197 protein-coding genes, 5 tRNA genes, 3 pseudogenes and 3 riboswitches (1 of these 208 cut by a window edge) are annotated in these 230,686 nt (G+C 72.3%); of the genes and pseudogenes, 145 read left to right on the forward strand and 60 right to left on the reverse strand.

Going from position 1 to position 230,686, the window contains the following annotated elements; genetic code table 11:
• Window positions 1-587 (reverse strand): maltotransferase domain-containing protein (locus IE108_RS23740; RefSeq protein WP_189397759.1); only part of this gene is annotated, 587 nt, incomplete at its 3' end.
• A 398-nt stretch (window positions 588-985) separates the two neighbouring features.
• Between IE108_RS23740 and IE108_RS23745 the strand changes: the two genes are divergently transcribed.
• Window positions 986-3,604: a glycosyltransferase family 1 protein gene (locus IE108_RS23745; protein WP_064731974.1), complete on the forward strand. Its 2,619-nt coding sequence runs from the start codon at window positions 986-988 to the stop codon at window positions 3,602-3,604.
• 117 nt (window positions 3,605-3,721) lie between these two features.
• Here IE108_RS23745 and IE108_RS23750 read toward each other — a convergent pair whose 3' ends face one another.
• The 8 genes from IE108_RS23750 to glgX form a co-directional block, all read right to left on the reverse strand.
• On the reverse strand, window positions 3,722-4,231 hold the full coding sequence (locus IE108_RS23750; protein ID WP_064729918.1) for a DUF1990 domain-containing protein: 510 nt from the start codon (window positions 4,229-4,231) through the stop codon (window positions 3,722-3,724).
• Between the two features lie 70 nt (window positions 4,232-4,301).
• Complete coding sequence (locus tag IE108_RS23755; protein ID WP_064729919.1) at window positions 4,302-5,939, reverse strand: M4 family metallopeptidase; 1,638 nt, start codon at window positions 5,937-5,939, stop codon at window positions 4,302-4,304.
• Between the two features lie 303 nt (window positions 5,940-6,242).
• Window positions 6,243-8,294 (reverse strand): M4 family metallopeptidase, encoded by a 2,052-nt coding sequence (locus IE108_RS23760; protein ID WP_064729920.1) that lies wholly within the window; start codon window positions 8,292-8,294, stop codon window positions 6,243-6,245.
• A gap of 291 nt (window positions 8,295-8,585) precedes the next feature.
• Window positions 8,586-10,355 (reverse strand): ABC transporter ATP-binding protein, encoded by a 1,770-nt coding sequence (locus tag IE108_RS23765; RefSeq protein WP_064729921.1) that lies wholly within the window; start codon window positions 10,353-10,355, stop codon window positions 8,586-8,588.
• The gene (locus IE108_RS23770; protein WP_189397763.1) at window positions 10,352-12,157 is read right to left on the reverse strand and encodes an ABC transporter ATP-binding protein; all 1,806 of its coding nucleotides are present in this window, start codon (window positions 12,155-12,157) and stop codon (window positions 10,352-10,354) included. The genes IE108_RS23765 and IE108_RS23770 overlap by 4 nt, the downstream gene beginning before the upstream one ends.
• Before the next feature lie 28 nt (window positions 12,158-12,185).
• On the reverse strand, window positions 12,186-14,057 hold the full coding sequence (locus tag IE108_RS23775) for an ABC transporter ATP-binding protein (RefSeq protein WP_064729923.1): 1,872 nt from the start codon (window positions 14,055-14,057) through the stop codon (window positions 12,186-12,188).
• Window positions 14,054-15,892, reverse strand: a complete 1,839-nt coding sequence (locus tag IE108_RS23780; protein WP_064729924.1) for an ABC transporter ATP-binding protein — start codon at window positions 15,890-15,892, stop codon at window positions 14,054-14,056. Before IE108_RS23780 ends, IE108_RS23775 begins: the two co-directional genes overlap by 4 nt.
• Before the next feature lie 100 nt (window positions 15,893-15,992).
• The gene (gene glgX / locus IE108_RS23785; RefSeq protein WP_064729925.1) at window positions 15,993-18,260 is read right to left on the reverse strand and encodes a glycogen debranching protein GlgX; all 2,268 of its coding nucleotides are present in this window, start codon (window positions 18,258-18,260) and stop codon (window positions 15,993-15,995) included.
• A gap of 155 nt (window positions 18,261-18,415) precedes the next feature.
• Here glgX and IE108_RS23790 point away from each other — a divergent pair, with 155 nt between their 5' ends.
• From IE108_RS23790 to IE108_RS23820, 7 genes and pseudogenes are all read left to right on the forward strand, one after another.
• A complete protein-coding gene (locus IE108_RS23790; protein WP_064729926.1) occupies window positions 18,416-19,642 on the forward strand; it encodes a L,D-transpeptidase in 1,227 nt (408 codons plus the stop codon).
• A 142-nt stretch (window positions 19,643-19,784) separates the two neighbouring features.
• Window positions 19,785-20,984 carry a L,D-transpeptidase gene (locus tag IE108_RS23795; protein ID WP_064729927.1) on the forward strand — a complete coding sequence of 400 codons (1,200 nt, stop codon included), beginning with the start codon at window positions 19,785-19,787 and terminating at the stop codon, window positions 20,982-20,984.
• An 89-nt stretch (window positions 20,985-21,073) separates the two neighbouring features.
• On the forward strand, window positions 21,074-21,841 hold the full coding sequence (locus tag IE108_RS23800) for an enoyl-CoA hydratase/isomerase family protein (protein WP_064729928.1): 768 nt from the start codon (window positions 21,074-21,076) through the stop codon (window positions 21,839-21,841).
• A gap of 273 nt (window positions 21,842-22,114) precedes the next feature.
• The gene (locus IE108_RS23805) at window positions 22,115-22,618 is read left to right on the forward strand and encodes an ATP-binding protein (protein WP_064729929.1); all 504 of its coding nucleotides are present in this window, start codon (window positions 22,115-22,117) and stop codon (window positions 22,616-22,618) included.
• Window positions 22,619-22,715: 97 nt separating this feature from the next.
• Entirely contained in the window at window positions 22,716-23,351 is a 636-nt protein-coding gene (locus IE108_RS23810; protein WP_064729930.1) for an ADP-ribosyltransferase, read from the forward strand.
• 92 nt (window positions 23,352-23,443) lie between these two features.
• Complete coding sequence (locus IE108_RS23815; RefSeq protein ID WP_064729931.1) at window positions 23,444-23,659, forward strand: EF-hand domain-containing protein; 216 nt, start codon at window positions 23,444-23,446, stop codon at window positions 23,657-23,659.
• 186 nt (window positions 23,660-23,845) lie between these two features.
• Window positions 23,846-24,520, forward strand: a pseudogene (locus IE108_RS23820) (NADPH-dependent F420 reductase); the annotation flags it as partial.
• A 7-nt stretch (window positions 24,521-24,527) separates the two neighbouring features.
• Here IE108_RS23820 and IE108_RS23825 read toward each other — a convergent pair.
• Window positions 24,528-25,085: a glycoside hydrolase family 25 protein gene (locus IE108_RS23825; protein ID WP_064729933.1), complete on the reverse strand. Its 558-nt coding sequence runs from the start codon at window positions 25,083-25,085 to the stop codon at window positions 24,528-24,530.
• A 177-nt stretch (window positions 25,086-25,262) separates the two neighbouring features.
• On the opposite strand from IE108_RS23825, the gene IE108_RS23830 reads away from it, so the two are divergent.
• A complete protein-coding gene (locus tag IE108_RS23830) occupies window positions 25,263-25,997 on the forward strand; it encodes a D-Ala-D-Ala carboxypeptidase family metallohydrolase (RefSeq protein WP_064729934.1) in 735 nt (244 codons plus the stop codon).
• 447 nt (window positions 25,998-26,444) lie between these two features.
• Entirely contained in the window at window positions 26,445-30,080 is a 3,636-nt protein-coding gene (locus IE108_RS35270) for a DNRLRE domain-containing protein (RefSeq protein WP_064729935.1), read from the forward strand.
• Between the two features lie 55 nt (window positions 30,081-30,135).
• Here the strand turns inward: IE108_RS35270 and IE108_RS23840 are convergent, their stop codons facing one another.
• The 5 genes from IE108_RS23840 to gcvT form a co-directional block, all read right to left on the reverse strand.
• Entirely contained in the window at window positions 30,136-30,804 is a 669-nt protein-coding gene (locus IE108_RS23840) for an SMI1/KNR4 family protein (RefSeq protein ID WP_079163670.1), read from the reverse strand.
• A gap of 19 nt (window positions 30,805-30,823) precedes the next feature.
• Entirely contained in the window at window positions 30,824-32,191 is a 1,368-nt protein-coding gene (locus IE108_RS23845; RefSeq protein ID WP_064729936.1) for an L-serine ammonia-lyase, read from the reverse strand.
• A gap of 97 nt (window positions 32,192-32,288) precedes the next feature.
• Window positions 32,289-33,554 (reverse strand): serine hydroxymethyltransferase, encoded by a 1,266-nt coding sequence (glyA, locus tag IE108_RS23850; RefSeq protein WP_064729937.1) that lies wholly within the window; start codon window positions 33,552-33,554, stop codon window positions 32,289-32,291.
• Window positions 33,555-33,568: 14 nt separating this feature from the next.
• Window positions 33,569-33,946, reverse strand: coding sequence for a glycine cleavage system protein GcvH (gcvH, locus tag IE108_RS23855; RefSeq protein WP_064729938.1), 378 nt, complete (start codon window positions 33,944-33,946; stop codon window positions 33,569-33,571).
• Window positions 33,947-34,064: 118 nt separating this feature from the next.
• Window positions 34,065-35,183 carry a glycine cleavage system aminomethyltransferase GcvT gene (gene gcvT / locus IE108_RS23860; RefSeq protein ID WP_064729939.1) on the reverse strand — a complete coding sequence of 373 codons (1,119 nt, stop codon included), beginning with the start codon at window positions 35,181-35,183 and terminating at the stop codon, window positions 34,065-34,067.
• A 42-nt stretch (window positions 35,184-35,225) separates the two neighbouring features.
• Window positions 35,226-35,343, reverse strand: a riboswitch (glycine riboswitch).
• Window positions 35,344-35,438, reverse strand: a riboswitch (glycine riboswitch).
• Window positions 35,439-35,618: 180 nt separating this feature from the next.
• Between gcvT and IE108_RS23865 the strand changes: the two genes are divergently transcribed.
• The 9 genes from IE108_RS23865 to IE108_RS23905 all read left to right on the forward strand — a co-directional run bounded on the left by IE108_RS23865 (window position 35,619) and on the right by IE108_RS23905 (window position 45,786).
• Window positions 35,619-36,287, forward strand: a complete 669-nt coding sequence (locus tag IE108_RS23865; protein ID WP_064729940.1) for an AAA family ATPase — start codon at window positions 35,619-35,621, stop codon at window positions 36,285-36,287.
• Window positions 36,288-36,481: 194 nt separating this feature from the next.
• Window positions 36,482-37,258 carry an enhanced serine sensitivity protein SseB gene (locus IE108_RS23870; RefSeq protein WP_064729941.1) on the forward strand — a complete coding sequence of 259 codons (777 nt, stop codon included), beginning with the start codon at window positions 36,482-36,484 and terminating at the stop codon, window positions 37,256-37,258.
• Between the two features lie 192 nt (window positions 37,259-37,450).
• The gene (locus tag IE108_RS23875; RefSeq protein ID WP_064729942.1) at window positions 37,451-38,248 is read left to right on the forward strand and encodes an enhanced serine sensitivity protein SseB C-terminal domain-containing protein; all 798 of its coding nucleotides are present in this window, start codon (window positions 37,451-37,453) and stop codon (window positions 38,246-38,248) included.
• A 314-nt stretch (window positions 38,249-38,562) separates the two neighbouring features.
• Window positions 38,563-39,570 (forward strand): ABC transporter permease, encoded by a 1,008-nt coding sequence (locus IE108_RS23880; protein WP_064729943.1) that lies wholly within the window; start codon window positions 38,563-38,565, stop codon window positions 39,568-39,570.
• Window positions 39,571-39,640: 70 nt separating this feature from the next.
• On the forward strand, window positions 39,641-41,434 hold the full coding sequence (locus tag IE108_RS23885; protein ID WP_064729944.1) for an ABC transporter substrate-binding protein: 1,794 nt from the start codon (window positions 39,641-39,643) through the stop codon (window positions 41,432-41,434).
• A 108-nt stretch (window positions 41,435-41,542) separates the two neighbouring features.
• Window positions 41,543-42,541: an ABC transporter permease gene (locus IE108_RS23890; protein ID WP_064729945.1), complete on the forward strand. Its 999-nt coding sequence runs from the start codon at window positions 41,543-41,545 to the stop codon at window positions 42,539-42,541.
• Window positions 42,538-43,635 carry an ABC transporter ATP-binding protein gene (locus tag IE108_RS23895; RefSeq protein ID WP_064729946.1) on the forward strand — a complete coding sequence of 366 codons (1,098 nt, stop codon included), beginning with the start codon at window positions 42,538-42,540 and terminating at the stop codon, window positions 43,633-43,635. The genes IE108_RS23890 and IE108_RS23895 overlap by 4 nt, the downstream gene beginning before the upstream one ends.
• Before the next feature lie 29 nt (window positions 43,636-43,664).
• Window positions 43,665-45,056, forward strand: a complete 1,392-nt coding sequence (locus tag IE108_RS23900) for an ABC transporter ATP-binding protein (RefSeq protein ID WP_064729947.1) — start codon at window positions 43,665-43,667, stop codon at window positions 45,054-45,056.
• 70 nt (window positions 45,057-45,126) lie between these two features.
• Window positions 45,127-45,786 carry a trimeric intracellular cation channel family protein gene (locus tag IE108_RS23905; RefSeq protein WP_064729948.1) on the forward strand — a complete coding sequence of 220 codons (660 nt, stop codon included), beginning with the start codon at window positions 45,127-45,129 and terminating at the stop codon, window positions 45,784-45,786.
• A gap of 4 nt (window positions 45,787-45,790) precedes the next feature.
• On the opposite strand, the gene IE108_RS23910 is transcribed toward IE108_RS23905, so the two are convergent.
• Entirely contained in the window at window positions 45,791-46,999 is a 1,209-nt protein-coding gene (locus tag IE108_RS23910) for an erythromycin esterase family protein (RefSeq protein ID WP_064729949.1), read from the reverse strand.
• A gap of 58 nt (window positions 47,000-47,057) precedes the next feature.
• Here IE108_RS23910 and IE108_RS23915 point away from each other — a divergent pair, with 58 nt between their 5' ends.
• Window positions 47,058-47,813: a TioE family transcriptional regulator gene (locus tag IE108_RS23915; protein ID WP_064731976.1), complete on the forward strand. Its 756-nt coding sequence runs from the start codon at window positions 47,058-47,060 to the stop codon at window positions 47,811-47,813.
• 25 nt (window positions 47,814-47,838) lie between these two features.
• The gene (locus IE108_RS23920) at window positions 47,839-48,699 is read left to right on the forward strand and encodes a thioesterase family protein (protein WP_064729950.1); all 861 of its coding nucleotides are present in this window, start codon (window positions 47,839-47,841) and stop codon (window positions 48,697-48,699) included.
• Between the two features lie 45 nt (window positions 48,700-48,744).
• Here the strand turns inward: IE108_RS23920 and IE108_RS23925 are convergent, their stop codons facing one another.
• Window positions 48,745-49,371 carry a TetR family transcriptional regulator gene (locus tag IE108_RS23925; RefSeq protein WP_064729951.1) on the reverse strand — a complete coding sequence of 209 codons (627 nt, stop codon included), beginning with the start codon at window positions 49,369-49,371 and terminating at the stop codon, window positions 48,745-48,747.
• 128 nt (window positions 49,372-49,499) lie between these two features.
• Here IE108_RS23925 and IE108_RS23930 point away from each other — a divergent pair, with 128 nt between their 5' ends.
• The 3 genes from IE108_RS23930 to IE108_RS23940 are packed head-to-tail and all read left to right on the forward strand — an operon-like array spanning window position 49,500 to window position 51,199.
• Entirely contained in the window at window positions 49,500-49,667 is a 168-nt protein-coding gene (locus tag IE108_RS23930; RefSeq protein ID WP_107420286.1) for a hypothetical protein, read from the forward strand.
• A gap of 33 nt (window positions 49,668-49,700) precedes the next feature.
• Entirely contained in the window at window positions 49,701-49,976 is a 276-nt protein-coding gene (locus tag IE108_RS23935) for a hypothetical protein (RefSeq protein WP_064729952.1), read from the forward strand.
• 53 nt (window positions 49,977-50,029) lie between these two features.
• Entirely contained in the window at window positions 50,030-51,199 is a 1,170-nt protein-coding gene (locus tag IE108_RS23940; protein ID WP_064729953.1) for a cysteine desulfurase family protein, read from the forward strand.
• Between the two features lie 36 nt (window positions 51,200-51,235).
• Here IE108_RS23940 and IE108_RS23945 read toward each other — a convergent pair whose 3' ends face one another.
• Window positions 51,236-51,973 carry an N-acetylmuramoyl-L-alanine amidase gene (locus tag IE108_RS23945; protein WP_064729954.1) on the reverse strand — a complete coding sequence of 246 codons (738 nt, stop codon included), beginning with the start codon at window positions 51,971-51,973 and terminating at the stop codon, window positions 51,236-51,238.
• A 61-nt stretch (window positions 51,974-52,034) separates the two neighbouring features.
• Between IE108_RS23945 and mnmA the strand changes: the two genes are divergently transcribed.
• The gene (mnmA, locus tag IE108_RS23950) at window positions 52,035-53,165 is read left to right on the forward strand and encodes a tRNA 2-thiouridine(34) synthase MnmA (protein ID WP_064729955.1); all 1,131 of its coding nucleotides are present in this window, start codon (window positions 52,035-52,037) and stop codon (window positions 53,163-53,165) included.
• A gap of 67 nt (window positions 53,166-53,232) precedes the next feature.
• On the opposite strand, the gene IE108_RS23955 is transcribed toward mnmA, so the two are convergent.
• A complete protein-coding gene (locus tag IE108_RS23955; RefSeq protein WP_064729956.1) occupies window positions 53,233-54,009 on the reverse strand; it encodes an alpha/beta fold hydrolase in 777 nt (258 codons plus the stop codon).
• Between the two features lie 54 nt (window positions 54,010-54,063).
• Window positions 54,064-54,387 (reverse strand): DUF427 domain-containing protein, encoded by a 324-nt coding sequence (locus tag IE108_RS23960; protein ID WP_064729957.1) that lies wholly within the window; start codon window positions 54,385-54,387, stop codon window positions 54,064-54,066.
• Window positions 54,388-54,478: 91 nt separating this feature from the next.
• Between IE108_RS23960 and IE108_RS23965 the strand changes: the two genes are divergently transcribed.
• The 15 genes from IE108_RS23965 to IE108_RS24035 all read left to right on the forward strand — a co-directional run bounded on the left by IE108_RS23965 (window position 54,479) and on the right by IE108_RS24035 (window position 72,601).
• Window positions 54,479-55,018, forward strand: a complete 540-nt coding sequence (locus IE108_RS23965; RefSeq protein WP_064729958.1) for an LOG family protein — start codon at window positions 54,479-54,481, stop codon at window positions 55,016-55,018.
• Window positions 55,019-55,036: 18 nt separating this feature from the next.
• Window positions 55,037-55,735, forward strand: coding sequence for an SDR family oxidoreductase (locus tag IE108_RS23970; RefSeq protein WP_107420287.1), 699 nt, complete (start codon window positions 55,037-55,039; stop codon window positions 55,733-55,735).
• Window positions 55,736-55,765: 30 nt separating this feature from the next.
• Window positions 55,766-56,776, forward strand: a complete 1,011-nt coding sequence (locus IE108_RS23975) for a methionine synthase (protein WP_064729959.1) — start codon at window positions 55,766-55,768, stop codon at window positions 56,774-56,776.
• A 9-nt stretch (window positions 56,777-56,785) separates the two neighbouring features.
• Window positions 56,786-58,987 carry an NAD-dependent DNA ligase LigA gene (gene ligA / locus IE108_RS23980; protein WP_107420288.1) on the forward strand — a complete coding sequence of 734 codons (2,202 nt, stop codon included), beginning with the start codon at window positions 56,786-56,788 and terminating at the stop codon, window positions 58,985-58,987.
• 257 nt (window positions 58,988-59,244) lie between these two features.
• Window positions 59,245-61,482, forward strand: coding sequence for a putative bifunctional diguanylate cyclase/phosphodiesterase (locus IE108_RS23985; RefSeq protein ID WP_064729960.1), 2,238 nt, complete (start codon window positions 59,245-59,247; stop codon window positions 61,480-61,482).
• Window positions 61,483-61,583: 101 nt separating this feature from the next.
• Window positions 61,584-61,880 (forward strand): Asp-tRNA(Asn)/Glu-tRNA(Gln) amidotransferase subunit GatC, encoded by a 297-nt coding sequence (gene gatC / locus IE108_RS23990; RefSeq protein WP_003973500.1) that lies wholly within the window; start codon window positions 61,584-61,586, stop codon window positions 61,878-61,880.
• Window positions 61,881-61,885: 5 nt separating this feature from the next.
• Complete coding sequence (gene gatA / locus IE108_RS23995) at window positions 61,886-63,379, forward strand: Asp-tRNA(Asn)/Glu-tRNA(Gln) amidotransferase subunit GatA (RefSeq protein ID WP_064729961.1); 1,494 nt, start codon at window positions 61,886-61,888, stop codon at window positions 63,377-63,379.
• On the forward strand, window positions 63,376-63,615 hold the full coding sequence (locus IE108_RS24000; protein ID WP_064729962.1) for a hypothetical protein: 240 nt from the start codon (window positions 63,376-63,378) through the stop codon (window positions 63,613-63,615). Before gatA ends, IE108_RS24000 begins: the two co-directional genes overlap by 4 nt.
• Before the next feature lie 15 nt (window positions 63,616-63,630).
• Window positions 63,631-65,145: an Asp-tRNA(Asn)/Glu-tRNA(Gln) amidotransferase subunit GatB gene (gene gatB / locus IE108_RS24005; RefSeq protein ID WP_064729963.1), complete on the forward strand. Its 1,515-nt coding sequence runs from the start codon at window positions 63,631-63,633 to the stop codon at window positions 65,143-65,145.
• A 225-nt stretch (window positions 65,146-65,370) separates the two neighbouring features.
• On the forward strand, window positions 65,371-67,617 hold the full coding sequence (locus tag IE108_RS24010; protein WP_064729964.1) for an MMPL family transporter: 2,247 nt from the start codon (window positions 65,371-65,373) through the stop codon (window positions 67,615-67,617).
• Entirely contained in the window at window positions 67,595-68,179 is a 585-nt protein-coding gene (locus IE108_RS24015) for a GNAT family N-acetyltransferase (protein WP_064729965.1), read from the forward strand. Before IE108_RS24010 ends, IE108_RS24015 begins: the two co-directional genes overlap by 23 nt.
• A 35-nt stretch (window positions 68,180-68,214) precedes the next feature.
• Window positions 68,215-68,793 carry a hypothetical protein gene (locus tag IE108_RS24020; protein ID WP_064729966.1) on the forward strand — a complete coding sequence of 193 codons (579 nt, stop codon included), beginning with the start codon at window positions 68,215-68,217 and terminating at the stop codon, window positions 68,791-68,793.
• 194 nt (window positions 68,794-68,987) lie between these two features.
• The gene (locus IE108_RS24025; RefSeq protein WP_064729967.1) at window positions 68,988-69,173 is read left to right on the forward strand and encodes a hypothetical protein; all 186 of its coding nucleotides are present in this window, start codon (window positions 68,988-68,990) and stop codon (window positions 69,171-69,173) included.
• Between the two features lie 113 nt (window positions 69,174-69,286).
• Window positions 69,287-72,364 (forward strand): helix-turn-helix transcriptional regulator, encoded by a 3,078-nt coding sequence (locus IE108_RS24030; protein WP_064729968.1) that lies wholly within the window; start codon window positions 69,287-69,289, stop codon window positions 72,362-72,364.
• Window positions 72,365-72,403: 39 nt separating this feature from the next.
• Complete coding sequence (locus IE108_RS24035) at window positions 72,404-72,601, forward strand: DUF6191 domain-containing protein (protein ID WP_064729969.1); 198 nt, start codon at window positions 72,404-72,406, stop codon at window positions 72,599-72,601.
• 10 nt (window positions 72,602-72,611) lie between these two features.
• On the opposite strand, the gene IE108_RS24040 is transcribed toward IE108_RS24035, so the two are convergent.
• Both IE108_RS24040 and IE108_RS24045 read right to left on the reverse strand, forming a co-directional pair.
• On the reverse strand, window positions 72,612-73,814 hold the full coding sequence (locus IE108_RS24040) for a PQQ-dependent sugar dehydrogenase (RefSeq protein WP_064729970.1): 1,203 nt from the start codon (window positions 73,812-73,814) through the stop codon (window positions 72,612-72,614).
• Between the two features lie 120 nt (window positions 73,815-73,934).
• On the reverse strand, window positions 73,935-74,933 hold the full coding sequence (locus tag IE108_RS24045; protein ID WP_064729971.1) for an aldo/keto reductase: 999 nt from the start codon (window positions 74,931-74,933) through the stop codon (window positions 73,935-73,937).
• 75 nt (window positions 74,934-75,008) lie between these two features.
• Here IE108_RS24045 and IE108_RS24050 point away from each other — a divergent pair, with 75 nt between their 5' ends.
• The 6 genes from IE108_RS24050 to serA all read left to right on the forward strand — a co-directional run bounded on the left by IE108_RS24050 (window position 75,009) and on the right by serA (window position 85,045).
• Window positions 75,009-75,950, forward strand: a complete 942-nt coding sequence (locus tag IE108_RS24050) for a 2-hydroxyacid dehydrogenase (RefSeq protein WP_064729972.1) — start codon at window positions 75,009-75,011, stop codon at window positions 75,948-75,950.
• Between the two features lie 407 nt (window positions 75,951-76,357).
• Complete coding sequence (locus IE108_RS24055) at window positions 76,358-79,426, forward strand: putative bifunctional diguanylate cyclase/phosphodiesterase (protein ID WP_064729973.1); 3,069 nt, start codon at window positions 76,358-76,360, stop codon at window positions 79,424-79,426.
• A 243-nt stretch (window positions 79,427-79,669) separates the two neighbouring features.
• On the forward strand, window positions 79,670-81,517 hold the full coding sequence (locus IE108_RS24060; RefSeq protein ID WP_107420487.1) for an acetolactate synthase large subunit: 1,848 nt from the start codon (window positions 79,670-79,672) through the stop codon (window positions 81,515-81,517).
• Window positions 81,518-81,552: 35 nt separating this feature from the next.
• Window positions 81,553-82,077 (forward strand): acetolactate synthase small subunit, encoded by a 525-nt coding sequence (ilvN, locus tag IE108_RS24065; protein ID WP_064729975.1) that lies wholly within the window; start codon window positions 81,553-81,555, stop codon window positions 82,075-82,077.
• A 118-nt stretch (window positions 82,078-82,195) separates the two neighbouring features.
• The gene (gene ilvC, locus IE108_RS24070; RefSeq protein WP_064729976.1) at window positions 82,196-83,194 is read left to right on the forward strand and encodes a ketol-acid reductoisomerase; all 999 of its coding nucleotides are present in this window, start codon (window positions 82,196-82,198) and stop codon (window positions 83,192-83,194) included.
• A gap of 261 nt (window positions 83,195-83,455) precedes the next feature.
• Complete coding sequence (serA, locus tag IE108_RS24075; protein WP_064729977.1) at window positions 83,456-85,045, forward strand: phosphoglycerate dehydrogenase; 1,590 nt, start codon at window positions 83,456-83,458, stop codon at window positions 85,043-85,045.
• Between the two features lie 12 nt (window positions 85,046-85,057).
• Here the strand turns inward: serA and IE108_RS24080 are convergent, their stop codons facing one another.
• The gene (locus IE108_RS24080; RefSeq protein ID WP_064729978.1) at window positions 85,058-86,605 is read right to left on the reverse strand and encodes an MFS transporter; all 1,548 of its coding nucleotides are present in this window, start codon (window positions 86,603-86,605) and stop codon (window positions 85,058-85,060) included.
• Window positions 86,606-86,689: 84 nt separating this feature from the next.
• Between IE108_RS24080 and IE108_RS24085 the strand changes: the two genes are divergently transcribed.
• Window positions 86,690-87,277 carry a TetR/AcrR family transcriptional regulator gene (locus tag IE108_RS24085; protein ID WP_064729979.1) on the forward strand — a complete coding sequence of 196 codons (588 nt, stop codon included), beginning with the start codon at window positions 86,690-86,692 and terminating at the stop codon, window positions 87,275-87,277.
• On the opposite strand, the gene IE108_RS24090 is transcribed toward IE108_RS24085, so the two are convergent.
• The gene (locus IE108_RS24090) at window positions 87,258-88,451 is read right to left on the reverse strand and encodes a PucR family transcriptional regulator (protein WP_064729980.1); all 1,194 of its coding nucleotides are present in this window, start codon (window positions 88,449-88,451) and stop codon (window positions 87,258-87,260) included. The two genes, IE108_RS24085 and IE108_RS24090, sit on opposite strands and share 20 nt — an antisense overlap.
• A gap of 164 nt (window positions 88,452-88,615) precedes the next feature.
• Between IE108_RS24090 and IE108_RS24095 the strand changes: the two genes are divergently transcribed.
• From IE108_RS24095 to IE108_RS24110, 5 genes are all read left to right on the forward strand, one after another.
• Entirely contained in the window at window positions 88,616-89,542 is a 927-nt protein-coding gene (locus tag IE108_RS24095) for a proline dehydrogenase family protein (protein ID WP_064729981.1), read from the forward strand.
• Window positions 89,543-89,588: 46 nt separating this feature from the next.
• The gene (gene pruA, locus IE108_RS24100; RefSeq protein WP_064729982.1) at window positions 89,589-91,229 is read left to right on the forward strand and encodes an L-glutamate gamma-semialdehyde dehydrogenase; all 1,641 of its coding nucleotides are present in this window, start codon (window positions 89,589-89,591) and stop codon (window positions 91,227-91,229) included.
• A 307-nt stretch (window positions 91,230-91,536) separates the two neighbouring features.
• On the forward strand, window positions 91,537-91,668 hold the full coding sequence (locus IE108_RS35140) for a hypothetical protein (RefSeq protein WP_107420291.1): 132 nt from the start codon (window positions 91,537-91,539) through the stop codon (window positions 91,666-91,668).
• Between the two features lie 73 nt (window positions 91,669-91,741).
• Window positions 91,742-92,794, forward strand: coding sequence for a 3-isopropylmalate dehydrogenase (locus IE108_RS24105; protein WP_064729983.1), 1,053 nt, complete (start codon window positions 91,742-91,744; stop codon window positions 92,792-92,794).
• Between the two features lie 260 nt (window positions 92,795-93,054).
• Window positions 93,055-94,143, forward strand: coding sequence for a branched-chain amino acid aminotransferase (locus IE108_RS24110; RefSeq protein WP_064729984.1), 1,089 nt, complete (start codon window positions 93,055-93,057; stop codon window positions 94,141-94,143).
• 54 nt (window positions 94,144-94,197) lie between these two features.
• Here the strand turns inward: IE108_RS24110 and IE108_RS24115 are convergent, their stop codons facing one another.
• Window positions 94,198-95,652, reverse strand: coding sequence for a cytosine permease (locus IE108_RS24115; protein WP_064729985.1), 1,455 nt, complete (start codon window positions 95,650-95,652; stop codon window positions 94,198-94,200).
• A 144-nt stretch (window positions 95,653-95,796) separates the two neighbouring features.
• Here IE108_RS24115 and ureA point away from each other — a divergent pair, with 144 nt between their 5' ends.
• From ureA to IE108_RS24145, 6 genes are all read left to right on the forward strand, one after another.
• Complete coding sequence (gene ureA, locus IE108_RS24120; RefSeq protein WP_064729986.1) at window positions 95,797-96,513, forward strand: urease subunit gamma; 717 nt, start codon at window positions 95,797-95,799, stop codon at window positions 96,511-96,513.
• Window positions 96,510-98,225, forward strand: a complete 1,716-nt coding sequence (locus tag IE108_RS24125) for an urease subunit alpha (RefSeq protein ID WP_064729987.1) — start codon at window positions 96,510-96,512, stop codon at window positions 98,223-98,225. Before ureA ends, IE108_RS24125 begins: the two co-directional genes overlap by 4 nt.
• A gap of 32 nt (window positions 98,226-98,257) precedes the next feature.
• Window positions 98,258-99,301, forward strand: a complete 1,044-nt coding sequence (locus IE108_RS24130; RefSeq protein ID WP_064729988.1) for an agmatine deiminase family protein — start codon at window positions 98,258-98,260, stop codon at window positions 99,299-99,301.
• Window positions 99,302-99,310: 9 nt separating this feature from the next.
• Window positions 99,311-99,922: a TetR/AcrR family transcriptional regulator gene (locus IE108_RS24135; RefSeq protein WP_064729989.1), complete on the forward strand. Its 612-nt coding sequence runs from the start codon at window positions 99,311-99,313 to the stop codon at window positions 99,920-99,922.
• Window positions 99,923-100,227: 305 nt separating this feature from the next.
• A complete protein-coding gene (gene cimA / locus IE108_RS24140; RefSeq protein WP_064729990.1) occupies window positions 100,228-101,832 on the forward strand; it encodes a citramalate synthase in 1,605 nt (534 codons plus the stop codon).
• Window positions 101,833-101,903: 71 nt separating this feature from the next.
• Window positions 101,904-103,253 (forward strand): hypothetical protein, encoded by a 1,350-nt coding sequence (locus tag IE108_RS24145; protein WP_064729991.1) that lies wholly within the window; start codon window positions 101,904-101,906, stop codon window positions 103,251-103,253.
• A gap of 14 nt (window positions 103,254-103,267) precedes the next feature.
• Here the strand turns inward: IE108_RS24145 and IE108_RS24150 are convergent, their stop codons facing one another.
• Entirely contained in the window at window positions 103,268-104,200 is a 933-nt protein-coding gene (locus IE108_RS24150) for a DMT family transporter (RefSeq protein ID WP_064731979.1), read from the reverse strand.
• Between the two features lie 84 nt (window positions 104,201-104,284).
• Between IE108_RS24150 and IE108_RS24155 the strand changes: the two genes are divergently transcribed.
• Together IE108_RS24155 and IE108_RS24160 are read left to right on the forward strand one after the other, a co-directional pair.
• Entirely contained in the window at window positions 104,285-104,905 is a 621-nt protein-coding gene (locus IE108_RS24155) for a TetR/AcrR family transcriptional regulator (protein ID WP_064729992.1), read from the forward strand.
• 4 nt (window positions 104,906-104,909) lie between these two features.
• Window positions 104,910-105,461, forward strand: coding sequence for a cysteine hydrolase family protein (locus IE108_RS24160; RefSeq protein WP_064729993.1), 552 nt, complete (start codon window positions 104,910-104,912; stop codon window positions 105,459-105,461).
• On the opposite strand, the gene IE108_RS24165 is transcribed toward IE108_RS24160, so the two are convergent.
• Complete coding sequence (locus IE108_RS24165; RefSeq protein WP_064729994.1) at window positions 105,448-106,005, reverse strand: YceI family protein; 558 nt, start codon at window positions 106,003-106,005, stop codon at window positions 105,448-105,450. The genes IE108_RS24160 and IE108_RS24165 overlap by 14 nt on opposite strands.
• A 193-nt stretch (window positions 106,006-106,198) precedes the next feature.
• Here IE108_RS24165 and IE108_RS24170 point away from each other — a divergent pair, with 193 nt between their 5' ends.
• From IE108_RS24170 to IE108_RS24180, 3 genes are all read left to right on the forward strand, one after another.
• Window positions 106,199-108,550, forward strand: coding sequence for a polysaccharide lyase 8 family protein (locus IE108_RS24170; RefSeq protein WP_064731980.1), 2,352 nt, complete (start codon window positions 106,199-106,201; stop codon window positions 108,548-108,550).
• A gap of 154 nt (window positions 108,551-108,704) precedes the next feature.
• Window positions 108,705-110,288: an acyl-CoA carboxylase subunit beta gene (locus IE108_RS24175; RefSeq protein WP_064729995.1), complete on the forward strand. Its 1,584-nt coding sequence runs from the start codon at window positions 108,705-108,707 to the stop codon at window positions 110,286-110,288.
• Between the two features lie 17 nt (window positions 110,289-110,305).
• Window positions 110,306-110,503: an acyl-CoA carboxylase epsilon subunit gene (locus tag IE108_RS24180; RefSeq protein WP_064729996.1), complete on the forward strand. Its 198-nt coding sequence runs from the start codon at window positions 110,306-110,308 to the stop codon at window positions 110,501-110,503.
• A gap of 171 nt (window positions 110,504-110,674) precedes the next feature.
• Here the strand turns inward: IE108_RS24180 and IE108_RS24185 are convergent, their stop codons facing one another.
• From IE108_RS24185 to IE108_RS24220, 8 genes are all read right to left on the reverse strand, one after another.
• Window positions 110,675-111,256, reverse strand: a complete 582-nt coding sequence (locus tag IE108_RS24185) for a GTP-binding protein (protein WP_009314218.1) — start codon at window positions 111,254-111,256, stop codon at window positions 110,675-110,677.
• Window positions 111,237-111,809: a DUF742 domain-containing protein gene (locus IE108_RS24190; protein WP_064729998.1), complete on the reverse strand. Its 573-nt coding sequence runs from the start codon at window positions 111,807-111,809 to the stop codon at window positions 111,237-111,239. The genes IE108_RS24185 and IE108_RS24190 overlap by 20 nt, the downstream gene beginning before the upstream one ends.
• A gap of 94 nt (window positions 111,810-111,903) precedes the next feature.
• A complete protein-coding gene (locus IE108_RS24195; protein ID WP_004983065.1) occupies window positions 111,904-112,317 on the reverse strand; it encodes a roadblock/LC7 domain-containing protein in 414 nt (137 codons plus the stop codon).
• Window positions 112,318-112,327: 10 nt separating this feature from the next.
• Window positions 112,328-115,606 carry a sensor histidine kinase gene (locus IE108_RS24200; protein WP_064729999.1) on the reverse strand — a complete coding sequence of 1,093 codons (3,279 nt, stop codon included), beginning with the start codon at window positions 115,604-115,606 and terminating at the stop codon, window positions 112,328-112,330.
• A 402-nt stretch (window positions 115,607-116,008) separates the two neighbouring features.
• Window positions 116,009-116,584 carry a GTP-binding protein gene (locus IE108_RS24205; RefSeq protein WP_003973455.1) on the reverse strand — a complete coding sequence of 192 codons (576 nt, stop codon included), beginning with the start codon at window positions 116,582-116,584 and terminating at the stop codon, window positions 116,009-116,011.
• Window positions 116,565-116,963 carry a DUF742 domain-containing protein gene (locus IE108_RS24210; protein WP_003973454.1) on the reverse strand — a complete coding sequence of 133 codons (399 nt, stop codon included), beginning with the start codon at window positions 116,961-116,963 and terminating at the stop codon, window positions 116,565-116,567. The genes IE108_RS24205 and IE108_RS24210 overlap by 20 nt, the downstream gene beginning before the upstream one ends.
• Window positions 116,964-117,074: 111 nt before the next feature.
• Window positions 117,075-117,488: a roadblock/LC7 domain-containing protein gene (locus IE108_RS24215; protein ID WP_005479910.1), complete on the reverse strand. Its 414-nt coding sequence runs from the start codon at window positions 117,486-117,488 to the stop codon at window positions 117,075-117,077.
• A gap of 9 nt (window positions 117,489-117,497) precedes the next feature.
• The gene (locus tag IE108_RS24220) at window positions 117,498-121,415 is read right to left on the reverse strand and encodes a sensor histidine kinase (RefSeq protein WP_064730000.1); all 3,918 of its coding nucleotides are present in this window, start codon (window positions 121,413-121,415) and stop codon (window positions 117,498-117,500) included.
• Between the two features lie 602 nt (window positions 121,416-122,017).
• Here IE108_RS24220 and IE108_RS24225 point away from each other — a divergent pair.
• The 9 genes from IE108_RS24225 to IE108_RS24265 all read left to right on the forward strand — a co-directional run bounded on the left by IE108_RS24225 (window position 122,018) and on the right by IE108_RS24265 (window position 126,018).
• Window positions 122,018-122,206 (forward strand): hypothetical protein, encoded by a 189-nt coding sequence (locus IE108_RS24225; RefSeq protein ID WP_064730001.1) that lies wholly within the window; start codon window positions 122,018-122,020, stop codon window positions 122,204-122,206.
• A gap of 137 nt (window positions 122,207-122,343) precedes the next feature.
• On the forward strand, window positions 122,344-123,129 hold the full coding sequence (locus tag IE108_RS24230) for a fumarylacetoacetate hydrolase family protein (protein ID WP_064730002.1): 786 nt from the start codon (window positions 122,344-122,346) through the stop codon (window positions 123,127-123,129).
• Window positions 123,122-124,606: a glutamate--tRNA ligase gene (gene gltX, locus IE108_RS24235; protein WP_079163673.1), complete on the forward strand. Its 1,485-nt coding sequence runs from the start codon at window positions 123,122-123,124 to the stop codon at window positions 124,604-124,606. The genes IE108_RS24230 and gltX overlap by 8 nt, the downstream gene beginning before the upstream one ends.
• Window positions 124,607-124,713: 107 nt before the next feature.
• Window positions 124,714-125,448, forward strand: a complete 735-nt coding sequence (locus tag IE108_RS24240) for an HAD family hydrolase (RefSeq protein ID WP_064730004.1) — start codon at window positions 124,714-124,716, stop codon at window positions 125,446-125,448.
• Window positions 125,449-125,541: 93 nt separating this feature from the next.
• Window positions 125,542-125,613, forward strand: a tRNA-Gln gene (locus IE108_RS24245).
• 22 nt (window positions 125,614-125,635) lie between these two features.
• Window positions 125,636-125,708 (forward strand) — tRNA-Glu (locus IE108_RS24250).
• Between the two features lie 29 nt (window positions 125,709-125,737).
• Window positions 125,738-125,810: transfer RNA gene (locus IE108_RS24255), tRNA-Glu, on the forward strand.
• 20 nt (window positions 125,811-125,830) lie between these two features.
• Window positions 125,831-125,902: transfer RNA gene (locus IE108_RS24260), tRNA-Gln, on the forward strand.
• A 43-nt stretch (window positions 125,903-125,945) separates the two neighbouring features.
• Window positions 125,946-126,018, forward strand: a tRNA-Glu gene (locus tag IE108_RS24265).
• A 163-nt stretch (window positions 126,019-126,181) separates the two neighbouring features.
• Here the strand turns inward: IE108_RS24265 and ndgR are convergent.
• A complete protein-coding gene (gene ndgR / locus IE108_RS24270) occupies window positions 126,182-126,898 on the reverse strand; it encodes an IclR family transcriptional regulator NdgR (RefSeq protein WP_053137572.1) in 717 nt (238 codons plus the stop codon).
• 198 nt (window positions 126,899-127,096) lie between these two features.
• Between ndgR and leuC the strand changes: the two genes are divergently transcribed.
• From leuC to IE108_RS24290, 4 genes are all read left to right on the forward strand, one after another.
• Window positions 127,097-128,527, forward strand: a complete 1,431-nt coding sequence (gene leuC, locus IE108_RS24275; RefSeq protein ID WP_064730005.1) for a 3-isopropylmalate dehydratase large subunit — start codon at window positions 127,097-127,099, stop codon at window positions 128,525-128,527.
• Between the two features lie 5 nt (window positions 128,528-128,532).
• On the forward strand, window positions 128,533-129,126 hold the full coding sequence (leuD, locus tag IE108_RS24280; RefSeq protein ID WP_064730006.1) for a 3-isopropylmalate dehydratase small subunit: 594 nt from the start codon (window positions 128,533-128,535) through the stop codon (window positions 129,124-129,126).
• 277 nt (window positions 129,127-129,403) lie between these two features.
• Window positions 129,404-129,634: an SCO5555 family protein gene (locus tag IE108_RS24285; protein WP_064731981.1), complete on the forward strand. Its 231-nt coding sequence runs from the start codon at window positions 129,404-129,406 to the stop codon at window positions 129,632-129,634.
• Between the two features lie 137 nt (window positions 129,635-129,771).
• Window positions 129,772-130,425: an HU family DNA-binding protein gene (locus tag IE108_RS24290; protein WP_064730007.1), complete on the forward strand. Its 654-nt coding sequence runs from the start codon at window positions 129,772-129,774 to the stop codon at window positions 130,423-130,425.
• Window positions 130,426-130,526: 101 nt separating this feature from the next.
• Here IE108_RS24290 and IE108_RS24295 read toward each other — a convergent pair whose 3' ends face one another.
• Both IE108_RS24295 and cofC read right to left on the reverse strand, forming a co-directional pair.
• On the reverse strand, window positions 130,527-130,730 hold the full coding sequence (locus IE108_RS24295) for a hypothetical protein (RefSeq protein WP_064730008.1): 204 nt from the start codon (window positions 130,728-130,730) through the stop codon (window positions 130,527-130,529).
• A 9-nt stretch (window positions 130,731-130,739) separates the two neighbouring features.
• Window positions 130,740-131,378, reverse strand: a complete 639-nt coding sequence (gene cofC, locus IE108_RS24300) for a 2-phospho-L-lactate guanylyltransferase (protein WP_064730009.1) — start codon at window positions 131,376-131,378, stop codon at window positions 130,740-130,742.
• A 143-nt stretch (window positions 131,379-131,521) separates the two neighbouring features.
• Here cofC and IE108_RS24305 point away from each other — a divergent pair, with 143 nt between their 5' ends.
• The 3 genes from IE108_RS24305 (at window position 131,522) to IE108_RS24315 (ending at window position 134,572) form a co-directional block, all read left to right on the forward strand.
• Window positions 131,522-132,313, forward strand: coding sequence for a lysophospholipid acyltransferase family protein (locus IE108_RS24305; RefSeq protein WP_064730010.1), 792 nt, complete (start codon window positions 131,522-131,524; stop codon window positions 132,311-132,313).
• Window positions 132,310-133,320 (forward strand): NAD(P)H-dependent glycerol-3-phosphate dehydrogenase, encoded by a 1,011-nt coding sequence (locus IE108_RS24310; RefSeq protein WP_064730011.1) that lies wholly within the window; start codon window positions 132,310-132,312, stop codon window positions 133,318-133,320. Before IE108_RS24305 ends, IE108_RS24310 begins: the two co-directional genes overlap by 4 nt.
• A gap of 94 nt (window positions 133,321-133,414) precedes the next feature.
• Window positions 133,415-134,572 (forward strand): D-alanine--D-alanine ligase family protein, encoded by a 1,158-nt coding sequence (locus IE108_RS24315; RefSeq protein ID WP_064730012.1) that lies wholly within the window; start codon window positions 133,415-133,417, stop codon window positions 134,570-134,572.
• A gap of 231 nt (window positions 134,573-134,803) precedes the next feature.
• Here IE108_RS24315 and IE108_RS24320 read toward each other — a convergent pair whose 3' ends face one another.
• Entirely contained in the window at window positions 134,804-135,037 is a 234-nt protein-coding gene (locus IE108_RS24320) for an Lrp/AsnC family transcriptional regulator (protein WP_019328745.1), read from the reverse strand.
• Window positions 135,038-135,264: 227 nt separating this feature from the next.
• Between IE108_RS24320 and IE108_RS24325 the strand changes: the two genes are divergently transcribed.
• Both IE108_RS24325 and thiD read left to right on the forward strand, forming a co-directional pair.
• Complete coding sequence (locus tag IE108_RS24325) at window positions 135,265-136,233, forward strand: thiamine-phosphate kinase (RefSeq protein WP_064730013.1); 969 nt, start codon at window positions 135,265-135,267, stop codon at window positions 136,231-136,233.
• Window positions 136,230-137,027 (forward strand): bifunctional hydroxymethylpyrimidine kinase/phosphomethylpyrimidine kinase, encoded by a 798-nt coding sequence (gene thiD / locus IE108_RS24330; RefSeq protein WP_064730014.1) that lies wholly within the window; start codon window positions 136,230-136,232, stop codon window positions 137,025-137,027. The genes IE108_RS24325 and thiD overlap by 4 nt, the downstream gene beginning before the upstream one ends.
• Window positions 137,028-137,249: 222 nt before the next feature.
• On the opposite strand, the pseudogene rpmB reads toward thiD, so the two are convergent.
• Window positions 137,250-137,360: pseudogene (rpmB, locus tag IE108_RS35405) on the reverse strand (50S ribosomal protein L28); the annotation flags it as partial.
• Between the two features lie 263 nt (window positions 137,361-137,623).
• Here rpmB and fakA point away from each other — a divergent pair.
• From fakA to mutM, 9 genes are all read left to right on the forward strand, one after another.
• Window positions 137,624-139,414, forward strand: coding sequence for a DAK2 domain-containing protein (gene fakA / locus IE108_RS24340; RefSeq protein WP_064730015.1), 1,791 nt, complete (start codon window positions 137,624-137,626; stop codon window positions 139,412-139,414).
• Window positions 139,415-139,467: 53 nt separating this feature from the next.
• The gene (recG, locus tag IE108_RS24345) at window positions 139,468-141,693 is read left to right on the forward strand and encodes an ATP-dependent DNA helicase RecG (RefSeq protein WP_064730016.1); all 2,226 of its coding nucleotides are present in this window, start codon (window positions 139,468-139,470) and stop codon (window positions 141,691-141,693) included.
• Between the two features lie 103 nt (window positions 141,694-141,796).
• Window positions 141,797-142,384, forward strand: a complete 588-nt coding sequence (gene rsmD, locus IE108_RS24350) for a 16S rRNA (guanine(966)-N(2))-methyltransferase RsmD (protein WP_064730017.1) — start codon at window positions 141,797-141,799, stop codon at window positions 142,382-142,384.
• Between the two features lie 26 nt (window positions 142,385-142,410).
• The gene (gene coaD, locus IE108_RS24355) at window positions 142,411-142,890 is read left to right on the forward strand and encodes a pantetheine-phosphate adenylyltransferase (protein ID WP_064730018.1); all 480 of its coding nucleotides are present in this window, start codon (window positions 142,411-142,413) and stop codon (window positions 142,888-142,890) included.
• Between the two features lie 121 nt (window positions 142,891-143,011).
• Complete coding sequence (locus tag IE108_RS24360; RefSeq protein ID WP_064730019.1) at window positions 143,012-144,130, forward strand: hypothetical protein; 1,119 nt, start codon at window positions 143,012-143,014, stop codon at window positions 144,128-144,130.
• 129 nt (window positions 144,131-144,259) lie between these two features.
• The gene (locus IE108_RS24365; RefSeq protein ID WP_064730020.1) at window positions 144,260-144,913 is read left to right on the forward strand and encodes a YceD family protein; all 654 of its coding nucleotides are present in this window, start codon (window positions 144,260-144,262) and stop codon (window positions 144,911-144,913) included.
• Between the two features lie 2 nt (window positions 144,914-144,915).
• Entirely contained in the window at window positions 144,916-145,089 is a 174-nt protein-coding gene (gene rpmF / locus IE108_RS24370; protein ID WP_003951102.1) for a 50S ribosomal protein L32, read from the forward strand.
• A gap of 7 nt (window positions 145,090-145,096) precedes the next feature.
• Complete coding sequence (gene rnc / locus IE108_RS24375; RefSeq protein WP_189397761.1) at window positions 145,097-145,930, forward strand: ribonuclease III; 834 nt, start codon at window positions 145,097-145,099, stop codon at window positions 145,928-145,930.
• A 91-nt stretch (window positions 145,931-146,021) separates the two neighbouring features.
• Window positions 146,022-146,882, forward strand: coding sequence for a bifunctional DNA-formamidopyrimidine glycosylase/DNA-(apurinic or apyrimidinic site) lyase (gene mutM, locus IE108_RS24380; RefSeq protein WP_064730022.1), 861 nt, complete (start codon window positions 146,022-146,024; stop codon window positions 146,880-146,882).
• Here the strand turns inward: mutM and IE108_RS24385 are convergent.
• Window positions 146,872-147,276 carry a winged helix-turn-helix transcriptional regulator gene (locus IE108_RS24385; protein WP_064730023.1) on the reverse strand — a complete coding sequence of 135 codons (405 nt, stop codon included), beginning with the start codon at window positions 147,274-147,276 and terminating at the stop codon, window positions 146,872-146,874. The genes mutM and IE108_RS24385 overlap by 11 nt on opposite strands.
• Before the next feature lie 72 nt (window positions 147,277-147,348).
• Window positions 147,349-148,518, reverse strand: a complete 1,170-nt coding sequence (locus tag IE108_RS24390) for a CAP domain-containing protein (RefSeq protein WP_064730024.1) — start codon at window positions 148,516-148,518, stop codon at window positions 147,349-147,351.
• Between the two features lie 144 nt (window positions 148,519-148,662).
• Here IE108_RS24390 and IE108_RS24395 point away from each other — a divergent pair, with 144 nt between their 5' ends.
• From IE108_RS24395 to IE108_RS24410, 4 genes are all read left to right on the forward strand, one after another.
• Window positions 148,663-148,944: an acylphosphatase gene (locus IE108_RS24395; RefSeq protein ID WP_064730025.1), complete on the forward strand. Its 282-nt coding sequence runs from the start codon at window positions 148,663-148,665 to the stop codon at window positions 148,942-148,944.
• 379 nt (window positions 148,945-149,323) lie between these two features.
• The gene (locus tag IE108_RS24400) at window positions 149,324-149,536 is read left to right on the forward strand and encodes a hypothetical protein (RefSeq protein WP_064730026.1); all 213 of its coding nucleotides are present in this window, start codon (window positions 149,324-149,326) and stop codon (window positions 149,534-149,536) included.
• A gap of 262 nt (window positions 149,537-149,798) precedes the next feature.
• Window positions 149,799-153,359: a chromosome segregation protein SMC gene (smc, locus tag IE108_RS24405; protein ID WP_064730027.1), complete on the forward strand. Its 3,561-nt coding sequence runs from the start codon at window positions 149,799-149,801 to the stop codon at window positions 153,357-153,359.
• A 277-nt stretch (window positions 153,360-153,636) separates the two neighbouring features.
• Window positions 153,637-154,962, forward strand: a complete 1,326-nt coding sequence (locus IE108_RS24410; RefSeq protein ID WP_229852334.1) for a sugar porter family MFS transporter — start codon at window positions 153,637-153,639, stop codon at window positions 154,960-154,962.
• 123 nt (window positions 154,963-155,085) lie between these two features.
• Here the strand turns inward: IE108_RS24410 and IE108_RS24415 are convergent, their stop codons facing one another.
• Both IE108_RS24415 and IE108_RS24420 read right to left on the reverse strand, forming a co-directional pair.
• Window positions 155,086-156,306 (reverse strand): FG-GAP-like repeat-containing protein, encoded by a 1,221-nt coding sequence (locus IE108_RS24415; RefSeq protein WP_064730029.1) that lies wholly within the window; start codon window positions 156,304-156,306, stop codon window positions 155,086-155,088.
• Between the two features lie 161 nt (window positions 156,307-156,467).
• Window positions 156,468-157,919, reverse strand: a complete 1,452-nt coding sequence (locus IE108_RS24420; RefSeq protein WP_064730030.1) for a cytosine permease — start codon at window positions 157,917-157,919, stop codon at window positions 156,468-156,470.
• 176 nt (window positions 157,920-158,095) lie between these two features.
• Here IE108_RS24420 and ftsY point away from each other — a divergent pair, with 176 nt between their 5' ends.
• Entirely contained in the window at window positions 158,096-159,304 is a 1,209-nt protein-coding gene (gene ftsY / locus IE108_RS24425; RefSeq protein ID WP_064730031.1) for a signal recognition particle-docking protein FtsY, read from the forward strand.
• Between the two features lie 102 nt (window positions 159,305-159,406).
• Here the strand turns inward: ftsY and IE108_RS24430 are convergent, their stop codons facing one another.
• Window positions 159,407-160,078: a bifunctional DNA primase/polymerase gene (locus IE108_RS24430; RefSeq protein WP_064730032.1), complete on the reverse strand. Its 672-nt coding sequence runs from the start codon at window positions 160,076-160,078 to the stop codon at window positions 159,407-159,409.
• 446 nt (window positions 160,079-160,524) lie between these two features.
• Here IE108_RS24430 and nsdA point away from each other — a divergent pair, with 446 nt between their 5' ends.
• The 5 genes from nsdA to ffh all read left to right on the forward strand — a co-directional run bounded on the left by nsdA (window position 160,525) and on the right by ffh (window position 168,158).
• Window positions 160,525-162,021 (forward strand): transcriptional repressor NsdA, encoded by a 1,497-nt coding sequence (gene nsdA / locus IE108_RS24435; protein ID WP_064730033.1) that lies wholly within the window; start codon window positions 160,525-160,527, stop codon window positions 162,019-162,021.
• A 315-nt stretch (window positions 162,022-162,336) separates the two neighbouring features.
• Window positions 162,337-163,683 carry an ammonium transporter gene (locus IE108_RS24440; protein WP_064730034.1) on the forward strand — a complete coding sequence of 449 codons (1,347 nt, stop codon included), beginning with the start codon at window positions 162,337-162,339 and terminating at the stop codon, window positions 163,681-163,683.
• The gene (locus IE108_RS24445) at window positions 163,680-164,018 is read left to right on the forward strand and encodes a P-II family nitrogen regulator (protein WP_064730035.1); all 339 of its coding nucleotides are present in this window, start codon (window positions 163,680-163,682) and stop codon (window positions 164,016-164,018) included. Before IE108_RS24440 ends, IE108_RS24445 begins: the two co-directional genes overlap by 4 nt.
• A gap of 28 nt (window positions 164,019-164,046) precedes the next feature.
• Window positions 164,047-166,503: a [protein-PII] uridylyltransferase gene (locus IE108_RS24450; RefSeq protein ID WP_064730036.1), complete on the forward strand. Its 2,457-nt coding sequence runs from the start codon at window positions 164,047-164,049 to the stop codon at window positions 166,501-166,503.
• A gap of 104 nt (window positions 166,504-166,607) precedes the next feature.
• Complete coding sequence (gene ffh, locus IE108_RS24455; RefSeq protein WP_064730037.1) at window positions 166,608-168,158, forward strand: signal recognition particle protein; 1,551 nt, start codon at window positions 166,608-166,610, stop codon at window positions 168,156-168,158.
• Window positions 168,159-168,262: 104 nt separating this feature from the next.
• Here the strand turns inward: ffh and IE108_RS24460 are convergent, their stop codons facing one another.
• The gene (locus IE108_RS24460) at window positions 168,263-169,150 is read right to left on the reverse strand and encodes a class I SAM-dependent methyltransferase (protein ID WP_079163676.1); all 888 of its coding nucleotides are present in this window, start codon (window positions 169,148-169,150) and stop codon (window positions 168,263-168,265) included.
• Between the two features lie 669 nt (window positions 169,151-169,819).
• Between IE108_RS24460 and IE108_RS24465 the strand changes: the two genes are divergently transcribed.
• The 17 genes and pseudogenes from IE108_RS24465 to IE108_RS24545 all read left to right on the forward strand — a co-directional run bounded on the left by IE108_RS24465 (window position 169,820) and on the right by IE108_RS24545 (window position 183,016).
• On the forward strand, window positions 169,820-170,416 hold the full coding sequence (locus IE108_RS24465) for a hypothetical protein (protein ID WP_064730039.1): 597 nt from the start codon (window positions 169,820-169,822) through the stop codon (window positions 170,414-170,416).
• 255 nt (window positions 170,417-170,671) lie between these two features.
• Window positions 170,672-171,091 carry a 30S ribosomal protein S16 gene (gene rpsP / locus IE108_RS24470; RefSeq protein WP_064730040.1) on the forward strand — a complete coding sequence of 140 codons (420 nt, stop codon included), beginning with the start codon at window positions 170,672-170,674 and terminating at the stop codon, window positions 171,089-171,091.
• A gap of 2 nt (window positions 171,092-171,093) precedes the next feature.
• Window positions 171,094-171,333: an RNA-binding protein gene (locus tag IE108_RS24475; protein WP_003973401.1), complete on the forward strand. Its 240-nt coding sequence runs from the start codon at window positions 171,094-171,096 to the stop codon at window positions 171,331-171,333.
• Between the two features lie 132 nt (window positions 171,334-171,465).
• Complete coding sequence (gene rimM, locus IE108_RS24480) at window positions 171,466-172,029, forward strand: ribosome maturation factor RimM (protein ID WP_064730041.1); 564 nt, start codon at window positions 171,466-171,468, stop codon at window positions 172,027-172,029.
• The gene (trmD, locus tag IE108_RS24485; RefSeq protein WP_064730042.1) at window positions 172,029-172,862 is read left to right on the forward strand and encodes a tRNA (guanosine(37)-N1)-methyltransferase TrmD; all 834 of its coding nucleotides are present in this window, start codon (window positions 172,029-172,031) and stop codon (window positions 172,860-172,862) included. Before rimM ends, trmD begins: the two co-directional genes overlap by 1 nt.
• A 136-nt stretch (window positions 172,863-172,998) precedes the next feature.
• Window positions 172,999-173,349 (forward strand): 50S ribosomal protein L19, encoded by a 351-nt coding sequence (gene rplS, locus IE108_RS24490; RefSeq protein ID WP_016432403.1) that lies wholly within the window; start codon window positions 172,999-173,001, stop codon window positions 173,347-173,349.
• 44 nt (window positions 173,350-173,393) lie between these two features.
• Window positions 173,394-174,146, forward strand: a complete 753-nt coding sequence (lepB, locus tag IE108_RS24495) for a signal peptidase I (RefSeq protein ID WP_064730043.1) — start codon at window positions 173,394-173,396, stop codon at window positions 174,144-174,146.
• Window positions 174,139-175,221, forward strand: a pseudogene (lepB, locus tag IE108_RS24500) (signal peptidase I); the annotation flags it as partial. The gene lepB (IE108_RS24495) and the pseudogene lepB (IE108_RS24500), both read left to right, overlap by 8 nt.
• Window positions 175,112-176,098: a signal peptidase I gene (gene lepB, locus IE108_RS24505; protein WP_064730044.1), complete on the forward strand. Its 987-nt coding sequence runs from the start codon at window positions 175,112-175,114 to the stop codon at window positions 176,096-176,098. The pseudogene lepB (IE108_RS24500) and the gene lepB (IE108_RS24505), both read left to right, overlap by 110 nt.
• Window positions 176,099-176,196: 98 nt before the next feature.
• Entirely contained in the window at window positions 176,197-176,970 is a 774-nt protein-coding gene (gene lepB, locus IE108_RS24510; RefSeq protein WP_064730045.1) for a signal peptidase I, read from the forward strand.
• Window positions 176,960-177,490, forward strand: coding sequence for an NUDIX hydrolase (locus IE108_RS24515; protein ID WP_064730046.1), 531 nt, complete (start codon window positions 176,960-176,962; stop codon window positions 177,488-177,490). The genes lepB (IE108_RS24510) and IE108_RS24515 overlap by 11 nt, the downstream gene beginning before the upstream one ends.
• Before the next feature lie 57 nt (window positions 177,491-177,547).
• The gene (locus tag IE108_RS24520) at window positions 177,548-177,856 is read left to right on the forward strand and encodes a DUF2469 domain-containing protein (protein WP_003965949.1); all 309 of its coding nucleotides are present in this window, start codon (window positions 177,548-177,550) and stop codon (window positions 177,854-177,856) included.
• Window positions 177,857-177,944: 88 nt separating this feature from the next.
• Window positions 177,945-178,307 (forward strand): YraN family protein, encoded by a 363-nt coding sequence (locus tag IE108_RS24525; protein ID WP_064730047.1) that lies wholly within the window; start codon window positions 177,945-177,947, stop codon window positions 178,305-178,307.
• Complete coding sequence (locus IE108_RS24530) at window positions 178,307-179,932, forward strand: YifB family Mg chelatase-like AAA ATPase (RefSeq protein ID WP_064730048.1); 1,626 nt, start codon at window positions 178,307-178,309, stop codon at window positions 179,930-179,932. The genes IE108_RS24525 and IE108_RS24530 overlap by 1 nt, the downstream gene beginning before the upstream one ends.
• A gap of 86 nt (window positions 179,933-180,018) precedes the next feature.
• Window positions 180,019-181,206: a DNA-processing protein DprA gene (dprA, locus tag IE108_RS24535; protein WP_064731983.1), complete on the forward strand. Its 1,188-nt coding sequence runs from the start codon at window positions 180,019-180,021 to the stop codon at window positions 181,204-181,206.
• Between the two features lie 281 nt (window positions 181,207-181,487).
• Entirely contained in the window at window positions 181,488-182,330 is an 843-nt protein-coding gene (gene whiG / locus IE108_RS24540; RefSeq protein ID WP_064730049.1) for an RNA polymerase sigma factor WhiG, read from the forward strand.
• Window positions 182,331-182,458: 128 nt separating this feature from the next.
• Window positions 182,459-183,016 carry a TetR/AcrR family transcriptional regulator gene (locus tag IE108_RS24545; RefSeq protein WP_064730050.1) on the forward strand — a complete coding sequence of 186 codons (558 nt, stop codon included), beginning with the start codon at window positions 182,459-182,461 and terminating at the stop codon, window positions 183,014-183,016.
• A gap of 1 nt (window position 183,017) precedes the next feature.
• On the opposite strand, the gene IE108_RS24550 is transcribed toward IE108_RS24545, so the two are convergent.
• Window positions 183,018-183,671, reverse strand: a complete 654-nt coding sequence (locus IE108_RS24550) for a murein hydrolase activator EnvC family protein (RefSeq protein ID WP_373297041.1) — start codon at window positions 183,669-183,671, stop codon at window positions 183,018-183,020.
• A gap of 288 nt (window positions 183,672-183,959) precedes the next feature.
• Between IE108_RS24550 and rpsB the strand changes: the two genes are divergently transcribed.
• The 9 genes from rpsB to IE108_RS24595 all read left to right on the forward strand — a co-directional run bounded on the left by rpsB (window position 183,960) and on the right by IE108_RS24595 (window position 193,903).
• Window positions 183,960-184,883 carry a 30S ribosomal protein S2 gene (rpsB, locus tag IE108_RS24555; RefSeq protein ID WP_064730051.1) on the forward strand — a complete coding sequence of 308 codons (924 nt, stop codon included), beginning with the start codon at window positions 183,960-183,962 and terminating at the stop codon, window positions 184,881-184,883.
• 95 nt (window positions 184,884-184,978) lie between these two features.
• Window positions 184,979-185,824 carry a translation elongation factor Ts gene (gene tsf, locus IE108_RS24560; RefSeq protein ID WP_064730052.1) on the forward strand — a complete coding sequence of 282 codons (846 nt, stop codon included), beginning with the start codon at window positions 184,979-184,981 and terminating at the stop codon, window positions 185,822-185,824.
• Window positions 185,825-186,030: 206 nt separating this feature from the next.
• Complete coding sequence (pyrH, locus tag IE108_RS24565; RefSeq protein WP_064730053.1) at window positions 186,031-186,789, forward strand: UMP kinase; 759 nt, start codon at window positions 186,031-186,033, stop codon at window positions 186,787-186,789.
• A gap of 179 nt (window positions 186,790-186,968) precedes the next feature.
• Window positions 186,969-187,526 (forward strand): ribosome recycling factor, encoded by a 558-nt coding sequence (gene frr, locus IE108_RS24570; protein WP_064731985.1) that lies wholly within the window; start codon window positions 186,969-186,971, stop codon window positions 187,524-187,526.
• Complete coding sequence (locus tag IE108_RS24575) at window positions 187,526-188,653, forward strand: phosphatidate cytidylyltransferase (RefSeq protein ID WP_064730054.1); 1,128 nt, start codon at window positions 187,526-187,528, stop codon at window positions 188,651-188,653. The genes frr and IE108_RS24575 overlap by 1 nt, the downstream gene beginning before the upstream one ends.
• Before the next feature lie 124 nt (window positions 188,654-188,777).
• Window positions 188,778-189,884, forward strand: coding sequence for a dual-specificity RNA methyltransferase RlmN (gene rlmN / locus IE108_RS24580; RefSeq protein ID WP_064730055.1), 1,107 nt, complete (start codon window positions 188,778-188,780; stop codon window positions 189,882-189,884).
• Window positions 189,885-189,925: 41 nt separating this feature from the next.
• Window positions 189,926-190,031: riboswitch (TPP riboswitch) on the forward strand.
• 77 nt (window positions 190,032-190,108) lie between these two features.
• Complete coding sequence (locus IE108_RS24585) at window positions 190,109-191,194, forward strand: thiamine ABC transporter substrate-binding protein (RefSeq protein ID WP_064730056.1); 1,086 nt, start codon at window positions 190,109-190,111, stop codon at window positions 191,192-191,194.
• Window positions 191,170-192,852, forward strand: a complete 1,683-nt coding sequence (locus IE108_RS24590) for an ABC transporter permease (protein WP_079163681.1) — start codon at window positions 191,170-191,172, stop codon at window positions 192,850-192,852. Before IE108_RS24585 ends, IE108_RS24590 begins: the two co-directional genes overlap by 25 nt.
• A 31-nt stretch (window positions 192,853-192,883) precedes the next feature.
• Window positions 192,884-193,903, forward strand: a complete 1,020-nt coding sequence (locus IE108_RS24595; RefSeq protein WP_064730057.1) for an ABC transporter ATP-binding protein — start codon at window positions 192,884-192,886, stop codon at window positions 193,901-193,903.
• 130 nt (window positions 193,904-194,033) lie between these two features.
• On the opposite strand, the gene IE108_RS24600 is transcribed toward IE108_RS24595, so the two are convergent.
• From IE108_RS24600 to IE108_RS24625, 6 genes are all read right to left on the reverse strand, one after another.
• Window positions 194,034-194,744 (reverse strand): LAETG motif-containing sortase-dependent surface protein, encoded by a 711-nt coding sequence (locus IE108_RS24600; protein WP_064730058.1) that lies wholly within the window; start codon window positions 194,742-194,744, stop codon window positions 194,034-194,036.
• A 212-nt stretch (window positions 194,745-194,956) separates the two neighbouring features.
• Window positions 194,957-195,364 carry a VOC family protein gene (locus IE108_RS24605; RefSeq protein ID WP_064730059.1) on the reverse strand — a complete coding sequence of 136 codons (408 nt, stop codon included), beginning with the start codon at window positions 195,362-195,364 and terminating at the stop codon, window positions 194,957-194,959.
• A 127-nt stretch (window positions 195,365-195,491) separates the two neighbouring features.
• Window positions 195,492-196,865 (reverse strand): hypothetical protein, encoded by a 1,374-nt coding sequence (locus IE108_RS24610; protein ID WP_064730060.1) that lies wholly within the window; start codon window positions 196,863-196,865, stop codon window positions 195,492-195,494.
• Window positions 196,847-197,623, reverse strand: coding sequence for an ABC transporter ATP-binding protein (locus IE108_RS24615; protein WP_064730061.1), 777 nt, complete (start codon window positions 197,621-197,623; stop codon window positions 196,847-196,849). Before IE108_RS24615 ends, IE108_RS24610 begins: the two co-directional genes overlap by 19 nt.
• 214 nt (window positions 197,624-197,837) lie before the next feature.
• On the reverse strand, window positions 197,838-199,211 hold the full coding sequence (locus tag IE108_RS24620) for an aspartate aminotransferase family protein (protein ID WP_064730062.1): 1,374 nt from the start codon (window positions 199,209-199,211) through the stop codon (window positions 197,838-197,840).
• A 2-nt stretch (window positions 199,212-199,213) separates the two neighbouring features.
• Entirely contained in the window at window positions 199,214-199,729 is a 516-nt protein-coding gene (locus IE108_RS24625) for an Lrp/AsnC family transcriptional regulator (RefSeq protein WP_064730063.1), read from the reverse strand.
• Window positions 199,730-199,894: 165 nt separating this feature from the next.
• On the opposite strand from IE108_RS24625, the gene IE108_RS24630 reads away from it, so the two are divergent.
• Entirely contained in the window at window positions 199,895-201,334 is a 1,440-nt protein-coding gene (locus IE108_RS24630) for a gamma-aminobutyraldehyde dehydrogenase (RefSeq protein ID WP_064730064.1), read from the forward strand.
• A 159-nt stretch (window positions 201,335-201,493) separates the two neighbouring features.
• Complete coding sequence (locus IE108_RS24635; RefSeq protein WP_064730065.1) at window positions 201,494-202,684, forward strand: ABC transporter substrate-binding protein; 1,191 nt, start codon at window positions 201,494-201,496, stop codon at window positions 202,682-202,684.
• Between the two features lie 13 nt (window positions 202,685-202,697).
• Here the strand turns inward: IE108_RS24635 and IE108_RS24640 are convergent, their stop codons facing one another.
• The gene (locus IE108_RS24640) at window positions 202,698-203,417 is read right to left on the reverse strand and encodes a glycerophosphodiester phosphodiesterase (protein WP_064730066.1); all 720 of its coding nucleotides are present in this window, start codon (window positions 203,415-203,417) and stop codon (window positions 202,698-202,700) included.
• 14 nt (window positions 203,418-203,431) lie between these two features.
• Window positions 203,432-204,493 (reverse strand): adenosine deaminase, encoded by a 1,062-nt coding sequence (locus IE108_RS24645; protein ID WP_064730067.1) that lies wholly within the window; start codon window positions 204,491-204,493, stop codon window positions 203,432-203,434.
• A gap of 155 nt (window positions 204,494-204,648) precedes the next feature.
• Here IE108_RS24645 and IE108_RS35145 point away from each other — a divergent pair, with 155 nt between their 5' ends.
• Window positions 204,649-205,590, forward strand: a complete 942-nt coding sequence (locus IE108_RS35145) for a hypothetical protein (protein WP_261340667.1) — start codon at window positions 204,649-204,651, stop codon at window positions 205,588-205,590.
• Here the strand turns inward: IE108_RS35145 and IE108_RS24655 are convergent.
• Entirely contained in the window at window positions 205,580-206,536 is a 957-nt protein-coding gene (locus IE108_RS24655) for an AraC family transcriptional regulator (RefSeq protein WP_064730068.1), read from the reverse strand. The genes IE108_RS35145 and IE108_RS24655 overlap by 11 nt on opposite strands.
• A gap of 146 nt (window positions 206,537-206,682) precedes the next feature.
• On the opposite strand from IE108_RS24655, the gene IE108_RS24660 reads away from it, so the two are divergent.
• The 10 genes from IE108_RS24660 to trpC all read left to right on the forward strand — a co-directional run bounded on the left by IE108_RS24660 (window position 206,683) and on the right by trpC (window position 219,178).
• The gene (locus IE108_RS24660; RefSeq protein ID WP_064730069.1) at window positions 206,683-207,972 is read left to right on the forward strand and encodes an FAD-dependent monooxygenase; all 1,290 of its coding nucleotides are present in this window, start codon (window positions 206,683-206,685) and stop codon (window positions 207,970-207,972) included.
• 96 nt (window positions 207,973-208,068) lie between these two features.
• A complete protein-coding gene (locus tag IE108_RS24665; RefSeq protein ID WP_064730070.1) occupies window positions 208,069-209,565 on the forward strand; it encodes a 4-hydroxyphenylacetate 3-hydroxylase family protein in 1,497 nt (498 codons plus the stop codon).
• Entirely contained in the window at window positions 209,552-210,988 is a 1,437-nt protein-coding gene (locus IE108_RS24670; protein ID WP_064730071.1) for an MFS transporter, read from the forward strand. Before IE108_RS24665 ends, IE108_RS24670 begins: the two co-directional genes overlap by 14 nt.
• Window positions 210,989-211,063: 75 nt before the next feature.
• The gene (locus tag IE108_RS24675; RefSeq protein ID WP_064730072.1) at window positions 211,064-211,981 is read left to right on the forward strand and encodes an SDR family oxidoreductase; all 918 of its coding nucleotides are present in this window, start codon (window positions 211,064-211,066) and stop codon (window positions 211,979-211,981) included.
• A gap of 103 nt (window positions 211,982-212,084) precedes the next feature.
• Window positions 212,085-213,515: a beta-ketoacyl [acyl carrier protein] synthase domain-containing protein gene (locus tag IE108_RS24680; RefSeq protein ID WP_064730073.1), complete on the forward strand. Its 1,431-nt coding sequence runs from the start codon at window positions 212,085-212,087 to the stop codon at window positions 213,513-213,515.
• Window positions 213,516-213,698: 183 nt separating this feature from the next.
• The gene (locus IE108_RS24685; RefSeq protein ID WP_064730074.1) at window positions 213,699-214,808 is read left to right on the forward strand and encodes a monodechloroaminopyrrolnitrin synthase PrnB family protein; all 1,110 of its coding nucleotides are present in this window, start codon (window positions 213,699-213,701) and stop codon (window positions 214,806-214,808) included.
• Entirely contained in the window at window positions 214,805-216,091 is a 1,287-nt protein-coding gene (locus tag IE108_RS24690; protein WP_064730075.1) for a flavin-dependent oxidoreductase, read from the forward strand. Before IE108_RS24685 ends, IE108_RS24690 begins: the two co-directional genes overlap by 4 nt.
• Window positions 216,088-216,738 carry a DsbA family oxidoreductase gene (locus IE108_RS24695; protein WP_064730076.1) on the forward strand — a complete coding sequence of 217 codons (651 nt, stop codon included), beginning with the start codon at window positions 216,088-216,090 and terminating at the stop codon, window positions 216,736-216,738. The genes IE108_RS24690 and IE108_RS24695 overlap by 4 nt, the downstream gene beginning before the upstream one ends.
• Window positions 216,735-218,339, forward strand: a complete 1,605-nt coding sequence (locus tag IE108_RS24700; protein ID WP_064730077.1) for an FAD-binding oxidoreductase — start codon at window positions 216,735-216,737, stop codon at window positions 218,337-218,339. Before IE108_RS24695 ends, IE108_RS24700 begins: the two co-directional genes overlap by 4 nt.
• Window positions 218,336-219,178, forward strand: coding sequence for an indole-3-glycerol phosphate synthase TrpC (gene trpC, locus IE108_RS24705; RefSeq protein ID WP_064730078.1), 843 nt, complete (start codon window positions 218,336-218,338; stop codon window positions 219,176-219,178). The genes IE108_RS24700 and trpC overlap by 4 nt, the downstream gene beginning before the upstream one ends.
• 94 nt (window positions 219,179-219,272) lie before the next feature.
• On the opposite strand, the gene trpD is transcribed toward trpC, so the two are convergent.
• Window positions 219,273-220,331: an anthranilate phosphoribosyltransferase gene (trpD, locus tag IE108_RS24710; protein ID WP_226486799.1), complete on the reverse strand. Its 1,059-nt coding sequence runs from the start codon at window positions 220,329-220,331 to the stop codon at window positions 219,273-219,275.
• A 137-nt stretch (window positions 220,332-220,468) separates the two neighbouring features.
• Here trpD and pdxR point away from each other — a divergent pair, with 137 nt between their 5' ends.
• Window positions 220,469-221,884: a MocR-like pyridoxine biosynthesis transcription factor PdxR gene (gene pdxR, locus IE108_RS24715; RefSeq protein ID WP_064730079.1), complete on the forward strand. Its 1,416-nt coding sequence runs from the start codon at window positions 220,469-220,471 to the stop codon at window positions 221,882-221,884.
• Here pdxR and IE108_RS24720 read toward each other — a convergent pair.
• Complete coding sequence (locus IE108_RS24720; RefSeq protein ID WP_064730080.1) at window positions 221,850-222,437, reverse strand: anthranilate synthase component II; 588 nt, start codon at window positions 222,435-222,437, stop codon at window positions 221,850-221,852. The genes pdxR and IE108_RS24720 overlap by 35 nt on opposite strands.
• Window positions 222,434-223,960, reverse strand: a complete 1,527-nt coding sequence (locus IE108_RS24725) for an anthranilate synthase component I family protein (protein WP_064730081.1) — start codon at window positions 223,958-223,960, stop codon at window positions 222,434-222,436. The genes IE108_RS24720 and IE108_RS24725 overlap by 4 nt, the downstream gene beginning before the upstream one ends.
• A 176-nt stretch (window positions 223,961-224,136) precedes the next feature.
• On the opposite strand from IE108_RS24725, the gene IE108_RS24730 reads away from it, so the two are divergent.
• On the forward strand, window positions 224,137-225,468 hold the full coding sequence (locus IE108_RS24730) for a class II 3-deoxy-7-phosphoheptulonate synthase (RefSeq protein WP_064730082.1): 1,332 nt from the start codon (window positions 224,137-224,139) through the stop codon (window positions 225,466-225,468).
• A gap of 74 nt (window positions 225,469-225,542) precedes the next feature.
• Here the strand turns inward: IE108_RS24730 and ybiA are convergent, their stop codons facing one another.
• Window positions 225,543-226,130 (reverse strand): riboflavin biosynthesis intermediates N-glycosidase, encoded by a 588-nt coding sequence (gene ybiA / locus IE108_RS24735; protein ID WP_189397767.1) that lies wholly within the window; start codon window positions 226,128-226,130, stop codon window positions 225,543-225,545.
• Window positions 226,131-226,341: 211 nt separating this feature from the next.
• On the opposite strand from ybiA, the gene IE108_RS24740 reads away from it, so the two are divergent.
• The 4 genes in view from IE108_RS24740 to IE108_RS24755 are tightly spaced (at most 55 nt apart) and all read left to right on the forward strand, a layout consistent with a single transcriptional unit that may run on beyond the window.
• A complete protein-coding gene (locus IE108_RS24740; protein WP_064730084.1) occupies window positions 226,342-227,877 on the forward strand; it encodes a gamma-aminobutyraldehyde dehydrogenase in 1,536 nt (511 codons plus the stop codon).
• A gap of 55 nt (window positions 227,878-227,932) precedes the next feature.
• Window positions 227,933-229,180: a polyamine ABC transporter substrate-binding protein gene (locus IE108_RS24745; protein ID WP_064730085.1), complete on the forward strand. Its 1,248-nt coding sequence runs from the start codon at window positions 227,933-227,935 to the stop codon at window positions 229,178-229,180.
• A gap of 5 nt (window positions 229,181-229,185) precedes the next feature.
• Window positions 229,186-230,343, forward strand: coding sequence for an ABC transporter ATP-binding protein (locus IE108_RS24750; RefSeq protein WP_107420491.1), 1,158 nt, complete (start codon window positions 229,186-229,188; stop codon window positions 230,341-230,343).
• Window positions 230,343-230,686, forward strand: partial view of an ABC transporter permease gene (locus IE108_RS24755; RefSeq protein WP_064730086.1) — the start only. The gene runs 589 nt beyond the window's last position; 344 of the gene's 933 nt are visible here — the first part of the coding sequence; its start codon is at window positions 230,343-230,345; its stop codon lies beyond the right edge, outside the window. The genes IE108_RS24750 and IE108_RS24755 overlap by 1 nt, the downstream gene beginning before the upstream one ends.

Raw genomic sequence — 230,686 nt, forward strand, 5'->3', positions numbered from 1 at the left:
CGCAGCGGATGCCGGGCCAGGACCGCGTCCACCTCCGGCGTCAGCGCCGCCGCCAGCCGGGCCGCGGCGGGCCGGGTCTCGTCGCGCATCGCCTCCACGGCCGCCAGCAGGATCCGCCGGTCCCCGGACCCGGGCACGTCGGCCGCCGCGCGCTCGTAGAGGCGGACGCCCTCGTCGAGGACCAGGTCGGTGTCCATCCCGGCCGGGATCTTGATCCGGGCGTGGTGCCGCCAGGTGGAGACCGGGTCGCCCCACGCCTCCACCGTGAACGACCAGGTCCCGGGCTCGCCGGCGGTGACGGTGGCACCCCAGCGGTCCGTGCCCGGCGCCAGTTCCCGCATCGGTGTCCAGGGGCCCGGGCGGCCGCGTGGATCTCTCAGGACGACGTTGGCGGCGACCGCGTCGTGCCCCTCCCGGAACACGGTGGCGGAGACCTCGAAGGACTCGCCGGTGACGGCCTTGGCGGGCCGGCGCCCCTGCTGGACGACCGGGCGGACGTCCAGGACGGGGATGCGTCCGACGGCCGTGTCCCCGGCGCTGGTGGTGCCGTCCGGCTGGGCTGCTGACGAGTGGTGCGTGGCGGGCATGACCGCTCCTGTCCGCGTCAACGTGGGTGGGCGGATGACTCTTGGGGAGGTGGGTCCTGCGGGTGCGTGCGGGGCGTACCGCAGGAGCCTTCCCACACTCTTCTGGTGGGCAATCCGGCACTTTGTTAACTACTCGCGCGTATGTCGACACACACGACGGGCCTGTCCCAACGCCTTCCCGGATGCCGTTGCCGCAATCAGCGCCTTCGCGACATGTGCAGCCTTTCGCGCCCGGGTGACGTGCCACAAGAAGTCCGCAGGGAGGAGATCCGGCCATATCGCCCCGCCCGTGGGCATTAGCCCGTCCGGCGTTTGCGGACACGGCCGTTCAGGCCGAATCGGAGTCCCGCGGGCGAAGCCCCCGGCACGGGACACATCACCCCGGTAACGTCGTGGGGGTGAAGGCGATCCGTCGACTGACCGTCCGTCCCGTTCTCCCCGACCCCCTCCGGCCGCTCAGTGACCTGGCCCGCAATCTGCGCTGGTCCTGGCACCCGGAGACCCGTGACCTCTTCCAGTCCGTCGACCCCGCGTGCTGGGCCTCGTCCGGCCGCGACCCGGTGAGACTGCTCGGCACCGTGCCGCCCGCGCGCCTCGCGGAGCTGGCCGAGGACCGGCCCTTCCTGAGCCGGCTGACCGCGGTGGCCGACGACCTCGACCACTACCTGACCGGCGACCGCTGGTACCAGGCCCAGTCGGGCCGACTGCCCGCCGCCGTCGCCTACTTCTCGCCCGAGTTCGGCATCACCGCCGCCCTGCCCCAGTACTCCGGGGGACTCGGCATCCTGGCCGGCGACCACCTCAAGGCCGCCAGTGACCTGGGCGTGCCCCTCGTCGGCGTGGGCCTGCTCTACCGGCACGGCTACTTCCGGCAGTCCCTGTCCAGGGACGGCTGGCAGCAGGAGCACTACCCCGTCCTCGACCCCCACGAGCTGCCGCTCGTCCTCCTGAAGGAGACCGACGGCACCCCCGCCCACGTGGCCCTCGCGCTGCCCGGCGGCCGGGAGCTGCGGGCCCGGATCTGGCTGGCCCAGGTCGGCCGGGTGCCGCTGCTGCTGCTCGACTCGGACGTCGAGGAGAACGACCTCGGCGAACGCGGCGTCACCGACCGGCTCTACGGCGGCGGCAGCGAGCACCGGCTGCTCCAGGAGATGCTGCTCGGCATAGGAGGTGTCCGGGCGGTGCGCACGTACTGCCGGCTCACCGGCCACGCCGCGCCCGAGGTGTTCCACACCAACGAGGGCCACGCCGGCTTCCTCGGCCTGGAGCGCATCGCCGAACTCTGCGACGAGGGGCTGGAGTTCGGCTCGGCGCTGGAGGCGGTGCGGGCCGGGACCGTGTTCACCACCCACACCCCCGTGCCGGCCGGCATCGACCGCTTCGACCGCGAGCTGGTCGCCCGCCACTTCGGCCCCGACGCCGAGCTGCCGCGCATCGACGTCGAGCGGGTCCTCAGGCTCGGCATTGAGACCTACCCGGGCGGCGAACCCAACCTGTTCAACATGGCCGTGATGGGCCTCAGGCTGGCCCAGCGCGCCAACGGCGTCTCCCTGCTGCACGGCGGGGTCAGCCGGGGCATGTTCGCCGGACTGTGGCCGGGCTTCGACGCCGAGGAGGTGCCGATCACCTCCGTCACCAACGGCGTGCACGCCCCGACCTGGGTCGCGCCCGAGGTGTTCCGGCTGGGCGCCCGGCAGATCGGGGACCGGCGTGCCGAGGACGCCCTGGCCGTCGGCGGCTCGGACCGCTGGGACTCGGTCGCCGACATCCCCGACCAGGACATCTGGGAGCTGCGCCGCACGCTGCGCGAGCAGCTGGTCGAGGAGGTGCGGGAGCGGCTGCGCGCCTCGTGGCGGCAGCGCGGGGCCGGCACCGCCGAGCTGGGCTGGATCGACGACGTCCTCGACCCGGACGTGCTCACCATCGGCTTCGCCCGCCGCGTGCCCTCGTACAAGCGGCTGACGCTGATGCTGCGTGACCGGGACCGGCTGATGGACCTGCTGCTGCACCCCGAGCGGCCGATCCAGATCGTCGTCGCGGGCAAGGCGCACCCGGCGGACGACGGCGGCAAGCGGCTGGTCCAGGAGCTGGTCAGGTTCGCGGACGACCCGCGGGTGCGGCACCGCATCGTCTTCCTGCCCGACTACGGCATGGCGATGGCGCAGAAGCTCTACCCGGGCTGCGACATCTGGCTGAACAACCCCCTGCGGCCGCTGGAGGCGTGCGGCACCTCCGGCATGAAGGCGGCGCTCAACGGCTGCCTCAACCTGTCGGTCCTCGACGGCTGGTGGGACGAGTGGTTCCAGCCCGACTTCGGCTGGGCGATCCCCACCGCCGACGGCCCGGGAACCGACCCGGACCGGCGCGACGCCATAGAGGCCGCCGCCCTCTACGACCTGCTGGAGCAGCGGGTGACCCCCCGCTTCTACGAGCGGGCGGCGAGCGGGCTGCCCGACCGGTGGATCGAGATGGTCCGCAAGACCCTCAGTCTGCTGGGGCCGAAGGTGCTGGCCGGCCGCATGGTCCGCGAGTACGTCGAGCGGCTCTACGCGCCGGCCGCCGAGGCCCACCGCGCGATGGACCCGGACTCCGCCCGCGGCCTCGCGGAGTGGAAGGCCCGGGTGCGGTCGGCCTGGTCCGGGGTGAGCGTCGACCACGTGGAGACCAGCACCGGCAGCGCGCTGGCGGAGCTGGGCTCGACGCTCGGGCTGCGGGTGCGGGTGAAGCTGGGCGAGCTGGCGCCGGAGGACGTGGAGGTGCAGGCGGTCTCCGGGCGGGTGGACTCCGAGGACCGGATCACCGACGCGTCCAAGGTGCCGCTGAAGCCCGTCGGCGGCCCCGACCTGGAGGGCCGCTGGGTGTACGAGGGCCCGCTGGCGCTGGACCGGACCGGCCCCTTCGGCTACACGGTCCGCGTGCTGCCGGCGCACCGGCTGCTGGCGTCCGGCGCGGAGCCGGGGCTCGTGGCCGTGCCCTCCGACGACCTGGCCCAGGCGGCGGGGCTGCTGATGCGGTGAGCCCCGCCGGGCCGCCGGCCCGCCGGCCCGCCGGTCTGACGGCACGACGGCACGACGGCACGACGGCACGACGGCACGACGGCACGACGCTCGGGCGGCGGCGGCCGGGGCGGGCGTTCAGCCCTCCTCGTCGCCGCCGCTCAGCCGTCGCAGCACGGTGCCGCACCGGCGGGCGTAGGCGTGCTGGAAGGCCCGGGCGGCCGGACCGCCGGCCTTGGCGTACCACTTGGCGGGGCGGCTGAAGGCGCTCACGGTCAGCCACACGGTGCCGTCACCCGTGCGGTCCACCACGAAGGCCTCCTCGCCGGACTCGGGGTGGCCGGGCAGCGTGCCGTAGGCCCAGCCGGCCCGGCGGGGTTCGTCCAGCGTCCACACCACCCGGCAGGGCGCCTTGATCATCCCGGCGAGGGTGACGGTGACGTCGACGCCGGGCGCGGCCCGTTCCGCGCTCGCCTCGATGCCGACGCCCATCTCCCGGTGCATCTCCCAGGTGAGCACCGCCTCGACGGCCCGCTGGAACACCGGTTCGCCCTCACCGAGGCGGGTGCGTACGTGCATGAGGCGGAAGCCGGGCGGGCAGTGGCCCTGCTCGCGGGTCGCGCCGACGTCGTCGTACGTGAAGGACATGGGCACCAAGACTAGGACGGCACCCGGGAACCGCTGGTCCCGGGTGCCGTCCGCCGCGTGTTGGGGTCCGTCAGGCCACGTTGATCGCGGTCCAGGCCGCGCCCACCGTCTTGTACTCGGTGCTGTCCGCGCCGTAGAGGTCCGACGCCGCGCTCAGGGTGGCCGTGCGGGCCGCCTTGTAGTTCGTCGTGGACGTCATGTACGTGGTCAGCGCCTTGTACCAGATCTGCAGCGCCTTCTCGCGGCCGATGCCGGTGACGGTGGAGCCGTCGGAGGTCGGGGAGTCGTACTGCACCCCGTCGACCGTGCGCGCCCCGCTGCCCTCGGCGAGCAGGAAGAAGAAGTGGTTGGCCGGGCCCGAGGAGTAGTGCACGTCGACGCCGCCGAGGCCGGATGACCAGTAGTCCTTGGACGCGCCGTCCTTGCTGGGCTTGTCCATGTAGCGCAGCGGGGTGCCGTCGCCGTTGATGTCGATCTTCTCGCCGATGAGGTAGTCGCCCTTGTCGGCGGAGCTGTTCGCGAAGTACTCGACACCGGTGCCGAAGATGTCGCTGGTCGCCTCGTTGAGGCCGCCGGACTCGCCGCTGTAGTTGAGGCCCGCGGTGTTGGAGGTGACGCCGTGGCTCATCTCGTGCCCGGCGACGTCCAGCGAGGTGAGCGGGTTGGTGTTGCCCGTGCCGTCGCCGTAGGTCATGCAGAAGCAGGCGTCGGACCAGAAGGCGTTGACGTAGTTGCTGCCGTAGTGGACGCGGGAGTAGGCGGCCTTGCCGTCGTTCTTGATGCCGCTGCGCCCGAAGGTGTCCTTGTAGAAGTCCCACGTGGTCTGCGCGCCGTAGGCGGCGTCCACGGCGGCGGTCTGGTCCTGGGCGTCGGCGGAGGCGGTGCCGGTGCCCCACGCGTCGTCCGCGTCGGTGAACAGGGTGCCGGTGCCGGAGGTCGAGCGGGCCAGGTTGTACGTCTTGTGGCCGCCGCGCCCGGTGTCGTGCAGTTCGTAGGACGAGCCCGACTTGGTGGTGCCGAGGGTCACCTCGCCCGAGTACAGGCTCTTGCCGGAGCCGGTCTCGATGCCCTGGTACTCGTACAGCTTGGCGCCGGTGGCGGCGTCGGTGATCACGTGCAGCTCGTTCGGGGTGCCGTCGTCCTGGAGGCCGCCGACCACGGTCTCGTAGGCGAGGACCGGCTTGCCGGTGGCCGCCCAGACCACCTTGCGGGGCGCCGAGTCGGCCGCCGCCTTCGACGACCCGGCGTCCTCGGCCGCGGACAGCGCCTGGGCCTCGGCCCTGGCCGCGTCGACCTTCGGCGTCACGGTGGCGACCTCGACGGCGGCCTTCGTCGCTCTGGTCACGCCCTCGGCCGCGCCGGACTCGGAGCGGTGCACGACGAGGTCACCGCCGAGGACGGGCAGTCCGTCGTAGGTGCGCTCGTAGCGGGTGTGCACGGTGCCGTCGCGGTCCTTGACCACGTCCTTGACGACCAGCTTCTCCTTGGCGCCGAGGCCTATCTCGCGCGCGGTGCCGGCCGCGCCGGCCTGCTGCTCCTGGATGAGCGCGGTGCGGGCGGTGTCCGACAGCAGGAGGGGGGCGCCCGGCAGGGCGGGGCTCGCGGTGGCGCTGCCCGCGCCCAGGGCGGTGCTGAGCAGGGCGCCGGCGGCGACCGCGGTGGCGAGGGCGAGGGTGGTGCGCTTGTGGCGCGCGATGTGGGGGGACACACAGACTCCTTCGGTGGGGGTCCGGTCGGCGTGGGGTCCGGCCGGAGTTGGCTGCGAAGTTGTGCGGCGGATCACCGAAGACTGACACCGAGGGCGCGTACATGTCAGGGGGGTCGAATGATGTTGGCCGAAAGTTGACGGCCGGGTGAATGTTGCGGGTGTGTGAACCCGTGTGACCTCGGCAAAGCGCAAACCCTCGGGACGTATGGCCTTGGCAAAAAAGCGCGGACATGGGGAGGGCGCCGCCCCGGGGGATTCGAACCACCGGGACGGCGCCCTGACCGTGGGGACCCGCGTACGGGCCTACGGGAAGGTGAGCTTGAAGGAGTTGATGTAGCCGGTGTCGCGGGCCGCCACGTCCTGGACGCGCAGCTTCCAGGTGCCGTTGGCGGTCTCCGAGGAGGCGTTCACCGTGTACGTCTGGTTCACGTTGTCCGCCGAGTCGGAGGAGCTGGAGTTCTTCAGGCGGTACGCCGTCCCGTCCGGGGCCAGCAGGTCGACCACCAGGTCACCGCGGTAGGTGTGCACGATGTCCACCGCGGCCTGGAGGTTGGCCGGCGCGTTGCCCGCCCGGCCCGTCACGGTGACCGACGAGGTGACCGCCGCGCCGTTGTCCGGGATCGCCACGTCGGCGGCGTTCTCGAAGGAGGTGCCGCCACCGCCGCCGCCGGAGCGGGCGCCGACGTTGATGCCGGCCCAGGCGTCCTGCACCCGCTTGTACTCGGTGCTGTCCGTGCCGTACAGCTCACCGGCGGCCGCGAGGGTGCCGGTGCGCGCCGCCGCGTAGTTGGTGTTCGAGGTGAACTTCGTGGTCAGCGCGCGGAACCAGATCTTCGCCGCCTTGTCGCGGCCGATGCCGGTGACCGGGAGGCCGTCCGAGGTGGGCGAGTCGTAGCTGACACCGTTGATGGTCTTGGTGCCGCTGCCCTCGCTCAGCAGGTAGAAGAAGTGGTTGGCGGGGCCCGAGGAGTAGTGGACGTCGATGCTGCCGATGCCCGAGTACCAGGCGTCCTTGGACGCGCCGTCCTTGCTCGGCTTGTCCATGTAGCGCAGCGGCGTGCCGTCGCCGTTGATGTCGATCTCCTCGCCGATGAGGTAGTCACCGACGTCGCTGGAGTTGTTCGCGTGGAACTCGACGGCCGCGCCGAAGATGTCGGAGGTGGCCTCGTTGAGCCCGCCGGACTCGCCGCTGTAGACCAGGCCCGCGGTGTTGGAGGTGACGCCGTGCGTCATCTCGTGGGCGGCCACGTCGATGGACGTCAGCGGGTTGGCGTTGCCGGAACCGTCGCCGTACGTCATGCAGAAGCAGCTGTCCGACCAGAAGGCGTTGACGTAGTTGTTGCCGTAGTGGACGCGCGAGTAGGCGCCCACCCCGTCGCCGCGGATGCCGGACCTGCCGTGGACGTTCTTGTAGTAGTCCCAGGTCAGCGCGGCCCCGTAGTGGGCGTCGGCGCCGGCGGTCTCGGCGTTGGAGGCCTGGCCGTTGCCCCAGACGTCGTCGGGACCGCTGAAGAGCGTCCCGGTGCCGGAGGTGCCGCGGTTCAGGTTGTACGTCTTGTGGTTGCCGCGCGTGGTGTCGGTCAGCGTGTACGACGACCCGGACTGCGCGGTGCCCAGCGTCACCGTGCCGCTGTACATGGTGTTGCCGGTGCCGTTGTGGATCGCCTGGTACTCGAAGAGCTTGGCGCCGGTGGCGGCGTCGGTGATCACGTGCAGCTCGTTCGGGGTGCCGTCCTCCTGGAGGCCGCCCACGACCGTCTCGTACGCCAGCACCGGGTTGCCCTGCGCCGCCCAGACCACCTTGCGCGGGGCCCGGTCGGCCGCCGCCCCCTCGGCGCCGGCGGCCTTCGCGACGGACACGGCCTGCTGCTCCGCCTTGCCGGCGGATATCTTCGGCGTCACCGTGGCCGGCCTGATCGCCTTGGACGTGGCCTTCACGACCCGCTCGGTCTTCCCGGCGTCGCCGGCCACCACCAGGTCGCCGCCGAGGACGGGCAGCCCGTCGTAGGTCCGCTCGTAGCGGGTGTGCAGCGTGCCGTCGCGGTCCTTGACCACGTCGCGGACGACCAGCTTCTCCTTGGCACCCAGGCCCAGGTCACCGGCGGTCTCGGCCTTGGTGGCGTTGGCGTCGCGGATCAGCTCGGCGCGCTGGGCCGGGGTCAGCGTGACCGACTCGGCACCGGGTGCGGGGGCCTGGACGGGCGCGGCGGTGGCGGCACCGGACTGCACCGCCGTGGCGATCAGCGCGGCGACACCGGCCAGCGCGACGGCGGCGGCGCGCCGCTGCGCGACCCGGCGGGAGGGGGTGTGGGACGTGGTGTGGGAGGTGCGTCTGTGGGGAGAACTGCTGCTCAACACCGACTCCTTCTGCGTGGCCGCGGGGTGCGCGGCCAGGGGAGACCGGTCGGCGGGTGGCCGGCCGGGCGGAACTGTGCGGTACGCAGAGATCACGTGCGGGAGCTGGTCGCCGCACAGCGCTCGTGAGGAAGCTGTGGGGGCGCTGTGAAGGGACCGACGGAAGAGTGGCAGGCGGACGACCCCCTTGTCAGGGGCGCGTCAGCAAGTTGGCTGGAAATGGTTCGTTGACCGGGAGTTCACGTTCGATAAACGGAGCCGTCGTGTGCGGCCCGGCTACTGACTGCCCGGTCAGTCCGCGGCCGCCCGGCCGGACGGCTCCCCGTGCCAGGAACCCCACAGCGCCGCGTACGCCCCGCCGGCCGCCACCAGCTCCTCGTGCGTGCCCAGTTCGGTCAGCAGGCCGCCCTCCATCACGGCCACCCGGTCGGCGTCGTGCGCGGTGTGCAGCCGGTGCGCGATGGCGATGACCGTACGGCCCTTCAGCACCGCGGCGAGCGCCTGCTCGGTGTGCCGGGCCGTCGTCGGGTCCAGCAGGGCGGTGGCCTCGTCCAGGATCAGCGTGTGCGGGTCGGCCAGCACCACCCGGGCCAGGGCCAGCTGCTGGGCCTGCGAGCCGTCCGTGCGGTGCCCCTTGGCGCCCAGGTCGGCGTCCAGGCCCCCGGGCAGCTCCCGCACCCAGGGCTCGGCGCCCACCGCGGCGAGCGCCGCCCACAACTCCCCGTCCCCGGCGCCCGGTTCGGCGATCAGGAGATTGTCCCGGACCGTGCCCAGGAACACGTGGTGCTCCTGGGTGACGAGCACGACCTGGCGGCGCAGCCGCTCCGGACCGAGCGCGACCACGGGCACCCCGCCCACCGTCACCGAGCCCTCCGTCGGCGCGTCGACGCCCGCGAGGAGCCGGCTCAGCGTGGTCTTCCCGGCGCCCGACGGACCGACGACCGCCAGCCGTTCGCCCGGCCGCACCGTCAGGTCCACGCCGCGCAGCACCTCGCCGCCCCGCTCGTACGCGTACCGCACCCCCCGGACGTCGATGCGGTCGTCCGCCGGCACCGCCGACCCGTCCTCCGCCGACCGCGGGGCGCGGGCCAGCCCCTCCACCCGCGCGAAGGACGCCGCGCCCGCCTGGAGCTGCTCGGTCCGCATCAGCACCTCGTCCAGCGGCCCCGCCAGCTGCTGGAGGTACACCGCGCACGAGACCACCGTCCCGAGGCTCACCGACCCGTGCGCGTGCAGGAACCCCCCGCACAGCAGGACGCCCGCCACCGGCAGGACGTAGGAGACGTCCACCGCCGGGAAGAACACGCTGCGCAGGAAGAGCGTGTGCAACCGGGTGCGCTTCGAGACCTCCAGCGCCTCCCGGTTCGCCGCCACCCGCCGGCCGGCCAGGTGGAACGCCTCGACCGTGCGGGCCCCCGCCACCGTGGCGGCCAGGGTCTCCGCCACCTCCGAGGTGGCCGCGCCCTCGGCCAGGTACGCGGCCCGCGCCCGGCGCAGGTACCAGCGCAGCGCGACCCAGGCCGGCGTCAGCCCCAGCACCCCGACCGCGCCGAGCAACGGGTCGAGCACGAACACCGCGCCCGTGAGGAACAGCGCCTGCACCGAGTTGACCAGGAGGTCGGGCCCGGCGTCGCGCAGCGTCGTGCCGACGGTCGTCACGTCGGCGGTGCCCCGGGTCGTCAGGTCGCCGGTGCCGGCCCGCTCCACCACCGACGCGGGCAGGGCGAGCGCCCGCTCCACGTACCGCTCCCGCACCCGGGCCAGCGTCCGCTCCCCGAAGCGGTGGCCGACGTAGCGGGCCCAGCGGGCCAGCAGCAGCTGGGCCAGCGAGCAGAGCAGAATGGCGAGAGCCATGCGGTCGACGGCCCCGACCCCCGCCCCGGCTCGCACCTCGTCGACGATCCGGCCCAGCAGCCAGGGGCCGGCCAGACCCGCGGCGGCGGCCAGGGCGTTGAGGCCGAGGACGGTGGCCAGGGCGCGGCGGTCCTCGCCCAGCAGCCGGGCCGCGGCCCGCCGGACCTCGGCGCGTTCGGCGACGGGGAGCTGTCCCGCGGACGTCATCGGACCACCTCTTCGTCGTCCCTCGCGACCAGGGCCCGGTACCCCGGTTCGGTGTCGAGCAGGTCGCGATGGGCGCCGGTGGCGGCCACCTTGCCGTCGACCAGGAACACCACCGTGTCGGCGCGGTCCAGCACCAGCGGGGAGGTGGACGCGACCACGGTCGTGCGGCCCGCGCGGGCCTCCCGCAGGCGGGCCGCGACCGTCGCCTCGGTGTGGGCGTCCAGGGCGGAGGTCGGCTCCACGGCGAGCAGCACCTCCGGTGCGCTGAGGAGGGCGCGGGCGAGGCGGACGCGTTGCCTTTGGCCGCCGGACAGGTCGCCGGCCTGGGCCGCGACCGGTGAATCGAGTCCGTCGGGGAGGGCGCGGACGATGTCTTCGGCGGCGGCCGCGTGGATGGCTTGGGTGAGGTGCGCATCAGAGACTGCCCCGGTTTGCCGCCCGGCGGGTGCGGGTGCGTCGTGGCTTGTCGCGCCCACGCGGCGGAGCCGCAAATCGACACTGCCCGCGCCCCTCGGGGGCGGCGTGTCCTGGTCGCCTACTACGTCGCGCAGGGCGCCCGCGAACAGGTCGGCCTCCGCCTCGGCGACCAGGATGCGGGACCGGATCTGGGGGAGGGGGACGGCGGACAGCGGGACCTCGCCCCAGGTCGCCTCCGACGGGGTGTAGCGGCCCAGGCGGTCGATGACCTCGGCCGCGTCGGCGGGCCGGGAGCCGGCCAGGGCGGTCAGGCGGCCGGGGAGCACGCGTACCCCGGAGGCCGGGTCGTGCAGGGCCGAGGGCTCGGCGGGGGCGTCGCGGGTGCCGGTGTCCGGCTCGGGCTCCAGACGCAGGAAGGCGACGACGCGGCGGGCGGCCACCACGCCCCGGCTGAGCTGGTGCCCCATCTCGATCAGGAACGCCACCGGCCAGCCCAGCGCGACCACGTAGCCGTACACCGACACCAGCTCACCCACGCTGATGTGCCCCCCTACGGCCTGCCGGGCGCCCAGCCAGGTCACCAGCGCCAGGAACAGCACCGGCAGCCCCACCCCCAGCGCCTGGATCCAGCTCGTCACCGCCCCGACCCGGTAGCCCCGCTCGCGCAGCAGCGCCGAGTCGCGCCGGAAGGCGTCCGCGACCAGGCCCTTGCCGCCCAGCCCGTTCAGCACCCGCAGCCCGCCCGCGAGGTCGCCGATGCGGGCGGTGAGCACCGACTGCCCCTCCCGGTACTCCGCCTCCCGGCCCTGGAGGCGCCCCATGAGCGGACCCAGCAGCACCGCGAGCACCGGAACCCCGATCAGCACCACGAGGGCGAGCGGCGTCGACACCGACAGCATCAGCGCCCCGACCACCGCGTAGGCGACGACCGCCCCGACGCCAGGGCCCACGGCCGTCAGCGCGGCGCTGATGGTCTGCACGTCGCCCACGCCGATGGTGACGACCTCCCCGGCGCCCACCTGCCGACGCAGCGCGGCACCGAGCCGGGTGGCGTGCCCCACGACCACCTTGACCGTGCGGAAGTTGGCGTCCATCCGTACCCGGGTCATCACGCGGTGCCGCATCAGGCCCAGCCACGCGTTGAGGGCCCCGACGCCGACCAGCGCGCCGGTCCAGCCCGCCAGCGCGCCCGTGTCACCGGGCTCCAGGCCGTGGTCGACGGCCCGTGCCATCAGGTACGGCGTCGCCGCCAGCAGGACCATCCAGGTACTGGCGAGCACCGCCCCCGCCGCGCAGCGCGGCCACTGCCTGCCGACCAGCCAGGCCAGGTAGCGCCAGCCGCCCCGGCGCTCCGGCGTGCCGGGATCCGCGTACGCGTCGATCACCACGGCCGTCCCCCGCGCCGGACCGCCCTCACGCGAGGCTGTCCCGCCACGCCCGGTGCAGGTCCGCGAACCTGCCCGTCCCGGCGATCAGTTCGTCCGGGGCGCCGTCCTCCACGATCCGGCCGTGCTCCATGACCAGCACCCGGTCCGCGATCTCCACGGTGGAGAGCCGGTGCGCGATCACCACCGCCGTACGGCCGCTGAGCACGGTCGTCATCGCCCGCTGCACCGCCCGCTCGCCCGGGACGTCCAGCGAGCTGGTCGCCTCGTCGAGGATCAGCACCGCCGGGTCGGCCAGCAACGCCCGCGCGAACGCCACCAGCTGGCGCTGGCCGGCGGAGATGCGGCCACCGCGCTTGCGGACGTCCGTGTCGTAGCCGTCGGGCAGCGCGGCGATGAAGTCGTGGGCGCCGATCGCCTTCGCGGCCCGCTCGATCTCCTCGCGCGTCGCCTCCGGCCGGCCGATCGCGATGTTGTCGGCGACCGTGCCGGAGAACAGGAACGCCTCCTGCGTCACCATCACCACCCCCCGCCGCAGCTCGGGCACGGCCAGGTCGCGCAGGTCGACGCCGTCGAGCAGGACCCGCCCGTGGGAGGGGTCGTAGAACCGGGCGAGCAGCTTGGCCAGCGTCGACTTGCCCGCGCCGGTCGACCCGACCACGGCGACCGTCTGCCCGGCCGGGAGGGTCAGCGCGAAGCGCGGCAGCACCTCGCCGCCGGTGCGGTAGCCGAAGCTGACCTCGTCGAAGACCACCTCGCGGCCCGGGTGTTCGCCGGCCGCCCGGGGCAGCTCCTTCGGCGCGGCCGGTTCGGGCACCGACGGCGTCTGGGCCAGCAGTCCGGCGATCTTCTCCAGGGAGGCCGCCGCCGACTGGTACGAGTTGAGGAACATGCCGAGCCGGTCGATCGGGTCGTACAGCCGGCGCAGGTAGAGCACCGACGCCGCCAGCACACCGAGTGCCAGCGTGCCGTCCGCGACCCGGTAGGCGCCCCACAGCACGATGCCCGCGACGGCCGTGTTGGCGACCAGCCGGGACCCGACGACGTAGCGGGCCATCTCCAGGAGCGCGTCGCCGTTGGTCCGCTCGTGGCGCCGGTTCAGGACCGCGAAGCCGGCGTCGTTGGCGGCCTCCCGGCGGAAGGCGCGCACCGGGCGGATGCCGTTCATCGTCTCCACGAACTTCACGATCACCGACGCGATCGCCGTGGACCGGTGCCGGTACACGCGCGCCGCCCGCCTGCGGTACAGCCGCACCAGCGCGTACAGCGGCACGAACGAGGCCACCGCGACCGCGCCGAGGCCGAGGTCCAGCCAGAGCAGCAGGGCCGCGATGTAGACGAAGGAGAGGATGACCGTCACCAGCTCCTGGAGCCCCTCGTCGAGCAGTTCGCGCAGGGACTCCACGTCCGTGGTGGAGCGGGAGATGAGTCGCCCCGAGGTGTAGCGCTCGTGGAAGTCGACGCTCAGCGCCTGCGCGTGCCGGAAGATCCGCCCGCGCAGGTCGAGGAGGACGTCCTGGCTGACCCGGGCGGCCGCCGCGATGAACGCGTACTGGAGGCCGCCCGCCGCCAGCGAGCACAGCAGGAAGCCCGCGCCCACCGCGACCAGCGGCCCGTGGTCGTCGTCGCGCAGGGCCGGCACCGCGTGGTCGATGGCGTACGCCACCAGCAGCGGACCGGCCTGCACCGCCGCCTGCTGGAGCAGCAGGAGGAGCACGGTCACCGAGACGCGGGCCCGCAGCGGCGCCAGCAGGGAGCGCAGCAGGGCGCCGGTCGCGCCGGGCGGGCTGGGCAGGACGTCCTGGTCGAAGAGGCCGTCGTCGGCAGGGGCCCCGGACCCGGCCGGGTCACCGCCCTCCGGCTGCTCCCGGTCCGGCGCGGTGGCCGTCGGCGCGGTCATCGGACCTCTTCCTTCCGCAGTCCTGCGGGCACCTCGGGCGCGTCGTGGCCGTCGAGACCGGACATCAGATGGGCGTACTCGGCGTTGCCGCGCAGCAGTTCGTGGTGGGTGCCGACGGCCGCGATGCGGCCCCCGGAGAGCAGGGCGACGCGGTCGGCGAGCAGCACCGTGGAGGGCCGGTGGGCCACGATCAGCGCGGTGGTGTCCGCCAGGACGTCCCGCAGGGCTGCCTCCACCGCGGCCTCGGTGTGCACGTCGAGCGCCGACAGCGGGTCGTCCAGGACGAGGAACCTCGGTCTGCCGACCACGGCCCGCGCGAGCGCGAGGCGCTGGCGCTGGCCGCCGGACAGGCTGAGGCCCTGCTCGCCGACCTGGGTCCCGGTGCCCTCGGGGAGCGCGTGCGCGAAGCCGGCCTGCGCCACCGACAGCGCCCGGTCCAGCTCTTCGGCGCCGGCGTCCTCGCCCGCACCCATCAGCACGTTCTCCCCGACGGTGGCCGAGAAGAGGGTGGGCTCCTCGAAGGCCACGGCGACCATGGAGCGCAGTTCGTCGCGCGAGAGGGCGGTGATGTCCTCGCCGTCCAGCGTGATCCGGCCGGCGGTCACCTCGTGCAGGCGCGGGACGAGCGCCGTCAGCGTCGTCTTGCCGCTGCCGGTGGCGCCGACCAGGGCCATGGACTCGCCGGGACGGATGTGCAGGTCGACGTCGGTCAGCAGGGGCGGGGAGCCGGGGTCCGCGTCGGGGTACCGGAACCGGACGTTCTCGAACCGGAGGCCGTCGGTCCGCCCGGCCGCGGGCAGCGGTGCGGCCGGGGAGGCACCCCCCGGCGACTCCACCTGCGCGTCCATCACCTCGAAGTACCGGTCCGTGGCCGTCGCGGCCTCCTGGCTCATCGCCAGCAGGAAGCCGATGGACTCCACCGGCCAGCGCAGGGCCAGCGCGGTGGACAGGAACGCCACCAGCGTCCCCGCCGACAGCGCCCCGTCCGCCACCCGCACCGAACCCACCACCAGCGCCGCCCCGATCGCCACCTCCGGCAGGACGACGATCACGGCCCAGATGGACGCCAGCAGCCGCGCCTTGCGCAACTCCGTCCCGCGCAGGGTGTGGGACAGCTCGTGGAACGCCCGTGCCTGACTGCGGTGTCGGCCGAACCCCTTGATGATCCGGATGCCGAGCACGCTCTCCTCGACCACGGTCGTCAGATCCCCCACCTGGTCCTGCGCCCGGCGCGCCGCCTCGGAGTACTTCTTCTCGAAGACCACGCAGGTGAGCATCACGGGGATCGCCGGCCCGAGGACGACCAGGCCGAGCGTCCAGTCCTGGACCAGCATGATGCCCACGCCCGCCAGGATCGTCACGCCGTTGACCAGCAGGAACGTCAGCGGGAAGGCGAGGAACATCCGCAGCAGCATCAGGTCGGTGGTCCCGCGCGACAGCAACTGCCCCGAGGCCCAGCGGTCGTGGAAGGCCACCGGCAGCCGCTGCAGGTGCCGGTAGAGGTCCGCGCGCATCCCCGCCTCCACGCCGGCCAGCGGGCGGGCCACCATCCACCGCCGCAGCCCGAACAGCAGCGCCTCCGCGAGCCCGAGGAGCAGCAGGTACAGCGCCCCGAGCCACACGCCGCCCGGATCGCGGTCGGCGACCGGGCCGTCCACCATCCACTTCAGGACGAGGGGGATCACCAGCCCCACGCAGGAGGCGGCGATCGCGACGCACGCGGCGGTCGCCAGCCGCACGCGCACGGGGCGGACGTACGGCCACAGCCGCAGCAGGGAGCGCACGGTGGAGCGGTCGCCGGCGAGGTCCGGGGCGGGAACGGGTGTAGTGGGCATCAGCAGCGAGCCTACGGTTCACCACTGACACTGCCCACCGAGTTTTCGCGCGCACCGGGGTCGTACGGGAGCACCCTCCGCCCGCCCGGCGCCCTGAGCGCTACCCCGCCCGCAGCAGCAGCACCGTCCGCGCCGGCACCGTCACCGGTGCTCCCGCCGGATGGGCGGTGCCCGGCTCCGAGGCCTGATCCTCGCGGCCGGTGTCGACGAGCACCTCGTACCGCTCCGCCCACGGCGGCCCCGGCAGGACGAACTCGGCGGGCGCCGCGCCCGCGTGCAGCACTGCGAGGAAGCTGTCGTCGCAGATCGCCTCGCCGCGCTCGTCGCGCCCCGGGATGTCCCGCCCCGACAGGTACATGCCGAGGGTGGCGGCCGGGGAGTACCAGTCCCGTTCCGTCATCTCCGTGCCCCGGGCGGTGAACCAGGCCAGGTCGCGCAGGCCGTCCGCGGAGTGCGGGCGGCCGGAGAAGAAGGCCCGCCGGCGCAGCACCGGATGCCGGTGGCGCAGGGCGAGGAGACGGGAGGTCAGCTCGAAGAGGGGACGCCACTCGGGGTCCTCCAGCAGGCTCCAGTCCACCCAGCTGATCTCGTTGTCCTGGCAGTAGGCGTTGTTGGAGCCGCGCTGGGTGCGGCCCATCTCGTCGCCCGCGACCAGCATCGGCACCCCGGTCGACAGCAGCAGCGTGGTCATCAGGTTGCGCAGCTGGCGCCGCCGCAGCGCCCCCACGGCGGCGTCGTCCGTCTCCCCCTCCGTACCGCAGTTCCAGGACCGGTTGTCGTCCGAGCCGTCCCGGTTGCCCTCGCCGTTCGCCTCGTTGTGCTTGCGCTCGTAGCTCACCAGGTCCCGCAGCGTGAAGCCGTCGTGCGCCGTGACGAAGTTGACCGACGCGTACGGTCTGCGCCCGCCCCACGCGTACAGGTCGCTGGAGCCCGACAGGCGGTAGCCCATCTCCCGCACGTCCGGCAGCGCGTGCCGCCAGAAATCCCGCACCGCGCCCCGGTAGCGGTCGTTCCACTCCGTCCACAGCGGCGGGAACGCGCCCACCTGGTAGCCGCCCGAGCCCACGTCCCAGGGCTCGGCGATCAGCTTCACCCGGCGCAGCACGGGGTCCTGCGCGATCACCGCGAGGAACGGGGAGAGCATGTCGACGTCGTGCATCGACCGGGCCAGCGCCGCCGCCAGGTCGAAGCGGAAGCCGTCCACGCCCATCTCCGTCACCCAGTACCGCAGCGAGTCGGTGATCAGGCGCAGCACGTGCGGCTGGACGACGTGCAGCGTGTTGCCGCAGCCCGTGTAGTCGGCGTACCGGCGGGCGTCGGACTGGAGCCGGTAGTAGCCGCGGTTGTCGATGCCCTTCAGGGACAGCGTCGGGCCCAGCTCGCCCGCCTCCGCCGTGTGGTTGTAGACGACGTCGAGGATCACCTCGATGCCCGCCGCGTGCAGGGCCCGCACCATCCGCCTGAACTCGCCGACCTGCTCACCCGTGGTGCCGGAGGCGGCGTACGCCGCGTGCGGGGCGAAGTAGCCGACCGAGTTGTAGCCCCAGTAGTTCCGCAGGCCGCGCTCCAGCAGATGACTCTCGTGCGCGAACTGGTGCACCGGCAGCAGCTCCACCGCCGTCACGCCCAGCCGCGTCAGGTGCTCCACCGCCGCCGGGTGCGCGAGCCCCGCGTACGTGCCGCGCAGCTCCTCGGGGATACCGGGGTGCCGCTTCGTGAAGCCGCGCACGTGCAGCTCGTAGATGACCGAGTCCGCCCACGGCGTCTTCGGCCGCCGGTCGTACGTCCACTCGTCGTCGGGACCGCCGTCGTGGACCACGACCCCCTTCGGGACGAACGGCGCCGAGTCCCGCTCGTCGCGCACGGTGTCCGCCACCCGCTGCTCCGGCCAGTCCCGCACGTGCCCGTACACCTGCGGCGGCAGCGCGAAGTCGCCGTCCACGGCGCGCGCGTACGGGTCGAGCAGCAGCTTCGCCGGATTCCAGCGGGCGCCGGTCCACGGGTCCCAGCGGCCGTGCACCCGGTAGCCGTAGCGCTGCCCCGGCAGGACGCCCGGCACGAAGCCGTGCCAGATCTCGTGGGTCAGCTCGGTCAGCCGCACCCGGCTCTCCCGGGCGCCGGGGCCCGGCCCGTCGAACAGGCACAGCTCCACCGCCTCCGCCCCGCCCGCCCACAGCGCGAAGTTGGTCCCCGCCACCTGGCCGGGACCGGTCCGGAACCGCGCCCCCAGCGGCACCGGCGTACCCGGCCAGGCCGGCACGGTGGGCGGCGGCGCGGCGCGCCGGGCGCCGTTCACCACGACGGAGGGACGCGCTTCGTCGGCGGCCCGTTTCCCGGCCACCGCCTCCTGCTCGGCTGCGCTGGACACCTGTCAGCCTCCCACGGCTCATGGAACGACGTCCGGCAAGAGGGCGTGCGGCGTCCCGGCCGCTGCTCCCCGTCGCGCCGTCCTCCCCACAGTTCTGCCCACCGGGTGGCTCGCACTCACGTTTCCCCAGGGCCGACCGGTCGTTACGGGTGGATGTGAGGCACGTACATGGGCGCGCACGGCGCGCGGGGGCCGCTCTGGCCGCCGTACTGACATGGGCAGGACTGCTGGCCGGGGCCGCCGGATGCACCTCGGGCGGCGGCGGCATCGGCGGGATGTTCGGCAAGCCACCCGCCGCGGAGGACGTCATCCGCGTCACCCCGGACGACGGGAGCAGGGCCGTCCGGCCGGAGAAGAAGCTGTCGGTGCGGGTGCCCGACGGCCGGCTGGAGTCGGTGAAGGTCGTCCGGTCGCAGGACGCGCAGGAGACACCGGTGCCCGGCCGGATCTCGGCCGACGGGCTCAGCTGGCGGCCCGCCGACGACCGGCTCGCCCTCGCCGCGAAGTACACGGTCGACGCCGTCGCGCTGGACGGCGACGGACACCGCTCCGCCCGCCACACCACCTTCACCACCCAGGTCCCCGAAGAGCGCTTCATCGCCTACGTCGCTCCCGAGAACCGCTCCGTCGTCGGCACCGGCATGATCGTCTCGCTGGAGTTCAACCGCGAGATCACCGACCGCGCCGCCGTCGAACGCGCCGTCTCGGTCACCGCCGACCCCCCGGTCGAGGTCCGCCCCCACTGGTTCGGCAAGGAACGCCTCGACTTCCGCCCCGAGGAGTACTGGGAGCCCGGCACCGAGGTCACCGTCGACCTCGCCCTGCGCGACGTGGAAGGTGCGCCCGGCGTCTACGGGCTCCAGCACAAGAAGGTCTCCTTCACCGTCGGACGCAGCCAGGTCTCCAAGGTCGACGCGGTCCGCCGGACGATGGAAGTGCGCCGGGACGGCTCGCTGCTCGCCACCGTGCCGATCACCGCGGGGGCGCCCGCCACCCCCACCTACAACGGCAAGATGGTGATCACCGAGCTGCTCGACGTCACCCGCATGAACAGCCGCACGGTCGGCTTCGGCGGCGAGTACGACATCCCCGACGTCCCGCACGCCATCCGCCTGACCAGCTCCGGAACCTTCCTGCACGGCAACTACTGGGCGCCCGCCGACACCTTCGGCCGGGCCAACGTCAGCCACGGCTGCGTCGGCCTGCGCGACGACAAGGGCGGCGGCGCGGACACCCCGGCGGGCTGGTTCTTCGACCGCAGCCTCGTCGGCGACGTCGTCGAGGTGGTCCGCAGCAAGGACCGGACGGTCGCCGCGGACAACGGGCTCGGCGGCTGGAACATGGGCTGGAAGAAGTGGACCGCGGGCGGCGCCGTGCGGTGACTCCCGGGACGCCCGCGCCAACTCGGTACGGAACGGTGACAATTCACCGGTCCCCCGCCCCCCTGGCCTGCGGTTACGATGCGCCGGTGCGCGCAGGCGCACCGGGGTGCGGGCCTGACCGGGCCCGGCGAGGGGAGACAAGTTGAACGTGCGTCCGATATCGGGGGCGGTGCTCGCCGTGCTGATGCTGGCGGTCACCGCGTGCGGCGGGGGCGGATCGGACTCCGGAGGCGGTTCGGGGGACGGCAAGGCCAAGGACTCCACCGCGGCGCAGAGCAAGCAGTCCGAGGCCGTCGTCACCATCGCGCCGAAGAACGGGGCCAAGGCCGTCGACACCAGCGGCGCCCTCAAGGTCGGCGCCGCCGGGGGCAAGCTCACCGAGGTCCTGGTCAAGGACGGCGAGGGCGCGAAGGTCGACGGTGAGATATCCGGGGACGGCGCCACCTGGACGCCGTCCACCCACCTGGCCGCCTCCACCACGTACACCGTCCACGCGGTCGCCAAGGACGCCGAGGGGCGTTCCGCCGCCGAGGACTCCCGCTTCACCACCCTGACGCCCGAGAACACCTTCGTCGGCACCTTCACGCCGGAGGACGGCTCGAAGGTCGGCGTCGGGATGCCGTTCTCGATCCGCTTCACCCGGGGCATCACCAACCCCGAGGACGTCGAGAAGGCCATCCGGATCAAGACCGAACCGGCCGTGGAGGTCGCCGGCCACTGGTTCGGCAACGACCGGCTCGACTTCCGGCCCGAGAAGTACTGGAAGCCCGGCACCAAGGTCACCGTCGACCTCAACCTCGACGGCGTCGAGGGCCGCGAGGACGTCTACGGCAAGCAGGCCAAGACCGTCTCCTTCACCGTCGGCCGCAGCCAGGTCTCCGTCGTCGACGCCAAGAAGCACACGATGAAGGTCGTGCGGGACGGCAAGACGATGAGGACCCTCAAGGTCACCACCGGCTCGCCCGGCTACGAGACCTGGAACGGCCAGATGGTCATCACCGAACGGCTCGCCGTGACCCGGATGAACGGCGAGACCGTCGGCTACGGCGGCGAGTACGACATCAAGGACGTCCCGCACGCCATGCGCCTGTCCACCTCCGGCACCTTCATCCACGGCAACTACTGGAGCGGCGACGCCTTCGGCAACCGCAACGCCAGCCACGGCTGCATAGGCCTGCGCGACGTGCGCGGCGGCTGGGACGAGAAGGCCCCGGCCGCGTGGTTCTTCGACAACTCCCTCATCGGCGACGTCGTCGTGGTCAAGAACTCCGACGACGCCACCATCGCCCCGGACAACGGCCTCAACGGCTGGAACATGTCCTGGGAGAAGTGGAAGGCCTGAGCCCGCACCCCGCTCCGGCCCCGGTGACCGCCTCCGTGTGAGGTACGGCACCGGGGCCGAAGCCGTTAGTCACCGTTAACCTGCTGGGCATGACCGTCACTCTCGAAGCAGCCGAAGGCGTCGCCACGCTGCGCCTGGACCGCCCGCCCATGAACGCCCTGGACGTCGCCACGCAGGACCGGCTCAAGGAACTCGCGGAGGAGGCCACCCGCCGCGAGGACGTCCGCGCCGTGGTGATCTACGGCGGCGAGAAGGTGTTCGCCGCGGGCGCGGACATCAAGGAGATGCAGGTCATGGACCACGCGGCGATGGTTGCGCGGGCCCGTGCCCTCCAGGACTCCTTCACCGCGGTGGCCCGCATCCCCAAGCCGGTCGTCGCGGCCGTGACCGGCTACGCCCTCGGCGGCGGCTGCGAACTCGCCCTCTGCGCCGACTTCCGCATCGCCGGCGAGAACGCCAAGCTGGGCCAGCCCGAGATCCTGCTCGGCCTGATCCCGGGCGCCGGCGGCACCCAGCGCCTCTCCCGGCTGGTCGGCCCCTCCCGGGCCAAGGACCTGATCTTCACCGGCCGGCAGGTCGGGGCCGAGGAGGCGCTGACGCTCGGCCTGGTCGACCGCGTGGTCCCGGCCGGGGAGGTCTACGAGCAGGCGCACGCCTGGGCCGCGCGGCTGGCGAAGGGTCCGGCGATCGCGCTGCGCGCGGCGAAGGAGGCCGTCGACACGGGCCTGGAGACCGACATCGAGACCGGTCTCGCCGTCGAACGCAACTGGTTCGCGGGCCTGTTCGCCACCGCGGACCGCGAGATCGGGATGCGCAGCTTCGTGGAGGAGGGGCCCGGCAAGGCGAAGTTCCGCTGAACCTCCCTTCAGGGACTTGCAATTGACGCGATGTCTGATCCGGGTCCCTCGATGGGACGGTTTATGGCAGCCTTAACGCACCATTAAGCGTGTCGCGTCGAGGGAGGCCCCCGCTTGTCTCCGGCCGAGCCGTCCGCCCAGCTCAGTGGGGCCGTTCCCGCCGCCGAGCTGCCTCTGGCACATGCCGCTGGAGCCCCGCCGGACGCGGCCCCACCGGGGGCGCATTCCCCGGGAACGCCCCCGGAGCCCTCCGGGGGCGGCCATGATGGGGGCATGGCGGGGCTGGAGGGTACGGGACAGCCGCGGGGAGCCGGACGTGCGACCGCGGCGCGCTGGTCGCCGGCGGTGGAGGACGAGCGCGCGCACAAGGCGCTGGAACTGTTCGGCAACCCCACGGAGCGCGAGGTTCCGTTACCCTCCCGGCCCGAGTCCGCCGCCACCGCCCGCCGACTGGCCCAGGTGGTGGCCCTGCGCCAGTGGCAGCTCGGCCCCAAGGTCACCGAGGACACCGTCCTGCTCGTCTCCGAGCTGGTCGGCAACGCCGTCCGCCACACCGGAGCCCGCGTGTTCGGCCTCCACATGCGCCGCCGCCCCGGCTGGATTCGCGTCGAGGTCCGCGACCCCTCCCGGGGGCTGCCCTGCCTGATGCCGGTCCAGGAGACGGACATCAGCGGACGGGGCCTCTTCCTGGTGGACAAGCTGTCCGACCGCTGGGGCGTCGACCTGCTGCCGCGCGGCAAGACAACCTGGTTCGAGATCCGGGTCGTCGACCGGTGAGTGACCATCTGCCGCTCACAGCAACCCCGTTCGCCGGACACGCCACCTACGGGTGAGAATCCGGAACGTGCCGCTCCGCGGTCGGGATCCTGACCGCATGATCATCACTCGCCTGCGGCGCAGGACCGCCGCCGCCGTCCTGTCCCTCGCCGCCGTCCTCGCCACCTCGGCCGCGACCGTCCCGGGCTCGTCCGCCACCGCGTCCGCCGCCTCGGCCGCCCCCGCGGCGACGTCCGCCAAGGCCGCACCGGCCTGCCCCCAGTTCGACGACAAGACCAAGGCCGCCGCCGACCGCGGCGTCGACATCGACCGCATCACCCCGAAGCCGGTCTGGCGCACCACCTGCGGCACCCTCTACCGCAGCGACAGCCGGGGCCCGCAGATCGTCTTCGAGGAGGGCTTTCACGCCAAGGACGTCTACAACGGCCAGTACGACGTGGAGAAGTACGTCCTGGTCAACCAGCCCTCGCCGTACGTCTCGACGAGCTACGACCACGACCTGTACAAGACCTGGTACAAGTCCGGCTACAACTACTACGTCGACGCCCCCGGCGGCATCGACGTCAACAAGACCATCGGCGACACGCACAAGTGGGCCGACCAGGTCGAGGTCGCCTTCCCCGGCGGCATCCAGCGGCAGTACATCATCGGGGTCTGTCCGGTCGACCGGCAGACCAAGACCGAGATCATGAGCGACTGCGAGAGCAATCCCCACTACCGGCCCTGGCACTGACGCCCCGGCGCGGGCAGATATTCTGACCCGCGTCAGATTCGTCCACGGGGCGAGCAGAGCAGACCAGCCGAGCAGGAATGAGGGGCGGACCGGTGGCGGACATCGAGGAAGCACGCAGGCAGTTCGACCGCATCGACACGGACGGTGACGGGTACATCACCGCCGCCGAGTTCAAGAAGGCGCTCGCCCAGGGCGGCGACTGGAACGTCACCGAGTCCGTGGCCGAGGCGATCATCGCCAACCGGGACCTCGACGGCGACAAGCTGATGTCGTTCGAGGAGTTCTGGGCCCCCCTGAACAAGTCCTGAACCCGCCCCACCCGCACGACGGGGGCGCCTCCCGGCCGGCCCGGGGGCGCCCCCGACGCATGCCCGCCGTTGCTGCGGTGGAGTGAAGCCGGGGCGGCACCGGAATAGGTCGTCCGGCACCGGGGTTGACCGGCTCGTCGGCGCGGTCGGCGCGCCGTCGACCCGGAACACGATCCCCGAAGGGCCAGGCGACTCGGCATCATGAAGATCGGCATCATCGGCGCGGGAAACATCGGCGGCAACCTCACCCGGCGGCTGACCGCCCTCGGGCACGACGTCTCCGTGGCCAACTCGCGGGGACCCGAGACGCTCGCCGCACTGGCCGAGGAGACCGGCGCCACGCCCGTCCCCGCCACGGAGGCCGCGCGCGGCGCCGAGGTGGTGGTCGTCACGGTCCCGCTGAAGGCGGTTCCGGACCTGCCGTCGGGCCTGTTCGACGGGGCGGCCGAGGGTGCGGCGGTCATCGACACCGGCAACTACTACCCGCAGCGGGACGGCAGGATCGCCGGCATCGAGGACGAGGGGCTCACCGAGAGCCGCTGGACCGAGGGCCACCTGGGACACCCGGTGATCAAGGCGTTCAACGGCACCTACGCCCAGGACCTCCTCGACCGCCACCGCCCGGCCGGCGCCCCCGACCGCATCGCCCTCCCGGTCTCCGGCGACGACGGGGCGGCCAAGGCGAAGGTCCGCGCCCTGATCGACCAGCTCGGCTTCGACACCGTGGACACGGGGGGCATCGACGACTCCTGGCGCCAGCAGCCCGGCACCCCGGTGTACGGCCTGCGCGAGGGTGTCGACGGCGTCACCAAGGCGCTGGCCGAGGCGTCCCCGGAGCGCCCGGCGGACTTCCGCGGCTGACGCGCGCTCAGGCGCTCTGCGCCCAGGCCTTGAGGGCGGCCTTGTCGGCGAAGTCCCCGGCATTGGTGTCGACCGGGTTGTCCGTGTACTGGTGGAAGCGCCAGTCCGCCTGGATGCGGGGCTTGCCCGCCGTCACGTAGTCGGCGATCCAGAGGCCGTCACCGGCGTACGAGGTCGTGTCGACGTTGAGCCAGAAGTTCCGGTTGCAATAGAGAATGACCCGATTGTCCGGTCGCAGTGCCCGCACCTTCCGGATGAAACTGTCCTTCTCCGCGTTGCTCGCGTGGGTGCCCTCGCCCGTCGTCTCCCAGTCGACGGCGAGTATGTCGCCCTTGCGGTCCGGGGCCTTGGAGACGAAGTAGGAGGCCTGGGCGTCGAGGTTCCCCGGCCACAGGAAGTGGTAGAAGCCGACGACGAGCCCGGCGTCGCGGCCCCGCTGCGTCTGCGCCGCGAGCTTCGGGTTGACGTAGGTGCGGCCCTCCGTCGCCTTGACGAAGACGAAGGAGAGCCCGTCCGTGGCGTAGCTGGAGGACTGGTAGGCGCTGACGTCGATGCCGCGCAGCATGGGGCCTCCCTGAGGGGCGGTGGGGGGACGGGAGTTGGTTATTCCCCACCATCGCACGGGTGATCCCCGCCCGAAGCGGAAACCTCGACTTCCCGTCCCCCGGGCGTTGTTGACGCGCGTAGCCCCGTATCGCACGCTGGTCCGGTCCATGTTCGGCTCGACGGTCGGGAGGCCGGGATGTTCAGACGTGCGTCACGCCTGCTTCTCTCATTTGTCATGCTCATGGCTGGAGCGGCGGTGGGGGTGGGAGCCACCGCCACCACCGCTCAGGCGGACTCCTGCTACACCTGGGGCCGCACCCTGTCCCAGGGGGCGTCCGGCGGCGACGTGACCCAGCTCCAGATCAGGGTCGCGGGCTGGGTCACCTCGGGTGAGCGGCTCTCCTACGACGGCCAGTACGGTGCGCGCACCACCGCCGCCGTGAAGAAGTTCCAGTCCGCCTACGGACTGGCCGCGGACGGCGTCGCCGGGCCGGCCACCTTCAACAAGATCTACTCGCTCCAGGACGCGGACTGCACCCCGGTCCACTTCAGCTACGCGGAGCTCAACAAGTGCAACTCCGACTGGTCCGGCGGCGCGGTCTCCGCGGCCACCGCCAAGGCGAACGCGCTGAAGACGATGTGGAAGCTGGAGGCCATGCGGCACGCCCTCGGGGACGTGCCGCTCACCATCTCCAGCGGCTTCCGCTCGCGCGCCTGCAACAGCGCCGTCGGCGGCTCGGCCACCAGCCGGCACCTCTACGGCGACGCGGCCGACCTCACCGGCTCGCCCAGCTTCTGCCGCCTGGCGCAGCAGTCCCGCACCCACGGCTTCTCGGAGATCCTCGGCCCGGGCTACCCCGGCCACAACGACCACACCCACGTGGCCTTCGACCCCTCGCCGTACTGGTCGGCGCCGAACTGCGGCATCTGAGGCGCGGGGGTCCCGGCGGCGGGCGCGACGCGCGGCCGTCGGGGTCCCCGGCCCCATCCGCGTCCGTGTCTGCGATGTGGACACGTTCTGTTGCGAAGAGCACGTTTGACGGCCCACGCCTCTTGGCCGGACGCGCCTGAGGCGTCCCCGGCCCCTCAACGGCGCCATATTTTCCTTCACTTGGCATGCACATCCGCGTAAGGTCCGGGCTGTGCGCATGCATTCGTACATGCGTTCTATTTCAGACGGCAGAACGCCGATGCCGACGAGAGGAAGCATCTCTTCGTGTCCCCCTACAGACATCCAGCCCGTCGACGGCGCGCAGCGCTCGTCACCGGGACGCTCCTGGCGCTGCTGACCGAGGCCGCACTCTTACCCGCGGGGCAGGCCGCCGCGGCCCCCCGGCCCGGCGGTGAGGCCCGGCCGAGCCGGCCGTCCGCTGCTGAGGTGGAGGCCTCGGACCGGGCCTGGGCAGCCGCTCACGCCAAGGGCTCCCGAGCGTGGGCCCTGGCCGAGGCCGCACGGACCGGTAAGAAGGTGGTCGTCGGCGACGAGACGACGGCGACCGACTACACCACGGCCAACCCCGACGGCACCCTGACCACGGAGCTGACCGCCGGACCGGAACGCACCTGGGTCGACGGGAAGTGGCGGAAGGTCGACGTCACCCTCGCCAGGAACTCCGACGGAAGCATCGCGTCCAAGGCGCACCCGGCCGGGCTGCGGCTGGGAGGCAAGGGCGGGACGCTGCCGCGGTCGCTGCGCGCAGCGCAGGACGGCACCGCCCGCGACCTGGTCACCATCGGCACCGGCGAGGGCAAGGTGACCCTCCAGTGGAAGGGCGGTCTCCCGGAGCCCGAACTGGACGGCACCCGCGCCCGGTACGAGAACGCCGTGCCCGGGGCCGACGTGATCGTCGAAGCCACCCGTACCGGCTTCGAGCAGTTCGTCGAGATCGGCGAGCGGCCCTCCGGCGCGTACTCGTACACCCTTCCGGTCAAGGCCGAGGGGCTGAGGGCGAAGGCGAACAAGGACGGGTCGGTCACCTTCACCGACGCCGCCAACGGCGCCGAGCGGGCGGTGATGCCCGCCCCCGTGATGTGGGACGCCGCCGTCGACCGGCGGTCCGGCGAGCACACGAACCGGGTGCGGGTCGGCATGGAGGTCATCGACAAGGGCGCCGGCGAGATCGACCTGGTCGTCACCCCGGACGCGGACTTCCTCGCCGATCCGGACACGCGGTACCCGGTGACCGTCGACCCGTCCACCTCCGCCCTGTCCAACACCTTCGACACCTACGTGCAGCAGGGCGAGACCGTCGACTGGTCCACCGACGTGGAACTCGACTTCGGCAACCCCGGCACGACCAACGCCAACGGCACTCCGCGCACCGCGCGGTCCTTCATCACGTGGAACACCACGCCCATCCAGGACGCCCTGATCGTCGACACGAACCTGGCGCTGTACAACTTCCACGCGGGCAACACCGACTGCACCGCGCAGTCGTGGACCGTGTGGGACACCGGCGCCCCGTCGACATCGTCGCGCTGGACGTCGCAGCCCGCGTGGAACAAGCAGTACCACTCCTCCACGGAGACCAGGGGCAACCCGTCGTGCACCGCCCAGCCCGACGGCTGGATCAACGCGGACGTGGACGAACTCGTGCAGACCTGGGCGTCCGCCAAGGCCACGCGCGGGCACCTGGGCCTGCGTGCCGCCACGGACGACGTCAGGGCGTGGAAGCGCGTCAACTCCGCCAACAGCGCGACCAACCAGCCCAAGCTGTCGGTGACCTACAACTACCGTCCCTCCGACGGCACGAACCGGCAGGCGGGTGGTCCCTTCCGCTCGTTCGCGGGAGTCTGGGCGGTGAACACCACCACCCCGACGCTGCGGGACACCTTCACCGATCCCGACGGCGACACCGTCAACGGCACCTTCCAGGTCTACGACGCGGCCACCAACACCCCCATCACCACCCCGGCCGGTGAAGGCCTGCTGGTCTCCGACTTCGTCGCCTCGGGCAAGCCGGCCTCCGTCACCGTCCCGGCCGGACAGCTCAAGGACGGCAGGACCTACAAGTTCCGCACCAACCCCTACGACGGCACCCACTACAACCTGAGCTGGTCCGGCTGGACCCAGTTCGTCGTCGACACCACCGCGCCGGGGGCACCTCAGAAGGTCGCCTCCGCCACGTACCCGGAGAACTGGGGCGGCGGCGGGGCCGGCGTGGCGGGGGGCTTCGACGTCACCACGGGTGCGTCCGACGCCTACGAGGTCCGCTTCCGCCTGGACCCGTTCTCCGACGACCCGGACGGTGCCGGCTGGACCTCGGTCCGCACGGTCACCCCGGCGGCGTCGGCCAGGGCGGTGGCACCGGACGCCTCCTACACGGTCACTCCCGCCGCGGACGGCAACCACGTGGCGCAGACCCGTACCGTGGACCGGGCGGGCAACGTCGGACCCATCAAGGACTACGGGTTCACGGCCGGGAGCCGGGACTACAACCGCGAGCAGGCCATCGACATCACCCTGCCCGCCAACGACACCAGCGCGCAGCAGCCGGAGCCCTCCGATCCGCCGCAGCCCGCCTGGGAGCAGTGGAAGGGCGGCATCAAGGTTCCCGCGCCCACGACGACAGCGGCCGGCACCCGTGTCACCGTCACGCCGCGTGAGCAGGCGTCCGAGGAGTTCACCCGGAAGGCGGCCCGGCAACTCGGAGCCCGTGCCCCGTCCTACCCGGACCCGGTGGTCAAGGACGCCTGGTGCCAGCCCAGTCTGTTCGGTGAGGCGCAGAAGTCGCTCATGACCCGCACCGAGGCCTGCCTCTTCTTCGACATCACCTTCGTCGCGGAGACCAAGGCCCAGGAGGGCGTGATCCCGGTGAAGTACCGGGCGAACTACGAAGTGCACTACCAGGTGAAGACCGACGCCCACGGCGATTCCATCAAGACGTGGGTGCAGATCAATCCGGTCTACAACAACTTCCCCGGGGACGAGAACGCGGTCGTGATGGGTGCCGGCGACCCCGGAGCGTGGTTCGACTCGATGTGCGAGGGCGCGGCCTGCAACACGGGTGGTGACAGCGTCCGGCAGAACATCGACTTCTACGGCGACCTGACGTGGAAGGGCGGGATGAACGGCAACACGCCGGTCGACACCCACATGGCCACCGGTACGGCCGACCACAAGTGGAACGGCAGCGTGCGGAACGCCTCCGGCACCACGGACGGCGACCTGTCGGCGAGCCTGCCGGTGTCGTTCAACGCCCGGCCCGTCACCTACGTCGACCCCCCGCCCGGTCTCGACGGCAAGAAGCGCGAGTGGAGGGACGACTACGCGTCCTGGCAGTCCCCGGGTCTGATCGTGGCCTGCGACAAGGTCGCCTCCTACGGGGCCCCGGGCTGTGTGCTGCCCCAGTACGCGCCCACCTACCGGTTCAACACCGCCGCGTACCCCGAGGCGGCCGCGCACGCCTGGCTGATCCAGAACAAGTCAAGGATCAAGGGGGTCGGGCAGAGCTGGGACGCTCCGCTCCAGTACCTGGCGCCGCAGGCCCGCAACAAGCAGAACTACGACCCGCAGAAGAGCCGCGACGCGATGTGCACCCGCTACCAGGGGGCGAAGTCGGCGAGCACCGGATGGGTACCGCGCAAGACCTTCCTGCCCCACCCGAAGACGGCCCTGCATCATGTCGGGCCCCACTTCGACGAGGTCAACTGCGACGAGTTCCCGTTCGCCTCGACGTATCAGTCCGCCGGCATGAAGAAGACCAACGGCGGCCTGAACGAAGCTCCCAACGGAGGCGCCGACTGCATGCAGACGGTGTCCGCCGTCGCGGACGACGGGAAGACCCACTTCCTCGACGACACGCGCTACGACGCTCCCTCGTTCGCCGAGAACTGCGGTCGGTCGTCGATGTCCGGTGACGTCAACCAGGGTTCCATGCAGCCCTTCGGCGAATTCGCCAGGACGATGCGGCTGCTGGACACGGAGGGCTACTTCCTCGACCCGGGCAACGCTTGGTTCAAGGGATGCGACACCTCGAAGGCCGCTCTGGTCTGCACCATGACGAAGCCGTAGGCACACCCGCCGAGACCGAAGGGCCGCCACCCCCTCCCGGGGTGGCGGCCCCGGTCTAGTGCACGGGCCGCCAGTCCGCGTGCGTCTCGTCCAGCCGCGGCTGCCGCGGGTCCTGCCAGACGAGGCAGCCGTACACGACGCCGGGAACCTGAGCGCCCATCAGGTCGGCCGGGCCCCGCGTGATGGTGCGGACCACGGCCTCCACGTACGCGGCGATCGACGGGTACCGCGGCTCGGTCATGAACATGCCTTCGAAGCTCGTCCACTCGCCGAGGCCCTCGTCCGACAGGTACAGGCCCGCGTCGGTCGCCTCCGCGTAGTTGCCGAAGGGCGCGACCCAGCGGGCACCCTCCCAGTAGTCCTTGCCGTGCCGGTCGAAGCCCGCGAGGCGCGGCCGGATCGACTGACCCGGGGTGAGCAGCAGCCCGTGGGGCAGGAACCGCCCCGACGCCACCTCGCCCTCCTCGTCGTACTCGTCGAGGTCGATCTGCCGCGTCCCGCCGGCCAGCGCCCACAGACCCACCAGTTCGGACGGAATGGCGTAGGAGCAGTACTCCTGGAGCCGGCTCCGCGCCGCCGCGATCTCGGTGCCGGGGGCCGGAGGCAGGACCGACGCGTACGAGTTGGGCGCGTGCGTCCGCAGCCACTCGGTCAGCTCCCGCCAGGCGTCCGACGTACGCGCTGGGTCCTCGGCGTCCACGTGGTGCTCCTCCCGGTCCGACACGCCGCACACCGTAGCGGAGTCAGCACTCGATGATGTTCACCGCGAGCCCGCCCCGCGCCGTCTCCTTGTACTTGACGGACATGTCGGCGCCGGTGTCCTTCATGGTCTTGATGACCTTGTCGAGGGAGACCTTGTGGGAGCCGTCGCCGCGCATCGCCATCCGGGCCGCCGTGACGGCCTTCACCGCGGCCATGCCGTTGCGCTCGATGCACGGGATCTGGACCAGGCCGCCGACCGGGTCGCAGGTGAGGCCGAGGTTGTGCTCCATGCCGATCTCGGCCGCGTTCTCCACCTGCTCGGGGGAGCCGCCGAGGACCTCGGCGAGGGCGCCGGCCGCCATCGAGCAGGCGGAGCCGACCTCGCCCTGGCAGCCGACCTCGGCGCCGGAGATGGAGGCGTTCTCCTTGAAGAGCATGCCGATCGCGCCGGCCGCGAGGAGGAAGCGGACCACGCCTTCCTCGTCGGCGCCGGGGACGAAGTTCATGTAGTAGTGCAGGACCGCGGGGATGATGCCGGCCGCGCCGTTGGTGGGGGCGGTGACGACCCGGCCGCCGGCCGCGTTCTCCTCGTTCACGGCCATCGCGTAGAGGGTGATCCACTCCATGGCCAGGGCCTGCGGGTCGCCCTCGGAGCGCAGCTTGCGCGCGGTGTTGGCGGCGCGGCGGCGGACCTTCAGGCCGCCGGGGAGTATGCCCTCGCGGGTCATGCCGCGGTCCACGCACGCCCGCATCACCCGCCAGATCTCCAGCAGGCCCGCGCGGATCTCGTCCTCGTCGCGCCAGGCCCGCTCGTTCTCCAGCATCAGGGCGGAGATGGACAGGCCCGTCTCCCGGGCCAGGCGCAGCAGCTCGTCGCCGGTGCGGAAGGGGTACTTGAGCACCGTGTCGTCGAGCACGATGCGGTCGGCGCCCACCGCGTCCTCGTCGACGACGAAGCCGCCGCCGACCGAGTAGTAGGTCTTGGTCAGCACCTCGGTGCCCTCGGCGTCGTACGCCCACAGGGTCATGCCGTTGGCGTGGTAGGGCAGGGTCTCGCGGCGGTGCAGGACCATGTCGTCGTCGTAGGAGAAGGCGATCTCGTGGTCGCCGAGCAGGCGGATGCGGCCCGTGGACCTGATCGCCGCGACGCGGTCGTCGGCCGTCTCCACGTCGACCGTGCGCGGTGAGTCGCCCTCCAGGCCGAGGAGGACCGCCTTGGGCGTGCCGTGGCCGTGGCCGGTGGCGCCGAGCGAGCCGTACAGCTCCGCGCGGACCGCGGTCACGGAGCCGAGCAGCTCCTCGTTGCGCAGGCGGCGGGCGAACATGCGGGCCGCGCGCATCGGGCCGACCGTGTGCGAGCTCGACGGGCCGATGCCGATCGAGAACAGGTCGAAGACCGAGATGGCCACGGGGGTCTCCTCAGAACGGGGGTGGTGCGGAGGGTGGTGCTCGCGTACGGGGCGCCGGCTCGCTTGTGGCGGGCGCGACGCCCCGGACGCGCGGTGTCTACTTGTTGCCCAGAGCCGGGTAGAGCGGGTGCTTGTCGGCCAGGGCCTTCACCCGGGCCGCCAGCGCCTCGGTGTCGTAGGACGGCTTCAGCGCCTCGGCGATCACGTCCGCGACCTCGGCGAAGTCCTCGGCCGTGAAGCCGCGGGTCGCCAGGGCCGGCGTACCGATGCGGAGCCCGGAGGTCACCATCGGCGGACGCGGGTCGTTGGGGACGGCGTTGCGGTTGACCGTGATGCCGACCTCGTGGAGGCGGTCCTCGGCCTGCTGTCCGTCCAGCTCGGAGTCGCGCAGGTCCACCAGGACGAGGTGGACGTCCGTGCCGCCGGTCAGGACGGAGACGCCCGCCGCCTTGGCGTCGTCCCGCACCAGGCGCTCGGCGAGGATGCGGGCGCCCTCCAGCGTACGACGCTGGCGCTCCTTGAAGTCCTCGCTCGCGGCGACCTTGAAGGCGACCGCCTTGGCGGCGACCACGTGCTCCAGCGGGCCACCCTGCTGACCGGGGAAGACGGCGGAGTTGATCTTCTTGGCCAGGTCGGCCGTGGAGAGGATCACACCGCCGCGCGGGCCGCCCAGCGTCTTGTGCGTGGTGGTGGTCACGACGTGCGCGTGCGGGACCGGGTTCGGGTGCAGGCCCGCGGCGACGAGACCGGCGAAGTGCGCCATGTCGACCATCAGGTAGGCGCCGACCTCGTCGGCCACCTTGCGGAAGGCGGCGAAGTCGAGCTGCCGGGGGTAGGCCGACCAGCCGGCCACGATCAGCTTCGGCCTGCTCTCCTTGGCGAGGCGCTCCACCTCGGCCATGTCGACCTGGCCGTCCTCGCCGACGTGGTACGGGACCACGTTGTAGAGCTTGCCGGAGAAGTTGATCTTCATGCCGTGGGTCAGGTGACCGCCGTGGGCGAGGTTCAGGCCCATGATCGTGTCGCCCGGCTTGAGCAGCGCGAACATCGCGGCGGCGTTGGCCTGGGCGCCCGAGTGCGGCTGGACGTTGGCGTGCTCGGCGCCGAACAGCTCCTTGACCCGGTCGATGGCGATCTGCTCGACCACGTCGACGTGCTCGCAGCCGCCGTAGTAGCGGCGGCCGGGGTAGCCCTCGGCGTACTTGTTGGTGAGGACCGAGCCCTGCGCCTCCATCACCGCGACGGGCGCGAAGTTCTCGGAGGCGATCATCTCCAGGGTGGACTGCTGGCGGTCCAGCTCGGCGTCGACGGCGGCGGCGACGTCGGGGTCGAGCTCGTGCAGGGGGGTGTTCAGAAGCGACATGCGTACGTGACTCCTCAGGCGCCCGCGAATTCGGTGTACTCGTCGGCGGAGAGCAGGTCGCCCGGCTCCTCCGTGACCCGCACCTTGAACAGCCAGCCGCCCTCGAAGGGGGCGCTGTTCACCAGCGACGGGTCGTTGACGACGTCCTCGTTGACCTCGGTGACCTCACCGGAGACGGGGGAGTAGAGGTCGGAGACGGACTTGGTCGACTCCAGTTCGCCGCAGGTCTCGCCCGCGGAGACCGAGTCGCCGACCTCGGGGAGCTGTACGAAGACGACGTCACCGAGCGCGTTGGCCGCGTGCTCCGTGATGCCGACCGTCGAGGCGCCGTCCTCGGCGGCCGACAGCCACTCGTGCTCCTTGCTGTAACGCAGCTGCTGGGGGTTGCTCATGGCCTGAATTCTCCTGTACGCGGATGACGGCTGACGAAAGGGGGGGACTGCTGACACTGCTGTTGATCAGCGAGGACGCGCTCGGAACCGGTGCCGCTCGCCCTGGGTGCCGGCTCGGCTACTTCTGGCGCTTGTAGAAGGGCAGCGCCACGACCTCGTACGGCTCGTGGCTGCCCCGGATGTCCACGCCCACACCGGCGGTCCCCGGCGCACCGTACGCCGCGTCGACGTAGGCCATGGCGATCGGCTTGCCGAGCGTGGGGGAGGGGGCGCCGGACGTGACCTCGCCCACCACCTCGCCGCCCGCGACGACCTGGTACCCGGCGCGCGGGACCCGGCGGCCCTCGGCGACCAGGCCGACGAGGACGCGCGGCGGCTCGGAGGCGGCGCGCTCGGCGGCCCCGGCCAGCGCGGCGCGCCCGACGAAGTCGCCCTCCTTCTCGAACTTCACCACCCGGCCGAGCCCGGCGTCGAAGGGCGTCAGCGAGGTCGTCAGCTCGTGCCCGTAGAGCGGCATGCCCGCCTCCAGGCGCAGCGTGTCGCGGCAGGACAGGCCGCAGGGGACCAGGCCGACGCCCTCGCCCGCCTCGGTCAGGGCCTGCCACAGCGCGACGGCGTGCTCCGGCTTCACGAACAGCTCGAAGCCGTCCTCCCCGGTGTAGCCCGTGCGGGCGATCAGCGCCGGGACGCCGGCGACCGTACCGGGCAGCCCCGCGTAGTACTTCAGGCCGTCCAGGTCGGCGTCGGTGAGGCTCTTGAGGATGCCGGGGGACTCGGGGCCCTGCACGGCGAGCAGCGCGTAGGCGTCGCGGTCGTCGCGCACCTCGGCGTCGAAGCCGGCCGCCCGCTCGGTGAGCGCGTCGAGCACGGTCTGCGCGTTGGAGGCGTTGGCGACGACCATGTACTCGGCGTCCGCCAGCCGGTAGACGATCAGGTCGTCCAGGATGCCGCCGTCCTCGCGGCAGATCATGGTGTAGCGGGCGCGGCCCGGCTTCACGCCGCCGATGTTGCCGACCAGGGCGAAGTCCAGCAGCGCGGCGGCCTGCGGCCCGGTGACGGTGATCTCACCCATGTGCGAGAGGTCGAAGAGGCCGGCCCGGGTGCGCACCGCGACGTGCTCGTCACGCTCGGAGGCGTAGCGCAGCGGCATGTCCCAGCCGGCGAAGTCGGTCATGGTCGCGCCGAGCGCGCGATGGGTGGCGTCGAGCGCGGTACGGCGGGTTTCGGTACTGCTCATCGGTCGGTCGTCTCCCAGGACAGGACGGCAGGGCGAGGTCGGTCCTCCCCATCTGTCATCGGAACCTGAGAGGTTCGCCACGACCACCGGAGTACGGCGATCAGGGCTTGCACCTTGGGTGGGGCAGCCGTCGCGGCGGCGGCCCGCTTTTCAGATGTGCCTCGCCCGCGCGGTAACGGGGGCCTGAGAGATTCAAGGGAGGGACTTGCTCCTTCGGCGCCCCGGCGTGGCCGGGGACTCTCCCGCGCGGATTCAAACGGCCGGTATGCAGTTGGCGCCGCCATCATTGCACGACCGGCCGATCCCCGGGCAGAGCTGTTCTTGTAACCGGCTTGTGGCAGTAAGCGAACGAAAACGCGAGACCCGCGCATTACCTTCTCTTTACACTCGACGGGGACGGGAACTCGTGAACCGCCCCAGGGGAGGACGATCACGGTGAACAGGACCACTGCCTGCGCCACGGCCCCGGGCCTCGCGCTGCCCGAGCAGCCGGCCGCCCCGGCCCCGCGCTCGCGCGCCCCGCGACCCGAGCCCGTCGTCCGCGACCTGCGGGACCGGGCCGGGCGCGGCCCGCACGCCCTGCTCTTCGGACCCCGGGACCTGGTGGTGATCACCGGCCTGCCCGGCAGCGGGAAGTCCACCCTGATGGCGCGCACCGTGCGCGGGCCGCGCATCGACTCGCAGGACACCCGCGACCGCTGGGAGCGCCGGATGCCGGGCTTCCTGCCGTACGCGCTCTACCGCCCCCTGGTCCGCCTCTCCCACTACGCCGGACTGCGCAGGGCCCTGCGCGGCGGCGGGGGCGTCGTCGTGCACGACTGCGGCACCCAGTCCTGGGTGCGCGGCTGGCTGGCCCGGGAGGCCCGCCGCCGCGACGGCACCCTGCACCTGCTGCTCCTCGACGTCGGCGTGGACCAGGCGCTGGCCGGCCAGCGCGAGCGCGGCCGCGGGGTGTCGCGGTACGCGTTCCTGCGGCACCGGGCGGCCAACTCCCGGCTGCTGCGGGCGGTGACCGGCGGTGCCCTGCCCGGCGGCTGCACCTCGGCCGTCGTCCTGGACCGGGCGGCGGCGGACGCGCTGCGCCGGATCGCCTTCACCGGCTGATCGCCCTGGCGGGCTGATCGCCCTGACGGGCTGATCGCCCTGGCGGGCTGATCGCCCTGACGGGCTGATCGCCCTGACGGGCTGATCGTCCTGGCGGGCCGATCGTCGTCGCCGGGCTGACGGACCGTGGTCCGCTGGGCCGAACGGGTTAGCCTTTCCAGCCAAGACAGCGGTACCAGGCAGGCGGTAGGCAGATGGAGTTCCCCGGTTTCCCGGCGCAGGCGCACCCCCACCCGCACGGCGGCTGGCCGGGCAACGAGCTGGAGGAGGTGCTCTCCGCCTCCCTCGGCATACCGGGCGCCGGCGGCCGGATCGTGGAGGTGCTCGGCCGCAGCTTCCTCTGGGTCCCCCTGCCGAACGGCGGCGGCCCGCACAGCGGCCCCCTCGACCTGCCCTCCCTGGAGATCGACGGCCAGGCCTACGTGCCGGTGTTCAGCTCCGAGGAGCAGCTCCGGCAGGTCGCCGGGCCGCAGATGGCGTACACCGTCGCCCCCGCCGCCGAGTTCGCCCGCGGGCTGCCGCCGCAGATCGGCATCGCGGTGAACCCGGAGGGGGTCGTCGGCATCCCGCTGCCGCCGCCGGCCGTGGCCGAACTCTGCCGGGCCGGCCGCACCCCGCTGGACGGGCCCGCGTCCGGCGGCCGGGTCCGCCTCTACGAGCCCGACTGGCAGGACGACCCGGTCGACTTCCTGGCCGCGGCGTCCGCCGAGTTCGCCGCCACCGGCGTCGTGCGCACCGCCCGCCGCTGCCTGGCCGCCGTCGAGACCGCCGACCCGACCCTCTTCGTCGGCGTCGAACTGACCCACTGGGAGGGCGACGCCCGCGCCCTCCCCCTGGAGGCCCTGGGCCGCGCCCTCACCGCCGCCCCGCCGAAGTGGCCGGTCAACCTGGTCCTCCTGGAGGCCGCCCAGGACCCGGTCTGCGACTGGATGCGCGAGCGGGTCCGGCCTTTCTACGACCGGAACTTGTGAGCATCGGCAGGTGAAGCGCCCCGCCAGGGGCGCGGGGCTGTGACATGTGCGGCTCCGCCGCGTGGGCGCGACCAGCCACCACGCACCCGCACCCGCATGACGACCGCGCCCCCCGAGCTCCTAGGCGCCCCCCCACCCCGCGGAGCCGTAAGCTGTTTCCACGACCGGGAACTTCCAGAAAGGGCCACAGACGTGAGCGCCAGCGGCACCACGACCGGGCAGGTCGAGCACATGCTGCGCCAGGTGACGCCCGGGCGCTACGACGCCTACGAGGCCCTGCTGCGCGCGCTCGCCACCCCCACCTCCGGCCAGGTCTGGATGCTGCTGTGGCAGGGCCAGGCCGGCTCCCCGGACGCCCAGTACGGGAACATGGAGGTGGGCGGCCACGGCTACGCGCCGTGCGTCACCTCCGCCCAGGAGCTGTCGGCCAGTGGCTGGAACAGGTCGTACGAGGTGGTCGACGGCCTGGAGGCGGCCCGCGCCCTCTACCCGGACCACTTCGGCCTCTGGCTCAACCCGCACGCCCCAGGCGGCGGCGTCGGCATCCCCTGGCCCGATCTGCGGCGGATCGCCTCCGGCCTGGACCGCCAGCCCGCCGGACCCCTGCGCCTGTCCGAACCGGCCGTCGAGATCCCGCAGTTCTACGCCCTGCTCACGCAGAACGCCCACCGCACCCCGGCGGTCCGCGCGCTGCGCCGCGCCTGGGTGCAGCCGACGCTTGGGGCGCCGTATCTCGCCATCGGCCTGGAGGTCTACGACACCTCCCCGCCCGCCGTCGACGCCGTGCGCGCGATGATGCAGCAGTCGGTCGGCGCCGTGCCCGACGGGCTGGCGGTCTCGACGGTGGCGATGACCGACCTCCACGACCCGGTCGCCATGTGGCTGCGCGCCCACGCCCGCCCGTTCTACGACCGCGAGGCCCACGCCCCCGCCCCGGTCCAGGCGCCTGCGGGCGGGTACGGATACCCTCCGGCCGGGGGCCGGTACTGACGGTCGCGGGTCCGGCGGCGGAGCGGCCCGTCGGGATCTTCGCGCGTAGATGGGGGCGTTTGGCGCCCTGTTGTCCCCTCTGCCCCAACTGATCCGTGTCCGGCCCCCGTTACCCACTGTCCGGATAACGGAACACCTCAAACAGCATCACGGTTGCGCATCCATTCACCGTCAAGTCTGGCTACAGATCGCCCAAGCGTTGAAGACTCCCGCAGCAAGGGGTGGATGTTCGCCCCTTTGTACGACGGACGGATCACGCCGCTACAGCGGCAAGTGCGGGCCGGCTACCGCCGGTTGAGAGGGGTCCCTGCCAGATGACGGCACCATTGCACGAGCCGACCGCGGAAGCGGCCCCGAGTGCGGCCGAGGAAGCGGCGGTTGCCGGCGCCGACGCGAAGGCGGTCCAGGGGCGCTCCCTGGGCAGAATCGCCTGGGAGCGCCTGAAGAGGGACAAGCTCGCCCTGACGGGCGGCGTCGTGGTGCTCCTCCTCATCGTGGTCGCGATCTTCGCGCCCCTGATCACCAACATCGTCGGCCAGGACCCGGACGTCTACCACGAGGACCTGATCGACCCGCTGTTCGGTACGCCCAGGGGATCGCTCGGCGGCATCAGCGGCGACCACTGGTTCGGCGTCGAGCCGGTCAACGGCCGCGACATCTTCGCCCGCATCGTCCACGGTGCCCGGATCTCGCTGCTCGTCGGCTTCCTCTCCGCGGTCGTCGCCGTGATCATCGGAACCGTCCTGGGTGTGCTCGCCGGCTTCTTCGGCGGCTGGGTCGACGCCCTGATCAGCCGGGTCATGGACGGTCTGCTGGCCTTCCCGCAGCTGCTCTTCATCATCGCGCTGGTCTCGGTCATGCCGAACGAGATGCTGGGACTCAGCGGCACGGGCGTGCGCCTCTTCGTCATGATCCTCGTCATCGGCTTCTTCGGCTGGCCCTACATCGGACGCGTGGTGCGCGGCCAGACGCTCTCCATGCGTGAACGGGAGTACGTGGAGGCGGCCCGGTCCCTCGGGGCCGGACGCTTCTACATCCTGTTCAAGGAACTGCTGCCCAACCTGGTGGCCCCGATCATCGTGTACACGACGATGATGATCCCCACCAACATCCTCACCGAGGCGGCACTCAGCTTCCTGGGCGTGGGCGTCAAGCCGCCCACGTCGTCCTGGGGGCAGATGCTCTCGAGCGCGATCGACTACTACCAGTCGGATCCCATGTACATGGTGATCCCCGGTCTGGCGATCTTCATCACCGTTCTTGCCTTCAACCTCTTCGGCGACGGCGTACGCGATGCGCTGGACCCGAAGGGCTCCCGCTGACCTGCCGTACCGGCAAGCGACCCGTGGCACCTGCACGGGGTCTCTCATCTAATCCGGAGGATCCGAGATCGTGACTACCCAACGCACCTCAGGGCGGCGCAAGCAGGCCATGGCCGCTGCCGCAGTGGTCGCCGCGCTGCTGACCACGGCGGCGTGCGGCGGCGGCGGTGACAGCGACGGGGGATCGAAGAACGGCGCGGCCGGCTTCGACGCCGCGAACAACAAGATCGCCCAGGCCGACCTGGCCAAGAAGGGCGGCGAGCTGAAGTTCGCCAGCGCCCAGGACGCCGACTCGTGGGACACCACGCGCGGCTACTACGGCTTCATGTGGAACTTCTCGCGGTACTACTCCCGCCAGCTCGTCACCAACACGCCGGCGCCGGGTGAGAAGGGCGCGGGCGTCACGCCCGACCTCGCCACCGACGTCGCCAAGGTCTCGGACGACGGCAAGACCTACACGTACACCCTGCGTGACGGCATCACCTGGGAGGACGGCAAGCCGATCACCTCCAAGGACGTCAAGTACGGCATCGAGCGCGTGTGGGCGCAGGACGTCCTCTCCGGCGGTCCGACGTACCTCAAGGAGGTGCTCGACCCCGAGGACAAGTACCAGGGTCCCTACAAGGACAAGTCCGCGGACAAGCTGGGCCTGAAGGCCATCGAGACGCCGGACGACAAGACCATCGTCTTCAAGCTGCCGCAGGCCAACTCGGACTTCGAGGAGATGCTCGCGCTGACCTCGGCGTCCCCGGTCCGCCAGGACAAGGACACCAAGTCCAAGTACGGCCTGAAGCCGTTCTCCTCCGGCCCGTACAAGTTCCAGTCCTACAACCCGGGCAAGGACCTCACCCTGGTCCGCAACACCGAGTGGAAGCAGGAGTCGGACCCGGTCCGCAAGGCGTACCCGGACAAGGTCACGATCAAGTTCTTCACCAACGCCAACGAGCTGGACCAGCGCCTGATCGCCGGTGACTACGACGTCGACCTGGCCCAGACCGGTCTGTCGCCGCAGGGCCGCACCACCGCCCTGAAGCAGCACGAGGGCAACGTGGACAACCCGGTCTCCGGCTACATCCGCTACGCGGTCTTCCCGCAGAGCGTGAAGCCGTTCGACAACATCCACTGCCGCAAGGCGGTGCTCTACGGGGCCGACCACGTCTCGCTCCAGACCGCGCGCGGCGGCCCGCAGGCCGGTGGCGACATCGGCACCAACATGCTGCCGCCGTCGGTGCCGGGCTCCGAGGGCCAGAAGTACGACCCGTACGAGATGGCGGGTGCCAACAAGAAGGGCAACGTCGCCAAGGCCAAGGAAGAGCTGAAGGCCTGCGGCAAGCCGAACGGCTTCAAGACCACCATCGCGGTCCGCAACAACAAGCCGGTCGAGGTGGCCACCGCCGAGTCCCTCCAGGCGTCGCTGAAGAAGATCGGCATCACGGTCGACATCGACCAGTTCGACGGCTCGCAGACCGCCGGCATCATCGGCAGCCCCTCGAACGTGCTGAAGAAGAACTACGGCATCATCATCATGGGCTGGGGCCCCGACTTCCCGTCGGTCCAGGGCTACGGTCTCCCGCTGTGGAGCAGCGACTACATCCTCGAGAGCGGTAACAACAACTACGCGCTCATCAAGGACAAGGAGATCGACGGCCTGTTCGACAAGTACGTCACCACCCTGGACGACGCCGGCAAGGCGGACATCTCCAAGCAGATCAACCACAAGGTGATGGAGGGCGGCTACTACCTGCCCTTCGTCTTCGAGAAGTTCATCAACTGGCGCTCCAGCCGCCTGGCGAACGTCTACACGTCCGACGGCTACAGCGGCATGTACGACTTCGTCAACCTCGGCCTGAAGTCCTCGAAGTAACCGGTACACCCGCCGTACGGCACGAAAGGCAGGTGAAGGCCGGCGCGGCGTGACCGCGGGCCGCCGGACGACCTCCGGCGGCCCGCGATCCGCGGCGGGCCGTAAGCTGTGCTCGCTTACCTCATCAGGCGGCTGTTCGCCGCCGTAGTGATGCTCGTGGTCATCATCCTGGTGGTCTTCGGCATCTTCTTCCTCGTCCCCAAGTGGGCGGGCGTCGACATCGCCACGAGCTTCGTGGGCAAGCAGGCCGACCCGGCCTCCGTCGAGGCGGTGCGCCAGAAGCTGGGCCTGGGCGACCCGATCTTCGTCCAGGCCTGGGAGTTCTTCAAGGCGATCTTCGCCGGCCGGACCTACTCGGGCGGCGGCGACGTCACCGAGTGCGCGGCCCCGTGCTTCGGCTACTCCTTCCGCAGCGAGCAGGCCGTCTGGCCGGTGCTGACCGAGCGTTTCCCGGTGACCCTGGCTCTCGCGCTCGGTGCGGCCGTGCTGTGGCTGATCTTCGGCCTCGCGGCGGGCGTGCTCTCCGCGCTCAAGCGGGGCACCCTGTGGGACCGCGGTGCGATGGTCGTCGCGCTGGCGGGCGTCTCCCTGCCGATCTACTTCACCGGTCTGCTCAGCCTCGCGGTCTTCTCCCACAGCCTGGGGTGGATCAACGCGGAGTTCGTCCCGCTGGACGAGAGCTTCTCCGGCTGGTTCGGCGGCATGATCCTGCCCTGGATCACCCTGGCCTTCCTGTACGCGGCGATGTACGCCCGGATCACCCGGGCCACGATGATGGAGATCCTCGGCGAGGACTACATCCGCACGGCGCGGGCCAAGGGCCTCAAGGAGCAGGTCGTCATCCGCAAGCACGCGATGCGGTCCACGCTGACCCCGCTGCTGACCATGCTCGGCATGGACCTCGGCGCCCTCATGGGCGGCGCGATCCTGACCGAGACCACGTTCAGCCTCCCCGGCCTCGGCCAGAAGGTGCTGGACGCGATCCAGAACCAGGACCTGCCCTTTATCCTGGGTGTCGTCCTGATCACTTCTCTCGCGGTGCTGATCGCCAACCTCGTGGTGGACGTCCTGTACGCCGTGATCGACCCCCGGGTGAGGCTCGCATGACCGAACTCAGCAAGAGCGGGGCGGCCGTGGGCGAGCCCACCGGCACCTCGCCCGCTCCGAAGGCATTCCTGGAAGTGCGCGACCTCAAGGTGCACTTCCCCACCGACGACGGCCTGGTCAAGTCCGTCGACGGGCTCACCTTCCAGCTGGAGAAGGGCAAGACCCTCGGCATCGTCGGCGAGTCCGGCTCCGGCAAGTCGGTGACCTCGCTCGGCATCATGGGCCTGCACACCGCCGGCCAGTACGGCAAGCGCAAGGCCCAGATATCCGGCGAGATCTGGCTGGACGGGACCGAGCTGCTCTCCGCCGACCCGGACCACGTGCGCAAGCTGCGCGGCCGGAACATGGCGATGATCTTCCAGGACCCGCTGTCCGCGCTGCACCCGTACTACACGATCGGGCAGCAGATCGTGGAGGCGTACCGCATCCACCACGACGTGGACAAGAAGACCGCCAAGCGCCGCGCCGTGGAGATGCTCGACCGCGTCGGCATCCCGCAGCCGGACAAGCGGGTGGACAGCTACCCGCACGAGTTCTCCGGCGGTATGCGCCAGCGCGCGATGATCGCGATGTCGCTGGTCAACAACCCCGAACTGCTCATCGCGGACGAGCCGACCACCGCCCTGGACGTGACCGTCCAGGCGCAGATCCTGGACCTGATCCGGGACCTGCAGAAGGAGTTCGGCTCCGCGGTCATCATCATCACCCACGACCTGGGCGTCGTCGCCGAACTGGCCGACGACCTCCTGGTGATGTACGGCGGCCGGTGCGTCGAGCGGGGCCCGGCGGAGAAGGTGTTCTACGAGCCCCGGCACCCCTACACCTGGGGCCTGCTCGGCTCGATGCCGCGCCTCGACCGCGACCAGCAGGAACGCCTCATCCCGGTCAAGGGCTCCCCGCCCTCCCTCATCAACCTCCCGTCCGGCTGCGCCTTCAACCCGCGCTGCCCGTACGCCGACGTGCCCAAGGACGACGTCACGCGCACGGTCCGCCCGGAGCTGACCGAGGTCGGCGGCAGGCACTGGGCGGCCTGCCACATGTCGCAGGAGCAGCGGGAGCGGATCTGGACCGAAGAGATTGCGCCGAAGCTGTGAGTGACAAAGCGAAGGCAGAGGACACAGCGGTGACCATCCCCGCACAGAGCAGCGGCGCCACCCTCACCAAGGACGCCGCGCCCGGCGAGACCCTGCTGAAGGTCACCGGGCTCCAGAAGCACTTCCCGATCAAGAAGGGCCTGCTCCAGCGCCAGGTCGGCGCCGTGCGCGCCGTCGACGGCATCGACTTCGAGGTCCGCTCCGGCGAGACCCTCGGCGTCGTGGGCGAGTCGGGCTGCGGCAAGTCGACGATGGGCCGGCTGATCACCAGGCTGCTCGAACCGACCGCGGGCAAGGTCGAGTTCGAGGGCAAGGACATCACGCACCTCGGCGTCGGCGGGATGCGCCCCCTGCGCCGCGACGTCCAGATGATCTTCCAGGACCCGTACTCCTCGCTGAACCCGCGCCACACCATCGGCACGATCGTCAGCGCCCCCTTCAAGCTCCAGGGCGTCGAGCCCGAGGGCGGGGTCAAGAAGGAGGTCCAGCGGCTGCTGTCGGTGGTCGGTCTCAACCCCGAGCACTACAACCGCTACCCGCACGAGTTCTCCGGCGGCCAGCGCCAGCGCATCGGCATCGCCCGCGCGCTCGCCCTCAACCCGAAGCTGGTCGTGGCGGACGAGCCGGTCTCCGCGCTGGACGTGTCGATCCAGGCGCAGGTCGTCAACCTCCTCGACGACCTGCAGACCGAGCTGGGCCTGACGTACGTGATCATCGCGCACGACCTGTCCGTCGTGCGGCACGTCTCGGACCGGATCGCGGTGATGTACCTCGGCAAGATCATGGAGCTGGCCGACCGCGACCTGCTCTACAAGACGCCGATGCACCCGTACACCAAGGCCCTGATGTCGGCGGTGCCGATCCCGGACCCGGCCCGCCGCGGTGCCAAGAGCGAGCGCATCCTGCTCAAGGGCGACGTGCCCTCGCCGATCGCCCCGCCGAGCGGCTGCCGCTTCCACACCCGGTGCTGGAAGGCGACGCAGATCTGCACGACCACCGAGCCGCCGCTGAAGGAGCTGCGGCCGGGCCAGCAGGTGGCCTGCCACCACCCGGAGAACTTCGAGGACCAGGCCCCGCAGGACGTCGTCCTGCTCACGGCCGCCAAGGAGGCCGCGGAGCTGGTGTCGGAGGACGCCCTGGCCGAGTCGGCGGCGACGTCGGCGGCCGTGGCGGCGGAGGTCGAGGCGATCGCCGAGGCCAACGACGAAATGACCGCCCCGTCGACCGTCGCGGCACCTGACGAGGCGACCGCCGCGTCGACCGACGACGTGACCGCCACGTCGACCGACGAGCCCGGCGAAGAGGCCGCCGCCCCGGCGACCTCCAGCACGGACGCCCCGGCGACCTCCAAGACGGACACCCCGGAGGCCCCCGTGGCCCCCGAGGTCACCGACGAGGAGCCTCCCGCCAAGGAGAAGTGACCCGCAGGCCGACGAGCCCCCGACCCACGCCGCGTGGGGCGGGGGCTCGTCGGCGGGTGAGAATGGCCGGGTGTACGAGGAACTCTTCAGCCCCACCGTCCAGCACACGCTCGACCTGATCGGCATCTTCGTCTTCGCCATCTCCGGCGCGCTGCTGGCCGTACGCAAGAACTTCGACGTGTTCGGCATCGCCGTCCTCGCCGAGGTCACCGCCCTCGGCGGCGGGCTGTTCCGGGACCTGGTCATCGGGGCCGTGCCGCCCGCGGCCTTCACGGACCTCGGGTACTTCGTCACCCCGCTGCTCGCCACGGTCCTGGTCTTCTTCCTCCACCCCCACGTGGAGCGCCTCCAGACGGGCGTGAACATCTTCGACGCGGCGGGGCTCGGCCTGTTCTGCGTCGCCGGCACCACCAAGGCGTACGACTACGGGCTCGGCCTGACCGCCTCCGCCTGCCTGGGCCTGACCACCGCGGTCGGCGGCGGCGTCCTGCGCGACGTGCTCGCCAACGAGGTCCCCTCCCTGCTGCGCTGGGACCGCGACCTGTACGCCGTCCCCGCGATCGTCGGCGCCACCATGGTCGCCCTGTGCATCCGCTACGAGGCCCTCACCCCGTTCACCAGCGCGCTCGCGGTCGTCACCGCCTTCGTCCTCAGGCTGCTCGCCCTGCGTTTCCACTGGCGCGCGCCGCGCGCCTGGAACCGGCGGTCGACGGTGGTGGAGGGGGAGTGAGCCGTCAGGGCCGCTCCGGCACGTCCCTCAGGAACACGACGCCGTCGACGGTGTCCAGCTGTGCGGGGTCGAGCGGGGCGTAGCCGAACCAGGGGGACTCCCGGGGCGCGGGCCGCTCGTCGCCGCCGAGCGCGGCGGCCAGCCGTCCGGCGTCCACGAGGCAGCGGTCCTCGCCGAGCGCGTACAGGCGCCCTTCGAGGGTGTCCGGCGGCGGGGTGTCCACGCCCCGGTGCGGGACCGTGCCGACCGCGGTGGCCACGAAGGCGTACTCCGCGCCGAGCCGGGCGGCGGCCAGCGCGCCGGCGCTCCACCACCGCACCCGGCCCTGCCACATGCGCATCGTGCTCTGCTCCCGCTGGAGGTGCGCGTTGTGCGCGTGGACCAGCACCGGGCCCCTTTCCGCGAGCGCGAGGAGGTTGCCGGCCATCATCCGGTCCCGCACCCCCAGCAGCCGGCTCATCCGGGCCGGGGAGGCGTCGGCCATCCAGCGGTGGTAGTCCAGCAGGCCCTTGGCGGTACGCCCGTGCAGCCGCGCCCGCTCCCAGTCGTCCCGCGGGCCCGTCGCCAGCAGGTGCGGCGTCTGCTCCTCGAAGAGCGTCACCAGGTCGTCGGCGAGCGCCCGTAGCTCCCCGGCCTCGGCCGACCGCCCGAAGGAACGGGCCGGGTCCGTCATCGCCTCGGGCTCGGTCCACCGGGCGTCGGCGCCGAGCAGCCGGTCGAGCGTCCTCCCGGAGCAGGGCAGCAGCTCGGGGTCGAGCCGTGCGGCCAGGTGGTCGTGGAGCGCGGTGAGGGCCGCCCGGGGGCTCTCGGCCGCGGCGATCTCCAGCGGGCCGTCCATGCCGGCGAAGCGCACCCGTTCGGCCGGGGGCCGGTCCTCGTTGTACGCGCGCATCCAGCGCACGAGCGCGCGGTTGGCCGGCGAGGCGCCGAGGCCGTGGCTGAAGCCGTGCTCCATCGCGTGGTCCAGAGTGCCGGTGCCCGAGGTGACGTAGTCGTCCACGACCAGGCCGGCCAGGCAGTCGCTCTCGATCGCGACGGTCCGGTAGCCCTCCCGCTCGACGAGCTGCCGGAAGACGTCGTTGCGCAGGTCGAGCAGGGCGTCCTCGCCGTGCGTGGGCTCCCCGAGGGCGAGCAGCCGGGGCCGGGCCGGCAGCAGGCCCAGCAGGGCGTCGGCCCCGACCCGCAACGCGATCTCCTCGATTCCAGTGGTCATGGCTTCAACGCTATCGTTGAACTTTCGATGGAGACTTGGCCGCGATACGGTGCCGGACGTGGCGCGAGACCTTCAAAGCCGGGAAAAGCTCAGGCCCGTCGACCTGGCGCGCCGGCACGGCCTGTCCACACAGGCGGTGCGCAACTACGAGGAGGCCGGCATCCTCCCGGCGGCGGACCGCACGGCGCACGGTTACCGCACCTACACCCCGCTGCACGCGCGGGCGCTGGACGCCTTCCTCGCCCTGCTGCCCGGCCACGGCCACCGGACGGCGTCCGGGGTCATGCGGGCGGTGAACGAGGGCGCGGTGGGCGAGGCCCTCCGGCTGATCGACGAGAGCCACGTCCAACTGCTCGACGACCGGCGGACGCTGGCCGCCGTGGAGGGCGCGCTGCGCGATCTGGCGGCGGGCCCGGGGCTCCCCGCCGGGGCGGTGCCCGCGACGGGCGGCCGCTTCATCGGGCCGCTCGCCCGGGAGTTGGGCATCCGGCCCGCCACCCTGCGCAAGTGGGAGCGTGCCGGGGTGGTGCGCCCGCCCCGCGACCCGCTGACCGGTTACCGGGTCTACGGCGAGGCCGACGTGCGGGACGCCCGGCTGGCGCACCAACTCCGGCGGGGAGGTTACCCGTTGGCACGGATCGCGCCGGTCCTGGAGCAGGTGCGGTCGGCCGGCGGTCCGGAGCCGCTGGAGGCCACCCTGCGCGACTGGCAGGACCGCGTGGACGCGCGCGGCCGGGCGCTGCTGGCCGGGGCCGCCGAACTGGAGGCGTATCTGCGGGCGCGGGACGGACAGCGAAGGAAAGCTACCGCTTAGTAGCGACCTGCTGTACCGTGCAGCCATGCCAGAAGCAGCCCCCGCCCCGGCCGTGCCGGCCACCATCGGCGACAGCGAGTTCGACCGGGACACCCACGTCACCCGGCGCGCCCCCGGCGTCTACGACATCGACCTCTCCGCCGGCTGGACGATCATCAACGCCGTCAACGGCGGCTATCTGCTGGCCGTGCTGGGCCGCGCGCTGGGCGACGCCCTCCCGCACCCGGATCCGTTCACGCTCTCGGCCCACTACCTGACCGCCTCCCGGCCGGGACCCGCGGTCGTGCGCACCGAGACCGTCCGCGCCGGCCGCGGCCTCTCCACGGGCCAGGCCTCCCTCTTCCAGTACGACGACGAGGGCGACGAGGTCGAGCGCATCCGGGTCCTCGCCTCCTACGGCGACCTCGACACCCTGCCCGACGACGTCCGCACCTCCGCGAAGCCGCCCGCGATGCCGCCGGCCGAGCACTGCTTCGGCCCGGAGGACGGTCCCGCCCCCGTCGAGGGCAGCTCCGCCATCACCGACCGGCTGAAGCTGAAGCTCGACCCTGCCACGCTGGGCTGGGCGCTCGGGCAGCCGTCGGGCCGGGGCGAGATGCGGGCCTGGTTCGGGCTGGCCGACGGCCGGGACGCCGACCCGCTGTCGCTGCTCCTGGCGGTGGACGCGCTGCCCCCGACCGCCTTCGAGCTGGGCCTGAAGGGCTGGGTGCCGACGGTCGAGCTGACCGCGCACGTGCGCTGCCGCCCGGCGCCGGGCCCGCTGCGGGTCTCCGTCACCACGCGCAACCTCGCGGGCGGTTTCCTGGAGGAGGACGCCGAGGTCTGGGACAGCGCCGACCGGCTGGTCGCCCAGTCCCGCCAGCTCGCCCGGGTCCGCCTCGGCTGACCCGCGCCGCGCCGGGTGCCCGGTCCCCGTTCCCGCGGGGGCCGGTCAGTCCAGCCAGTGCCGGCGGCCCACGCTGATCAGCCGCAGCTGCCGCTCCGCCGTCCGCGCCGCGAGCCGGCGCTCCTCCTCGGGAGCGTCCAGGGTCTCCAGGAACAGCGAGGCCGTGATCAGCATCTGGTCGACGTAGAGACCGGCCAGCATCCGCAGATCCGCGTCGCTCCAGCCCGCCGACTCCGCGTCCTTGGCCAGCTCGGCCCGCACCTCCTCGGCGAACCGGGCCAGTTCCTCCCGTATGGCCTCGCGCACCGGCTGCACGCCTCCGTGCCGCTCACGGGCGACGAAGCGCACGTGCGCCGGGTGCGCGGCCACGTGACCGGCGATCAACTCGACCGCGCGGGCGATGCGTTCGTCGCTGTCCCCGGCCGGCGACACGGTCGTCCGGATCATCGGGTGCAGGCTGCCCAGCGCCTCCTCGACCAGCGCCACCCCCAGGTCCGCCGTCGAGCGGAAGTGCCGGTAGAAGGCGGTCGGCGCGACGCCCACCGCACGGGTGACCTCCCGCAGGCCCAGACTGCTCAGGCTCTGCTCCTCCAGCAGCACGAGGGCCGCGTCCAGGAGCGCCTGGCGCGTCTTGAGCTTCTGGGCCTGCCGGGCGCCGGGAGTGTGACTCATGCCATGCAGTTAACAACTGTTCTCCGGAATTGGAAAGCCGTGGAGCGCGCTAGACTGGGTAGTCAGTGAACAACTGTGACCACAAACGTTCACCGAAGCCGGTCACCAAAGATTGGGGGATCCGCGCCATGGTCTTTCTCGTCGTCGCACTGCTGCTCCTCGGTGTGGTGCTGGGCACCGTCGCCCACGCGCCGCTCACCTTCTCCGTCGCCGCCGGCCTGGTCATCGCCGTCTGGCTCGGCGTCTTCGCGCTCCGCGAGCGGCTCGGCCGCCGACGGGGCACCTCCGCCCACTGACGCCCGGACCCGCAGCCCAGCAGGGAGAACCTCATGCAGCTCACCGCACCGGCCACCCGCTCCGCCCGCCGCACCGGCATCCGGGACACCGACGGCATGGCCGTCGCCTCCTTCGTCCTCGGACTGCTCGGCCTCCTCGTCCTCAACGTCTTCCTGGGCCCGATCGCCATCGCCCTGGCCTCCGTCGCCCTGTGGCGCGGCACCGCCCGCCGCGGCCGGGCCCTCCTCGGTCTCGGCCTGGGCGTCGCCGACCTGCTGGTCCTGGTGGCGTTCATGGCCACGGACAACACGATGTCGTGGAGCCTGTGAGGCCGACCTTGCCCTGAGGCCGGGGACAAGTGCCCCGTAGAATCGGCCTCACCATGGCTTACCTCGACCACGCCGCGACCACCCCGATGCTCCCCGAGGCGGTCGAGACACTCACCGCCCACCTGGGCGTCACCGGCAACGCCTCCTCGCTCCACGCGTCCGGCCGCCGGGCGCGGCGCACCGTCGAGGAGGCCCGCGAGACCCTCGCCGAGGCGCTCGGCGCCCGCCCCAGCGAGACGGTCTTCACCTCCGGCGGCACCGAGGCCGACAACCTCGCCGTCAAGGGTCTGTACTGGGCCCGGCGCGACGCCGACCCGGCCCGCATCCGGGTGCTGGCCAGCCCCGTCGAACACCACGCCGTCCTCGACGCCGTCCACTGGCTGGGCGAGCACGAGGGCGCCCGGGTCGAGTACCTGCCGGTGGACGCCCACGGCCGCGTGCGCCCCGACGCACTGCGCGAGGCGCTCGCCCGCAACCCCGACGACGTCGCCCTCGCCACCGTCATGTGGGCCAACAACGAGATCGGCACCATCCTGCCGGTCCGTGAACTCGCCGACGTGGCCGCCGAGTTCGGGGTGCCGCTGCACGCCGACGCGGTCCAGGCCTTCGGTCAGCTCCCGGTCGACTTCGCCGCCTCCGGGCTCGCCGCGATGACCGTTTCCGGCCACAAGATCGGCGGCCCCTACGGCATCGGCGCGCTGCTGCTGGGCCGCGAGTACACCCCGGTGCCCGTGCTGCACGGCGGCGGCCAGGAGCGCCACGTCCGCTCCGGCACCCTCGACGTGCCCGCCGTCGCCTCCTTCGCGGTCGCCGGACGCCTCGCCGCCGAGCGGCGCGAGTGGTTCGCCCGCGAGATCGGCGCCCTGCGCGACGACCTGGTCGACGCGGTCCGTACGGCGGTCCCGGACGCGATCCTCGGCGGCGACCCGGCACCCGGGGGCCGGCTCCCGGCCAACGCCCACTTCACCTTCCCCGGCTGCGAGGGCGACTCCCTGCTGCTCCTGCTCGACGCCCAGGGCATCGAGTGCTCCACCGGCTCCGCCTGCACGGCGGGCGTCGCCCAGCCCAGCCACGTCCTGCTGGCCACCGGCACCGACCCCGACCTGGCCCGCGGCACCCTGCGCTTCTCGCTCGGCCACACCTCCACGCGGGCCGACGTGGAAGCGCTCGGCAAGGCGATCGGCCCGGCGGTGGAGCGGGCGCGGGCGGCCGGACTGACGTAGGACACGTCGGCACCGGGCCACCGGACGCGGGCGGACCTACGCGCTCTTCGTGCCGGAGCCCGAGGGAGCGGGCGACGGCCTGCTCGTGGCCGCCCGGCGCACCAGCTTCATGTACCGCTCCCAGTCCCAGTGCGGACCCGGGTCGGTGTGGTCGGTGCCCGGCACCTCCACGTGGCCGATGATGTGCTCGCGGTCCAGGGGTATGCCGTACCGCGCGCAGATCCGCGCCGTCAGCCGCGCGGAGGCCGCGTACATCGCGTCGGTGAAGTCCTGCGGGCGGTCCACGAAGCCCTCGTGCTCGATGCCGACACTGCGTTCGTTGTACTCCCGGTTGCCCGCGTGGTACGCCACGTCCAGCTCGCGGATCATCTGGGTGACGCCCCCGTCCTGCCCCACGATGTAGTGCGTGGCCGCCTGGTGGCCGGGGTCCTGGAACGCCTTCACCGCGCTGTCGAAAGTGCCCTGGGTGACATGCACGATCACCATGTCGACGCCGAAGTCGTCCGGCCGGTCGGCCCGCCGCCAGTTCGCGTCCGCCGCCGCCACCCAGCGCGCCCCCGCGTAGTCCACCGCGCCCTCCTCGCGGGGCCGCTCGACGCCCGGCACCCGCCACCACAGCCGGGCCAGCTCGTCGCGGGCCAGCACGGCCGTGCCCACGGCCGCGGCGGCACCGCCGACGATCAGCGCCCGCCGGCCGATCCGCCGGTCGGCGTCGCCAGACCCGCCCGCGGACCCGTCCGCGGGCTCACTCGTGGATTCGTGCTTCGCCCCCATGCGATCTTCAACGCATACTCGCGCGCTCCGGTTCCCGCCCTCCCCGTACTCTGGAGGGGTTATGACTGACACCCCGCAGCGCACCCGTCCCCTCCGCGTCCTCGCCGCCATGTCGGGCGGGGTCGACTCCGCCGTCGCCGCCGCCCGCGCGGCCGAGGCGGGGCACGACGTGACCGGCGTCCACCTCGCGCTCTCCGCGAACCCGCAGTCCTTCCGCACCGGCGCCCGGGGCTGCTGCACCATCGAGGACTCGCGCGACGCGCGCCGCGCCGCGGACGTCATCGGCATCCCGTTCTACGTGTGGGACCTCGCCGACCGGTTCCGCGAGGACGTGGTCGAGGACTTCGTCGCCGAGTACGAGGCCGGCCGCACCCCGAACCCGTGCCTGCGCTGCAACGAGAAGATCAAGTTCGCCGCCCTGCTCGACAAGGCGCTCGCCCTCGGCTTCGACGCCGTCTGCACCGGCCACTACGCCAAGGTGATCCTGCGCGAGGACGGCGTCCGCGAGCTGCACCGCGCCTCCGACATGGCCAAGGACCAGAGCTACGTCCTCGGCGTGCTGGACGACCGGCAGCTCGCCCACGCCATGTTCCCGCTCGGCGACACCCTCACCACCAAGGACGAGATCCGCGCGGAGGCCGAGCGCAGGGGCCTCGCGGTGGCCAAGAAGCCCGACTCGCACGACATCTGCTTCATCGCCGACGGCGACACCCAGGGCTTCCTGGCCAACCGCCTGGGCAGGGCGGAGGGCGACATCGTCGACGAGGCGGGCAACCGGCTCGGCACCCACGAGGGCGCCTACGGCTACACCATCGGCCAGCGCAAGGGCCTCAGGATCGGCACCCCCGCCCCCGACGGCAAGCCGCGCTACGTCCTGGACATCTCCCCGGTGGACAACACCGTGACGGTCGGCCCGGCCGAGGCGCTGGACGTCGACGCCCTGCGCGCGATCAAGCCCCGCTGGTGCGGCGCCGCCCCCACCGCCCCCGGGGCCTACACGGCCCAGCTGCGCGCCCACGGCGGCGAGACCGAGGTCCGGGCCGAGCCGGTCGACGGCGCCCTGGAGGTCACCTTCACGGAGCCGGTGCGCGGCGTCGCCCCCGGCCAGGCGATCGTGCTGTACGACGGCACGCGCGTGGTGGGCTCGGCGACGATCGCGTCCACCACACGCGCGCGGGCCGGCGCCGCCTGACACCCGTGCCCGGCCCACTCCGGACGCCCGCGAGAGCGCCCGCCGGCGCTGCCGGGGCCGCGTGGGTTCACCGCTCCAGGAACTCCGTCAGCACCGGCGCCAGCACCCCCGGCTCCACCATGTGGGCCTGCCCCGCCACGGTGCCGTACGTGCCGTTCGGTGCCGCCTCGGCCACCGCGCGCGCCGCCTCGTGCCACCACGCGTCGCTCGCGCCGCCCGCCAGGGCCAGCAGGGGAGCGGTGACCGAGGCGATCGGGCCCACGGGGACCCGGCTGTCGCCCAGCACCGCGTCGTCGTACGCCAGACTCGGCGCCACCGACTCCATGCCCGGCCACATCGGCGACTGCCGGGCGCCCCGGATCATGTCCTCGCCCAGACCGGTGCGGCGCAGGAACAGCTCCACCGCCTCCCCGCGCGCGTCCCTGCCCAGCGCCGCGGCGAGCTTCTCGGTGTAGTCCGCGGCGGACCGGGCCGCGGCCTCGTCCATCGCGTACGGCACCTCGTACACCGCCACCCGCTGCACCGGCAGCCCGCTCGCCGCCGCGCGCAGCGCCAGCGCACCGCCCGACGACATGCCGTACAGGCTGGCCTCGCCGCCCACCGCCTCGATCAGCGCCGCCAGGTCCTCGACCTCGCGCTCCACCGCGTAGGGCGCCGTGTCGCCGCTCCCGCCGCGCCCCCGCCGGTCGTACACGGTGACGTCGAAGCGGTCCGACAGCTCCGCGGCCAGGGGCGCGGTCGTGGCGCCGGTCGACATGGCGCCGCTGACGAGGACGACCGCGGGCCCCCGGCCGGTGCGTTCGTAGGCGATGCGCGTGCCGTCGCGCGAAAGGGTGTGCTCCATGCCTGTGCAGACTGCCCTACGGCACGCGATTAATCCTTCAGGACACGGGCCGCCTCAGGACACCTCGACGTCGTAGAAGCACAGGTGGTCCTTGATCTCGGCCACCTCCGCCTTCGGTTCCGGGTACGCCCACACCAGGTCCGCCGCGTCCGGCAGGGACCAGTAGGACGCGTCGCCCTTGAAGGGGCAGTGCGTCCGCGTGCCGGAGGCTGTCAGCAGGTCGAGGCGCACGTCCTCGGCCGGGATGTAGAAGCGGTCCGGGCAGCCCGTCTCGTGCAGGACCAGCGCCTTGTCGCTCTCCGCCAGGACCTGGCCGCCGTGCACCGCGCGCACGTGCCGGCCGCTCGGCTCCACGGTGATGATGTGTCCCTTGCTCACGGTCGTCCTCCTCGGACAGTGGGTTCCCACGGTTCAGCGCGTCCGGAAGCCGGGTTCTTCCCCGCCGGGCGCCGAACGTACCGTTGCCCCCATGAACATCTGCGTCTTCCTCTCCGCCGCCGACCTCGACGAGCGCTACACGGGCCCCGCGAAGGAGTTCGGCGGACTGCTCGGCAAGGGCGGCCACACCCTCGTCTGGGGCGGCTCCGACACCGGTCTGATGAAGGTGGTCGCCGACGGCGTACAGGAGTCCGGGGGCCGGCTGCTCGGGGTCTCGGTGGACTTCCTGGCCGCCAAGGCGCGCGCGGGCGCCGACGAGATGGTGATCGCGAAGGACCTCGCCGAGCGCAAGCGGCTGCTGCTGGAGAAGGCCGACGCCGTGGTCATCATGGTCGGCGGCACCGGCACCCTCGACGAGGCCACCGAGATCCTGGAGCTGAAGAAGCACGGGCACACCGACAAGCCCGTCGTCCTGCTCAACACGGCCGGCTTCTACGACGGCCTGCGGGAGCAGTTCCGCCGCATGGAGGACGAGGGCTTCCTGCCCCGGCCCCTCACCGAGCTGGTCTTCTTCGCCGAGGAGCCGGTCGGCGCCCTCGCCTACCTGGAGGAGAGCCGGGGCATCGCGTGAGCCGCCGGTGATGCGAGCATGGCGGACATGGCTACACATGTGATCACCGGAGCGGGCTCCGGCATCGGCGCGGCCGTCGCCCGCCGCCTGCACGAGCGCGGCGACGAGATCGTCCTGCACGCGCGCGACGCGGGCCGCGCCAAGGAGCTGGCGGCGGCCCACCCCGGTGCCAAGACGCTGGTCGGCGACCTGGCCGACCCGGAGAAGCTCTCCTGGGCCTTCTCCCACCAGACGCTGCCCGACCGCGTGGACTCGCTGCTGCACATCGCCGGCGTCGTCGACCTCGGCACGGTCGGCGACCTCACCCCGAAGACCTGGCGCCACCAGCTGGCCGTCAACCTGATCGCGCCGGCCGAGCTGACCCGCCTCTTCCTGCCCCAGCTCCGCGTCGCCCAGGGCCAGGTGGTGTTCGTCAACTCCGGGTCCGGGCTCAACGCCCACGCCGGCTGGTCCGCGTACGGCGCCTCCAAGCACGGCCTCAAGGCGCTCGCCGACGCGCTGCGCCAGGAGGAGCACGCGAACGGCGTCCGCGTCACCTCCGTCTACCCGGGCCGCACCGCCAGCCCCATGCAGGCGAAGGTGCACCAGCAGGAGGGCAAGGAGTACGACCCGTCGAAGTGGATCGACCCCGAGTCGGTCGCCACCACGATCCTGACCGCCCTCGACCTGCCGCGGGACGCGGAGATCAACGACCTGACGGTGCGACCGGGCAGGTGACGGCGGCGCGGGGTTCCGTAGGCTGCTGCGGTGAGTGAAAACAGCCAGACCGCGTTCGGCCCCGCCACGGGCGTCGGCTCCCTGCCCGGGGACGACGCCCGTGAGGCCGTCAAGACCGCCACCGGCACCTTCGAGGACTTCCCCTTCCTCCCCGAACTGCCCGCCCGCGGCCCCGGCGCCGACATGATCGGCCGCACCGCCGGGATGCTCGTCGAGCTGTACGCGCGCGTGGAGCCCAGCGGCTGGCGGCTCGGCGACCGGCCCGGACGCGACACCAAGCGGGCCAGGGCCTGGCTCGGCGAGGACCTCGACGCCCTGGAGGAGTTCACCCAGGGTTACCAGGGGCCACTGAAGGTCCAGGCGGTCGGCCCCTGGACGCTCGCCGCGGCCCTCGAACTGCGGGGCGGCGAGGCCGTCCTGTCCGACCCGGGCGCCTGCCGCGACCTCGCCGCCTCGCTCGCCGAGGGGCTGCGCCTGCACCTGGCCGAGATCCGGCGCCGCGTCCCCGGCGCCCGTCCCGTGCTCCAGCTGGACGAACCGTCCCTCACCGCCGTGCTCCGCGGCCAGGTCCGCAGCGCCAGCGGCTACCGCACCCACCGCGCCGTGGACCGCCAGCTCGTCGAGGCCGCCCTGCGCGAGGTCGCCGGGGCGCAGAGCGGCGGCGACCCCGTCGTCGTCCACTCCTGCGCACCGGACGTGCCGTTCGCCCTGCTGCGCCGCGCGGGCTTCGCGGGCATCTCCTTCGACTTCTCCCTGCTCACCGAGCGTGACGACGACGCGATCGGCGAGGCCGCCGAGTCCGGCACCCGGCTGCTCGCCGGTGTCGTGCCCGGCACGGACACCGCATTGTCAGACCCTGCCGGTAGCGTCATGGGTGTCAGGACGCTGTGGCGCAGGCTGGGGCTGCGGCCGGAGCTGCTCGCGGAGGCGGTCACCGTCACCCCGTCGTGCGGACTCGCGGGCGCTTCCCCCGCGTACGCCCGCCGGGCCCTCGCCCAGTGCGTCCGGGCGGCGAGATCCCTCGCGGACAACCCAGAGTAACGGGAGGACATGACGGTGGCCGGCGACAAGCAGGCGGAGACGACAAGCGTGCCGGCTCAGGCGCGGGAGCAGCACGCGCAGCTCGCTGAGCAGATCGAGGAGCACCGCTTCCGGTACTACGTGAAGGACGCCCCCGTCGTCAGCGACGCGGACTTCGACCGGCTGCTGCGCACCCTGGAGGAGCTGGAGGAGCGCCACCCGGAGCTGCGCACCCCCGAGTCCCCGACCCAGAAGGTCGCCGGCTCCTACGAGACCGAGTTCACGGCCGTGGCCCACCCCACGCGCATGCTCTCCCTCGACAACACCTTCAACGACGAGGAACTGGCCGCCTGGACCGAGCGCATCGCCAGGGAGCTGGGCGAGCAGGAGTACCACTTCCTGTGCGAGCTGAAGGTCGACGGCCTCGCCGTCAACCTCACCTACGAGCGCGGCCGCCTGGTCCGCGCCGCCACCCGCGGTGACGGCCGCACCGGCGAGGACATCACGCCCAACGTCCGCACCATCGCCGAGATCCCCGAGCGGCTCCGGGGCGACGAGGTGCCCGACCGGGTGGAGATCCGCGGCGAGGTCTACTTCCCGATGGAGAAGTTCCAGGAACTGAACACCCGGTTGAACGAGGCGGGCGACAAGCCCTTCGCCAACCCCCGCAACGCGGCCGCCGGTTCGCTGCGCCAGAAGGACCCGCGCGTCACCGCCACCCGCCCGCTGCACATGGTGGTCCACGGCATCGGCGTCCTGGAGGGCTACTCGGGCATGACCCGCCTCTCCCAGGCGTACGACCTGCTGAAGAGCTGGGGCCTGCCCACCTCCCCGCACAACAGGGTGGTCGACGGCCTCGAAGGCGTCCGCGAGTTCATCGCGTACTACGGCGAGAACCGCCACTCCGTGGCGCACGAGATCGACGGCGTCGTCGTCAAGCTCGACGAGATCCGCCTCCAGGGCCGGCTCGGCTCCACGGCCCGCGCCCCCCGCTGGGCCATCGCCTACAAGTACGCGCCGGAGGAGGTCAACACCAAGCTCGTCGACATCAAGGTCGGCGTCGGCCGCACCGGCCGGGTCACGCCGTACGCGCAGGTCGAGCCGGTCACCGTGGCCGGCAGCGAGGTCGAGTTCGCCACGCTGCACAACCAGGACGTGGTCAAGGCCAAGGGCGTGCTCATCGGCGACACCGTGGTGCTGCGCAAGGCCGGCGACGTCATCCCGGAGATCCTCGGCCCGGTCGCCGACCTCAGGGACGGCAGCGAGCGGGAGTTCGTGATGCCGGCCGAGTGCCCCGAGTGCGGTACGCCGCTGCGGGCCATGAAGGAGGGCGACATCGACCTCCGCTGCCCCAACGCCCGCCGATGCCCCGCCCAGTTGCGCGGACGCCTGTCCTATCTCGCCGGCCGCGAGTGCCTCGACATCGAGCACTTCGGCGACGTCGTGGCCGCCGCCCTCACCGGTCCGCTCGAACCGGCCGAGCCGCCGCTGGCCGACGAGGGCGACCTCTTCGACCTCACCGTCGAGAAGCTGCTGCCCATCAAGGCGTACGTCCTCGACCAGGACAGCGGACTGCCCAAGCGCGACCCGAAGACCGGCGAGGAGAAGATCGTCACGGTCTTCGCCAACAAGGAGGGCGAGCCGAAGAAGAACACCCTCTCGCTGCTCGCGCACATCGAGGAGGCCAAGACCCGGCCGCTCGCCCGCTTCATCAACGGCCTCTCCATCCGGTACGTGGGACCCGTCGCCGCCCAGGCCCTGGCCCGCGAGTTCCGCTCCATCGACCGCATCGAGCAGGCCACCGAGGAGGAGCTGGCGAACACGGACGGCGTGGGCGCCACCATCGCCACCGCCCTCAAGGAGTGGTTCGCCGAGGACTGGCACCGCGAGATCGTGCGCAAGTGGAAGGCGGCCGGAGTCCCGCTGGAGGACCGTTCGAGCGGCGAGGACGAGGGCCCCCGCCCCCTCGAAGGGCTCACCGTCGTCGTCACCGGCACCCTGGACAACTTCACCCGGGACGGCGCCAAGGACGCCCTCCAGAGCAGGGGCGCCAAGGTGACCGGTTCGGTGTCCAAGAAGACGTCCTTCGTCGTCGTCGGTGACAGTCCCGGGTCGAAGTACGACAAGGCGATGCAGCTGAAGGTTCCGGTTCTGGACGAGGACGGCTTCACCGTCCTGCTCGAACAGGGGGCCGAAGCGGCGGCCGACGTCGCACTTTCGGCTGAGGAATAGCGGTTGAAGGCCACTCGATAGGCGCATATCAGATGCATAAGGGTGGCCGGGTCGCATTCGGGCAACCGTCGACGACCGGTGCCCCTGGAAGCCTTCCGCGGCCTACTGTTGAGGTGTGCACCCGCCGTGCCCAGCCGCGGTCGGGGCATCCCCCTGCCGCGAGGGACAGGGGCAGGGTCTTCCCACGCGGTGCCGTCGACGGTCGTCGGGCGCCGGACCGCGTGGCGTGGGCACCCCAGGCTGTGAGAGGGACGGGAATGGAACCGACCGAGAGCGCCGCCGCGGGCTCACGGCTGCGCCTGCGTCGCATGGCGGACGCGTGGCACGCGGGCCGTTGGGCGGGCGGGCGGGTGGGCGGCACCCCGTATCCCGCCGCGGGCGCCCGCGGATCGGTGCCGCCGGCCCCGGGCCACGCCCCCGGCCTGCCCGACGCCGACGGCGAACGGCACCTGTCCTGGCCCGCGTTGCCCGCGGCGATCGTCGCGGGCGCCGCCTTCGTGCTGGGGGCCGGCTTCTACCGGGCCTTCTCCGACGGCCACGCCCTCTTCCCGGCCGGCACCGCGGGCTGGTCCCTGGCCGTGCTGGCGGGCATCGTCGTCGGCCACCTCGTCATGCTCGGCCGCTCCCGCTGGTGGGGCGGCACCGGCTCCGGTTCCGCCCTCACCCTCTCCGTCCTGCTGCTGTACGGCTGGATTCCGGCCGGCATGGTCAGCCTCACCGTCGTCGTCCTCGTCGGCATAGCCCGCCGGGGCCGCTGGCGCCAGGGCGTCCTGCACGGCGCCGTGGACATCCTCGGCGTCGCCGCGGGTGCCCTGCTGCTGGGCGTCTGCGGCTCCGTCCCGTCGGTGGAGGAACCCTGGGACCCCGACACCTGGGGCGTCTACGCGGCTCCCAAGGTGGTGCTCGTCGCCGCCGCCTATCTCGCCGTCACCCGCGCCCTGTTGTGGTACCTCCAGGTGCCCCGCGCGGGCCTGCCCACCGTCGCCCGCACCGCCCTGGTCAGGCAGGGGCTCGTCGCCGTCGCCCTGCTCGGCATCGCCCCGCTGGTCTGCGTCGTCGCCGTCGCCAAGCCCCTGCTGCTGCCGCTGTTCGCCATCCCGCTGATCGCCCTCGACTCCACCCTGTGGATCGCCCGCGCCCGCGCCGAGGAGCAGCTGCGCGACCCCCTCACCGGACTGCCCAACCGGCAGTGGCTCCTGGAGCGGACGTGGAGCGCGCTGGACGACGCCGAGCGCATCGGCGCCCGCGCCGCCCTGATGCTGATCGACCTCGACCGCTTCCGCTCGGTCAACGACACCCTCGGCCACCTCGCGGGCGACCGGCTGCTCCTCCAGACCGCCGACCGGCTGCGGCACGCCCTGCCGCGCGGGGCGGAGGTCGCCCGCCTCGGCGGTGACGAGTTCGCCGTCTTACTCCCCGTCGCCGACTCCACCACGTCGGCGACCCGGATCGCCCGGGGGCTCGTCGCCGCGCTCAGCTCCCCGATGGACCTGGACGGACTCACCCTCGTCCTGGAGGCCAGCGCCGGCGTCGCCGTCTTCCCCGACCACGCGCTGGACGCCGAGGGCCTGCTGCGCCGCGCCGACGTGGCGATGTACCAGGCCAAGCGGGACCGCACCGGCGTGGAGGTCTACGAGTCCAAGCGGGACTCCAACACCCCGGACCGGCTCGGCCTGCTGGGCGACCTGCGCCGGGCCCTGGACGCGCACGAGGTCCAGCTCCACTACCAGCCCAAGGTGCGCTTCGACGGCCAGGTCGCCGGCCTGGAGGCCCTGGTGCGGTGGGTGCACCCCGAGCGCGGCAAGGTCCCGCCGGACGAGTTCATAGCCATCGCCGAGTCCTCCGGCCTGATGCCCCACCTCACCGAGTACGTGCTGGAGACCGCGCTCGGACAGGTCGCCCGCTGGCGCGCCCAGGGCCTCTTCGTGCCGGTCGCGGTCAACGTCTCCCCGCGCGACGTGCACACCCCCGGCTTCGCGGGCGCCGTGGCCGGCCGGCTGGCCCGGCACGGCGTCCCCGCGGGAGCGCTCCAACTGGAGATCACCGAGCACGTCCTGCTCGAGGACCCGCAGCGCGCCGCCGACACCCTCAACGCGCTGACCGGGCACGGCGTGAAGATGTCCCTCGACGACTTCGGCACCGGCTACTCCTCCCTCGTCCACCTGCGCAGGCTCCCGGTGAGCGAGCTGAAGATCGACCGCTCGTTCGTGGCCCGGCTCGCCGTCGACGCCGAGGACGCCGAGATCGTGCGCTGCACCGTCGACCTCGCCCACTCCCTCGGGCTGCTCGTCGTCGCCGAGGGCGTCGAGGACGACGAGACCTGGGAGCGCCTGCGCGACCTGGGCTGCGACGCCGTGCAGGGGTGGCTGGTCGCCGCCGCGATGCCGCCGGAGGAGACGACCGCGTGGCTGCGGGCCCGGGGCTCGCGCGGATGGCAGCGGCCCGCGCCGGCGCTGCCGGCCGCCGCCGGGGACGACCCGGGGCGGGTCGGGTAGGCCCTCGGCCGAAACCGTTTAACGACCACCTGCCCGCTCCCCATAGGATTGGGCCAAACCGACCTGCCCGAAGAAACACACTCACCCCAGAGGAACGCTGCATGCCTGGCATCACGCGCGAGGAGGTCGCCCACCTCGCCCGGCTGGCGCGTCTGGAGCTGAAGCCCGAAGAGCTAGAGCACTTCGCGGGACAGCTCGACGACATCATCGGCGCGGTCGCCCGCGTCAGCGAGGTCGCCGACCAAGACGTACCGCCGACCTCGCACCCGCTCCCGCTGACGAACGTCATGCGGCCGGACGAGGTCCGTCCGTCGCTCACGCCCGAGCAGGCGCTCTCCGGCGCCCCGGCCCAGGAGCAGCAGCGATTCAAGGTGCCGCAGATCCTGGGGGAGGAGTAACACCCATGAGCGACATCACCAGGCTCACCGCGGCCGAGATCGCCGCGCGGATCGCCTCCGGCGAGCTGACCGCCGTCCAGGTCACCGAGGCCCACCTGGCCCGCATCGAGGCCGTCGACGAGAAGGTGCACGCCTTCCTGCACGTCGACCGCGAGGGCGCGCTCGCCCAGGCCCGAGAGGTCGACGCCAAGCGCGAGCGCGGCGAGAAGCTCGGCCCGCTGGCCGGCGTGCCGCTCGCGCTGAAGGACATCTTCACCACCGAGGGCATCCCCACCACCGTGGGCTCTAAGATCCTCGAAGGCTGGATCCCGCCCTACGACGCGACCGTCACCAAGCGCCTGAAGGCCGCCGGCGTCGTCATCCTCGGCAAGACCAACATGGACGAGTTCGCCATGGGGTCCTCGACGGAGAACAGCGCCTACGGCCCGACCGGCAACCCCTGGGACCTCACCCGGATCCCCGGCGGTTCCGGCGGCGGCTCCTCCGCCGCCCTCGCCGCCTTCCAGGCCCCCCTCGCCATCGGCACCGACACCGGCGGCTCCATCCGCCAGCCCGCGGCCGTCACCGGCACGGTCGGCGTCAAGCCGACCTACGGCGGCGTCTCGCGCTACGGCATGGTGGCCTTCTCCTCCTCCCTCGACCAGGGCGGCCCCTGCGCCCGCACGGTCCTGGACGCGGCCCTGCTGCACGAGGTCATCGCCGGGCACGACCCGATGGACTCCACCTCCGTCGACGCCCCGGTCCCCGCGGTCGTCGAGGCCGCCCGCAACGGCAGCGTCGAGGGCATGCGCGTCGGCGTCGTCAAGCAGTTCCGCGGCGAGGGCTACCAGGCCGGCGTCATCCAGCGCTTCGACGAGTCCGTGGAGCTGCTGAAGTCGCTCGGCGCCGAGATCGTCGAGCTGGACTGCCCGTCCTTCGACCTGGCCCTGTCGGCGTACTACCTGATCGCGCCCTCCGAGTGCTCCTCCAACCTCGCCCGCTTCGACGGCCTGCGCTACGGCCTGCGCACCGGCGACGACGGCACGCACTCCGCGGAGGAGGTCACCTCCCTGACCCGCGAGGCCGGCTTCGGCCCCGAGGTCAAGCGGCGCGTCATGCTCGGCACGTACGCCCTCAGCTCCGGCTACTACGACGCGTACTACGGCAGCGCCCAGAAGGTCCGCACCCTCATCAAGCAGGAGTTCGAGCGGTCCTTCGAGCAGGTCGACGTGATCGTCTCCCCGACGACCCCGACCACCGCCTTCCCGATCGGCGAGCGCGCCGACGACCCGATGGCGATGTACCTGGCCGACCTGTGCACCATCCCCACCAACCTGGCGGGCAACGCGGCCATGTCGCTGCCCTGCGGCCTCGCCCCCGAGGACAACCTGCCGGTGGGTCTGCAGATCATCGCCCCCGCCATGAAGGACGACCGGCTGTACAAGGTCGGCGCCGCCGTAGAGGCCGCCTTCGTGGAACAGTGGGGCCACCCGCTGATCGAGGAGGCACCGTCGCTGTGAGCGCACTGACCAAGGCCAAGGGCTTCAAGAAGTCCAAGTCCGGTACGTACATGTCCATGGCGGCCACCGCTTTCGGCGCGATCGGCGTCGCCAAGCAGATCAAGAAGGCGCGGGTGGAGAACGACACGCTGCGCCTCGTCGACGCCGTCGTCACCGCGGCCGGCGTCGTCACCGGCCTCGCCCTGCTCTACCGCGAGCTGAAGCGGCTCGGCGACGACGACGTCCTGCTGGGCTGAGAGGGAAGTTTCACCGTGACCACCACGACCGACCTGGTGTCGTACGAGGACGCGCTGGCGTCGTACGACCCCGTCATGGGCCTCGAGGTCCATGTCGAACTCGGCACCAAGACCAAGATGTTCTGCGGCTGTTCGACCGCGCTCGGCGCCGACCCGAACACCCAGACCTGCCCCGTCTGCCTCGGCATGCCCGGCGCGCTCCCGGTCGTCAACGCGACCGGCGTCGAGTCGGCGATCAGGATCGGCCTCGCGCTGAACTGCGAGATCGCCGAGTGGTGCCGCTTCGCCCGGAAGAACTACTTCTATCCGGACATGCCGAAGAACTTCCAGACCTCCCAGTACGACGAGCCGATCGCCTTCGACGGCTACCTCGACGTGCAGCTGGAGGACGGGGAGACCTTCCGCGTCCAGATCGAGCGCGCCCACATGGAGGAGGACACCGGCAAGTCGACGCACGTCGGCGGTGCCACCGGCCGCATCCACGGCGCCTCGCACTCCCTGCTGGACTACAACCGCGCCGGCATCCCGCTCATCGAGATCGTCACCAAGCCGATCGAGGGAGCGGGCGAGCGCGCCCCCGAGGTCGCCCGGGCCTACGTCCGCGAGCTGCGCGAGCTGATCCGTGCCCTCGGCGTGTCCGAGGCCCGCATGGAGATGGGCCAGATGCGCTGCGACGTCAACCTGTCGCTGCGCCCGCACGGCCGGGAGAAGTTCGGCACCCGCAGCGAGACCAAGAACGTCAACTCGCTGCGTTCCGTGGAGCGCGCGGCCCGCTTCGAGATCCAGCGGCACGCCGCCGTGCTGAACGGCGGCGGCACCATCGTCCAGGAGACCCGCCACTTCCACGAGGACACGGGGTCCACCACCTCGGGCCGCGTGAAGGAGGAGGCCGAGGACTACCGGTACTTCCCGGAGCCCGACCTGGTGCCGGTGGCCCCCTCGCGCGAGTGGGTCGAGGAGATCAGGTCCGCCCTGCCCGAGCTGCCGCTGGTGCGCCGCAACCGGCTCCGCGAGGAGTGGGGCATCTCCGGCAACGACATGCAGTCCATCCTCAACGCCGGAGCGCTGGACCCGATCGTCGCCACCATCGACGCCGGCGCCGACGCGACCTCCGCCCGCAAGTGGTGGATGGGCGAGCTGGCCCGCAGCGCCAACGAGTCGGGCAAGGCGCTCGACGAGCTGGCGATCACGCCGGTCCAGGTCGCCCGCGTCGCCGAACTGGTGACGAAGGGCGATCTGAACGACAAGCTGGCCCGCCAGGTCATCCTCGGCGTCCTCGCCGGTGAGGGCACGCCGGACGAGGTCGTCGACAAGCGCGGTCTGAAGGTCGTCTCCGACGAGGGCGCGCTGACCGCCGCCGTCGACGAGGCCATCGCCGGCAACCCGGGCGTCGCGGACAAGATCCGCGGCGGCAAGGTCGCCGCGGCCGGTGCCCTGGTCGGCGCGGTCATGAAGGCGACCCGCGGTCAGGCCGACGCGGCCCGCGTCAAGGAGCTGATCCTGGAGAAGCTGGGTGTGACCGAGGGCTGACCCCCCCGCACCGCACAACGGCCCCGGGTGGCGCGTCGTACCGACGCGCCACCCGGGGCCGTTGTTGTGAATCAGCCCACTAAGTCCGCAAACGATCTATTCCTCCTGCAAGAGTGATTCCGCACTGCTCATTCCGCATTGCTCATGCGTTCTTTGCGGGCCGTTCACGCCATGGACGACTGCCCCCGGTCAAAGATCCACAATCAGACACCTGGGAGCACGTTCGTGGCAGCCCTCGCACGCTGGTGTGTTCGACGTCGGCTCATCGCCGTCCTGCTGTGGCTCCTCGCGCTCGGCGGCGTCGCCGCGGCCGCCACGATCACGGGCTCCGCCTACTCCAACGACTACGCGATCCCCGGCACCGACTCCGACCGCGCCTCCCGGCTGCTCGGCTCCGGCTTCCCGGGCCTCGACGGCGACAGCGACACCGTCGTCTGGCACACCGACGACGGCACCGTCCGCGACCCCGCCGTCGAACAGGCCGTGTCCGGCGCCCTGCAGCGCATCGCGGAGCTGCCCGGAGTGGCCGCGGTGACCAACCCCTACGACGACTCCGACTCGCCCCGCATCAGCGAGAACGCCCGCACCGCCTACGCCACGGTGACCTTCGAGGACGCCTCCGGGGACATCGACGCGGCCGAGGCGCGCGCCGTGGTGGAGACCGCCGAGGGCGCCCGGGCGGACGGGCTCCGCGTCGAGATGGGCGGCGGCGCCGTCGGGCTCACCGAGTCGGCCGGCGGCCACCTCGCCGAGGCGGTCGGCGTGGCCGTGGCCGCGGTCGTGCTGTTCCTCGCCTTCGGCACCGTCGCCGCGGCCCTGCTGCCGATCGCCACCGCGCTGGTCTCCGTCGGCACCGCCTACGCGGGCATCACGCTGCTCGGCCACTTCATGACCGTCGCCGACTTCGCACCCATGCTGGGCACCCTCATCGGGCTCGGCGTGGGCATCGACTACGCCCTGTTCATCGTCACCAGGCACCGGCGCGGCCTGAAGCGCGGCCTGTCCGTGACCGAGGCGGCCGCGAGTGCCGTGGCGACCACGGGACGCGCCGTCGTCTTCGCGGGTGCGACCGTTTGCATCGCGCTGCTCGGCATGCTGATCCTCCGGCTGAGCTTCCTCAACGGCGTCGCCGTCGCCGCCTCGCTGACCGTGCTCCTCACCGTCGCGGCCTCCGTGACGCTGCTGCCCGCCCTGCTGTCGTACATCGGACCGCGTGCCCTGAGCCGGCGCGAGCGGCGCCGGCTCGCGGAGCACGGACCCGAACCCGAGGTCGCGGCCGGGTTCGCCGCGCGCTGGTCGGCCTTCGTCGAGCGGCACCCCAAGCTGCTCGGCGCCGTCGCCCTCGTCGTCATCACCGTGCTCGCGCTGCCCACCCTCGACCTGCGCCTCGGCACCTCCGACCAGGGCAACGACCCGCGGGGCACGACCACCCGCCAGGCCTACGACCTCCTCGCCGACGGCTTCGGCCCCGGCGTCAACGGCCCGCTCACCCTGGTCACCGACGTCCGCGGCGCCGAGGACCGCCTCGCGCTGGACAGCCTCGACGCCACCCTGCGCACGACCGAGGGCGTCTCCTCGGTGACGCCGGTGATGTACAACTCGGCCGGCGACGCCGCCTACCTCACGGTCGTACCCGAGTCCGCGCCGCAGTCCGGGGACACCAGCGACCTCGTCGAACGGCTGCGCTCCGAGGTGCTCCCGCGCGCCGAGGCCGGCACCGCGCTCGACGTGCACGTGGGCGGCGTGACGGCGGGGTACGACGACTTCGCCGAGGTCATCGTCGGCAAGCTGCCGCTCTTCGTCGGCGTCGTCGTCGGCCTGGGCTGCGTGCTGCTCCTGCTCGCCTTCCGCTCCGTCGGCATCCCCCTCAAGGCCGCCGCCATGAACGTCGCCGCCGTGGCCGCCGCCTTCGGCGTCGTCGTGGCGATCTTCCAGTGGGGCTGGGGGAGCGAACTGCTCGGCCTCGGCAGCGCGGGACCGATCGAGCCCTTCCTTCCCGTGATCATGGTCTCGGTGCTCTTCGGACTCTCCATGGACTACCAGGTCTTCCTGGTCAGCCGGATGTACGAGGAGTGGCTGGAGACCGGCGACAACCGCCGCGCGGTCCGGGTCGGGCTCGCCGAGACCGGCCGCGTGATCAACTCCGCCGCCGTCATCATGATCTCCGTCTTCCTCGCCTTCGTGCTCAGCGGCGACCGGGTGATCGCCATGTTCGGCATCGCGCTCGCCGCCGCCGTCGCCCTGGACGCCTTCGTCCTGCGCACGCTCCTGGTGCCCGCCCTCATGCACCTCCTGGGCCGCGCCAACTGGTGGCTCCCGCGCCGCCTGGACGCCGTACTGCCGCGCATCAGCATCGAGCCGCCCGAGTGCCGGCAGGCGCATGAGAGGCTGGCCGCTGCGACGGACGCCGGGGTGGCGGACGTTCTCGCGGAGGAGGAACGGCAGCGGGATGTACGCGATATCACTGGGTGACGACGGCGCCGAACTGCGCCCCCTGGAGACCTGGCACGCCGAGGAGTTCCTGGCCCATCTCGACCGGGGCAGGGACTTCATCACCGAGCACATCCCCTTCGGCGCGAAGGCCACGGACCTCGCCTCCGCGCGCGAGGTGCTGCAGGCCTACGCCGACCGGCACGCCGCCGACAGCGGCTTCCTGCACGGGCTGTGGCTGGACGGCACGCTCGTCGGAGGCCTGCTCTACCGGGTCTTCGACGCCGCCACCGGCGTCTGCGAGATCGGCTGCTGGCTGGAGCCCGCCGGAACCGGCCGCGGCCTGGTCGCCCGCGGCGCCCGCGTCCTGATCGACTGGGCCTTCGACGAGCGCGGCATGCACCGCGTGGAGTGGCACGCCTCCTCGGCGAACACCCCGAGTGTCAACGCCGCGCGGCGGCTCGGCATGATGCGTGAGGGTGTACTGCGCGAGAGCTTCCCCTACCGGGGCGCCCGCCAGGACATGGAGGTGTGGGCCGTGCTCGCACCCGAGTGGCGCGCGGCACGCGAGGCACGCGCGCGTGCCGCTCACAGGGATCATTAAGGGACCTCTCAGACAGCGTCCGTACGGTGCGAGGCATGGGAACGAAGACAGTGGACGAGACCGGCGTGAAGACCGACGAGCAGAAGAAGGACCGGACGACCGAGGTCGAGTCCCCCGAGGCCGCCGACCAGGCCGGGACCGACCCGCAGGACGATGCCGAGGCGACGGACGGCACCCTCGCCGACGAGGCGGCCGACGACCACACGGCCGGGACCGGCCCCACCGGCGTCGGCCAGGGCGCGGGCGCCGTCGTCTCCGCCGGACTGGGCATCGTCTCCCTGACCGGCAGCTGGGTCGGCACCGTGGCCTCCGCGCGCGAGTCGCTGATCGGCCAGCTCCAGTCGACCTCGACCTCCGACGTCGGCGCGCTGATCGAGAAGGGCTACGGCAACGCCTGGCAGGCCACCGCGATGTGGGGCGGCATCTTCGCCCTGGTCGCCCTGATCGTCGGCGTCGTGGTGCTCGCGCGCCCCGCGTTCGGCGCGCCCGGCCGGCCGCAGGCCCCGTGGATCAAGTCGGTCGCCTGGGCGGGCGTCGGCCTCGGCGTCATCGGCCTGCTGCTGGCCGTCCTGAAGTACACGGACGTCCTCCTCGGCCTGCCCTCGGCCGGCTGACCCGGACCTCCCGGAGGGGTCTTAGGACACCGGCGCCCGCCCGGCGCCCGTCCTAAGACCCCTCACGCACGTCTAAGGCCCCGCCCGGCGCGGAAGATGCGGAACTTACCCGATGTGGCCGGCCCCCCTGGGAGACGAAGGTTGAGGCATCGCGGAAAGCGAAGCCGAGACCGACGCTCACCGAGGAGCACCAGATGTTCGAGTACGAGATCCACCAGGCCCGTCACATCGACCTCGTCCGCCACGCGGAAGAGGCCCGGCTGGCCCGTGAGGCCGTCCGGGCCCGCCGCGCCGCCCGGCGCGCGGCGCGCCACGCCGCCGCCGAGGCGGAGAGCCATACGCTCCGGCCGCGCCGGCACCGGACGGCCCGGGTCGCGTGACCGGGCGAACCGGGGGAAGCACCGGGGAGGGAGGCCGCACGGCCTCCCTCCCCGCCGTCGTTCCCGCGCGCCCGACGCTGAAATTCCCCGCCGCGCCGTCGGAGCCCCGTGCGATGCTCGGGTCCGTGGAGACCAAGTCCGTGAGTCCCGTGTTCGTCGGCCGCGCCGGTGAACTGGACACGTTGAAGGACGCGCTCGGCCGCGCCGACGCCGACGAGCCGCAGGCACTGCTGCTGGGCGGCGAGGCGGGCGTCGGCAAGACCCGCCTCGTCGAGGAGTTCGCCGCCGAGGCCGCCCGCCGGGGCGCCGTCGTCGCGCTGGGCGGCTGCGTCGAGATCGGAGCCGACGGGCTGCCCTTCGCGCCCTTCTCCACCGCGCTGCGCGCCCTGCGCCGGCAGCTTCCCGCCGAGCTGGCCGCCGCGGCCGCCGGACAGGAGGAGGAGCTGGCCCGCCTGCTGCCCGAACTGGGCGAGGCCACCCCCGGCTCCGGCGGCGGCCGGCACGACGAGGAGAGCGTGGCCCGCCTCTTCGAACTCACCGCCCGCCTGCTGGAGCGCGTCGCCGCCCGGCACACCGTCCTCCTCGTCCTGGAGGACCTGCACTGGGCCGACGCCTCCACCCGGCACCTGATCGCCTACCTCTTCCGCACCCTGCGCACCGGCCGCCTCGCCGTCCTGGCCACCTACCGCTCCGACGACATCCACCGCCGCCACCCGCTGCGCCCCCTGCTCGCCGAACTGGACCGGCTGCGCACGGTCCGCCGCCTCGAACTGAGCCGCTTCACCCGCGACGAGGTCGGCCGCCAGATCGCCGGCATCCTCGCCGCGGAGCCCGACCCGCTCCAGGTCGACGCGATCTTCGAGCGCTCCGACGGCAACGCCTTCTTCGTCGAGGAACTCGCCGTGGCCGCCCACGAGGGCAGCTGCACCGGCCTCACCGACTCCCTGCGCGACCTGCTCCTGGTCCGCGTGGAGGCCCTGCCCGAGAGCGCCCAGCGGGTCGCCCGGATCGTCGCCGAGGGCGGTTCCACCGTCGAGTACCGGCTGCTCGCGGCGGTCGCCCGGCTCACCGAGGACGACCTCATCGAGGCCCTGCGCTCCGCGGTGAACGCCAACATCCTGCTTCCCGCGCCCGACGGCGACGGCTACCGCTTCCGGCACTCCCTGGTCCGCGAGGCCGTGGGCGACGACCTGCTGCCCGGCGAGCGCTCCCGCCTCAACCGCCGCTACGCCGAGGCCCTGGACGCCGAGCCCACCCTGGTCCCGGCGAGCGAGCGCGTGATGCGCCTGGCCAGCTACTGGTACCACGCCCACGATCCCGCCAAGGCCCTGCCCGCCGTCCTCGACGCCTCCGTCGAGGCCCGCCGCCGCCACGCCTACTCCGAGCAGCTCCGGCTGCTGGAGCGGGCCATGGAGCTGTGGGAGTCCGCTCCCGACGAGGTGCGCGCCACGCTGCGCCCCGTCGACTACACCGAGGTCTACCCTCCCTCCGGCTGCGACCCCGCCACCACGCCCCTGGGGTATCTGGACCTGATGGCCGAGGCCGCCGTCGCGGGCCGGCTGTGCGGGGAGCGCGAGCGCGCGATGAAGATCACCAAGCGGGCGCTGCGGCTCCTGGACGAGGAGCCGGACGGGGGCACGGGCAGCCGGGACCCGCAGCGCGCCGCCTGGTTCTGGACGCAGCGCTCCCTGCTGGTCCAGGCCCAGGGCCGCGGCGACGGCTGGCGGGAGCTGGGCATCGCCCAGGAGCTGGTCCGCGGCCTGCCGCCCTCCCAGGTGCACGCCGAGGTCCTCGCCATGGCCGCCAACTGGTCGATGCTGCACAGCCCGGGCCCCGACGCGGTCACCGCCGCCGAGCGCGCCGTCGAGTACGCGCGCATGGTCGGCGCCGCCGACATCGAGCTGAACGCCCGCCTCACCCTGGGCGGGCTGATGGTGGACGCCGGGCACACCGAGGCCGGACTCGCCGAGATGTTCCAGGTCAGGGAGCTGGTGGTGGCGCAGGGGCGGTCCACCGCGGTGGCCCGCAGCCACGTCAACCTGCCTTCGACGCTGGAGGGCCTGGGCCGCTCCGAGGAGGCGATCGAGGTCCTGCGCGAGGGCGTCGACCTCACCCGGCGGATGGGCCTGCTGGACGCCGAGGCCTGGGTGTGGGGCAACCTCGCCGAGTCCCTGATCTCCCTGGGCCGCTGGGACGAGGCCATGCGGGCCGCGGACATGGCCGCGGCGCCCGGCCGGGGCCCGGCACCGCGCGGCGGCGCCGCCCTCAAGCGGGCCGTGATCAGCCTCGCCCGCGGCGAGCACGCCGAGGCCGCCCGGCTGCACACCGAGGCCCGCGCCGCCTACGGCAGCCACGACCCCATGCCCCAGCACCACCTGCCGCTGGCCGCCCTCGCCCTCGGCCTCGCCGCCGCCGACGGCCGCCTCGCGGACGCCCGCGCCGGACTCCGCCGGATCCTGGACACCGGCTTCCCGCCGGGCACCCAGCGCTACGGCTGGCCGCTGCTGCTGTCCGCCGCCGAGGCGGAGGCCGACGCCCGGACGCTGCCGGCCGCCGCGGAGGGCCGGGCCGAGTCCCTCGAACGCATCGCGGCGGCCGCCAAGACCCTGACGACCGGCGCCCCCGTCTGGGAGGCCCACGCCCAGTGGGTCCGCGCCGAACTGCACCGCGCCCGGGACCTGGACAGCCCGCAGACCTGGTCGGAGGCGGTCACCGCCTTCGAACGCCTGGAGCGGCCCTACGACCTCGCCCGCGTGCGCCACCGGCTGGCCGACGCCCTCCTGACCACCGGCGACGAGGACGGTCGCGCCCGCGCCACGGAACTGCTCCGGCTGGCCCACACCGTCGCGGACCGCCTCGGCGCCCGCCCCCTGGCCGACGCCGTCGCCCGGCTCGCCCAGCGCGCCCGCCTCACCCTCGCCCCCTCCGCGGCCCCCGCCACCGCCCCCGCGGACCCGGCAGAGGCGCTGGGCCTGACCGGACGCGAACGCGACGTGCTGCGCCTGGTCGCGGACGGCCGCACCAACCGCCAGATCGCCGGGGAGCTGTTCATCTCGCCCAAGACGGCCAGCGTGCACGTCTCCAACATCCTGGCGAAGCTCGGCGTCTCCGGCCGGGGCGAGGCCGCGGCACTGGCCCACCGGCTGGAGCTGTTCCCCGCCGAACGGCCCACGTCCCGTTCGCCGCGCTGAGGCCTACGCTGTAAGGGACGCCGAACGACGGAGGCACGCGTGTTCAACGCATTCGACGAACTGTTCTCCCCCGGCCGCAAGCACACCCGCGACGAGCAGAACCGCCTGGAGCTGACCCGCGAGGACGTCGGCGACGGCGACCCCGGCCGCGGCCCGATAGACCTCGGCTCGGGACGGGTGGTCGTCCACCCGCCGCGCCCCGAGGAGGCGCCGGAGTCCTCCGCCGAGGGGGAGTGACAGCCGGCCGCTAGCGGACCCGCACCTCCAGGATCCGGTCGTCGTCGCCCTTCGCGTCGCCCCGGCCGTCGGTGTTGCTGGTGACGAGCCACAGCTTGTCGCCGCCCGCCGGGGCCACCGTCCGCAGCCGGCCGTACTCGTCCGCCAGGAACGACTGCGGCTTCGCCGAGGCCTCCGTGCCCTTCAGCGGGATCCGCCACAGCCGCTCGCCGCGCAGCCCGGCCATCCACACCGAGCCCGCCGCGTACGCGATGCCGCTGGGGGAGGCCTCGTCGGTGCTCCACTGGGCCAGCGGATCCCGGAAGCCGGAGCCGCCGCCCTCGCCCTCCGCGTCCGGCCAGCCGTAGTTGCCGCCCGGCTCGATCGCGTTCAGCTCGTCCCAGGTGTCCTGCCCGAACTCCGAGGCGAACAGCCGCTGCTCGCGGTCCCAGGCCAGCCCCTGCACGTTCCGGTGGCCGTAGGAGTACACCACCGAGTCGGGGAAGGGGTTGCCGGGCGCCGGGTCGCCGTCCGGCGTCATCCGCAGGATCTTGCCGCCGAGGGACTCCTTGTCCTGCGACAGCCCGGTGTCCCCGCTCTCACCGGTGCCCGCGTAGAGCATGCCGTCGGGCCCGAACGCGATCCGGCCGCCGTTGTGGATCATGCCCTTGGGGATGCCCCGGAAGACGGTGTCGGGCGCCCCCAGCTGCTCACCGGCCGGCTTCTTCTCGTCGTACAGCATGCGCACGACGCGGTTGTCCGAGGCGGAGGTGTAGTACGCGTAGATCATGTGGTCCGAGGCGTAGTCGGGGGAGAGCGCGATGCCCAGCAGCCCGCCCTCGCCCGCGGCGGAGACCCCGGGCACCTCGCCCAGCTCCGTCGTGTCGCCGTTCTTCTCGTCGACGCGCGTGATGGTGGCGTCGTCGCGGGAGGAGACCAGCAGGTCGCCGCCGGGCACCGGGGCGAGTCCCCAGGGACTGTCCAGTCCCGTGGCGACCGTCCGCAGCACCTTCACGGAGCCCTTCGCCGGCGGCGGGGTCTGCCCCGCGGCCGGCGCGGAGGGCGAGGACTGCGCGGTGGTGGTGGCGGGGGAGGCGCTGCCGTCCCCGTCCGACGGTTCCCCGTCGGAGGAGCAGCCGGCCGTCAGCAGGAGGGCGGCGGCGGCCAACACGGCCGACCCGGCTCGACGTTGCACGATCTTGGTCCCTTCGACGCGGCGGGTTCTCCCTGTCATACACCGCACGGGCTCTCCGAGTTCCCGATCGCCGCATCCCGAACCCGCGCAGGCCAACCCGCGCCGGACCCTCGGACCCGCGCCAAGCCCCGGAAGCCGCGCCGCCCCCTGTGCGCCGGGTCAGTCCCAGGAGCCCTGCGCGGCCGGCAGCGCCCGCAGCTCCGCGAGGTCGGGCCCGGTCAGCCGCAGCCCGGCCGCCGCCGCGTTCTCGCTCACCCAGCGCTCCCGCTTGGTGCCCGGCACCGGCACCACGTGCGGCCCCTGCGCCAGCACCCAGGCCAGCGCCACCTGCGCCGGGGTGACGTCCTCGCCGTGCCGGGCCGCGACCCGGCGCAGGCCGGCCACGATCGGCTGGTTGGCGGCCATCATCTCGGCGGTGAAGCGGGGGTGCCGGGCGCGCAGGTCCTCCGGCTCGAAGCCCTGCCCGGGCGTCAGCGTGCCGGTGAGATAGCCGTTGCCCAGCGGCATCGCCGCGAGGAAGCCCACCCCGCGCGAGACGCACCACGGCAGCAGCGTCCGCAGCGCCTCCGGCGACCACACCGACAGCTCCGCCTCCACCGCGCTCACCGGGAAGACCTGCTGCACCCGCTCCAGCTGGCGGACCGTCCCGTCGTGCAGCCGCGCCCCCGGCCGCCGGGCCGACCGCGCGCCCACCGCGCACAGCCCGAGCGCCCGTACCTTTCCGGCCCGCACCAGGTCCGCCATCGCGCCCCAGGTCTCCTCGACCGGGACCTCGGGGTCGGCGCGGTGCAGCTGGTACAGGTCGATGACGTCCGTCTGGAGCCGGCGCAGCGAGGCGTCGCAGGCACGTTTCACGTAGCCGGGGCGGCCGTTGGCCACGATGTGCTGCTCGCCCACCAGCAGACCGACCTTGGTCGACACGAAGGCGTCCGGCCGCCGTTGCCTCAACACCCGCCCCAGCAGCAGCTCGTTGGTGAACGGGCCGTACATGTCCGCGGTGTCCAGCAGCGTGACGCCCAGGTCGAGGGCCCGGTGCACCGCCCTGACCGACTCGTCGCCCCGCTGCCGGGAGGTGCTGTACGCCCAGTTCATCGGCATGCACCCCAGTCCGACGGCCCCCACCGCGAGCGCCGTCGCGCCGATCGTCCTGCGCTCCACCTGGTCGTGACCCTCCCTCGTCAGGCCACCCAACCTAACCTCTGGCCTCCGGCCGCCTGACATAGCCTCCTGACCATGACTGCTGACGTGTGGCTGCCCATCCCGCCGGACGAGATCGAGGGCCTCCCCGAGGGGCCCGTGTACCGCCACTGGAACGGCGAGGAGACCTTCCCCGCCGACCCGGCCGACTGCGTGTACTACGTCGTCCCCTACATGAAGCCCAGCGGGATCGGGACCCGCCCGCTGCCCGAGATGCGCTCGGTCCAGGTCGTGCAGACCCTCTCCGCGGGCATCGACCACGTCGAGCCCGGCCTCGCGCACCTGCCCCCGGGCGTGCGGCTGTGCAACGCGCGGGGCGTGCACGAGGCCAGCACCGCCGAGCTGACGCTCACCCTGGTGCTGGCGTCGCTGCGGGGGATCCCGGACTTCGTGCGGGCCCAGGACCGGGGCGAGTGGCTCGGCGGTTTCCGGCCGGCGCTCGCCGACCGGAAGGTGGTCATCGTGGGGTACGGCTCGATCGGCGCGGCGATCGAGGACCGGCTCGTGCCCTTCGAGGTCGCGCCGGTCGTGCGCGTCGCGCGCTCCGCCCGCACCACGGCGCGCGGTCCCGTGCACCCGCTCACCGAACTGCCCGGCCTGCTCCCCGAGGCGGACGTCGTGATCCTCTCGACCCCGCTCACCGAGGCCACCCGCCATCTCGTCGACGCGGAGTTCCTGGCCCGGATGAAGGACGGCGCCCTGCTCGTGAACGTCGCCCGTGGACCGGTCGTCGACACGAAGGCGTTGCTCGCCGAACTGGAGAGCGGGCGCCTCACCGCCGCCCTCGACGTGACCGACCCGGAACCGCTGCCGCAGGGCCACCCGCTGTGGCATGCTCCCGGCATAGTCATCAGCCCGCACGCCGGCGGGCCGACCTCCGCCTTCCTGCCGCGCGCGAAGCGGCTGCTGGTGGACCAGTTGAACCGGTTCGTGAACCGGGAACCACTGCGCAACGTGATCCTGACGACGGGCGCTTAATCCGTTTCGGGCACCCTCCGCAATCCCCCGGATGCGGTGGGTACCCGCATATCCGCTGGTCGTCACGGAGCGTAGAGAACCTATGTCCCTGAGTGACGATCCTGGTGTATCGTCCGACAGGGGACGCGCCGCGCACCGTTCGGCGCCGGGGATGGACATCTCAGACTGTGAGGGGGGCGACGGGCGATGCACGGCCTATGGACGAACGACCCGACGCGGCGGAGCCGCCGCCGGCGACCCTGGCGCACGACGACGACCGCGCGCAGACGGGGTCAGCACAGCCATCACGGCGGCCATCACGGTCCGCGCGGCCCGCACCGGCGGCGGCCGGCCGGCCGCCGGAGGCAGCTCCAGACCGCCCGGCCGGGGCCGCGGGACGCGGGAGCGGTGCGGGCCGGGAGGCTCCGGTGAGTCCGCCGCCCGCACCCACGCTGGACGGAGCGCTGCGCGCGCAGCCCGCGCCCGGTCCCCTGCTGCCCCGGCCCTCGTCCGCCGCCGGCGGATCGGCCTTCGTCCGCCAGCTCGTCCTCGCCCTGGTCTGCGCGGGGTACGGCGTGGGATCCGCGCTCGGCTGGGGTTCGGAGTACGCGGCCAAGGTCATGGGCGACTTCGGGCTGAGCGCCGCCGCCGGCACCGCCGCCGTCTCCTGCTTCCTCTACGCCCGCGGCCGCCGCGTCCGGTTCCGGCCCGCATGGCTGCTCTTCGCCCTCTCCTCGGCCATGGCCTCCCTGGGCAACCTGGTCTGGGGGTGGTACGAGGTCGTCCTGCGGGTGCCGGTGCCCAGTCCGAGCTACGCGGACCTGTTCTTCCTGTGCTTCGCGCCGCCCGCGATCGTGGGGCTCCTGGTGCTCGCCAAGCGGCCGGTGACCAAGGCCGGCTGGATCTGCCTCGGCCTGGACGCATGGCTGATCGGCGGCTCGCTGCTGACGCTGGCGTGGAGCCTCGCGCTGGCCCAGGCGGCGAAGGCCGACGGCGGCTCCAGCGTGGCGCACTCCGCGCTCTCGGTGGCCTACCCGCTGCTCGACATCGCGCTGGTGAGCATGGTGCTGGCGCTGCACTTCAGGCGCTCGCCCGTGTGCCGGTCCGCCGTCAACACCGCCATCGGCGCACTCGCCCTGACGGTGATGTGCGACGCCCTGTTCACCTCGCCGCTGCTGCACAACAACTACCGCTCCGGCCAGTTGCTCGACGCCGGCTGGTTCGCCGGCTCCCTGCTGCTCGCCTACGCCCCCTGGGCCGCGTCCCGGCGCGGACGGACGCCGGACGAGGACCCCGCCGGCGGCCACACCCGCGTGGTGCGCGAACACCTGCCGGGGCAGCGCGGCGCGGGCCACCCCCAGGTGCCGCCGCCCGTGCCCGTGCCCGGCGGTGAGCGCGGGCGCTATCCGGCCGCGCGGCCGATCGCCGGATCCCTGGCCGCGCTCACGCCGTACCTCGCCGCCGCCGTCTGCACCCTGGGCATCCTCTACAACGTGCTCAACGGCCGCAGCGTCGACCGCGTGGTGCTGCTGACCGGCGGCACCGTGGTGCTCGCCCTCGTCGTCCGGCAGGGCATCATGCTCCTGGACAACATCGTCCTCACCCAGGAACTGGCCCAGAAGGAGAACCACTTCCGGTCCCTGGTGCAGGGCTCCAGCGACGTCATCATGATCGCCGCGCCCACGGGCATCCTCCGCTACGTCTCCCCGGCCGCCGCCGGGGTCTACGGCCGCCCCGCCGAGGAACTGGTGGGCAGCGAACTGGCGGGGCTCATCCACCCCGAGGACCTCGGCTGCGTGATGCACGAGGTGCGCAGGTTCCTCGCCGCCAGCCCCGTGGAGGAGCCGACCGCACGCATCGAGTGCCGCTTCCGCTCCGGCGACGGCGGCTGGCTCAACGTCGAGTCCACCGTCAACCGCCACCACGGCGGCCTCATCTTCAACAGCCGCGACGTCACCGAGCGCGTCCGCCTCCAGGCCCAGCTCCAGCACAACGCCGAGCACGACCCGCTCACCGACCTGCCCAACCGGGCCCTGTTCACCCGGCGCGTCCAGCAGGCACTCTCCGGCCGCCGCGCCATGGACCGGGGCGCCGCGCTGCGGGGCACCGCGGTGCTCTTCATCGACCTCGACGGCTTCAAGGGCGTCAACGACACCATCGGCCACCAGGCCGGGGACGAGCTGCTGGTGCAGGCCGCCCGCCGGCTGCACGAGGCCGTCCGCAAGGGGGACACCGCAGCCAGGCTGGGCGGCGACGAGTTCGCGGCCCTGATCGTCGGGGACGGGGCCCGGGACCGGGCCGCCCGCGAGGGCCACATCCTGGAACTGGCCGACCGATTGCGGTCCACCCTCTCCCAGCCCTACCTCATCGACGGCAACGATGTCCGGATCAACGCCTCCATCGGCGTCGCCTTCGCCGAACCGGGACTCGGCGCGGGCGAGCTGCTGCGCAACGCCGACCTCGCGATGTACAGGGCCAAGGCGGGCGGCAAGGGGCGTGTCGAGCTGTACCGGCCGCAGATGCAGCAGGACGTCGTGCGCAAGGCCGAGCTGGCCACCCGGCTGCGGGTCGCCCTGCACGACGGCGAGTTCGCGCTGCTGCACCAGCCCGTGGTCTCCCTCACCGACGGCCGGATCACGTCGGTCTGCGCCCAGGCGCGCTGGCGCTCCTCGCAGGGCGTGCTCTTCACCCCCGCCGAGTTCCTCCGCGTCACCGAGGACGGCGACAAGACCGCCGAACTGGACCGCTGGGTACTCCAGGAGGCCGTCGAGCAGGCCGCCGAACGCGCGGCGACCGGGGTGCCCGTCACCGTGGCCATACGCATCGGCGCCCGCCGCCTGCTGGACCGCTCGATGCCGCTCGGCTCGGTGGAGGCCCAGCTGACCCGCCACGGGCTCCCCCCGGGCTCTCTGCTGATCGAGCTGTCGGACATCGACCCACGGGTCGGCCTGGACGAACTGGACCGCAGGCTGAACGCCCTGCGCAGGGTGGGCGTCCGGATCGCGCTGGACGGCTTCGGCAGCGGGTACGCGGCGATCACCGCGCTGCGGCGCCTGCCCGTGGACGTCCTCAAGCTGGACCGCGGGCTGATCGACGGCGTCGTGGAGTCGGCGCGCCTGCACAAGATCACCAGCGGGCTGCTGCGCATCGCCACCGACCTCGGACTCAAGTCCGTCGCCGACGGCGTGGACCTGCCCGAGCAGATCGTCGCCCTGCGCGCGATGGGCTGCACCCACGGACAGGGCATGGCGTTCTCCGGGCCGCTCGACGAATACCGGCTGCGCAGAGCGCTCGGAACCGGCCACTACCCGGTGCCCCACGGCCCGGCGGAACCGGCCTTCGCCGGCGGCGCCAAGGCCCGGTACGGCAAGGGCGTCGGCTCCGCGATCGCGGCCACGGGCCAGGTCGGGGGCGGTGTCCCGCCGGGCCTGCCCGCCGTCCTCGGTGGTGGTACGGCACTGCGCTCACATAATGAGACTCCCGTCCCACCCACTTGACAGTGAGTGCGCGCCGGGGGGAGGGTCAGTGCCATGCGCACCCGAATTCTCGTACTTGGAAAGCGCGTCGGCTGAAGCAGGTGACGTCCGGTCCACCCGGACTCCCCGCGACCCACACCCGGCGCGCTCCCCTCGCTTGCCTTATGGCACGAGGGGTTTTTTGTTGCACAGGCACCCGCCGAGCAGCAGCCGCAGACCGCACGAAACCTCGCAAAAACCCTCAGCATCGAGAAGAGAATGCCGATGACCGAGCAGGCCACCGGGGCCCATCACCCGCAGCCGCGGCCCCGTTCCGGAGGACAGCAGTCCGCCCCCGAGTCCGTCACGGGTGCGAAGTCCCTCATCCGCTCGCTTGAGGAGGTCGGGGTCGACACCGTATTCGGCATCCCCGGCGGCACGATCCTTCCCGCCTACGACCCGATGATGGACTCCAGCCGGGTGCGCCACGTGCTGGTCCGTCACGAGCAGGGCGCGGGCCACGCGGCCACCGGATACGCCCAGGCCACCGGCAAGGTCGGCGTCTGCATGGCCACCTCAGGACCCGGAGCCACCAACCTGGTGACGCCGATCGCCGACGCCAACATGGACTCGGTGCCGCTGGTCGCGATCACCGGCCAGGTCGTCTCCAAGGCCATCGGCACCGACGCCTTCCAGGAGGCGGACATCGTCGGCATCACGATGCCGATCACCAAGCACAGCTTCCTGGTGACCCGGGCCGAGGACATCCCGAAGACCATCGCGGAGGCGTTCCACATCGCCTCCACCGGCCGCCCGGGACCGGTCCTGGTCGACATCCCCAAGGACATCCTCCAGACGCGGACCACCTTCTCCTGGCCGCCGGCCACCGACCTGCCCGGCTACCGCCCGGTCACCAAGCCGCACGCCAAGCAGATCCGCGAGGCCGCCAAGCTCATCTCCGCCGCGAAGCGCCCCGTGCTCTACGTCGGCGGCGGCGTGCTCAAGGCGCAGGCCACCGCCGAGCTGAGGATCCTCGCCGAACTCACCGGAGCGCCCGTCACCACCACCCTGATGGCGCTCGGCGCGTTCCCCGACAGCCACCCGCTGCACGTGGGAATGCCGGGCATGCACGGTGCGGTCACCGCCGTCACCGCGCTGCAGAAGGCCGACCTGATCGTCGCCCTCGGCGCCCGCTTCGACGACCGCGTCACCGGCAAGCTGGACAGCTTCGCCCCGTACGCCAAGATCGTCCACGCCGACATCGACCCGGCGGAGATCGGCAAGAACCGCGCCGCCGACGTCCCGATCGTCGGGGACGCCCGCGAGGTCATCGCCGACCTCGTGCAGGCCGTCCAGAAGGAGCACGACGAGGGCAACAAGGGCGACTACACCGCCTGGTGGAAGGACCTGTCCCGCTGGCGCGACACCTACCCCCTCGGCTACGACCAGCCCGAGGACGGTTCGCTCTCCCCGCAGCAGGTCATCGAGCGCATCGGGCAGCTCGCGCCCGAGGGCACGATCTTCGCGGCCGGCGTCGGCCAGCACCAGATGTGGGCCGCGCACTTCGTCCAGTACGAGAAGCCCGCCACCTGGCTGAACTCCGGCGGTGCCGGGACGATGGGGTACGCGGTCCCGGCCGCCATGGGCGCCAAGGCCGGCATGCCCGGCAGCGCGGTCTGGGCGATCGACGGCGACGGCTGCTTCCAGATGACCAACCAGGAACTGACCACCTGCGCCCTGAACAACATCCCGATCAAGGTCGCCGTCATCAACAACGGCGCCCTCGGGATGGTCCGCCAGTGGCAGACGCTCTTCTACAACCAGCGGTACTCGAACACGGTCCTGCACTCCGGCCCCGAGGACGTCAACCCGGACGCCCGCGGCACCCGCGTCCCCGACTTCGTCAAGCTGTCGGAGGCCATGGGCTGCTACGCGATCCGCTGCGAGGACCCCGCCGACCTCGACAAGGTCATCGAGGAGGCGAACTCCATCAACGACCGCCCCGTGGTCGTGGACTTCATCGTCCACGAGGACGCGATGGTCTGGCCGATGGTCGCCGCCGGCACCTCCAACGACGAGATCATGGCCGCCCGGGACGTCCGCCCGGACTTCGGCGACAACGAAGACGACTGAGAGCCGTCGGGACTTTCAAGCAGAGGAAGCAGACCATGTCCAAGCACACGCTCTCCGTCCTGGTGGAGAACACCCCGGGCATCCTCGCCCGGATCGCCGCCCTCTTCTCCCGCCGCGGCTTCAACATCGACTCGCTCGCGGTGGGCGTCACCGAGCACGCCGACATCTCCCGGATCACCATCGTGGTGAGCGTCGACGAGTTCCCGCTGGAGCAGGTGACCAAGCAGCTCAACAAGCTGGTCAACGTGCTCAAGATCGTCGAGCTGGAACCCGGCCAGGCCGTCCAGCGTGAACTCGTTCTGGTGAAGGTGCGCTCCGACAACGAGACGCGCTCCCAGATCGTGGAGATCGTCCAGTTGTTCCGCGCCAAGACCGTCGACGTCTCCCCGGAGGCCGTCACCATCGAGGCCACCGGCAGCAGCGACAAGCTGACCGCCATGCTCAGGATGCTGGAACCGTACGGCATCAAGGAACTCGTCCAGTCCGGCACGATCGCCATCGGCCGCGGCGCCCGTTCGATCACGGACCGCTCGCTGCGCGCACTCGACCGGTCCGCGTGACCCCGGAGCCGGGCGGCCGGCCCGACGACCGGCCGCCCGCATTCCGAGACCCCGAAACTTCCCTTCCCCCCACCGGCATACGGTGGGACGCAACACCTGCACACAAGGAGAGAACCCAGTGGCCGAGCTGTTCTACGACGCCGACGCCGACCTGTCCATCATCCAGGGCCGCAAGGTCGCGGTCATCGGGTACGGCAGCCAGGGCCACGCCCACGCCCTGTCGCTGCGCGACTCCGGCGTCGACGTGCGCGTCGGTCTGCACGAGGGCTCGAAGTCCAAGGCCAAGGCCGAGGAGCAGGGCCTGCGCGTGGTGAGCCCGTCCGAGGCCGCCGCCGAGGGCGACGTCATCATGATCCTCGTCCCGGACCCGATCCAGGCCGAGGTCTACGAGAAGCACATCAAGGACAACCTGAAGGACGGCGACGCGCTGTTCTTCGGCCACGGCCTCAACATCCGCTACGGCTTCATCAAGCCCCCGGCCGGCGTGGACGTCTGCATGGTCGCCCCGAAGGGCCCGGGCCACCTGGTGCGCCGTCAGTACGAGGAGGGCCGCGGCGTCCCCTGCATCGCCGCCGTCGAGCAGGACGCCACGGGCGACGCCTTCGCGCTGGCCCTGTCGTACGCCAAGGGCATCGGCGGCACCCGCGCCGGCGTCATCAAGACGACCTTCACCGAGGAGACCGAGACCGACCTCTTCGGCGAGCAGGCCGTCCTCTGCGGTGGTACGGCCGCGCTGGTCAAGGCGGGCTTCGAGACCCTGACCGAGGCCGGCTACCAGCCGGAGATCGCCTACTTCGAGTGCCTGCACGAGCTGAAGCTGATCGTGGACCTCATGTACGAGGGCGGCCTGGAGAAGATGCGCTGGTCGATCTCCGAGACCGCCGAGTGGGGCGACTACGTCACCGGCCCGCGGATCATCACCGACGCCACCAAGGCCGAGATGAAGAAGGTCCTCGCCGAGATCCAGGACGGCACCTTCGCCAAGAACTGGATGGACGAGTACCACGGCGGTCTGAAGAAGTACAACGAGTACAAGAAGCAGGACTCCGAGCACCTGCTGGAGACCACCGGCAAGGAGCTGCGCAAGCTCATGAGCTGGGTCGACGAAGAGGCGTAACCCTCACCGCCGGGGGCCGGAGCGACGCCGCTCCGGCCCCTTCGGCGAACCCGGGGTAACGTCGGGTGCACGGCGTTGTCCAACCCGTCCAGCCACGGACGGGTGATCCTTCCGCAGAGGCGCGGGACGACGTCCGCCACGCCACTAGACTGCTCAACACATACGCGTCAGGCCCACAGCGTCGTGCGTCTTCCACGCGGCTCAGCGACACCGAATGCGGCCGTCGGGACGGCCGTCCGCATTGGACTTGTGAGGACTCACGTGAGCTCGAAACCTGTCGTACTCATCGCCGAAGAGCTGTCGCCCGCGACCGTGGACGCGCTCGGCCCCGACTTCGAGATCCGCCAGTGCAACGGCGCGGACCGGGCCGAACTGCTCCCCGCCATCGCCGACGTGGACGCGATCCTGGTCCGCTCCGCCACCAAGGTCGACGCCGAGGCCATCGCCGCCGCCAAGAAGCTCAAGGTCGTCGCGCGAGCCGGCGTCGGCCTGGACAACGTCGACGTCTCCGCCGCCACCAAGGCCGGCGTGATGGTCGTCAACGCGCCGACCTCCAACATCGTGACCGCCGCCGAGCTGGCCTGCGGCCTGATCGTCGCCACCGCCCGCAACATCCCGCAGGCCAACGCCGCGCTGAAGAACGGCGAGTGGAAGCGCAGCAAGTACACCGGCGTCGAGCTGGCGGAGAAGACCCTCGGTGTCGTCGGCCTCGGCCGCATCGGCGCCCTCGTCGCGCAGCGCATGTCGGCCTTCGGCATGAAGGTCGTCGCCTACGACCCCTACGTGCAGCCCGCGCGGGCCGCGCAGATGGGCGTCAAGGTCCTGTCGCTGGACGAGCTGCTCGAGGTCTCCGACTTCATCACCGTGCACCTCCCCAAGACCCCCGAGACCCTCGGCCTGATCGGCGACGAGGCGCTGCGCAGGGTCAAGCCCAGCGTCCGCATCGTCAACGCCGCGCGCGGCGGCATCGTCGACGAGGAGGCGCTGTACTCGGCGCTCAAGGAGGGCCGCGTCGCGGGCGCCGGCCTCGACGTGTACGCGAAGGAGCCGTGCACGGACTCCCCGCTGTTCGAGTTCGACCAGGTCGTCGCCACCCCGCACCTCGGCGCCTCCACCGACGAGGCCCAGGAGAAGGCCGGCATCGCCGTCGCCAAGTCGGTGCGCCTCGCCCTCGCCGGCGAGCTGGTCCCCGACGCGGTCAACGTCCAGGGCGGCGTCATCGCAGAGGACGTCAAGCCGGGCCTGCCGCTCGCCGAGCGCCTCGGCCGCATCTTCACGGCGCTCGCCGGCGAGGTCGCCGTCCGCCTGGACGTCGAGGTCTACGGCGAGATCACCCAGCACGACGTGAAGGTGCTGGAGCTGTCCGCGCTCAAGGGTGTCTTCGAGGACGTCGTCGACGAGACGGTGTCGTACGTCAACGCGCCGCTGTTCGCCCAGGAGCGCGGCGTCGAGGTCCGCCTGACCACCAGCTCGGAGTCCCCGGAGCACCGCAACGTGGTCACCGTGCGCGGCACCCTCGCGGACGGCGAGGAGGTGTCGGTCTCCGGCACGCTGGCCGGCCCGAAGCACCTCCAGAAGATCGTCGCCGTCGGCGAGTACGACGTGGACCTCGCCCTCGCCGACCACATGGTCGTCCTGCGCTACGAGGACCGTCCCGGCGTCGTCGGCACCGTCGGCCGCGTCATCGGCGAGGCCGGCATCAACATCGCCGGCATGCAGGTGGCCCGCGCGACGGTCGGCGGCGAGGCGCTGGCCGTGCTCACCGTGGACGACACGGTGCCCTCCGGGGTGCTGGCCGAGGTCGCGGCGGAGATCGGCGCGACGTCCGCCCGGTCGGTGAACCTGGTCTGAGCGACCGCGTCCTCACACGCCGGACGGGCTGAGCCGATCAGCCTGTCCGGCGTTTTCCGTGTCCACTTGCGGTCGCACCCGGATGTGCCGCAGGCCCAGCGCGGCCAGTCCCGCCGCGCCGAGGAGCAGCAGCGCCGCCGCGACCGAGGCCCCCCGCATCCCGTCGGTGAACGCCTCGCGCGCCGCCAGTGCCAGGGCGTCTCCCGCGCGCCCCGGCAGTTCGGCGGCGACGGCCAGCGCGCCGCCGAGGGTCTCCCGCGCCGGTTCGGGCGCGTCCGACGGCATGCCGTGGCGGTAGAGCGCGGTGCCGATGGAGCCGAGGGCCGCCATCCCCATCGCGCCGCCGAACTCGGTGCCGGTCTCCAGCAGCGAGGAGGCCGAGCCCGCCCTCTCCACCGGGGCCGAACTCAGCGCCAGATCGGTGAGCTGGGACATCACGACGACGATGCCGGCGGCCAGGACGCCGCAGGCGGCCAGCACCAGCCAGAGCGAGTCGGTGCCGGACAGGGCCAGCAGCCCGTAGCCGGCGGCCGCCGTGCCGAAGCCGGCCGTCACGACGTACGCGCGCTCCACCCCCCGCTGGACCAGCTGGGCGGCGACCGGCGCGGCGACGCCGATGAGCACCGACGGCAGCAGGCTCCACAGCGCGGCCTCCAGTGCGCTCTTGCCCAGGACCGACTGGAGGTACTGGGTGGTGAAGTAGGCGGAGCCCATCATCCCGAAGGCGGACAGGGTGTTGAGGACCAGCGCCGGGGTGAAGCCGTGGCCGCGGAAGAGCGCCGGCGGGATCATCGGCGACGCCGCCGTGCGCTGGCGGTGCACGAACAGCGCGGCGAACAGCAGGCCGACGGTGATCGAGACGATGTAGCGGACGTTCCAGCCCTCGGAGGGCAGTTCCTTCAGGCCGTAGACCACGGGCAGCACGGCCGCCATCGACAGCGGGACGCTCAGCAGGTCGAAGCGGCCCGGTGAGGGGTTGCGGGACTCCGGGAGCAGCAGCGGGCCGAGGACCAGCAGCAGGGCCATCGCCGGCAGGTTGACCAGGAAGACCGAGCCCCACCAGAAGTGCTCGACGAGGACGCCGCTCAGCACCGAGCCGAGCGCGATCCCGGCCGTCATCACGCCGGACCACAGCCCGATCGCCTTGGCCCGCTGGGAGGGGTCGGTGAACATCGTGCGGACCAGCGCCATCGTCGACGGCATCAGGGTGGCGCCGCCGATGCCGAGGATCGCGCGGGCGGCGATCAGCGTCTCGGCGGTGTGCGCGTAGGCGGCCAGCAGGGAGGCGGCACCGAAGGCCGCCGCGCCCAGCAGGAGCAGCCGGCGGCGGCCGAAGCGGTCGCCCACCGCTCCCATCGTCATCAGCAGGCCGGCCAGGACGAAGCCGTAGATGTCGAAGATCCACAGCTGCTGGGTGCCGCTCGGGTCCAGGTCCGCGCTGATCTCGGGGATCGCGAAGTAGAGGACCGAGACGTCCATCGAGACCAGCAGCAGCGGAAGCATCAGCACGGTCAGGGCGGTCCACTCGCGGCGGCCGGCCCGGGTCGGGTTCGGTGTCATGGCGAGGACTGTACGCACGTCTTATACGCGTGTCTAGAACGATTGTATAAGACGGATGTATATCTCGCCGGGTAGGGTGTGGCCATGGGACACCGTGAGGATCTGCTGGAGGGCGCCAAGCGCTGCCTGCTCGACCAGGGCTTCGTGCGCACGACCGCCCGCGACATCGTCAGGGAGTCGGGGACCAACCTGGCCTCCATCGGCTACCACTACGGGTCGAAGGACGCGCTGCTCGCGCAGGCGTACGTCGCGCTGGTGGAGGACATGGGCGACGCCTTCGAGGGCGACGGAGGCCTGGAGGGCACCCCGCCAGGTTCCCTCGAACGGTTCGAGCGGGTGTGGTCGAACATCGCCGGCACCATGAAGGAGCCGGGCTCGGTGTGGCGGCTCAGCATGGAGGTCGTCGTGCTCGGCGACCGGCTCCCGGAGGTCCGCGCCCAGCTGGCGGCGGCGCAGCGCGAGGCCGGGCGCGGGCTGATCCCGCTGCTGATGGGCGGCCGGGAGGAGGACGTGACCGACGACGCCGCGGACACCCTCGGCATGTTCTACGTGACCCTGATGACGGGCCTGATCGCCCAGTGGACCTTCGACCCGGAGTCGGCCCCCGACGGCGCGGTGCTCGCCGCCGGACTGCGCCGGGTGATGGAGGCCGCTACAGACGCCGCGCCTTGAGCGCCATGTGCAGCAGCAGCCGGTCCTCGCCGTCGTCCAGGTCCAGGCCGGCGAGCTGCTCGACACGGGAGAGCCGGTAGTACAGCGTCTGGCGGTGGATGCCCAGCTCGGCGGCGGCCCGGCCGGCCTGGCCCGCGCAGTCGAGATAGACCTCCGCGGTGCGGGCCAGCTCCCGGTGGGCGGGGGAGAGGAGCACCCGCAGGGCGGTGTCGTGGGCGGCCTGCGGGGGCAGCGCGGTGAGCAGGCGGAACGCTCCGATGGACGTCCACTGCGCGACCGGCCCGAAGCGGCTCTCCGCCCGCGCGGCCCGCGCCGCGGCCGACGCCTCCCCCCAGGCCGCCGGCAGTTCGGCCAGCCCCGGGCGCGGGGCGGAGACCCCGGCCGCGATGCCGCCGGTGCCGCCCGCCCGCTCCAGCAGCCGGGCCGCCGCCGACGCCGCCGGGGCCGGCAGGTCCACCGAGCGCAGCCGCACCAGCAGCGCCAGGGACTCGCCCGCGCCGCCCCCCGCCACCGTGCACAGCGCCGTCGCGCCGGGCACCGTGCGGACCGAGGGCGCGTCCTCGGGACCGGCGGAGGGCCAGGGCGCCACGCAGACCACCGCGTGCGGGGTGTCCGCGCGGGGGCCGAGGGCGGTGCGCAGTTCGGCGACCGCCATGTCCCGCTGCCAGTCCCGCTCGGCGGTCAGCACCGCCCGCAGCTCCCGGCTCAGGTCCGCGCCGTGCTGCGCCTCGTCGGCGAGCAGCGCCCCGATCCGGGCGGTCACCGCCATGGCCGCGGTCAGCTGCCGTTCCGTCGGACCGGGCTCGGTGTCGAGCAGCCACACATAGCCGAGGACCACCCCCCGATGGCGCACCGGCAGGCAGGTGCGCCCCCGGTACACCCCGGCCTCCGGAGTGGGCGGGATGCGGACCGGCCCGGTGGCGCGGGTGATGCCGAAGCCCTCGAACCAGGCGCGCACGGCCGCGGTGGAGCGCCGGGTGAGGATCGAGCGGGTGCGCACCGGGTCCAGGTCGGAGGGGTCGAGGTCGCCCTCGCTGTCGTAGGCGCCGAAGGCGATCAGCTCGAAGTCGCGGTTCTCCAGGGTCGCCGGTGCGCCGAGCAGCTCGGAGATCTCGTCCACCAGCTCCTGGTAGTCACCCTTCGAATCCGTCGTCACCCGGGCATTCTGCCCCATTCCCGCGTCGCCTTCATACACATGTCTGAGATCCGCGGCACGGATGCGTGACAGCTGTCGATGGCCGACGATCGGGGGGATCCTTAGATTTCACGGTGGTTCTCCGTGCCGTCTCCCGTTCACCGGGCCGCGGCCCCGTGTTGGTTGGTAAGTGGAGGTGCCCCGTGCTGGGTCCCGTGATTCTCGCCGCGTCGCGCAGCGACCGGATGCGCCGGCTGGTCTCGGCCGCGCCCGTGACCAAGCCGGTCGTCGACCGGTTCATCCCCGGCGAGACGGTCGACGAGATCGTGCCGATCATCCGTGACCTGACCGACCAGGGCCTGGAACTGACGATGGACGTCGTCGGCGAGGACATCACGACCCCCGAGCAGGCCGAGGCCGCCCGGGACGCCTACCTGGAGCTGATCGACCGCCTCAAGCCGCTGGACCTCGGCACCCGCGCCGAGATGTCGGTGAAGCTCTCGATGTTCGGCCAGGCGCTGGACGGCGGCCACGAGCTGGCCCTGAAGAACGTCCGCCCGGTCGTCGAGGCCGCCGCCGAGATCGGCACCACGGTCACCCTCGACGCCGAGGACCACACCACCCTCGACTCGATGTTCGCCATCCACGACGAGCTGCGGAAGGACGTCCCGCAGACCGGCTGCGTCATTCAGGCCTACCTCTTCCGCACCGAGGCCGACGCGCGCCGCCTCGCCGACAGCGGCTCTCGCGTACGGTTGGTGAAGGGCGCCTACAAGGAGCCCGCCGAGGTCGCCTACCAGCAGCGCCACGAGATCGACAAGGCGTACGTCCGCATCCTGCGCACGCTGATGCAGGGCGAGGGCTACCCGATGATCGGGTCCCACGACCCGCGCCTGATCACCATCGCCCAGGAGCTGGCCCGCACCGCCGGGCGCAAGCTCGACGAGTACGAGTTCCAGATGCTGTACGGCATCCGCGGCGACGAGCACCTGCGGCTGGCCGCCGAGGGCCACCGCATGCGCGTCTACACCGCCTACGGCACCGACTGGTACGGCTACTTCATGCGCCGTCTGGCGGAGAAGCCGGCGAACCTCCGGTTCTTCGCCCGCTCGATGGTCAGCAAGGGCTGAGCCCGCACCCGCTCGCAAGACCGCTCAGTAAGGAGTAACGGAAACCATGGACGCTGTGACCCAGGTCCCCACCCCCGTCAACGAGCCGGTGCACGGCTACGCCCCCGGTTCGCCCGAGCGTGCCCGTCTGGAGGTCAAGCTCAAGGAGCTGGCCGACAACCCGGTCGACCTGCCCTGCACGATCGGCGGCGTCAAGCGGATGGGCGGCGGTGAGCGCTTCGACGTCGTGCAGCCGCACAACCACAAGTCCCGCCTGGGCACCTACGCCAACGCCACCCAGCAGGACGCCCAGGACGCGATCGACGCCGCCCTGGCCGCGGCCCCCGCGTGGCGCGCGATGTCCTTCGACGACCGCGCGGCGATCATCCTGCGCGCCGCCGAGCTGCTGTCCGGCCCGTGGCGCGAGACCATCGCCGCCTCCACGATGCTGGGCCAGTCCAAGACGGCCCAGCAGGCCGAGATCGACAGCCCCTGCGAGCTGATCGACTTCTGGCGCTTCAACGTCCACTACGCCCGCGACATCCTGGCCGAGCAGCCCCCGGCCAACTCCCAGGGCGTGTGGAACCGCATGGACCACCGCCCGCTGGAGGGCTTCGTCTACGCGATCACCCCGTTCAACTTCAGCGCGATCGCCGCCAACCTGCCCACCGCCCCCGCCCTCATGGGCAACGTGGTGGTCTGGAAGCCGTCCCCGACGCAGACCCACGCCGCCGTGCTGCTGATGCAGCTCCTGGAGGAGGCCGGGCTGCCCAAGGGCGTCATCAACCTGGTCACCGGCGACGGCATCGCGGTCTCCGAGGTCGCCCTGGAGCACCGCGACCTCGCGGGCATCCACTTCACGGGTTCGACCAAGACCTTCCAGCACCTGTGGAAGACGGTCGGCAACAACATCGAGAAGTACCGCACCTACCCGCGCCTGGTCGGCGAGACCGGCGGCAAGGACTTCCTCGTCGCCCACCCGAGCGCCGACCGCGCCGTCCTCAAGACCGCCCTGACCCGCGGTGCCTTCGAGTACCAGGGCCAGAAGTGCAGCGCCACCTCCCGCGCGTACCTCCCGGCGTCCATCTGGAACGACGGCTTCAAGGAGGAGTTCGCCGCCGAGGTCGACTACCTCACCATGGGTGACGTCACCGACCTGTCGAACTTCGTCGGCGCGGTCATCGACGAGCGGTCCTTCGCCAAGAACAAGGCCGCCATCGACCGGGCCAAGGAGGACGAGACCTGCACGATCGTCGCGGGCGGCTCCTACGACGACTCGGTCGGCTACTTCGTCCGCCCGACCGTCGTCGAGTGCACCGACCCGGAGAACGAGGTCTTCCGCACCGAGTACTTCGGCCCGTTCCTCGCCGTGCACGTCTACGACGACAGCGTGGACGGCGCGTACGACGCGATGCTCACCCAGATGGAGTCCGTCTCCGACTACGCCCTCACCGGCTCGGTCATCTCCAACGACCGCGCGGCGGCGGCGTACACGATGGAGAAGCTGCGCTACGCGGCGGGCAACTTCTACATCAACGACAAGTCGACCGGCGCCGTGGTCGGCCAGCAGCCCTTCGGCGGCGGCCGCGCCTCCGGCACCAACGACAAGGCCGGCGCCCCGCAGAACCTGATGCGCTGGACGCTGACCCGCGCCATCAAGGAGACGCTGGTCGCACCGACCGACTACACGTACCCGCACATGGGCTGACGCCCTGTGAGCGACGCCCGGGGGGCCAGGTCGACCGACCTGGCCCCCCGGGCGTTTTCGCTGTTCGGGGAGGCGTGGCCGAAGGTGCCGTCTCAGATAGTAGGAAGTCCGAGTAATTGTGGAGACAGGCGCTCCGCACTCCCTTAGCTTTGTAGGAGCCGAACGTACCGCTCGATCGAGCGGATGGCGGTCGTGAGCCGGGCCCCGCGCAGGCAACCCCTGCGGCACCGTGCTCCCCGCCCCTTCCGGCGTCTCTCCGTACCGCTCGCTCTCCGCGCTCCCCTTAGTGCAGAAGGAGTCGATTCCCATGGCCGAGACGACCGTCCGCCGCCGAGTCCGCCACCTCTCCCGTAGCGCCGACTCCGACCGCAAGAACGCCGCGGCCGCCCTCCAGCGCGCCCTCGACCGCCGGGACAACGGCGGGTCCACCGGGCACTGAGCCGCGGGCACCGGGGCGTCCGTATGCCGGACGCCTCGTGTCATCCCGTGGGACGAGGAGTAGGGTGCCGCACATGTCGGCAAGTTCTCGCAGCCTCAATCTCGCAGTGATCCCCGGTGACGGCATCGGCCAGGAGGTCGTGGCCGAAGGCCTGAAGGTCCTCTCCGCCGTCCTCCCGCAGGATGTGAAGCTGGAGACCAGGGACTTCGACTTCGGCGCCCGGCGCTACCACGCCACCGGTGAGACCCTCACCGACGCCGACCTCGACGCCCTCAAGGCGCACGACGCCATCCTGCTCGGCGCGATCGGCGACCCCTCGGTGCCGTCCGGCGTGCTGGAGCGCGGCTTCCTGCTCAAGCTCCGCTTCGCCTTCGACCACCACGTCAACCTGCGGCCGTCCAAGCTGCTGCCGGGCGTGGCCACCCCGCTCGCCGGCCAGCCGGAGATCGACTTCGTCGTCGTCCGCGAGGGCACCGAAGGCCCCTACACGGGCAACGGCGGCACCATCCGCAAGGGCACCGAGCACGAGGTCGCCACCGAGGTCTCCGTCAACACGGCCTACGGCGTCGAGCGCGTCGTCCGCGACGCCTTCGCCCGCGCCCAGGCCCGCCCCCGCAAGAAGCTCACGCTGGTCCACAAGAACAACGTGCTGACCTTCGCGGGCCACCTGTGGACGGACGTCTTCAACCGGGTCGCCGCCGAGTACCCCGAGGTCACCACCGACTACATCCACGTCGACGCCGCGACCATCTACCTGGTCACCGACCCGGCGCGCTTCGACGTGATCGTCACCGACAACCTCTTCGGCGACATCATCACCGACCTCGCCGCGGCCGTCTCCGGCGGCATCGGCGTCGCCGCCAGCGGGAACGTCAACCCGTCCGGCGACTTCCCCTCGATGTTCGAGCCGGTCCACGGCTCCGCGCCCGACATCGCCGGCCAGGGCAAGGCCGACCCGACCGCCACGGTCCTGTCCGTCGCCCTGCTCCTGCGCCACCTCGGGTACGAGGGCGAGGCGGCCCGCATCGAGGAGGCCGTCTCCGCCGACCTCGGGGAGCGCGGCGGCCTGCCCGCGCGCAGCACCTCCGAGATCGGCGACGCGCTCGCCGCCCGAGTAGCCGGCTGATCCGGCGACACTCGAAGTCCAACCTTTCGAAGCCGCCGGGTCCGCGAAACAAGGCACCCGGCGGCTTTCTCCTGCGTCCGCCAGGTGCGACCATCAGACCCTGGGCCGCATTCACCCCGTTTCATCCGTCGCCGGCCGCGCGCGATAATCGAACGCGAAGCCGCGACATGAGGGAATGCTCGGACGTCCTAGCACCGGCCACCGGCCGTACGGGCGTGACAGCGGCCCGTCACAATCAAACCGGTGAAGGACAACAACCCATGACGACGCCCACGATCGAGCTCAAGCCCTCCGCCAACCCGCTCTCCGACGCGGAGCGGCAGGCGATTCTGGCCAACCCCGGGTTCGGCCGCCACTTCACCGACCACATGGTGACGATCAAGTGGACCGAGGGCCGCGGCTGGCACGACGGTCAGCTCGTCCCGTACGCCCCGCTCTCCCTCGACCCGGCCACCATGGTCCTGCACTACGCGCAGGAGATCTTCGAGGGACTGAAGGCCTACCGCGGGCCCGACGGAAGCGTCGCCACCTTCCGGCCGGAGAAGAACGGCCGCCGCTTCCAGGCCTCCTCCCGCCGCCTCGGCATGCCCGAGCTGCCGGTGGAGACCTTCATCGAGGCGTGCGACGCGCTGGTGCGCCAGGACCAGGACTGGGTCCCGGCGCACGGCGGCGAGGAGTCCCTCTACCTGCGCCCCTTCATGATCGCCACCGAGGTCGGGCTGGGCGTCAAGCCGGCCGGCGAGTACCTCTTCCTGGTCATCGCCTCCCCGGCCGGCGCCTACTTCCCCGGCGGCGTGAAGCCGGTCTCCATCTGGGTCTCCGAGGACCGCGTCCGCGCCGTCCCCGGCGGCATGGGCGACGCCAAGACCGGCGGCAACTACGCGGCGTCGCTGCTCGCCCAGGCCGAGGCGGCGGCCAAGGGCTGCGACCAGGTCTGCTACCTCGACGCGGTCGAGCACCAGTGGGTCGAGGAGCTGGGCGGCATGAACCTGTACTTCGTGTACGGCGACAAGATCGTCACGCCGTCCCTCACCGGTTCCATCCTGGAGGGCGTCACCCGCGACTCCCTGCTCACCGTCGCCCGTGACCTCGGTTACGAGGCGGAGGAGGGCCGGGTCTCGGTCGAGCAGTGGCAGCGCGACTCGGAGAACGGCACCCTCACCGAGGTCTTCGCCTGCGGCACCGCCGCGGTGATCACGCCGGTCGGCACGGTGAAGCGGGCCGGTGCCGAGTGGCAGCAGAGCGGGGGCGAACCCGGTGAGGTGACGCAGCGACTGCGTACGGCGCTGCTGGACATCCAGCGGGGCAAGGCCGAGGACAAGCACGGCTGGATGCACCGGCTGGCCTGAGGCGCCCCGCACGGGGGCGGACCCTGCCGGGGGCTCCGCCCCCGGCACCCGGGCCTAGGCCCGTCCACCACCCGACTCCGTCGGGGAAGAGGCAGCCGTCGCCAGCTCCGTCCCGCTCGCTGCGGGCACGACGGCGCCCGGCGCCGCGATCACGTACACCACCCCGCCCACCAGCCCCGACAGCAGGAAGCTGCAGTCCACCCCGCCGGTCAGGGAGAGCAGCGGGCCCTCGTACGACGGCAGGGACACCGCCAGGAGGCCGACCGCGGCGCCGATCGCCCAGGCGGCCGTCGCGGGGACGTTCCAGCCGGAGCGGTACCAGTAGATCCCGCCCCGTGCGCGGCGGTTGAAGACCTGGAGCGCGTCGGCGTCGTAGACCCCGCCGCAGCGGGCCGCGCCGATCATCGTGATGACGGCCCAGGGCGTGCCGATCGCGGTGAGCAGCAGCACGAAGGACGTCATCGCCGACTGCGCGTCCCAGGCGTAGTGCCCGGCGAACACACAGGCCGTCGCGACGACGGCGACGGTACAGGTGGCGCGGGCGCGGGAGGCGCGCGGCAGGATGGCGTCCAGGTCCAGGCCCATGGAGTAGAGCATCAGGCCCGCGTTGCCCACCGACCCGGCCGAGGCGGCGAGCAGCAGCGGGACCAGGTACCAGGTGGGCGCGGCGTCGACCAGCGGCCCCGCGTAGTCGAGCGCGGCGCGGGCGGCGTACGCCGTGAAGGTGCCGAAGAGCTGCGGCACGAGCAGCCCCAGCATCAGCCCGAGCCACGTGGCGTGCAGCACCCGGCGCGAGGAGAAGCGGGCCGGCGAGATGTAGCGGGTGTAGTCGCCGAGCAGCGTGATGAAGGCGATCGGCCCGGACAGTCCCGCGGCCACGGCACCGAGCAGCCAGGTCGGCCAGAAGCCGCCCAGCAGGTAGCCGCCGGCCTCGGGGAGCGCGGCCGTGGTGAAGTCGGGGGCGTAGGCGATCACGCCGAGGACCAGCAGGGCGGTCATGGCGTAGGCCAGCACCTTCGACATGGCGAGCAGCACCCGGTAGCCGTAGACCGCGCCCGCGACCGTCGCCGCGGCGAGCAGCCCGTAGACCACGGCGTACGCGGCCCCGCCCTGCGGGAGTCCGAAGAGGCGGCCGAGGACGCCCATCATCACGTCGCCGCCGATCCACACGGTCAGCGCCGTGTAGCCGAGGGCCAGCAGCAGTCCGACCACCGAGCCCACCAGCCGTCCGCGCACCCCGAACTGGGCGCCGGACGACGTGGACAGGTTGGTGCCGGTGCGCAGCGAGACCAGCGCGAGGGGTGCCGTGAACAGCGTGCCGACGATCGTGCCCGCCAGCACCGCGCTCACCGAGGCCCACCAGCCCAGGCCGAAGGACGGCGGGAGCCAGCCGAAGACGATCACACCGAGGCAGAGGTTGGAGCCCAGCAGGATCGAGACGAGGTCCCTGGGCCCACTGGTGCGTTCCTCCTCGGGGATGGTGTCGACTCCGCGCTGTTCGATCGGCATGGCTGGTCTCCTTCGACGGCCGCCTGAGGGTTAGAGCGACGTTCAATGTGACGTCTGGCCGCGCTGTCCGTCAATGGTTCCGTTCGAGGAATGCTGTGCTTAGAGTGGTGCTCTAAAGTCTGGATGGCAAGGAGGTGCCGCGTCGTGAGACTGACCCCCACGGAACGTGACCGGCTGCTGCTCTTCGGGGCGGCCCAGCTGGCCCGGGCCCGCCGGGACCGCGGACTCCGGCTGAACGTGCCGGAGGCGACCGCGCTGATCGCCGACACCGTGTGCGAGGCCGCCCGCGACGGCGCGCGTCTCGCCGAGGCGCTGGAGCGGGCCCGGTCCGTGCTCGGCCCGGACGACGTGCTGCCCGGCGTCGCCGACGTGGTCACCGAGGTGCACGTGGAGGCCGTCTTCGACGACGGCTCCCGGCTCGCGGTCGTCTCCGACCCGATCGGCGGCGGGGGACTGGGCCCGGCCGGCCCGGGAGCCCTGCTGCCGGGGCCCGACCACGCCGAGCCCGAGGCCGCGCTCCGGCTGCCGGTGACCAACACGGCGACCGTGCCGGTCTCCGTGACCTCCCACTTCCACTTCTTCGAGGCCAACCCGCGCCTGGACTTCGACCGCGAGCGGGCCTACGGCATGCGTCTGGCGGTCCCCGCCGGATCCTCGGTCCGCTTCGGACCCGGCGAGAGCGCCGAGGTCGGCCTGGTGCCCATCGGCGGGCGGCGGATCGCCATCGGGTTCGCCGGACTGGTCGACGGGCCGCTGGACGCGCCGGGCGCCAAGGAGGAGGCCCTGCGGCGGGCGGCGGCCTGCGGATACCTGGGCGTGCCCCCCGTAGCAGACGGATCACCGGAAGGAGGCGCGCGATGAGCCGCTCCAAGGGACGCGAGATCAGCGAGTCGATCCACATCGACCCCTACGCCTACGCCGCCACCCACGGCCCCCGGGCCGGCGACCGGGTGCGCCTCGGCGACTCGGGTCTGGTGATCCGCGTCGAGTCCGACGCCCAGCTCCAGGGCGACGAGTTCCTCGCCGGGTTCGGCAAGACCGCGCGCGACGGGCTCCACCTCAAGGCCGCCGCGGTGCGCGAGACCTGCGACGTCGTCATCAGCAACGTCGTGGTGATCGACGCCGTGCAGGGCATCCGCAAGGTGTCGATCGGCATCCGCGAGGGCCGCATCCACGCCATCGGCCGGGCCGGGAACCCGGACACCCTCGACGGCGTCGACGTCGTCGTCGGCACGGGCACCTCCATCGTCTCCGGCGAGGGCCTGATCGCCACCGCCGGAGCCGTCGACACCCATGTCCACCTGCTCTCCCCGCGGATCATGGAGGCCTCGCTCGCCTCCGGCGTGACCACGATCATCGGCCAGGAGTTCGGGCCGGTCTGGGGCGTCGGCGTCAACTCGCCCTGGGCGCTGAAGCACGCGTTCTCCGCCTTCGACGCCTGGCCGGTCAACATCGGCTTCCTGGGCCGCGGTTCGTCGTCCCACGAGGCGCCCCTGATCGAGGCCCTGGCCGAGGGCGGCGCGTCCGGCTTCAAGGTGCACGAGGACATGGGCGCCCACACCCGCGCCCTGGACACCGCCCTGCGCGTCGCCGAGGAGCACGACGTCCAGGTCGCCCTGCACAGCGACGGCCTGAACGAGTGCCTCTCCGTCGAGGACACCCTCCGCGTCCTGGAGGGCCGCACCATCCACGCCTTCCACATCGAGGGCTGCGGCGGCGGACACGTCCCCAACGTGCTGAAGATGGCCGGCGTCCCCAACGTGATCGGCTCCTCCACCAACCCCACCCTGCCGTTCGGCCGGGACGCGGTGGCCGAGCACTACGGCATGATCGTCTCCGTCCACGACCTCAAGACCGAGCTGCCGGGCGACGCCGCCATGGCCCGCGACCGCATCCGCGAGGGGACCATGGGTGCCGAGGACGTGCTGCACGACCTGGGCGCCATCGGCATCACCTCCTCCGACGCGCAGGGCATGGGCCGGGCCGGCGAGACGGTCCGCCGGACCTTCGCGATGGCCGGCAAGATGAAGGCCGAGTTCGGCGCCCCCGACGACGACAACGACAACGAGCGCGTGCTGCGCTACATGGCGAAGCTGACCGTCAACCCCGCCATCGCCCACGGACTCGCCCACGAGGTCGGCTCCATCGAGGTCGGCAAGCTGGCCGACATCGTGCTGTGGCGCCCGGAGTACTTCGGCGCCAAGCCCCAGCTCGTCCTCAAGTCGGGCTTCCCGGCGTACGGCGTGGTCGGCGACCCGAACGCGGCCACCGACACCTGCGAACCCCTCGTCCTCGGCCCGCAGTTCGGCGCGCACGGCGCCACGCCCGCCGAGATCTCCGTCGCCTTCGTCGCCCAGGCCGCCGTGGACCAGGGCCACGACACGATGCCCACCCGCCGCCGCCGGGTCGCCGTGCGCGGCACCCGCGGCATCGGCCCGGCCGACCTGCGCCTGAACTCCCGTACCGGGCAGGTCGACGTCGACCGGCGAACCGGCCTGGTCACCCTGGACGGCGACCCGCTGCGCTCCGAACCGGCCGACTCCGTCTCCCTCAACCGCCTCTACTTCCTGTGAACCCGCCTCGACGCCCCGTGAAGGTACCCGCCATGACCCCTGCCGCCGACGGCTTCCGCATGCCCGCCGAGTGGACCCCGCACGAGCGCACCTGGATGGCCTGGCCGGGCCCCAACCCCACCTTCGAGGACCCCGGCGACCTGGCCGCCGCGCACATCGCCTGGGCCGGCGTGGCCCGCGCCGTCCGCCGCTTCGAACCGGTGACGGTCGTGTGCGGCCCGGGCCGGTCCGCCGAGGCCCGCGCGCTGCTGGGCGAGGGCATCGACACCGTCGAGCGGGAGCTGGACGACGCCTGGATGCGGGACATCGGTCCCACCTTCCTCACCGGCCCCGACGGACTCGCGGCCGTCGACTGGACCTTCAACGGCTGGGGCGCCCAGGAGTGGGCCCGCTGGGAGCACGACGCGAAGATCGGCGCGCACGTCGCCGACCTCGCCGGCGCTCGGACGTACGCGTCGCCGCTCGTCAACGAGGGCGGCGGCATCCACGTCGACGGCGAGGGCACCGTGCTGCTCACCGAGACCGTGCAGCTCGGGCCCGAACGCAACCCCGGCTGGACCAGGGAGCGGGTCGAGGCCGAGATCCACGCGCACCTCGGCACCAGCAAGGCGATCTGGCTGCCCCGCGGACTCAGCGGCGACTACCCGCCGAACGGCTTCGGCACCCTCGGCCACGTCGACATCGTCGCCGCCTTCGCCGCGCCGGGCGTCGTCGTCGCCCACCACCAGCCCGACCCGGCCCACCCCGACCACGAGGTGACCAAGGAGGCCATCGGCGTCCTGCGCGCCGCCACCGACGCCCGGGGCCGCCGCCTGGAGGTCGTCGAGGTGCCCGCCCCGACCGTCCTGGAGGCCGACGGCCACTGGGCCGACTACTCCTACATCAACCACTACCTCTGCAACGGCGGCGTCGTCCTGTGCGCCTTCGACGACCCGCGCGACGAGATCGCGGCCGGCATCCTCCGCCGCCTGCACCCGCGGCGGACGGTGACCCTGGTGGACGCGCGTACGATCTTCGCGGGGGGCGGGGGCATCCACTGCATCACGCAGCAGCAGCCGAGGATCCAGACGACCTAGGAGCGGGACATGGCCGGTGGTGGGCGCAGACAGGCGCCGCCGCGCGAGGACGTGCTCGCCGCCGCCATGGAGATGATCGCCGAGCGCGGCCTGGAGAAGCTGACCATGGCCGCCCTCGGCCGTGAGGTCGGCATGAGCAGCGGCCACCTCCTCTACTACTTCCGCTCCAAGGACGAACTGCTGCTGCGCACCCTGGAGTGGAGCGAGGGCCGCCTCGGCGTCGAGCGCGGCCGGCTGCTCACCCGGCCCGGCACCGCCCGCGAACGCCTCCAGGAGTACGTCGACCTCTACGTCCCCGACGGCCACCGCGACCCGCACTGGACGCTGTGGCTGGAGGTGTGGAACCGCTCGCAGGGCGCCGCCGACGAGTCCGACGCCCGCGACCGGCAGGCCGCGATCGAGGGCGCCTGGCACCGCGACCTGGTCGCCCTGCTCGCCGAGGGCGTCTCGCGCGGCGAGTTCCGCCCCGTCGACCCCGACCGGTTCGCCGCGCGGCTGCGGGCCCTGCTGGACGGACTCGCCATCCACGTGGCGATCGGCCTGCGCGGGACCGACCGGGCGCAGGTCCTCGCCCACGCGCGGGAGTTCCTGGCGGACTGCCTCCTTCTCACGGACGTCTGACCAGGGCACCGCTCGCATCCTGAGACGCCCGGTGAGCGGGTGGACGGAATGTGCCAGACTGCCCCCGTGCTCTCGTTCGCCATGATTATTGGCAGCAGGCGCGCCGGTCCGCAGTGACCGCCACGTACGACCAGGTACGGGCGGACACCGTCGTCCTCGACCCGCGCGCAGACCTCTCGCACCCGCGAGGGGTTTTTCTTTTTCCCGGCCCACCCCAAGCCGGGAAGAGAGCGCGAGGGATCATAGACGGACGGTGGAACCGGTCATTCCGGTAGACCGAGATCCCATACAGGAGCCTTCAGATCATGACCGCACCCAGCGAACTCGACGATTCGTTCCACGTCTTCGACACCACCCTGCGCGACGGCGCGCAGCGCGAGGGCATCAACCTCACGGTCGCGGACAAGCTGGCCATCGCACGGCACCTGGACGACTTCGGCGTGGGCTTCATCGAGGGCGGCTGGCCCGGCGCCAACCCGCGGGACACCGAGTTCTTCGCCCGCGCCCGGCAGGAGATCGACTTCCGGCACGCACGGCTCGTGGCCTTCGGCGCCACCCGCCGCCCCGGCGCCCGGGCCGCGGAGGACCACCAGGTCAGGGCGCTCCTGGAGTCCGGCGCCGAGGTGATCACCCTGGTCGCCAAGTCCCACGACCGGCACGTGGAACTGGCCCTGCGCACCACGCTGGACGAGAACCTGGCGATGGTGGCCGACACCGTCTCCCACCTGAAGGCCGAGGGCCGCCGGGTCTTCGTCGACTGCGAGCACTTCTTCGACGGCTACCGCGCCAACCCCGAGTACGCGAAGGCCGTCGTCCGCACCGCCTCCGAGGCGGGCGCCGACGTCGTCATCCTGTGCGACACCAACGGCGGCATGCTCCCGGCGCAGATCCAGGCCGTGGTCGCCACGGTGCTGGCCGACACCGGCGCCCGGCTCGGCATCCACGCCCAGGACGACACCGGCTGCGCGGTCGCCAACACCCTGGCCGCCGTCGACGCGGGGGCGACCCACGTCCAGTGCACGGCCAACGGCTACGGCGAGCGCGTCGGCAACGCCAACCTGTTCCCGGTGGTGGCCGCGCTGGAGCTGAAGTACGGCAAGCGGGTGCTGCCCGAGGGCCGGCTGCGCGAGATGACCCGGATCTCGCACGCCATCGCCGAGGTCGTGAACCTCACCCCCTCCACCCACCAGCCCTACGTCGGCGTCTCCGCCTTCGCGCACAAGGCCGGCCTGCACGCCTCCGCGATCAAGGTCGACCCCGACCTCTACCAGCACATCGACCCCGAGCTGGTCGGCAACACCATGCGGATGCTGGTCTCCGACATGGCCGGCCGCGCCTCCATCGAGCTGAAGGGCAAGGAGCTCGGCGTCGACCTCGGCGGCGACCGCGAACTGGTCGGCCGCGTCGTCGAGCGGGTCAAGGAGCGCGAGCTGGCCGGCTACACCTACGAGGCCGCCGACGCCAGCTTCGAGCTGCTGCTGCGCGCCGAGGCCGAGGGCAGGCCGCTCAAGTACTTCGAGGTCGAGTCCTGGCGCGCGATCACCGAGGACCGCCCCGACGGCAGCCACGCCAACGAGGCCACGGTCAAGCTCTGGGCCAAGGGCGAGCGCATCGTCGCCACCGCCGAGGGCAACGGTCCGGTCAACGCCCTGGACCGGTCCCTGCGCGTGGCGCTGGAGAAGCTCTACCCGGAGCTGGCCAAGCTGGACCTGGTCGACTACAAGGTCCGCATCCTGGAGGGCGTGCACGGCACCCAGTCCACGACCCGGGTCCTCATCTCCACCAGCGACGGCACGGGGGAGTGGGCCACGGTGGGCGTCGGGGAGAACGTCATCGCCGCCTCCTGGCAGGCCCTGGAGGACGCCTACACCTACGGGCTGCTGCGGGCCGGGGTGACGCCGCCGGCGTGAGGCGGGCCGCCCGGCGGTTTCCCGGCCCGCACTTATGTCTCATTGAGGTGTGTTCGGGTACTTTCGAAGGTATGAAGGACGTTCGCGCACGTGTCCTCATACGCCTCCTGATCGCGCCGGTCGTCGCCGCGCTGGCGGTGCTGCTGGCCGGTGCGCCCGGCGCGCAGGCCGCCACCGACGTATCCGAGATTGGGGCGGCCCTGCGGGAGAGCCCGGTGTACGTGGACCCGGCCGCCTCCGACCTGCTCTCCAAGGCGGACGCCGACGCCCTCGCCGACAAGATCGAGGACGCCGGCGAACCGGTCTTCGTGGCCGTCCTCCCGGCCGACTACCCGACGGACGACCTGTTCCGGAACCTGCGCACCGAGACCGGCATCACCGGTCTGTACGGCGTCCGCCTCGGCGACCGCTTCGACGCCCGCGCCGACAGCAGCGTGCTGAGCCGCCAGGGCGTGGGCAACCTGGTCACCGCCGCGCAGGGCGCGGGAGACACCAAGGCCCAGCTCAACGACTTCGTCGACGACGCGCTGCGCAGCGTGCGCGGCTCGGCGCCCTCCTCCTGGGACTCCGGGAACGCCGGCGTGCCGACCGGCGCCCTGATCACCGCGGGCGCGGTCGTCGCGGCCGGCGGCGCGGGCGCCTACGCGATCGCCCGGCGCAACCGGCTGCGCCGCGAGGAGGAGCAGCGGGCGGCGCTGGAGAAGCTGCGCGTGGTGGTCGACGAGGACATCACCGCCTACGGCGAGGAACTGGACCGTCTGGACTTCCACCCCGGCGAACCGGGCGCCGACGACGCGATGCGCGCGGACTACGAACACGGCCTGGACGCCTACGAGCAGGCCAAGACGTTCATGGGCAACGCCCGCAAACCCGAGGACGTGCGGGCGGTCACCCAGGCGCTGGAGGACGGCCGCTTCTCGCTGGCGCGGCTCGCGGCCCGGCGCGAGGGCAGGCCGCTGCCCGACCGGCGCCCGCCGTGCTTCTTCGACCCCCGGCACGGACCGTCCGTCGCCGACGCCACCTGGACCCCGCCGGGCGGTGCCACCCGCGAGGTGCCCGTCTGCGCGGCCGACCGGGCCCGGCTCTCCGACGGCCTGGACCCGATGGTCCGCGAGGTCGACACCGACCAGGGCCGCCGCCCCTACTGGGACGCGGGCCCGGCGTACGGCCCCTGGGCGGGAGGCTACTTCGGCGGCGGCATCCTGCCCGGCCTGCTGGTCGGCACCCTGCTGGGCAGCATGATGGCCGGCCCCGCCTACGGCGCCGGGTACGGCGACGGCTACGGCGACTTCGGCGGCCACCAGGGCGGCGACGTCTCGGGCGGCGACTTCGACCCCGGCGACTTCGGGGGCGGGTTCGGCGGCGGGGACTTCGGCGGTGGCGGCGGCTTCGGCGGCGGGGACTTCGGCGGCGGGTTCTGAGCGGGGGACGGCGGTCACCGGGAGGGGATCCGCTCCTCCTCGGGTGACGGGCGGGAGCGGTCGGGCACTGGGGCCGGCGCCGGTTTCGCCCCGCGCCGCACGACGACCACCGCCAAGACGCCGACCGCCAGGCCCACGGCCGTCTGCGGACCGAAGTGCTCGCCGAACATCAGGGCGCCCCACACGGCGGTCACCGGCGCCATGAGGAACATCAGGGTGTTGACCTCGGTGACCCCGGACCGGCGCATGATCAGCCAGTACAGCCCGTAGCCGCCGAACGTCGGCAGCACCACCAGCCACGCCGTGGCCAGCCAGAACGACGTGTCGGCGGGAGGCGCGGCGGCCCCGGACCCGAAGGCCAGCGCGGTGAAGAGGACGGCGCTGGTCACGCAGTGGATCGTCAGCGCGGCCCGGGGCGCGACCGGAGCGGGGGAGCGCCCCTCCAGGAAAGTCGCCGCCACCAGCGACAGCATGCCGAGGAAGGGCACGAGATAGGCCCACCACGCCACCTCGGCGCCCGCCGCCGCGGCGTCGGCCGTCGTCACCGTGGCGACGCCGGCCAGGCCCAGCCACAGCCCGAGCCACTGCCGGCGGGAGACGTACTGCCGCAGCAGGGGACCCGCGAGCGCGCCCGCCACCAGCGGCTGCACGCCGTCGATGAGGGCGGTGGTGCCGGAGGAGACGCCGAGCTGGATGGCGTAGTAGACGCTGAGCAGGTAGCCGCTCTGCGACAGGGCGCCGACCGCGACCTGGCGGCCCGCCTCCCGGCGGGTGAGCCCGCGCCACGCCGGGCGGGAGACGGCCGCGACCGCGATCAGGACCGCCGCGAGCGGCACGAAGCGCCACATCAGGAGCGTCGTCGCGTCCGCCGTCCCCGCGCCGAGCTTGGCGCCGATGAAACCCGAGCTCCAGCACAGGACGAACGCGACCGAGAGCAGGGCGTTCACGGAGAACCCCACCTTCCCTCGCTAGTAGACAGATCGGTTTACTCGTTCCGGGTGTCCACTATACAGATCTGTATACTTCTGCTCATGGAGTCTGTGCAGCAGCCGCACCGCGTCCGCATGACGCCCGGTGCGCGACGAGTTCTGGCGGCGGCCGAGCGGCTGTTCTACGAGCGGGGCATCCACGCCGTGGGCGTGGACCTCATCGCCGCGGAGGCCGGGGTCACCAAGAAGACGCTCTACGACCGGTTCGGCTCGAAGGAGCAGATCGTCGTCGAGTACCTGGCCGGGCGGGACGAGCGCTGGCGCGAGCGGCTCGCCGGTCACCTGGAGGCCGTCGCGGGACGGGGCCCGGACGCGCGGATCGTGGCGGTCTTCGAGGCCTCGCGTGCGTGGGCGCTGGAGTACGGCCGCAAGGGGTGCAGCATGATCAACGCGAACGCCGAGATCGGCGACCCGTCCCACCCGGCCCATCCGGTGATCACGGGGCAGAAGCGCTGGATGCTCGACCTCTTCACCGGCCTCGCCCGGGAGATCGAACCGGCCGGCGCGGACGGCCTCGCGCGCACGCTGATGCTGCTGCACGAGGGGGCGCTGGTCGCGCACGGCGTGGGGGTCTTCCCTGACCCGTTCGGCCAGGCCCTGGAGCAGGTGCGGCACCTGCTGGGAAATGGGGCGGCGGCCACCGGGGGCGCGTCGCTACGGTGAGCCCATGCCGCCCAGAAGCGCACTCCTCGTCATCGACATGCAGAACGCCACGGTCGCCCTCGCGCACCGGGCCGCCGAGACGGTCGCCGCGATCGCCGGGCTGAGCGCCCGCGCCCGCGCCGCCGGAGTGCCGGTGGTGGTGGTCAGGCAGCGGGACGAGAGCATGGTCCCCGGCACCGAGGGCTGGCAGGTCGTGCCCGAACTGACGCCGCTGGAAGGTGACTTGGTCGTGGACAAGACCACCCCCGACAGCTTTCTGGACACCGGGCTCGACGCGCTCCTGACGGAGCTCGGAGTCACCGAGGTGATCGTGACCGGGTTCGCCACCGAGATCTGCGTGGACACGACGGCACGGCAGGCACTGAGCCGGGGGTACGACCTGGTCGTCGTCGCCGACGGGCACACCACGTCGGTGCGGACCGCCGAGGACGACGGCGACCTCATGCCGGCGGACCGTTCCGTGGCCCAGTACAACGCCCTCTACCGGTCGATCGGCTGGCCCGGCAGGCGTGTCCGCCTCCGGGCCGCCGCCGACGTGGAACTCAGCCCTGCTTGATCGCCGAGATGTCGAAGTTCAGCTTGATCTTGTCGGAGACCAGGACGCCGCCCGTCTCCAGGGCCGCGTTCCAGGTGAGCCCCCACTCCGAGCGCTTGATGTCGGCCTTGCCCTCGAAGCCGACGCGCTCGTTGCCGAACGGGTCCTTGGCCGCGCCGTTGAACTCCAGGTCGATCGTGAGCGGCTTGGTGGTGCCGAGGATCGTCAGGTCGCCGGTGATGCGGTAGTCGTCACCGCCGAGGGACTCCGCGCGGGTGGAGCGGAAGGTCATCTTCGGGAACTCGTCCGTCTTGAAGAAGTCCGAGCTCTTCAGGTGGCCGTCCCGGTCCGGGGAGCCGGTGTCGATGCTCTCCATCGTGACGTCCAGCGACGCCGTCGAGCGGCTCGGGTCGGCGCCGTCGAGGTGCAGCGTCCCGCTGAAGTCGAGGAACTTGCCCTTGATGTTGGTGACCATCGCGTGGCGCGCGGTGAAGCCGATCGTCGTGTGGGCGGGGTCGATGGTGTACTCGCCGGTCAGGGTGGCGAGGTCGGGAGTGGTGGTCATGGTCGCGTCCTCCGGGGTCTCGGTACGTGATCTCGGTGCTTGATGTTGAACGTTCAACCAACTCAACGGTGACGACTCTAGTCCTATTCCGTTCAACCTTCAACGGGTGGGTGAGTCGCCGTACCGGCACCGGGAATTCACCGGAACGGCCGAACGGACGTAGCGCCCCCGGCGGCGGGGAAAGGTCATGGGCATGACCCCCACGTGGCCGCACACCCCCCGGACCGGCGGCGGACCGACCCGCCGCTCCCTCCTCCTGACGGCCGCCGCGGCCGCCGCGCTGCCCCCCGTGCTCGGCACGCCCGCCGCGGCCGCCGCCGACCCCTACGACACCCTCCGCCGGCGCTGGCTCGACATCGCCCTCGGCACCGGCTACGACCCGGCCGCCGAGCCCTACGCCTCCCGCCTCGCCGAGACCGGCGAGCGCGCCCGCGAACACCGCTCCAGCATGGCCCCCACCCCCACGTCCCTGTGGCCCGGCCACCCCTTCGACCCGCCCGCGGGCATCACCTTCGCCTATGGCCGCCTGTGGACGATGACCGAGGCGTACGTGCAGCAGGGCACCGGCTCCACCGGCGACCCCGCGCTCCTCGCCGACATCCTGCGCGGCCTCGACCACCTGTCGGCCACCGTCTACCACCCCGGCACCACCCGCTACGGCAACTGGTGGGAGTGGCAGATCGGCAGCCCCCGCCTGCTGACCGACATCACCGCCGCCCTCCACGACCACCTGGGCGCCGCCCGCGTCGCCGCCGCCTGCGCCGCCGTCGACCACTTCATCCCCGACGCGATGCTCCGCGACTACTCCGGCACCTCCACCGGCGCCAACCGCGTCGACCTCTGCCGCTCGGTCGCCCTGCGCGGCATCCTGGGCCGCGCGCCCGAGAAGATCGCCCTGGCCCGCGACGCCCTCTCGCCGGTCTTCCCGTACGTCACCGAGGGCGACGGCCTCTACGCCGACGGCTCCTTCGTGCAGCACACCTGGGTCGCCTATTCGGGCACCTACGGCCAGGTCATGCTGGACGGGCTCGGGCGGCTGTTCACCCTGCTGGCCGGCTCGGAGTGGGAGGTGACCGACCCGGGCAGGCAGATCGTCCTGGACAGCGTCGAGCACGCCTACGCCCCCCTGATCCACGACGGACTGGTCATGGACGCCGTCAACGGCCGCGCCATCAGCCGCGGTTACCTCACCGGCGACGACCTGCACGTCATGCGCAGCGACCACTTCCACGGCCAGCAGATCATCGCCGCGACGGCCGTCCTCGCGGGCGGTGCGAGCGAGGCCGAGCGCGCTCGCTGGCACGCCCGGATCAAGGGCTGGATCGAACGGGACACCGTCACCCCGATCCTCACGGCACCCCAGTTCCCGGTCGCCGACCTGGCCCGGCTGCACGCCATCGCCGACGCCCCCGTCGCCGCCGCGCCCGAGCCGACCGGGCACCGCCTCTTCGCCGCCATGGACCGCGCCGTGCACCGGCGCCCCGCCTTCACCGCGAGCCTCGCCATGGCCAGCGACCGCATCTCCTCCTACGAGTGCGGCAACGGCGAGAACCCGCGCGGCTGGCACACCGGTGCGGGCATGCTCGCCTGGTGGGCCGGCGGGACCCGGTCCGACCAGTACACGGACTGGTACTGGCCGACCGTCGACTGGTACCGGCTGCCCGGCACCACCGTCTCCACCAAGCGCCTGGCCGACCGGGCGGGCGGCGAGTGGGGCGCGCCCAAGCCCGCCGTGCGCTGGGTCGGCGGCACCACCGACGGCGAGTTCGCGGCCGTGGGCCAGCACGTCAAGGGCCTCGGCTCGACCCTGGAGGCCCGCAAGTCCTGGTTCTTCCTCGACGACGAGGTGGTCTGCCTCGGCGCCGGCATCACCTGCGCCGACGGCGTGCCGGTCGAGACGGTCGTCGACAACCGCAATCTGGGGGAGGGCGGCACCCAGGCCCTCTCGCGGGGCGGGGACTGGGCCCACCTGGAGGGCCACGGCGGGTGGATCGTGCCCGGCGGCGGCCTGCGGACCCTGCGCGAGGACCGTACCGGCGCCTGGTCGGACATCAACAGCACCAGCACCACCGAGCGCCGCACCCGCCGCTGGCAGACCCTGTGGCTGGACCACGGCACCGACCCCGCCGACGCCGGCTACGTCTACGTCCTCATGCCCGGCGCCTCGAAGGCGGCCGTCGCCCGTCGCGCCGCCGACCACCGCCGGGTGCGGATCCTCGCCAACGACGACCGGCAGCAGGCGATCACCGTCCCCCCGCTCGGCCTCACCGCCGCGAACTTCTGGCGGGCCGGCACGGTGGGCCCGCTCACCGCGACCGCCGGGGCCAGTGTGCTGGTCCGCCGCACGGGCCGTACCGCTACCCTCTGCGTGAGCGAACCGTCGCGCACCGGAGCGCCCCTGGAGATCGTCTGGGACCACCCGGTACGCGCCGCAGTGCGCACCGACGAGACGGTCGAGGTCCTCGGCACCGGCCGCCGTCTGCGCCTTCGCGTCACCCCAGGGGTGGTAAGCGCGACGCATGAATGTGAGGTGACTCTCAGCTGACGGCTTTGTGCGACCCCTACAAGGGGGAGGCCCTCTGAGCAGTCGAAACGGCTGCATCTCGCGGGGGTTCTGTTCGGTGCTACCAGGAAAACACGCCGGAGACTGTACGGAGTCGACGGCTCGCATTCCTCGGTCGGCTTCGTAGAGTCGCTACATGACCGTTTTGGATGAGGCGCCGGGTGAGCCGACGGACGCGCGCGGACGAGTGGCCGAGCTGCACGAGATCCGTGCGCAGGCGCTGGCCGGACCGAGCGAGAAGGCCACCGCGGCGCAGCACGCCAAGGGCAAGCTGACGGCCCGTGAGCGCATCGAGCTGCTCCTGGACGCCGGCTCCTTCCGCGAGGTCGAGCAGCTGCGCAGGCACCGGGCGACCGGCTTCGGCCTGGAGGCCAAGAAGCCGTACACCGACGGTGTGATCACCGGCTGGGGCACGGTGGAGGGCCGCACGGTCTTCGTCTACGCCCACGACTTCCGCATCTTCGGCGGCGCGCTGGGCGAGGCCCACGCCACGAAGATCCACAAGATCATGGACATGGCCATCGCGGCCGGCGCCCCGCTGGTCTCCCTGAACGACGGCGCCGGCGCCCGCATCCAGGAGGGCGTCAGCGCCCTCGCCGGCTACGGCGGCATCTTCCAGCGCAACACCCGCGCCTCGGGCGTCATCCCGCAGATCAGCGTGATGCTCGGCCCGTGTGCCGGCGGTGCGGCCTACAGCCCCGCCCTCACGGACTTCGTCTTCATGGTCCGCGACACCTCGCAGATGTTCATCACCGGCCCCGACGTGGTCAAGGCCGTCACCGGCGAGGAGATCACGCAGAACGGCCTGGGCGGTGCCGACGTGCACGCCGAGACCAGCGGCGTGTGCCACTTCGCGTACGACGACGAGGAGACCTGCCTCGGCGAGGTCCGCTACCTCCTGTCGCTGCTCCCGCAGAACAACCGGGAGAACCCGCCGCGCCACGACTCCTCCGACCCGGTGGACCGCCGCTCCGACGTCCTCCTCGACCTGGTCCCGGCGGACGGCAACCGCCCGTACGACATGACCAAGGTCATCGAGGAGATCGTCGACGACGGCGAGTACCTGGAGGTCCACGAGCGCTGGGCCCGCAACATCATCTGCGCGCTGGCCCGCCTCGACGGGCAGGTCGTCGGCATCGTCGCCAACCAGCCGCAGGCGCTGGCCGGCGTCCTGGACATCGAGGCCTCCGAGAAGGCGGCCCGCTTTGTCCAGATGTGCGACGCCTTCAACATCCCGATCGTCACCCTTCTGGACGTACCCGGCTTCCTGCCCGGCGTCGACCAGGAGCACGGCGGCATCATCCGCCACGGCGCCAAGCTGCTGTACGCGTACTGCAACGCGACCGTGCCCCGGATCTCGCTCATCCTGCGCAAGGCGTACGGAGGTGCTTACATCGTCATGGACTCGCAGTCCATCGGCGCCGACCTCACCTATGCCTGGCCGACCAACGAGATCGCCGTCATGGGCGCGGAGGGTGCCGCGGGCGTCATCTTCCGCCGCCAGATCGCCGGTGCCGAGGACCCCGAGGCGATGCGGGCCCGCATGGTCAAGGAGTACAAGACCGAGCTGATGCACCCCTACTACGCGGCCGAGCGCGGTCTGGTCGACGACGTCATCGACCCCGCCGAGACCCGCGAGGTGCTCGTCCGGTCCCTGGCGATGCTCCACACCAAGCACGCCGACCTGCCCTCCCGCAAGCACGGCAACCCGCCGCAGTGACCCGAGGAGCCACCCCCATGTCCACTCCCGACATCCGCGTCGAGAAGGGCCACGCCGAGCCCGAGGAGGTCGCCGCCATCACGGCCCTCCTCCTCGCCCGCGCCGCCGCCCGCCCCGCCGAGATCCCGCCGACCCACGGCGGCGGCCGCGTCCGCGCCGGCTGGCGCCGCCTGGAACGCGAGCCGGGCTTCCGAGCCCCGCACAGCTGGCGCTGACGCCAAGACACACGTAGAGGCCCCCTCCGCCCAGGAGGGGGCCTCTACGCATGACGCGGGCCGGGGAGCCCACCTAGGGGCGCGGGGAACTGCGCGACCAGCCGACGACTACCCGCACCCGGCAACGAAACAGCCCCCGGCAGCACGCATGCCCGCAGGCTGAGCGGAGTGCTACCGCAGGCGAGCCATCAGCGCGTGCTCCACGAGAGTGATCAGCGCCGACTTCGCGTCGGCCCGATGCCGCGCGTCCGTCGTGATGATCGGCGTGTCCGGGCCGATCTGCAGCGCCTCCCGGACCTCGTCCGGGTTGTACGGCTGCTGCCCGTCGAAGCCGTTCAGCGCGATGACGAACGGCAGCCCCGAGTTCTCGAAGTAGTCGACGGCGGGGAAGCAGTCGGCGAGCCGCCTCGTGTCGACCAGCACGATCGCACCGATGGCGCCGCGCACCAGGTCGTCCCACATGAACCAGAAGCGGTCCTGGCCCGGCGTACCGAAGAGGTACAGGATCAGGTCCTGGTCGAGCGTGATACGGCCGAAGTCCATGGCGACCGTGGTGGTCGTCTTGTCCCCCGTGTGGGTGAGGTCGTCGATACCCGCGGACGCGGATGTCATGACGGCCTCGGTGCGCAGCGGGTTGATCTCCGAGACAGCGCCGACGAACGTGGTCTTGCCCACGCCGAAGCCGCCCGCCACCACGATCTTCGCGGAAGTGGTGGAGCGGGAAGGACCGCCGCTAGAGCTTGCGAAGTCCACTGAGCACCCTTTCGAGCAGTGTCACGTCTGGCTGGCCGCCGGCGTTCTCGTCGCCGCCGGGCTGATGGATGGCGACCAGTCCCGCCTCCGCCAAGTCGGCGACGAGGATCCTGGCCACGCCGAGAGGGATCGTCAGGAGGGCCGAGATCTCGGCCACCGACTTGATCTCCCGGCAGAGGTTGCAGATCCGCTGATGCTCGGGCAACTGGCCCTGCATCTGGTGCGGCTGCGCGGTGGTGTGCACCAGCGCCTCGATGGCGAGCTGGTAGCGCGGCCTGGTGCGGCCGCCCGTCATGGCGTACGGGCGCACCAGGGGGTTGTTCGACGCCCCCGCGGGCGCCGGCTCAGGGGTGCGGCGCTGCGGCTGCACGGGCTGGATGCGCGGAGCGTGCGGCTGGTCGTACGGCGAAGGGCCGGGGCCCTGCGGCGCGTACGGCTGCCGGTGGCTCGGCACGGAGGGGTAGCCGTATCCGTTCGCCGAGCCGTCGTTCTGGCCCTGGCCAGGGCCGTACGACCAGTTGCCCGATGACGGACCGCCTGGGGGTGTTGCCACTTTTTCCTCCTCCGACTGTGCCTGGCATCCATCGCTGTGGAGCCGCGTCCCGAAACTTTACGGCCACGGGACGCCAAAACGCACCGTCTGTCCTTTAGTTGAGAAGGCTCCCTTGGAGCTCCGCCCGCAGATCGGGCGTCAGAACCGTGCCCGCACGGTCCACCAGAAGGGCCATCTCGTACCCAATGAGGCCGATGTCCGCCTCGGGGTGTGCGAGAACGGCGAGGGACGAGCCGTCGGAGATGGACATGATGAACAGGAATCCCCGCTCCATCTCCACAACCGTCTGGTTCACGCTGCCGCCCTCGAAGATGCGCGAGGCACCGGCGGTCAGCGAGGTCAGACCGGAGGCGACGGCCGCGAGCTGGTCGGCACGGTCGCGCGGGAACCCCTCGGACATCGCCAGAAGGAGTCCGTCGGCGGAGACCACCACCGTGTGGGACACCCCCGGGGTGTTGTCCACGAAGTTGGTGATCAACCAGTTGAGGTTCTGCGCCGCCTGGCTCATCGGGCTCACACTAACGCTCCTGGTTGTAGGTGCTGTCAGGACCACGGTGTTCATTCCTTGCGTCCTGGCCGTTCGTTTCACTGCCTGCGTTGCGGCCTCGCTCGACACCGCGCCGCAGGTTGCTCAGCCTGCCCCGGACGTCCTCCGGAGCGCGGGAGACCTGGGGGCCTCCCTGTGGAGTGGTTTCGGCGGCGCCCTCGACCAGGTTGGCCTTGGGTACCCGCCGCGGCAGGCCCGATGACGTGACCCCGCCCGCCTTGGGCTTGCGCAGCGACGAAGCCTGCTGCCAGCGGTCGTCGTTGGCCGACCGCCAGCTGTCCTGCCCGTTCGCCGCCGGGGCGGCGGCCGGCGTCTCCTGGCCCACGTGCCCCGCGTCGGCCGGGCCGCTCGCGGTGGATCCGCGGCGGGGGAGACCTGCGTCGGTCAGCTCGTGGGCGGCGGAGGGGGCCGGGCCCGGACGGTCGAAGCCTACGCGGTCCGGCTGGTTCACGTCAGCGGCCTGCACGGATTGCGCCTCGGGCGCGCTCGTGGAGTACTGCTCGGCGTAACCGCCCCGGTAGTCGTCCTGCTGGGGCCAGTCGTCCTGCTGGCGCCGCTGTTCGAAGGGCGCGTACGCGTCCGGGGCGCCGGGACCGGCCTGCTGCTGCCCGCCGTTGCCCTGCTCCGGGTAGGACGGGTCGCCGTAGCCGCCGGCCGCCGGGTAGCCCTCGCCCTGCGGCAGGTTGCCGTTCGGCGCGTAGTACCGCTCGTCGTACGACGCCTGCTGCGGTTCCTGGTACGCCTGCTGCTGCTCGGCGTACGCCTGCTGCTGGTCGTAGCCGCCCTGGCCGCCGGCGTACTCGTCGCGGCCGGTGTCGAAGCCCTGCTGCCGGGGCTGACCGCCGGTGAACTGGTCCTGGAAGCCGGGGCCGCCGTTCTGGGTGCCCTCCGGCTCGGCCGGACCGGGCAGCTCGGGGTGCGACTGCGCCTCCAGGGCCGCCCTGCGCTCCTCGCGCATCAGCGAGCGGCCGACCGGGTCCAGCTCCCGTATGTCGTCGGGGACCTCGGAGTACCGGCTGTCGTCGAAGCCCAGCTCGGCCGCGGTGCGCATGGGCTGGCCCACCTGGGAGAAGCTCTCGCCCCGGAACTCCTGCTCCGGGATGATCTGCGAGACGGTGAACTCGGTGCGCTGCTGCTGGTCGCCGCCGCCACCGTGGGTGATGGCGTCCGGGAGCATGACCAGTGAGGTGGTGCCCGCCTGCTCACCGGAGGGGCGCAGCTGGACCCGGATGCCGTGCCGGTCGGAGAGCCGGCCGACCACGAACAGGCCCATGCGCTGCGAGATCGCGGCGTCCACGGTCGGCGGGTTGGCCAGCTTGTGGTTGATGTCCGCGAAGTCCTCGGCGGTCAGGCCGATGCCCTTGTCGTGGATCTCGACCATCACGCGGCCGTCCGGCAGCCGGGTCGCGGTGACCCGGACCTTGGTCTGCGGGGAGGAGAACGTGGTCGCGTTCTCCAGCAGCTCGGCCAGCAGGTGCACGAGGTCGGTCACGGCCCGGCCGTGGATCTCGGCCTCGGGGACACCGGACAGCTCGATGCGCTCGTACTGCTCCACCTCGGAGGAGGCCGCGCGCAACACGTCGACCAGCGGGACCGGCTGGTCCCAGCGGCGGCCGGGCTCCTCGCCGGCGAGGACCAGGAGGTTCTCGCCGTTGCGGCGCATGCGGGTGGCGAGGTGGTCCAGCCGGAAGAGGTTCTCCAGCTGGTCGGGGTCGGCCTCGTTGTTCTCCAGGTCGGTGATCAGGCTCAGCTGGCCCTCGATCAGCGACTGGTTGCGGCGCGACAGGTTGGTGAAGATCGCGTTGATGTTGCCCCGCAGCAGGGCCTGCTCGGAGGCGAGCCGCACGGCCTCGCGGTGGACCTGGTCGAAGGCGCGGGCGACCTCGCCGATCTCGTCGGTCGAGGAGATCGGGATCGGCTGCACCCGGGTGTCGACCCGGCCGGGGTCGGTGCGGGAGAGCTGGTCGACCAGCATCGGCAGGCGCTGCTCGGCGATGCCGAAGGCGGCGTTGCGCAGCTGGCGCATGGAGCGGCTCATCTGGCGGGCCACCATGCCGGCCAGGATGAACGCGGCGAGCAGCGCGATCACGACGGCGGCGCCGGTGATGTAGGCGTCCCGCTCGGCGTCGTCGGCGATGCCGGAGGCCTCGGAGACCGCCTTGTCGGCGAGGTCCGACTCGATCTTCTGGTACGCGTCGAACTTGAGGGTGTTGACCGCCCACCAGTTCTCCGGCGTGATGCCCTGCTGCGCCAGCTCGGCGCGGGCGCCGGTGTCCGTGGAGTCGAGTCCGGCCAGCTCCGAGATCATCGTCGTCGGGTTGGACGGCGGCGGCACGTAGTCCGGGTCCTTGGCCCTGGCCTCCTTGGCCATGGCCGCGCCGTCCTCCTTGAGCTTCGCCTCGGCGTCCTCGAGCTTCTGCGCGTCCGCCTCGGTACCGCCGCCGATGTACTCCTCGATCGCGATGCGTTCGAGGTAGGCGTACGAGGACAGGGCGACGCGCTGGCTGGCGAGGTGGCTCGGGTCGGGACCGGGCTTGACCAGCATGTGCATGCCGATGGAGCGCTCCAGGGAGAGCGCCGCCTTCGTCAGGGAGATCGCGTAGACGGTACGGCCGTAGGAGGTGATGTTGCCGGTGCCCAGACCGAGTTCGTTGGCGAACTCCATCAGCGGGTGGGCCACACCGGTGTAGCCCTCCTCGGTCTCCACGCCCTTGAGCTTCGCGGTGTACGCGGCGGCCCGCAGCGTCTGGAGCTTGGGCTCCTGCTCGCGGAAGACCTTCAGGCGACGCTCCAGACCCGGCTTGGCGGGCATGCCCTGAGCGGCCGCGTCGAAGGTGTCGGCCGCCTGGTCGGTGGCCTGTCGGGCCTGCGCGACCGTCGAGTCCTTCTCGCCCTTGCCCTGGAGCAGCGGAGCGGCGGTGACGTCGCGCTCGTTGTAGAGGGCGTTGGCGTAGCCCAGCGAGGCCTGGACCAGGCGCGCGGTGCTCTCGGCGTCCTCGGCGTCGCCCCAGGTGTCGATGGAGCTCTTCACCTGGAAGCCGCCCATGACCAGGCCGACCAGCACGGGTATGAGCAGGATCGCGTTCAGCCGGGTGGTCACCCGCCAGTTGCGCGGGGAGAAGCGTCCGCCCGCGGGCGCGGGCTCTTCCTGGGGTTCCGCAGCAGACGCGGGGGCGGGCGCCGCTGTGCGCGGCGGCGGGGTGAAGTTGCCCCGGGCCGATGGCTCGGGACTGTTCTTGCTTCGCCTCACTCGACCAACAACCTCTCGGCGGTCGGCACCTGTGTCGTGCCGCTGTGTCTCAGAACCCAGTCCGTCATCGAGTACGGGCTACTGCCGAGTACGTCTTCGACCATTGGGTAGTTCTGGCATTCCAGCACGGCGACCAGCGCTCTTCCAAACAGTGGAACGCGGGGGTTACACGTGATGTAAGCCCCGCGTAAAACGGTCATAAAGAGCGAGGCCCGTCAAAAGACGGGGCCTTCGTGCGCGCAGCGAGAGCGGATGACCGCGTCGCGTGTCGGCACCAGTCGATTCCTCTGCCGAAACGTTATGAACAGCGGAGCCGACCGTGTCAAAGGACACAGCCGGCTCCGTTCTGTCTACGACAAGTGCCGTAGAAGCCTGCCGACTTGGCGATGATCGTCCGCGGGCCTACCGCAGCCGGGCCATCAGCGCGTGCTCCACCAGTGTGATCAGGGCGGACTTGGCGTCGGCGCGGTGCCGGGCGTCCGTCGTGATGATCGGGGTGTCCGGACCGATCTGCAGCGCCTCGCGCACCTCGTCCGGGGAGTACGGCTGCTGGCCGTCGAAGCCGTTGAGCGCCACGACGAACGGCAGCCCGCTGTTCTCGAAGTAGTCCACCGCCGGGAAGCAGTCGGCCAGCCGGCGGGTGTCGCACAGCACCACCGCGCCGATGGCACCGCGCACCAGGTCGTCCCACATGAACCAGAAACGGTCCTGGCCGGGCGTGCCGAACAGGTACAGGATCAGGTCCTGGTCGAGCGTGATGCGGCCGAAGTCCATGGCGACCGTGGTGGTCGTCTTGTCCCCGGCGTGCGTGAGGTCGTCGATCCCGGCGCTGGCGGAGGTCATCACGGCCTCGGTGCGCAGCGGATTGATCTCGGAGACGGCGCCCACGAACGTGGTCTTGCCGACGCCGAAGCCGCCGGCCACCACGATCTTCGCGGAGGTGGTCGCCCGGCCTCCGTCAGAGCTTTCGAAGTCCACTGAGCACCCTTTCGAGCAGTGTCACGTCAGGTGCACCGCCGTTGTTCTCGTCCCCGCCGGGCTGGTGGATGGCGACGAGCCCGGCCTCCGCGAGGTCCGCGACGAGGATCCGGGCCACGCCGAGCGGCATCGCCAGCAGGGCCGACACCTCGGCCACCGATTTCACCTCGCGGCACAGGTGGCAGATCCGCTGGTGCTCCGGGAGCAGTCCCATGAGCGCTGCCGGGTCGGCCGTCGTGCTGATCAGCGCCTCGATGGCGAGCTGGTAGCGCGGCCGGGTCCGGCCACCGGTCATCGCGTAAGGACGTACCAGCGGCTGGTCGCCCTCGTCCTCGTACGGCTCCGCGTACGGATCATGAGAGGCGGTGGGCGGGGTCATGAATCCTCCGGGCGGGACAGCAAGTCGGTCAGTCAAGCCGTCTGACGAGGCCGGTGGGGGGATTGTGGCGGCCGGACGGTGATTTGGTAACACGGGTGGTGCCGGGGCGGATCAGTGGAGCAGACTTCCTTGTAGCTCAGCGCGCAGATCGGGTGTGAGGACCGCACCCGCGCGGTCGACCAGGAGCGCCATCTCGTAGCCGACGAGGCCGATGTCGCACTCCGGGTGGGCGAGGACGGCCAGCGAAGAGCCGTCCGAGACGGACATGAGGAAGAGGAACCCACGTTCCATCTCCACGACCGTCTGCGCCACGTCGCCGCCCTCGAAGATCCGGGACGCCCCGGCGGTCAGCGAGGTCAGACCCGAGGCGACGGCCGCGAGCTGGTCGGCGCGGTCGCGGGGGAATCCCTCGGACATCGCCAGAAGGAGTCCGTCGGCGGACACGACGACGGTGTGGGACACCCCCGGGGTGTTGTCCACGAAATTCGTGATCAACCAGTTGAGGTTCTGTGCCGCCTGGCTCATCGGGCTCAACTAACGCTCCTGCTGGTGAGTGGGCCGCGGGTAGCTGCCGGTCTGGTTGGTACCGGCCTGACGGCCCTGTGCGATTCCCCGACGGAGATTGGTCAGCCGGCCGCGCACGTCGTCGGGCGCGCGCGAGATCTGCGGACCGTTCTGGTGCGACTGCTGCTGAGCCGTACCCGGGACGAGGTTGGCCCGGGGGACCCGGCGCGGGAGGCCGGAGGTGGTGACCCCGCCCGCCGCCGGCTGCCGGACGCGCTCCGCCTGCCGGACGAGGTCGTCGTTCGGCGAAGAGCGCCAGGCTGAGGCGGCGGGCCGCTGCGGGGCCGCCGGGGTCTGGGGCTGGGCGGCCTGCGGCTCCGGCGCGGCGGGCTGCTGGGCCTGCTGCTGCGCCCTCGCCTCGCGGTCGCCGTGGAACCAGTTGGTCTCCAGCGTGTCGTACAGCGGCGTACGCCCGTCGCCGGGACCCGAGGCCGGGGGCAGTGCCCAGCCGTCCTGGGGCCGCTGTGCGGGAGTCCCGTTGGCGGCGGGGCCGGCGGGCTCCTGGTGGGCGGCGCGCTGCGGGGCCGGCGGGCGCGGAGCGCCGAAGTCGGCGCCGCCCTGGACGCCGTTGGCCTGCGGGCGCTCGAAGGAGCCGGTGGCGGCGGGGTTGGCGCGGCTCGGCAGGCCGTGCTGCCCGGTGGAGCCGTTGTCGTAACCCTGCGCGCCGTGGGCGCCGGCGAACCGGTCGGGACCGTTCGGGCCCGTCTGGCGGGGCTGCCCGCCGAAGACGTCCGAGCGGACGAAGGACCCGTTGCCCTGCTGCGGGGCGGCCTGCCCGGGCCGCGCGAACTGGTCGTTCTGCGCGGTGTCCGTGCCACCGCCCTGCCCGTACTGGTCGTGGCCGTACTGGTTCTGCGCGTACGCGCCCTGGTCGTACTGGTTCGGGTCGTACTGGTTCTGGTTCTGGTCCGGCCGTGCGAACTGGCCCGTGTTCTGCGGCGCGTCCTGGCGAGGGGCCGGGGCGTCGAAGTCGGGGCGGGCGAACTCGGCCGTGGCGGCGGGGGACTGGGGCTCGCCGAAGCGCGGCACGGCCGGCATCTCCGTCGTGGCGCCCGGGCCCTGCCGGTCGTCGAAGTCCGGCGTGCGGCGGGCGCGGGAGCCGTCCGGCTCCTCGTGGCCGCGCGGGGCGTCCAGCGAGGCGCGCGGCACGGGCGGCTGCGCGTTCTCGTCGCTCCAGCTGGGCGTGCGGGGCTGCGGGTTGCCGCCGGGCAGCTCGGCCCGCGGACCACCGCGCGGCGGCAGCTGCGGGCGGCGGCCCTGTCCGGCGTCGCCGTTGCCGCCGCGCTTGCCGCGCTGCGGGGGAGCGGCCGGAGCGCGGCCGCCGAAGACGTCCTGACCCTGCGAGGCGTTGCCCTGGGGCGCGTTCATGCCCGCGGCCTGCAGACCCTGCGGGGCACCGGGCGCCTGACCGGCACCGGCACCCGCGCCGGCCGGGGCCGGGCGGTTCTGCTGACCGGGACCTGCCGGGGACTGGGGTCCGCGCGGACCGCCGGGCGCACCCGGCCGGCCGTCCGCGTCCCGTCCGGGGAGCGCGGCCCGCGGACCCTGGCCCGCGCTGAGCCGTCCGCCCGGGGCGCCGCCGCCGAGGGCGCCGCCACCGCCGCCGAAGGCACCGCCCCCGAGCGCGCCGCCGCCCTGGCCGCCGCGGCGGGCCGCGGCGACACCGGCGGCTGCCTGCGCGGCCGCCGGACCGCCGTTGCCCTGGGCGGACTGCCCCGGCTTCGGCTGCGGCTTGCGGCCGCCTTGGGCGACGTCCACGGGCAGCATGACCAGCGCGGTCGTACCGCCGGAGTCGGAGGGCCGCAGCTGGATGCGGATGCCGTGGCGCTGCGAGAGGCGGCCGACCACGAACAGGCCCATGCGGCGGGAGACGGAGACGTCCACGGTGGGCGGCGAGGCGAGCCGCTCGTTGATCGCGGCGAGGTCCTCGGGGGAGAGGCCGATGCCGGTGTCGTGGATCTCGATCAGGACGCGGCCGTCGGGCAGCGCGTGACCGGTCACCTTGACCTTGGTCTGCGGGGAGGAGAACGAGGTCGCGTTCTCCAGCAGCTCGGCGAGCAGGTGCACGAGGTCGTTGACCACGCGGCCCGCGACCTCGGTGGTCGGCACGGAGGCCAGCTCGATGCGCTCGTACTGCTCCACCTCGGAGGCGGCGGCGCGGAGCACGTCGACCAGCGGGACCGGGCGGGTCCAGCGCCGGCCGGGCTCCTCACCGGCGAGGACGAGGAGGTTCTCACCGTTACGGCGCATGCGCGTCGCGAGGTGGTCGAGCTTGAACAGAGAGGAGAGCTGGTCCGGGTCGGCCTCGCGGGACTCCAGTTCGGAGATGAGCGAGAGCTGACGCTGGATGAGGCCCTGGGAGCGGCGCGAGAGGTTGGTGAACATCGCGTTGACGTTGCCCCGCAGGAGGGCCTGCTCGGCGGCGAGGCGGACCGCCTCGCGGTGCACGTCGTCGAAGGCCGCGGCCACCCGGCCGATCTCGTCCCGGGAGTGCACGCCGACCGACTCCACCGAGGTGTCGACGTCCTGCGGGTCGGTCTCGGAGAGCTGCTTGACCAGCTCGGGCAGGCGGTCCTGGGCGACCTTGGTCGCGGTGTCCTCCAGGCGCCGCAGCGAGCGGATCATGGACCGCGCCACGACGAAGGCGCCGACCAGCGAGACGCCGAGCACGAGCAGGATGAGGACACCGGAGATGATGGCCTCGCGCTCGGACTCGTTGCGCAGCTCGCGGGCCTGCTGCTCCATGTCCTCCAGCAGCTTCAGCTCGATGTTCTTCATCTGCTGGATCTTGGTGGAGCTGTCGTCCAGCCAGTCCTGGTAGGACCGGGTCTTCAGGTCCTCCAGGCCGTTGACGCGGCCGAGCGCGCGGCCCGCGTACTGGTCGGAGGTCTCGATGACCGGGTTGCCCTCGGAGATCGGCTTGAGCAGGTCCTCGGCGCCGTCGCCGTAGATGCTGGTGAAGCTGCGCAGCTCGGACGTCTGGCTCTGCAGCGCGGACTGCGCGTACAGCCGGTCGTTCTCGGAGAGGTCGCCCTTGCTGGTGTTGTTCGCGGGCAGCGCCGCCGCCAGGACCGCGCGCTGGATGGACGCGTACTCCTTGGCCGAGGAGAAGGCCGACAGGGCACGCGTGCGCTGGATCATGTCGGGGTTGCTGGTCGCCTCCGCCATGTCCTGCGAGAGGTCGAGCAGGTGGGTGATCAGGCGGTGGTAGGCCTCGACGGTCTGCGTCGAGTTCGCCTTGGCCTGGTAGGCCGTGCCGCGGATCTTGTTCAGGTCGTTCAGGTCGCTCGCGAGGCCGACGAGGCTGTCGCGGACACCGACGAGGTTGCCGTCCTTGCTGGCGGCGTCGATCTCCTCGGAGTTGTCGAGGAAGTTCTTCAGGGCCCGGTCGGTCTTCTCGCGGTCGCCCTTGACGGCGATGGCGCTGGACGTCGAGCCGTGTGCCAGGGGGCCGGCGGACTGGTCGCGCTCTTCCTGGAGCGCCGCGGCCAGTTCGGTGGCCTGCTTGGTCATCTCGGTCAGCAGCTTCATGTTGTCGAGCTGCTGGATGTCGTCCATCGACTGGCTGATGCGCATCGCGCCCAGCGAGGTGGCCGCGACCACCGGAAGCGCGAGCAGGGACACCAGACGGGTGGAGATCCGCCAGTTGCGCAGTGCTATTCGCGGGCCGGGACCGCTCGGCGCGCCCTTGGCCGGTTTGGCCGGCGACTGCTGGCCGGGGGCGGCCGCACCGGTCGGCTGGCCGGCGCGCTCTGAGCTGTCGCCGGACGGGGTCTGGCCCGGGTTCTGGGCGTGCTGGGGCGAGGAGCCGACGGCCTTGGGGCCGGTCCCGCCGTGCGGCTCCGGCTCCGCCGAAGCGCTGCCATCCCTCTTGAAACGTCCCTGCACTAGCGTCGCAACCTCTGGACCAGGCGTCCCTCCGCGCGAACGGCGGGACACGGTGTCGGCGTCATGGGGGCGCCCTGAATGCGTCCCCGTGTTGGTCGTGAGTGACCGGCGCTGGTTCCCCCTTCTCGCCGCCGCCCGGCGCTGCTGTGCGCCCCCTGCGCGCCGGCTCGATCCTGCGGCGGTCCGTGGAATTCCAGCACAGTGCCGGATCTCCAACAAGGCCCGTGGGGTACGGCGTGAGATACGTGACAGCACGTGAGGGGCGGGTCACGAGACGTAGAAGATGATCACCCGCAAAAGGGACGTATGTCCGCGAGTTGTCGAGGTCGGGAGGGTGTCCCAGTCGCCATGATCAGGAGCGGAATGCGGGCTTCAAGGGGGGAATGTCGTATTGGTCCGGCTGACACTGGAGTCGCAATTGACCGGTTTGACCCTTGATAAGTGAGCAAACTCACACGCTGATCGCGGACCCTCCCCGAGTTGCCGGGGAATTGCATGTTTAGCCTGACGCTTTACAGAGAAGGCAAAACCGACAACCCGCGCCCTCGCAGGGGTTCTCGCAGTCCCTCGGGCGCCCGGACACGACAGGGCCTCTAACAACCGTGAAGACGACGATGATGTTCCACCAGATCGCCAACCCGCGACGCACGACGCTGGCGCACCTCGACGACGCCGACGACCTGCGCACGCAGGAGCAGCCGGAGCACGCCGTCGAGCTCCCCGCCCAGACCGCCAACCCCCGGCGCACCGTCCTCATGGAGGTCCCGGTCGGGGCCGCCGTCGCAGAGTAGTACGCCACCCCGGCGCCGCCCGTTCAGGCGGCCCCCGGAGCACCACGCGCCCGTCCGGCGGATCATGCCGGACGGGCGCGCCGCGTTAGCCTGGGGCGTCAGACTCCAGCCAGCTCAGTCAAGGGGCCAAGCAACCCGTGCGCATCGCCAGGTTCTCCATCGACGGGAACGTCGCCTTCGGCGCGGTCGAGGGCGACCAGCCGGACCAGCTCGTCCTCGACATCATCAAGGGCATTCCTTTCGGGGACTACGAGCTCTCCGGCACCAAGGTGCCCCTGAGCAAGGTGCGGCTGCTGCCGCCGGTGCTCCCCAACAAGGTCGTCGCCTTCGGCCGCAACTACGCCGAACACGCGCGCGAACTCGGCAACGAGGTGCCCGACGCCCCGTTCGCCTTCTTCAAGCCGTCCACCTCGGTGATCGGCCCCGGCGACGCCATCCAGTACCCCTCCTTCTCCGAGGAACTGCACCACGAGGCCGAACTCGCCGTCGTCATCGGCCGCATGTGCCGCGAGGTCCCGCGCGACCGCGTCCAGGACGTGATCTTCGGCTACACCTGCGCCAACGACGTCACCGCCCGCGACGTGCAGCGCCGTGAGAAGCAGTGGGCCCGGGCGAAGGGCTTCGACTCGGCCTGCCCGCTCGGCCCCTGGGTGGAGACGGACCTCACCCTCGCCGCCGCGGCCGACCTGACCATCCAGCTCACGGTCAACGGCGCCCAGCGCCAGCTCGGCCGCACCAGCGAGATGATCCACTCCATCGAGGACCTGATCGTCAACATCTCCGAGGCCATGACGCTGCTCCCCGGCGACGTCATCCTCACGGGGACCCCGGCCGGCGTCGGCCCCCTCAACGTCGGCGACGAGGTCGCCGTCACCATCGAAGGCATCGGCACTCTCACCAACAAGGTTGTCAAGCGTGGCTAGCGCACCCGCCTCACCCGTACGCGTACGTTTCTGTCCGTCCCCCACCGGCAACCCCCACGTGGGCCTGGTGCGCACCGCCCTGTTCAACTGGGCGTTCGCCCGGCACCACCAGGGCACGCTGGTCTTCCGCATCGAGGACACCGACGCGGCCCGCGACTCCGAGGAGTCGTACACCCAGCTGCTCGACGCGATGCGCTGGCTGGGCTTCGACTGGGACGAGGGCCCCGAGGTCGGCGGCCCGCACGCGCCGTACCGCCAGTCGCAGCGGATGGACATCTACCGCGACGTCGCCCAGAAGCTCCTGGACGCCGGCCACGCCTACCGCTGCTACTGCTCCCAGGAGGAGCTGGACACCCGCCGCGAGGCCGCCCGCGCCGCCGGCCGGCCCTCCGGCTACGACGGCCACTGCCGCGACCTGAGCGACGCCGAGGTCGAGGAGTACCGGGCCCAGGGCCGCGAGCCCATCGTCCGCTTCCGGATGCCCGACGAGCCGATCACTTTCGAGGACCTGGTCCGCGGCGAGATCACCTACCTCCCGGAGAACGTCCCGGACTACGGCATCGTCCGCGCCAACGGAGCCCCCCTCTACACGCTGGTCAACCCGGTCGACGACGCCCTGATGGAGATCACCCACGTCCTGCGCGGCGAGGACCTGCTCTCCTCCACCCCGCGCCAGATCGCCCTCTACAAGGCGCTGACCGAGCTGGGCATCGCCAAGGAGACCCCCGCCTTCGGCCATCTGCCCTACGTCATGGGCGAGGGCAACAAGAAGCTGTCCAAGCGCGACCCGCAGTCGAGCCTCAACCTCTACCGCGAGCGCGGCTTCCTGCCCGAGGGCCTGCTCAACTACCTCTCCCTCCTCGGCTGGTCGCTCTCCGCCGACCAGGACATCTTCACGATGGACGAGATGGTCGCCGCCTTCGACGTCTCCGACGTGCAGCCCAACCCGGCGCGCTTCGACCTGAAGAAGTGCGAGGCGATCAACGCCGACCACATCCGGCTGCTGGACACCAAGGAGTTCACGGAGCGCTGCCGCCCGTGGCTGAAGGCCCCCGTCGCCCCCTGGGCGGCCGAGGACTTCGACGAGGCCAAGTGGCAGGCCGTCGCCCCGCACGCGCAGACCCGCCTGAAGGTCCTCTCCGAGATCACGGACAACGTCGACTTCCTGTTCCTGCCGGAGCCGGTCTTCGACGAGGCCTCCTGGGCCAAGGCGATGAAGGAGGGTTCGGACGCCCTGCTGCGCACCGCCCGCGAGAAGCTCGACACGGCCGACTGGACGTCCCCCGAGTCGCTCAAGGAGGCCGTCCTGGCCGCCGGCGAGGCCCACGGCCTCAAGCTCGGCAAGGCCCAGGCGCCGGTCCGCGTCGCCGTGACCGGCCGCACCGTCGGTCTGCCCCTCTTCGAGTCCCTGGAGATCCTGGGCAAGGAGAAGTCGCTGGCCAGGATCGACGCCGCACTGGCCCGCCTGGCGGCCTGACCCCCGCACGGCCCCCGAGGGGCGGCACCCGCAGCTCCGGATGCCGCCCCTCGCGCCGTTCCCCGGTTCGGGCGGACGCGGCCCGCCCGGCGCGTTACCGTCGGGTCATGAGCATCCGAGCCGTGGTCTGGGACGTCGACGACACCCTCTTCGACTACACCACCGCCGACCGCGAGGGCATGCGCGCCCACCTGGTCGCCGAAGGGCTGCTCGCCGGGTACGGATCGGCCGAGGAGGCGCTCACGCGCTGGCGGCAGATCACCGACCGGCAGTGGGCCCGCTTCTCGGCCGGCGAGGTGGACTTCGTCACACAGCGGCGCGACCGCATCCGCGAGTTCCTGGGCCGCCCGGAGCTCACCGAGGCCGAGGCCGACGCGTGGTTCCAGCGCTACGTCACGCACTACGAGGCCGCCTGGTCCCTCTTCCCGGACGTGCTGCCGGTCCTCGACGCCCTCGCCGGCAGCCACCGGCACGCCGTGCTCTCCAACTCCAGCCTCACCGTCCAGGACCGCAAGCTGCGCGTCCTCGGCGTCCACGACCGCTTCGAGGCCATCCTGTGCGCCGCCGAGCTGGGCGTCTCCAAGCCCGAGCCGGCCGCCTTCCTCGCCGCCTGCGACGCCCTGGACCTCGGCCCGGCCGAGGTCGCCTACGTCGGCGACCATCCGGAGATCGACGGACGCGGCGCCGCCGACGCCGGACTCCTCTCCGTCTGGATCGACCGGGGCGGGGTGTACGCCACCGTCGACCCGCCCGTCGGGCCGCGCCGCATCGCCTCCCTCTCCGAACTCCCGGCGCTGCTCGGCGCCGATACCCGTTTTGGAGCCCCGTCCACCTTCAGGTAATGTTCTTCCTGCGCCGCCGGAGAGCGGGCCGAAAGGGCCGGGAACCGGAAGCGCGAAGCTAGAGCGAATCCCCCTCCGGGGCTTGCGTTCCAGTGGCCTATGGTGTAATTGGCAGCACGAGTGATTCTGGTTCACTTAGTCTTGGTTCGAGTCCAGGTAGGCCAGCTCGCAGAGCTATATCTGCAAAGCCCCCGTTGTGTAGCGGCCTAGCACGCCGCCCTCTCAAGGCGGTAGCGCCGGTTCGAATCCGGTCGGGGGTACGGTGATCTCTCACGAGATGATCGCTAGGGCCCCCGTTGTGTAGCGGCCTAGCACGCCGCCCTCTCAAGGCGGTAGCGCCGGTTCGAATCCGGTCGGGGGTACGAACTGGTCTAAACCACATTGGTCTATGGTGTAATTGGCAGCACGACTGATTCTGGTTCAGTTAGTCTAGGTTCGAGTCCTGGTAGACCAGCTCGGATCTGCGGCGATGCAGTTCAAGCGTCTGCAAGATCCACGCCCCCGTTGTGTAGCGGCCTAGCACGCCGCCCTCTCAAGGCGGTAGCGCCGGTTCGAATCCGGTCGGGGGTACAAGATCGAGAAGGCCCCCCGCTTCGGCGGGGGGCCTTCTCGCGTTCCCAACTCCGGGTGTGTTGGCGCCGGTTCGGCGTCCCGCGCCCGCCCGGGGGCCTGACCAGGGAGGCCCGCCGCGGCGTTGGGGCGGGCCCTCCTCGTCACTCCGGCGCCGGGGCCGTCAACCCGTGCGGCGCAGCGCCTCGGAGAGGCGGCCGGCGGCGTCGATGATCGCCTGGGCGTGCATACGGCCCGGGTGGCGCGTCAGGCGCTCGATGGGACCGGAGACGGACACCGCGGCCACCACGCGGTTCGAGGGGCCCCGCACCGGCGCCGAGACGGACGCGACGCCCGGCTCCCGCTCGCCGATCGACTGGGCCCAGCCCCGGCGCCGCACACCGGACAGCGCCGTCGCCGTGAAGCGGGCGCCCTGCAGGCCCCGGTGCAGCCGCTCGGGCTCCTCCCAGGCCATCAGGATCTGCGCCGAGGAGCCGGCCTTCATCGTGAGCGTCGAGCCGACCGGGACCGTGTCCCTGAGGCCCGACAGGCGCTCGGCCGCGGCCACGCAGATGCGCATGTCGCCCTGGCGGCGGTAGAGCTGGGCGCTCTCGCCCGTCACGTCCCGCAGGTGGGTGAGGACCGGGCCCGCGGTGGCGAGCAGCCGGTCCTCGCCGGCCGCCGCGGCCAGCTCGGCCAGGCGCGGGCCGAGAATGAATCGGCCCTGCATGTCACGCGCCACCATGCGGTGGTGTTCCAGCGCCACGGCCAGGCGGTGGGCCGTGGGTCGTGCCAGTCCGGTCGCCGCGACCAATCCCGCGAGGGTGGCCGGGCCGGACTCCAGAGCGCTCAGGACGAGGGCCGCCTTGTCCAGAACGCCGACGCCGCTACTGTTGTCCATGAAACGATACTCCCGTCTCACTCTGTGAAACGCAAGTTCAATTTTCCGTGGAACGCGCCACCCTTGATGGCACGAAGTCACAACGGCCCGTGACGAAAGGGCCTGGTGGCGGTTGCCCGGAAACACAGGGGTGCGGGCGCCGCTTCCCCGAAGATCTCTAGTTGGGCCGACGCTTCGTCGCCGGCCGGAGGGAAAGCGATGGGTAGGACACTCGCGGAGAAGGTCTGGGACGACCACGTCGTCCGGCGCGCCGAGGGCGAGCCCGACCTCCTCTTCATCGATCTGCACCTGCTGCACGAGGTGACCAGCCCGCAGGCCTTCGACGGCCTCCGCAAGAGCGGCCGCCCGGTGCGGCGGCTCGACCTGACCATCGCCACCGAGGACCACAACACCCCGACGCTCGACATCGACAAGCCCATCGCGGACCCGGTCTCCCGGGCCCAGCTGGAGACGCTGCGCAAGAACTGCGCGGAGTTCGGCGTCCGGCTGCACCCGCTGGGCGACGTCGAGCAGGGCGTCGTGCACGTGGTCGGCCCCCAGCTGGGCCTGACCCAGCCCGGCACCACCGTGGTCTGCGGCGACTCGCACACGTCGACGCACGGCGCGTTCGGCGCGCTGGCCTTCGGCATCGGCACCTCCCAGGTCGAGCACGTGCTGGCCACCCAGACGCTGCCCCTGGTCCGCCCGAAGACCATGGCGATCACCGTCAACGGCGAACTGCCCGACGGCGTCACCGCCAAGGACCTGATCCTCGCGATCATCGCGAAGATCGGCACCGGCGGCGGCCAGGGCTACGTCCTGGAGTACCGGGGCGAGGCCATCGAGAAGCTCTCGATGGAGGCCCGCATGACCATCTGCAACATGTCGATCGAGGCCGGCGCCCGCGCCGGCATGATCGCCCCCGACGCCACCACCTTCGCCTACCTCCAGGGCCGTCCGCACGCCCCCGAGGGCGCCGACTGGGACGCGGCCGTCGAGTACTGGAAGACGCTGCGCACGGACGACGACGCCGAGTTCGACGCGGAGGTCGTCATCGAGGCCGCCGAACTGTCGCCGTTCGTCACCTGGGGCACCAACCCAGGTCAGGGTGCGCCGCTTTCCGCCGACGTCCCCGACCCCGCTTCGTACGAAGACGCTTCGGAGCGCTTCGCCGCCGAAAAGGCCCTGGAGTACATGGGGTTGGAGGCCGGTCAGCCGCTGCGCTCCATCAGTGTGGACACCGTCTTCGTAGGTTCCTGCACCAACGGCCGCATCGAGGACCTGCGCGCCGCCGCCGAGATCGTGCGGGACCGCAAAGTCGCCGAGGGCGTACGGATGCTGGTCGTCCCCGGCTCGGCGCGGGTCGGCCTCCAGGCCGTCTCCGAGGGCCTGGACGTGGTCTTCAAGGAGGCCGGCGCCGAATGGCGGCACGCGGGCTGCTCGATGTGCCTGGGCATGAACCCGGACCAGCTGGCCCCGGGAGAGCGCTCCGCCTCCACCTCCAACCGCAACTTCGAGGGGCGCCAGGGCAAGGGCGGCCGCACCCACCTGGTGTCGCCGCAGGTCGCGGCCGCGACGGCGGTCCTGGGCCATCTGGCCTCCCCGGCCGACCTCGCCGCCACCGACGTCCCCACGCCCGCTGGAGTCTGAGAGCCATGGAAGCATTCACCAAGCACACCGGCCGGGCCGTCCCGCTGCGCCGCAGCAACGTCGACACCGACCAGATCATCCCCGCCCACTGGCTCAAGAAGGTGACCCGGGACGGGTTCGAGGACGGGCTGTTCGAGGCCTGGCGCAAGGACGGGTCCTTCGTCCTCAACCAGCCCGAGCGCCAGGGCGCCACGGTCCTGGTCGCGGGCCCCGACTTCGGTACGGGCTCCTCCCGCGAGCACGCCGTCTGGGCGCTGCAGAACTACGGCTTCAAGACCGTGATCTCCTCCCGCTTCGCCGACATCTTCCGGGGCAACTCGCTGAAGAACGGCCTGCTCACCGTGGTCCTCGACCAGAAGACCGTGGACGCGCTGTGGGCGCTGACCGAGCGGGACCCGCAGGCGGAGATCACCGTCGACCTGGAGGCCCGCGAGGTCCGCGCCGAGGGCGTCACGGCCTCCTTCGAGCTGGACGAGAACTCCCGCTGGCGGCTGCTGAACGGGCTGGACGACATCTCGATCACCCTCCAGAACGAGGCGGACATCGCCGCGTACGAGGCGGACCGCCCGTCCTTCAAGCCGCAGACCCTCAAGGTCTGACCCGCCGGGGCCGCCACCGAGGCCCCGCAAGGTCGAGTTTCGGCCACCCAACACCCCCGCCGTACCCCCGATCAGCCCGATCGGGGGTACGGCCGTTTTTGGCTCGGGGACCCGTCGCCCGGGATCGTTCCGACGCACAACTTCCCACGTTAGAGGCCTGATTGCCGGGGTAGTGAAGTTCTGGAGGCGCAGGTTCCGCGCGGGCCAGGACGGCCGTTCGGGGCGGCAGTTGCCCCCTGCGCAGGCGACAACTCGCCCCAGATGGCACAATCTGTGCATGGACCACGACGGCCAACTCGAGCTCTATGCGGCGGTCGCGGTCCGGCTCAAGGAAGCGCACACAAGAGTGCGCGCACTGCAAGTCCCGGAGGGCGTACGGATGGCGCTGACCCGGAAGCTGCTGGTCATTACGGCCGCGGCCAAACACGATCTCGCCGGTGCGGCAAGGCGCCTGGATCGGTTCACCGACGACCTCGACGCGGGTCGATTCCCCGAAGAGGACGGCTGAACAGACCGGGGCGGCCCGAGTCCGTTGCGGCACAAGGGTGATTAGCCCGTTTCGTGTTTGATTTGCGGTATATATCTGCCTAACGTGCGAAAAAGCTTGAACACATTCGTTCTGGCGATGTCTCCGAAGGGGAAGACGTGAACAAGGCGCAGCTCGTAGAAGCGATTGCCGACAAGGTGGGCGGCAGGCAGCAGGCCGCCGACGCCGTCGACGCGGTCCTGGACGCCCTCGTCCGTGCGGTGGTCTCGGGCGACCGGGTCTCGGTCACCGGCTTCGGTTCCTTCGAGAAGGTCGACCGTCCCGCCCGCTACGCCCGCAACCCCCAGACGGGCGAGCGGGTTCGGGTCAAGAAGACCTCGGTGCCGCGCTTCCGCGCGGGCCAGGGCTTCAAGGACCTGGTGAGCGGCTCGAAGAAGCTCCCGAAGAACGACATCGCGGTCAAGAAGGCCCCCAAGGGCAGCCTGTCCGGCCCGTCGGCCACGATCTCCAAGGCCGCGGGCAAGAAGGCCGCCGCCAAGAAGGCCACCGGCGCCGCGAAGAAGGCCACGGGCGCCGCGAAGAAGACCACCGCGGCGGCGAAGAAGACCGCGGCGAAGAAGGCCACCGGCGCCGCGAAGACGACGGCGAAGAAGACCACCGCCAAGAAGTCCGCGGCCAAGACCACCACGGCGGCCAAGAAGACGGCGGCCAAGAAGGCTCCCGCCAAGAAGGCCACCGCCAAGAAGGCCCCGGCCAAGAAGTCGACCGCCCGCAAGACCACCGCCAAGAAGGCCACCGCCCGCAAGAAGTAGCGGCCGGCCCCCCGTGGGCGGCAGCAGGCGAACAGGGCTCTCACGCGCCGGGCCGGACTCCCTCTCGGAGTCCGGCCCGCGGCGTGTTCGCGTCCGGTGGATCAGAACGTCTGGAGTGTCACCAGCGTGATCCGGCGCTCGGGGCCCGCCCCCTCGGCCTCGATCCGCACCCGCTGCCCCGGCCGCAGCAGTCTGAGGCCCCCCGCGTCGAAGGCCGCCGCGTCGAAGGGCAGCGGCGTGCCGTCGTCGAGCAGCACCTGTCCGCTGCGGCTCTCCGGGTCGTACGTGTAAGCGGTCGCCTGCATGGCCGCAGCCTACTGCCCGGCGATCAGCAGCCGCGCGGCCACGGCCGCCGTCCGGGGACCCACCCCCAGCGCCAGGGCCGTGCGCAGATCACCGCCGGTGTCGACGTCCTGCCGTACGGAATCCACCGCGCCCAGGGACAGTTCCACCGCGCCGGACGCACGGTGGCGGAGCCGGGAATCGGGACCGAATGCCGGGGACAATTCGGTGCCGGGTGCCGCCGTCAGCAAGGTGGTGCCGATTCCGGCCGCGTCCGGGAGAAATGCCCGCGTGAATTTCCCGGCCGCCGCGAGTACCCGCGCCAATTCGGCCGGCCGGAGAGCGGGGAGATCGGCGTTGAGCGCGGCCACCGGAGTTCCGGGACGCGCGGCGCGGACCGCCGCCGAGCCGTGCGCCAGCGCGGCGTTCAGGCCGCCGCGGGGTTCGTCCCGGACGACGGCCGCGCCGAGCGCCGCCAGCTCCCGTCCGGCCCGCGCGTCGTCCGTGACGACTGCCACATCCGCGACCGCCTGGCAGGCCAGCGCCGCTGCGACGGTGTCCAGTGCGAACGCCAGCGCGAGACCCGGCCGGACCCCGTCGTCCGCGGTGTCCGACAGCCTGCTCTTGGCCCGGGCGAGGGGCTTCACGGGTACGACCAAGGTCCACTGCACGAGCGTTCCGTCCTTCTCTCGTCGCCGTCATTGTCACCTGCGAGACCTGGCGGTTCACTCGCCGGGGCGTACGGTGTTCTCGACAGACGGGCGGCCCGGGGCGACACTTGTCCGGCCCCAGGCCCTGGAGGAAAGGTGTCAGCGTGCCCCGCCGCAGAATCGGCTTCTGGTACCGCCTGGCCGCGGTGATCTGCAAACCGCCGCTCATGGTTCTGATCAAGCGGGACTGGCGGGGAATGGAGAACATTCCGGCCGACGGCGGATTTATCACCGCCGTGAACCACAATTCGCACGTGGACCCCTTCGCGTACGCGCACTACCAGTACAACACCGGGCGCGTCCCCCGATTCCTGGCGAAGAGCGGCCTTTTCAAGAAGGGCTTCGTCGGCGCCGCCATGCGGGGCACCGGGCAGATCCCCGTCTACCGCGAGAGCACGGACGCCCTGAGCGCCTTCCGGGCCGCGATCGACGCCGTGGAGCGCGGCGAGTGCGTCGCCTTCTACCCCGAGGGCACCCTCACCCGCGACCCGGACGGCTGGCCGATGACCGCCAAGACCGGTGCCGCGCGCGTCGCCCTCCAGACCAAGTGCCCGGTGATCCCGGTCGCCCAGTGGGGCTGCAACGAACTGCTGCCGCCCTACACCAAGAAGCCGCACCTCCTCCCGCGCAAGACCCACCGCGTGCTGGCGGGGCCTCCGGTCGACCTCTCCCGGTTCTACGACCGGGAGATGACCGCGGAGCTGCTGAAGGAGGCCACCGAGGTCATCATGGCCGCCATCACCGGGCACCTGGAGGAGATCCGGGGCGAGCGGGCCCCCCGGACCCCCTACGACCCGCGCCGCGAGCGGATCGAGCAGCGGCGCCGGACGCAGTCGCAGACACCGGCGGGGCCGGCGCGCACGCAGGGAACGCAGGCAGAAGGGCAGAGCACGTGAGCAAGCCGGTCAAGGCGGCCGTCTTCGGCACCGGATCCTGGGGCACCGCCTTCGGCACGGTCCTCGCCGACGCGGGGTGCGACGTCACCCTGTGGGGGCGCCGTGCCGAACTCGCCGACGCCGTCAACTCCACCCGGACCAACCCGGACTACCTGCCGGGCGTGGAGCTGCCGGCCGGCCTGCGGGCCACCACCGACGCCGCCGAGGCCGCGCGCGACGCCGACTTCACGGTCCTCGCCGTCCCGTCCCAGACGCTGCGCGCGGGGCTCGCCGAGTGGACGCCGCTGCTGGCGCCCGGCACGGTCCTGGTGTCGCTGATGAAGGGCGTCGAACTCGGCTCCGCGATGCGGATGAGCGAGGTGATCGAGGACGTCGCCAAGGTCGGCGCCGAGCGCATCGCCGTGGTCACCGGACCCAACCTGGCCCGGGAGATCGCCGCCCGCATGCCGGCCGCCGCGGTGGTCGCCTGCCCCGACGAGTCCGTCGCCCGGCGCCTGCAGACCGCCTGCCACACCCCGTACTTCCGCCCGTACACCAACACCGACGTCGTCGGCTGCGAACTGGGCGGCGCCGTGAAGAACGTGATCGGGCTGGCCGTCGGCATCGCGGACGGCATGGGCCTGGGCGACAACGCCAAGGGCTCCCTCATCACCCGCGGCCTCGCCGAGACCACCCGCCTCGGCGTCGCCCTCGGCGCCGACCCGCTGACCTTCTCCGGACTGGCCGGGCTCGGCGACCTGGTGGCGACCTGCTCCTCCCCGCTCTCCCGCAACCACACCTTCGGCACCAACCTCGGCAAGGGCATGACCCTCCAGGAGACCATCGCGGTCACCAGGCAGACCGCCGAGGGCGTCAAGTCCTGCGAGTCGGTGCTGGATCTGGCCCGCAGGCACGGCGTCGACATGCCGATCACCGAGACGGTGGTCGCCATCGTCCACGAGGGCAAGTCCCCGGTGGTCGCCGTCAAGGAGCTGATGTCGCGCAGCGCGAAGCCCGAACGACGCTGAGCGACGGCCGTACCGCACCCCCGGACACCGGCCGCGCCACGCGGCCCCGCCGACGCTGTCTCGCGGCCCTACGGCCGGGTACTCTCAACGCGATATGAGCACCGAGAACCTCCCCCAGAGCCCCGAGCAGCCGCCTCGCAAGCCGCGTGTGGCCGTCGTGTTCGGCGGGCGCAGCTCCGAACACGGGATCTCCGTGGTCACCGCCGGCGCCGTCCTCGCGGCCATCGACCGGACGAAGTACGACGTCCTGCCGATCGGCATCACCAGGGACGGCCGCTGGGCCCTCACCGCCGACGAGCCGGAACGCATGGCGATCACCGAGCGCCGTACGCCCGACGTCGAGGAACTGGCCGAGTCGGCCGAGGGCGCCGTGGTGCTGCCCGTCGACCCCGCCAACCGCGAAGTCGTCTACAGCGAACCCGGCGCGGTGCCCAAGGCGCTGGGCGAGGTGGACGTCGTCTTCCCCGTGCTGCACGGCCCGTACGGCGAGGACGGCACCCTCCAGGGTCTCCTCGAACTGTCCGGTGTGCCCTACGTCGGCGCGGGTGTGCTCGCCTCGGCCGTCGGCCAGGACAAGGAGTACATGAAGGCGGTGTTCGCCTCCTACGGGCTGAAGGTCGGCCCCTACGCGGTGATCCGTCCCCGCGACTGGGAGCAGGACCGTTCCGGCGCCCGCCGCAGGATCGTCGACTTCGCCGCCGAGCACGGCTGGCCGCTCTTCGTGAAGCCGGCCCGGGCCGGCTCCTCGATCGGCATCACCAAGGTCGACGACCCGGCCGGCCTCGACGAGGCGATCGAGGAGGCCCGGCGCCACGACCCGAAGATCCTGGTCGAGGCGACCCTGCGCGGCCGCGAGATCGAGTGCGGCGTGCTGGAGTTCGAGGACGGCCCCCGCGCCTCCGTCCCCGCGGAGATCCCGCCGCCCTCGGAGCACGCGTACTACGACTTCGAGGCCAAGTACATCGACTCCACCCCCGGCATCGTGCCGGCCCCGCTCACGCCCGAGGAGACCGCCGAGGTGCGGCGCCTCGCCGTGGCGGCGTTCGACGCGGCGTCCTGCGAGGGCCTGGTGCGCGCGGACTTCTTCCTCACCGAGGACGGCGAGTTCGTGATCAACGAGATCAACACCATGCCGGGATTCACGCCGATCTCGATGTACCCGAAGATGTGGGAGGCGAGCGGTATCGGCTACCCCGAGCTGGTGGACCGGCTGGTCCAGGCGGCGCTGCGGCGCCCGACGGGGCTGCGCTGACCCCTCCCGCCCCGCGCACGGCCAGAAGGCGACCCCCTCGGGGGTCGCCTTCTCGCAGTATGATCAGCGGGTTTCCCGGCCCGTCGCCCGCAGGCGGCGGCGCGTTGTCCGGGTTCCGCCACAGCTTGACGACCGAGGCCCGGACCGGGAACCGCCGCCGGCCCGCCGTCGTCTGCTGAGGAGCAGCAGGCGGCGGCGATCAACAGCACGAGAGCGAGCGGGCGGAAGGGGTCAGAGATGGACCACGGGGCAGGTCAGCGTCCGCGTGATGCCGTCCACCTGCTGGACCTTGGCGACCACCATGCGGCCCAGTTCGTCGACGGTGTCGGACTGCGCGCGCACGATGACGTCGTAGGGTCCGGTCACGTCCTCGGCCTGGATCACCCCGGGGATCTTGCTGATCGTCTCGGCGACGGTCGACGCCTTGCCGACCTCCGTCTGGATCAGGATGTACGCCTGTACCACGGAACCTCCAGAGCGGCCACGAGGATCATGTGGGGAAAAGGAACGCCACGGTATCGCGTGGGCGCTCCTCGCGGGGAGACCCGTGGGCCGCGGGCCCCGCGCGCCGGGGTGCCGGAGGGACAGGAGTTGACGATCACGCCGACCGTGGCGACGGTCATTTCGACCGTAACGAGGACAGAGATGACGCGCGACCGGGCAAGGACACGCACGGAAGGGGAGCCAAGGCGATGAAGGGCACTGTTGGTGAGCTGGGGGAGTTCGGGCTCATCAGGGAGCTCACCTCCCGTCTCACCACCACCCCGGCTGTCCGGGTGGGCCCCGGCGACGACGCCGCGGTGGTGGCCGCGCCCGACCGCCGGGTGGTGGCCAGCACCGACATCCTCGTGGAGGGGCGGCACTTCCGCCGGGACTGGTCCACCGCGTACGACGTGGGCCGCAAGGCCGCCGCGCAGAACCTCGCGGACATCGCCGCCATGGGCGCCGTGCCGACCGCGCTCCTGCTCGGCCTGGTCGTCCCCGCCGAACTGCCGGTGACCTGGCCGACCGAGCTGATGGACGGCCTGCGCGACGAGTGCCAGGTGGCCGGCGCCTCGGTGGTCGGCGGCGACGTGGTCCGCGGCGACACCATCACGGTCTCCATCACGGCGCTGGGCGACCTGCGCAACCAGGAGCCCGTGACCCGGGGCGGCGCCCAGCCCGGCGACCTCGTCGCGGTGACCGGCTGGCTGGGCTGGTCCGCGGCCGGGTTCGCGGTCCTCTCCCGCGGTTTCCGCTCGCCGCGCGCCTTCGTCGAGGCCCACCGGCGCCCCGAGCCGCCCTACCACGCGGGTCCCGCGGCGGCCGGACTCGGCGCCACCGCCATGTGCGACGTGAGCGACGGCCTCATCGCCGACCTCGGGCACATCGCCGAGGCGAGCAAGGTCAGGATCGACGTCCGCTCGGGGCAGATCGACATCCCCTCCCAGATGAACGACATCGGCCAGGCCGTCGGCGTCGACCCCATGCAGTGGGTACTCACCGGGGGAGAGGACCACGCGATCGTGGCGACCTTCCCGCCAGACGTGAAGCTGCCCGCCCGCTGGAAGGTCATCGGCGAGGTGCTCAACCCCTCCGCGCTGCCCCAGGTGACCGTCGACGGGGCGCCCTGGACCAGCAAGGGCGGCTGGGACCACTTCGGCGGGGAGGTCGAGGCATGAGGCCGCCCCTGGTGCTCACCGTGGCCGGCTCCGACTCCGGCGGCGGCGCCGGCATCCAGGCCGACCTGAAGACCATGCTCGCCCTCGGCACCCACGGCATGAGCGTGCTCACCGCGGTCACCGCGCAGAACTCCCTCGGCGTGCAGGGCGCCTGGGAACTGCCGGTGGACGCGGTGCGGGCCCAGTACCGCAGCGTCGTCGACGACATCGGCGTCCAGGCGGTCAAGACCGGGATGCTCTCCTCGGCGGAACTGGTCGAGACCGTCGCCGGACTGCTCGCCGGCACGGACGCCCCCGCCGTCGTCGATCCGGTCGGCGTCTCCAAGCACGGGGACTCCCTGCTCGCCGCCTCCGCGCTGGACTCCGTCCGCACCAAACTGCTCCCGGTGGCCACCGTCGCCACCCCGAACCTCGACGAGGTCGCGCAACTGACCGGCGTCCGCGTCGAGTCGGAGACCGACCTGCGCCGGGCGGCCGCCGCGCTGCTGGAGTACGGGCCGCGCTGGGTGCTGATCAAGGGAGGCCATCTCAGCGGCGACGCCGTGGACCTGCTCACCGACGGCTCCGAGGAGCACTGGCTGCGCGCCCCGCGCCTCGACAACCGGCACACGCACGGGACGGGCTGCACCCTCGCCTCCGCGGTCGCCTGCGGCCTGGCGAAGGGGCTGCCGGTGCCGGAGGCGGTGACCGCGGCGAAGGAGTACGTCACCGGGGCGATCCGGGCCGGGTTCGCGCTCGGCGACGGCATCGGGCCGGTGGACCACGGGTGGGCGCTCGGGCGGGGAACCGCCTGAGCGGTGCCCGGCGCGGTGCCGGGGGCGTGGGCGCGGCGGCCGGGGAGCCGTGCGCACGGCGTCCGGGCACGGCAAAAAGCCGGTCCACCCGAGGTGGACCGGCTCCCTACAGCGGACCAGGCAGTGGCCGCGCGCTCAGCTGTCGCGTCAGCGCGAGACCTTGCCGGCCTTGATGCACGAGGTGCAAGCGTTCACGCGCTTCGGCGTCCCGCCCTCCACGGTACGCACGCGCTGGATGTTCGGGTTCCAGCGACGGGGCGTACGGCGGTGGGAGTGCGAGATGTTGTTGCCGAAGCCCGGCCCCTTGCCGCAGACGTCGCAGTTGGCAGCCACGGGTCACTCCAAAGACTTCAGATGCACTTACGGTTGATCCCGGCATGCCGGGATCAAGCTCCCGGACTCTACGGTCCGGAATCTGAGTGGCGGTGCCAGGGGGATGGCCCGATCGGGATCGGGCAACCGGAGCAGCATACAACGACTGCTCCCGTACAACGAAACTACCACGGCAGCTCAGCGGCCCGCCCCGGGTCTCCGGCGCCGGGCACCCGCCCGAGGTCTACGCTGCCAGCCACGTCCAGCAGCTCAGGGAGGCGCAGGTGGCGCACGTGCCGCAGAGGTTCTTCGACGCTCTGGCGGTGCGTACCTGGTGCGGTCTGTCACTGAGCGCGCTGGGACGGGCACGCGAGGAGATCGACGCGATCAACGTCTATCCGGTCGCCGACGGGGACACCGGTACGAACCTCTATCTGACCGTCGAGTCGGCCGCCGCCGCCGTGGAGGCGGTGTTCGCGGGCCACGAGCTGGATGCCGGGCCGCCGGGCGCGGGCCCTTCCGCGGCGCGGGCCGACGGGCCTTCCCCGGTGGAGGCCGGCGGCCCCTCCCTGGCGGAGGCCGTGGGCGCGATGGCGCACGGGGCGCTCATCGGCGCGCGCGGCAACTCCGGGACGATCCTCGCGCAGCTGCTGCGCGGCATGGCCCAGGTGCTCACCGAGCGCAGTGACTCCGCCCACACCGACGGCGCCGGTCTGCGGCTGGCCCTGCGCAACGCCGCGGAGTCCGCCCGGCAGGCCGTCGCCCACCCGGTCGAGGGCACCGTCCTCACCGTCGCCTCCGCCGCCGCCGACGCGGGGGAGGCGGCGGAGGGCGACTGCGCGGAGGTGGCCCGCGCCGCCTACGAGGGCGCCCGCGCGGCGCTCGCCGCCACCCCGGGCCAACTGTCCGTGCTGGAGCGCGCCGGAGTGGTCGACGCCGGGGGGCACGGCCTGGTGACGGTCCTCGGCGCCCTGGTGGAGACGTTCACCGGGCGGACGCCGGGGCCCTCGGCGCCCGTCACCGTCCACGCGCGCGTGGAACCCCACCCGGAGGGCGGGCCGGACGCCGACGCCGGTCTCACCCCAGGGGACGGGCCGCACGCGCACCCGGCGCCGGCCGGCGAGTGCGGGCCGGTGAACGGCGACCACGACGAGCCCGCCTTCGAGGTGATCTACCTCCTGGAGGCCGACGACGCCGCCGTCGCGCGCCTGCGGCAGCGGCTGGACGCCCTCGGTGACTCCCTCGTCGTGGTCGGCGGCGACGGACTGTGGAACGTCCACGTGCACGTCGACGACGCGGGCGCCGCCGTCGAGGCGGGCGTCGAGGCCGGGCGGCCGTACCGGATCCGCATCACCCACTTCGGGCACGCCGATGCCCGGGCCGCCGCGGCCGAGCGCGCGCCCCGCGAACCCCGCCGGCGTGCCGTGGTGGCGGTCGTGCCGGGGGAGGGGCTGGCCGGGCTGTACGCCGAGGCGGGCGCGACCGCGGTCCTCGCCCGTCCCGGGGAGCCGCCGGCCAGCGGGGAGCTGGTCCAGGCCGTACGCCGGGCGCACGCGCGCGAGGTGGTGCTGCTGCCCAACGACGCCGAGCTGCGGCACACCGCCGCGGCGGCGGCCGAGCAGGCCCGCACCGAAGGCGTCCGGGTCGCCCTCATCCCGACCCGCTCCGCGGTCCAGGGCATCGCCGCGCTCGCCGTGCACGAGCCCGGCCGGCGGTTCGACGAGGACGTCGTGGCGATGACCTCGGCGGCCGGCGCGACCCGGTACGCCGAGGTCGTGGTCGCCGAACACCAGTCCTGGACCACGGCGGGCATCTGCCAGGCCGGTGACGTGCTCGGCCTCATCGACGGCGACGTCGCCGTCATCGGCGCGGACGTCACGGAGGTCGCGGCGACCGTCCTGGACCGGATGCTCTCGGCCGGCGGCGAGCTGGTCACCCTCGTCCTCGGCGACGAGGCGCCCGGCACCGTCACCGAGCACCTGGAGGCCCGGGTCCGCGAGGCCTACCTCGCCGTCGACACCGTCGTCCACCGCGGCGGCCGGCAGGGCGCGCTGCTGCTGGTCGGGGTGGAGTAGCACGGCGCTCCACCGGGCCGCCTGCTGGGCCGTTGTCAGTGGCGTGGTGTGCAATGGATCTCGTGCCCGGACTGCGTGAACCCCTGAAGAAGGTGCTCGGACCCGCCACCGCGAAGGTGATGGCCGAGCACCTCGGCCTGCACACCGTCGGCGACCTCCTCCACCACTACCCGCGCAGATACGAGGAGCGCGGCCAGCTCACCCACCTCGCCGACCTGCCCATGGACGAACACGTCACGGTGGTCGCGCAGGTCGCCGACGCCCGGCTGCACTCCTTCGCCTCGTCCAGGGCACCGCGCGGCAAGGGCCAGCGCCTCGAAGTGACCATCACGGACGGCAGCGGCCGCCTCCAACTGGTCTTCTTCGGCAACGGCGTGCACAAGCCGCACAAGGAACTCCTCCCCGGCACCCGCGCGATGTTCGCGGGCAAGGTCTCCGTTTTCAACCGACGCCTCCAACTGGCCCATCCGGCATACGAGTTGCTGCGCGCCGCCGACGAGGACGAGGCGAGCGAGAGCGTCGAGTCCTGGGCCGGCGCCCTCATCCCGCTCTACCCGGCCACCGCCAAACTGGAGTCCTGGAAGATCGGCAAGGCGATCCAGACGGTGCTGCCGAGCGCCCAGGAGGCCGTCGACCCGCTGCCCGCCTCCCTGCGCGAGGGCCGGGGCCTGGTCTCCCTGCCCGAGGCCCTCCTCAAGATCCACCGCCCGCACACCAAGGCCGACATCGAGGACGCCCGCGCCCGCCTGAAGTGGGACGAGGCCTTCGTCCTCCAGGTGGCCCTCGCCCGCCGCCGGCACGCCGAGACCCAACTCCCCGCCGTCCCCCGCAGACCCCTCCCCGACGGCCTCCTCGCCGCCTTCGACGACCGCCTCCCCTTCACCCTCACCGACGGCCAGCGCAAGGTCTCCCGCGAGATCTTCGACGACCTCGCCACCGACCACCCGATGCACCGGCTGCTCCAGGGAGAAGTCGGCAGCGGCAAGACCATGGTCGCCCTGCGCGCCATGCTCGCCGTCGTCGACGCGGGCGGGCAGGCCGTGATGCTCGCGCCCACCGAGGTGCTCGCCCAGCAGCACCACCGGTCGGTCGTCGAGATGATGGGCGAGCTGGCCGAGGGAGGCATGCTGGGCGGCGCCGAGCACGCCACCAAGGTGGTGCTGCTCACCGGCTCCATGGGCGCCGCCGCCCGCCGGGCCGCCCTGCTCGACCTCGTGACCGGCGAGGCGGGCATCGTCATCGGCACGCACGCGCTGATCGAGGACAAGGTGCAGTTCCACGACCTCGGGCTGGTCGTCGTCGACGAGCAGCACCGGTTCGGCGTCGAGCAGCGCGACGCCCTGCGCGGCAAGGGGAAGCAGCCCCCGCACCTGCTCGTGATGACCGCCACCCCCATCCCGCGCACCGTCGCGATGACCGTCTTCGGAGACCTGGAGACCTCGGTCCTGGACCAGCTCCCGGCCGGCCGGTCCCCGATCGCCAGCCATGTCGTCCCGGCCGCCGACAAGCCCCACTTCCTCTCCCGGGCCTGGGAGAGGGTCCGGGAGGAGGTGTCCAACGGCCATCAGGCGTACGTCGTCTGCCCGCGCATCGGTGACGAGGCGGACGACCCGGGCCGGAAGGGCGGCGCAGGCAAGGCTTCGCCCGAGGACGACGCCGAGAAGCGGCCCCCGCTCGCCGTCCTCGACGTCGCCGGACAGCTGGCGAAGGGCCCCCTGGAAGGGCTCAAGGTCGAGATCCTGCACGGCCGCATGCCGCCCGACGACAAGGACGCCGTCATGCGCCGCTTCGCGGCCGGTGAGACCGACGTCCTGGTCGCCACCACCGTCATCGAGGTCGGCGTCAACGTCCCGAACGCCACCGCCATGGTGATCATGGACGCGGACCGCTTCGGCGTCTCCCAGCTGCACCAGCTGCGCGGCCGGGTCGGTCGCGGCTCCGCCGCCGGGCTGTGCCTGCTGGTCACCGAGATGCCCGAGGCGAGCGCGGCCCGGCAGCGGCTGAACGCGGTCGCCGGCACCCTCGACGGCTTCGAGCTCTCCCGAATCGACCTGGAACAGCGCCGGGAGGGCGACGTCCTCGGCCAGGCACAGTCCGGCGCCCGCACCTCCCTGCGCGTCCTCGCCGTCATCGAGGACGAGGAGATCATCGCGGAGGCGCGGCAGGAGGCCGCGGCACTGGTGGCCGCCGACCCGGAGCTGACCGGCGTGCCCGGATTGCGAACGGCGCTGGAGGCCCTCCTGGACGAGCAGCGGGAGCAGTACCTGGAAAAGGGCTGAGCACCACCCACCCGGGGGCGCGGGGCCGTGCCGATGCGCGGCTGTGCCGCGTGGCGCGACCAGCCACACTGAAGACAAAGACGCTCACGACCAAGGACCCCAGATGACCCGAGTGATCGCCGGCAAAGCCGGCGGACGCCGCCTGGCCGTCCCGCCCGGCACCGGCACCCGCCCCACCTCCGACCGCGCGCGCGAGGGCCTCTTCTCCACGTGGCAGTCCCTGCTCGGCGGCCCGCTGGACGGCGAGCGCGTCCTGGACCTGTACGCCGGCTCCGGCGCCGTGGGCCTGGAGGCGCTGTCCCGGGGCGCGGGGCACGTCCTGCTCGTCGAGGCCGACGCCCGCGCCGCCCGCACCGTCCGGGACAACGTCCGCTCGCTCGGCCTGCCCGGCGCCGAGGTCCGCGCGGGCAAGGCGGAACAAGCCGTCCGCACCCCCGCCCCCGCCGAGCCCTACGACATCGTCTTCCTGGACCCGCCCTACGCGGTCTCCGACGACGATCTTCGGGAGATCCTGGTCACACTCCGTACGGAGGGCTGGCTCGCCGGGGAAGCGCTCGTCACCGTGGAGCGCAGCACCAGAGGCGGGGAATTCGGCTGGCCGGACGGCTTCGAGGCGATCCGTGCCCGCCGCTACGGCGAGGGAACGTTTTGGTACGGTCGCGCCGCCTCTACGTGCGAAGACGCACGATGACCGGACCGGAGAGCGAGGGAATTCAAGTGCGCCGTGCCGTCTGTCCCGGGTCGTTCGACCCGATCACCAACGGACACCTCGACATCATCGCGCGGGCCTCCAGCCTCTACGACGAGGTCTACGTCGCCGTGATGATCAACCAGGCGAAGAAGGGCCTCTTCGAGATCGAGGAGCGGATCGACCTCATCCGCCAGGTCACCGCCGAGTACGGCAACGTACGCGTGGAGTCCTTCCACGGCCTCCTCGTCGACTTCTGCAAGCAGCGCGAGATCCCGGCCATCGTCAAGGGACTGCGCGCGGTCAGCGACTTCGACTACGAGTTGCAGATGGCCCAGATGAACAACGGCCTCTCGGGCGTGGAGACCCTCTTCATCCCCACCAACCCCACCTACAGCTTCCTGTCCTCCTCCCTGGTCAAGGAGGTGGCGACCTGGGGCGGCGACGTCTCCCACCTGGTGCCGCCGCTCGTCCTCGACGTGCTCACGGAGCGACTGAAGAAGCACTGAACTCCCCACAGCCGCACCCCTGGAGACCGACAAACCGTCACCCGGTGTCCCCCGGACACCCCGGGGTCGTACAGTCGTCCCGTCCGTCTCCAACACAGCTGTAGAGAGTGGCGAGCACACGGTGGACGTCCAGAAGAAGCTCGACGAGATCACCGCCATGGTCTCCGGGGCCCGCGCCATGCCCATGTCGGCCTCGTGCGTGGTCAACCGCGCCGAACTGCTCTCGACGCTGGAGGAGCTGCGCGCCGAGCTGCCCGGCTCGCTCGCCCAGGCCCAGGAACTGCTCGGCGGCCGGGAGCAGATGGTCGCCGAGGCCCGCCAGGAGGCCGACCGGATCATCGAGACCGCGCACGCCGAGCGCGGTTCCCTGATCGCCGGCACCGAGGTCGCCCGCCGCTCCCAGGCCGAGGCCGACCGGATCCTCGCGGAGGCCCGCCAGGAGGCCGAGGAGGTCCGCGCCGAGGCCGACGACTACGTCGACTCCAAGCTCGCCAACTTCGAGGTCGTCCTCACCAAGACCCTCGGCTCGGTCGGCCGCGGCCGCGAGAAGCTGCTCGGCACCGGCCCCGGCCTCGACGAGAACGGCTACGAGGACGAGGACGCCCCCGAGCGCAGCCACGACCCCGAGACCCTGCGCCGCGACGCCGACACCTACGTCGACACCAAGCTCGGCGCCTTCGAGGCGGTGCTGGCCAAGACGCTGGAGGCGGTCGGCCGCGGCCGCCAGAAGCTGCACGGCCGGATCGCCACCGACGACCTCGGCGCCCTCGCCGACGACGCCGGCACCGTCCAGCACTCCAGCGACGCCGACTACCTGGCCGGTCTCGCCGCCCTCTCGGACGCCCCCGCGGAGCAGCCCCGGCAGCCGGTCTACGGCGAGCAGCAGCCGGCCGCCGCCCAGGCGCCGCCCCAGGCCGTGCCCGAGATGCCCGCGCAGGAGCCGGCGTACGGCTACGCCCCGCAGCAGCCCGACCCGTACGCCGCCTACCAGCAGGCCTACGGCACCGGGCAGGACGCGTACGGCTACCAGCAGCAGCCCGGCGATCCCTACGGCTACCAGGGCTACGACCCCCAGCAGCAGGCCTACGACGCGCAGCACGGCTACGCCCAGGCCCAGCCCCAGCAGCCGCCCCAGCCCCCGCAGGGCGGGCCGCAGACGCTCGACGAGACCAGCCTCTTCGACACCGGCATGATCAGCGCCGAACAGCTGCGGGCCTACGAGCAGGGCCGGGGGGTCTAGAGGTCCGGATTGGGCCGTGGGCGGATGGTCAAGTATCCTGGCTCTTCGGTCGCGCGTACGTCCGCGATCGCCGCTGCCCAGGGAACACCGGAGGGCGGCATCCCCGAGCTACGAAGACCGAAAGCAGGAATGGTTCTGAACGCGCGCCTCGACCACCGCGACCCCCTCGTGTTCGACACACACGAGCTGGGGCGGCGGCCCGGTGCGCTCCAGCGCCTGACCCGCACGGTCGACGCTCCCAAGGACTTCGGTGTCCAGGGAGTCATCGGAGTGCCGGAAGGCGCCCCGGTGGAACTCGATCTCCGCCTCGAGTCGGTCATGGAAGGGGTGCTCGTCACAGGCACCGCCCGTGCCACGGCCGAGGGGGAGTGCGTAAGGTGTCTGGAGCCGTTGGAGCAGCAGCTCGCAGCGGACTTCCAGGAGCTGTTCTCGTACCCTGACGCCGACGACCGGGGCCGCCCTGCGGCGGAACCGGGCGACGACGCCGAGGACGACGAGGACAGGCTCTTCGTCGAGGACGGTCTGATCGGCCTCGAACCCGTGCTGCGCGACGCGGTGGTGCTCGCACTGCCGATGCAGCCGGTGTGCCGGGAGGACTGCCCGGGTCTGTGTTCCGAATGCGGAGCACGCCTGGCGGACAACCCGGACCACCACCACGACGCCGTCGACATTCGTTGGGCGGCACTGCAGGGACTCGCCGGTTCACTCGGAGACGGCGAGAAGGACGAGATGAGCGGCGACGGGCCAGATTCCGCGGACGCCGCCGAGAAGCAGGAGAAGTAGCCGTGGCTGTTCCGAAGCGGAAGATGTCGCGCAGCAACACGCGCCACCGCCGGTCGCAGTGGAAGGCTGCGGTCCCCACCCTGGTTGCGTGCGAGCGCTGCCACGAGCCCAAGCAGCAGCACATCGCGTGCCCGTCTTGCGGCACTTACAACAAGCGCCAGGTCCTCGAGGTCTGAGCGGCTGGTGAGAGGCACTGTGTCAGTCCCCAAGAAGGCGGAAGACGCCAAGGCGGACCCACCCGCCAAGAAGAAGGCGGACACCCAGGCCTCGTCCCACACGCTTCTGGAAGGGCGGCTCGGCTACCGGCTCGAGTCCGCCCTTCTGGTGCGTGCGCTGACCCACCGTTCCTACGCGTACGAGAACGGCGGTCTGCCGACGAACGAGCGGCTGGAGTTCCTCGGTGACTCCGTCCTCGGCCTCGTCGTCACGGACACGCTGTACCGCACCCACCCCGACCTGCCCGAAGGCCAGCTGGCCAAGTTGCGGGCCGCGGTGGTCAACTCGCGTGCGCTGGCGGAGGTGGGCCGCGGGCTCGACCTCGGCTCCTTCATCCGGCTCGGCCGCGGTGAAGAGGGCACGGGCGGCCGGGACAAGGCGTCCATCCTCGCCGACACCCTCGAAGCGGTGATCGGCGCGGTCTATCTCGACCAGGGCCTCGACGCGGCCTCCGAACTGGTGCACCGCCTGTTCGACCCGCTGATCGAGAAGTCCTCCAACCTCGGTGCCGGCCTGGACTGGAAGACCAGCCTCCAGGAGCTCACCGCGACCGAAGGGCTCGGCGTCCCCGAGTACCTGGTCACGGAGACCGGCCCCGACCACGAGAAGACCTTCACTGCTGCCGCCCGCGTCGGAGGCGTCTCGTACGGCACCGGCACCGGCCGCAGCAAGAAGGAGGCGGAGCAGCAGGCCGCGGAATCCGCGTGGCGGTCCATCCGGGCCGCGGCGGACGAGCGCGCCAAGGAGGCGGCGGCGAAGGCGGCCGCCGATTCCGCCGACGCACCGTCGGCCTCCGCCTGACCCACCGCACGTCCCGAACGCCCGCCCCTTCCGACCGGGGCGGGCGTTCGGTTCGTCCACCGGCCCATCCGGCCCGCCCGAGGGGGATGCCATGCCCGAGTTGCCCGAGGTGGAAGTCGTCCGGCGCGGCCTGGAGCGCTGGGTCGCCCACCGCACCGTCGCCGACGCCGAGGTACTGCACCCGCGCGCCGTGCGCCGGCACGTCGCCGGCCCCGACGACTTCGCCCACCGGCTGAAGGGGCACCGCTTCGGCATCGCCTCCCGGCGCGGCAAGTACCTGTGGCTGCCGCTGGCGGACACCGGCCAGGCGGTCCTGGCCCACCTCGGCATGAGCGGCCAGCTGCTGGTCCAGCCGCACGAGGCCCCCGCCGAGAAGCACCTGCGCATCCGCGTCCGCTTCGCCGACGACCTCGCCACCGAACTCCGCTTCGTCGACCAGCGCACCTTCGGCGGCCTGTCCCTGCACGACACGTCCCCCGACGGACTGCCGGACGTCATCGCGCACATCGCCCGCGATCCCCTCGACCCGCTCTTCGACGAGGACGCCTTCCACCGCGCGCTGCGCCGCAAGCGGACCACGATCAAACGGGCCCTGCTCGACCAGTCCCTGATCAGCGGTGTCGGCAACATCTACGCGGACGAGGCCCTGTGGCGCTCCCGCCTGCACTACGAACGCCCCACGGCGACCCTCACCCGGCCCCGCACCACCGAACTCCTCGGCCACGTCCGGGACGTCATGAACGCCGCCCTCGCCGTGGGCGGCACCAGCTTCGACAGCCTGTACGTCAACGTCAACGGCGAGTCCGGCTACTTCGACCGCTCGCTCGACGCGTACGGCCGCGAGGGCCTGCCCTGCCGGCGCTGCGGAACGCCGATGCGCCGCCGCCCGTGGATGAACCGCTCCAGCTACTTCTGCCCGAAGTGCCAGCGCCCGCCCCGGCTCACGCCGTAGGCATCCGCTGCGTGTCGTAGCGCTCGCGCGAGGCCAGTACGTCGTCCATCCGCCCCTCCAGGCACTGGATGAGCGCGATCAGCCGCTGCGCGACCTCACGGCCGGCGGTCGTCAGCTCGTAGTCCACGCGGGGCGGGTTGGTGTGCTGGGCCTCGCGGTGCACCAGACCGTCCCGCTCCAGCGCGTGCAGGGTCTGGGCGAGCATCTTCTCGCTGACGCCGTCGACGCGGCGCCGCAGCTCGTTGAACCGGAACGACCCCTCGTACAGCGCCCCGAGCGTCAGCGCGCCCCAGCGCCCCGTGACGTGCTCCAGGGTGCCGCGCGAGGGACAGGCCCGGGAGAACACGTCGAACGCCGGCTCCCGCTCCGCGGTGCGCTCCTGCGTGCTCGACATTCCTCCAGCGTACGCGAGCACAGCGCACTCCCGCAGGGTGCGCTGCGTGGGGGAGAGCGGGGGTGGGGCGGTTCAGTAGCCGAAGTTCTGTGTCCACCACGGGCCGCCGGAGCCGAAGTGGACGCCGACGCCGAGGGTCTGGAAGTCGCAGTTCAGTATGTTGGCGCGGTGGCCGGGGCTGTCCATCCAGGCGTCCATCACGGCCTGGGCGTCGGCCTGGCCGCGGGCTATGTTCTCGCCGCCGAGGTTGTCGATGCCGGCCGCCGCGGCCCGGTCCCACGGGGTCGCGCCGCCCGGGTCGGTGTGGTCGAAGAAGCCCTGTGTGGCCATGGCCCTGCTGAAGTCCTCGGCGAGGTCGCGCAGGGCGCTGTTCGCGGCCACCGGGCTGCAGCCCACCTTGGCCCGCTCGTCGTTGACCAGCTTGAGCACCTGGGCCTCCGCGGTGGCCTCCTCGGACACGGCGGCGGGCGCGCTGGGCCGGGACGGCTCCTCGGTGGCCGGGCGCGAGGGCTCGGGCTTCGGCTCGCTGCTCGGGGTCCGCGCGGGCTTCTTCGTCTTGGACGGGGTCTCGGCCGGGGCCGCGGGCTCCGAGGCCGACGCCGAGGGGGAGCCGGTGGAGGGCGAGGGGGACGGGGAGTCCTCCGACGAGGCGGAGCCGGAGGGCGACGAGGACGACCGGTCGCCGCCGCGGCTCGGCGAGCCGCCGCCGTCGCGGCCGGTGTCGGCGCTGCCGGACGTGCCGCCCTGCTCGCCCGGGCTGTTGGTCGGGGTGTCCTGGGCCTGCACCCGGTCGCCCCCGCCGCTGCCGCCGCCGATCCGGTAGTTGTCGAGGCCGGGCACCGCGCCCGTGGCCACCGCCACGGTGCCGATGGCGACGGCGGCGGAGACGCCCAGCAGCCCCGTGCGGACCGGGGTGGCGGCCCGCTTGCGGCGCCTGCGGCGGCCGGGGGCGGGACGTGCGCCGCCGTCGGGGGCGTACCCGTCGCTGGGGAAGGCGACCGTGCGGCCGGCCTGCGGTCCCTCGCCGTCGGGGGCGTCCGCGTACAGGTAGGCGTCGCTCTTCGCGCGGACCTCGGCGTAGGCCTCCGGGTTCAGGTAGGGGGCGATCCCCATCGTCGGGCGGTCGTCCCCGCCCGGTGCGTGCGGGTCGCGGTCCCGGCCCGTCGTGCCGTCCGGCTGCGGGTCCCCCGCGGCGCGGCCCGTGGCGGCGCGGCCGGCGGCGGAGCGTCGGTGGCGTCCCATGTCCTGGCCTTCCTCGTCCTCATGATCCACACGGAACTCACACGTAAGAGTGAGTTTCAAATGAGATTCATTGGGTCGGGACGGTACCGCATGACGCAAGGGGGTGAAGTGTCCGGCGAGACATTGACTGGTTAGGTTGCAGTCATGAGCGAGGATGTACGACTGGTCGCGTGGGTGCGCGGACAGGTCCAGGGCGTGGGTTTCCGCTGGTTCACGCGGGCCAGGGCGCTGGAACTCGGTGGCATGAGTGGTTTTGCTCTCAATCTGGCCGACGGCCGCGTCCAGGTGGTCGCGGAGGGGCCGCGCGAGCGCTGCGAGGGACTCCTCGACTGGCTGCACGGCGACGACACGCCCGGACGCGTGGACGGTGTCACCGAGATCTGGGACACACCGCGCGGCGGCTACGAGGGCTTCGCCATCCGCTGACGCCGCACCGGCCGAGGTCTCCCCGGCGGCCGGCGACACCCTGCCCGCAAGGGTGTCCGGAGCGAAAACGGGCAGGTGGTTGCCAAGAACGGCGCGCCGTGGGAGGCTCCGCAACCAGAATGATCGCCGCGCCCCGAGGGGCCCGCAGGAGTCGCAGCGCCGCCGCTTCCCGGCCGCGCGCCCCCGGGTGCCCGTCGATACGGGGCGTGATCGTGTTGACCGTCAAACTTTTTGGTGAGACGCTGAAAGCCCCGCGCACCTTAGCTGTTTGGCATGGTTGAACGGCAGTAAAAACTCCAAAGTGCCAAGCACCGCGGGTGCGAATCCCTCACGACCCACACCGCTTCGGTCGGTCACTCATTGTGGAGGACCATCCATCATGGCAAAGGCGCTTCTCGGTTACGTCGGCGGCTCCGACCCTCGACTCCTCGCCGAGATGCGACGGCTCCAGCAGCGCGTCCAGGACCTGGAATCCGAGCTCGGACGAATCCAGGCGGAGAACGACGTGCTGGCGGCTGCCGCTTCTCACGACAGGATCATGGAGAGCATGGAGAGCGTTGACGCACACCAGGCGGAGCCTGCGCTCACCTGATCACTGCATCGCTCCACGCACGGCACGCAGTGGTCGGGCCCGCCCGTACAGCCGCTAGGTGTCAGAGTCTGCAAGGGACGCTTCGGCGTCCCTTCTTTCTTTCCTGCCCCCGTCCCGGCGCCGGCGTCCCTCAGGACTTCCCTTCCCCGCGCATCCTTTCACCCTCTTCAACGTCTGATGTGCCCTGCACGTTCACCGGCGAAACCGCGGCGGTTCACCGGTTCATGGAGTGAGACATCCCCGAAAGGTAGAGTCCGGCGGCGTGCACCTGAAGGCCCTGACCCTGCGCGGGTTCAAATCGTTCGCCTCGGCGACCACGCTCCGGTTCGAGCCCGGCATCACCTGCGTCGTCGGCCCCAACGGCTCGGGCAAGTCCAACGTCGTCGACGCCCTCAGCTGGGTCATGGGTGAACAGGGCGCCAAGTCGCTGCGCGGCGGGAAGATGGAGGACGTCATCTTCGCCGGCACCACCGGCCGCCCGCCGCTCGGCCGGGCCGAGGTGTCGCTGACCATCGACAACTCCGACGGGGCGCTGCCCATCGAGTACGCCGAGGTCACCATCACGCGGATCATGTTCCGCAACGGCGGCAGCGAGTACCAGATCAACGGCGACACCTGCCGGCTCCTCGACATCCAGGAACTCCTGTCCGACTCCGGCATCGGCCGCGAGATGCACGTCATCGTCGGCCAGGGCCAGCTCGACTCCGTCCTGCACGCCGACCCGATGGGCCGCCGCGCCTTCATCGAAGAGGCGGCGGGCGTCCTCAAGCACCGCAAGCGCAAGGAGAAGGCGCTCAGGAAACTGGACGCGATGCAGGCCAACCTCGCGCGCGTGCAGGACCTCACCGACGAACTGCGCCGCCAGCTCAAGCCGCTGGGCCGGCAGGCCGCCGTCGCGCGCCGCGCCGCCGTCATCCAGGCCGACCTGCGGGACGCGCGCCTCCGGCTCCTCGCCGACGACCTCGTACGGATGCGCGAGGCGCTCCAGACCGAGATCGCAGACGAGGCCGCCCTCAAGGAGCGCAAGGAGTCCGCCGAACGGGAGCTGGGCAGGGCGCTGCGCCGCGAGGCCGACCTGGAGGACGAGGTCCGGCGGCTGACCCCGCGCCTGCAGCGCGCCCAGCAGACCTGGTACGAGCTGTCGCAGCTCGCCGAGCGGGTGCGGGGCACCGTCTCGCTGGCCGAGGCCCGGGTCAAGAGCGCCACCTCCGCGCCCCCCGAGGAACGCCGCGGCCGCGACCCGGAGGAACTGGAGCGCGAGGCGGCCCGGGTCCGCGAACAGGAGGCGGAACTCGAAGCGGCGCTGGAGGCCGCCGAGCACGCCCTGGAGGACACCGTCGCCCACCGCGCGGACCTCGAACGCGAGCTGGCCCAGGAGGAGCGCCGCCTCAAGGACGCCGCGCGAGCCATCGCCGACCGCCGCGAGGGGCTGGCCCGGCTCAGCGGCCAGGTCGGCGCCGCCCGGTCGCGCGCCGCCTCCGCGCAGGCCGAGATCGAGCGGCTGGCCGAGGCCCGCGACGAGTCCCGGGAACGCGCCGCCGCCGCTCAGGAGGAGTACGAGACCCTCCAGACCGAGGTCGACGGGCTCGACGCCGGCGACCGGGAACTCGCCGAGCGGCACGACGCCGCGAAGCGCGGGCTCGCCGAGGCGGAGGCCGCGCTGGGCGCCGCCCGGGAGGCGGCCACCGTGGCGGAGCGGGAGCGTGCGGCGACGCGGGCCCGCCGCGAGGCGCTGGCCCTCGGACTGCGCCGCAAGGACGGCACCGGGGCCGTACTCGCCGCGCGGGACCGGCTCACCGGTCTGCTGGGGCCCGCCGCCGAACTGCTCACCGTGACGCCGGGTCACGAGGTCGCGCTGGCCGCCGCCTTCGGTGCCGCCGCCGACGCGCTCGCCGTCACCTCCCCCGCGGCCGCCGCCGACGCCATCCGCCTGCTGCGCAAGCAGGACGCCGGGCGGGCCGCTCTGCTGCTCGCCGGCGGCCCCGACGACGTACCGGAGGAAGCACGCGCCGACGGGGCGCCGTACGCCGCCGACCTCGTGCGCGGCCCGTCCGATCTGATGCCCGCCGTGCGGCGGCTGCTGCGGGGGATCGTCGTCGTCGCCACCCTGGAGGACGCCGAGGACCTCGTCTACGCCCGGCCCGCGCTGACCGCGGTGACCGCCGACGGCGACCTGCTCGGCGCGCACTTCGCCCAGGGCGGGTCCGCCGGTGCGCCCAGCCTCCTGGAGGTGCAGGCGTCCGTGGACCGGGCCGCAGCCGAGCTGGAGGAGCTGGCCGTGCGCTGCGAGGAGCTGGCCGGTGCGCAGGACGCCGCGGTGGCGCGGCGCCGGGAGTGCGCCGCGCTCGTCGAGGAGCTGGGGGAGCGGCGCCGCGCCGCCGACCGGGAGAAGTCCTCCGTCGCCCAGCAGCTCGGCCGGCTCGCGGGCCAGGCGCGGGGCGCCGCCGGTGAGGCCGAGCGGTCCGAGGCGGCGGCGGCGCGGGCGCAGGAGGCGCTGGACAAGGCGCTGCTGGACGTCGAGGAGCTGGCCGAGCGGTTGGCCGTCGCCGAGGAGATGCCGGTCGAGGAGGAGCCGGACACCTCCGCGCGCGACCGGCTCGCCGCCGACGGCGCCAACGCCCGCCAGACCGAGATGGAGGCCCGCCTCCAGGTCCGTACGCACGAGGAACGGGTCAAGGGCCTCGCGGGCCGCGCCGACTCCCTGGACCGCGCCGCCCGCGCCGAACGCGAGGCACGCGCGCGTGCCGAGCAGCGCCGGGCCAGGCTCCGCCACGAGGCGGCCGTCGCCGAGGCGGTCGCCGCCGGCGCCCGGCAGCTGCTCGCCCACGTCGAGGTCTCGCTCACCCGTGCCGACGAGGAGCGCGCCGTCGCGGAGGCGGCGAAGGCCCGGCGCGAGCGGGAACTGACCGCCGAGCGCACCGCGGGGCGCGACCTCAAGGCGGAGCTGGACAAGTTGACGGATTCGGTTCACCGCGGGGAGGTACTCGGCGCCGAGAAACGGCTGCGCATCGAGCAGCTGGAGACGAAGGCGCTGGAGGAACTCGGTGTGGAACCCGCGGGGCTCGCCGCCGAGTACGGCCCCCATCAGGAGGTGCCGCCCTCGCCCCCCGCCGAGGGCGAGGTGCTCCCGGAGGATCCCGGGCATCCGCGCAACCTGCCCCGGCCCTTCGTCCGCGTCGAGCAGGAGAAGCGGCTGAGGGCAGCCGAACGCGCCTACCAGCAGCTGGGCAAGGTCAATCCGCTGGCCCTGGAGGAGTTCGCGGCGCTGGAGGAGCGCCACCAGTTCCTCAGCGAGCAGCTGGAGGACCTGAAGAAGACCCGCACCGACCTGCTCCAGGTCGTCAAGGAGGTCGACGAGCGCGTCGAACAGGTCTTCACCGAGGCCTTCCGGGACACGGCCCGCGAGTTCGAGGGCGTGTTCAGCAGGCTTTTCCCGGGCGGTGAGGGCAGGCTGATCCTGACCGACCCCGACAACATGCTCACCACGGGCGTGGACGTCGAGGCGCGGCCGCCGGGGAAGAAGGTCAAGCGGCTCTCCCTGCTGTCCGGCGGGGAGCGTTCGCTGACCGCGGTGGCGATGCTGGTGTCGATCTTCAAGGCCAGGCCCAGTCCGTTCTACGTCATGGATGAGGTCGAGGCGGCGCTCGACGACACCAACCTCCAGCGGCTGATCCGGATCATGCAGGAGCTCCAGGAGGCCTCGCAGCTGATCGTCATCACCCACCAGAAGCGGACGATGGAGGTCGCCGACGCGCTGTACGGCGTATCGATGCAGGGCGACGGTGTGTCGAAGGTCATCAGCCAGCGGCTGCGGCAGCCCTGACCTCAGTTGCTTTAACTCTTGAACACGCAGTGCCCATACTCGCCTCAAAACTCACAACACTCGCCCTATTGACTTCGATACTTGAAGGCATAGTCTCTGCAACGTTGCTTTTACCTTCAGGTTCCTTTCGAGGTACCGGAAGGGCGATCCACCCCCGGCGGCGTTGCCGGAAGCCCGAGGAGTTCACGTGTCCCGCACACAGGCAGGCAGTCCAGGAGCCAGGACGGCTCATCCCGATCATCTCGGGCACGTCATCTTCATCGCGGCGGCGGCCGCGATGGGCGGTTTCCTCTTCGGTTACGACAGCTCCGTGATCAACGGCGCGGTCGAGGCGATCCGGGACCGCTACGACGTCGGTTCCGCGGTCCTGGCCCAGGTGATCGCGATCGCGCTGATCGGCTGTGCGATCGGTGCCGCCACCGCCGGCCGGATCGCGGACCGGATCGGGCGTATCCGGTGCATGCAGATCGCGGCGGTGCTGTTCACGGTCAGCGCCATCGGTTCGGCGCTGCCGTTCGCGCTGTGGGATCTCGCCATGTGGCGGGTCATCGGCGGTTTCGCCATCGGTATGGCCTCGGTGATCGGCCCGGCCTACATCGCCGAGGTGTCCCCGCCCGCCTACCGCGGCCGGCTCGGCTCCTTCCAGCAGGCCGCGATCGTCATCGGTATCGCGGTGTCGCAGCTGGTCAACTGGGGTCTGCTGAACGCCGCCGGGGGTGACCAGCGCGGTGAGCTGATGGGCCTGGAGGCCTGGCAGATCATGCTCGGCGTCATGGTCGTCCCGGCCGTCCTGTACGGCCTGCTGTCCTTCGCCATCCCCGAGTCCCCGCGCTTCCTGATCTCGGTCGGCAAGCACGAGCGGGCCAAGAAGATCCTCGAAGAGGTCGAGGGCAGCGACGTGGACTTCGACGCCCGCGTCGCCGAGATCGAGCAGGCGATGCACCGCGAGGAGAAGTCCTCCTTCAAGGACCTGCTCGGCGGCAGCTTCTTCTTCAAGCCGATCGTCTGGGTCGGCATCGGCCTCTCGGTCTTCCAGCAGTTCGTCGGCATCAACGTCGCGTTCTACTACTCCTCGACGCTGTGGCAGTCGGTCGGCGTCGACCCCACCGACTCCTTCTTCTACTCGTTCACGACGTCGATCATCAACATCGTCGGCACCGTGATCGCGATGATCTTCGTGGACCGCGTCGGCCGCAGGCCGCTGGCCCTGATCGGCTCGGTCGGCATGGTGATCGGTCTGGCGCTGGAGGCCTGGGCCTTCTCCTTCGACCTGGTCGACGGCAAGCTCCCGGCCACCCAGGGCTGGGTCGCCCTGATCGCCGCTCACGTGTTCGTGCTCTTCTTCGCCCTGTCCTGGGGTGTCGTCGTCTGGGTCTTCCTCGGCGAGATGTTCCCCAACCGCATCCGCGCCGCCGCCCTGGGCGTGGCCGCCTCCGCGCAGTGGATCGCCAACTGGGCCATCACGGCGAGCTTCCCGTCGCTGGCCGACTGGAACCTGTCCGGCACGTACGTGATCTACACGATCTTCGCCGCGCTCTCCATCCCCTTCGTCCTGAAGTTCGTGAAGGAGACCAAGGGCAAGGCCCTGGAGGAAATGGGCTGACGCCCTCCCCGAGCCGGGGAGAAGGGCCAAGTCCCCGCTGCCCCTCTCCTCGTGAAGTCCGCCGCCCCCGTCCGGTCGATGCCCGGACGGGGGCGGCGGTGTCCCGGGCCCGGCCCGCGGTGCTCAGCAGAACTCGCCGAGCCCGTCCCAGTTCCCGTCGGTGCGCTCGCCGGCGGCCAGGCGCCCGTCACCCAGCCCGGCGTAGGTGACCAGGGAGCCGGGTGAGTCCGCGTAGCCGTCCTGGAGGCGCCCGTTGGTCACGGCGGCGAGGTCGGGGCGCCCGTCGCCGGAGAAGTCGCCGACCGCCACCAGGTCCGTCATGGCGTTCCAGCCGCCGGCGCCGACCAGGACGCGGCCGCCGAGGGCGCCGGAGCGGCCGGGGTAGAGCCAGAGCTTCCCGGTGGACGACTCCCGGGCGTAGAGGTCGGGGCGCCCGTCGCCGTTCACGTCGCCCGCGCCGGTGAGGGCGTTCATGGCGTTCCAGCCGCCGGTCCCGACGAGGCGGCGGGACCCGAGGGCGCCGGTGGAGGTGCCCGGGTAGAGGTACAGCCTGCCGGTGGACTTCTCGACGGCGGCCAGGTCGGAGCGGCCGTCGCCGGTCAGGTCACCGAGAGCGGTGATCCCGTTCATCCCGTTCCAGCCGCCCTTGCCGATCAGCTTGCGGGCACCGAGGCCGCCGCTGCCGGTGCCCGGGTAGAGCCACAGCCTGCCCGTGGCGGCCTCGCGGGCGACGACGTCCTCGCGGCCGTCGCGGCTGAAGTCGCCGTGCCGGGTCAGGGCGTTCATGGCGTTCCAGCCGCCCGTACCGATGAGCCGGCCGGTGCCGTCGCCCGGCGCGAGCCACAGCCGGCCGGCCTTGTCCCGGGCGACCACGTCGGCCCTGCGGTCGCCGTTCAGGTCGCCGAAGCCCGCCGCTCTGGGAGACGTCGCCGAGGCCCACCACGGGTAGGCCGTCTCGGCACACTCCCGCTCGGTGCGGACGAACTTGACCGAGCTGGTCGAACCGGAGAGGCCCTCGTAGTACACCTCGTAGGGCTTGGCGGGCTCCTCGGCCCAGTAGCCGCCCGACGCGTCGTAGTTCTTCTCGTCGTAGAGGCAGACGAAGTACGACGAACGGTTGGTGTACGAGCGGACCTTGCCGTCCCAGCTCCCCAGGTCCGCGACGCTCTTGGTCAGCTTGCGCAGCGGGCCGGTGACGGTCGGATTCGACCAGACGCAGAAGTAGCCCTCGGGGCAGTCCTCCACGGCCGCGACCGCCGGCGTGGCGGCGACGCTCGTCAGCCCGGTGCCCGCGAGCACGAGCCCCGCGATCGCCGCCAGGCTTCGTCTGAGGCGGTGTCCCATCTGCTGTCTCCCCTCCCCTTGACCGGCCGGTGCGCCGATCAGCGCGCACTGTACTCCGGACGGTGATCCACTCGCTCACCCGTTCGCCCGGATCCGGAGACGCCGACGCCCCCTGCACCGGGCGGCGGTGGAGGGGGCGTCGGACCGCTCGGGCCCGCCGTTCAGACGGTCACGGACTCCGGGCGCTCGGCCGGGGTCCCGGCCGGCGCCGGGACGACCACGGCCGGCTTCGGCAGGACGACGTACAGCAGGCCCGAGACGACGATCGTGGCGACCCAGCCCAGGCCGTACTCGCCGATGAGGTTGTTGGCGGCGAGGGGGCCGGTGAACCAGTCGGAGGTGGTGAACGCCAGGCCCGCGGCGAGGCCCACCGCCCAGGCGGCGACGGCCGCGGGGGAGAAGCCGCCGCGGTACCAGTAGGCGCTGGTGCGGCCGGTGTCGGCCAGCGCCTCGCCGTCGTACTCCCGGCGGCGCAGCATGTCCGCGCCGAACACGCCGACCCAGGCCGAGAAGGCCACCGCGAGCAGCGACAGGAAGGCGATGAAGGAGCCCATGAAGCTGGTGGCGACCAGCATCAGCACGCCGCCGAAGATCAGCGAGATCACGGCGTTGACCGAGACCGCCCAGTGGCGCGGGACCGTGAAGCCCAGGGTCTGGGCGGTGAAGCCCGCGGAGTACATGGACATCGAGTTGATCAGCAGCATGCCGATCAGCGCGATGACCAGGTACGGCACCGCGATCCAGGTCGGGAGGATCTCACCCAGGAAGGAGACCGGGTCGGAGGCCGAGGCCAGGTCCGGCGTCGAGACGGCCATGATCATGCCCATCAGCACCATGGGCAGGACCACGATGCCGGCGCCGCCGACGGTCACGCCCACGATCCCCTTGGACGAGGCGGTGCGCGGCAGGTAGCGCGTGAAGTCGGGGGCGGAGGGGATCCAGCTCACGCCGCCCGCGGCGATGAGACCGACGCCGGTGATCATCGCGGCCACCGTGCCGGCGGGCCGGTCGAAGACGGCGGACCAGTCGGTGTCGACGACGAGGTAGCCGAGGACCAGCACCGAGAAGGCGCCGAAGAGGTACGTGGCGTACTTGTTGCACTTCTGGACCGCGTTGATCCCCAGCCCCGAGATCGCGAACGTCGCCACGACGAAGGCGAGCAGCGTCACCATGTCCAGCACGCTGTTGGCGCGGACGCCGAACACGATGTCGAGGACGGTGAGCACCGCGTACGCCCCGGTCACCGCGTTGATCGTCTCCCAGCCCCAGCGGGCGACCCAGATCAGCGAACCCGGCAGCAGGTTCCCGCGCTGTCCGAACACGGCCCGCGAAAGCGCCATGCCCGGAGCCCCGCCGCGCTTGCCCGCGATGCCGATCAGCCCGACCAGCCCGTACGACACGACCGGCGCGGCGGCCGCGACCACCAGCGCCTGCCAGAAGTTGAGGCGGTAGGCCACGACGAGGCTCGCGCCCATCGTGAGCAGCAGCACGCTGATGTTGGCGCCGACCCAGGTCGGGAACAGCTCTCGGATCCGGGCGGTGCGCTCGTGGTCGGGCACCTGCTCGATGCCGCGTGTTTCCAGGGCGCCGTCGTTCTCGGCGGTCTTGCTCATGTGGGGGGTCCGTGCCTCGATCGTGGGAGAAGAGGGGGCGGTCGGGACTCTACGCGCGTTGACGCGGCCTCTTCCACCGTACTTTGGTCCGACTCCTTCCCCACAGGGCCCTTTGTCCTTTGGAGGAAGTGACAAGGGGGGTGTCCCCGGAGCCCATGACTGATACTGGACGCGTTATGGAAATCGTCATCCTTGCTGTAGTCATCGCCGTGGTCGTGATCGGCGCGCTCGGCGGGCTGCTCGTGGGCTCGCGTCGCAAGAAGCAGCTGCCTCCGCCACCGCCCGCCACGCCCGACATCACCGCCCCTCCGGCCGAGCCGCACGTCGGCGACGAGGCCGAGACGCCGCGCGACGAAACGCGCCGGACGATAGAGGAGGTCGACCTCCCGGACGGCGGCACCGCCACCGTCGAGGAGCCGCCCGTCGTCGAAGAGCTCGAGATCCCGCAGATCGAGGTTCCCGAGCCCACCGCCGGCCGACTGGTCCGGCTCCGTGCCCGCCTCTCCCGCTCGCAGAACGCCCTCGGCCAGGGCCTGCTCACCCTGCTCTCGCGGGAGCACCTCGACGACGACACCTGGGAGGAGATCGAGGACACGCTGCTCACCGCCGACGTCGGCGTGCAGCCCACCCAGGAACTGGTCGAGCGGCTGCGCGAGCGCGTGAAGGTGCTCGGCACCCGCACCCCCGACGAGCTGCGCGGCCTGCTGCGCGAAGAACTGATCAACCTCGTCGGCCCCGACATGGACCGCGAGGTCAAGACCGAGCCGCCGAACAGCAAGCCCGGCATCGTGATGGTCGTCGGGGTCAACGGCACCGGCAAGACCACCACCACCGGCAAGCTCGCCCGCGTTCTGGTCGCCGACGGCCGCAGCGTGGTGCTCGGCGCCGCGGACACCTTCCGCGCCGCCGCCGCCGACCAGCTCCAGACCTGGGGCGAGCGCGTCGGCGCCCACACCGTGCGCGGCCCGGAGGGCGGCGACCCGGCCTCCGTCGCCTTCGACGCGGTCAAGGAGGGCAAGGAGATCGGCTCGGACGTCGTGCTCATCGACACCGCAGGCCGCCTGCACACCAAGACCGGCCTCATGGACGAGCTGGGCAAGGTCAAGCGCGTCGTGGAGAAGCACGCCCCGCTGGACGAGGTGCTGCTCGTCCTCGACGCCACCACCGGTCAGAACGGGCTGATCCAGGCCCGGGTCTTCGCCGAGGTCGTCGACATCACCGGCATCGTGCTCACCAAGCTGGACGGCACGGCCAAGGGCGGCATCGTGGTCGCCGTGCAGCGCGAGCTGGGGGTGCCGGTCAAGCTGATCGGGCTCGGCGAGGGCGCGGACGACCTGGCGCCGTTCGAGCCCGCGGCCTTCGTGGACGCCCTCATCGGAGAGTGACCCGCCGCGGCGCGCGGGAGCGCGCCGACCCTGCCGCACGCGAGCGCCCGCCCCCGGATCCGACCGGGGAGCGGGCGCTTCGCCGCAGGGGGGATCCGTCCCTTACGCCCGTGAACGATGGGCCACGTACGCCAGCGTCCCCAGCAGCAGCCGGGCCGCCGGCGGCCTGGTCGCCGAGTCCAGGTCCGGGTGGCGCAGCCAGCGCACCGGGCCCCGGCCGCCGCGGTCGGAGGGCGGGGCCGTGATGTGCGTACCGCCGCCGAGGCCGCGCAGGTCGAGGGCGGACGGGTCGTCCCAGCCCAGCCGGTAGAGAAGCCGGGGCAGTTCGGCGGCGGCGCCGGGGGCGACGAAGAACTGGGCGCGGCCCTCGGGGGTCGCCGCGACCGGGCCGAGCGGGAGGCCCATGCGCTCCAGCCGGGTCAGCGCCCGCAGCCCGGCCGCCTCGGCGACCTCGATCACGTCGAAGCTCCGTCCGACCGGCAGCATCACCGCGGCGCCCGGGAACTGCGCCCAGGCCTCGCTCGCGCCGTCCAGCGTCGCCCCGGCGGGCACGCGCGGCGCGAAGTCCAGCGGGTGCGCGCCCGGCGCCGGGCAGTCGGAGCGGCCGCACGAACAGGCGCCCGCCGCGGTCCGGGCGCCGGGCACCACGTCCCAGCCCCACAGTCCGGTGAACTCGGCCACTACGGTGCACTCGGAGGCGCGGCCCCGACGGCGCGCGCCGGACCGGGTCTCGCGCATGCCCCGACTGCTGCCGATGCCGATCGTGAAGCCCATGCCCCCTCCAACGGGTCCGACGCAGCGGCGGTTACGCAGCGGACGTGAAACGTGACTCTCTGCTTCCAACTCCCCAGCGGGACGCGGAATAGGCGGCTTCCGGAAGCACTCCGGGGTGGTGTGCCCGACGGCACGCGCCCCGGTGTGCACCCTCGCACCGACTCCCGGTTGGCCTATGTCAAGTGAATCGCGTACCGCCCGGGGGGAGTTCATTCGAAGGGGTGGCGAATGGTGGCGATTCCGCGATCGCCATGGCTGGACGAGTGATCGTAGGACTACTTTGTGTGCATGGAGCCGTGGGGCACATGCACTCGTGGGTATGCCGGAGGCAACGCGGCTTTCCGTTCGAAGGGTGGCAACCGCCGGACGGAGGGCCCCAACCACCGGCATTCTGTTAGGGCTTGGCGCACACGGCGACAGGTGGTCTCAGGGATGGGGGCGTTCCAGTGAGCGGCAACGGCGGAAGCGGTACGAGCGCGGGAAGCGCGTCGCACGCTGACAAGCGCCCGAACGAGCTGCTCACCTCGTGGTTCGCCCGCAGCGGCTGGTCCAAGGGGGAACTGGCCCGCCAGGTCAACCGCCGCGCCCGTCAGCTGGGCGCCAACCACATCTCCACCGACACCTCCCGGGTCCGCCGCTGGCTCGACGGCGAGAACCCGCGCGAGCCGATCCCGCGCATCCTCTCCGAGCTGTTCTCCGAGCGTTTCGGCGTCGTCGTCTCCGTCGAGGACCTGGGGCTGCGCTCCACCCGCCCCACGCCCTCCGCGACCGGAGTCGACCTGCCCTGGACGGGCCCGCAGACCGTGGCCCTGCTCAGCGAGTTCTCGCGCAGCGACCTCATGCTGGCGCGGCGCGGCTTCCTCGGGAGCTCGCTGGCCCTCTCCGCGGGCCCGTCCCTCATCGAGCCCATGCAGCGCTGGCTCGTCCCCGCGCCGGCCGCCACCCCCGGCGCGGGCCGCGAGCCCGCACCCGCCTCCCGCGCGCGGGGGAGGCTGTCCCGCCCCGAGCTGGAGCTGCTCGAGTCCACCGCGGTGATGTTCCGCCGCTGGGACGCCCAGTGCGGCGGCGGGCTGCGCCGCAAGGCGGTGGTCGGCCAGCTGCACGAGGTCACCGACCTGCTCCAGGAGCCCCAGACCGAGACCACCCGCGCCAAGCTGTTCAAGGTCGCCGCCGAGCTGGCCGAGCTGGCCGGCTGGATGTCGTACGACGTCGGCTTACAGCCCACCGCGCAGAAGTACTTCGTGCTGGCCCTGCACGCCGCCAAAGAGGCGGGGGACCGGCCGCTCGGCTCGTACATCCTCTCCAGCATGAGCCGCCAGATGATCCACCTCGGCCGGCCCGACGACGCCCTGGAGCTGGTTCACCTCGCGCAGTACGGCAGCCGGGACTGCGCCAGCCCCCGCACCCAGTCGATGCTCTACGCGATGGAGGCCCGCGCCTACGCCAACATGGGGCAGCCCGGCCGCTGCAAGCGCGCCGTGCGCATGGCCGAGGACACCTTCGCCGAGGCCGACGAGTGGGACGAGCCCGATCCCGACTGGATCCGCTTCTTCTCCGAGGCCGAGCTGTACGGCGAGAACAGCCACTCCTTCCGCGACCTCGCCTACGTCGCCGGCCGCAGCCCCGCCTACGCCTCCCTGGCCGATCCGCTGATGCGCCGGGCCGTGGAGCTGTTCGCCGAGGACGACGAGCACCAGCGCTCCTACGCGCTGAACCTGATCGGCATGGCCACCGTGCACCTGCTGCGCCGCGAACCCGAGGCCAGCACCGGCCTGGCCGTCGAAGCCATGGGCATCGCCAAGAAGGTCCGCTCCGAACGCGTCAACACCCGCATCCGCAAGACCGTCGACACGGCCGTACGCGATTTCGGCGACCTCGGCGAGATCATCGACCTCACCGAGCGCCTCGCGGTCGAGCTGCCGGAGACCGCAGAGGCGGTGTGATCCCCACCGACCCCGGCCGCGGCCGGCCCTCCCGAACTGCCCGACTCGGCTCCCCCATGCCAGGTCATTCGGAGGCCGCCGCGGCCGGCCCACGTCCCGGTGCGGGACGTCGCGCCACGATAACGACGGCCCGGCCCCGCATCCGGCGGTTCACCCACGCGTAACACTCCCGGTGCCTTCGTCACGGCGGCGAAACAACGGGGGGCGTCGACCGAAACCGCGCTGCGTCAATGTCTTGGCGCATAACAGGCCCGCCCCTCAGTCCCGCCCAGGCCTTCGCCCGCACGGGGCCGTACCAACGACGAGGAGACGCCGATGGCTCCAGCCATCACGCTTGCCGCAGAGACGGAGCTCTCTGCCGCCAACACAGGCTTCATGCTCATCTGCTCCGCCCTGGTGATGCTCATGACGCCGGCCCTCGCCTTCTTCTACGGAGGCATGGTCCGCGTCAAGAGCACCCTGAACATGCTGATGATGAGCTTCATCAGCCTCGGCATCGTCACCGTCCTGTGGGTGCTGTACGGCTTCTCCATGGCGTTCGGCACCGACACCGGCGGCGTCGTCGGCTGGAACTCCGGCTGGGTCGGCCTCAGCGACATCGGGCTGACGCAGCTGTGGGACGGCTACACCATCCCCGTCTTCGTCTTCCTGGTCTTCCAGCTGATGTTCGCGGTGCTCACCCCCGCCCTGATCAGCGGCGCCCTCGCGGACCGGGTCAAGTTCACCGCCTGGGCGCTGTTCATCGCGCTGTGGGTCACCGTCGTCTACTTCCCGGTCGCGCACTGGGTCTGGGGCGCCGGCGGCTGGGCCTTCGAGCTGGGCGTGATCGACTTCGCGGGCGGCACGGCCGTGCACATCAACGCCGGCGCGGCGGCCCTCGGCGTGATCCTGGTGATCGGCAAGCGGGTGGGCTTCAAGAAGGACCCGATGCGCCCGCACAGCCTGCCGCTGGTCATGCTCGGCGCGGGCCTGCTGTGGTTCGGCTGGTTCGGCTTCAACGCCGGCTCCTGGCTCGGCAACGACGACGGCGTGGGCGTGCTGATGTTCGTCAACACGCAGGTCGCCACGGGCGCCGCCGTCCTCGGCTGGCTCGCCTACGAGAAGATCCGGCACGGCGCCTTCACCACCCTGGGCGCGGCCTCCGGCGCCGTCTCCGGCCTGGTCGCCATCACCCCGGCGGGCGGCGCGGTCTCCCCGCTCGGCGCGATCGCCGTCGGTCTCGTCGCCGGTGTGGTGTGCGCCATGGCCGTCGGCCTGAAGTACCGGTTCGGCTACGACGACTCCCTCGACGTGGTCGGCGTCCACCTCGTCGGCGGCATCCTCGGCTCGCTGCTCGTCGGCCTCTTCGCCACCGGCAAGGGCCAGTCCGACGTCGAGGGCCTGTTCTACGGCGGCGGCCTGGACCAGTTCTGGAAGCAGTGCGCCGGTGTCTTCGGGGTGCTCGCCTACTCCCTGGTCGTCTCTGCCATCCTCGCTCTCATCCTGCACAAGACCATCGGCATGCGGGTGCCGGAGGACGACGAGGTGACCGGCATCGACCAGGCCGAACACGCCGAGACCGCATACGACTTCAGCGGCGCCGGCGGCGGTGCCGCCCGGACCGCCGGCTCCTCGGCCGCCCCGCCGGCCGCGCAGACCGCGAGCAAGAAGGTGGACGCATGAAGCTCATCACCGCCGTCGTCAAGCCGCACCGGCTCGACGAGATCAAGGAGGCCCTCCAGGCCTTCGGCGTGCACGGCCTGACCGTCACCGAGGCCAGCGGCTACGGCCGCCAGCGCGGCCACACCGAGGTCTACCGGGGCGCCGAGTACACCGTCGACCTGGTGCCCAAGATCCGCATCGAGGTGCTGGTCGAGGACGACGACGCCGACCAGCTCGTCGAGGTCGTGGTCAAGGCGGCCCGCACCGGCAAGATCGGCGACGGCAAGGTGTGGTCGGTCCCGGTCGACACGGCCGTACGGGTCCGGACCGGCGAGCGCGGTCCCGACGCCCTCTGACGCGGGAAACCAGAACAGGAGTCGCCGGGTGACGAGTACGGACGTGACGAAAGAAGAAGAGGACTCGGGACCCGGCGGCTACGCGGCGGCCCGGCTGCGCCTCCTCACCGAGGGGACGCGGTCCGGGCCGCCGCGCCGTACCGCCCTCGCCGGACTGACCGACGACTGGCTGTCCGGTCTCTTCGACGCGGGCACCGGCGGGGCGGGCCGGGGCGTCTCGCTCGTCGCCGTCGGCGGCTACGGGCGCGGCGAGCTGTCTCCGCGCAGCGACCTCGACCTGCTCCTGCTGCACGACGGGAGCGACGAGAAGGCGGTCGCCGCCCTCGCCGACCGCCTCTGGTATCCCGTCTGGGACCTCGGCCTCGACCTCGACCACTCCGTACGCACCCCGGCACAGGCCCGGAAGACCGCCGGGGAGGATCTGAAGGTCCAGCTCGGCCTCCTGGACGCCCGCCACCTCGCCGGAGACCTCGGCCTGACCGCCTCCCTGCGCACCGCGGTCCTCGCCGACTGGCGCAACCAGGCCCCCAAGCGCCTCCCCGAACTCCGCGACCTGTGCGCGGAGCGCGCCGAGCGCCAGGGCGAGCTGCGGTTCCTGCTCGAACCCGACCTCAAGGAGGCCAGGGGCGGCCTGCGCGACGCCACCGCGCTGCGCGCCGTCGCCGCGTCCTGGCTGGCCGACGCCCCGCGCGAGGGCCTCGCCGACGCCCGGCGCCGGCTGCTCGACGTACGCGACGCGCTGCACCTGGCGACCGGGAGGGCCACCGACCGGCTGGCCCTCCAGGAGCAGGACCAGGTGGCCGCCGAGCTGGGCCTGCTGGACGCCGACACCCTGCTGCGGCAGGTGTACGAGGCGGCGCGGGTCGTCTCGTACGCCGGTGACGTCACCTGGCGCGAGGTGGGGCGGGTGCTGCGCTCGCGCTCGGTGCGGCCGCGGCTGCGGGCCATGCTGGGCGGCGGGAAGCCGGTGCCCGAGCGCTCCCCGCTCGCCGAGGGCGTCGTGGAGCACGACGGCGAGGCGGTGCTCGCGCGCACCGCCCGGCCCGAACGCGATCCCGTGCTCCCGCTGCGTGCCGCTGCGGCCGCCGCGCAGGCCGGGCTCCCGCTCTCCCTGCACGCCGTCCGCCGCCTCGCGGCCACCACCCGGCCGCTGCCCACGCCCTGGCCCGCGGAGGCCCGCGAGCAACTGGTGACCCTGCTGGGCTCCGGGCGGCCCACCGTGCAGGTCTGGGAGGCGCTGGAGGCCGAGGGCCTGGTCACCCGGCTGCTGCCCGACTGGGAGCGGGTGCGCTGCCGCCCGCAGCGCAACGCCGTGCACCTGTGGACCGTCGACCGGCACCTGATCGAGACCGCCGTCCGCGCCTCGGAGTTCACCCGCCGCGTGCACCGCCCCGACCTGCTCCTGGTCGCCGCGCTGCTGCACGACATCGGCAAGGGCTGGCCGGGCGACCACTCGGTGGCCGGGGAGACCATCGCCCGGGACGTGGCCGCCCGCATCGGCTTCGACCGCGCGGACGCGGCCGTCCTCGCCACCCTCGTCCGCCACCACCTGCTGCTCGTGGAGACCGCCACCCGGCGCGACCTCGACGATCCGGCCACCGTGCGCGCGGTCGCCGACGCCGTCGGCGCGGAGCACACCCTGGAGCTGCTGCACGCGCTGACCGAGGCGGACGCGCTGGCCACCGGTCCCGCCGCCTGGTCGTCCTGGCGCGGCTCACTCGTCGCCGACCTGGTGAAACGGGTCTCGGCGGTCCTGGCGGGCGACGCGCCGGCCGAACCCGAGGCCGCCGCGCCCACCGCCGAGCAGGAGCGGCTCGCCGTCGAGGCGTACCGCACGGGCGGGCCGGTGCTGGCGCTGCGGGCCCAGACCGAGCCGCCCGCCGACCCGGACTCGGCCGCCGGTCCCGAGCCGCTCGGCGTGGAACTGCTGATCGCCGTGCCCGACCAGGAGGGCGTGCTCCCCGCCGTCGCCGGGGTCCTGGCCATGCACCGGCTGACCGTCCGCACGGCGGAGCTGCGGTCCCTGCCCCTGCCGGACGGCGTCGAGGGCTCCGTCCTGCTCCTCGACTGGCGGGTCGCCGCCGAGTACGGCTCGCTGCCCCAGGCCGCCCGGCTCCGCGCCGACCTGGTCAGAGCCCTGGACGGCACCCTGGACATCGCCGCCCGGCTCGCCGAGCGGGACGCCGCCCATCCGCGGCGCCGGGGTGTCGAGCCGCCGCCGCCCCGGGTGACCGTCGCCCCGGCGGCGTCCCGGCTGGCCACGGTGATCGAGGTCCGCGCCCAGGACGCGCCCGGCCTGCTGTTCCGGCTCGGGCGGGCGCTGGAGACGGCCGGCGTGCGGGTGCGCAGCGCGCACGCCTCGACCCTGGGCTCGAACGCGGTGGACGCCTTCTACGTCACCGGCCCGGAGGGGGCGCCGCTGCCGGGGGAGGAGGCGGGGGACGTGGCGCGGACCCTGGAGGAGGCGCTTCGGGGCCGTCGCTGAGCCGGCGGCCATCGGAATGCGGCGGGCGGGGACGAATGTCCTGCCGGGCCAGATACCCTGGAAGACGCTCCAATCCGCCCCCGACTCCGAGGACCGACGCCACCGTGTTCGATACCCTCTCCGACCGCCTCAGCGCGACTTTCAAAAATCTCCGCGGCAAGGGCAGGTTGTCCGAGGCGGACATCGACGCCACGGCCCGCGAGATCCGCATCGCGCTCCTCGAGGCCGACGTCGCCCTGCCCGTGGTGCGCGCGTTCATCAAGAGCGTCAAGGAACGCTCCCTGGGCGCCGAGGTCTCCAAGGCGCTCAACCCCGCCCAGCAGGTCCTCAAGATCGTCAACGAGGAACTGGTCGGCATCCTCGGCGGTGAGACCCGCCGCCTGCGCTTCGCCAAGCAGCCGCCGACCGTGATCATGCTGGCCGGTCTCCAGGGTGCCGGTAAGACCACCCTCGCGGGCAAGCTGGGCCGCTGGCTCAAGGAGCAGGGCCACTCGCCGCTCCTGGTCGCCTGCGACCTCCAGCGCCCCAACGCCGTCAACCAGCTCAGCGTCGTCGCCGAGCGCGCCGGCGTCGCGGTCTACGCGCCCGAGCCGGGCAACGGGGTGGGCGATCCGGTCAAGGTCGCCAAGGACTCCATCGAGTTCGCCAAGTCCAAGGTCCACGACCTGGTCATCGTCGACACCGCCGGCCGCCTGGGCATCGACCAGGAGCTGATGCGGCAGGCCGCGGACATCCGCGACGCCGTCTCGCCCGACGAGATCCTCTTCGTCGTCGACGCCATGATCGGCCAGGACGCCGTCAACACCGCCGAGGCCTTCCGCGACGGCGTGGGCTTCGACGGCGTGGTGCTCTCCAAGCTGGACGGCGACGCCCGAGGCGGCGCGGCCCTGTCGATCGCCTCGGTGACCGGCAAGCCGATCATGTTCGCGTCCAACGGCGAGAAGCTGGAGGACTTCGACGCCTTCCACCCCGACCGGATGGCCTCCCGCATCCTCGACATGGGTGACCTGCTCACCCTGATCGAGCAGGCGGAGAAGACGTTCAGTCAGGAAGAGGCCGAGAAGATGGCCTCCAAGCTGGCGTCCAAGAAGGGCCAGGACTTCACCCTGGACGACTTCCTGGCCCAGATGGAGCAGGTCCGGAAGATGGGCTCCATCTCCAAGCTGCTCGGCATGCTGCCGGGCATGGGCCAGATCAAGGACCAGATCAACAACCTCGACGAACGCGACGTCGACCGCACGGCCGCCATCATCAAGTCGATGACCCCGGCCGAGCGCCAGGAGCCGACGATCATCAACGGCTCGCGCCGCGCCCGCATCGCCAAGGGCTCCGGCGTCGACGTCAGCGCGGTGAAGGGCCTGGTCGAGCGGTTCTTCGAGGCCCGCAAGATGATGTCCCGGATGGCCCAGGGCGGCGGAATGCCGGGGATGCCCGGAATCCCGGGCATGGGCGGCGGCCCCGGCCGGCAGAAGAAGCAGCAGAAGAAGGCCAAGGGCAAGCAGCGCTCCGGCAACCCGATGAAGCGCAAGCAGCAGGAGCAGGAGGAGGCCGCCCGCCGCGCGGCCGCCGCGCAGAACGGGGGCGCGCTCGGACTGCCGCAGCAGGGCGCCCAGGACTTCGAGCTGCCCGACGAGTTCAAGAAGTTCATGGGCTGACGACCCGGTCGGTTCCTACGGCGCCGGGGCGCCCCCGCGGAAAGGGGGCGCCCCGGCGCCGTACCCGCGCCCGGGGATCGCGCCTAGCCGGCCGGAGCCGGTCCCTACGGGACCCGTGCGACCAGGTAGCGGAAGACGTTGGGCATCCACACGGTCCCGTCCGGGCGCCGGTGCGGATGCAGGGCCTCCGCCAGCTCCTTGTCGACCTGCTCCGGGTCGGTGGCCGCGATCGCCGCGTCGAACAGCCCGGTCGACAGCAGACCGCGCGCCGCGCTCTCGACGTCCGCGTAGCCGAACGGGCAGGCCACCCGCCCCGAGCCGTCCGGCCTCAGCCCGGCCCGCTGGGCCACCTCCTCCAGGTCGTCCCGGAGCGCCGGGCGCCAGCTGCCCGCACCGCGCAGCGGGTCCGCCAGCTTGGTGGCCACCCGCAGCACCGAGGTCGTGGCGCAGCGCTCCGGCGGGCCCCAGCCCGCCAGCACCACCGCGGCCCCGCGCCCGGCGAGCGGCGTGGCCGCGGCGAGCAGTTCGCGCAGGCCCTCCGCGTCGCCGTCCAGGCACCCGATCGGCTCGAAGGCGGTCACCAGGGTGAACGCCGGCGCCGTCGGGTCCGCCGCGGCGGCGGGCGGTCCCTCGACGACCCGCGCCGCCCGGACGTGGGCGGCGGCCGGCCGGACCCCGCCGGGTTCCGGCGCCTCGGCCGCCGCGGGCAGCAGCCGCTGCCGTGCGAGGTCCAGGAGCTCCGGAGAGCGGGTGTCGACACCGGTCACCGAGGCGCCGCGCGAGGCGGCCATCAGCAGGGCGAGCCCGGAGCCGCAGCCCAGGCCCAGCATCCGGGTGCCGCCGCCCACGTCCAGCCGCTCGAAGACGGCTTCGTAGAGCGGTACGAGCATCCTCTCCTGTATCTCGGACCAGTCACGCGCACGTGCACGCAGGTCCACGGGAGACGCCGTCCCCGTGTGAGATGAGTGCTGCCGTACGAGCGTAGGTGTCATAGGAAAGCGCCCCAATCGCCGAGTGTTGCCGCTGTGCCCGATTCCTTGGCCCCCGTGCAGTGCGCTCGCACTCCCCCCGTATGCCAGGAAACTCCGGGCTCGCCGCGGCGTCCAGTGGTAGAGGGGGCCGGTTTGCCCGATCCCCGCCCGCGTGGCGAGATTTCACTTCCCGGCAACGTCGGCCGACCGCGCGGTACTCGCGGTAGCCCCCCGCCGGCACCTCGACCGGATGGCCGGATCGGAACGGTCGGGCCGTGGCGGCGGGTGCCGTCGGTGCGGAGGGCGCGCTTCCGGCCAAGGTCGGCCAGGTCCGGGGGCGGCCCGCCGGGCGCCGGAGCGTGCCGGGCCGGGGCGGTTCCGCACACCGTGAGTCCACCGGGTAACGTCGGCCCCGTCAGTACGTCCGCCCGGCGGCGCCGCCCGGGCAGGACGGCGGCCGAAACGGCCCTTGCGCCCGGTGGCACCCCGCGCCCCCGGAGCGTGGACGACCGCTACGCGCCGGGGCGTACGTCGGACTACGCACCAGCTTGGTACGAGCTGTGAGGCTTCTCCGCAGATCAGCGCACCCGCCCTCGTCGGGACGCATCAGCGGCAACTGACTGGTACGTGCAAATTATTTGGGATGCCCCGGAATAGGAACACAGCGGCACTCCGGCTCGTTGTCATTACGTGAGCACGACACCACCTGTTCTCGCCGCAGAGCTGGCGCAGGCGTGGGCCGACATTCAGCGGTACCACCCCGAGCTGCCCGATCTTGCCGCGCCCGAGTCCCTGATCGGAGAGTCGTCGTCCGCCTGCGGGCACGAGCTCTCCTTCGAGCGACTGCTCCATGAGGCAGTCCACGGCATCGCAGCCGCGCGCGGAGTACGCGACACCTCCCGCGCGGGGCGCTACCACAACCGTCGATTCCTGGCGATCGCAGAGGAGTTGGGCCTCGACCACCCCGAGGAGCCGCATCCCAGCAGCGGCTTCTCGCTGGTCACGCTCACCCCCGAGGCGAAGCGCCGCTACCGCCCGACGACCGAACGCCTCCAGCGCGCGCTGAAGGCTCACACCGCCGCCACCGCCACCGACTCGGCCCGCAGCTTCCGCGGTCCGGCCGCCCGCCACGGCTCCTCCGGGGGAGGGGTGCGCGTGAAGGCCGTCTGCGACTGCGGGCGCAACGTGCGCGTCGTCCCGTCCGTGCTGGCCCAGGCTCCGATCATGTGCGGCGGCTGCGGCAAGCCGTTCCGCATCCCGGAGGTGGTCGGCGCCGGAGTGGGGTGACGGTCCGGCTGCTCGTGGCAGCCGGAACCGGGCCGGATTCCGTCGCCGGACCCGCCCCCTCGGACCGCGGGGTGCCCCCGGTGCCCTCGGTCCGAGGGGTCTGTCCGCGTGTGGCACAATGGCAAGCTGTACTCGACAGTCGCACAGGACCCCTCTCTCCTCCGGCTGACGCGTCCATCGGGCACTCGGGTACCGCAACCCCACGCGGCTCTCTCGCCGTGCCCCATCACGTCAAAACCAGGAGAACCCACTCCCGTGGCAGTCAAGATCAAGCTGAAGCGTCTGGGCAAGATCCGTTCGCCTCACTACCGCATCGTCGTCGCCGACTCCCGTACCCGCCGTGACGGCCGGGCCATCGAGGAGATCGGCAAGTACCACCCGACGTACAACCCGTCGGTGATGGAGGTCGACGCCGAGCGTGTCGCCTACTGGCTCGGTGTCGGCGCTCAGCCGACCGAGCCCGTGCTCGCCATCCTGAAGAAGACCGGCGACTGGCAGAAGTTCAAGGGCGAGCCCGCCCCGGCCCCGCTGCTCCAGCCGTCCGAGAAGGCGGCCCGCCCGTCCTTCGAGGCGATCGGTGGCGAGGACGAGGGCAAGGGTGAGGCGATCACCCAGAAGAAGAAGGCCGAGAAGAAGGACGAGGCTCCGGCCGAGTCCGAGTCGACCGAGGCCTGAGCATGCTCGAGGAGGCTCTCGAGCACCTCGTGAAGGGCATCGTCGACAACCCCGACGACGTGCAGGTGGCCTCGCGCAACCTGCGTCGCGGGCGCGTGCTCGAGGTCCGGGTGCACCCCGACGACCTCGGCAAGGTGATCGGCCGCAACGGCCGTACCGCACGCGCCCTGCGCACCGTCGTGGGCGCCATCGGCGGTCGCGGTGTCCGCGTCGACCTCGTCGACGTGGACCACGTCCGCTGACGAAGGATCGCAGCACCGGCTCGGGCCGGGGACCGGCCACGCGGCCGTCCCCGGCCCGCAGTCGTACGAGGCCCCGCACGGGGCCGTGAGCCCCGCACGGCTCGTCGCAGTTCCGACAGGAGATCAAGCACAGTGCAGCTGGTAGTCGCTCGCATCGGCCGCGCCCACGGCATCAAGGGCGAGGTCACCGTCGAGGTCCGCACCGACGAGCCGGAGCTGCGGCTCGGCCCCGGCGCCGTCCTCGCCACCGACCCCGCCGCCACCGGACCGCTGACCATCGAGACCGGCCGGGTGCACAGCGGCCGCCTCCTGCTGCGCTTCGCGGGCGTCCACGACCGCACCGGCGCCGAGGCCCTGCGCAACACCCTGCTGATCGCCGACGTCGACCCCGACGAGCGCCCCGAGGACGAGGACGAGTACTACGACCACCAGCTCGTCGACCTCGACGTGGTGACCGCCGACGGCACTCCGGTCGGCCGGATCACCGAGATCTCCCACCTGCCCACCCAGGACCTGTTCGTGGTGGAGCGCCCCGACGGCGGCGAGGTCTACGTGCCGTTCGTGTCGGAGATCGTCACGGAGATCGACCTCGACGAGCAGCGTGCCGTCATCGACCCCCCGCCGGGTCTGATCGACGACCGCGCGGAGATCGCCTCCGCGCGGGACGCCGGGAACGCACCGGAGGACGGCGCGTAATGCGGCTCGACGTCGTCACGATCTTCCCCGAGTACCTGGAACCCCTGAACGTCTCCCTCGTCGGCAAGGCACGCGCGCGCGGACAGCTCGGCGTCCACGTCCACGACCTGCGCGAGTGGACCTACGACCGGCACAACACGGTCGACGACACCCCCTACGGCGGCGGCCCCGGCATGGTCATGAAGACCGAGCCGTGGGGCGACGCGCTGGACTCCGTCCTGGCCGACGGCTACGAGGCCGGCGCCGGCGAGCCCGCCCTCGTCGTGCCCACACCCAGCGGCCGGCCCTTCACCCAGGAACTCGCCGTCCACCTCTCCGAGCGGCCCTGGCTGATCTTCACCCCCGCCCGCTACGAGGGCATCGACCGCCGCGTGGTCGACGAGTACGCGACCAGGATGCCCGTGTACGAGGTGTCCATCGGCGACTACGTCCTGGCCGGCGGCGAGGCGGCCGTCCTGGTCGTCACCGAGGCCGTGGCCCGGCTGCTGCCCGGCGTCCTCGGCAACGCCGAGTCCCACCGGGACGACTCCTTCGCCCCCGGCGCCATGGCGAACCTCCTGGAGGGCCCCGTCCACACCAAGCCCCCGCACTGGCGCGGGCGCGGCATCCCGGACGTCCTCCTCAGCGGCCACCACGGCAGGATCGCCCGCTGGCGCCGGGACGAGGCGCTGCGCCGGACCTCGGCCAACCGGCCGGACCTGATCGAGCGGTGCGACCCCGGGGCCTTCGACAAGAAGGACCGCGAGATGCTCTCCATCCTGGGCTGGGCGCCCGACCCGGAAGGGGAGCCGTACGGCCGATTTTGGCGCAGGACCCCGGGCATGGAACAATAGGCCGCTGTTGTGCGTCCGTCCGGAGCGCGCCCCTGCCACAGGGGGACACGACGCCCGTCCCGACCCGCACGACTCTCAATCCGAAACACCTAGTTTCCGTTGATGACCTGTGGCATCAGCGAGGAAAGCAGACGAAATGTCTCACCTGCTCGACTCCGTCGACGCCGCGTCGCTGCGCAGCGACGTCCCCGCCTTCCGCCCGGGCGACACCGTCAACGTCCACGTCCGCGTCATCGAGGGCAACCGCTCCCGTGTGCAGCAGTTCAAGGGCGTGGTGATCCGCCGCCAGGGTGCCGGCGTGCGCGAGACCTTCACGGTCCGCAAGGTCTCCTTCTCCGTCGGCGTCGAGCGCACCTTCCCGGTGCACACCCCGATCGTGGAGAAGATCGAGCTCGTCACCCGCGGTGACGTCCGCCGCGCCAAGCTGTACTACCTGCGTGAGCTCCGCGGCAAGGCCGCGAAGATCAAGGAGAAGCGCGAGAGCTGAGCGCCCGAGAGGTCCGCGCCGGGGCCGGATAGCATCTGGCCCCGATGGACACCGAAGCACAGCACACGGAGCGCGACCGCTCCTCCCGCCCTTCCGACTCCGAGCAGCCCTCGGATCCGGAGGGCCCGGAGGAACGGTCGCGTTCCGCGTTCGCGGGGCGGATCGCGGCCTGGGTGCCCGGCGGCCGGATCACCCTCACCCTGCTGACGCTGCTGCTGTTCCTGCTGCTGCTCAGCACCTTCGTCCTGCGGCCGTTCCAGATTCCGAGCGGATCCATGGAGCGCGGATTGAGGATCGGCGACCGGGTTCTCGTAAACAAGTTGGCGTACCGTTTCGACCGGCGGCCGCAGCGGGGCGACGTCGTGGTCTTCGACGGCACGGGCCTCTTCGGGGCCGGCGACTACATCAAACGCGTCGTCGGTGTGGGCGGAGACCATGTGGTGTGCTGCGACAGGGAGGGGAGGGTGCGGGTGAACGGCCAGTCGGTCGACGAGTCGGAGTTCCTGTACCCCGGTGACCGCCCGTCGACGGTGCGCTTCGACGTCGACGTCCCCGACGGCACCCTCTTCGTCCTCGGCGACCACCGGTCCGGTTCCAGCGACTCCCGCGACCACCTGGGCTCGCCGGGCGGCGGCATGGTGCCGGTGGACAGGGTGATCGGCCGCGCCGACTGGATCGTCTGGCCCTTCGCCCACGCCACCCGACTCGACCGTCCCGACGCCTACGCGCGCGTGCCGGACGGCGACGCGGACACGGGGACCGGAGACGCGCAACGGCCCGCGGGCGCCGATGGGTAGCCGCGGCAAGCCGCGCGGAGCGCCCAGCAGCCCCGCCGAGAACCTGCTGCCCACCGGCTCCAGGCGCACCTCCGCGCCCTCCGGCGGCCGCTCCCGCGCCGAGCGGCGCAAACTCCAGCGCAAGGTGAAACGGCGTCGCAGGCGCGGCGCCGTCAAGGAGATACCGCTCCTCGTCGGCGTCGCCGTCCTCATAGCGCTGGTGCTCAAGACCTTCCTCGTGCAGGCCTTCGTGATCCCGTCGGGCTCCATGGAGCAGACCATTCGGATCGGCGACCGGGTCCTGGTGGACAAGCTCACCCCCTGGTTCGGCTCCGAGCCGCAGCGCGGGGACGTCGTGGTCTTCCGGGATCCGGGCGGCTGGCTGGCGGGCGAACAGACCACCAAGAAGGACGACCCCGTCGTCGTCAAGCAGGTCAAGGAAGGCCTGGCCTTCATCGGCCTGCTGCCGTCCGACGACGAGAAGGACCTCATCAAGCGGGTCGTCGGCGTGGGCGGGGACAAGGTCAAGTGCTGCGACACCCAGGGGCGCGTCACCGTCAACGGCGTCCCCCTGGACGAGGACTACCTGTACCCGGGCGACACCCCGTCCCGGACGCCGTTCGACGTCACCGTCCCCGAGGGGCGGCTGTGGGTGATGGGCGACCACCGCTCCAACTCCGCGGACTCGCGCGCCCACCAGGACACCGACTTCGGCACGGTCTCCGAGGACGAGGTGGTCGGACGCGCCATGGTGATCGCGTGGCCGTTCGGTCACTGGACCACCCTGGACGAGCCCGAGACGTACGCGTCCGTCACCGACTCGGCCCCGGGTGCGACCGCCGCTCCCGGCCAGTCGCATAGGGTTGCCCCCTACGATCCGAACGCGATGATTCAACTCCCGACCCCTGCGGAACTCCCGCTCGTTATGGGAGTGGTGGGCCTGCGCCGTATACGGGGCGGGCGGCGGCAGAGAGTAAGGAGTTGGCGTGGGGGATGTGGCGGTTGGCGCACGGTCCGGACACGACGGCGAGGAGAACCGCGGACGCCCCGAGGAGACGGCCGGCCCGGTCCCGTTCGGCGGCCACGACTCCGGTCACGGCTCCGGAACCGAGGACGGCAGGGTGACGAACGAACACAACGGGACGCAGGACGAGGGCGTGGGCGGGACACCCCCCACGCCACACCGCGAGACCAAGAAACCGCGCTCCTTCTGGAAGGAACTGCCGATCCTCATCGGCATCGCGCTGGTGCTCGCGCTGCTGATCAAGACGTTCCTGGTGCAGGCCTTCTCGATCCCGTCCTCCTCGATGGAGAACACGCTCCAGATCAATGACCGGGTACTGGTCGACAAGCTGACGCCCTGGTTCGGCTCCGAGCCGGAGCGCGGCGAGGTCGTCGTCTTCCACGACCCGGACGACTGGCTGGCGGGCGAGCCGACGCCCGACCCGAACGCGCTCCAGACGGTGCTGAGCTGGATCGGCCTGATGCCCTCCGCCGAGGAGAAGGACCTGATCAAGCGGGTCATCGGCGTCGGCGGCGACACGGTCGAGTGCAACAAGACCGGCCCGCTCACGGTCAACGGCAAGGCGCTCAACGAGCCGTACGTCTACCCCGGCAACACGCCGTGCACCGACGACGACCAGGGCGGCCGGTTCAAGGTCAAGGTGCCCGAGGGCTACATCTGGGTCATGGGCGACCACCGGCAGAACTCCCGCGACTCCCGCTACAACCAGGCCGACAAGCACGGCGGCATGGTCCCGGTGAAGGAGGTCGTCGGCCGTGCGGTCGTGGTCGCCTGGCCGATGAACCGCTGGAGCACTCTGCCGGTGCCCGACACCTTCGACCAGGACGGCCTCCAGGCGGGCTCCCCGGCCGCCGCGGCGCTGTCGGTCGCGCCCCAGGGGCTCGCCGTCGCCGGCGTCCTCCCGGTCGTCTGGTGGCGCCGTCGGCGACGCTCCGCCGGGACCCGCTGACGCACCCCGCCGGCCCGTCCGCTCCACACGACAGCCCCCTTCCCGGCCTCGGGAGGGGGGCTGCCCCGTCGGGGTACCGCCGGGTAAGGTGCGGCTCCATGGGTGGCGAGAGCACGACACGTACGGCCCCGCGCGGGGGAGCGAAGCAGGGCCCGGCGGGCAGCCGGACCGGGCAGCGGCTGTCCGGCCTCGCGGTGGCACTGGGCATGGTGCTGTTCCTGGGCGGGTTCGCCTGGGGCGCCGTGGTCTACCGGCCCTACACCGTGCCGACCAGTTCGATGGCGCCGACCATCGGAGTCGGTGACCGGGTGCTCGCCGAGCGCATCGACGGGACCGACGTCCGCCGCGGGGACGTCGTCGTCTTCAAGGACACGGCCTGGGCCAACGCCCCTATGGTCAAGCGGGTCGTCGCCGTCGGCGGGGACACCGTCTCCTGCTGCCGGGAGGGGAAGCTCACGGTCAACGGCAAGGAGATCGACGAGCCGTACCTGCCCGCCGGCACCCCGGCCGAGATCATGGACTTCCAGACCGTGAACGTGCCCGAGGGCCGCCTGTTCCTGCTGGGCGACGAGCGCGACAACTCGGTGGACTCCACCGCCCACCTCACCGACGCGGCCCGCGGCACCGTCTCGAACGGCGCCGTGGACGCCCGCGTCGACGCCGTGGTCTGGCCCATGAACGGCATGCTGGAGCGGCCGACGGGCTTCCGCACGCTGGGCGGGCTCTCCTCGCCGGGTCCGCTCACGCCGGTGCTCGTCCTGGTGATCGCGGGGGCCGTGCTGATCCTGGGCGGCGCGGCGTACGGTCCCGTCGCCAAGCGGGCCGCGGGCTCGCGTGCCGGACGTACGGCGGAGCCGGCCGATGGGCGCTGAGGCGACCCCGGCGGGGCAGGACACCTACGAGGGCGGCCTGCGCAGGGTCGCGCGGGTCGTGCTGCTCGACCCCGACGACCGCATCCTCCTGCTGCACGGCCACGAACCGGACGATCCGGCCGACGACTGGTGGTTCACGCCGGGCGGTGGCGTGGAGGGCGACGAGACCCGCGAGGAGGCCGCCCGGCGGGAGCTGCTGGAGGAGACCGGCATCACCGACGTCGAACTCGGCCCGGTGCTGTGGCGGCGCAGGTGCTCCTTCCCCTTCGCGGGCCGCCGCTGGGACCAGGACGAGTGGTACTACCTGGCCCGCACCGGGCGGAGGGCGGCCGGGACCGTGGGCGCCGGCCTGACCGAGCTGGAGCGGCGCAGCGTCGCGGGAGCGCGCTGGTGGACGTGTCGGGAACTGGCCGGGGCACGTGAGACGGTGTATCCGACCAGACTCGCCGGGTTGCTGCGCACGCTGCTCGACGAGGGTCCCCCGGCCGGGCCGGTGACCCTGGACACGGAAATCGTCTAGCGGCGCACGGCACTGGCGCACAATGGGGGGACCCGCACGGCTGAAGGGGAACATGCCATGAGCGCCGAGGACCTCGAGAAGTACGAGACCGAGATGGAGCTCAAGCTCTACCGGGAGTACCGCGATGTCGTCGGTCTGTTCAAATACGTGATCGAGACCGAGCGGCGTTTCTACCTCACCAACGACTACGAGATGCAGGTGCACTCGGTCCAGGGCGAGGTGTTCTTCGAGGTCTCCATGGCCGATGCCTGGGTGTGGGACATGTACCGGCCGGCTCGCTTCGTGAAGCAGGTGCGGGTGTTGACGTTCAAGGACGTGAACATCGAGGAGCTGAACAAGAGCGACCTGGAGCTTCCGGGCGGGTGACGGAGTTTTCCACAACCGGTGAGTAATGCACCGTGAGTGACGGCATCGCTGCGTCTGCGTGATCGTTGGCGCCGGAGGTGGTGCCGACATGAACGCACGAGGTGCGATGGGCAGGTACGGCGAGACCCTCGCCGCCCGCAGGCTGACCGGAGCCGGCATGACGGTCCTGGAGCGAAACTGGCGCTGCGGCAGGACCGGTGAGATCGACATCGTGGCCCGGGACGGGGAGGTCCTGGTCGTCTGCGAGGTCAAGACCCGCAGGGGCGGCACGTTCGAGCATCCGATGGCCGCGGTGACCCCCGAGAAGGCGGACCGGCTGCGGCGGCTCGCCGAGCGCTGGATCCAGACCCACGGCGGAGCCCCGCCCGGCGGTGTGCGCATCGACCTCGTCGGCGTGCTCCTCCCGCAGCGCGGCGCCCCGGTGGTCGAGCACGCCCGGGGGGTGGCGTGATGGGCTTCGCGCGCACGTGCTCCGTGGCGCTCGTCGGGGTCGAGGGCGTGGTGGTCGAGGTCCAGGCCGACCTCGAACCGGGCGTGGCCGCCTTCACGCTGGTGGGACTCCCCGACAAGAGCCTCACCGAGAGCCGGGACCGGGTGCGGGCGGCGGTGGTGAACTCGGGCGCCGAGTGGCCGCAGAAGAAGCTGACGGTGGGACTGAGCCCCGCGTCGGTGCCGAAGAGCGGCAGCGGCTTCGACCTGGCCGTCGCCGCGGCCGTCCTCGGTGCGGCGGAGCGGATCGACCCGAGGGTGCTGCCCGACATCGTCATGATCGGGGAGCTGGGCCTGGACGGTCGGGTGCGGCCGGTGCGCGGCATCCTGCCGGCGGTCCTGGCCGCGGCGGAGGCGGGCTACGAGCAGGTGGTCGTGCCCGAGTGCGCCGCGGCCGAGGCGTCCCTGGTGCCCGGGGTGTCGGTGCTCGGCGTGCGCAGTCTGCGCCAGCTGATCGCCGTCCTCGCCGACGAACCGGTGCCGGAGGAGGAGCAGGACCAGCCGGGCCGGCCCGACCCGCTCCTGGCCGGCCTGCGCATGCCCGGCACGGGCGCCGCCACCGGCATGCACAGCACCGGCGCGGCCCAGCACGACCAGGGCCACGATCTCGCCGACGTGGTGGGCCAGGAGTCGGCGCGCACGGCGGTGGAGGTCGCCGCGGCCGGCGGCCACCACCTGTTCCTGGAGGGACCGCCCGGCGCCGGTAAGACCATGCTCGCCGAGCGGCTGCCCGCCATCCTGCCCCGGCTCACCCGGCCGGAGTCCCTGGAGGTCACGGCCGTGCACTCGGTCGCGGGCCTGCTGCCGCCCGGCAAGCCGCTGATCGACGTGGCCCCCTACTGCGCCCCGCACCACTCCGCCACCATGCAGGCCCTCGTCGGGGGCGGCCCCGGCATCGCGCGGCCCGGCGCGGTCTCGCTGGCGCACCGGGGGGTCCTGTTTTTGGACGAGACCCCCGAGTTCGGCAGCCATGTGCTGGACGCCCTGCGGCAGCCGCTGGAGGCCGGGCACGTCGTCATCGCGCGCAGTGCGGGCGTGGTGCGCTTCCCGGCCCGGTTCCTGATGGTGCTCGCGGCCAACCCGTGCCCGTGCGGCCGCTTCTCGCAGCGGGAGGACCTGTGCGAGTGTCCGCCCTCGGCGGTCCGCCGGTACCAGGCCAGGCTCTCCGGACCGCTGCTCGACCGGGTCGACCTCCGCGTCGAGGTGGACCGGGTCACCCGCGGCCAGCTCACCGGGGGAGGGGCCCGCGGTGACGCCACCGCGACGGTCGCCGACCGGGTGGCGGCCGCGCGGGCCCGGGCGACCGCACGGCTCACCGGGACGCCGTGGCGGTCCAACAGCGAGGTGCCGGGCCGCGAGCTGCGCAGCCGTTGGCACGCGGCACCCGGCGCCCTGGACGAGGCCGAGCGCAGCCTGGAACGCGGTGTGCTCACCGCACGCGGCCTCGACCGCGTCCTCCGCGTCGCCTGGACCGTCGCCGACCTCGTCGGCCGCGACCGGCCCGACGCGAGGGACGTCGCCCTGGCGCTCCAGTTGCGCACCGGCGTGCCGCGAGGCGTTCCGATGGCTCTGGGAGCACTGACGTGAGCGGGCGCGAGGCGGTGACGGGCGGCGGGGGCACGGGCCGGGACGGCGCGGGCGCAGGAGCGGGTGCGGACGGGCCGGGCGCCTCGGTGGACCCGGAGACCTCGCCTGCCGGACCGGACCGGGAGCACCCCGAGGACGCCGGTCTGCTCGGCCTGGTCTTCCTCACCCGTGTCATCGAACCCGGCGACGAGACCGGCGGGCGGTGGGTGCGTGAGCGCGGGGCCGCGGAGGTGGTGCGGCGGCTGCGCGAGGGCGCTCGTGCCCTGCCGGGGGTGAGCGCGAAACGCTGGGCGGGGCTGTGCGCCCGGGCGGCCGTCGCCGACCCCCGCCGGGACCTGGCCGTCGCCCGTGCCGCCGGAGTGCGGTTCGTGGCCCCGGGCACCGCCGAGTGGCCGGGCCAGCTCGACGACCTCGGGGACGCGAGGCCGCTCGGGCTCTGGGTGCGCGGCGGGCCGAGCCTGCGCATGTGGGCGCTGCGCTCGGTGGCCGTGGTCGGCGCCCGGGCCTGCACCGAGTACGGGGCCCACATGGCGACCACCCTCGCCGCCGGCCTCGCCGAGCGGGGCTGGGTCGTGGTGTCCGGCGGCGCCTACGGGGTCGACGGCGCCGCCCACCGGGGCGCCCTCGGGGCCGGGGGAGCCACCGCCGCCGTCCTCGCCTGCGGCGTCGACCGGCCCTACCCGCCCGGGCACACCGGCCTGATCAACAGGATCGCCGAGCAGGGGCTGGTCGTCGGCGAACTGCCACCCGGTGATCATCCGACACCGAGCAGGTTCATCCTGCGCAACCGCGTGATCGCCGCGCTGACCCGGGGCACCGTCGTCGTCGAGGCCGCATATCGCAGCGGTTCCCTGGTCACCGCCCGCGCCGCGCAGCGCCTGGGCCGGCACACCATGGGCGTGCCGGGGCCGGCCACCAGCGCGCTCTCCGCCGGCGTCCACGAACTGCTGCGCGGCGACGCCGTGCTCGTCGGTGACGCCGCCGAAGTCGTCGAACTGGTCGGGGACATGGGGGAGCTGTCCCCGGAGCGGCGCGGACCGGTCCTGCCCACCGACCTCCTGGAGTCCCGGACCCGTCACGTGCTGGCCGCCCTGCCCGCCCGGGGCACGGTCACGGCCACCGAGGCGGCACGCCGGGCGCAGACCACCGGGGACGACGCGATCGCGAGACTGTACGAGCTTCGAGCACTTGGTTACGTCGAACGACACGGCGACGGCTGGAAGTTGACACGCCAGGCGATGATCTCGGTCCGCGGTGGCCGCGGCCCCTGTTGACGCACCGTGTTCGGCCGTCCGGGGGAACCCCGACGCCCGTGGGAAATCGGGCAGTTGAGGTATTCGAGTGATGACGCAGAGCGATCATCGTCCCCCCTGTAGAGCGTTCAGCGGAACGTATCTGCGCACGGTGGCGACCCACTCCTTCGCACAACGCGACGGTCCAGTCACGCTACGCTCACGAGGACCATTCAAGGACGGCCGGCCACCGGTGACCATCCGGACACCGGACCGGCGGCCTCAGGCGCACCAGATCACGGCAGAACGGCACAAGGCGACGAATGCCCCAGCACACCTCCGGGTCCGACCGGGCGGCGGTCCCCCCGGCCGCCCGCGACGGCGGCAGCGTGCGACCGTCCGCCCCCTCGACGCTCGACGAGCTGTGGCGGTCGTACAAGGCGACGGGGGACGAGCGGCTGCGGGAACAGCTGATCCTGCACTACTCGCCCCTGGTGAAGTACGTGGCGGGCCGGGTCAGCGTGGGGCTGCCGCCCAACGTCGAACAGGCCGACTTCGTCTCCTCCGGGGTGTTCGGGCTGATCGACGCCATCGAGAAGTTCGACGTCGACCGCGAGATCAAGTTCGAGACGTACGCGATCACCCGCATCCGCGGCGCGATGATCGACGAACTGCGGGCGCTGGACTGGATCCCCCGCTCCGTGCGCCAGAAGGCGCGCAACGTCGAGCGCGCCTACGCCACCCTGGAGGCGCGCCTGCGCCGCACCCCCTCCGAGGGCGAGGTGGCCGCCGAGATGGGGATCGCGGTCGAGGACCTGCACGCGGTGTTCAGCCAGTTGTCGCTGGCCAACGTGGTCGCCCTGGAGGAGCTGCTGCACGCGGGCGGCGAGGGCGGCGACCGGCTCAGCCTCATGGACACCCTGGAGGACACCGCCGCCGACAACCCGGTGGAGGTCGCCGAGGACCGCGAACTGCGCCGGCTGCTGGCCCGGGCGATCAACACCCTTCCCGACCGGGAGAAGACCGTCGTCACGCTCTACTACTACGAAGGCCTCACCCTCGCCGAGATCGGCAACGTGCTGGGCGTGACCGAGAGCCGGGTCAGCCAGATCCACACGAAGTCGGTGCTGCAGCTGCGCGCCAAGCTGGCGGGATTCGGCCGCTGACCTGGCCCTACGGGCCTCCGTGGTCCCCGATGCCGCCCCGCTCGGCGGGCTCCGGGCCGGGTGGCCGACTCCCGCGCGGGGGGCCGCGTCCGTAAAGTGGGGGCGTGCCAAGGATTCGAGCGGCCTCCGTGGCCGAGCACCGGTCGATGCAGCGTGCCGCCCTGCTGGACGCGGCACGCTCCCTGCTGTCCGACGGCGGGACGGAGGCGCTGACCTTCCCCGCCCTCGCCGAACGGACGGGCCTGGCCCGGTCGTCGGTCTACGAGTACTTCCGGTCGCGTGCGGCCGTCGTCGAGGAGCTGTGCGCCGTCGACTTCCCGGTCTGGGCGGCCGAGGTGGAGGCGGCCATGGAGCGCGAGACGGCGCCCGAGGCCAAGGTCGAGGCCTACGTCCGCAAGCAGCTCGACCTGGTCGGGGACCGACGGCACCGGGCCGTCGTGGCCATCTCCGCCGGCGAACTGGACGACGGCGCCAGGGAGAAGATCCGGGCGGCGCACGGCGGACTCATCGCCATGATCGTCGAGGCGCTCGGGGAGATGGGGCACGGGCAGCCGAGGCTCGCCGCGATGCTGCTGCAGGGGGTCGTGGACGCGGCCGTGCGGCGGATCGAGCTGGGCGCCGCGGAGGAGCCCGGGGCCGTCACCGAGGCGGCGGTCTCCATGGCGCTGCGGGGAGTCCGCGGCTGACCTACGGCTGCTCTCCCGGCATTGCGGGGAGTCCGCGGCTGATCCACGACTGCTCTCCCGGCAGGACGCCGGGGTGCTCGGCGGGCAGCGGCACCCCCAGGACCGGCAGCAGTCGCGACGGCCCGGAGTCCAGCAGCCAGGGCGGGAGCAGGGAGAGCGGGTCCAGATAGACCTCGCCCCGCCGCAGGCCCCAGTGCAGGCAGGACGCGCAGTGCGAGGCCGCCGGCGCGACCGCGCCCAGCACGTCGCCCGCCGCCACCTCGTCGCCCTCGGAGACCGAGGCCGCGACCGGCTCGTACGTGGTGCGCAGGGGCGGATCACCCGTGTCCGCGAGCTCGACCGAGACGACGCCCCGGCCCGCCACCCGCCCCGCGAAGGACACCCGCCCCGCCGCCACCGCCCGCACGGGAGCCCCGTCGGCCGCGGCGAGGTCCACACCCCGGTGACCGGGGCCGTAGGCATGGGCCGGGGGTTCCCACCCCCGCCGGACCGCCGGCCGGGTGCCCACCGGCCACCACCTGGCCACGGCCGGCACCGTCGGATCCGGACCCCGTCCCACGGCCACCGACGCCACCACGGGCACGGACCGCGCGGCGCCGGACGGTGCCGGGGCCAGGACGGCCGACAGCAGCACCACCCACGTACAGACACTCACCCATCGCCTCGCTCGCATGCGAGAACCGTCCCGCACGGCGGCGGACTCCGTGCGTGCCTGTGGACCGCCGCCCGGTTGTGGACAGCCGCGTCACCCGGTACCCCGCGGGTCCCGTACACTTCTGGTGGCGATCCGGGTCACCGGGTCGACTTCGCACGCCCCGACACGAGGCCTTCGCAGGCCCGTGTCAGCGCCCCTCGGTCCCTTGCGGCACGGCGCACAGCGGGCGTCAGGCGCGCAGGCCGTCCGGTCGGCGCGGCACAACCGAGAAAATCAAGGAGAACGGCCATGGCCGTCGTCACGATGCGGGAGCTGCTGGAAAGCGGCGTCCACTTCGGTCACCAGACCCGTCGCTGGAACCCGAAGATGAAGCGCTTCATCTTCACCGAGCGCAACGGCATCTACATCATCGACCTGCTCCAGTCGCTGTCGTACATCGACCGCGCCTACGAGTTCGTCAAGGAGACCGTCGCCCACGGCGGCACGGTCATGTTCGTCGGCACGAAGAAGCAGGCGCAGGAGGCCATCGCCGAGCAGGCGACCCGCGTCGGCATGCCCTACGTGAACCAGCGCTGGCTGGGCGGCATGCTCACCAACTTCTCGACCGTCTACAAGCGCCTGCAGCGCCTGAAGGAGCTCGAGCAGATCGACTTCGAGGACGTGGCCGCCTCCGGCCTCACCAAGAAGGAGCTGCTCGTCCTCTCCCGCGAGAAGGCCAAGCTGGAGAAGACCCTCGGCGGTATCCGCGAGATGTCCAAGGTGCCCAGCGCCGTCTGGATCGTGGACACCAAGAAGGAGCACATCGCGGTCGGTGAGGCCCGGAAGCTCAACATCCCGGTCGTCGCCATCCTCGACACCAACTGCGACCCCGACGAGGTCGACTACAAGATCCCGGGCAACGACGACGCGATCCGCTCCGTCACCCTGCTCACCCGCGTGATCGCCGACGCCGTCGCCGAGGGCCTCATCGCCCGTTCCGGCGTCAACGCCGGTGCCAAGGGTGAGAAGGCCGCCGGCGAGCCGCTCGCCGAGTGGGAGCGCGACCTGCTCGAGGGCGAGAAGAAGGACGAGGCCGTCGAGGCCGCCGCCGAGGCGCCCGCCCCCGACGCCAAGGTCTCCGAGGCCGTCGAGGAGGCCGCCACCGAGGTGGCCGCCGACGCCGACGCCGACAAGCCCGCCGAGGCCCCGGCCGCGGACGCCGAGCAGGCCTGACCCCTCACCACCTTCGGGTTCTGGACGGCGGGGGCCCACGAAGCCCCCGCCGTCCGGCCCGTAGATCTTCGGACTTCGAGAGAGATTCCTGAATCATGGCGAACTACACCGCCGCCGACGTCAAGAAGCTTCGTGAGCTCACCGGCGCCGGCATGATGGACTGCAAGAAGGCGCTGGACGAGGCCGAGGGCAACGTCGAGAAGGCCGTCGAGGCGCTCCGCATCAAGGGCCAGAAGGGCGTCGCCAAGCGCGAGGGCCGCTCCGCCGAGAACGGTGCCGTCGTCTCGATCATCGCCGACGACAACACCTCCGGTGTCCTGGTCGAGCTGAAGTGCGAGACGGACTTCGTCGCCAAGGGTGACAAGTTCCAGAACGTCGCCAAGGCCATCGCCGAGCACATCGCCAAGGCCGCCCCGGCGGACCTGGAGGCCCTGCTCGCCTCCGAGATCGAGGCCGGCAAGACCGTCCAGGCGTATGTGGACGAGGCCAACGCCAACCTCGGCGAGAAGATCGTCCTGGACCGCTTCGCGCAGTTCTCCGGCGGCTTCGTGACCGCGTACATGCACCGCACGATGCCCGACCTGCCCCCGCAGATCGGTGTCCTCGTCGAGCTGGACAAGCAGACCGACGAGGCCGCTGCGATCGCCAAGGGCGTCGCCCAGCACATCGCCGCCTTCGCGCCGAAGTACCTCTCCAAGGAGGACGTCCCGGCCGAGGTCGTCGAGTCCGAGCGCCGCGTCGCCGAGGAGACCACCCGCGCCGAGGGCAAGCCCGAGGCCGCGCTGCCGAAGATCGTCGAGGGTCGCCTCAACGGCTTCTTCAAGGACGCGACCCTGCTGGGCCAGCCCTACGCCCTGGACAACAAGAAGTCCGTCCAGAAGGTGCTGGACGAGGCCGGTGTCACCCTGAAGCGCTTCTCGCGCATCAAGGTCGGCATCTGAGTCCGTACCGCGACGGACGCTCGACCCCGGTAGGGTCGACAGCAGTCGTCGGCGTCGTTCGCGCAGGCCGTGGCGCACGCGCGCGTGGCGGCGGACGACAGCAGATCTGACGAGGAGGCCATTGCCGCGTATGGGATGCGAAACACGCCCCCACCGGCAGTGGCCTTCTTCGTGTGTGTGACCCACGTAAAAGAGGCGAGATCTCCATGACCACCAAGGCCGAGAAGAGCGACGACGGCAAAGTACGCGGCCGCTTCATGCTGAAGCTGTCCGGAGAGGCCTTCTCCGGCGGTGGCGGCCTGGGCGTCGACCCCGACGTGGTACACGCCATCGCCCGCGAGATCGCGGCCGTCGTGCGGGACGGCGCCGAGATCGCCGTCGTCATCGGCGGCGGCAACTTCTTCCGCGGCGCCGAACTCCAGGTGCGCGGCATGGACCGCGCCCGCTCCGACTACATGGGCATGCTCGGCACCGTGATGAACTGCCTGGCCCTCCAGGACTTCCTGGAGAAGGAGGGCGTCGACTGCCGCGTGCAGACCGCCATCACCATGGGCCAGGTCGCCGAGCCGTACATCCCGCTGCGCGCCGTGCGCCACCTGGAGAAGGGCCGCGTGGTCATCTTCGGTGCCGGGATGGGCATGCCCTACTTCTCCACCGACACCACCGCCGCCCAGCGCGCCCTGGAGATCGACGCCGAGGCGCTGCTCATGGGCAAGAACGGCGTGGACGGGGTCTACGACTCCGACCCGAAGACCAACCCGGACGCCGTGAAGTTCGACGCGCTCGGGTACGGCGAGGTCATCACCCGCGACCTGAAGGTCGCCGACGCCACGGCCGTCACGCTCTGCCGCGACAACAGCCTCCCGATCGTGGTCTTCGAGCTGCTGAAGGAGGGCAATATCGCCCGCGCCGTCAAGGGTGAGAAGATCGGCACGCTTGTGGGTGACCAAGGCACCCGGGACTGACCGGAGAACACCCCCCGTCCGCGGACGCCACCTGTCCGGGGGACGGACGGGACGGGACCGGGCCGGGGGATGGACAATGGTCCGCCGGTCGGGAACCGTGCAGGAAGAACGCGACGCAGCCGGCCGCAGCCCCGACGGGGAACGCAGCCGGGCCTACTCAAGACACGCAGGAGCAAGTGGTGATCGAAGAGACCCTCCTCGAGGCCGAGGAGAAGATGGAGAAGGCCGTCGTGGTCGCCAAGGAGGACTTCGCCGCGATCCGCACCGGCCGTGCGCACCCGGCGATGTTCAACAAGATCGTGGCCGACTACTACGGCGCGCTGACGCCGATCAACCAGCTGGCCTCGTTCTCCGTGCCCGAGCCGCGCATGGCCGTGGTGACGCCCTTCGACAAGAGCGCCCTGCGCAACATCGAACAGGCGATCCGCGACTCCGACCTGGGCGTCAACCCGAGCAACGACGGCAACATCATCCGAGTGGTGTTCCCCGAGCTGACCGAGGAGCGCCGCCGCGACTACATCAAGGTCGCCAAGGCCAAGGGCGAGGACGCCAAGGTGTCCATCCGCTCCGTGCGCCGCAAGGCCAAGGACGCCATCGACAAGCTGATCAAGGACGGCGAGGTCGGCGAGGACGAGGGCCGCCGTGCGGAGAAGGAGCTCGACGACACCACGACGAAGTACGTCGCCCAGGTGGACGAGCTCCTCAAGCACAAGGAAGCGGAGCTGCTCGAGGTCTGATGAACGACTCTTCCTGGGGAGCGCCGCCACAAGCCGGGTACTGGGGGCCGTCCGACGGGGGACCCGTCCAGGGCGCCGCCCCGGCGGGTCCCGCATACGATGCGCAGTACGCGCAGCAGACTCGCCCCATGCCCATCGTGCCCGACGTACCCGAACACGGCGGTGACCAGGACGACGACCGGGGGGCCGCTCGGGTGAGCGGTCCCCTGTTCCAGACCCCGCCGGCGCAGCCGTATGCGGCGGTGCCGCAGAATCCGGAGCCCATGCCCGACGTCTCGCAGCCGGCGCAGTCCCAGCCGCCGCCTCCGAAGAAGACCGCGGGGCGCGACCTGGGTGCGGCGATAGGGGTCGGCGTCGGGCTCGGCGCGGTCATCATCGTGTCGCTGTTCGTCGTCAAGGCCGTCTTCGTCGGCGTCGTCGCGGTCGCCGTCGTCGTGGGCCTGTGGGAACTGACCAAGCGGCTGGACGAGCGCAAGGGCATCAAGGCACCGCTCGTACCGCTGGCGATCGGCGGCGCGGCGATGGTGGTCGCCGGATACGCGCGGGGCGCCGAGGGCGCGTGGGTCACCATGGCGCTCACGGCGCTGGCGGTGCTCGTGTGGCGCATGACCGAGCCTCCCGAGGGTTACCTCAAGGACGTCACGGCGGGGCTCTTCGCGGCGTTCTACGTGCCGTTCCTGGCCACGTTCGTCACGATGATGCTGATGGCGGACGACGGCGCGAAGCGCGTGCTGACCTTCCTGCTGCTCACGGTCGTCAGCGACACCGGTGCCTACGCCGTCGGCTGGCGCTTCGGCCGGACCAAGCTCGCCCCGCGCATCAGCCCCGGCAAGACCCGCGAGGGCCTGCTGGGAGCGGTGGGGTTCACGATGGCGGCCGGCGCGCTGTGCATGCAGTTCCTGATCGACGACGGCGCCTGGTGGCAGGGCCTGCTGATCGGCCTCGCGGTCGCCGTCAGCGCGACGCTGGGCGACCTCGGCGAGTCCATGATCAAGCGGGATCTCGGCATCAAGGACATGGGCACCCTCCTGCCCGGCCACGGCGGCATCATGGACCGCCTGGACTCCCTCCTGCCGACGGCACCGGTGGTGTGGCTGCTGCTGGTGATCTTCGTGGGGTCCGGCTGATCCGGTCGGCTCGAGCCCGGGGAGCGCCTTCACCACTGCGCTCACCTGCACGTTCTTCGAGGAGAGACCTGTTGTCCACAGGGCGGCGGGTCTCTCCTCGTATGTCTGCGACACTGGTACAGCCATGCCTAAGCCCGGAGAACTCACATTCGTCGCCCCCCGCGGAGCCAAGAAGCCGCCGCGGCACCTTGCCGATCTCACGCCCGCCGAGCGTAAGGAGGCCGTCGTCGCCGTCGGCGAGAAGGCCTTTCGTGCGAAGCAGCTGTCGCAGCACTACTTCGCCCGGTACGCGCACGACCCCGAGCAGTGGACCGACATCCCCGCCGGTTCCCGCGAGGGGCTCCGGGAGGCGCTGCTGCCCGAGCTGATGACCGTCGTCCGGCATCTGTCCACCGACCAGGGGACCACCCGCAAGACGCTGTGGAAGCTGTTCGACGGGACGCTCGTCGAGTCGGTGCTCATGCGGTACCCGGACCGGGTCACCATGTGCATCAGCTCGCAGGCCGGCTGCGGCATGAACTGCCCGTTCTGCGCCACCGGACAGGCCGGTCTCGACCGGAACCTGTCGACCGCGGAGATCGTCCACCAGATCGTGGACGGCATGCGGGCGCTCCGGGACGGCGAGGTGCCGGGCGGTCCGGCCCGGCTCAGCAACATCGTGTTCATGGGCATGGGCGAGCCCCTGGCCAACTACAACCGGGTCGTCGGCTCCATCCGCCGGCTCACCGACCCCGAGCCGGACGGGCTGGGGCTCTCCCAGCGCGGCATCACCGTCTCCACGGTCGGTCTCGTCCCGGCGATCAACCGCTTCTCCGACGAGGGCTTCAAGTGCCGCCTCGCCATCTCGCTGCACGCGCCGGACGACGAGCTGCGCGACACCCTCGTGCCCGTCAACACCCGGTGGAAGGTCCGCGAGGTGCTGGACGCCGGGTTCGCGTACGCGGAGAAGTCCGGGCGCCGGCTGTCGATCGAGTACGCGCTGATCCGCGACATCAACGACCAGGCCTGGCGCGGTGACCGGCTCGGGCGGCTGCTCAAGGGCCGGCCGGTGCACGTCAACCTCATCCCGCTCAACCCCACCCCCGGCTCGAAGTGGACCGCGTCGCGGCCCGAGGACGAGAAGGCGTTCGTGGAGGCGATCGCGGCGCACGGTGTGCCCGTGACGATCCGGGACACCCGTGGCCAGGAGATCGACGGGGCGTGTGGTCAGCTCGCCGCGAGCGAGCGGTAACCTGACCGGCGTCAGTACATCGCCACAGTAAACACATCTTCATATTCCGACAGGGGAGCGCCACAGCGCTGAGAGTGCGGCACCGGCCGCAGACCCTCCGAACCTGGCCCAGGTCATTCTGGGTAGGGAGATCGGTCATCACTCGAGCTGTTGCGCCCTGCCCGAGGCCCCGCGAGGGGTCGCGGGCGGGGCCGCGTCTTCTCCTGGTCACCCAGGAGGAATCAGTGGGCATCACCAAGAAGGTCACCGTCCTGGCCCTAGGCCTCGGCATGGCCGGCGGCCTGGCCGCGTGCGGGTCGTCGTCCGACGAAGGGACGGGTTCCGGCGACTCCAAGACCGTGACGCTGGTCAGCCACGACTCGTGGGCCGCCTCGAAGGACGTCATCGCCGCCTTCGAGAAGGAGTCCGGCTACAAGGTCAAGGTCTTGGAGGACGGCGACGCCGGCCAGGCGGTCAACAAGGCCATCCTCACCAAGGACAACCCGCAGGGCGACGTCTTCTTCGGCGTCGACAACACCCTGCTCTCCCGCGCCCTCGACAACGGGCTGTTCCAGCCGTACGAGGCGAAGGGCTCCGACCTGGTCCTGCCCGAGTACCGGGCCGACGGGGACAAGCACCGGGTCACGCCCGTCGACACCGGCGACGTATGCGTCAACTACGACAAGGCGTACTTCAGCAAGCGCGGTCTGACCCCGCCCAAGTCCCTCGACGACCTGGTCAAGCCGGAGTACAAGGACCTGCTCGTCACCGAGAACGCGGGCAGCTCCTCGCCCGGCCTCGGCTTCCTGCTCGGCACCGCCGCCCAGTACGGCGACGGGGGCTGGGAGGGCTACTGGAAGAAGCTCAAGGCGAACGGCGTCAAGGTCGTCGACAGCTGGGAGCAGGCCTACAACGAGGAGTTCTCCGGCTCGTCCGGCGGCAAGAAGGCCAAGGGCGACCGCCCGCTCGTCGTCTCCTACGCCTCCTCCCCGCCCGCCGAGGTGATCTACGCCGACCCCCAGCCGTCCACCGCGCCCACGGGCGTCGCCGACGGCACCTGCTTCCGGCAGGTCGAGTACGCGGGACTGCTCGACAACGCCCGGAACGCGAAGGGCGGCAAGGCGCTGCTGGACTTCCTGATCGGCGAGCGGTTCCAGAACGACATGCCGCTGAACATGTTCGTGTACCCGGTGCGGGAGGGCGCGCGGATCCCCGAGGCGTTCGTGAAGTACGGACCGCAGGCGAAGGACCCGGGGACCATGGACCCGGCGAAGATCGCCGACAATCGCGACCAGTGGGTCAAGTCGTGGACCTCGCTCGTACTGAAGTAGGCAAGGCGGGCCGCAGGGCCCGGAACCTCCGCGGGAGCGTGGCGCGGCTCGCCCTGATGGCCGGGCCGGTCGCGTTCTTCGCGGTGTTCTTCGCCTACCCCGTCGCCGCCATCGTCGCGCGCGGCCTGGAGGTCGACGGGGTCTGGCGGTTCGGCCGGATCGGGGACGTGCTCGCCCAGTCCGACGTGCGGCACGTGCTGTGGTTCACGACCTGGCAGGCGCTGGCGTCGACCGCGCTGACCCTGCTGGTCGCCCTGCCCGGCGCCTACGTCTTCGCCCGCTTCGACTTCCCGGGCAAGCAGGTGCTGCGGGCGGTCGTGACCGTGCCGTTCGTGCTGCCCACGGTCGTGGTCGGCACGGCGTTCCTGGCCCTGGTCGGGCGCGGCGGGCTGCTCGACGAGCTGTGGGGCGTACGCCTGGACACCACCGTGTGGGCGATCCTGCTGGCGCACGTCTTCTTCAACTACGCCGTCGTGGTGCGCACCGTCGGCGGCCTGTGGGCGCAGCTCGATCCCCGGCAGGAGGAGGCCGCGCGGATGCTCGGCGCCTCCCGGGCGCGGGCCTGGCGGCAGGTGACGCTGCCCGCCCTCGCGCCCGCGGTGGCGGCCGCCGCGCTGATGGTGTTCCTGTTCACCTTCACCTCCTTCGGTGTCGTGCAGATCCTCGGCGGTCCGGCCTTCTCCACCCTGGAGGTGGAGATCTACCGCCAGACCTCGCAGGTCTTCGACCTGTCCACGGCGGCCGTGCTGACCCTGATCCAGTTCGCCGCCGTCGTCGCGGTCCTCGCCGTGCACGCCTGGACGGTGCGGCGCCGCGAGAGCGCGCTGCGGCTGGTGGACGCCGCCACCACCGCGCGCCGCCCCCGGGGCGCCGGCCAGTGGGCGCTGCTCGCGGGGGTGCTCGCGACCGTCGCGCTGCTCGTGGTGCTGCCGCTCGCCGTGCTGGTCCAGCGGTCCCTCGGCGCGCCCGGCTTCGGCTACTACCGGGCGCTGACCGAGGCGGACGGCGGCGCCTTCCTGGTCCCGCCGATCGAGGCGATCGGCAACTCCCTCCAGTACGCCCTCGCCGCCACCGCGATCGCCGTGGTGATAGGCGCTCTGGCGGCGGCCGCGCTCACCCGGCGCGACGCGGGCCGCTTCGTGCGCGGGTTCGACGCGCTGCTGATGCTGCCGCTCGGGGTGTCCGCCGTGACGGTCGGCTTCGGCTTCCTGATCGCGCTGGACGAGCCGCCGCTGGACCTGCGCGCCTCCTGGATCCTGGTGCCGCTCGCCCAGGCGCTGGTCGGCGTCCCCTTCGTCGTACGGACCATGCTGCCCGTGCTGCGTGCGGTGGACGGGCGGCTGCGGGAGGCGGCGGCGGTGCTCGGGGCGTCGCCCTGGCGGGTGTGGCGCGAGGTGGACCTGCCGATGGTGCGGCGGGCGCTGCTGGTCGCGGCCGGGTTCGCCTTCGCCGTGTCCCTGGGGGAGTTCGGCGCGACCGTCTTCATCGCGCGGCCCGACAACCCGACCCTGCCGGTCGCCGTGGCGCGGCTGCTGGGCAGGCCGGGCGACATGAACTACGGCCAGGCCATGGCCCTTTCGACGATTCTGATGCTGGTGTGCGCCGTGGCACTCGTGGTGCTGGAGCGGCTGCGCACCGACCGGAGCGGGGAGTTCTAGAGATGCGCCGAGACGTGCGGGTGATCCAGGGATGCTGCTGAGCCTTGAGGGCGCGACCGTACGCTTCGGCGGCCGGGCCGTGCTGGACGCCGTCGGCCTGGAGGTCGCCGAGCACGAGGTCGTGTCCGTGCTCGGGCCCAGCGGCAGCGGCAAGTCGACACTGCTGCGGGCCGTCGCCGGGCTCCAGCCGCTGGACGCCGGCCGGGTGCGGCTCGACGGGCGGGACCAATCCGGCGTGCCGGCGCACCGGCGCGAGGTGGGGCTGATGTTCCAGGACCATCAGCTGTTCCCGCAGCGGGACGTGGCCGGAAACATCGCCTTCGGCCCCCGGATGCGCGGCGCGTCCCGCGCCGAACAGCGCGACCGGGTGCAGGAGTTGCTGGAGCTGGTCGGACTGCCGGGCGCCGGACGGCGGTCGGTCGCCGCGCTCTCCGGCGGCGAGCAGCAGCGGGTGGCTCTCGCGCGGGCGCTCGCGCCCCGGCCCCGGCTGATGATGCTGGACGAGCCGCTCGGCCAGCTCGATCGCTCCCTGCGCGAACGCCTCGTCGTCGAACTGCGGGAGCTGTTCGGCCGGTTGGGCACCACGGTGCTCGCCGTGACGCACGACCAGGGCGAGGCGTTCGCGCTGGCCGACCGGGTCGTGGTGATGCGGGACGGGCGGATCGCCCAGTCGGGGACGCCGCTCGAGGTGTGGCAGCGGCCGGCCGACGCCTTCGTGGCCCGTTTCCTCGGTTTCGACAACGTGGTGGAGGCGACCGTCTCCGGGCAGTTCGCGGCCACGCCGTGGGGCAAGGTCCCGGTTCCCGAGGACGCCCTCCAGGGGGCGCGGACGGTGCTGGTGCGGCCGTCCGGGGTCCGGATCGTCGCCGCCGACGCCGGGCTGCGGTGCGCGGTCGCGGCCCGCACGTTCCGGGGCACGCACGTCGCCGTGCGCCTGCAGCCGGAGGACGCGCCTTCGCTGGAGGCGGCCTGCGCGCTGCGGGCGGCGCCGGAGGCGGGCGAGACGGTCGGGGTGGAGTTCGACGCGGCGGAGGTCGTCGTACTGGGCTGAGCGCCGTCGGCGGCGCCGTGAGCCGCCGGGCAGGACGCGTCTCCGGCGGCTCACGGCGCCGCCGCACACGACGGTGGCCCGCCCCCTCACCGGGGACGGGCCACCGCCGCTGTGCGGCTGTGTGCGGGCGTCAGCGGGTGCTGTTCGCTCCGCGACGGCGCAGGCCGAAGAAGACGGCACCGCCACCGACGACGACCAGGGCCGCCGCGATGCCGGCGATCATGCCGGTGTTGGAGTTCGCACCGGTCTCGGCGAGGTTGGAGTCACCGGCCGCCGGGGACGGGGCGTTGCTGGGCGCGGCCGCCGGAGCGGTGCTCTCCTCCTCCGTCGGCGCGGGCGCCGAGGTGGACGGCTCGGGGGCCGGGCTCTCCGTCTCGTCGGACGGGGTGGAGGAGCTCTCCGACGGGCTCGGGCTCGGAGTGTCCTCGGTCTTGCAGGGGGTCGACGGGGTCGTGAGGTTGGGCTTGATGTCCTCGTCGACGTAGGGGTCGGCCTTGACGTGGATGCGGTACTCGGCGTTCGGCTTCCAGTCCGCGGCGAAGGTGATGGTGTTGCCCTCGCGCGAGCCCTTGACCGTCTGCTCACCGATCTTCTCGGCGTCGGCACCGTTGTTCTGCAGGTAGACGGTGACGACGGCGGGAACGCCGGCGGGGTCCACGTCGGTGACGGTGATGACGCCCTTGTCGCCTTCGCACTTGGCGGCGGCGGAGAACTCGCCGATGTTGCAGGCGAGGGCGTTGCCGGCGGCGCCGACGGCCAGCGCCGCCGAGGCGGCGACGACGCCGAGGGCGCGAACGCTACGGCGTGATGCCGTACGGCTGATTATGGACAGGACTGCCACGTTTGTCCTTTACGGGGAGCGCAGATGCGGGGGGTGGGCAGGGTGCCGACGCCCGATGACGCGGCATCAGCACACCCATGAGCCTCACTGGTTTATAAGCGGTGCATAAGCAGTGTCAACGCATATGCCAGCTACGGACGTTGACTTTGCCGTCTTATTAACCGACGACACGTTTCAGCGTGCCGTCAGGCGCCTCGACCCCCTGCGCGCGCTCAGCCCTGGACCGCCGCCGGGTCCATCCAGACGACCTCGAAGGTGTGGCCGTCGACGTCGTCGAAGGCGCGGCCGTACATGAAGCCGTGGTCCTGGGTCTCGCCGCTGACCGAACCGCCGGCCGCGACCGCCTTCTCCACCAGCTCGTCGACCTTCTCGCGGCTCTCGGCGCTCAGCGCCAGGAGCACCTCGCTGGACTTCGCGGAGTCCACGATGTCCTTCTTGGTGAACTGGCGGTACTTCTCCGGGGTGTGGACCATCACGACGATCGTCTCGCTCAGCGGGATCGAGGCGGTGGTGTCGTCGCTGAACTGGGCGTTGATCTCGTAGCCCAGACCCGTGAAGAACTTCTTGGAGGCGGCCAGGTCGTTGGTGGCCAGGTTCACGAAGATCATCTGCTGGTACATGGGGGCCTCTCCCGTAAGTGCGCTGCCGTTGTGGTGCCGTTCGAAGGGTTAGACGTACGGCGGGCGCCGAACTCATCGCCGTCGCGCGGATCTCTTCGAGAATCTTTTCGGGGCCGACACGCGGGCGTCAGCGGGACAGGGGGAGCGCCGCCAGTTCCGCGACCGCCAGCGTCAGCGGGCCGAACAGGGCGAGCAGGGCGAGGGCGCGCACCGCGGCGGCGCCGCGCAGGGTCGCCGGCGGCGCGCCCAGCCGCAGCAGGGCGTCCGTGGTGTCGGCGCGGGCGTGCTTGGCCTCCACCGCGGCGGTCAGGAGGGTCGCCGCCGTGCAGCCGGCCACGAGGACGGCGCCCAGGGTGCTCAGCGGCCCGAAGTCCGGGCCGTCGGCGGCGTACAGCGTGCCGGCCACGTAGCCCGCGGCGGCCACGGCGCAGAGGACGCCGAGGGGACGGCCGATGCGGTGCGCCTCGTCCATGAGGACGCGCCCGGCCAGCAGCCTGAGGGCGCCGGGGCGGGCGGCCTGGAGGAGGCGCCCGCACAGGTGCGTGAGGCCGGGTCCGGCGAGGGCGAGGCCCAGCGCGGTGAGCGCCCAGCCGATCAGGACGCCGGCGGAGGGCGTGGTGTCCGGGGCGGTGGCCGGCTGCCCGGTGTACGTCTCGACGGTGAGACCGGCGGCGAGCACGGCGATGCCCCAGGGCAGGACGGTGGTGTTCGCCGGGCGGGGCGCCGGGAGCGCGGGGGCGGCGTCCTGGGCGGGCGGGCTGCCGTCCGGGGCCGTCGCGTCGTCGCCCTCACCGGCGCGGGTCAGGAGGGCGGCCCCGCCGTGGGGAAGGTCGGAGGGCCCGGCGGACCCCGCCTCCGCGGAGGACGGCGTGGACGACGTCCAGCGGGCGCCGAAGCGGCCGTAGGTGCCGAAGGTCTCCCGGGCCTTGCCCCAGCCGTACGCGCCGAAGCGGCCGTAGCCGCGGACGTCGTTGGTCCGGGCGCGGCGCGGCTCGCGGGGGCGCAGGTTCCAGGCGACCGCGGCCGACGCCGCGGCCGGCACCAGGGCCAGCAGGGTCAGGGTGGCCGGGGCGGGGAGGGACTGGCCGACGGCCAGCGCGCCCGCCGCGAGGCCGTCGACGGGCGGACCCGCGAGGTCGCCGCGCAGGTGGAGGTAGAGGCCCAGGGCCGCCACCGAGCCGAGGGCGCCGGCGAGGGCGGTCGTCGTGGCCGAGACGGCCATCAGCCGGCCAGGTCCGAGGCCGATCGCCGACAGCCCCGAGCGGGGCCGGGTGCCGGGATCGGTGCGGGCCACGGCGACCGCGAGGTACACGGTCGCGGCCAGTGGCGCCGCGCACCAGGCGAGCCGGAGCGCGGAGGCGCCCGGGGTGTCCGGGTGACTCATCGCGTGGCCGAGGGCGCACAGCAGCAGGAAGCCCGTGCCCGCCGAGGCCACCGCGACCAGCAGGCGGCGCAGGTGGACGGCGAGGTGGGCGGCGCGGGTCAGGCGGAGAGCGAGCACGCTGCCCGGCCTTCCGTTCCGGAGGCCCCGGTGGCGCCCGTGGCGACCGTGGTCTCGGCGAGCGGGGGCAGATGGACGGTCCGTACGCGCCGGCCGTCCAGCAGCGCCACCGAGCGGTCCGCCAGCCCGGCGGTCTGCGCCTCGTGCGTCGCGAGGACGACGGTGATGCCGTGCGAGCGGGCCGCCGTGGTGAGCGTGCGCAGCACCTGGGCGCGGTCGGCGCGGTGCAGGGGCGCGGTCGGCTCGTCGGCGAACAGGACCGCGGGGGCGACGGCGAGGGCGCGGGCGATGCAGACGCGCTGGCGCTCGGACTGCTGGAGGTCGCGTGGCCGCCGCCGTGCCTTGTCGCCGACGTCGAGGCGGTCCAGCCACTCCAGGGCGGCGGTCTTGGCGCGGCGCCGGCCGGTGCCGCGCAGCATGAGGGGGAGGGCGGCGTTCTCCCAGGCGTTCAGCTCCGGGACCAGCACGGGGGTCGGGTCGATCCAGCCGAAGCGGTCGCGGCGCAGCCGTTCGCGGCTGAGCGGTCCCATGGTGTGCACCGGCACGCTGTTGAACCACACCTCGCCGTCCTGCGGCCGGACCAGTCCGGACAGGCAGCGCAGCAGCGTGGTCTTGCCGCTCCCGCGCGGGCCGCTCACGGCGAGGATCTCGCCCTCGCGGACGCCGAGCGACACGCCTTGAAGCGCGGGGGAGCCGTCCTGGTGCTGGAAGTGCAGGGCGCGGGCCCAGAGCACGTCGTTGTCCGGCGGAGCCTCCATGGGCGTACACCTCGGTTCTGATCCGTGTTTCCCCGGTCACGTCCCCCGTCCGGGGGAACGAGGAGGGGGCCGATCGGTCACTGGGCACGGTAGGGAGTCGCCGCGGGGGAAGCCGGAAAGCACGCGGCCCCGGGCCGCCGTTCTCACTCGAACGGACGGCGCCGGGGCCTGTGATGATCTTCTGGAACTACCGGATGACCATCCGGTGGGACGATCAGAGCTTCGTCCACGCCTCCGTGAGCGTGGCGCGCAGGATCTGCTCGATCTCGTCGAAGGTCTCCTGGTTGGAGATCAGCGGCGGGGCGAGCTGGATGACCGGGTCGCCGCGGTCGTCGGCACGGCAGTACAGGCCGTTCTCGAAGAGCTTCTTGGAGAGGAAGCCGTACAGGACGCGCTCGGTCTCCTCGTCGGTGAAGGACTCCTTGGTGTTCTTGTCCTTGACCAGCTCGATGCCGTAGAAGAAGCCGTTGCCGCGGACGTCGCCGACGATCGGCAGGTCGTGCAGCTTCTCCAGGGTGGCGCGGAAGGCGCCCTCGTTGTCCAGCACGTGCTGGTTGAGGCCCTCGCGCTCGAAGAGGTCGAGGTTGGCGATGCCGACCGCGGCGGAGACCGGGTGGCCGCCGAAGGTGTAGCCGTGCAGGAAGGTGTTGTCGCCCTTGTAGAACGGCTCGGCCAGGCGGTCGGAGATGATGCAGGCGCCGATCGGGGAGTAGCCCGAGGTCATGCCCTTGGCGCAGGTGATCATGTCCGGCACGTACCCGAACTTGTCGCAGGCGAAGGTCGTGCCGAGGCGGCCGAAGGCGCAGATGACCTCGTCCGAGACGAGCAGCACGTCGTACTGGTCGCAGATCTCGCGCACCCGCTGGAAGTAGCCGGGCGGGGGCGGGAAGCAGCCGCCCGCGTTCTGCACCGGCTCCAGGAAGACGGCCGCGACCGTGTCCGGGCCCTCGAAGAGGATCTGCTGCTCGATCTGGTCGGCGGCCCAGCGGCCGAAGGCCTCGGGGTCGTCGCCGAAGATCGGGGCGCGGTAGATGTTGGTGTTCGGCACCTTGTGGGCGCCCGGGACGAGCGGCTCGAAGGGCGCCTTGAGGGCGGGCAGGCCGGTGATGGACAGGGCGCCCTGCGGGGTGCCGTGGTAGGCGACCGCGCGGGAGATGACCTTGTGCTTGGTCGGCTTGCCGGTCAGCTTGAAGTACTGCTTGGCGAGCTTCCAGGCGGTCTCGACGGCCTCGCCGCCGCCGGTGGTGAAGAAGACCTTGTTGAGGTCGCCGGGGGCCTCGTTCGCGAGGCGCTCGGCCAGCTCGACGGCCTTCGGGTGGGCGTAGGACCAGATCGGGAAGAAGGCCAGCTCCTGCGCCTGCTTCGAGGCGGTCTCCGCCAGCTCCTGGCGGCCGTGTCCGGCCTGGACCACGAACAGGCCGGCGAGACCGTCGAGGTACCGCTTGCCCTTGTCGTCGTAGATGTGGGTGCCCTCACCGCGGACGATGGTGGGGACGGGGGCGTTCTCGTACGACGACATGCGGGTGAAGTGCATCCACAGGTTGTCGTACGCGGTCCTGCTGAGGTCCTTGGGGCTGTCGGTGCTCACGATTATCGGGTTCCCCACATGTAGGTCTGCTTCTTGAGCTTCATGTAGACAAAGCTCTCGGTGGAGCGCACGCCGGGCACGGCCCGTATGCGTCGGTTGATGACCTCCAGGAGGTGGTCGTCGTCCTCGCAGACGACCTCCACCATCAGGTCGAACGAGCCCGCGGTCATCACCACGTACTCGCATTCGGACATGGCCGTCAGCGCGTCGGCGACCGACTCCACGTCGCCCTCCACGTTGACACCGACCATCGCCTGGCGGCGGAAGCCCACGGTGAGCGGGTCCGTCACGGCGACGATCTGCATCACGCCCTGGTCGAGCAGCTTCTGGACGCGCTGGCGCACCGCGGCCTCGGAGAGGCCCACGGCCTTGCCGATGGCGGCGTACGGCCGGCGGCCGTCCTCCTGGAGCTGTTCGATGATGGCGAGGGAGACGGCGTCCAACTGGGGACCGCCGTTCCTGGACTCGCGGGAGTCCCTGGGGTCTGCGCTTCGACTGGCCACGGGTTCACTGTGCACGACGTCTCGACAGTTTCGCAAGGCCGTACCGATGAAATTCGTTGTCTAGGTCGTTCCAGTCTGCGGATTTCGCAATCAGGAGGCGATCGGGGGTGTTGAAAACGTCGGTGCACGGATTAGGGTGGGTGTCTCAGTGATTGGACACCCAACCTTGGAGGGCCGGCAGTGAGCACCGAGCTGCGTCGTCTGCGCAATTACATCGACGGTGAGTTCCGGGACGCCGCCGACGGACGGACCACGGAGGTGGTCAACCCCGCCACGGGAGAGGCCTACGCGACCGCGCCCCTGTCCGGACAGGCGGACGTGGACGCGGCCATGGCGGCCGCCGCCGCGGCCTTCCCGGCCTGGCGCGACCTGGTACCGGCCGAGCGGCAGAAGGCCCTGCTGAAGATCGCGGACGCGTTCGAGGAGCGGGCCGAGGAACTGATCGCGGCCGAGGTGGAGAACACGGGCAAGCCCATCGGGCTGACCCGCTCCGAGGAGATCCCGCCGATGGTCGACCAGATCCGCTTCTTCGCGGGTGCCGCGCGCATGCTGGAGGGCCGCAGCGCGGGCGAGTACATGGAGGGCCTGACCTCCATGGTCCGCCGCGAGCCGATCGGCGTCTGCGCGCAGGTCGCCCCCTGGAACTACCCGATGATGATGGCCGTGTGGAAGTTCGCCCCGGCGCTCGCCGCGGGCAACACGGTCGTCCTCAAGCCGTCGGACACCACCCCGGCGTCCACGGCCCTGATGGCCGACATCATCGGCTCGATCGTGCCCAAGGGCGTCTTCAACGTCGTCTGCGGCGACCGCGACACCGGCCGCCTGATGGTCGAGCACGAGACCCCGGCGATGGCCTCCATCACCGGCTCCGTGCGGGCCGGCATGTCGGTCGCCGAGTCCGCGTCGAAGGACCTCAAGCGGGTCCACCTGGAGCTGGGCGGCAAGGCCCCGGTCGTCGTCTTCGAGGACACCGACATCCCCAAGGCCGTCGAGGACATCTCGACCGCGGGCTACTTCAACGCCGGCCAGGACTGCACGGCGGCCACCCGCGTCCTCGTCCACGAGTCGATCCACGACGAGTTCGTGAGCGCCCTCGCCAAGGCCGCGTCCGAGACGAAGACCGGCCAGCCGGACGACGAGGACGTGCTGTACGGGCCGCTCAACAACCCGAACCAGCTCAAGCAGGTCACCGGGTTCATCGAGCGTCTGCCCGCGCACGCCAAGGTCGAGGCGGGCGGCCACCGGGTCGGCGACAAGGGCTACTTCTACGCCCCGACCGTCGTCTCCGGCCTCAAGCAGGACGACGAGATCATCCAGAAGGAGGTCTTCGGCCCCGTCATCACCGTCCAGTCCTTCCGCGACGAGGACCAGGCGGTCGAGTGGGCCAACGGCGTCGAGTACGCGCTGGCCTCCTCCGTGTGGACCAAGGACCACGGGCGCGCGATGCGGATGTCCAAGAAGCTGGACTTCGGCTGCGTGTGGATCAACACCCACATCCCGCTGGTCGCGGAGATGCCGCACGGCGGCTTCAAGAAGTCCGGCTACGGCAAGGACCTGTCGTCGTACGGCTTCGACGACTACACGCGCATCAAGCACGTCATGACGTCGCTGGACGCCTGACACACCGGCGCACGCCGCGGCCCCGGGCGGGAACTCCCGTCCGGGGCCGCGGTGCGTGCATCGTGAACGCGTTGCGGTCGACAGGGTGTCGGGCCTGGCCGGAGGTGCTCGACGCAGCGTCGATTGTCCCGCCGGGCACGGGCGCGGGATCCTGCGGCCATGCCCCTGCTCCCGAGGACGCCCTCGATCTCCCGTCGGTCCCTGCTGCGCGGCCTGGGCGGCACGGCCGCGCTCGGTGCGCTGGCCGGCTGCGGTGTACCGGCCGCCTACGTCGCGCCGGGCGACCGCGCCGCCGCCGACCGGTCCACCGCCGAACGCCGGCTGACCTGGGCGAACTGGCCGCTGTACATCGACACCGACGACGAACACCCGAGCCGGCGGCCCACGCTGGAGGCGTTCGAGGAGCGGACGGGCATCTCCGTCGACTACATCGAGGAGATCAACGACAACGACGAGTTCTTCGGCAAGATCAGCCCGTCCCTGATGAACCACCAGCCCACCGACCGGGACCTGATCGTCATCAGCGACTGGATGTGCGGCCGCTTCGTCCGGCTCGGCTGGGTGCAGGAGATGGACCGCTCGCGGCAGCCGAACGTCACCGAGTACCTGGACCCGCTGCTGCGGTCGCCCGCCTTCGACCCGGGCCGCAAGTACACCGTGCCCTGGCAGTCGGGCATCACCGGCATCGCCTACAACCGCCGCCGCCTCGGCCGGGAGATCCGGCACGTGTCCGACCTCTGGGCGGCCGACCTCAAGGGCCGGGTGACCCTGCTGTCCGGCCTCGACGAGGCGTTCGCGCTGCTCATGCTGGGCGACGGGGTGGACATCACCGACTGGACGGCGGACGACTTCCACCGGATGTGCGACCTGGTGGAGAAGCAGGTCGGCAAGGGCCAGATCCGCCGCTTCACCGGCAACGACTACATCAAGGACCTCTCCAGCGGGGACGTGCTGGCCTGCCAGGCCTACTCCGGCGACGTGATCCAGCTCCAGGCGGACGACCCGGACATCGAGTTCGTGGTCCCCGAGGAGGGCGCCGAGCTGTGGGCGGAGTCCCTGATGATCCCGAACCTCGCCCGCCACAAGGGCAACGCCGAGCGGCTGATCGACTACTACTACCGCCCCGAGGTCGCCGCCGAACTGGCCGCCTGGGTCAACTACGTCTGCCCCGTCCCCGCCGCCCGCGACGTCCTCGCCTCCTCCGACGACCCGGACACCGCCGCCCTCGCCGAGGACCCGCTGATCTTCCCGGACGACCGCATGCGCGAGCGGCTGACGATCGCCCGGGACATCGGGTCGGGGGAGCGGGCGGAGTTCGCGAAGCGCTGGAACGGGATCGTCGGGGTCTGACCGGCCGGTCTCCTCAGCGGACGGGCCGGTCGCGGGAGGCGCGGGCACGCACCGCGCACAGCACGTCCACCCGGTTCGTCGTGACCGAGTCCACGCCCAGGGCGATGAGCCGGCGCATGGAGCGGCGGGTGTCGGGGGTCCACACCGACAGCAGGTGGCCGTCGGCGTGGACGCGGTCGGACAGGGCCCGGTCGACCAGGCCGAACCGGTAGTTGAGCCACCGGGGACGGACCGCCGCCAGCAGTGCCGGGCGGGGCGGGGCCGACGTCGTCCAGGTGAGGGCGATCTCGGCGGCCGGGTCGGCGGCGCGCACGGCGAGCATGGCGACGGGGCCCGCGGTGTAGTACACGCGGTCCCCGGCGCCGCACTCCCGCACCACGTCCACGATCCGGCGCACGGCGCGCTCGTCCGGACCGCCCGGCAGGTCGAGCATCAGCCGGGCGTCCCCGGTCGCCGCCAGCGCCTGCGCGAGGGTCGGCACCCCGCCCGCCGTGAGCCCCCGGACCTCCTCGGCGGACAGGGAGCGCAGCGGACGATCGTGTTCCCAGAGCCGCTTCAGCGTCTCGTCGTGCAGCAGGACCGGCACGCCGTCCCGGGTCAGGCGGACGTCGGTCTCGACCGCGTCCGCGCCCCGCGCGAGGGCGGAGCGCAGCGAGTCGAGCGTGTTCTCCCGGTGCCGGTAGGGGTCGCCGCGGTGGGCCACGGCGGTCACGTCGTGCGGGGTGGTGGTCATGGGTGCGGCAACTCTCAGGAGGCGAGCCAGGCTGCGGTGTACGTGTCGATCTCGTCGGTGATCCTCGCCTTGCCCGGCGCGTCCAGGAAGGACGCCTCGACGCCGTCCTTGGCCAGGGCGGCGAGGCCCCGCTCGTCGAGGTCGAGGAGGCGGGCGGCGACGGCGTACTCGTTGTTGAGGTCGGTGCCGAACATGGGCGGGTCGTCGGAGTTGATCGTCACCAGGACGCCGGCGCGCACGAACTCCTTGATCGGGTGCTCGTCGAGGGTGCGCACCGCGCGGGTGGCGATGTTCGAGGTGGGGCAGACCTCCAGCGGGATGCGCCGCTCGGCGAGGTGGGCCAGGAGCTTCGGGTCCCGCGCGGAACTGGTGCCGTGCCCGATGCGCTCGGCGCGCAGCTCGGTCAGGGCGTCCCACACCGTCTCCGGGCCGGTGGTCTCGCCGGCGTGCGGCACCGAGTGCAGGCCCGCGGCGATCGCCCGGTCGAAGTACGGCTTGAACTGCGGGCGGGCGACCCCGATCTCCGGGCCGCCGAGCCCGAAGGAGACCAGCCCCTCGGGGCGCAGCCGGTCGTCGGTGGCGAGCCGCGCGGTCTCCTCGGCCGACTCCAGACCGGCCTCGCCGGGGATGTCGAAGCACCAGCGCAGCACGGTCCCGAACTCGGCCTCCGCGGCCTTGCGGGCGTCCTCGATCGCGTCCATGAAGGCGCGTTCGTCGATGCCGCGCCGGGTGGAGGAGAACGGGGTGATGGTCAGCTCGGCGTACCGCACCTGCTGGCGGGCCAGGTCCCGGGCCACCTCGTACGTCAGCAGCCGCACGTCCTCCGGGGTGCGGATCAGGTCGACGACGGACAGGTACACGTCGATGAAGTGCGCGAAGTCCGTGAAGGTGAAGTAGTCGACCAGGGCCTCGGGGTCGGTGGGGACCCTGGAGTCGGGGTGGCGCGCGGCCAGCTCCGAGACGATGCGGGGGGAGGCGGAACCGACGTGGTGGACGTGCAGTTCGGCCTTGGGCAGCCCGGCGATGAAGGCGTGCAGGTCACGCGGGACGTCCGGGTCGACGAGGTGCTCGGTCAAGGGTGTTCCTCCCCAGGGCGGCGTCCCGGGCCGGGTGGGCCGGCGGGGCGCGGGTGATCGGCTGATCGGCGGTTCGGGATCATCGTAGGCCGGGCCCGTGCCGGGCGGGGGCGGGCCGTAGCATGACGGGACGTTCGACTGAGGGGGACCCGACCATGCCCGACGACGCGCAGCCGCCGAGACACGACCCGCGGCGGACGCCTCAGGCCCCGGAGGGCACTCCGGCGCCGCCCCCGGCCGCCGACGCCGCCCCCGGCCCGGCTCCCCGTGTCGGCCTCGACAAGCCCCCCGCGCCGCAGCAGGCCGACGGCCCTTGGCGGCCGCCCGCGGACGCGGTCTCCGCCGCCGGCGCTCCCGTCGACGCCGTCCCCGACGCGACTCCCCGTGTCGGCCTCGACAAGGCGCCGCCGGCCGCACCCGCCGGTCCGGGCGCTCCGGATCCGTGGGCGGCGCCCGCGGGCGCCGGCCCATCCGCCGACCCCGGTCCCGGTCCCGGCGCGACCGTCGTCCCGGACGACGCCGCCTCCTGGCCGCCCCCGTCCGTCCACGACCAGCGCACGGTCACGTCCATGCCGGCCGCGGAACCCCCGGCGTGGGCCGCGCCCTCGGCCCCGGCGAACCCGTTCGCGGCGCCGGACCCGGCGGCCACCGGCGCGCCCAACCCCTTCGCGCCGCCCCCGCCGTACGCCGGACCGGACCGGCAGCCGGTCCCGCCGCCGCCCATCGCGCCGGACGGCCCCGGCCACGTCCCCTACGGCTATCCGGGCCCGGTCGGCTACGGGCACCCCGCCCCGGCCGGATACCCGGGTGCGCAGCCGCCCGGCTACTACGGCTGGTCCGGCATGGCGCCGATGCCCAGCAACGGCATGGGCACCACCGGCCTCGTCCTCGGCATCATCGCCGCCGTCGGCTTCTGCCTCTGGCCGCTCGCGATCGTCGTCGGCGTCCTCGGCGTCGTCTTCGGCGGCCTGGGCCGGGCGAAGGCCGGCCGGGGCGAGGCCACCAACGCCGGCCAGGCCCTGGCCGGCATCATCTGCGGAATCGTCGGCATCGTCCTGGGCGCGGGCTTCGGGGCGCTGGTGATCTTCATGCCGTAGCGCGGACCTGGCCGGGCGTGCTCCGGTGGCCGGCCCGGTACTCACCGGGCGTCATCCCGTACTCCTTGCGGAAGGCCAGGTGGAAGCCCACCTGGCTGGCGTAGCCGATGAGCCGCGCGATCTCGGTGAGCGGGACGGAGGTGTCCGCGAGCTGCCGCCGCGCCTCCTGGAGCCGCCGCAGGGTCAGATGCCGCATCGGCGGCTGTCCGACCAGCTCGCGGAACAACTGGGCGAAGACCGAGCGGGACATCCCCGCCTCGCGGGCCAGCGACCCGACCGTCCACGGCTTCCCGTACGAACCGTGGATCGCCATCAGCGCCTTGCTGATGCCCGGATGGTGCAGCGCCTGGAGGGCGGGCGACTCGTCCGCCAGCTGCTCCATCGCGATCCTCAAGGACAGGACGAACACCGTCTCGAACGCCCGCAGCGTGACCAGCCGGGACCCGGGAGCCGTCCGTCCCACCTCCGAGGGCAGCGCCTCCAGCGTGCGCACCAGCAGCGACTCGCCCTTCAGGAAGCGGTCCCGGATCACGATGAGCCGGGGCAGCGCCGAATAGAGGACCGGTTCGCCGGTCGCGCAGTAGCGCAGGCTCGCGCAGAGCATCTGCGTCCGGTACGGGGGAGTGCCGACGGTGACGACCTGCGACCCGCCCGGCGGGCTCTGCGCGAGCAGCGCGGACAGCGGCGTGGCGGCCACCCCGGTCTCGGCGGCGAAGGTGTGGGCGGTGCCGTGCGGGAAGACCGCCAGGTCCCCCTCGTTCAGCGTCACGGGGTCGGAGCCGTCGTCGAAGGTGATGACGCAGCCGCCGTCGACCATGTAGTGCACGATCGCGCAGCTGTCGTCGTGCCCCTCGACCCCCCACTGGCCCCCGGCCCGCCAGGTGCTGTGGAACACGTCGGTCAGCCACAGCGGGCGCAGTACCTCACTCAGCACGTCGTCCTGCATGAACGATCCCCCCGACCGCGCTCCGGACGATTGTTAAACGGATCCGGCTCATGACTCATTGATCGTAGCCACTCCCCCGAGAACGATGAGGAGCGAGCCGGGCTTTTGGCCGGTTTACGGAATTGAGGTACTGGGGGACTCGTTCCATGAAGATCGTGATTGCCGGCGCCGGCATCGGCGGCCTGGTGGCGGCGTTGAGCCTGCACGCCGCCGGACTGCGCGACGTCCGCGTGCTGGAGGCGGTTCCGCGGATCCTCCCCTTCGGTGCCGGAGTGAACGTCCAGCCCGTCGCGGTCCGCGAACTGGCCGCCCTCGGTCTGGCCGAAAGCGTCCGCGGCGCGGGCGCCGAACTGACCGCGCTGAGCTACCACAACCACCTCGGGCAGCGCATCTGGCACGAGCCCCGCGGCCGGGCCAGCGGCTGCGTCTGGCCGCAACTGGCCCTGCACCGGGGCGTCCTCCAGTCACTCCTCGCCGACACGGTGCGCGACCGCCTGGGACCGGACGCCCTCAGCACCGACGCGCGCGTCACCGGCTTCACCCCCCTGGACGGGGGCGGGGTCGAAGTGCTGCTCGCCGGCCCGGCCGGGGACGGACTCGAGACCCGTATCCGCGCGGACGTACTGGCCGGCGCCGACGGACTGCGCTCCGCGGTGCGCCGGACCCTCTATCCCGAGGAGGGCGCGCCCCGCTCCAACGGCACGACGGTGTGGCGTGGAGTGCACCGCAGTACGCCCTTCCAGGGCGGCCGGTCGATGGTCGTCATGGGCGACGGACACTGGAAGGCCGTCGTCTACCCCCTGGCCGAACGGCCGGACGACGACGGCCTCGTCCCCGTCAACTGGGCCGTGTCCCGGGCCGCGACCGGAGAGCCCGGCGCACCGACCGCGTCCGGCGACGCGTTCCCCGCCGCGGTCTCCGGCTGGCGCTGCGGGGACCTGCGGCTGGGCGCGCTGCTCGCCGGCGCCCAGGCCGCCGGGTCCTTCCCGATGCTCGACCGGGACCCGCTGCCGCGCTGGTCGTTCGGTGCGGTCACCCTGCTCGGGGACGCGGCGCACGCCATGGCGCCCATGGGGTCGAACGCGACCACCCAGGCCGTCCTGGACGCCCGCAGTCTCGCCCACCACCTGGCCGCCCACGGCGATCCCGCCCGCGCGCTGGCCGCCTACGACCGCGACCGCCGGCCCCCGATGAACCGCCTGCAACTGCTCAACCGCGCCCAGGGACCGGAGCTGGTGATCGACCTGGCCCGGGAGCGGGCCCCGCACGGGTTCCGGCGGGTCGAGGACGTGATACCGGCCGCCCGGCTCGCCGACGTGGCCGAGAGCTACGCGCGCGCCGCCGGGCTCGACGCGGCATCCGTCAACGCGCCCTCGCCCTACGGCTGTCACCGGCCACCACCCGGGCGAAGCGTCGAAGCGGCCCACGAGTCCTGAGGACCGCGGTTCCCCGCCCGCCCGCGTCCGGGCTCCCCGGCGCCGGCCGTCACCCACCTCACCAGTGAACGCACCTTCGTGTCAGGAGAGACAGACATGCCCCGCAGCGGCCAGGACTACCTCGAATCACTTCGCGACGGGCGTGCCGTCTGGCTCGACGGAGAGCTGGTCAAGGACGTCACCGAGCACCCCGCCTTCCGCAACACCGCCCGCTCCGTCGCCGCCCTCTACGACATGGCCTGCGAGCCCGGCCGGCGCGACATCCTGACGGTCCGTCCCGAGGGTGCGGACCGGTCGGTGCTCCGCGCCTACCACGTACCGCGCACCGCGGCCGAACTCGTCGAACGGCGCAAGGCGTTCAAGACCTGGTCCGAGGCGAGTTTCGGGTTCCTCGGCAGGTCTCCCGACTACATGGCGGCCGGCACCGCCGGCTTCGTCTCCGCGCCGGACATCTTCGCCGGGGAGGGCTTCGACGGGCGGGACAACCTGGCCGCCCTCTACCGCCGCGCCTCCGAGGGCAGCCTCTACCAGGCCTTCACCATCACCAATCCGCAGATCGACCGGACCAGGGCCGCGAGCGAGCAGGAGGAGGACGACCTCTACGTACGGGTCGTCAAGGAGCGCGACGACGGCATCGTGGTACGCGGCGCCAAGATGATCGGCACCGGCGCGGTCTTCGGGGACGAGGTGGTCGTCGGCACCATCGAACCCCTGCCCCGCCAGGACGTCGAGTACGCGCTGACGTTCTCGGTGCCCCTGGACAGCCCGGGACTGAAGTTCATCTCCCGCACCTCCTACGAGGCCCACGCGCGCAGCGTGTTCGACAACCCGCTCTCCTCCCGCTTCGACGAGAACGACGCGCTGCTGGTCTGCGACGACGTCTTCGTCCCCTGGGAGCGGGTGCTGACGTACCGCGACGTCGACACCACCTTCCGGATGTGGTGGTTCACCCCCGCCTACAACAACTTCGTGCACCAGGCCGCCACCCGCTTCTGGACCAAGCTCGAATTCCTCACCGGTCTGGCGATCCTGCTCACCCGCGCCAACAACACCTACGCCCTGCCGCCCGTCCAGATGCAGCTCGGCCGGCTCATGGGGTGGCTGAACATCGCGAAGTCCATGGTGGTGGCGGCCGAGACGATGTACGAACGCGTCGCCGGCGAGGGCAGCGCCGTCCACCTCAACCGGGAGATCGCCTCCGCCCACCGGGCCATGGCGGGCGACCTGTACCCGAAGGTGCTCGCCGAGCTGAAGATGCTGGCGGGCGGCGGCCTGATACAGCTCCCGGCCTCCGGATACGACCTCACGCACCCCGAACTGGGCCCGCTCGTCGCCAAGTACGTGCGCTCTCCCGGCACCCCGGCCGAGCAGCGGATCAAGCTGCTGAAGCTGGCCTGGGACGCGCTCGGTTCGGAGTTCGCCTCCCGGCACGAGCAGTACGAGCGCTTCTACCACGGGGCGCCGCACGTCTACCTCCCCGGCATCCTGCGCGACGGCGACCCCGACCTGCTGGCCGCGTTCACCCAGTCGTGCCTGGACGGATACCGGCTGGAAGACCTGCCCGGCGGAGGTGGCACCGATGCGCTCAGCTGACCGGTGGCGGGCGCTCGCGCTGCTCGCCTGCACCCAGTTCGTCCTGCTCCTCGACACCTCGATCATCAACGTGGCCGCCCCGTCCATCGGGGACGGGCTGGACATCTCACCCGCGGAACTGTCCTGGGTGGCCAACGCCTACCTCGTCTCCTTCGGCGGTCTGCTCCTGCTCAGCGGGCGAGCCGCCGACCTGCTCGGCCGGCGGAGGATCTTCCTCGCCGGGCTCGGCGTGCTGTCCGCCGCCTCGCTGCTGGGCGCCCTCGCGGACAACGCCGCGCTGCTGATCACCTCCCGGGCGGTGCAGGGCGTCGGCGCGGCCATGGCGGCCGCGGCGGCCTTCGCCCTGGTGCTGAGCCTGTTCCCGGACGGCCCCGAGCGGCACCGGGCGCTGGGCGTGTTCGCCGCGATGGCGGGCGCCGGCGGCGCGGTCGGCACCGTACTCGGCGGCGTGCTCACCAGCTGGCTGGGCTGGGAGTCGACCTTCGCCCTCAACGTGCTCGCCGGCGTCGCGCTGATGGTGCCCGCCCCCCGGCTGCTGCCGGGCGGCACGGGTGCCGGGCGGGAGCAGGGCTTCGACGTGCCCGGCGCGATCGCCGGCACGGCCGGCCTGGCACTGCTGGCCTACGCCGTGGTCAACGCGGGCGAGGCCGGGTGGCGCTCCACTGCGACCCTCGCCACCGGGGGCGCCGCCGTCGTCCTGCTGGTCCTGTTCGCCCTGGTGGAGCGCAGGGTCGCGCACCCGCTGGTGCCGCCCGCGGTGCTGCGCCGGCCCACGCTCCGACTGGCCAACATCCTCGCCGCTCTGTGGCAGATGTCGCTGTTCCCGATGTTCTTCCTGGTCAGCCTGTACCTCCAGGCGGTGCTGGGCCACGAGGCGGTGCTCGGCGGGCTGGCCCTCCTGCCGCTGTGCGTGGTCGTCATCGCCGTCGCCTCGCTCGCGGACCGGCTGATCGGCCGGTTCGGTCTGCGGGGCGTCATGACGGCCGGGTTCGCGCTGGTCGCCGCCGGCATGGCCGGTCTTTCACGGATCTCGGCCGACGGCTCGTTCGCGGCCGACGTCCTGCCCTCGACGCTGGTGCTCGGTGTGGCCCTGCCGCTGGTCTCCATCACCACCAACGTCGCCGCCACCCTCGACACCCGCCAGGACGAGGCCGGTCTCGCGTCCGGACTGGTCAACACCAGCCTCCAGTTCGGTTCCGTCATCGGCCTGGCCGTGCTGTCCGGCGTCGCGGCCGCCCGCACCAACGCCTCCACCGCGGCCCACGACACCGCCCTGACCGACGGCTTCGGCGCCGCGTTCCTGGTGGGTGCCGCACTCGCCGTACTCGGTGTGCTGCTGTCCCTGCGGCTACGCCCGCCGGCACCGCCCCGGCAGGACACGGAGACCGGCACCGCCGTCGCGGGAGAACGAGCCGTGCCCTGACCGATCCGGTCCGGCAAGGCGCCGTCACGGACCGCCCCTCACGCCCCCCACGAACCACACGACGAAAGGCACGACATGACACAAGAGCACCTCAAGCGCGTCCTGGTGACCGGAGCCAACGGATTCCAGGGCGGTGCCGTCGCCCGATGGCTCGCCGCTCAGGGGCACGACGTGCGGGGCCTGGTCCGCGACGAGGCCAAGGCCGCCGCCGCGGGCGGCGGGTTCACGCCGGTCCGCGGCGACCTGGCCGACCCCGGCACGCTCCGGGCCGCCTTCCGGGGTGCCACGCACGCCGTCGTCGTGATGCCGCTGGAGTACGACCTCGACACGGTGACCGGCTACGCCCGCAACGTCGCCGAGGCCGCCCACGAGGCCGGAGTGCGCCGGATCGTCCTCAACACCAACACGCCGGTGCCCGACGAGACCACCCGGTACGCCGGATTCGAGACCCGCCGTCGCGCCGAGGAGGTGCTGCGGGCCGGCGCGGTCCCGGTGACCGTCGTCCGCCCGCCGGTCTACCTGGAGAACCTCTTCAGCCCCTGGAACGGCCCCGCGATCGTCAACGACGGCGTCCTCGCCTACCCGCTCCCGGAGGGGCAGCGCGTCGCGTGGATGAGCCACGAGGACCTGGCCAAGGTCGCCGCCCGGGCCCTGGACGACGACGTGCCCGCCGGCCAGGTGCTGCACGTGGGCGGTGCCGACGTGCTCACCGGCCCCGAACTGGCGGCCGTCTTCGGGCAGGCCCTGGGCCGCGAGGTCCGGTACCTGCCGCTGGAGGTCGCCCAGTTCGAGCAGGGGCTCGCCGGGCTGCTCGGCCCCGAGGCCGCGGCGGGCGTCGCCGGGATCTACCACCACGTCGGCGAGGGCCAGGCACCCGACCTGCTCTGTCCGCGTCCGGCGGCCGTGGAGGAGGCGCTGGGCATCCGGCTCACTCCGGCCATCGAGTGGGTCAAGGCACAGCCGTGGGAGCACTGGGCGCGCACCGGCGCGTGACGCGGGGCCGGTCCGGCACCGGGGCCCGGGGCGCACGCGCACCGCGCCCGCCCCGGTGACCGCGCCCGGCCCGGCACGACATGACGAAAACGGGGGAAACGAGATGTCACCGCAGAGCAGCGAAGCGGACCACATACCGAAGGCCGACCCGGTCGCCGTGATCGGGATCGGCTGCCGTCTGCCGGGCGCGCACGGACCCGGCCGGCTCTGGGAACTGCTCCGTGCCGGGCAGGACGCCACCGGTGTCGCACCGGCGGACCGCTTCCCGGCCGGGACCACACCGCCCGCGGGAGGAGCCCGCGGCGGCTTCGTGCACGGCGTCGACGAGTTCGACGCGGAGTTCTTCGGCGTCACGGCGGACGAGGCCGCCACCATGGACCCGCAGCAGCGGCTGCTGCTGCACACCGCCTGGGAGGCCCTGGAGGACGCGGGCCGCGACCCCGGCGACCTCGCCGGCAGCGCCACCGCCGTCTTCGTCGGCCAGTCGCACGCCGACCACTGGGACCGGCTGCGCGAGACCCGGGCCGGCCGGCTCGACCTGGACTGCCTGGTCGGCGGTCACCAGCGGTCGATGCTGGCCGGCCGGCTCTCCTTCCACCTCGGACTGCACGGGCCCAGCGTCACCGTGGACTGCGCCCAGGCCTCCTCGCTCGCCGCGGTGCACCTGGCCTGCCTCAGCCTGCGCGCCGGCGAGTCGGCGCTCGCCCTCGCGGGCGGTGCCAACCTCGTGCTCGGCACCACCGCCACCGAGGTCTTCGACGGCGCCGGAGTGCTGTCGTCCGACGGACGCTGCCGGTTCGGCGACGGCGCGGCGGACGGATTCGTGCGCTCCGACGGCGTCGCCGTGGTCGTCCTCAAGAGACTCGACCGGGCCCTGGCCGACGGCGATCCCGTACGCGCGGTGATCCTCGGCAGCGCGCTCGGCCACGACGGCGCCACCAAGCGGCACGTCACCGACCCCTCCGTCACCGGCCAGTCGCTGGTGATGCGCCGGGCCTACCGCAGTGCCCGCGTCGCCCCCGGCGACATCGGGTACGTCGAGGCCCACGGCACCGGCACCAGGATCGACGCGGTCGAACTCGACGCCCTCAACGAGGTGCTGGCCGAGAACCGGCCCCAGGGCCGGCCCTGTCTGGTGGGCTCTCTCAAGTCCAACATCGGGCACTGCGAGGCGGCCGCGGGTGTCGCGGGACTCGTCAAGACGGTGCTGTGTCTGGAGCACCGCGAGGTGCCGCCGACCCTGCACGCCGACACGCCTTCCCCACTCATCGACTGGGACCGGCTGCCCCTGGTGCTGCCCGACTCCACCCGCCCCTGGCCGGCCTTCGCGGGCAGGCCCGCCCTCGCGGCCGTCAACGGGCAGGGCATGTCGGGGGTCAACGCCCACCTCGTGATCGGCCCGGGCCCGGCGGAGCACACCGGCGCCGTCCGAGGCCGGTCGACCGCCGGCCGCGTCCGGCCGGCTCCGAGGCACGGCCGGCCCACCGGCCGCCGCCCGTCGAGCGCCACCGCACCCGCCGCACGCGCGGACTGACCGCACGGCGGCCCCCGGCCCCTCCTCTTCTCCCCACGACCTTCACCGTGCTTCCGCGCTGCCCCGACGCCGTCGCGGGCTCCGCGCCCACGCGTCGGCCGACGCGGCCGCGTGCCCGGAAGCGCGCATCCCCCCGCAGTCCATGACCCTCCGTGCCACATCTCGGGAGAGACCTTGACCAGCATGCTCGGCATCGATCTCGGCAACTCCATACGCACGGCGGCGATCCGGGACCAGGACCCGCTCGCCGCCGACACCACCTGCTTCAATCTGCGCCAGTACAACGAGCACGCCGACATCCCCGCCCTCACCGCCGCCCTGCGGGGCATGGTGCCCACCCTCGACGCCGTCGCCGGCTACTCCGTGGAGGCCTGCGTCGCCGCGATGCGCGACCTCGGCATGGTCCTCGGCTCGATCAAGCGCCACGGACCGGAACCGGTGCCGCTGGCACCGGAGGTGGTGCCGGTCCTGCACGAACTGGGCCGGCGCACGGACATGGTGCCCCGGGACACCGTGCACCACTACACGACCTGGAACCCCGTCGGCGGACGTCAGCGCATGTACACCGGCGACATCCAGGAGGCCTACCTCCAGGAGTCCGTGCGGATGGTCTTCCCCCATCTGCGCGAGGCGCTGGAACTGGCCGGCCTGCTCAGCGACACCGACGTCGCCGAGCCGAAGTTCGCCGACCTCACCGACGAACTGACCGGCCACGTGGAGCCGATGGTCGCCTCGATCGACATGGTGGTGGCCAACGTCAGCCCCGAGTTCTTCGCCCGGGACCTGCGGTCCTACTTCGAGGAGATCACGGTCGACGAGCGCGTCCTGCTCGGCCCGGCGGCGGCGCAGGTCCCCCTGTGGCTGATCGACCAGGCCGTCTGGGCGTCGGACCACAGCGGGCCCGAGTACCAGGAGTTCCTGCGCGACTCGGTGCCGTACAGCCTGCCCCGCTGGCGCGAACTGTACGACTGCTGGACGGGTGTCCCGTCGGTCGTGACCAGGCTGGTCGCCGCGTACGGGGACGACCCCGACGGGGCCGAGCGCCGGATGCCCGGCCTGCGGCCCGCCGCCGAGGCGCTCGCCCGCCTGCTCCGCGTCGTCCTGGTCTTCCGCGGCCGCCACCTGGGCATCGCGCGCAAGGCGTACGACGCCGACCTGCGGCTCTACCCGGTGGGCAGCGGCGGCGCGAGCGTGGACCTGCTGAGGCAGATCACCGACCTGACCCGTGCCAGTGCCCAGCTCACCCGTCCGCGAGGCGGGTCGGCGGAGCGCGCCGAGCGGAGGCCGGCGTGACGATCGTGATCGCGGGCGCCGGGATCGGCGGCCTGACCACCGCCCTCGGCCTGTACGAGGCGGGCATCGACGACGTACGCGTGCTGGAGTCGGTACCGGAACTGCGGCCGCTCGGCGTGGGCCTCAACATCCTGCCCAACGCGGTGCGGGAGCTGGCGGAACTGGAGCTGCTGGACGAACTGCTGGAGTCGGCCGTCCCGACCGGCGCCCTGGAGTACCGCAACCGCCACGGCCAGCTGATCTGGCGGGAGCCCCGCGGCACGGCGGCCGGCTACCGGTGGCCGCAGCTGTCGGTGCACCGCGGCCGGCTCCAGGCGGTGCTGGCGCGGGCCGTCAGGCGCCGGCTCGGCCCCGGCGCCGTCGTCACCGACGCCCGGGTCGAGCGGTTCGCCGACCGGGCGGACGGCAGGGTCGACGTGCACGTGCGCCACCCCGAGGCCAAAGGGCGCTCCGTGACGACGGCCGACGCGCTGATCGGCGCGGACGGCATCCGCTCCGCCGTCCGGGCCCAGCTGTACCCCGACGAGGGCCCGCCGCCCTGGAACGGACTCGTGGTCTGGCGGGGCACCACCCTCGCCCCGCCCTTCCTGGACGGGCGCACGATGATCATCGCGGGCGACGACAGGCGGCGGGCCGTGGTCTACCCCATGTCCGAGCCCGAGGGCGGAGCGGGCGGCCCGGTCCTGATGAACTGGGCCGTCGCGCGGGCCGCCGATCCGGACGCGGTCTTCGAGGCCGCCGACTGGAACCGCCCGGTACCCCCGGACAGCTTCCTGCACCACTTCGCCGACCTGGCCTTCGCATGGCTGGACATCCCCGCGCTGGTCCGCTCGGCGCAGGAGTCGTACGTCTACCCGATGGTGGACCGCGACCCGCTGCCCCGCTGGACGCACGGCGCGGTCACCCTGCTCGGCGACGCCGCGCACGCCATGTACCCGATGGGCTCCAACGGCGCCACGCAGTCCATCGTCGACGCCCGCGTGCTGGCCAGGGAACTGGCCCTGGCCGACACCCCGGCGGCCGCCCTGTCCGCCTACGAGGCGGAGCGGCTGCCGGCCCTGACCCGGGTGCAGGCCAGCGCCCGCCGGCGCGGTCCCGAGGTGGTCATCGACCTCGCCCACGAGCGGGCCCCCGAGGGGTTCGCGGACCCGGCCGAGGTCTTCGGGACGGGCGAACTGGAGTCCGTGTCCGCGGAGTTCGCCAGGATCGGGGGCTTCGACCCCGAGACCGTCAACACCCGGCCGTCCCTGGCCGCGGCGAGCGCGACCGGAGGCCGACGATGAGGATCGACATCTGGTCGGACCTGACCTGCCCCTGGTGCTACATCACCAAGCGCACCTTCGAACTGGCCCTGTCGTCGTCCGGGCGCAGCGACGTGCACGTCGTCCTGCACCCCTACCAGATCGACGGCGAGCGGCCCGCCGAGCCGACGCCGATGCTGGAGTGGCTGGCCGGCAAGTACGGCCCGGACCGGGCCGCGCGGATGAACAAGGAGGTCACCGCCGCCGGACCGCGCCACGGCATCGCCTTCCGCAACGAGTCGGGCTTCGCCGCCAACTCCCTGGACGCGCACCGGCTGCTGAGGTGGGCCGGCCTGAGCCACGGTCGTCCCGTGCAGAGCCGCCTGGAGGAACTGCTGTTCGCCGCCTGCTTCACGGAGAGCGCCGACATCAGTGACCACGAGGAGCTGCTCCGCCGGGTCGAACGGGCCGGCCTCGACCGCGAGCGGGCGGGACGGCTGCTCGCCTCGGACGAGGGTGTCGCGGAGGTGCGCGCCGAGGTGCGCCGCGCCCGGGAGTTCGGCATCGGCGCCGTCCCCCGTTTCGACTTCGGCGGCGCACAGCGCGTCGAGGGTCCGCAGGAGGACCCGGCCGTCTTCCTGAGGGTCCTGCGGCCCGTGTCCTCCGCCACCCGAGGAGAAGAGTCATGAGCAGAGTGAGCCGTCGTTCGTTCGTGGGCGCCTCGGCGCTGATCGGCACCGCCGCGGTGGCGCCCCCGGCCCTCGCCCGCGGCGCGGGGGAGGAGACGCGGCCCGTCGTCGTGGGCCCCGGCAGCCCCCAGTACGCGGATCTGGCCCGAGGCGTGAACCAGCGCTGGATCGGCACCCCGGACTGGATCGCGCTGCCCAGGACCACGGCACAGGTCGTCGCCGCCGTGCAGCACGCGGTCGACACGGGCCGGCGGGTCGCGGTCCGCGGTGGCGGGCACTGCTTCGAGGACTTCGTCGCCGGGAGCGGCATCAGGACCGTCATCGATCTCTCCGCCATGAACGCCGTCGGCCACGACGCCCGGCGCGGGGCCGTCGAGGTGTGGGCGGGCGCGCGGCTCGGCGAGGTCAACGAGCAGCTCTTCAAGCGGTGGGGCGTGGCCCTGCCGGGCGGGTCCTGCCCCACCGTGGGCGTGGGCGGCCACATCAGCGGGGGCGGCTACGGCCCATTGAACCGCACCCTGGGGCTCACGGTGGACCATCTGCACGCCGTGGAGGTGGTGGTCGTCGGCTCCGACGGAACCGCGCGGGCGGTGGTGGCCTCCCGGGACGACCGTGGTGCCCTCGGCGACCTGTGGTGGGCGCACACCGGCGGGGGAGGCGGCACCTTCGGCATCGTCACCCGGTACTGGCTGCGCAGCCCGGGGGCGTCGGGCTCCGACCCCCGGCGTGTCCTGCCGGCGCCGCCCGCCGAACAACTGGTGGCGACCGTGGTGTGGCCCTGGCAGGACCTGCACCAGGAATCCTTCGTGAACCTCCTGAAGAACTACAGCGCCTGGCACGTCGCCCACAACGCCCCCGGCGACCCCGAGGCCGACCTCTACAGCCACCTGGCCGTGTTCCACCGCTCGGGCGGGGCGGTGGCGCTGAACGTCCAGCTCTCGACGGCGCACGGGGATCCCGACCGGCGGCTGGACGCCTTCCTGGCCGCCCTGGGACGCGGCGTCACCGCCCCGTCCCGGACCGTGGAACGCCACCGGCTGCCGTGGCTGATGGCCACGCAGTGGTCCGGCTTCGCCGACCGCCCCGGCGGCAAGCGCATCAAGGGCAAGTCCGCCTACCACCGCACGGCCTTCGACGACGCCCAGGCCGGCGCACTCCACCGCCACCTGACCCGCGCCGACTACGACCACCCCGGCAGCGGCCTGCTCATCGCGCCCTACGGCGGCCGCGTCAACGCCGTCGGACCGCACGAGACCGCGGTCGCCCACCGGGACAGCGCCCTGATGCTGATGTACGTCAGCGAGTGGACCGCCGCCGCCGAGGACGACCGGCACGTGGGCTTCCTCCGGGAGCTGTACGAGGACGTGTACGCGGCCACCGGAGGCGCCCCCGCACCGGGGCGCAGCACCGCCGGCGCCTACGTCAACTACGCCGACACCGACCTCAAGGACCCGCGCCGCAACCGGTCGGGGGTGTCCTGGCAGGAGCTGTACTTCGGTGCCAACCACGCCAGGCTGCGCCGGGCCAAGGCCCGTTGGGACCCGCGGGACGAGTTCCGCCACGCACTGTCCGTGCGGGCCGCGGGACGGGGGGAGCGATGAGTGTGCTCACCTCGATCCTGGAGGGCGTGCGGGCCGACCTCGCCGAGCGGCGCCGGGCGGTCCCCGCGGACGCGGTGCGGGAGCTGGCCCTGGCCGCCGGGCCGGCTCCCGACGCGGCGGCGGCGCTGCGCTCGCCCGCGGGACTGCGGGTGATCGCCGAGGTCAAGCGGGCGAGCCCGGCCCGGGGCCGGCTGGCCGCGCTCGGCGATCCCGGTGCGCTGGCCGCCGCCTACGCGGCCGGGGGTGCCGCGGCCGTCAGCGTGCTGACCGAGCGGCGGAGGTTCGCGGGGTCGCTCGCCGACCTGGACGCCGTCCGCTCGGCGACGCCGCTGCCGGTGCTGCGCAAGGACTTCGTGGTCGACCCCTACCAGGTGTGGGAGGCGCGTGCGCACGGCGCGGACCTGGTGCTGCTGATCGTGGCGGCCCTCGACGCGCCGAGCCTGGCGGATCTCCTGGCGGTGGCGGGCGAGGCCGGGCTGACCGCTCTGGTGGAGGTGCACGACGAGGCCGAGGCGGAGCTGGCGGTGACCGCGGGCGCACGGGTGATCGGTGTCAACGCGCGGGACCTGCGGACCCTGCGGATCGACCCCGGCGTCTTCGCGCGGGTGGCCCCCCGGCTGCCGGGCGAGATCGTCCGGATCGCCGAGTCCGGGGTGCGCGGGCCCGAGGACGCCGCCCGGCTCGCCCGGCAGGGCGCGGACGCCGCCCTGGTCGGGTCCTCGCTGGTCACCCACGAGGACCCGGCCGCCGCGGTGGCCGCACTGGTGGAGGCCGGGCGGCGCGGCCGGGCGGCCGGCGCCGGCGTCCCCGGATCCGGACGGGCCGGCTCGGACCGATGACGGGAGGCGCCGGAGGCCCGGTGTCCGGGAGCCGCGCCGGCTCCCGGACACCGGGCCCTCGTCCTGGATCGTCCCGGGTCCCGAGCGGGTCCTCTCACGGCTTCCCGGCGCGCTTGCCCGTGACCGCCGCCCAACGCTCCAGCACCCCGGCCGCGGCTCCCGAGTCGATGGCCTCGCGGGCCTGCCGCACCCCCTCCGCGAGGCGTTCGGTCAGCGGCGCCGACGAGGGCCGCAGGGCCGCCAGCCCGGCCGCCGCGGAGAGCAGCACCGCGTCCCGGACCGGTCCCGGGGCCCCGTCGAGGACCTCGCGGGCGACCCGGGCGTTGTGGCGCCGGTCGCCGCCGCGCAGGTCCTCGGGGCGGGCGAGCCGGAACCCGAGGTCCCGCGGGTCCAGCACCTCTTCCCGTGCCCGGCCCCGGTGGACGGTCCACACGCGGGACGTCGTGGTCACGGTCAGCTCGTCCATGCCGTCGTCCCCCCGGAAGACCAGGGCCGACACCCCCCGGCGCGCGAGCACCCCCGCCACCGGCGCCAGGGCGTCGGCCGCGGCCACCCCGACCGCCTGCGCCGCGGGGGCGGCCGGGTTGCACAGCGGGCCCAGCAGGTTGAAGGCGGTGCGCACCCCCAGCTCCCGCCGGGTCGCGGAGGCGTGCCGCAGCGCCGGATGGAAGACGGGCGCGAAGCAGAAGGTGATGCCCGCCTCCTCGGCGACCTCCGCCACCTCGTGCACCGGGAGGTCGAGCACCACGCCCAGCTCCTCCAGCACGTCCGCCGAGCCGCAGGAGGAGGAGGCGGAGCGGTTGCCGTGCTTGACGACCCGCGCGCCGGCCCCCGCCGCGACGATCGCCGACATGGTGGAGATGTTCACGCTGTGGGAGCCGTCGCCGCCGGTGCCCACGATGTCCAGTGCCGGACCGGCCACCGGAAGCGGAAGCGCGTGCCGGAGCATCGCCCGGGTCAGCCCCTCGACCTCCTCGGCCGTCTCGCCCTTGGCGCGCAGGGCCACCAGCAGCCCGGCCAGCGCCGCGGCGCCGACCTCGCCCGCCATGATCCGTTCCATGGCCCAGTCGGTCTCCTCGGATCTGAGGTCGTTCCCGTCGAGCAGCGTGTCGATCAGGGCGGCCCATTCGCGAACCCTCGGCCGTGCGGTCACGGAATTCTCCTCATCGGCGCCGAATTGCTACCACCTGCCATTGTCGGGACCGGCGTTGTCGCACGGCAGACCAATCATTCGTGACGCATACGGTCCACATGCCGAACCGGAATGATGTGTACCGGAAAGGAAGAGAAATGGCGCTGCACTTTTCGGTGCCGGTTTCCCGGAATTCCGGCGAATCCCTCACCGCGCAGATCCAGCGTTTCATCAAACAGGAGATCCAGCGCGGCACCCTCCACCCCGGCACCCGGCTCCCGCCCAGCCGGTCGCTCGCCGTGGACCTGGAGGTCTCCCGCAGCGTGGTCGTCGAGGCGTACGCGCAGCTGGCCGCCGAGGGCTATCTGGAGGCGGTCCGCGGTGCGGGCACGCGCGTGCGGAGCCACCTCTCGCGCGAAGCGGTGGTGCCGGTGCTGCTCGACGAGGGCCCGGTGCCGCCGATGCGCTGGGACCTGCGGCCCGGCAGCGACAACGCCCCCGGCCTGCCCCGGCGGGAGTGGCTGACGGCCTATCAGCGCGCTCTGGGCGCCCCGCGGCCCCGCGGCACCACCCGCCCACACCTGGCCGGCGAGCCGGAACTGCGCGGCGAACTCGCCCGCCACCTCGGCCGGCTCCGGGGGGTGTCGGCCACGCCGAGCGGCGTCCTGGTGGTCGGTGGCTTCGCCCAGGCCCTCACCCTGCTGTGCGCCGTGCTGCCGGACCTGGGCGTCACCGAGCTGGCGGTGGAGGACCCCTGCCACCCCGGGCAGCGGCGCTTCGTCCGGGACAACGGCCTGCGCGTCGTCCCGGTGCCGGTGGACGACGAGGGGATCGACGTCGACGCGCTCGCGGCGACCTCCGCCCGTGCCGTCCTCGTCACGCCGGCGCACCAGTTCCCCACCGGATCCGTGCTCTCCGCCGCCCGGCGCGACGCGCTGGTCCGCTGGGCGCGCTCCGTCGACGGCTGGATCGTGGAGGACGACTACGACGGCGGGCTTTGGTACGACCGCCGCCTGCCCGGACCGCTGGCGCTCCAGCGCCTGGCCCCGGAACGGGTCGTCTACGCCGGCACCGCGAGCAAGGTCCTCGACCCCGGCCTGCGCCTGGGCTGGCTCGCCGCCCCCGAGGAACTGCTGCACCGGCTGCTGCACGTCCGCGCCCGGCACGACCTGGGCACCGAGTCCTTCACCCAGCTCGCCCTGGCGGAACTGCTGCGCAGTGGGCTCTTCGACCGGCATCTGCGCCGGCTCTCCCAGCGCTGCGCGGTGCGGCGGCGGTCCCTGGAGGACGCCGTGCGCATCCATCTGCCGGGCGCGGCGGTCCGCGGTCCGGCCGCGGGCCTGCACGCGAGCGTCCGGCTGCCCGAGGGCACCGACGAGGCGGCGCTGGTCGCCGGCGCGCTGCGGCGCGGGGTGCTGGTGCGCGGCGGCACCGCGTTCGGCACCGCGCGCAACAGGGCCGAACCCGCGCTGGTCGTCGGCCACGCCCATCTGCCCCGGACCGGGATAGCCGAGGCCCTCCACGCGATCGGCGCCGGGTTCAGCCCGCCGGGACCGGGCTCCCGGCGCCGGTGAGGAAGTTCTCGAACAGGCGCAGTCCGCCCGTGGTCATGATGCTCTCCGGATGGAACTGCACCCCGGCCACGGGCAGCGAACGGTGCCGCAGGGCCATCACGTATCCGTGGTCGACGGCGACCGCCGTGGTCACCAGGGGTTCCGGCAATGGTTCGGCGGCCACCAGCGAGTGGTAGCGCGTGGCCTCCAGGGTGTTCCCGAGCCCGGCGAACAGACCGGCGCCGTCGTGGCGTACGGCGCTGGTCCGGCCGTGCATCACCTGCTGGGCGACCTCGACGCGCCCGCCGTACGCCAGGGCGATCGCCTGGTGCCCCAGACAGACGCCGAGCAGGGGAACGCGGCCGGCGAAGCGGTGCACCAGTTCCACGTGACCGGAGTCGGCGGGATGGCCCGGACCTGGGCCGAGCACCACCGCGTCGGGCCCGAGGGCGGCCAGCTCGTCCGGCGTCCGGGTGCGGGAGCGCACGACCTCCGTCGACGCACCCAGCGTGCGCAGGTATTGGTTGATGACGTGCACGAAGCTGTCGTACGCGTCGATGAGCAGCACCTTCACGGCAGCAGTTCCTCCCCGGTGAGCGCCCAGTGGGCGGCCCCCATCTTCGCCAGCGTCTCGCGCCATTCGGCCTCGGGCTCGGACTGCGCCACCAGGCCCGCGGAGCTCTGGGTGGAGTAGGCGGCGCCGTCGTACTCCACCGTTCGGATGCACAGCGCCAGTTCGCTCCACCCGCGCACGTCCCACAGCCCGACGGCGCCCGCGTAGGCGCCCCGGGCCTCGCGTTCCAGTCCGTCGAGGATCTCCATGGCGCGCAGCTTCGGCGCGCCGGTCATGGTGCCCGCGGGGAAGGTGGCGCGCACCGCGTCCCACACGGTCACACCGTCGGTGAGCCGTCCCGAGACGCCGGAGACCAGGTGGAAGACGTGCGAATAGGCCTCCACCTCCATGAGTCGGTCGACCGGCAGCGTGTCCGGCCGGCACACCCGGCCGATGTCGTTGCGGCAGAGGTCCACCAGCATGACGTGCTCGGCCTGTTCCTTGACGCTCTCCCGCATCTCCTTGATCCGCAGCCGGTTCTCCTCCTCGTCCGCGCCGCGCCGGGCGGTCCCCGCGATCGGGCGCATCGTGATCCGGTCGTCCTCGATCCGGAGGAAGAGTTCGGGGCTCGCCCCGATCAGCAGCGAGTCACCGCGCGGCGCGAGGTACATGTACGGCGACGGGTTGCGCGCGCGCAGCCGCCGGTAGACCTCCACGGGCGTCAGGTCGCTGCGCACGTCGACGCGGTGACCGATCTGGATCTGGTAGATGTCCCCGATCCGGATGTGTTCAAGGCAGCGCTCCGCCCACCGCAGGAACGTCGCGCGGTCCAGGCTGTCGCGCACGGAACGGGGCTCGGGCGCCGGGGGCGCGGGGACCGCGGGCCGCCCGGCCGTGAGCGCGGCGAGACGGGCGAGCCCGGGGTCGGCACCGGTGCCGAGCGCGTCGCTCCCGGCCCGCAGCTCCCGGACCCGGCCGGTCTCACGGTCGTAGCACACCGTGTGCCGGAAGAGGGCGAGCGTGATGTCCGGTCCGCGCGGAGTCTTGGTCCGGGGCCCGAACTCCTCCATGTGCCGGCTCGACTCGTAGGCGAGGCAGGTCAGGAAGCCGAAGGCGAACTCGGTCGCCGGGACGTCGCCGTCCACCTCGAAGGCGTCGCGCCCCACGGCGTCCAGGAACGTCCACAGGAGGTCAGGGCGTTCGGCCCGGACCGCGGCCGCCGAACCGCCGCCCCCCGGCGGCGCGGCACAACGGGTGAGACCGAGACCGTCCGCGAGGCCGAGCAGGGTGGCGACGAGCACCGGTTCCCCGCTGATCCGCAGAAGCGTCGCGGCGTCCGCGTCCGCCAGGACCCGGATCTCCAGCAGCCGTCCGCATCCCAGGAAGGCCCGGTCGGGCGCCTGCCCCGCGCCCGAGGCGTTCTCGAGAACGTAGACGTCGTCCGCGGGGCGGGTGCGCAGCAGTTCCTCGTAGAGGTCGATCGGGTCGTGCGCCGGCAGTTCTGCCTCCGTGACGCGTATGTGAACGGGCGCGCTGCGTGCCATTGTCCCATCCTCTCGTTCCCATGCCGGCAGACAGCGAATCAAAGGAAACCGTTGGTCGGACAGACCAATTCCGCCGCGCGTGTCCGGTCCACATCCGAATGACCTTGACGGGGAAAGCGCAGCCAATTGAAGTGAGATCTCCCGGTTCATGAGCGAAGCAGACCGAGGGGACAGAAATGACGTCGGAACACCTGACCGGTCAGCGGCCGTCGGACGACCAGCAGCCGGAATGGCCGGACGCGGGTCGGCTGCGCGAGGTCACCGGGCGGCTGGCCGCGGCGCCACCACTCGTCTTCCCGGCGGAGTGCGAGGCGCTGCGCGCACGGCTCGCCGCGGTCGCCCGCGGGGAGGCGCTGCTGCTCCAGGGCGGCGACTGCGCGGAGACCTTCGCCTCCGCGACCGAGGAGTCGGTCGGCGGCAAGCTCCGCACGCTGCTCCAGATGGCGGTCGTCCTGGCGCACGGCGCCTCGCTGCCGGTGGTCAAGGTGGGCCGGATGGCCGGCCAGTTCGCCAAGCCCCGGTCCCGGCCCTTCGAGGAGCGGGACGGCGTGCGGTTGCCCTCGTACCGGGGCGACGCCGTGAACGAACCCGGATTCTCGGCGCGCGAGCGCACCCCGGACCCGGCCCGCATGCTGCGGATGTACGAGACGTCGTCCACCACACTCAACCTGGTGCGCGCGCTGACGGCCGGAGGCTTCGCGGACCTGGCGCGGGTGCACGAGTGGAACCGCGCGTTCGTCGCCGGCGCGTCCGACGGCCGGCGCTACGAGCGGCTGGCCGGCGAGATCCAGCGGGCGCTCGCCTTCCTGCGGGCCTGCGGGGGCGACACCCGGGCCACGGCCACGGCCGAGTTCCACGTCAGTCACGAGGCCCTGCTCCTCGACTACGAGCGTCCGCTGACCCGCACGGACCCGGAGACCGGCCGGACCTACGGCACCAGCGGTCACCTGCTGTGGGTGGGGGAGCGAACCCGCCGCCCCGACGGCCCGCACATCGACTACGCGGCCGGCGTCCGCAACCCGGTCGCGGTCAAGCTCGGTCCGGGCGTGGCGGCGGACACGGTCCTGCGGTACGTCGACCGGCTCGACCCGGACCGGGAGCCCGGGCGGCTGACGTTCGTCGTCCGCATGGGGGCGGAGCGGGTACGGGAGCGGCTGGCGCCGCTGGTGGAGAAGGTGGGCGCGGAGGGCGCCCTCGTCTGCTGGGTCTGCGACCCCATGCACGGGAACACGTTCGTCGCGCCCAGCGGCCACAAGACCCGGCACTTCGACGCGATCGCGGACGAGGTCCGCGGCTTCATGGAGGTGCACCGGTCCCTCGGCACCCATCCGGGCGGTGTGCACCTGGAACTCACCGGGGGCGACGTCACCGAGTGCCTGGGCGGCAGCGCCGGCGTCGATGTCGACACGCTGCCGCGGCGCTACGAGACGGCGTGCGATCCGCGCCTGAACCACTCACAGGCGCTGGACCTGGCCTTCCTGATCGCGGAGTGGTACCGCTCGGTGTGACGCCCGGACGGGCCCGGCCGCCCCCTCCCACCCGGGAGCCGGGCCGCCCCCGGCCGCCCAGGAGCGGGCCCGGTTCAAGCCCGCAGCCGCTCCCGCGCCCCCATCAGCGCGAACCCCAGCAGATTCGCCCCCCGCCACCGCTCGGGATCCGTCGCCGCGGCGTCGTCCGCGGCGAGCCCGATGCCCCAGACGCGGTCGACGGGGCTCGCCTCGACCAGGACCCGCTCACCCGTGCCGAGCAGGTACGCGCGCAGCGCCGGGTCCGAGGCGAACTTGTGGACGCTGCCCTCGACGACGATCCGGAACCGCTCCCGCTCCCACACCGCCTCGTCGAAGCCGCGGACCAGCCGGCCCGCCTTCTTGGCCTCGGCGGGGTGGCCGGCGGCCAGGACGCGGCGCTCGGCCTCGGCGTCCTCGAAGAAGCGCGCTTTCCCGGCCATCATCCAGTGCTCGGCCGTCGCGTACTCCACGCCGGCGACGGTGAACGGCGACGGCCACCACTGGCTCAGGCAGCTCGGGCCGGTCCGGCCGCCCGGGAGCGGACGGTGACCCCAGAAGCAGAGGTACTCGACCCTCGCCCCCGCCCGGACCCTCGCGAGCAGTGCCTCCCTGCCGTCCACGGCCGGTGCCGCCTCCGTGACCCCGTCCGCCGCCCCCGTCATCCTGTCCATGCACGCGAGTCTGGCACGCGCCACGGACACTCCGTCCGGGCTTTTCCGTGGCGACTCGACACCTGGTCGACAGATTCCGTCGCGTAACCAAATGGCAACAACGGAATCACTTGTTGGAGGCCTACTGCTCTGCCAGGATCGGCACTCACATCGAGCCTGAGCCACGCCGGCCCCCGCCACGGGGAGACCGAGGAGAGCCGACATGCACAACCCGGGCAACGCCACCCCGGACCGATTCCCGGCCCAGGACCGCTTCGCGGACGGCGCCCAGTACATCGCGGGCCGCCTGAGGAAGGGCACCTCCGGGCGCACCCACACCGTCGTCGATCCGGCGACCGGCGAGGACGTCCTGACCTACGAGCTGGCCGGCCCCGACGACGTCGACGCGGCCGTCGCCGCCGCCCGGGCGGCGTTCCCGGGCTGGGCCGGAGCCACGCCGGGCGAGCGCTCCGACGCGCTGCACCGGTTCGCCGCCGTCCTCGCCGACCGCGCCGAGGACTTCGCCCGCGCGGAGTCCCTCCAGTGCGGCAAGCCCCTGAAGCTGACCCGCGAGTTCGACGTACCGGGCAGCATCGACAACACGGCCTTCTTCGCCGGCGCCGCCCGGCACCTCCAGGGCCAGTCGGCGGGGGAGTACTCCGGCGACCACACCTCGTACGTCCGGCGCGAGCCGATCGGCGTGGTCGGCTCCATCGCGCCCTGGAACTACCCCCTCCAGATGGCCGCCTGGAAGATCCTCCCGGCGATCGCCGCGGGCAACACCATCGTGCTCAAGCCCGCCGAGATCACGCCGCTGACCTCCCTGATGTTCGCCGAGGCCGCCACGGCCGCCGGCATCCCGGACGGTGTGATCAACATCGTCAGCGGCACCGGGCGGGAGGCCGGCGAGCACCTGGTCGGCCACCCCGACGTCGCCATGACCTCCTTCACCGGCTCCACCGCCGTCGGCAAGCGCGTCGCCGAGGTCGCCACCGCCACCGTCAAGCGCCTCCACCTGGAGCTGGGCGGCAAGGCACCCTTCCTGGTCTTCGACGACGCCGACCTGGACGCCGCCGTGCACGGCGCGGTCGCGGGCGCGCTGATCAACACCGGCCAGGACTGCACCGCCGCCACGCGCGCGTACGTGCAGCGGCCCCTGTACGAGGCGTTCGTCGAGAAGACCGCCGCCCTCATGGACACCGTGCGGGTCGGCGACCCCTTCGCCCCGGGCACCGACCTCGGCCCGCTGGTCAGCCACGTCCAGCGGGACCGCGTCGCCGGCTTCGTCGAGCGGGCGCGCTCCTACGCGCGCGTGGTGGCCGGCGGCGAGGCACCACGGGGCGACCTCAAGGACGGCGCCTTCTACCGGCCCACCCTCATCGCGGACGCCGCGCAGGACAGCGAGGCGGTCCAGGCCGAGATCTTCGGCCCCGTCCTGGTCGTGCTGCCCTTCGACACCGACGACGAGGGCATCCGGCTGGCCAACGACACGCCGTACGGGCTCGCCGCCTCCGCCTGGAGCCGGGACGTGTACCGGGCGAACCGCGCCACCCGCGAGATCAAGGCGGGCTGCGTGTGGGTCAACGACCACATCCCGATCATCAGCGAGATGCCGCACGGCGGATACAAGGCGTCCGGCTACGGCAAGGACATGTCGGCCTACTCCTTCGAGGAGTACACACAGGTCAAGCACGTCATGTTCGACAACACCGCGGTGGCGGCCAAGGACTGGCACCGCACCGTCTTCGGGGACCGATAGTCACGTCGAGAGGCCGCCGACCACGGCCGACCCACCCGAAAGGGCAACCACGCGCATGGAGCAGTACGAGCCCGACCGCCTGTCACCGGCCCAAGCGGCCGCCATGCGGCGCAGTCTCAGGAGCGGCAGGGCCGCCCTCACCCGCCGCTCACTGCTGCGCGCCTCCACGGGCGGCGCGCTCGCGGCCGGCGGCCTCGGTCTGCTGAGCGGCTGCGGCATCCCGGCGGCCGGCAAGACCGAGGGCGGCGTCTCCTCGGAGGACCGGTCCGAGAAGGAGAAGCGGATCGCCTTCTCCAACTGGACCGAGTACATGGACGTCGACGAGGCCGGCCGGCGCCACCCCACGCTGGACGCGTTCACCGAGCGCACCGGCATCAAGGTCGCGTACACCGAGGACATCAACGACAACAGCGAGTTCTTCGGCAAGATCCAGCCGCAGCTCGCCGCGGGCCAGGAGACCGGCCGGGACGTCATCGTCCTGACCGACTGGCTGGCCGCCCGCCTGATCCGCCTCGGGTGGGTCCAGAAACTGGACCCGGCCAACCTGCCGCACGCCTTCGCCAACCTGTCGCCCCAGTTCCGCAACCCGGACTGGGACCCGGGGCGCGCGTACTCCTATCCCTGGCAGGGCATCTCGACGGTCATCGCCTACAACAAGAAGGCGCTGGACGGCGTCGAGGTGAAGTCGGTCGCCGACCTGCTCGACAACCCGAAGCTCAAGGGCCGGGTCGGCTTCCTCACCGAGATGCGCGACACCGTCGGCATGGTGCTGCTCGACGAGGGCAAGGACCCGGCCCGCTTCACGGACGACGACTACGACGCCGCGATCGCCCGGCTCCAGAAGGGCGTCGACCGCGGTCAGATACGCCGCTTCACCGGCAACGACTACACGTCCGACCTGAGCAAGGGCGACTTCGCGGCCTGTCTGGCGTGGGCCGGGGACGTCGTCCAGCTCAAGGCGGACAACCCGGACATCGACTTCGTCATCCCGGACAGCGGCTACGTGACGTCGAGCGACAACATGCTGATCCCCAACAAGGCGCGGCACAAGACGAATGCCGAACGGCTCATCGACTACTACTACGAGCCGCGCCCGGCCGCGGAACTCGCCGCCTACATCAACTTCGTCTGCCCCGTCGACGGCGTGAAGGACGAACTGGCGAAGATCGACGAGGACGCGGCGAACAACCCGCTGATCATTCCCGACAAGGCCATGCAGGCCAAGTCGCACTCCTTCCGCTCCCTGAGTTCGAAGGAAGAGACGGCATACGAAGAGAAGTTCGCGAAGCTCACTGGGGCGTGACGATCATGACGAACACGACGAAGACGCAGCCGGGCGGCGACGTCCGCCTCGCCGGCATCAGCAAGACCTACGGCTCCTTCACCGCCGTGCACCCGCTCGACCTGACCATCCCGCAGGGCTCCTTCTTCGCCCTGCTCGGCGCCTCGGGCTGCGGCAAGACCACCACCCTGCGCATGATCGCCGGACTGGAGGAGCCCAGCGGCGGCACCGTTCACCTCGGCGACCAGGACGTGACCGCCCTCCCGCCGTACAAGCGGCCGGTCAACACGGTCTTCCAGTCCTACGCCCTCTTCCCGCACCTCGACATCTTCGAGAACGTCGCCTTCGGCCTGCGCCGGCGCGGCATCAAGTCGGTGAAGAAGCAGGTCGAGGAGATGCTCGACCTGGTCCAGCTCGGCGAGCAGGCCCGCAAGAAGCCGCACCAGCTCTCCGGCGGCCAGCAGCAGCGCGTCGCCGTCGCCCGCGCGCTGATCAACCACCCCAAGGTGCTGCTCCTCGACGAACCGCTCGGCGCCCTCGACCTCAAGCTGCGCCGCCAGATGCAGCTGGAGCTGAAGCGCATCCAGACCGAGGTCGGCATCACCTTCGTGCACGTCACGCACGACCAGGAGGAGGCCATGACCATGGCCGACCGGGTCGCCGTGATGAACGCCGGCCGCGTCGAGCAACTGGGCGCCCCCGCCGACCTGTACGAGAACCCGCAGACCACCTTCGTCGCCAACTTCCTGGGCACCTCCAACCTGATCCAGGCCGAGGTCGACAGCCGCAGCGGCGACGACGTCGTGGTGCGCGCGGCCGGCGACAAGCTGCTGCTGCCCGCTTCCCGCTGTGCCGTGCCCGCGCAGGCGGGCGGCAAGGTGCTGGTCGGCGTACGCCCCGAGAAGGTCGGCCTCACCCACGCTGACGAGGCCGGCTCCATACCCGAGGGCCGCAACCGCATCACCGGCAGGATCGGCAACAGCAGTTTCATCGGCGTCTCCACCCAGTACGTCGTGGACTGCGCGGCCTGCCCCGACTTCGAGGTGTACGCCCAGAACATCGACCGCGACGCCCGCCTCGTGCCCGGCGCCGACGTCGTCCTGCACTGGAACCCGGCGCACACCTTCGGGCTGGACGCCGCCCAGGACATCGACGCGGGCGTCGCCGAGGGCGAGGCCGCCTGATGTCGACCCTCACCGAGGCGCCGCCGCCGCTCACCCCGCCCGCGCCCGAGACGAAGAAGCCCCCGCGCAAGAGGGGCCGCTGGACGCCGTACTGGCTGCTGCTGCCCGGCATCCTCTGGCTGGTCGTCTTCTTCGCGGCGCCGATGATCTACCAGGCCTCCACCTCCGTGCAGACGGGCTCGCTGGAGGAGGGCTACAAGGTCACCTGGCACTTCGCCACCTACTGGGACGCGCTGTCCGAGTACTGGCCGCAGTTCCTGCGCTCGGTCGCCTACGCGGCCTCCGCGACCGTGCTGTGCCTGGTCCTCGGCTACCCGCTCGCGTACCTGATCGCCTTCCGCGC

Origin of the sequence: Streptomyces parvulus (genome assembly GCF_014648855.1) — a bacterium.
In the GTDB taxonomy this organism is placed as follows: Bacteria; Actinomycetota; Actinomycetes; order Streptomycetales; family Streptomycetaceae; genus Streptomyces; species Streptomyces parvulus.

Bases quoted from the DNA above. Each gene is read 5' to 3' on its own strand.
- rpsB (WP_064730051.1), top strand. From the start codon at position 183,960: ATGGCCGTCGTCACGATGCGGGAGCTGCTGGAAAGCGGCGTCCACTTC.
- IE108_RS24030 (WP_064729968.1), top strand. From the start codon at position 69,287: ATGCTCGGGTCCGTGGAGACCAAGTCCGTGAGTCCCGTGTTCGTCGGC.
- IE108_RS24740 (WP_064730084.1), top strand. From the start codon at position 226,342: ATGCACAACCCGGGCAACGCCACCCCGGACCGATTCCCGGCCCAGGAC.
- IE108_RS24460 (WP_079163676.1), bottom strand. From the start codon at position 169,150: ATGACACCTACGCTCGTACGGCAGCACTCATCTCACACGGGGACGGCG.
- ybiA (WP_189397767.1), bottom strand. From the start codon at position 226,130: ATGACGGGGGCGGCGGACGGGGTCACGGAGGCGGCACCGGCCGTGGAC.
- IE108_RS24695 (WP_064730076.1), top strand. From the start codon at position 216,088: ATGAGGATCGACATCTGGTCGGACCTGACCTGCCCCTGGTGCTACATC.
- IE108_RS24430 (WP_064730032.1), bottom strand. From the start codon at position 160,078: ATGGGCTTCACGATCGGCATCGGCAGCAGTCGGGGCATGCGCGAGACC.
- IE108_RS23805 (WP_064729929.1), top strand. From the start codon at position 22,115: ATGGCGGGGCTGGAGGGTACGGGACAGCCGCGGGGAGCCGGACGTGCG.
- IE108_RS23910 (WP_064729949.1), bottom strand. From the start codon at position 46,999: ATGACCACTGGAATCGAGGAGATCGCGTTGCGGGTCGGGGCCGACGCC.
- IE108_RS24210 (WP_003973454.1), bottom strand. From the start codon at position 116,963: ATGACCCCGCCCACCGCCTCTCATGATCCGTACGCGGAGCCGTACGAG.
- IE108_RS23750 (WP_064729918.1), bottom strand. From the start codon at position 4,231: ATGTCCTTCACGTACGACGACGTCGGCGCGACCCGCGAGCAGGGCCAC.
- IE108_RS24575 (WP_064730054.1), top strand. From the start codon at position 187,526: ATGAACGACTCTTCCTGGGGAGCGCCGCCACAAGCCGGGTACTGGGGG.
- IE108_RS23965 (WP_064729958.1), top strand. From the start codon at position 54,479: ATGAACATCTGCGTCTTCCTCTCCGCCGCCGACCTCGACGAGCGCTAC.
- IE108_RS24155 (WP_064729992.1), top strand. From the start codon at position 104,285: ATGGAGTCTGTGCAGCAGCCGCACCGCGTCCGCATGACGCCCGGTGCG.
- IE108_RS24285 (WP_064731981.1), top strand. From the start codon at position 129,404: ATGGACCACGACGGCCAACTCGAGCTCTATGCGGCGGTCGCGGTCCGG.
- IE108_RS24175 (WP_064729995.1), top strand. From the start codon at position 108,705: ATGACCGTTTTGGATGAGGCGCCGGGTGAGCCGACGGACGCGCGCGGA.
- leuD (WP_064730006.1), top strand. From the start codon at position 128,533: ATGGAAGCATTCACCAAGCACACCGGCCGGGCCGTCCCGCTGCGCCGC.
- IE108_RS24700 (WP_064730077.1), top strand. From the start codon at position 216,735: ATGAGCAGAGTGAGCCGTCGTTCGTTCGTGGGCGCCTCGGCGCTGATC.
- gcvT (WP_064729939.1), bottom strand. From the start codon at position 35,183: ATGAGCAGTACCGAAACCCGCCGTACCGCGCTCGACGCCACCCATCGC.
- IE108_RS24365 (WP_064730020.1), top strand. From the start codon at position 144,260: ATGGTTCTGAACGCGCGCCTCGACCACCGCGACCCCCTCGTGTTCGAC.
- IE108_RS24080 (WP_064729978.1), bottom strand. From the start codon at position 86,605: ATGACACCGAACCCGACCCGGGCCGGCCGCCGCGAGTGGACCGCCCTG.
- rsmD (WP_064730017.1), top strand. From the start codon at position 141,797: ATGACCCGAGTGATCGCCGGCAAAGCCGGCGGACGCCGCCTGGCCGTC.
- IE108_RS24215 (WP_005479910.1), bottom strand. From the start codon at position 117,488: ATGAGCCAGGCGGCACAGAACCTCAACTGGTTGATCACGAATTTCGTG.
- IE108_RS23920 (WP_064729950.1), top strand. From the start codon at position 47,839: ATGCCAGAAGCAGCCCCCGCCCCGGCCGTGCCGGCCACCATCGGCGAC.
- cimA (WP_064729990.1), top strand. From the start codon at position 100,228: ATGACCGCACCCAGCGAACTCGACGATTCGTTCCACGTCTTCGACACC.
- gatC (WP_003973500.1), top strand. From the start codon at position 61,584: ATGCCTGGCATCACGCGCGAGGAGGTCGCCCACCTCGCCCGGCTGGCG.
- IE108_RS23870 (WP_064729941.1), top strand. From the start codon at position 36,482: ATGGAGTTCCCCGGTTTCCCGGCGCAGGCGCACCCCCACCCGCACGGC.
- IE108_RS35145 (WP_261340667.1), top strand. From the start codon at position 204,649: ATGCCCGACGACGCGCAGCCGCCGAGACACGACCCGCGGCGGACGCCT.
- rlmN (WP_064730055.1), top strand. From the start codon at position 188,778: ATGCCTAAGCCCGGAGAACTCACATTCGTCGCCCCCCGCGGAGCCAAG.
- IE108_RS23810 (WP_064729930.1), top strand. From the start codon at position 22,716: ATGATCATCACTCGCCTGCGGCGCAGGACCGCCGCCGCCGTCCTGTCC.
- IE108_RS24415 (WP_064730029.1), bottom strand. From the start codon at position 156,306: ATGGGACACCGCCTCAGACGAAGCCTGGCGGCGATCGCGGGGCTCGTG.
- gcvH (WP_064729938.1), bottom strand. From the start codon at position 33,946: ATGAGCAACCCCCAGCAGCTGCGTTACAGCAAGGAGCACGAGTGGCTG.
- IE108_RS24655 (WP_064730068.1), bottom strand. From the start codon at position 206,536: ATGCAGGACGACGTGCTGAGTGAGGTACTGCGCCCGCTGTGGCTGACC.
- IE108_RS23925 (WP_064729951.1), bottom strand. From the start codon at position 49,371: ATGAGTCACACTCCCGGCGCCCGGCAGGCCCAGAAGCTCAAGACGCGC.
- IE108_RS24025 (WP_064729967.1), top strand. From the start codon at position 68,988: ATGTTCGAGTACGAGATCCACCAGGCCCGTCACATCGACCTCGTCCGC.
- IE108_RS24615 (WP_064730061.1), bottom strand. From the start codon at position 197,623: ATGGAGGCTCCGCCGGACAACGACGTGCTCTGGGCCCGCGCCCTGCAC.
- IE108_RS24750 (WP_107420491.1), top strand. From the start codon at position 229,186: ATGACGAACACGACGAAGACGCAGCCGGGCGGCGACGTCCGCCTCGCC.
- IE108_RS24325 (WP_064730013.1), top strand. From the start codon at position 135,265: ATGAAGGGCACTGTTGGTGAGCTGGGGGAGTTCGGGCTCATCAGGGAG.
- IE108_RS23895 (WP_064729946.1), top strand. From the start codon at position 42,538: ATGACCGAACTCAGCAAGAGCGGGGCGGCCGTGGGCGAGCCCACCGGC.
- IE108_RS24085 (WP_064729979.1), top strand. From the start codon at position 86,690: ATGGGACACCGTGAGGATCTGCTGGAGGGCGCCAAGCGCTGCCTGCTC.
- rplS (WP_016432403.1), top strand. From the start codon at position 172,999: ATGTCTCACCTGCTCGACTCCGTCGACGCCGCGTCGCTGCGCAGCGAC.
- IE108_RS23825 (WP_064729933.1), bottom strand. From the start codon at position 25,085: ATGCTGCGCGGCATCGACGTCAGCGCCTACCAGTCCTCCAGCTACGCC.
- leuC (WP_064730005.1), top strand. From the start codon at position 127,097: ATGGGTAGGACACTCGCGGAGAAGGTCTGGGACGACCACGTCGTCCGG.
- IE108_RS24115 (WP_064729985.1), bottom strand. From the start codon at position 95,652: ATGCCGATCGAACAGCGCGGAGTCGACACCATCCCCGAGGAGGAACGC.
- IE108_RS23940 (WP_064729953.1), top strand. From the start codon at position 50,030: ATGGCTTACCTCGACCACGCCGCGACCACCCCGATGCTCCCCGAGGCG.
- pdxR (WP_064730079.1), top strand. From the start codon at position 220,469: ATGGCGCTGCACTTTTCGGTGCCGGTTTCCCGGAATTCCGGCGAATCC.
- IE108_RS24475 (WP_003973401.1), top strand. From the start codon at position 171,094: ATGCTCGAGGAGGCTCTCGAGCACCTCGTGAAGGGCATCGTCGACAAC.
- IE108_RS24315 (WP_064730012.1), top strand. From the start codon at position 133,415: ATGAGCACCGAGAACCTCCCCCAGAGCCCCGAGCAGCCGCCTCGCAAG.
- tsf (WP_064730052.1), top strand. From the start codon at position 184,979: ATGGCGAACTACACCGCCGCCGACGTCAAGAAGCTTCGTGAGCTCACC.
- IE108_RS24745 (WP_064730085.1), top strand. From the start codon at position 227,933: ATGGAGCAGTACGAGCCCGACCGCCTGTCACCGGCCCAAGCGGCCGCC.
- ligA (WP_107420288.1), top strand. From the start codon at position 56,786: ATGACGGTGGCCGGCGACAAGCAGGCGGAGACGACAAGCGTGCCGGCT.
- IE108_RS23930 (WP_107420286.1), top strand. From the start codon at position 49,500: ATGGTCTTTCTCGTCGTCGCACTGCTGCTCCTCGGTGTGGTGCTGGGC.
- mnmA (WP_064729955.1), top strand. From the start codon at position 52,035: ATGACTGACACCCCGCAGCGCACCCGTCCCCTCCGCGTCCTCGCCGCC.
- glyA (WP_064729937.1), bottom strand. From the start codon at position 33,554: ATGTCGCTTCTGAACACCCCCCTGCACGAGCTCGACCCCGACGTCGCC.
- IE108_RS24240 (WP_064730004.1), top strand. From the start codon at position 124,714: ATGAGCATCCGAGCCGTGGTCTGGGACGTCGACGACACCCTCTTCGAC.
- IE108_RS24160 (WP_064729993.1), top strand. From the start codon at position 104,910: ATGCCGCCCAGAAGCGCACTCCTCGTCATCGACATGCAGAACGCCACG.
- ndgR (WP_053137572.1), bottom strand. From the start codon at position 126,898: ATGGACAACAGTAGCGGCGTCGGCGTTCTGGACAAGGCGGCCCTCGTC.
- whiG (WP_064730049.1), top strand. From the start codon at position 181,488: ATGCCCCAGCACACCTCCGGGTCCGACCGGGCGGCGGTCCCCCCGGCC.
- lepB (WP_064730045.1), top strand. From the start codon at position 176,197: ATGGGTGGCGAGAGCACGACACGTACGGCCCCGCGCGGGGGAGCGAAG.
- IE108_RS24640 (WP_064730066.1), bottom strand. From the start codon at position 203,417: ATGACCACCACCCCGCACGACGTGACCGCCGTGGCCCACCGCGGCGAC.
- IE108_RS24130 (WP_064729988.1), top strand. From the start codon at position 98,258: ATGACCCCTGCCGCCGACGGCTTCCGCATGCCCGCCGAGTGGACCCCG.
- pruA (WP_064729982.1), top strand. From the start codon at position 89,589: ATGGACGCTGTGACCCAGGTCCCCACCCCCGTCAACGAGCCGGTGCAC.
- IE108_RS24595 (WP_064730057.1), top strand. From the start codon at position 192,884: ATGCTGCTGAGCCTTGAGGGCGCGACCGTACGCTTCGGCGGCCGGGCC.
- IE108_RS24385 (WP_064730023.1), bottom strand. From the start codon at position 147,276: ATGTCGAGCACGCAGGAGCGCACCGCGGAGCGGGAGCCGGCGTTCGAC.
- IE108_RS24180 (WP_064729996.1), top strand. From the start codon at position 110,306: ATGTCCACTCCCGACATCCGCGTCGAGAAGGGCCACGCCGAGCCCGAG.
- IE108_RS24110 (WP_064729984.1), top strand. From the start codon at position 93,055: ATGACGACGCCCACGATCGAGCTCAAGCCCTCCGCCAACCCGCTCTCC.
- IE108_RS24050 (WP_064729972.1), top strand. From the start codon at position 75,009: ATGACTGCTGACGTGTGGCTGCCCATCCCGCCGGACGAGATCGAGGGC.
- IE108_RS24730 (WP_064730082.1), top strand. From the start codon at position 224,137: ATGACGTCGGAACACCTGACCGGTCAGCGGCCGTCGGACGACCAGCAG.
- IE108_RS23880 (WP_064729943.1), top strand. From the start codon at position 38,563: ATGACGGCACCATTGCACGAGCCGACCGCGGAAGCGGCCCCGAGTGCG.
- IE108_RS24445 (WP_064730035.1), top strand. From the start codon at position 163,680: ATGAAGCTCATCACCGCCGTCGTCAAGCCGCACCGGCTCGACGAGATC.
- lepB (WP_064730043.1), top strand. From the start codon at position 173,394: ATGGACACCGAAGCACAGCACACGGAGCGCGACCGCTCCTCCCGCCCT.
- IE108_RS24015 (WP_064729965.1), top strand. From the start codon at position 67,595: ATGTACGCGATATCACTGGGTGACGACGGCGCCGAACTGCGCCCCCTG.
- IE108_RS24530 (WP_064730048.1), top strand. From the start codon at position 178,307: ATGGGCTTCGCGCGCACGTGCTCCGTGGCGCTCGTCGGGGTCGAGGGC.
- IE108_RS24410 (WP_229852334.1), top strand. From the start codon at position 153,637: ATGGGCGGTTTCCTCTTCGGTTACGACAGCTCCGTGATCAACGGCGCG.
- IE108_RS24040 (WP_064729970.1), bottom strand. From the start codon at position 73,814: ATGACAGGGAGAACCCGCCGCGTCGAAGGGACCAAGATCGTGCAACGT.
- IE108_RS24675 (WP_064730072.1), top strand. From the start codon at position 211,064: ATGACACAAGAGCACCTCAAGCGCGTCCTGGTGACCGGAGCCAACGGA.
- recG (WP_064730016.1), top strand. From the start codon at position 139,468: ATGGATCTCGTGCCCGGACTGCGTGAACCCCTGAAGAAGGTGCTCGGA.
- IE108_RS24195 (WP_004983065.1), bottom strand. From the start codon at position 112,317: ATGAGCCAGGCGGCGCAGAACCTCAACTGGTTGATCACCAACTTCGTG.
- IE108_RS23935 (WP_064729952.1), top strand. From the start codon at position 49,701: ATGCAGCTCACCGCACCGGCCACCCGCTCCGCCCGCCGCACCGGCATC.
- pyrH (WP_064730053.1), top strand. From the start codon at position 186,031: ATGACCACCAAGGCCGAGAAGAGCGACGACGGCAAAGTACGCGGCCGC.
- mutM (WP_064730022.1), top strand. From the start codon at position 146,022: ATGCCCGAGTTGCCCGAGGTGGAAGTCGTCCGGCGCGGCCTGGAGCGC.
- IE108_RS24680 (WP_064730073.1), top strand. From the start codon at position 212,085: ATGTCACCGCAGAGCAGCGAAGCGGACCACATACCGAAGGCCGACCCG.
- ftsY (WP_064730031.1), top strand. From the start codon at position 158,096: ATGGAAATCGTCATCCTTGCTGTAGTCATCGCCGTGGTCGTGATCGGC.
- IE108_RS24060 (WP_107420487.1), top strand. From the start codon at position 79,670: ATGACCGAGCAGGCCACCGGGGCCCATCACCCGCAGCCGCGGCCCCGT.
- trpC (WP_064730078.1), top strand. From the start codon at position 218,336: ATGAGTGTGCTCACCTCGATCCTGGAGGGCGTGCGGGCCGACCTCGCC.
- IE108_RS24295 (WP_064730008.1), bottom strand. From the start codon at position 130,730: ATGCAGGCGACCGCTTACACGTACGACCCGGAGAGCCGCAGCGGACAG.
- trmD (WP_064730042.1), top strand. From the start codon at position 172,029: ATGCGGCTCGACGTCGTCACGATCTTCCCCGAGTACCTGGAACCCCTG.
- IE108_RS24020 (WP_064729966.1), top strand. From the start codon at position 68,215: ATGGGAACGAAGACAGTGGACGAGACCGGCGTGAAGACCGACGAGCAG.
- IE108_RS23970 (WP_107420287.1), top strand. From the start codon at position 55,037: ATGGCGGACATGGCTACACATGTGATCACCGGAGCGGGCTCCGGCATC.
- IE108_RS24420 (WP_064730030.1), bottom strand. From the start codon at position 157,919: ATGAGCAAGACCGCCGAGAACGACGGCGCCCTGGAAACACGCGGCATC.
- IE108_RS24395 (WP_064730025.1), top strand. From the start codon at position 148,663: ATGAGCGAGGATGTACGACTGGTCGCGTGGGTGCGCGGACAGGTCCAG.
- IE108_RS24170 (WP_064731980.1), top strand. From the start codon at position 106,199: ATGACCCCCACGTGGCCGCACACCCCCCGGACCGGCGGCGGACCGACC.
- IE108_RS24165 (WP_064729994.1), bottom strand. From the start codon at position 106,005: ATGACCACCACTCCCGACCTCGCCACCCTGACCGGCGAGTACACCATC.
- ilvN (WP_064729975.1), top strand. From the start codon at position 81,553: ATGTCCAAGCACACGCTCTCCGTCCTGGTGGAGAACACCCCGGGCATC.
- IE108_RS24515 (WP_064730046.1), top strand. From the start codon at position 176,960: ATGGGCGCTGAGGCGACCCCGGCGGGGCAGGACACCTACGAGGGCGGC.
- IE108_RS24390 (WP_064730024.1), bottom strand. From the start codon at position 148,518: ATGGGACGCCACCGACGCTCCGCCGCCGGCCGCGCCGCCACGGGCCGC.
- IE108_RS24520 (WP_003965949.1), top strand. From the start codon at position 177,548: ATGAGCGCCGAGGACCTCGAGAAGTACGAGACCGAGATGGAGCTCAAG.
- IE108_RS24135 (WP_064729989.1), top strand. From the start codon at position 99,311: ATGGCCGGTGGTGGGCGCAGACAGGCGCCGCCGCGCGAGGACGTGCTC.
- IE108_RS23765 (WP_064729921.1), bottom strand. From the start codon at position 10,355: ATGACGTCCGCGGGACAGCTCCCCGTCGCCGAACGCGCCGAGGTCCGG.
- IE108_RS24125 (WP_064729987.1), top strand. From the start codon at position 96,510: ATGAGCCGCTCCAAGGGACGCGAGATCAGCGAGTCGATCCACATCGAC.
- IE108_RS23955 (WP_064729956.1), bottom strand. From the start codon at position 54,009: ATGGAGCACACCCTTTCGCGCGACGGCACGCGCATCGCCTACGAACGC.
- IE108_RS24660 (WP_064730069.1), top strand. From the start codon at position 206,683: ATGAAGATCGTGATTGCCGGCGCCGGCATCGGCGGCCTGGTGGCGGCG.
- IE108_RS23800 (WP_064729928.1), top strand. From the start codon at position 21,074: ATGACCGTCACTCTCGAAGCAGCCGAAGGCGTCGCCACGCTGCGCCTG.
- IE108_RS23985 (WP_064729960.1), top strand. From the start codon at position 59,245: ATGGAACCGACCGAGAGCGCCGCCGCGGGCTCACGGCTGCGCCTGCGT.
- IE108_RS24635 (WP_064730065.1), top strand. From the start codon at position 201,494: ATGCCCCTGCTCCCGAGGACGCCCTCGATCTCCCGTCGGTCCCTGCTG.
- IE108_RS24440 (WP_064730034.1), top strand. From the start codon at position 162,337: ATGGCTCCAGCCATCACGCTTGCCGCAGAGACGGAGCTCTCTGCCGCC.
- IE108_RS24685 (WP_064730074.1), top strand. From the start codon at position 213,699: ATGCTCGGCATCGATCTCGGCAACTCCATACGCACGGCGGCGATCCGG.
- IE108_RS24400 (WP_064730026.1), top strand. From the start codon at position 149,324: ATGGCAAAGGCGCTTCTCGGTTACGTCGGCGGCTCCGACCCTCGACTC.
- IE108_RS23775 (WP_064729923.1), bottom strand. From the start codon at position 14,057: ATGACCGCGCCGACGGCCACCGCGCCGGACCGGGAGCAGCCGGAGGGC.
- IE108_RS24525 (WP_064730047.1), top strand. From the start codon at position 177,945: ATGAACGCACGAGGTGCGATGGGCAGGTACGGCGAGACCCTCGCCGCC.
- IE108_RS24105 (WP_064729983.1), top strand. From the start codon at position 91,742: ATGTCGGCAAGTTCTCGCAGCCTCAATCTCGCAGTGATCCCCGGTGAC.
- IE108_RS24145 (WP_064729991.1), top strand. From the start codon at position 101,904: ATGAAGGACGTTCGCGCACGTGTCCTCATACGCCTCCTGATCGCGCCG.
- IE108_RS24605 (WP_064730059.1), bottom strand. From the start codon at position 195,364: ATGTACCAGCAGATGATCTTCGTGAACCTGGCCACCAACGACCTGGCC.
- IE108_RS24090 (WP_064729980.1), bottom strand. From the start codon at position 88,451: ATGGGGCAGAATGCCCGGGTGACGACGGATTCGAAGGGTGACTACCAG.
- IE108_RS24665 (WP_064730070.1), top strand. From the start codon at position 208,069: ATGCCCCGCAGCGGCCAGGACTACCTCGAATCACTTCGCGACGGGCGT.
- IE108_RS23780 (WP_064729924.1), bottom strand. From the start codon at position 15,892: ATGCCCACTACACCCGTTCCCGCCCCGGACCTCGCCGGCGACCGCTCC.
- thiD (WP_064730014.1), top strand. From the start codon at position 136,230: ATGAGGCCGCCCCTGGTGCTCACCGTGGCCGGCTCCGACTCCGGCGGC.
- IE108_RS24725 (WP_064730081.1), bottom strand. From the start codon at position 223,960: ATGGCACGCAGCGCGCCCGTTCACATACGCGTCACGGAGGCAGAACTG.
- gatA (WP_064729961.1), top strand. From the start codon at position 61,886: ATGAGCGACATCACCAGGCTCACCGCGGCCGAGATCGCCGCGCGGATC.
- IE108_RS35140 (WP_107420291.1), top strand. From the start codon at position 91,537: ATGGCCGAGACGACCGTCCGCCGCCGAGTCCGCCACCTCTCCCGTAGC.
- IE108_RS24670 (WP_064730071.1), top strand. From the start codon at position 209,552: ATGCGCTCAGCTGACCGGTGGCGGGCGCTCGCGCTGCTCGCCTGCACC.
- IE108_RS23945 (WP_064729954.1), bottom strand. From the start codon at position 51,973: ATGGGGGCGAAGCACGAATCCACGAGTGAGCCCGCGGACGGGTCCGCG.
- IE108_RS23830 (WP_064729934.1), top strand. From the start codon at position 25,263: ATGTTCAGACGTGCGTCACGCCTGCTTCTCTCATTTGTCATGCTCATG.